Here is a 172,730-nt window from a genome sequence, read left to right as displayed (position 1 = left end):
TTTTTATGCCCCGATTATTCTTTGTTTGTACTGTGTTTAGAAGGAAGACAAAGGTCCAATTTTTTCTTTTCAAAAAAAAATATTGCAGCTATTGATTATTTAAAAATATATTTGTATGTATAATTTAGTACCTAAAATGATACACACAACACACTCAATACGAGTACGTTACGCAGAAACAGATCCAATGAAATACGTATACTACGGCAACTATGCAACGTACTTCGAGGTAGGGAGAGTTGAGCTCTTCAGAAGCATAGGAATTTCATACGATGAAATTGAAAACCAAGGAATTTGGCTTCCTGTTTCAGACTATAAAATTAAGTATATCCGACCAGCTTTGTATGATCAAAAATTAGAAATCCATACTTATGTTAAAAAAATTCCGGGAGTAAGGATCGAATTTGAATATGAAATTTATAATGAAGAGCATATTAAAATAACAGAAGCTTCCACTACTCTATTCTTTCTGGATGCAAAAACCAACAAGATCATCAAGTGTCCCGATTTTCTGATGGAAATGATAGAGAAGAATTGGAAAGAGATTAGATGATAAAGATTAGGGAAATATTCTGTGAAATATCGGCAGAAGCCTATTGATACCAATGGTGAATTTTGCTTCGTAAGTGAATGGTGATTTTTTTAATGGACAGTAAAGATTCAAGATAATGACAGCCTAATAAACAAGCAACAAAAAGAAACCAGCAGCTTATGCTATCAACTCTCAACTTAAAATTCTCAACTTTAGACCTTGAACTTTGAACCCTATTTATGAATTAATTCGCACCTTTGTACCTTTATTTTAATCATCCCCTATATATTATATTATGAAGATTGCATTTTTGGGACCTCATGCCAGTTTCACCCAGCTTGCCGCAGCACAGCTGTTTCCTGATGAAGAGTTATTACCACAAGCCAGTATTCTGGATTGTTTTAAGGCTGTTGAAAACGGAGAAGCAGTAAAAGCTGTTGTACCGCTGGAAAACTCTATTGAGGGAACAGTTTCTATGACGCTGGACTATTTATATAAAACCCCGTCTATTAAAATTGAAGCAGAAGCGGTAATGCCTATTGCGCATCACCTGATGATTCACCCGGAAAATTCTATTGAGAATATTGAAAGAATATATTCGCATCCGCAGGCACTGGCACAGAGCTTCCATTTTCTGGATACACATTATAAGGAGATTCCGAAGCAGGATTTTTCTTCTACAGCTGCCGCTGCGAAATTTGTTTCAGAAAATCCGGATGCTACTATTGCTGCAGTAGCCAATCAGTTTGCTGCTAATCTATATGGATTAAAGATCATCAACCGTAATATTCAGGATTTTGAACAAAACCATACCCGGTTCATCATCATTTCTAAACAGCGGAACAAGTACCAAAATGATAAATTGGAAACTTTAGGAGAAAAAGCAGGAATGCTGATAACTCTTCCGGAAGATCATCCAGGCGGGCTACATCAGGTTTTATCGGTTTTTGCATGGCGAAAGATGAACCTCAGCAAAATTGAATCCAGAACATTAAAGACAGGACTGGGCAACTATTTCTTCTTTATCAATGTGGAAGGACCTTGGGAAGAAGTATTACATGGTAATGCTCTCAAAGAGCTTGAATCTATTAATGCTAATGTTGATTTTCTTGGAAACTATAAGGAATTCCTCTTAGAAAGCTAGAAAAAAATCAATAAATACACTTAAAACACTGCCATCGAAGCAGTGTTTTTGTTTTTAAACCAATTAAAAACCGGAAAAAAAACAATTTTTATAAAAAAATATCCGGTGTTTAACACCTTTCTTTTATTAAAAAAATAACCCACACAATAGGGAGAAATACTTTTCTTTAAACACCTTATAAACAGACGATTAATTATAAAATAAATATAATAACTCGTAATTAAATTATACAGTAATATTACCTAAAATATAAACATATGTTTAAATATATTACATCATATTAATATTAAAATTATAAATTTCACAATGTCGGGTATGATTTTTGTTGTATATTTGCTTAGCAACTAATTAAAAATCTTGATCATGAAAACTAAACTTTACAGCTTAATGTTAGCATGCGCAACCTTACCTTTATTTTCACAAGTTGGCATCAATACAGCTACTCCATCTGCAACTTTAGATGTTAATGGAACACTGAAAGTTAGAGATACACCCGCAGCTACGTCATTACCTGGCTATCAGGTTTTAGCAATTAACCAGGGAAGCACTCAGGTTTACACCGTAGACCCAGCATTATTAATAGCCGCATCAGGAACTAATACTACCAATACTACCGTATATTCTGCAAAAAAAAGTACTGGCATCAGTCTCCTTTCCGTAGGTGTATTGGGAGATTTCAAACCTGTTAATTTTTTAGCATCCGAAAGAACCATAGGTAGTGCAGCTTTATTCAATGATACCACTTCAGCTTATACAATACCATCAGACGGAATATATGCTGTATCATATTCATTCCGTTTTGGAACAGGACTTCAAGCTTCTTTATTAAGTAGTGGTACTGGTATTGGAATCACCAGAACAAGAGGAGCCGGAGCCGGCGTTACTACATTAATAGACTCCCGTCTCTTCAGTGGTGTCAATCTTGTAGTGGCTAATTTAACTATCTCGGACAGTCATATTAATGCACTATATTCTTTCCAGGCAGGTGATAGAGTAAACTTTGGATTTATTGATCCAGGTATTAGCTTAACATTATTATCAACGAGTACTACATCTTTCTCCATTTACAAAATATCCAACTAGTAAACATATTGTTAGTTATCTATACCATTTAACCCACCACTTATACTGTGATGGGTTAATTTTTTAAATAGCTTTTCAAACATTTCTTTATATTTGATAAAACTAATGAAATGAATGAATTTGTTGCTGTCATCATACTTATAGTAATCTTCATCATTTTCAACAATCTGAATACTAAAATCAGAAGACTTGAAAAGGAAATCACTGACCTTAATTATAAAATCAATAAGGCCGCGGCTCAATCCGAAGTAACCCATAAAAAAACTTCAACGGAAGAAACTATTATTCCTCAGCAAGTACAATCTCATCAAATTGCTCCTGAAGAAATAAAACACGGGGAAGAAAATGAAGAGAAATCCCAACATCAGCTCAAAAAGACTGGCTGGCTCCTGTTTTTGATTTTTTAAAACAAAATGCGCTTACCATCATTGGTATTTTCACTCTTGTTCTCGGAATCGGTTATTTTGTGAAGTATGCTATTGATAAAAACTGGATTGGAGAAACAGCAAGAGCAGGTATTGGTTTTTGTACCGGAGCAGGAATTATCATTATAGGACATTTCCTCAGAAAGAACTATACAGCATTTGCATCTATAATAACCGGAGGTGGGATTGCTGTACTATATTTCACCGCAACCATTGCCTTCCGGGAATATCATCTTTTTACACAGAATACAGCTTTTGTAATCACCGCACTGATTACGGCAGCATCTATTATTCTATCCTATTATTATAAAAGTGAAGTCTTAATCATTTTCTCATTAATAGGAGGCTTCAGCGCCCCTTTGATGATAAGTACCGGGCAAAGTAACTACCCTTTCCTTTTTATTTATCTGACTCTTTTAAATATTGGAATGCTGGTAGTCTCTTTTCTTCAACACTGGAAAAGTGTGGGATGGACTGCCTATATTTTTACAACCACTTATCTTTTTTACTGGACAAACGAGAGTCCAGAGCTCTTAAGCATTACTTTTTATATGATAAGTTATGTGATTTTCTATTTTTTTGCCCTGCAAGATTATATCAGGAAAAATATACTTTCAACATCTGATATTCTAATACTAGCTTTTGCAAATTTTTCAAGCGTTCTTGGACTACTCTATATTTTTGATACATTAGCCTATGAACCTCCAATTATTTTTCCAGTTATTTTCGCAGCAGTCAATTCCATTCTGTTCTTTAGAGAACATAGACGAAAAAACTTCGGAGTTGCTTATTCTGTATTTGCTGGGCTCGTTACCAGCCTTATCACTACTGCTGTAGCCGTTCAGTTTAAAACCCACCTCATTACCAGTATCTGGGCAATAGAAACCACCCTGCTGCTTTTCATCTGGAAAAAAACAGGTCATAAAATTTTCAAGATTTTCTTTTACATTCTTTTCCCATTGGTGATAATCGCTCAGATTATAACCTGGACAGAGTATCTGGGGACAACAAATTTTAATATCATATTCAATCCCCCATTTATTACCAGTTCGTTTACCATCATTTCCATAATGATCAATTTATATTTATTAAGAAATACAGGAAAAGAGTCACAGGAGAAAGTCAATCCCATTCTTGAAGATCTTATTACCATGATCAGTTATGGAATCATTTATATCAGTTTTCTTCTTGAAATCATATACCATGTTTCAGAAATGCCCTGGTCAGCAATTGTCAGCATAGGACTGCTATTCAGTATTTATTATCTTTTTATATTATTACTTCTCAGAAAACAACTGAATATCAGAAGTGATATTCAGACCGTTCTGATTTATCTGTTTTTCTTTCTGATAATCCTTAATACATCAGTTTCTACACTACCAGTGGTCACAGCTGTTTTAACAAAAAAACTCAACTTAAGTTTTTACTTACTGCATCTACTTCAGTGGATTCCTTTTATATATGTATGTTCCAGAATCATTCCATCATCACAATTCCATAAAGCCCGGATTTCTTACTGGATTCTGTCTTTGGCACTTATCATTTCCATAAGCTGTGAGCTTCATCATTCCTATGTTTTAATGGTTTCTGATGACATTCCTCATTCTTATGAAGCAAGCGAACACTTCAATATTCTTTACCTTCCTATTGTATGGACCATTCTTGCCAGTATTTTTATTTACACGGGTTTGAAAAAGAATATCCAGGAATACAACAAGATTGGTTTTGCATTGATAGGGCTTATGGTTTTAAAACTCTACGGTTATGATGTATGGCAAATGGATAATATTTCTAGAATCAGTGCCTTTATCGCTCTCGGAATTATCTTACTATTAAGTTCTTTCGCTTTCCAACGCCTGAAAAACATCATCAGAAATATGGTGGATAAAAAAGATAAAAGTAAGGAAACCGCAGACTGATAATCAAGATAAAAGTTTTTATTATAAATAAAATGTAAAACAATTTAAGATTTCATTCACATTTTATAAAAAATAACTATATTTATCACGTTTTTAACAGTTACATATTCTGATTATGAAAAAATTACTCTATTCTTTTTTAATACTATCTTCTGCTACTTTATCTGCACAGCAAAAAAATCCTGCTGTGAAGTTTGCAGTTGCTGACAACGCTATCGGAACAGTAGAATTGTTCAATGCGAAAAAGAACGTATTGCAGGTTTCTAAAGTATACAATACCCCGGCAAGTCTTCCCCAAAGTTTAAAAAAATACAGTTCAGTTTTTACAAAAGGGGTGACTGAATACAAATTCAAAAACGGAGAAAATATATTTGACAGAATGTCATTATCCAATATGAATGCACAATATAATATCCCGGCAGACAATCCGGTATTTATTGAAGGCTATGAATTTACAGATACCAGCACAATGATCTATCCTGAGATCAAGAAAAAAGCAGAAACAAAAGATTACAACGGTAAGAAAACATTATTTATCTATACTACCGAGTAAATTGAATACAATAAAAGAAGGATGCCATTTTTTAGCATCCTTCTTTATTTTTAATATTTATTGTTCCATTTTTTCTTAAGCTCCTCATATATCTTCTTTTCCGTAGAATTATTACCGGGCTCATACAATTTTGCATCTCTTATTTCTTCAGGAAGAAAGTCCTGTTCTACAAAATTTCCTTCATAAGAATGTGCATATTTATATTCTTTTCCATAGTCCAGATCTTTCATCAGTTTTGTAGGAGCATTTCTCAAATGAAGCGGGACCGGCAGATTTCCGGTTTGCTTCACCAAAGCCAGCGCTCCATTAATGGCCATATAAGCAGAATTACTTTTAGGAGAAACCGCAAGATATACGGCTGTTTCACTTAATATAATTCTCGCTTCAGGATTCCCGATCACATTGATTGCCTGAAAACAATTATTAGCAACCACCAGCGCATTCGGATTAGCCAGTCCTACATCCTCAGCAGCCAGAATAAGCATTCTACGGGCAATAAACTTAATATCTTCTCCTCCGGCAATCATCCTTGCCAGCCAATAAACAGCTCCATTAGGATCACCACCACGCATTGATTTGATAAAGGCTGAAATAATATCATAATGCTGCTCGCCGTTTTTATCATACAGCGCCATTGTTTCCTGAAGAACTTCAAGAACATCGGAATTAATGATTTCCGTTGTACCGGAGTTTTTATATTGATTCAAAACCAATTCTACAGAATTGATTAATTTCCTAGCATCACCACCTGAATATTGAATAAAAGCTTCTTTTTCAAAGATTTTAAAATCAGTCCCTTCATCTTTATTATATCTTTCAGAAGCAATATCAATCAACTCTTCAAGCTTTTCATAACTTAAAGCTTTTAAAATATAGACCTGACTTCTTGAAAGCAAAGCTGAAACCACTTCAAAACTTGGATTTTCTGTAGTCGCTCCTATTAGTACAATCCAGCCTTTTTCTACTGCATGCAGCAATGAATCCTGTTGGGATTTATTGAAACGGTGAATCTCATCAATAAATAATATAGGTGATTTTCCTGAAAACAGGTTCTGTTTTTTGGCATCATCAATGACGTCACGAACATCTTTTACTCCGGAAGAAACCGCAGAGAGTTTATAGAATTTTCTTCCTGACTGTTCTGAAATAATTTCAGCCAATGTTGTTTTCCCGGTTCCGGGAGGCCCCCAAAGAATCAGCGAATTCAGGGTGTTATTTTCAATCATTTTTCTGATTGTTCCTTTATCGCCGGTAAGGTGTTCCTGCCCCAATACATCGTTCAGGGTTTTGGGTCTTAATTTTTCAGCTAATGGAATATTTTGATTCAAAGTAATTCTATTTTTTAAGATCAATGTTCCGGATTTTCGATCTCCGAAACTTATAACAAAATTAAACTAATTTTCATTTTTTTACCCTATTTTTGCATTGTTTTGAAACTTACATTCAATAAAATCATTACATTTCCGCTGGTAATTTTGATAAAATTTTACCAATGGTTCATCTCGCCCTTACTTCCCAAAAACTGCCGCTACGAACCTACCTGTTCTCATTATATGATTGAGTCTCTTCGGGTTCACGGGATCTTTAAAGGTTTCTGGCTGGGATTTAAAAGAATTTTAAGATGCCATCCATGGGGAGGCAGCAGTTATGATCCCGTTCCACCCAAACATAAATGTCAATAATCAAACTATTAAATCAATAGAAAATGAATACTATTTTTTTCAGAATTTATCTTGTGCTGTTGGCGTTCACAACGCAGCTTCTTTTCGCACAGGAATACCCTGGAGGTTTATCTGACGGAACTTTAGATATCAACGGAAGCAATATTCCTGTAAAAATCTATTCTACCACAGAGATGGGAGACCTGAGTGCTTTTCCGGACAGAGCCATTAATAATAATGTTGTGGTTATCCTGAACGGATCAAGCCTTGAGCCTGCTTATTATAATTATGCCGTTTCAGCATTGACAAGATTCAAGGATTCCAAATATCAGTTTTTTGATAAACACTTTAAGCTGATCAATGTCCCTGCTACTCAAGAAAATGTTACAACGTTCAAATATGCAGTAAAATCTGCAAAACCTATCACAGATTCTGATAAAGTAGAACTTGAAACTCCATTTAAAATATGGGATCCTTCAAAAGGCCTGCATATCGGATCATTTACTCTTCACTTTTATAGTTTGATGTTTGTATTTGCATTTGGTTTCGGATATGTTTTAATGACCAGAATCTTTAAGATTGATAATATTAACCAAAGATATCTGGAACCTCTTTTCACATGGACATTAATTGGGACGATTCTTGGGGCAAGACTAGGACATGTTATTTTTTATCAGCCGGAATTATTTAAAGAGGATTTCTGGAGTGTATTTTTACCCATAAGCACAAAAAATGGTTTTAAATTCACAGGATTTTCAGGACTGGCAAGTCACGGTGCTACTATCGCTTTGATTTTCACTACACTTTATTATTCATTTAAGATCATCAAAAAAAATCCATTCTGGGTTTATGACAGATTAGGTATTGTAGTAGCTTTAGGAGGTGCTTTTGTAAGAATGGGGAACTTTTTCAATTCTGAAATCGTTGGTAAACCTGCAGATCCAAACTCTCCTTTCGCTTTGCTTTTTCCACAGCAAAGCAGCGAATATGGTCTTACCGTACCCCGTTACCCAAGCCAGCTATTTGAAGCTGTAGGGTACGTTCTTCTTTTCATTTTATTATGGATACTATATAGAAAAACAGATAAAAAATATCAGCAAGGATGGTTGTTCGGTTTGTTCTTTATTATCCTCTGGGCCATCAGATTCTTTGTTGAGTTTCTTAAAGAGCCGCAAGGTGACGAATTCATTCAGATTGGTGGTCTGAATACAGGCCAGGTACTTTCTATTCCGTTTATGATCGCGGGAGTTATTATCATGATCGTTTCTAAGAAGTTTAAGATAACTCCGGAAGAAAACGAGAAACCTGAATACATTGAAAAAGCGTAAGCACACTGTAAATTGAAAAACTCCGGTTTTAAGATAAAAAAGGCAAATCTGTAGCGGTACAAATTTGCCTTTTTCTTTTCAATTTATTTTAAAAAGCCATTCAGTCCATTTGTTCTATTACAAGCTCCTCGCAACTTTCCTGTTCAGCTCTTCAAAAACATTTCCGAATTCACCAATAACATCCGTAGGAAGCATAGCTTCCATTGAATACCTTTCTGAAGCAAGATCAGCCGATCTTCCGTGAAGCCACACCCCCAACATACAGGTTACTTCTTCAGAATATCCCTGCGCTAAAAGTGATGTCAGAATTCCGGTAAGGATATCTCCACTGCCTCCTTTCGCAAGACCTGCATTCCCGGTTATATTGTAAAATACATTTCCTTCCGGAGTAATAATTTGTGTATGATGATCTTTCAGTACGATATAAATACTATATTCTTTTGCTTTTTCTCTGGCCAATTCTAGTCTTTTAAAAGAATTTTCCGTACTTCCGAAAAGCCTTTCAAACTCTTTCGGATGAGGAGTAATGATTGATTTTTTGGGTATTAATTTTAAATTTCCTAATTTTTTAGATATAATATTCAATGCATCAGCGTCAAGAATGAGTGGGCTTGTAAAGTTTTTCAGAAAATCCAGAAACCTTTTCTCAGTATCTGAATGAGTTCCCAGTCCAGGCCCTATGCCACAGGTAAAGTCTTTATCTACCTCAAAGTTTGTAACAAACTGCTTTCCTCCTGCTATAAACATAGCTTCTGGGCATGAGGTCTGCAGTATCTCATACCCACATTCCGGTGCCAGAGTGAACGTCAGGCCAGCTCCGGTTTTTAAGGCGGATTGTGTAGCCAGAACAGCAGCTCCAATTTTCCCATAACTTCCTCCTATGATGATGGCATTACTATAGCTGCCTTTATGAGAAAACTCCTGTCTGGGCATGAATAATGATTCTATCAACTGATCATCAATAACAAAGTATTCCGTAGCAGCTGTATCAGCATAGGTATTGCTTAAATCAATATCCAGCACTTCTACTTTTCCGGTATACTTTCCTGTTTCAGGGTGGAGAAAAGTTCTTTTCCAGCATTGAAAAGTCAAGGTATAATCAGACTTCAGAATAACGGAAGCATTGTCGAAGATTTCATCTGCAGGCAATCCGGAAGGAATATCAATGGATATTTTAATATTCTTTCGGGTGTTCAACTGTTCAACAATCTCTTTGTACTCACCTTCCAATGGTCTGGATAAACCCGTTCCGAAAAGGGCATCAATAATGATTGTTTTATCATCAAAATTATAATGTTCAATCTGATCAAATTTTCTGACCGAAATTCCTGACATATCACGAAGCCTTTTCAGGTTCACCAAAGCATCTTCCGAAAATTTCCGTTTGGAATCACCTACAAATACATCTACATCAAAGCCCTTTAGGTACAGTATTCTTGCTACTGCCAATCCATCTCCTCCATTGTTTCCGTTACCACAAAATACAGCCAGTTTTTTATGATTTTTACAATGTTCCGAAATCCAGTGTGCCACTGCCATCGAAGCTCTTTCCATCAATTGTATGGATGAAACCGGCTCGTGGGAAATCGTAAACTGATCCCAGCTGCGTATCTGCTCTGCGGTAAAAATTTTCATAGGTAAAACAAACTTTTAAGCAAATTACAAAAGATTTTTCATTATGATACCACGTCAATAACAAAAATAATGAGACCTCATTAATGAAGTAAAGGATCTGTAAAAAGCTGAAATATTCATTAAAACAAATTCTAAGAATTCATCATAAAATTCAATGTTTTGGGAATAAAAAACTATAAAAATTAGTGTTTTTTACATTTTTAAATTATATTTTTGTGTATATACTAATTAAAAAAATATAAATTATGGGATTTGTAAAAGAATTTAAAGAATTTGCCTTTAAGGGGAATGTTCTCGATTTGGCTGTAGGTGTGATCATTGGTGCGGCTTTTGGTAAAATTGTTTCGTCTTTAGTGGAAGATGTAATCACACCTCTGATACTCAATCCGGCATTAAAAGCAGCAGGTGCAGAAAATATTTCAAAACTTACATGGAATGGTGTGGCTTATGGAAACTTTCTTTCAGCCGTAATCAGCTTCCTTTGTATCGCTATGGTTCTTTTCTGGATCATCAAATTAGCCAATAAAGTCAACAAAAAAGAGGCTCCGGCTCCTGCAGGACCTACAGATGATCAAAAATTACTGACAGAGATCAGAGATTTGTTGAAAAGCAAAAATATATAATCAGTAAACCTGATAACAATCTACAAAGTAAAAGCACCTCCATGGAGGTGCTTTTGCTATATCATTCCAGATTATTGAATCTGTAAAATACTTGAAATCTGCTCAGCAAGGGAAAGTCCTATTCTGTCCTGTGCTTCAAGAGTAGAAGCTCCCGTGTGAGGAGTAAGGGAGATTTTAGAGTGATTAAGGATTTCTTTAGAAGGTGTTGGCTCATTAATGAAAACATCTAATCCTGCAAATCTTACTTTACCGGAATCCAATGCCTGAATCAGCGCTGCTTCATCAATAACTCCCCCTCTGGAACAGTTGACAACAGCTACTCCGTCCTTCATTATTTCAAATTCATTCTTGCCAATCATATAGCCGTCTTTCTGAGCCGGAACATGCAGCGTAATAAAGTCTGAATGTTTTAAAACCTCCTGTAATGGTTCTGTTTCTATATCAACATTGATAAACTGGTTGTTATAAAACTTTACTTTGATGCTGGCTTTTCCTACATTATTATCAGCCGCAACCACTCTCATCCCAAGTCCTAAAGCAATTCTTGCCACTTCCTGACCGATTCTTCCCATTCCTACGATACCAATAGTCTTTCCTCTCAGTTCGATACCGGCAGCATATGCTTTTTTAAGACTTCCGAATTCAGTATCTCCTACCAAAGGCATTTTTCTGTTGGAATCCTGAAGAAATCTTGCTCCGGAAAATAAATGGGCAAAAACAAGTTCAGCCACTGATTCCGAAGAAGCTGAAGGCGTATTGATCACATGTATCCCTTTTTCTCTTGCATAGTCTACATCAATATTATCCATACCTACTCCACCTCTGCCAATAATGTCGATAGATGGGCATCCGTCAATAATATCTTTTCTTACCTGTGTAGCACTTCTCACCAATAGAGTACGGATCTTGTGCTCGTTAATATAATCTACCAAAAATTCCTGTGGAACTTTTGTAGTAATCACTTCAAAGCCTTTTTCTGTCAATGCATCTATTCCAGATTGATCCAGGCCGTCGTTTGCTAAAACTTTCATAAAATATCAAGTATATTAAAAAATGAAAGATTTAAAAATTAAAGGAACTGGTTCACATTTAATCTTTAAATCTTTGAATTATATTTTTATTCGCCGTCTTCTTTGAATACTTCAATGGTCACTTGCTTTTCTACCAAATCTGTAAATCTTCCTTTATATCTTGTAGCTCTTACCAGGTGATTATCTATCCAGTGATAGTTTCCCCCTCTTGGTTTTCCGCAAAGTACGCTGTGATATTTGAAGCCATGCTTATCCAGCCAGTCTATGGTGATTTGTTTCAGATTTTCGGTTCTTGAAGTAAAAAAGCAGATCTGATGCCCTTCATCATACCATCTGTTGACAGTTTCCAATGCATCAGGATAAGGTTCGCAGGTAACCATTCTTTCCGGTTCTTCGTTGGGAACGTCATCTGTAATGGTTCCGTCGATATCTATTAAGTAATTTTTTACGCCATCCTTTAGAATAGGACTAATGTGTTCAATGTATTCTAATTCCATTACTAAATATTAAGTAACAAAGTTAGCGTTTTTACAACTATCAGGCACGTTAATCTTAGTTTAAGTTAAAAATATACTACAAAAACTATTATTTAAAGAATAATATCAATATTTTATTAATCATTTTATTACAAATAGTTAAAATTTTTCGTTTTGATGTTTCTTTTTATGAGTAATATAATAAAGAACAGATAAAAAAGACAAAGTGAATTTGCAGATTTGCCGAAAACATACTCTGCCTTCTCAACATTATACAAAAAGCATGATGTTTATCTAAAAATTTCCAAAATACATTTATTACTCTTACATTTGTAGGAATGGAAGAATTTGTAGTTTTAGTAAATCCTGAAGATGAAGTTTTAGGACTGATGGAAAAACAGCAGGCTCACATCAATGGCCTGTTACACCGTGCTTTTTCTGTATTTCTGTTCAACAGTAGAGGAGAAATGCTTCTTCAGAAAAGAGCTTCAGGAAAATACCATTCTCCCAATCAATGGACCAATGCTGTGTGCTCACACCCAAGACATGGTGAAACTTATAAGGAAGGGGCAATACGCAGATTAAAGGAAGAACTCGGAATTGAGGCAGAACTTTCGGAAAAATTCAATTTTATTTATAAAGCAGATGTAGGTAGCGGCCTTTGGGAGCACGAGCTGGATCATGTATTTGTGGGAAATCACGAAGCTGATTTCAATTTAAATAAAGAAGAAGTGGAAGAAGTAAGATTCATTTCTATGGAAGATCTGGATAAAGAAATTTCCGAACATCCTGAAAACTTTACCGAATGGTTCAAAATCATCCTCGAAGAATATAAACACCATTTTTAATGATGAAAAAAATATTGTTTTTTTCTGCAATTTTAACGGGAAGCCTGTTTTTTGCCCAAAAAGCAAAAGTATATGAAAATTCCAACTACTCTATTCATGTTCCTGACGGCTGGAGATCTACAAATGACAGTGAGATCATCAATATTTTTCCTACCAGCCAGATCGGCGCTATTACGATTTCGGAATATCATGATTTAGCACTTTCAAAAGAAGAAGTTAAAAAATTCATCCTGGCACTTTATCATTCACAAGATCAAGAGGACAAAGTAAAAGATAAAAGAAGCCAAAAAGGATATACAGAATATCTATATGAATACTTTGATGAAAAAGAAAAGCTGTTCTGGATCACCAAAGTTTTTCAAAAAGACAAAAACTTATACTTAGTTTCCATCAACTGTGGCCAGAAATTCTGGAACGGAAACTACATGACCCAATTCAATGAGACTTTTAACAGTTTTAAAATAAAGAAATAAAAATTAAATATGAAGAAAACAGCCTTGTACGACAAACATGTTTCTTTGGGAGCTAAGATCGTACCTTTCGCAGGTTTTGAAATGCCTGTTCAATATTCAGGGGTTACAGAAGAGCACTTTGCAGTAAGAGAAAAAGCAGGATTATTTGATGTTTCCCACATGGGACAGTTTTTCATCGAAGGGCCGGGTTCAAAAGACCTTTTACAGTTTGTAACTACCAACAATGTAGATGCACTTGAAAACGGAAAAGCTCAGTACTCTTGTCTTCCGAACGAAAACGGAGGGATTGTAGATGACCTTATCGTTTACAAAATGGAAGATGACAAATATTTCGTGGTTGTAAATGCATCCAATATTGACAAAGACTGGAATCATATTTCAAAATACAATACTTTCGGGGCTACAATGACCAATGCTTCTGATAAGATGTCATTATTGGCAGTTCAGGGGCCTAAAGCGACTGAAATTCTTCAAAAGCTTACAGAGGTAAATCTTTCAGAAATTCCTTACTACCATTTCACAGTGGGAAGTGTTGCAGGAGAAAATAATGTGATTATTTCAAACACTGGATACACAGGAAGCGGTGGTTTTGAGATTTATTTCAATAACGAAAGTGCCGAAAAACTTTGGGATGCGGTAATGGATGCTGGTAAAGAAGAAGGAATTATTCCTTGTGGGTTAGCTGCCAGAGACACTTTAAGATTAGAAAAAGGATTCTGTCTTTACGGAAATGACATTGATGATACGACTTCTCCTATTGAAGCTGGTTTAGGATGGATCACTAAGTTTGACAAAGATTTCGTTTCTAAAGATACTTTCGCCAAACAGAAAGAAGAAGGAGTTACAAGAAAACTAGTAGCTTTCGAACTTACTGATAAAGGAGTTCCAAGACATGATTATCCTGTAGTAGATGCTGAAGGAAACGTGATCGGAAAAGTAACTTCAGGAACACAGTCTCCAATGAAAAAGATCGGTTTGGGTCTTGCTTATGTTGACAAACCTCATTTCAAATTAGGATCTGAAATCTTTATTCAGGTAAGAAACAAGAACATTCCCGCAAAAGTGGTAAAAGCTCCTTTTGTATAATTGTTCAAAAAGATATTGACAAAAAAGGATGTTCTCTACTTTGAGACATCCTTTTTTTATTCTTCATTATACATCCAATTCAGGCTTCATATTTACCGGAATTCTGATACAGGAAAAATAAACCCAGCCTATAAAAACCAGCTGAAGTGGAATTCTGTACCATAAATAAGACACTCCACTTCCTGAAAAATCACCCGACTTCATATTCACATGTACCAATGCTGCATATATATTAGCCGGAAGGATGAGAACAAAAAATACGACAAGCAGCCAGCCTATGGTTTTCTTAAATCCCGGAATCAGCAATGCTACAGCTCCGATAATTTCCAAAACACCGGTTACATAAACCATTTCCGTTTTATAAGGTATTATTTCAGGAATCATCAATGCCATTCCCTGTGTATATACAAAGTGGGCAATTCCGGCAGTTAAAAGCATTCCTGCCATAGCGATTCTGGCCGAAAGAGCAAATTCATACTCTTTACGGGTCAGTTTAAAAATGATCAGAGAGATGATCAGAACGATAGGTAAAATAGCTTCAGGCATTTCTTTTTTTGCAAAGTTCTGCCATCCGTTCAGGCAAAACAATGAACCCAGGTTAAGAAATTCTACGCCTGATTCTGCTGAGGGCTTGTGGAGTAATTCCAATATAAGATGCAATATACTTCAGAGGAATGTACTTTAAAATATCCGGTTGTTCTGTAAATAAAACAAGATATCGCTCTTCAGCAGTTTGGGTCAGCAAAGATATTTCTCTTTTAAAATTATCCAGATAAAGCCCTTCACTGGCGAGCCTTCCAATTTTATTTCCTATTTCTGTTTTCTCATAGACTGTATTGAGATCCTGATGTGAAATACGCCAAAGAACAGTTTCTTCAAGCGCCTGAATATGATAACTGCAGGGTTTCCTCGTAAGAAAAGAATCATAAGCACTTACGAACTCTCCAGCAAACGAAAATGAAAATGTAAAATCATCCTCTTCCCCGGGAATATAAAACCTTACACTTCCCTTTTCTATAAAAGCAAGATAATTTTCCGTCTTTCCGGCAGTGATCAGATGTTGCTTCCGAGGAAGTTTCTGTCTTTCCAGTTTTGATGAAAATAACTCCCAATCCTGATCAGACATTACAACGGATTTTTCAAAATAGGTCCGGATCTGTTCCATTTAAATAGTAAAATTAAGAAGAGTAAAGTTAGGATTTAACCTTTAAAAACAAAAAAAAGAGACCATACCAGCCTCTTTTTTTACATTTAATTACAGATACAGCAGACTTTTCTGTCCGGGCTACAGGCATCGCCTACTCCCGGTGTATTGGAAATTACTCCACCTGCAGGCCCGCATAAAGTAAAGCAGTTTGCAAGAGGTGGTATTAATCCACCGTTAATTTCCTTTAAGGCTGATCTGTTAAGATTCTTTGTTTTTGAAAAGTTTGTTTTCATATTATTAATTTTAATGATTATAAATATAGTTATAAATCACAATAAAAATACTACAAACCAACAACTTACAACATATAATAAAATAAAAACATCCGGTTCTATAATGAAAAATCATTATTAAACCGGACAGATTAACTATTTAAAGCTCTATCTATTAGTTTACATCAAAGAACTTCTGCAGCTCTTCAACATTTTTCTTATCATTTCCTACGAAAATTTCCTTATCTGTAATAAAAACAGGTCTTTTCAGGAAAGTATAATGATCCAGCAACAACTCTTTAAAATCTTTTTCTGTTAAGGATTTTACATCCAATCCTCTCAATTTGATCTGAGTGGATTTTTTACTGAACAACGCTTCGTATGATTTTGTTTTTTTATGCATTTCCGCCAGCTCTTCTTTCGTTATTGGCTCTTTTTTGATTTCGCGAAGTTCCCAGTCTGTAAGATCAAATTGGGCTAAAATTTTTCTGCAAGTATCACATGTGTTGAGATAAAATACTTTCTTCATTACGGTTTCTAAATCTGTTATTTGTTAAAATTCTCTTTCATCGAAATTTTCGTCTTTCAAAAGTAGGATTTAATCTAAAACTTTGGAAATTATTAAATAACTTTATTAAAATTTTATAAAGATGCAGAACAAGCCTATTACTTTTCAGTTTATTTCGGAGCCTTCAGATGTTAATTACGGAGGAAATGTACATGGAGGAAGTGTTATGAAATGGATTGACCAGGCCGGTTATGCATGTGCGACTACCTGGAGTGGCAATTACTCTGTCACCGTTTATGTAGGCGGAATCCGTTTTTATGACCCTATTAAAATTGGTGAAGTGGTAAAAGTTGACGCTCAGGTGATCTACACCGGAACCTCAAGTATGCATATCGCCATCAATGTCTTTTCCAGAAACCTGAAACAGCCGAATTTTGAGAAAAAAACCCACTGTATCATCGTTTTTGTTGCAGTAGATGAAAATGGCAAAAAACTGCCTGTACCCAAGTGGACGCCAGAAACAGAGGAAGAAAAACAACTGGAGATGTATGCCAGACGCCTGATGGAACTGAGAACGCAGATTGAGGATGAGATGAAGCCTTTTTTATAGAGACCAAGTTTCGGGATGCTGGAAGCAATAAAAAATAACCAGCACCTAGCAACAAAAAACAGCCAACCACATATATGAAACGTATTTTCACCTTAATGGCATTGCTTATGGTAGCTTTGATCCAATCTCAGACACATCGGTTTATTTATGAACTGCAATATAAGATGGATTCTACAGACACCACTTATGAAAAACTGAACATGATTCTGGATATTACCCCAAAAGAGGTTAAATTTTACGGAAGAAATCTTATGACTACAGATTCGTTAAATAAGAAATTCGGTATGAATACCAGCCATACGGATATGTCCGGACAGGTGGTGAAAAGAAAGGTTAATTCTTTTGAGAATGAAAATTTTATCAATATCAAAAATGGGTATTATTCTTTTAAAACTACAGATAAAATAAACTGGACCATTTCTAATGAAACCAGGAAAGTAGAAAATTATACTGTACAAAAGGCAACTACCCGATTCGGAGGAAGAAACTGGACTGCATGGTTCTGTAAAGATATTCCCTTTAATGAAGGGCCATTTAAATTCCGTGGATTACCGGGGTTAATCTTTGAACTGTCTGACACAAAGAAAAATTTCATTTATCATCTTATCAAAAGCCAGGAACTAGCACAAGCTTATCCTACAGATGATTTTCTTGAATCCAATTTCGGAAATAAAGCTATTTCTATCAATGAAAAACAGAAGCATAAACTGATCATGGAGTTTTATAATGATCCTTTTGCTTTCGAAAGAAACAACTTTAGCAAAGCTAACAATGATCTTAAAATTAATATCAACGGAAAAGAAATCCATAATGTGGATGAACTGAATACGCAAACCAAAAGCATGCAGGAGGTGATAAGAAAATATAATAATCCGCTTGAAATCGATAAGGCGATTCATTATAAAGAATAAAATTTCAAACACAAAAAACACTAATATTTTCACAAATAGCACAGAACAAACTAAAGTTCAATATAAAATTTGTATTTATTTTTCTTTTTGAAAAACAAATTCTCTTTATATTTGCATAAGCAAAAGGAAATGGTGTTCTTCCTTACCCAACCGCTTTACAAAAGCTGATGACGCCTGATTAAAAGATTATTAACAAATAACTAATCAGGATTATTATGTCAAAACATCAAAGGACACTTGGTAAAAAAGCAGTTTTTCACACTCATTTTTTCTTCAGAAAATTTCCAGCTCTGCTCTATATTTTAAAATGGCTGTTCATCAGTATTATTATTGGTGCATTGGTGGGAACCGCTTCAGCAGGATTTTTACTATCATTGGAATGGGCAACGAATTTCAGGGAAAATCATCTCTGGCTGATCGCACTGCTTCCGGCAGCTGGATTCCTGATAGGACTTCTTTACTATTATTTCGGAAAAGATATTGAAGCGGGAAACAACCTGCTGATTGATACTATTCATGAACCCAAAGGAATTATTCCGTTTAAAATGGCACCTTTTGTTTATCTCGGAACAATGGCAACTCATGTATTCGGAGGCTCTGCCGGCCGTGAAGGAACAGCTCTTCAGATGGCAGGTGCTATTGCTGATCAGCTTACAAAACCTTTTAAGCTTGACAGAAATGAAAGAAAAATATTGATTATTGCTGCTATTGCTGCCGGATTTGGTTCTGTTTTCGGGACTCCACTGGCGGGAGCGGTATTTGGTCTTGAGGTTTTTCTGATCGGAAGAATTCGTTATAATGCCATCTTTCCTGCATTTGCTTCTGCAATTCTGGCGGACTGGGCTACTAATCTCTGGAATGTAAAACATACCCATTATCATATTGATTTCATCCCGAAACTTGAGTTTTTGCCAATTCTATACAGCATTCTGGCAGGAATAGTCTTCGGAATCTGTGCCGCGGCTTTCAGCAAACTCATCCATTGGATAGGCTCTGTTTTCAAATCAAAAATCAAATATCCTCCACTTCGTCCTGTTGTAGGAGGAACTATCATTGCCTTGGCAGTTTTTGCAATGGGCACCACCCGATATATCGGATTGGGAATTCCTGTGATTGTAGAATCTTTTGAAAAGCAGCTTCCTTTGTATGATTTTGCTTTAAAAATGATTTTTACGATTGTCACACTTTCAGCTGGATTCAAAGGTGGAGAAGTTACCCCATTGTTCTTCATCGGGGCAACATTAGGCAGTGCTTTGTCCCTCTTTATTCCTCTACCTTTCGGATTACTGGCGGGAATGGGATTTGTAGCTGTATTTGCAGGAGCCACCAATACTCCTTTAGCCTGTATGCTGATGGGAATTGAATTATTTGGAACAGAATGCGGCGTGTATGTGGCTATTGCCTGTGTTGTATCTTATCTTCTTTCAGGGAACAACAGTATTTATACCAAACAGAAAATCGGAGAAGCAAAAAACAGAAGATTTGAAAGTCAACAGGATAAGTCTGTTTCGGATTTTTTATGAGTTGTTTTTGTTGCTGGTTACTGGTTACTGGTTATTTAATTGCTGGTTACTCACAACCTTAAACCTCGAACTTCGTATCCCGAAACCCGAACCTCGCTATACACTCAAACCCTTCCACTCTCAAACTCACCAACACCTCTTTCTCCATTTCCAACTATAATTCGTAATTTTACCCCATGTTCGATTACAGATTAAAAGTTTTCCATACGGTGGCTTCCCGATTAAGTTTCACTAAAGCTTCAGAAGAGCTTCACATTTCACAACCCGCTGTTACCAAGCACATTAAAGAAATTGAAACTCAGATAGGCGCCAAGCTATTTGACCGTAAAGGAACTTCTATTCAGCTGACTCAGAGTGGAAAGATTCTGTACGAACACGCAGAAAAGATTAGAAGTATCTACCGTGACGTGGAGTTTGAAATCAGCCAGATCAATCAGCAGCATAAAGGAAAACTGATTATCGGGGCCAGTACAACCATTGCACAGTATATTTTACCTGAAATTTTAGCTAAATTCAATTCTTATTATAAAGATATTAAGATTGAGCTTCTTACTGGAAATACGGAAACAATCTCAACACTTTTAAAAGAAGAAAAAATAGATCTTGGTATTATTGAAGGAGAATCACAGTCTTCTTATTTTGAATACAGGACTTTTAAGCCTGATGAAATTGTTTTGGCGGCAAAATCAGATCATCCTCTTGCTCATAAAACTTTAAACTTAAAAGATCTCTATCATCTGGATTTGATTTTCAGAGAGCAGGGTTCCGGAACTCTTGAGTTTATACAAAACAGACTTAAAGAGAAAGAAATTAATATCCACGAATTGAATACCGTCATGCAGCTGGGAAGCAGTGAAAGTATTAAAAACTATCTTCTTCACTCAGATTGTATGGCATTTCTATCTATCAGCACCATCCTGAATGAACTTAAAAACAATGTTCTGACTGTCATTGACATTAAAAACTTCAGCATTGAAAGAGACTTTCATTTTATTCTGCCTAAAGGCGACCAATCTGAGCTGATTAAGCTTTTCCTAAGATTTGCAGAGTAAGTGATTGGCACGATGTACAAGGTATTAATGTAAAAAGTATTAATGACCAGGCAGCTACTATGGCTGATTATCCGAAATACATTTTACATTTTAATTATAACTTTTAGTTATTCAATATAACAAAATACAATTTACTTTGTAATACTATTTTCCGGAATTTTGATGCAGATTTTAAAAGTTCGCATTATGAAAGATTTCATCCAAAATGAAATGACCCGGAAAGTATTTTTTATTGTATTAGCAGTTCTATGTCTTACTCCGCTTATATCTTCACCCATTGCTCTGGCTTTGGGATTTGCCCTAGCTGTTTTTATAGGAAATCCATTTGAGAAACACCTTCATCACTATATTCATTTGCTGCTGCAGATTTCGATTGTCGGTCTGGGATTCGGGTTGAAACTGGATGAAGCCCTCCATGCCGGGAAAACAGGACTGATGTTAACGGTTGTAAGTATTGTTACAGTAATGGTATTGGGTTATTTCCTGGGAAAAGTATTTAAATTGGAAAGACCTTTATCTTATCTTCTTTCTGTGGGAACAGCTATTTGTGGAGGGAGTGCCATTGCTGCAGTATCTCCTATCATCAAGCCGAGCACGAAACAGATTTCACTTGCACTGGCTATTGTTTTTACATTAAATTCTGTTGCATTGTTTGTATACCCAGCCATAGGACATTTGTTGAATCTTTCACAGGAACAGTTTGGACTTTGGTGCGCAGTGGGAATTCATGATACAAGCTCTGTTGTGGGTGCCGCCAGTAAATATGGAGATGAAGCTTTGAAAATAGCAACTACAGTGAAGCTTGCCCGTGCTTTATGGATTATTCCGGTTTCATTGATTACGATGTTCATTTTTAAAAGTAAAGATTCCAAAATAAAAATTCCGTGGTTCATCGGATATTTTATTATAGCCATTCTTCTGAATACGTATTTCCCGTTTCTTGACCGTTTAAGTACTTCAATAACTGTTTTAGCAAAATCCGGACTGAATCTTACCTTGTTTTTCATTGGCTCTACCCTTTCTATTCAGACACTGAAGTCAATTGGCTTAAAACCTCTGGTTACAGCAGTTCTTCTATGGGTTACTATAAGTATTGGCAGCCTTCTTTACATTATTCATTAAAATCAGCAGAACCCTTTTGATCTCAAAAGGGTTCTGCATATTAAATGTGGAAATGTTTATTTCGTATTGAAATAATTTTCTTTAGATTGCGGCTTCACCACAAGTATAAACCTGTGGACAACCGATATACTGTACGCAATACCATGGTCCTGTTACTGCTCCTGAGCAGCTGCATCCGCAAAGAGATAAATCAGGGTTTCCGCTTATTCCTCCAGTGATGTTTTTCAGATCTTGCTTTCTTAATTTTTTAGCGTTTTTCATAATGTTCATGAGATTTAGTTTGATTAAACAATATAGTTTTAGTTACATTTCAAAGTTAAACAAATATTAATTACACGCAACAAAAATTAATGTGAAAATTAATAATTTATTGATTCTAATGTAATTATTATATTCAAAATAAGGAATAGAACAGTCTTATTATTTAAACAGTTCAAATTATTCCGTAAATTCCAGGTCTCTGTCATGGGTCTCCGAAATAGTAAGCGAGGAATAAAATGCAAGTCCAAATACCACCACTCCCACTATGGCCGCGCTTTCCACAACCGGAAAATGTCCTTTAAGGGAATCAAAAGCAAAAATCATAACCGGAACCAACCCTCTTACCATATTGGGAACGGTTGTCGTTGCTGTATTTCTGATATTAGTTCCGAACTGTTCTGCTGCCAGTGTCACAAACATGGCCCAATATCCTGTCCCGAAGCCAAGCCATACACAAAACAGATAGTATTTTGTTTCTGTATTGGTATTGCCAAAAAGCATAATTGCCACTCCGATCAGGGTAAAGATCAGCATATAGAAGATGGCCATTTTACGGGATTTTAAAGCATGGGAAATAAATCCGCTCAATAGATCACCAACAGAAATCCCTACATACGCCCACATAATTGCTTTTCCGGGGTTGATCTCTTTAATTCCTAATTCAGGAGCAAACTGATTGGCTAAAACAGCCAGAATCCCTATACAATACCATGTAGGCAATCCTACAGCAATGCATTTTAAATACCTTGTCAATCTGTCTTTATTGGTAAAAAAGGATAGAAAATTTCCTTTTGAAACGTTTTTGTGCTCAATATTCTTATAAATTCCGGATTCGGATACACTTATTCTCAGTATCAATAACATAATTCCCATAATCCCACCGATAATGTAAGAAATATTCCAGCCACCAGCCAGTTCTACTGTAAGCTGAGCCACTACAGCTCCCATTAATCCAAAACCGGCAACAACCGAGGTCCCGATTGCTCTTAAACTCTTCGGCAGACTTTCAGAAACCAGCGTAATTCCCGCTCCGAGCTCTCCGGCCAGACCTATGCCTGCAATGAACCTCAAACCGGCATATTGGTATAATAAATGTTCTTTTGGAAAATAAGGAAGGAAACCACAAGCGATATTAGCTAAGGAATACACTAAAATAGATCCAAAGAGTACGGAAAGCCTTCCTTTTTTATCTCCGAAAATACCCCAGAAAACACCTCCGATGAGAAGTCCCACCATCTGGCAGTTCAGAATAAAGGTTCCGTCAGCATCCGGATTAAGTCCCAGAGCTTTTAAACTTGGTATTCTAACGATTCCGAATAAAAGGAGATCATAAATATCTACAAAATAGCCTAAAGCAGAAATAATAACGGGAATAGAAAAAATGTACTTCAGTTTTGAAGACATAGACAGTTCTTGCATTTTTAAGTTTTGATAAAAATAAAAAACCTTTCAATTTCTTGAAAGGTTTTTATCAAATATCTTTTTCGGACTATTATCTGGCAATATTCACAGCTCTCGTTTCTCTGATTACTGTTACTTTTACCTGTCCAGGATAAGTCAGTTCATTCTGGATTTTCTCAGAGATATCGTAAGAAAGTTGAGAAGCTACTTCATCGTTCACTTTTCCGCTCTCTACCATTACTCTTAGTTCTCTACCAGCCTGAATCGCATAAGCACTGGATACTCCATCGAAGCTTAGTGCAGCTGATTCAAGATCTTTCAATCTCTGGATATAAGATTCCAATACCTGTCTTCTTGCTCCCGGTCTTGCTCCTGAGATTGCATCGGCTACCTGAATAATCGGAGATAATAACGACTTCATTTCAATCTCGTCGTGGTGAGCTCCAATAGCGTTTACTACTTCAGGGTTTTCACCATATTTCTCAGCCCACTGCATTCCTAAAAGCGCGTGTGGTAATTCTGATTCCTGCTCAGGAACTTTACCTATATCATGTAAAAGACCTGCTCTTTTTGCTAGTTTTACGTTTAATCCTAACTCAGCAGCCATAGTTGCAGCAATGTTTGCTACTTCTCTTGAGTGCTGTAGTAAGTTTTGTCCATAAGAAGAACGGTATTTCATTCTACCTACGATTTTGATCAATTCAGGGTGTAAACCGTGGATTCCTAAATCAATGATGGTTCTCTTACCTACTTCAATGATTTCCTCCTCAATTTGTTTTCTAGTTTTTTCAACTACTTCTTCGATTCTTGCCGGGTGAATTCTACCATCGGTAACCAATCTGTGAAGGGATAGTCTTGCAATTTCTCTTCTTACCGGATCAAAACATGAAAGAAGAATTGCTTCCGGGGTATCATCAACGATGATTTCTACTCCTGTTACGGCTTCTAAAGCACGGATATTTCTACCTTCTCTACCGATAATTCTACCTTTTACTTCATCAGACTCGATATTGAAAACAGATACTGAGTTTTCGATAGCCTGCTCAGTTCCGATTCTCTGAATCGTTTGAATAACGATTTTTCTCGCTTCGTTTTTGGCATTCATCTGAGCTTCTTCCATGATACTCTGAACGTGTGCCTGTGCTCTTGTTTTTGCTTCCGCTCTCATGGTTTCCACCAATTCTGCTTTAGCTTCTTCAGCTGTATAATTAGAGATTTTTTCAAGTATTTCTACTTTCTTAGCATTAGCTGTATCTAATTCCTGCTGTTTTCTTTCAAGGATTTCGGTTTTCTTAGCATAGTCCGCAATCTGCTTGTCCAGATCTTTTTCAAGTTTTCCTGTCTTGCTAAGTTCATCATTCAGCTTATGCTCCTTGTCTTTCGTTCTCTTTTCAACTTCCTGCATTTTCTTTTCACGGGACTGAATGTCTGCATCATGCTGAGATTTCAGTTCCAGGAATTTTTCTTTTGCCTGAAGGTTCTTTTCTTTCTTTATGGATTCAGCTTGTACATTAGCTTTTTCTATAAGGTTTTCGGCGTTTTTCTTAGCATCATCTATGATGAATTTTGCCTTAGTATTCAAAGAGCTTTTTGAGAAAAATATTCCCACTACAGCCCCGATTACTAAACAAACAACACCTACTATAACTTCTATCATAATTTATATTGAGTTTTAATTGTATTCATATCCTTGTTAAATAAAAAAAGCCCACAATAATCCAGAGATTGAGAGTAAACTCCTAATCAACACGATTTGAACTGATTTCCACTGTCTGTAATCCGGAAATCCGGCACGCCATTCGATGGACATTTGTTCGGTAATTGTTTAGCGTTGAGTTTACCTTTAATGTGTTAGAATTATTGTAGGCAGTAATTTTTCAGGAAAAAAATCTATTTCCCGATTTCATTCAACGACTGATTAATCTGCGTTAATCTTTCGTTGGTAGAATTAATATTTTTTTCGTAGTTAAGAGAAACTACTTCTGCATTGGTTCCCAGTTTAAGGGCGCACATTGCCAAAGCATCCTGTTTATCTCTTACATCGAAGTTCTGTTCAAAATCTTTAATCATATTCTCGATCTGCTTTCCTACTTTACGCAAAGTTTCTTCCTCTGCTGCCGGTACGTTCAGCGGATACACTCTTCCTGCAATGTTGACGGTTATTCTCCTTACCTCCATTATAATCCACTGTTTTGAAGCTGAGCAATACAGAAATCAATTTCTTTCACCAATCTGTTGATATGGTTTTTCATTAATCTATTGTGTTCAGGATTTCCTGATATTGCTGAATAAAGTTTTATATTTTTTTGTTCTTCTGCTAATACCTGATTCTTTCTTCTTTCCTCATCATATTTCTTCTTCAACTCTTCATGCTCAATATTTAATTCTTTTAAATTTTCCGTAAGATTTTTATAGTTCTTTTGCAGAGTCGAAATCTTTCTCTCTAATTCTGAAAAATTGTTTTCTAAATCTTGAAGCATTTCAGGTTTGTATATTCTAACTAAAAGCAAAAATAAAAAAATAATAACACTAACAAAAATAAAACACTCTATATTTTGATATAACAACAAAAAAGGAGGTGCTAATGCACCTCCCGTCTATTTTTCAATGAAATATTTTTTATTCAAATTTCAGAACAAACATTACTGCTCTTGTCTGTAATGTAGAAATTGCAGATGCCCAGTAAGGAGGTGTAGTAGCATTATCTGCCACTTTTTCATTGTTCATGAAGAATGTTCCTCTGATGGCAGGAGTCAGTTTAAATTTATTGAAATAAAACTGGATTCCCATTTCTGCAGACCATGCAAAGTTATGGGTAGTTGATCTGTAGATCCCCTGCATGTTATCATCTGTGGAAGTTGAGTTAGACTGAAGGTTAACAACATAGTTAACCCCTGCTGCAACGTAAGGTCTTGAATTGTACCATCTTTGTCCATGAAGTTCCAAAAGTACAGGAACGTCAATTAATGTAGATTTAATTTCTCTTACTTTATCCTTTTCCTGCAAAGGGAACGGCATAAAAGGAGGATTGGTTAAAGAACCACCTGCATAAATGTCATTGGATTGAGTATTAAAAGTCAACTGTCTTTGAGCAAACTGTAAACCTGGTTCTATCCTTACATCAAGATAATCATTCAGTCTCCATTTTGCAATAAGCCCGGCACCGAAACTATAGCTTTCCTTGGATGTAACAAGGTTTTCATTATCATTCATCCCGTATTTCGGATGCAAAACAATGCGGTAATCCAGTCTGTTCCCGTTCAAATAAAACCCCCAACTGAATTTCTGTTCGTCGAAATCTTCCAACTTATCCATTCTGTTTCGGGTTCTGAATTGCGCGTTTGCAAAAACGGCAACATTTACTGAGGTTAAAACCAGTGCTTTTAATAGAAATTTATTCATAGGTTACTTTGTTGCTTTATAAATTGTGGCTATACCTAAACTTAATTTTTTATATTCTACTTTCTTAAATCCCGTATCTAAAAGAATTTGTTTCATCTTCTCCCCGAAAGGAAAAGCATTTACAGAATCCGGAAGGTATGTATACGCCCTATTATCCTTAGAAACCAATCTGCCGATAGCAGGTAATATATTTTTGAAATAAAACATATAAAATGGCCCCATGAAACCCTCTACCTTTGAAAACTCCAGTATATAAACACTTTTGTTATCTTTAACTACTCTTCTTAACTCTGCCAAACCTTTGGTAAGGTTTTCAAAATTCCTTACTCCAAATGCAACGGAAACGGCATCAAATCTATTGTCCTCAAAAGGTAAATTTTCTGCATCCCCTTTTTGCATGGAAATTTTGCCGTCTAATTTAAGTTTTTTTATTTTAATAACGCCAACATTCAGCATTTGTTGTGATAAATCTAATCCAACTACTTTAGAACCGGTTCCTTTTTCAATGGTAATTGCCAGATCTCCCGTTCCTGTAGCCACATCCAGCACTTCCTGCGGATTATCATTTTTAATCCATCTTACCAGTTTATTTCTCCACAAAACATCAATTTTCATGGATAAAACATGGTTCAGAAGGTCATACTTCGGTGCAATATTGTCGAACATATCCTCTACCTGACTTTTTTTAGTAGCCTCTGAATTGTAGGGAGTAACTTTGGTGATATCTTTTGTCAAAACTTAAAACTTGTAATATTCTTTATAATAATTTAGGTAATCCTGCTTTCTGAAGATTTTAGATCGTGATTCCACTTTCTGGATATTCTTGATCACTTTATCATAATCTTCATCTACATTGTAATAAAAATCTTCTGTGTAAAGCTTATTGAAGCGTTTTGCTCCTCCGTAATAATCCTTTCCGTCAATAACAGTTTTATCAAGGTTCGCCAGCAACGAATCTTTTTTAAGATTGTATCCGTAATACTGATCATTTACATAGTAATCCTGATGGGTAATATTAATCAAACCACGAAGTTTATTCACTTCAAATGCTGAATCATACAGCATTTTTTTGTTCTGATCAAAAACCTGAATAGAGTTTTTCCCTTTATTCAGATCCACATGCACATACTGCCCGGCAGAGATGATTCCTTCAGACCCGTTATTGATCTTAAAGTAATACGTATTCGGGGTAGGATTATCTACAACATAATAATTCTTCTTGGCTAAAAAAAGGAAGTAGATCCCAAAGGCAACGATAAACGCCACAGCTGCAATAAGTAAGCCTTTTAAGGACGAGTTGTTTTTCATAGATTGTAAAGTACAATTTTTGCAAATTTAATAATATTTTTAATTCTCCGTTATTAATATTAATTATTAACTTTGCATCTTTAAAAAAATCATATAAACGAATGCCGAATACGATCATTATTGGCTCTGGATGTTATATTCCGAACAGAGTTATTGGTAGAGATTACTTTATGAATTCCGAGTTCTATACAGAGGATGGTGTCAAGATTGAAAAGCCTGTGGAAGAAACCATTGCGAAATTTGTAGAGATTACAGAAATCGAAAACAGGAGATTCATTGAAGATGATCTTTCCAACTCACAAATCGGTTATGAAGCTGCAAAAATTGCCCTTGAGGATGCAAAAGTAGACGGTGAAGAATTAGATTATATCATCTATGCAAGCAATTTCGGAGAAGTTACTGAAAACGGATATGCTGATTTCATGCCAACAATGGCAGCAAGGGTAAAGAATAAACTGGGAATCAAAAACAGAAAATGTGTGACATATGACATGCTTTTCGGATGTCCTGGTTGGGTAGAAGCTATGATTTTGGCCGATAATTTAATTAAAGCTAAAGTAGCAAAAACAGTTCTTGTAATAGGAGGTGAAACATTGAGCCGTGTAACAGATCCGCATGACAGAAACAGAATGATCTTTGCTGACGGTGCCGGAGCAGTAGTAGTAAAGGCAACTGATGAAGAAAATGTAGGAATTATCGCCCACAACACAATCTGTGACAATGGTCCGGAGCTTAATTATCTTGAAAATGCCCCATCTATCAATAAAGAAGTTGACCAAAAACGTCTGTATGTAAGAATGCTGGGAAGAAAAATATACGAATACGCTCTTAAAAACGTACCTGTTGCCATCAAAGACACTATTACAGATGCAGGTCTTTCTATTGAAGATATAGACAAAATCTTAATTCACCAGGCAAACGCGAAAATGGATTACGCTATGATTGAAAGACTTCACAGGCTTTATGACATCAAAGAATATGATCATGCGATCTCTCCTATGACGATTCAGGATCTTGGAAATACTTCTGTAGCAACAATTCCTACCATGTATGATTTAATAATTAAAGGAAAAATGGAGGGTCAATCGTTTAAAGAAAAAGGGAACATTGTTATGACTTCGGTAGGTGCCGGAATGAACATCAATGCGCTCGTTTACAGATTTCCTTAAAATATTTAATAAACAAAAAAAATATAAAAGCACAGGGAAGTTATTCTTTGTGCTTTTTTGATCAGAACATGCAAAAGAATTTTTTAATCATCGCGGCAATCTTCCTGTTTTTGGAAGTTTATATTTATCAGGCTATCAGAACACTGACTGATAATTCATGGATAAGAATCGGATATTGGGTACTCTCTCTAGCCGTGTATGGAATTTTCGCTTACGAAGTAACTCACTTCCAAAAATCAGACAGAAGTACGGTAAGGGCTCAGATCATGATCTCTTTATTTTTGATATTCATCCTTCCTAAAATCTTCGTAGTTCTGTTTCTATTAATTGATGATATTATCAGAACCGGAGGATACCTGATCGGCTTTACCCAATCTTCTGAAAATTTCTTCCCGGAAAGAAGAAAATTTCTGAGCATTGTAGGCCTGGGAATGGGAGGTGTTCTTTCCGCTCTTTTCATAGACGGAATTACTTTTGGCAAATACCGTCATACCGTAAGAAGAGTAAGAGTAAAATTCAACAATCTTCCGAAAAGTTTCAAAGGATATAAAATAATCCAGATTTCAGATGTTCACAGTGGAAGTTTCTCTGATCCAGGCAAATTACAGCACGCCATTGACCTGATCAATGAACAAAAACCTGATCTGGTGTTATTCACAGGAGATATGGTCAATAACGTCGCTGATGAGTTCAAACCTTTCATTCCTTTATTTTCAAAAATCCAGGCTAAAGACGGCAAATTTGCGGTATTAGGAAACCACGATTACGGAGATTATGTAACCTGGGCTTCACCTGCAGCTAAAAAAGAAAATCTTGATACTTTGATCGGTTACGAAAAACAGGCTGGTTTTGATATGCTGAGAAACGAGCATAGAGTTATCGAAAAAAACGGAGAAAAGCTATACATTCTGGGTGTTGAGAACTGGGGATTAAAACCATTCCCTCAATTCGGAAAAATAGACGACGCATTACAAGGGGTACCAGAATCTGCCACAAAGATATTAATGAGCCATGACCCCACACACTTTGATTATGTGGTAAAAAAGCACCCTGCAAACATCCACCTGACCCTTTCAGGACATACGCATGGGATGCAGTTTGGATTAGATCTTAAAAATATAAAATGGTCACCTGTTCAGTACCGATACCCAAAATGGGCCGATTTATATGAAAGTGAAGGAAAACTGTTGTATGTAAACAGAGGGTTTGGAGTATTGGGATATCCGGGAAGAGTGGGTGTATTGCCAGAGATTACTCTTTTTGAACTGAGCTAATTAAAGTTCAATGTTCAAAGTTTAAGGTTTAAGGTTAGAGGTTTAGAAATTGAATATTTATCATCACGAAAAATAGTATTCCTAATCCCTGCAACCTAACACCTACTCCCTAAAAAATATAATCTTTCATACGGGAAGTAGCCATTTCCCTGTCATTAAGAAAAGTAAGGAGGGCATCTAATTTGTCCTCCATTTTTTTGCCCGAAAATAAGCTCCGGTAAAAAGGAATATCAAATCGGTATTTCTTAAAATCTGTAAACTGCCATGTGTTCAGGTAGATCAGAACAAATTCTTCATTCTGCAATGTTTCCAGAACCATATTCTGGTAATACTTCATCGGCAGGATCTGAAACACAAAATCATTATAGGGTAACTGACTGTAGGGAGAGATACTTTCAGGGACAATACTCAATCCATCCTCTTCTGTAATTTCCGTATCTCTTTTGAGCCTTTTGAAAGGGAAAAGAATATTGGCATTATCAATATTCGAGACGTAATTAAATTCCATCAGCTTCAAAATTTCCTGATCAACTTTCACATCTTTCTGACGTATTCCTCTGATCTGTTTTTCCAGCAGATCCTGAATATTCTTTTTGGCACTTTCAATTTCTTCAGGACTCGAGTCTTTATTATAAAAAGCAATTTCATGCCCTTTGGATGAAATTGCTTTTATTAAACTTTGAAGTTTTCCAACTAGAGAAACCTCTACAAAAAAACTTGATTTGATATCATGAATATCTAAAATTCTAAGAATTGCTCTGGTATTATTTTCTATGATTTCCAATCGTTCATCATCAGTAATTTGGAAGCCGTTTTTTGCTTCAGCTTCAATACAGGTGATGTTAAAAGTTAATAATACCATTTAAATTAAAGTTTATATAAATTATATAAATTGTTAAAAATCAGATGTTAAAATAATAATTAATTAAAGTTTTACTTTACATTATTAATCCTTACCTAATTTTACTTTCAGATTCTTGATCATATCCTTTGTCATTTCAGAAATTCCGAAATCATAAGTCAGACCCCAGTCTTTTTTAGCTACTGAATCATCAATAGAAGCCGGCCATGAATCTGCAATTGCCTGTCTGAAATCCGGGTTATAATCAATAGCAAAATCTGGAATTTCTTTCTTGATTTCTGCTGCCAGTTCTTTTGGAGTAAATGACATTCCGCCCAAATTATAAGAAGAACGAACAGATAAACTTTCTTTAGGAGCGTCCATTAATTTCAAGGTTGCATTGATAGCATCATCCATATACAACATCGGCATCCCTGTATCTTCGGAAATGAAACTTGTATATTTTCCATCTTCAATTGCCTTATAGAAAATCTCAACAGCATAGTCAGTAGTTCCACCACCTGCAGGAGTTTTCCATGAGATCAATCCGGGATATCTGATACTTCTTACATCTACACCATATTTATCGAAATAGTATTCACACCACTTCTCCCCTGCCATTTTAGAGATCCCATAAACAGTTGTCGGATTCAATACTACATCCTGTCCCACATCATGCTTTGGAATTCCTTTTCCAAATACAGCAATAGAACTTGGCCAGAAGATCTTTTTCAGAAGCCCTTCTTTCGCCATTTCACAAAAATGAAGCAGTGGTTCAAGATTCAGTTTCCATGCAAAAATAGGCTGCTTTTCCGAAGTCCCGGATAAAAGCGATGCCAAGTGATACACTGTAGTAATTTCGTAATCATGAATCACCTGTCTTACCAATTGTGTATTGGTAACATCCATTCTTTCATAGTGTCCGGCAGAAGTAATTCCTTCCTGCCATCTGTCCAATCCTGAAGCAACAACGTTCTCTGCTCCGTGGATTTCAACAAGTCTGTTCGTAAGTTCGGTACCAATTTGTCCCAAGGCACCTGTAATCAGTATTCTTTCCGTATAGGATTCCATTTTTCAGATTTTTTTAGAATTGTACAAAAGTAAAAAAAACATGGCAACCATAATAAAAAAGGTACACTTTCGCATACCTTTTATAATTCTAAGAAAAATATTGATTAAAAATTAAGATTCACTCTGGCAAAAAGAAACCTTCCATTCATTCCAAATTGAGAAACATTTCGGGAGTATACAAACTGATTCTGATTAGAAAGATCAATAGTAGAAGTAGTAACGTATACAAGTTTACCGGATGCATCCAAAGAAGGTGTTTTTACAACTGCCGGACCATAGTTTTTATCGGGATAAATATCAAATAAATTATTGGCTCCTATTGTTAATTTAAGGTTTTTGGTAAATTTATATCCCACAGATAAGTCTGTAATCACTTTTCCTCCCCATACCGGATGTTCAGTAGCAACAGCCTGGCCATTAATAATTTCTCCACTTACAATTCCATCCCCGTTGGCATCCATTGTATTAGGATCTGTAACTTTTCCAAAATAAACATTCCTCAACAACAGGCTGAATTTATCAATCTCTAAAGCATTATTCAGAGAAGCTTTAAATCTTGGAATAGCTTCTTCAAGATATACACGGCTGGATTCAGAATAATACCTGTTTACCTGACCGGCTTTGATTAAAACATCGGAACCATGAATATCTCCTACCCTGTTAGTCTTCGAAACAGTAATTGCCAAGTCTGAGTTCAAAGAAAATCTTTCAGAAAACTTTGCTTTATGCGAAATCACCCCTTCAATACCTTTAGTCTGGGTATCAATTGCATTGGCAAAAAAGGTAGCTGCATTAGCATTAGCTTTATCAAAAGCAGCCTGTAAATTTCCAAGGTCACTTCCCACCGGATAAGTTCCTGAGGGTCTTGAAAACTGATCAGTTAAAACCACTCTGTTTTTAATTTTAATATAATAACCATCCACTGTAAATGTCAGGTTTGCTTGTGGGATCTTAGCTGTAAAACCGGCAGAGTAACTCGTTGATTCTTCTTGCTTCAATTGCGGAATTCCTAAATATCTGGCTGCATCAGAATCATTTGAAAAAGTTCCCACCTCGTACGGCACACCTCCAACAAACTGTGTAGCAGTAGCATTAAAATACATTTGTTGTAAGGAAGGTGCTCTGAATCCTGTAGAATGCGCTGCTCTGATATTGATCTGATCAGTTAGTTTATATCTTGTTGCCAGTTTATAATTGAATGTAGACCCAAAATCTGAGTAGTTTTCAAACCTAAGTGCAGCGCTCAGCAACCATCTGTCAGTTACATCCAATTCCGTATCCACATAAACCGCAACAGAATGTCTTCCTTTATTTAGAGCATTCTCAGGGCGAAAACCTGGAAACACCTGAGAACCTCCTGGTCTTGTACTAGTAATTGCTCCTTGATTATTTGGGCCAACTGGAAGAGCTGGATTGGGAGGAGTATAAACTCCAAAAAAATCTGTAGGTTTTAAGAGAGGATTTGTTGTGGGAGTCTGGATATTTCCGTTAATATCATAAAGTGCCCAGGAAGCTTCTTCCCCATTTTCTATTTTATATTTTTCAAACCTCATTTCCCCTCCAAAGGCAACATTAAAGCCTTTTAACCAGTCTATTTTCGTATCAAAATCTGCATTGATGGTATTTTGAGAGAATCCTAAACCTCCTGCATCAAATTCTGTTTTATTCGGATATCGCATTGAGGCATTGGCTGTATTTTTTATCGTATAATCAAAAGTGTTTTGCCCAAAAGTATTACTAATATCATAATTAATATTTCCTAACTTCCCTTTAAATCCCGCAGCAAATGAAAGATCTATAACATCCGAGGCTATTTCCGGAAGGAAACCATTTGGATATATAGAGGTAGAGGTTCTGTTTTGATTGGGTCTTCTATAAAAACCGGCAGCATTACCACTTCTGTAAGAAATCCCTCCAAAAGCATACCCCCGAACCGTTGAGGAAATATCAAATTCAGAATTCACAAAAAACTGACCTGATCCAAGCTTGGACTGCCCAACCCTCATATTAAAATCATCTCTTATCAAACCTCTGTAAGCAAGTTCATTTTCTGTAACATCAACCTTTAAAAGGTCTTGTAGTCCAGAAATTGTATTCGCCGATTGAATCCCTGCCTGTTGTGCTGCTGTTAAATAGCTCACATCTTGAGCATATTTATGTATATAATCTATTATTTGTGTCGTATTAGGTGTATTATTAATGTTTCCAAAAAGAGATGAAATATTCACTCCGTCTTCCAATGCTCTTTGCTCAATAGCATTATAAGCATTAAAAATATCACCGGTAGCTGCTTTTGCCCTTCTCGTATCATTTCTACTCAACAAACTTCCTGTAAAATTGATAAATCCATTGCTCCCGATTTTAGTCCCATAATTCAAATCCAGCTGATACTTTCCGCCATCCCATCCTCCATAATGATCATTAGCTCCTTTTGAATTAAACCCGCCTCCGGTAATGGCTGCCGTAAAAGCATTGGTGTTTTTTTTCATAATAACATTAATGACTCCGGCAATAGCATCAGAACCATATTGTGCAGAAGCTCCATCCCTCAATACCTCCAACCTTTCAATAGCAAACGCCGGAATAGCATTCAGATCCGTTCCTACAGATCCTCTTCCCGGTGAACCATTAATATTAACCAATGAGGAAGTATTCCTTCTTTTTCCATTGAGTAAAACCAACACCTGATCCGGCCCCAATCCTCTTAATTGTGCAGGATCCACATGATCTGTCCCGTCTGCTACAGTTGTAGAGTTTGAGGTAAAAGAAGGCGCTGCGTAATTTAAAATTTGATTAAGATCAGTTTGCGGACTTAATACTGACTGTGACCCGACATTAATAACATCTACAGGCACTGGGGTATCAGTAGCTACTCTGGCTTTATTTCTGGAGCCAACAGTAATCTTCACCTCTTCTACGCTTTTAACACTCAATGAATCTTTAGTTTGAGCCATAGCATTTGTAGAAATAAAAAATAAGGCTCCCACCAAAACAATTTTCTGGTAATTTTTTTTCATGTGTATTTTTTTTTCAAATGTATATAAATTAACATTAAGAATAAATAGAATAATCAACAAATAATTAATTTTTGAAAATATTTCAACACATTTATTATAATTAATTACAAAATAAATAATAAACATCAAAATAACTTAACAATAAAACAAATCATTATAATTTTCTTTATTTTATTTATTACACTGATATAAGACTCTATTTTAAAATTGATACTTTTGTCTTAAAATATCATTTTATGAAGAAAATAGTTTTAGTTGCTACTCTTCTTTCCTATAGTTTTTCCTGGTCACAGTTTACAGATATTAATATTATCAAAGAAGTACAGGTAAAAAATAAAGGAGTTGTAGTTTCTGCACATCCATTAGCCAGTGAAGCTGGAGCCAAAATCTTAAAAATGGGTGGAAATGCCTATGACGCTGTAACAGCAACACAATATGCCCTTGCCGTAGTATATCCCCAGGCGGGAAATATCGGAGGTGGTGGATTCTTAGTAGGAGTAAAAAATAATGGCGAAAAATTCACGCTAGACTATAGAGAAACAGCTCCGAAAAAGGCTTCCAGAGACATGTACATTGATAAAAAAGGAAAAGCAGATACTGATCTCTCCCAAAACGGAAGACTGGCCGTAGGTATTCCGGGAAGTGTAGCAGGATTCTTTGCAACCCTGAAATACTGTAAACTTCCTATGGAAAAGATTATCCAGCCTGCCATTGATCTTGCAGAAAAAGGATTTGCCATTACGGATAAAGAAGCAGAAATGCTTAATAACCAAAGAGAAAAATTTCAGAAACATAATAAATCCTCTATCATTTTTGTAAAAGATACTCCATGGAAAGCTGGAGATTTATTGGTTCAAAAAGACCTGGCCGAAACCTTGAAATTGATCCAGAAATTAGGAGCAAAAGGTTTTTATGAAGGGAAAACAGCTGATCTTTTGATTGCTGAAATGAAAAGAGGCAACGGAATCATCACCCTGGAAGACCTAAAAAATTATAAAGTTGCCGAAAGAAAAGCACTGGAATTTGATTATAAAGGAAATGATGTTGTTACCATGCCTTTACCATCAAGTGGAGGTGTTCTCCTTGCCCAAATGCTAAGAATGGCTAGTTTTGAAAACCTTGAAAAATATCAGCAAAATTCTACAAAAGCTGTTCAGATCATGGCTGAAGCAGAAAGAAGAGCCTATGCAGACAGAGCAGAATATATGGGTGATCCGGATTTTATCCAGGATAAAACTTCTTATCTTATCTCCGACGACTATCTGAAAGGCAGATGGAAAAGTTTCAGTTTTGACAAAGCCACTCCGAGTGCTGAAGTGGGTAAAATCATAGAGCAGCCTAAAGAATCTATGCAGACAACACATATTTCCGTATTGGATAAGGATGGAAATGCAGCTTCTGTAACCACAACTCTTAATGGCTATTATGGAAGTAAAGTACTGGTTTCGGGAGCTGGTTTCTTTTTAAATAATGAAATGGACGATTTCTCTATCAAACCAGGTGTACCAAACATGTTTGGGGCAGTGGGTGGAGAAGCCAATTCTATCCAGCCTAACAAGAGAATGCTTTCTTCCATGACTCCAACTATTCTCCTTAAGAATGGGAAACCTTATATGGTGGTAGGAACTCCTGGAGGAACCACAATCCCTACTTCAGTATACCAGTCTATTGTGAATGTTGTGGATTTTAAGTTGAATGCCAATATGTCTGTGAATGCACCAAAATTTCATCATCAGTGGCTTCCGGAAACCATTACCGTAGAAAACAACTTCCCTGAAAGTACAATTTCTGAGTTGAAAAGCAAGAATTACATCATTGAAAAGACAAAATACATTGGAAAAACAGAAATGATTGTCCTGGACGAAAACGGAAACATCCATGCAGTGGCAGACGGCCGTGGAGATGACTCTGTTGCAGTGGAATAATATCATATATCCATATTATAATACAACTCCGGCTTCATTCTAAAAAGGTTTCTGCCTTTCTACGAATGAAGCCGGAATTTTTTATTGATTGAAGCGCTGCCACAGATCTTTCCAATGACTTTTGTCATGTTTTCAGATAAATTTTCTTAATTTTCGCCCTTAAAAAAACAAAACGACTGTTCTTTGAAAGCAAAAAAAATATACAATCAGCTTTATTTCCAGGTTATTATAGCAATAGTTGCAGGTATTGTTCTTGGAAAATTTTATCCTGAATTAGGAGAAAAAATGAAACCTCTGGGGGATGGATTCATCAAATTAGTTAAAATGATTATCGCTCCGGTAATTTTTATTACGCTTACTTTAGGAATCGCCCACATGACCGATTTGAAAAAGGTAGGCAGAATTGCTATAAAGGCAATGATCTATTTTTTCACATTTTCAACTCTTGCGCTTATCATTGGATTATTGGTAGGAAATATCTTACAGCCGGGTCATGGCTTAAATATAGATCCTTCTACTCTTTCGGGTGATGTTTCACAGTACCAGGCAAAAGCTCATGAATCAACGCTTACAGGTTTTATTATGAATATTATTCCGGAGACTTTATTCAGTCCTTTGGTGGGTGATAATATTCTTCAGGTTCTGCTGGTTGCTATTTTAATGGGTGTCGCTTTGGTTTTAACAAAGGAAAAAAGCCAAAAAGTAACCGATTTTTTACAGGATCTATCAACTCCGGTATTTAAAATCGTTCATATGCTTATGAAACTGGCCCCAATCGGAGCTTTTGGAGCAATGGCATTTACGATTGGGAAATATGGACTTCACTCTGTATTGAACCTTATATTTCTGGTAGGTACATTCTACATCACATCTATCCTTTTTATAGTTCTGGTATTAGGATCTGTAGCATGGTATAATGGATTTAACATTTTCAAGCTTCTTTTTTACCTTAAAGAAGAACTCCTTCTTGTTTTGGGAACGAGCTCTTCGGAATCTGCTCTTCCGGGAATCATGGAAAAGCTTGAAAAAGCAGGCTGCTCCAGGGCCATTGTAGGTCTTGTAGTGCCTACAGGATATTCTTTCAATCTTGATGGAACCAATATTTATATGACACTTGCCTCTCTGTTTATCGCACAAGCATTAAACATCCATCTTCCTATTGAAAAACAGCTGATGCTTCTTCTGGTAGCGATGTTGAGTTCAAAAGGTGCAGCTGGTGTTACCGGTGCCGGATTTGTAACATTGGCAGCAACCCTGGCTGTAGTTCCGGAAATTCCAATTGCCGGAATGACATTAATCCTTGGAATAGATAAATTTATGAGTGAATGCAGAGCGCTGACGAATGTAATCGGGAATTCTGTAGCTACCGTAGTTGTTGCCAACTGGGAAAAACAGCTTGATAAAAAACAGCTTCAATATTGTCTGGATCATCCGGCTGAAGTTGAGAAAAAGCTGGAGGTGTAAGAGGTGACAGATGGTAGGTTTTAGGTTGCAGGGATTAGGAATTAAGGAGATTTCGGTGAAATATTAGCTACGTTTATTGATGCCAATGGTGAATTTTGCTTAGCAAGTGAATAGTGAGTTTTGATGGAGAGTCAAGAACCAAGATTCAAAATAATGACAACCTAATAAAACCGGCAACAAAAAGCAACTAGCAACCTTAAACCAAAATACTCAAACTCGCTGGCTGTACTTTCACATGAACCGGTGATTTGATTTTATTGAATTCACCGTCCAGATGCCAGTTTTTGGTATTGACTTTAAATGATATTTCGGAAACCGGAAGATAAGTGACATATTCATCATCTTTCAGCCTTTTGGTGAACATTCTGAAAGCAAACAGCGCAGAATAAGTCAGAGGAAACTTTTTCACCAAAACCATATCCACCAAACCATCACTTTTACTTGCTTTCGGGGCAATGTAAGCGTTGTTGCCAAACTGACGGGTATTGGCAATATTCATCATCAGATACCGTCCGTTATACTGTTGATATTCTTCATCAAAAAACTTTACTTTGATGGGTTTGTAGTTGAAGAAGGTTTTTAGGGAAACTTTGATATAGTTTTTGAATCCACGGCTTGTTTTTTCAAATTCCTTGACAACCTTACCGTCAAATCCTGTTCCTGAAACATTGATAGAAAGCCTGTCGTTTACCGTAAAAGTATCAATCTTTCTGGAGTTTTTGGTTTTTATTTTTTCTAAAAGTTCATCCAGATTTTTACTGAACTGGGTTTCATTGGAAAATCCATTTCCTGAACCAGCTGGAAAAATAGCCAGAATTTTTTCTGTATTAATCAGATTTTTGGCTACTGTAGAAATTGTTCCATCTCCTCCAATGGCCACAAAAACATCCACTTCTTCAAAATGGGCCTGAATAAACTCATCTGTTCCCGGAATAGATTCTGATACATAATACAACGGGTTGTTTACCTTTGTTTTAAGTTCGTTCAAAAACGGCTGATAGTTTTTTTTGGCCGAAAAAGGGTTGATAATAAAAGCTACTTTTTCCATTACCGCAAAATTAAAAAATGCTTCCTGATCTGGAAGCATTAATTTACTTAATTTTCATTCTTTCTTTAAATTCACCATTTAACGTTCCTTTCAGGTCTTCCCATGAAACAGGAATTGTGATATCTCCTGCTGCAAAAGCTGCAATTTCATAAGGACTGTAATGGAAATACAGGTTTTTATCATCAAAATAGAAGTTATCGGATGCTGGAATTTTCTCAACTAGCAACATTTCTGAGTTTTTCACTTCTCCATCACCATCCATTGTTCCACTGTTAATTTTATCGATATTTTTCATCAGAATTGCTTCAATTTTATTTTTAGGCATTGAAGTAATATCTTTCAATTCCAATTTTTTACTGTTTTTAAGATCAAAAACTCTTTCTGAAAAACCATAATTGTCATGGGCTCCTCCTTCATATCCGCTTCCTACATACTGAATATGCATATAATTATTTGTATTGGAAATCAAATTCATATGTGAGCTTGAATACCAATTCTGAGCATAAGTGACATCTGAAACCCAATCTTTATTATCATTTTTTATAGAATTGAAATAATCATTCTTTTCTTTATCAAGGTAAGTCTGAAGCCCTGCTTTGGAAAAGTCTTTGATTTTTTCATTCTGGAAATAGATACTGTCTAATAGCTTTTTATCTTTTAATGAGGGGAAAACCAACAGTTTTGAAGTGTAGCTCACTTTTAAAGAGTCTGTAATCTTTGTAGAATCATTCACTTTCACAGAATCTACCACAAATCCTTCAGCGGTTTTATTTTCGGTTTTTTCTGCTGGCCCTGCCTTTTCATTTTTTTTACAGGCCGTCACTGCTAAGAAAGAAGATAATGCTATAACAGCAATTGTGTTTTTCATAATTCTAATTTCTGATATCAAATACAAAAACCATTCAAAAGATGAATGGTTTTTGAAAAAACTTTATTTTTTTTTGTAAATCTTGCTTAAGCTTTCTTAAATATTACTTTTTAACAAGGCTTATTACCTGATTTTCAAATTTAGAGGCTACCCCCCAGATTTGTTTAAATGCAGGATAATATTCTTTCGGATAATCTGAACTGCTAACTTTTGTTGTGGTAGTTACTTCCAGTTTATTTCCTTTTTGTTCTACAGAATAGGTATATGCTATTTCTTTATCTTCTGTAACGATTCTTTTTTCTTTAGGCATTTCCTCAATCACATATCCTTCAGGAATTTCAAGAATAACTTTTTTTACTTTGGTGATAGGCGATCCAAAATCGATGGGATACTGTCTAACTTCCGTCTGATCAAACTCATTGGAACTTTTGTTTAAAAACAGCATCGGATTGATGATCATTTTCTTTCCTACTCTATCAATAAGGTTCATTGAAGAGAATTTCATGCTGCTTTCAAAATCTCCATTTTCCAAAACTTTTGAATCAATATCCGTAAAGTCCATAGAAAAGTTTTCTTTATATTGTTTTTTATATTTTTCTGCATTATCATCATAGCTGTCTTTCACATACATCGCATAGGCCCCCGTATCTCTGTCCGAATAGGTTCCGGAAATACTTCCGTCATCATTGATTTTACCATTGACTGTAAGGAAAGTATTACTTGATTTCAAATTAGACATTTGAATCTGCAGGGCCTTTTCTTTAGTGACCAAAATCCCATATTGATTCCAGTTTTTAAGAGGTATTTCATCCAGAGAGGATTGTTTTGAGGTAGCATCATAAATATGCAATTGCTTATCAATATTGATCGCAGCCAATACAAAATTCATATTGGAAATATTGGGAGACACTAAATTAATCAATCCATTTTCCACTGTAGAAATTACCAACGGATCAGCTTTAAGACCTGCTTCGCGAAGCATCATTACCAGAAAAAGGTTGATTTCTGCGGCATTCCCTACCTTGGTTTCCAACAATTTTTTGATACCATCTTCTGTATAAATTCCTTTATCTTTATTCCAGGTAAAAGTCTTCTGGACGTATGAAAAAATGGCATTTGCCTTTTCAAGATCGGTTTTCATTTCTGAAACTCCTGCCGGCATATTTTCTTTTGCCAGTTTTGTTCGTTTCAGTTCCCCTCCAAAATCGTCACTTTCATAAAGTCTTTTCCCAATCTGATCCCATGATGACGAATATAGTTTAAGCTCACCGAAATTGGTAGAGTTCAGCTCTGCACTGATCTTCGTTCTGAAGTTTCTGTCATTTCTTACAAACTTTTCAGTCTTAAAGCCTTTTAGGTTTTCATAAGCAAATCTAAAGGTTTTGTATTGGGTACCGTATAGATTCCTTTCCTCCATTTCCCTGTATTTAGGTGAAATTCCTCCAGTATAGTTTACATTGTATGACATATTGATAGGCGTATCAAAAACATATTCTGTGTTCAGTGAAGGAGTATCAGATTCTATCAATACTTCAGGAATCATAAATCGGAACGGAGATATAATTTCATACTGATATTCTAAGACTGATCCATTTTTCACACTCGGAAAAGCAAATTTTGTCAGAGTAACATATTTATTCTCTTTACTTCTATATTGTGAACTTTTTTCCACTTTTACCGGAACGGTGTTTCCGTTTTCAAGATTGTATGTAAAAGCCTTAAATTTACCTAGTGATTCTCTGTTAGTCCCAACATTATAAATAGGAATTTCAAGATTCAGCCAGTCTTCAGCTTTATCTTTATCATAAATCTTAACTCTATAATAATATCTTTTGTGCAGATTCCCTGTGTTTGCATCCACCATAAAGTAAGCAGATTTATACAGAATTTCAGCAGGAGCATTTTCATCCAATAAAGATTTTGTCTTAGACAAATCTGCATCATTAAATTTCGGAGGATTCAGAAACTCGTATTTCTTCTGAGCATTAATCATTATTGCACTGGCAGAGCAAAGGACCAATACGATTAGTTTTTTCATGGTTATATTTTTGTTATTAAAATTTTTGAATTATCCATGTTCAGAATTTTTTTTCTGAAACCTATGTAGTCATTGTATTTTTCTTTTGGGTACAGACCTTTATTGATCTGCATTTTTCTTGTCACTTTTACCTGATTATCACTTTTAACAAAGCTTAGCTTATATGACCCAAATTCAGAAGTGATGTTTGAATTATCCGGAGTTTCATCAACTTTATAGCCCATAGGAAGAATAAAAGCAATTTCATATTCATCTTCATAGGACATATTGACTTCAAAAGGAAGTTCACGGTTCTCGTCTGTCTTATAAACAACATCAGAAAAAATGGGTACAGATCTGAATAAAAGGCTGTTTCCTGCTTTTTTAGAGAAATTATTGGTTTTAAAATCAAGATCGTATGTAATAACAGCATTGTCTCTGTCATTGTTAAAGTTTTTCATTTCCACTTTTTCAAAGTTCAAAATGTCAAAATTGGCTTTTACCGCATCATTTTTCTCTTTTGGATTTAGATTTACGAACCTTAAATTATAATCATACTGATTTCCTGTATAGTAAAAGTTTCCCGTTCCGGCGATACTGTTATCCTCGTTAAGGTTAATTTTCAACACCTGTTTTTCTTTATTTTGTTCTGCTTTATATACTGGCGTATTGATAAGTTCGATTCCCTTGGGGGTCACTACCAGTACATTTCTATCGGTTGTACTGTAACTTAAATGATTAAAAGCCATTTGCTGAGAAGTATTTTCAAGCCAGATGTTCCCCTTTTCAGTCGGCACCATCAAGATAACGTGATTTCCACCCATAGAAGGAAATTCAGGATCAAAGGAAACCTGTGAACGGCCAGAGGTGATGATACAATAATTGGATGAAATCCCTGCCTCGTTCAGAAGGACTTTCATATAATTCGTAAGTCCCTTACAGTCTCCATAGCCTTTTTTCTGAACCTCATCCGGCATCATAGGCTGCCAACCCCCTATTCCTAATGCCACAGCAATATAACGGCTTTTGTTCTGCATGTACTGATAAATTTTCTTCACCTTATCTTCTACAGATCCCTGGAGTTGTAAAGATGCCACTTCAGCCTTGATAGCAGGAGTAGAAGCTGAAACAGGTATCAGAAGATCATTATAAATCCAGGTTCCGAAATCTGTCCAGTTATTCAAAGTTCCCTGCTTTCCTGCCAAACTGAATTTTGCCAGGGCAAAGTTTACTGCAGGTAATATTTTAACAGGCTGCGGGATCATAAAAGCATCATCTATAGCAGGTACGTTTTTGTATGAATAGGTTTTATCATTTGCGCTACCGCTTTCTATAACAGAAGCGTAGTTGTATTTGGACGGATATATCTTAGTACGAAGTTCAATTCCTGAAGTATTAATGATTTTAAACTGTGCTTCTTCCAGTGACGTTTTGATAGAAGTAAATGGCACAAAGTCAGGGATAAAAACTGTATTTTCATCATCCGTTTCATAAGAAAAGTCAACGGTATAAGGATACTGAGCCGGTGTATAAGAATATACTAAGACTCTGTTATCTGAATAAAAAATTCCCTGAGGGTTATTTGCTACATCCTGAAAATCAGACTTTGACACACTTTTAATCTTTTTTCCGGCTTCATCATAAATAGTCACTTTTACATTTGAAATACGCCTTGCCTTATCATAAGGAATATAGGCTGTAGCCTGATCATTACCGTCTTTGTTTAAAACTGTAGTAACCGTATTATACTGATATTTTATTTGATCAACTTTATTTATCTGAGCAGTTGTAAAATCTTTTCGTATAACAACATTAGCATTTTTCTTTAAATTCTCAGGAATTGCAGAAGCAGGATAGCTTTGTGCAAAATATAATGAGGCTGTGGACAAAGCCCCTAAAATTAAAAATTTCATCATTACTGTTAATTTTAAATAAATAATAGATTATTAAAATTTTTTCTTATTTTTTTACCAAACTAATTACTTGATTTTCCGTTTCAGAGATCGTTTTCCAGATTTGTTTAAAAAACGCATAGTATTCTTTAGGATAGTTTTGGCTGGCAACACCTATTTTTGAAGTAATTATTATTTTGTTACCAAGCGTTTCAACCTTGTATAAAAAAGATATTTCCTGGTCATCTGTAGCGATCTTTTTATCTTTCGGAAGGCTCGAAACTTTATAATTTTCAGGAATTTCCAGCTCTATTCTTTTTTCTTTATTAAAAGCTGAAATAAAGTCGATCTGATGTTTTCTTTCTTGGGACTGATCAAACAATTCTTTTTCAGCATTTAAAAACATGATTGGATTGATGACTATTTTGTCTCCTACTACATCCATCAGATTAGTATCGGAAAATGTCATCTGGGTCTCAAAATCACCATTAGCCAATAGCTTTGGTTCCACATTTTTCCCATCTATATTATATTGCAGTGGAAATACCTGTTTATATTTGTCCTTATTTATATCAAATTCATCATAAGAGTTAATTGCATACATCCCGCTATCCTTTTGTGTAAAAATTCCTTTCACTAAAGAGTTTTCCAGATCTAAGCTGGCTTTAATATTCATTTCTTTTTTACTTATATTGGTATTGGAGAAAGAAAGTGAAGTTCCTTTTTTTCCTTCCAGCAAAATCCCGAAATCATTCCAATCCCTCTCTGGTAACATATTCACTTTAGAATTAAAGGAAGTTGCATCATAAAAATAAGTCTGATTATTAATTTTAACTGATGCTAATACAAAATTCAAGTTGTTAACATTAGGTGAAATAATATTTAAAATACCATTGTCAACAGTAGAAATCAGAAGAGGATTAGCCTCAATTCCGGCGTCTCTTAAAAGCATAATCAAAAGAAGATTAATATCTGCACTATTTCCAGATTTCGTTTTTATGAGCTGTCTTAAATTTTGGGAAGCCATTATTCCTGTCTTTTCGTTCCATTTATAGTTTTCTTTGACAAAATTGAAAATTTTATCTGCTCTTCCTAAAGGCTCATAATATGTTTTAATATTCTCAGGAAGAACATCTTTCACATTACCTTTTAAAAAACTCCCAAAGTCATCAAAGTTATAAAGCCTGTCTGCAAGGCTGTTCCAGTCTTTGAACTCATTATAAGTAAAATATTTGGTTGAAAATCTTTTGAGTTCAGGTTTTATTTTCCCCCTGAATCTATCCAAATCTTTTACATATTTTTCCTTCTGAATAGATTTCATATCCGTATATCCAAATCTGAAAACATTATATAAAGCTCCTAAACGATCCTCGGTAGTGGAGACATGATATTTTGGTTTAATAATGCTTCCTGTACTGTTAAAAGAATAAGTAATAGGCGCATCAGGGTATTCCAAATTATATTCTTGATAAACAACGGGAATATTATACTCCAGAAAATATACCGGATTGGATATATTATTACTCGTCACTTTATAACTGTATTCTATTACAGATCCGTCTGAAATATTAGGTAAGGCAAGCTTATAAATATTTATACCTTTTGTAAAATTCTCTTTTAGCTGCTCTTTTTTGTCAATTAAGATCTTTTCGACTTTATTATTGGAGAAATTATATATTCTAACTTCAAATTTACTCAGAGATTCATCAGTAAGAAGAGGGATGCTTATATTAAGCCAATCTTCTGAGCGCTTTTTATCATAGATTTTAATTTTTGAGTACCATTCTTTTTCCAATGAATTATCATTCATGATATTATATCGAACACTATTGTAGAGTATCTCAGCAGGTGCATCCTTTTCTATCAGTGAGTTCGTTTTCTTAAGGTCAGCTTCATCAAAGGCAGGTGGAGAGAGGAATTTATGCTGTGTAAAAAACATATTAAACACAAGACAACTCACTGCTACAGTAATTTTAGTATTAATTTTCATGGAATGTTATTCTTTTTTGGAATTCTCAGGAATTGCAGAAGCAGGATAGCTTTGTGCAAAATATAATGAGGCAACAGAGAAGGCCCCCAAAACTAATATTTTCATCATAGTTATTAAAATTATGCAAAAATAAGAAAATCTTAATAACTGTTAAAAAAATATAAAAGGCTTCAACATTGTGAAGCCTTAACCTAATACTTAAAAAGTACTCTTTTAGATGTACTTATAAGGATATGAACACATTATCAACTTTTCATTTTTAAATTCTGAAAAGTTAAAACAGAATATTTATACTTATTCTAGATATTTATTCTGTGCATAAAGTGGTAACCTTCATATTGTCTGCGTTTCAAATTTAAAATAAATTATGATTTATATAATTCAAAAGCTGTAGAATTAATAATAAACAGAAGTACAATTAATTCTACAATACAAAGAACCATTCATAAAAAAAGACCTCATTTCTGAAGTCTTTAAGTTTTTTATTTTTTCTTTTTAATCATTGGGAACCAGTTTACTGTCAAAAGTATCACTTCCAAGCCCTAATACAGGAATAAAGATAAATCCTAAAAAGAGAATTAGAATGGTATACAGAGGAGTTTCTTTGGCAAAACCTTTGGCCAGCCTGTCATAGACAACCCAGCATGCATAGATATTTACCAATGGAATACAGAAAAGAATAATCCACCATATGGGTTTCTTCACGATTTCCAGCAACACTATTGAGTTATAAATCGGGATAAAAGCGGCCCAGGCATCTTGTCTTCCTGCTTTCTGAAAGATTTTGTACATGCAATATCCATAGAAAATATAGCATAGTAAGCCGAAGAACATTGTTCCGATCCCTAATCCTGCAGCGGTTGCACCAGATACTGCATCTGTCCCATTATAAGGGTCTGTTTGTAAAAGAGTTAACATATTATTGTTTTTTTGGTTTATCCAAATATAAAAAAAGCTTCTAAATAATTAGAAGCTTTTTTTATTATATTTTTAAAAACGTTTATGCATCAATTTTTGCATATTTCGCATTTTTCTCGATAAACTCTCTTCTTGGTGGAACTTCATCTCCCATTAACATTGAGAAAACGCTGTCTGCTTCCACTGCATTATCAATGGTTACCTGTTTCAGAATTCTGTGCTCAGGATTCAAGGTTGTTTCCCAAAGCTGTTCAGGGTTCATTTCCCCAAGACCTTTGTAACGTTGTACTTCTACCCCTTTTCCATCCGGAGACATCTCTAATGTAAACTCTTCACGTTCTTTTTCATTGTACGCATACACTTTTTTATTACCTCTCTTTAAAAGGTATAAAGGCGGCTGAGCAATATAGATATACCCGTTCTCAATAAGTTCCTTCATATATCTGAAGAAGAAGGTAAGAATAAGTGTAGAAATGTGAGATCCATCAATATCGGCATCGGTCATGATCACAATCTTATGATATCTTAACTTAGCCATATTCAATGCTTTGCTATCTTCTTCCGTACCTACAGAAACTCCAAGAGCAGTGTAGATATTTCTGATTTCCTCGTTGTCATATACTTTATGAAGCATAGATTTCTCTACGTTCAAAATTTTACCTCTTAGAGGAAGAATAGCCTGGAAGTGTCTGTCTCTTCCCTGTTTAGCCGTTCCACCTGCGGAATCTCCCTCTACAAGGAAAAGTTCAGATTCAGCCGGGTCTTTGGATGAACAGTCAGAAAGTTTCCCGGGAAGACCAGAACCTCCCATTGGAGATTTTCTCTGAACCATTTCGCGGGCTTTTTTCGCAGCTTGTCTTGCCTTGGCAGCTAAAACAACTTTTTGAACGATTATCTTTGCTTCATTAGGATTCTCTTCCAAGAAATTTGTAAGCATCTCCCCTACAATCTTATCAACAGCACCAGAAACTTCAGAGTTTCCTAATTTTGTTTTGGTCTGTCCTTCAAACTGAGGTTCCATTACTTTTACAGAAATTACAGCTGTTAATCCTTCACGGAAGTCATCACCCGTAATTTCTACTTTTTCTTTTGCTGGAAGTCCCAATTCATCTGCATATTTCTTTAAAGTTCTTGTTAAAGCTCTTCTGAAACCTGCAAGGTGGGTACCTCCTTCGTGGGTATTAATATTGTTAACATAAGAGTGAAGATTCTCGTTGAATGACGTATTATAACGCATCGCCACCTCAACAGGAATATCATCTCTTTCACCTTCCATGAAAATCACGTGCTCCATGATAGATTCACGGCTACCGTCGATATAAGCAACAAATTCTTTCAATCCTCCTTCAGAATGAAAAATTTCTGAGCGGAAAGAACCGTCTTCCAATTGTTCTCTTTCATCAGTAAGCGTAATTGTAATTCCTTTATTAAGGTAAGAAAGTTCTCTTAAACGGCTTGCTAATGTATCATAGTTGTAAATCAGTTCCGTAAAAATGGTATCATCCGGCTGGAAAAACTGCTTTGTTCCTCTTTTCTCACTATGTCCGATCTCTTCAACCTGAGTCTGCGCTTTTCCTTTAGAATAAATCTGTTGATAAACATTCCCGTCTCTGTAAACAGTAGTTACCATTTCGTTGGAAAGTGCATTCACACATGATACCCCAACTCCGTGAAGACCTCCTGAAACTTTGTAAGAGTCTTTATCAAACTTACCACCGGCTCCAATTTTTGTCATTACAACTTCAAGGGCTGATTTCTGCTCTTTTTCGTGGAAATCAACCGGGATACCTCTACCATTATCACTTACTTCAATTCCGTTTCCTTCCTTGATGCTAACGAAGATTGTGTCGCAGTATCCTGCCAATGCCTCGTCAATAGAGTTATCTACTACTTCATAAACCAAATGGTGAAGACCTCTTGTTCCTACATCACCAATGTACATTGAAGGACGCATACGAACGTGCTCCATTCCTTCCAATGCCTGAATACTACTAGCTGTATATTGTTTTTGACTCATATTAAATATTAAAAATCCTGCTCTATGCAAAGACTTACAAATATCGTGATTTTTTTCGAGGTATGAAAGTTAAAAAGTGTCAAAAAAATGTAGAGTTTTCTTATTGAAAACATAAGGAATAAGATACCAAGTCAAAAAATCAAAATTAAAATGTATTGGTGAAATATCAACTGTCGTAAATCATATTCAACATCAATAATTTATGCGTAAATTTATTTACTGAAAAGTTGATATTATGGATGATTTTATAGCAGCACGCGCTCAGATGGCACTCTCTCTGGGCTTTCATATCATATTCTCCTGTGTGGGTATGGTGATGCCTTTTCTGATGGCTTTTGCCCATTGGAAATACCTAAAAACCAATAATGAAATATATAAAGGATTAACCAAAGCATGGAGCAAAGGAGTAGCTATCCTTTTTGCTACAGGAGCTGTTTCTGGAACAATGCTTTCTTTTGAGCTGGGGCTTTTATGGCCTGGTTTTATGAAGCATGCCGGTCCTATTTTCGGAATGCCGTTTTCACTTGAGGGAACAGCCTTTTTCATCGAAGCTATTGCTATCGGCTTCTTTTTATATGGTTGGGAAAGATTTAATAAATGGTTTCACTGGTTTTGTGGATTTCTGGTTGGGGTAAGTGGACTGGCTTCCGGAATTCTGGTAGTAGCAGCTAACTCATGGATGAATTCTCCAACAGGTTTTGATTATATCAATGGACAGTATATTAATATAGATCCCATCAAAGCGATGTTCAATGATGCGTGGTTTCCGCAGGCTCTTCACATGACGGTTGCTGCATTTTGTGCGACAGGATTTGCTGTAGCCGGAGTTCATGCCTTTATGATCATGCGGAAAAGAAATATTGAATTTCATACCAAAGCTTTTAGAATTGCGGTAGGTTTTGCCCTTATCGGAGCATTCGGAGCACCTTTAAGTGGTGATATTGCGGCAAAATCGGTAGCAGAACGACAGCCTATTAAACTGGCTGCTATGGAAGCTCATTTTGAAACTGAAAAAGGAGCCTCATTTATCATCGGAGGAATTCCTGATGAAGAAAAAGAAGAAGTGAAATATGCTGTGAAAATCCCAAAGGTTTTAAGTTTTCTGGTGAGTAATGATTTCAATGCTGAAGTAAAGGGTCTTAAAGATTTTCCGAGAGATGAATGGCCACCAATTGCAGTTGTTCATTATGCTTTTCAGATTATGATCTTTTTCGGGGTGGTAATAATTGGTATTGGAATCGTTTATTTATATTCTTTTTTCTTCAGAAAGGAATGGCTGAGTAAAAACTGGCTGTTAAAGACCTTCTTAATAGCAACCCCTTTTGGATATATTGCTCTGGAAGCAGGATGGACAGTAACAGAAGTGGGAAGACAGCCATGGATCATTTATGGAGTAATGAGAACAATAGATGCGGTAACACCTATGCCTGGAATACAGTATTCATTCTATTTTTTTACTGCTATTTTCATATCATTATCATTAATTCTTGTTTTCCTTTTAAAGAGACAGATCCAAATGGTACCAAAACTTTACGATCCTACCGACCCTCAGTTTAACGATAAAAACAAAAAATCATGATCTACGTTGTTATAGGTTTTCTCTGGCTTTCCATCTGTCTTTATATTATTCTGGGAGGGGCAGATTTCGGAGCTGGTATTGTGGAACTTTTTACTAATAAAAAAGCCAGACATAAGACCCATGAAATTATGTATGAGTCTATTGCTCCTGTATGGGAAGCCAATCATATGTGGCTGATTATTGCCATTGTAATTCTCTTCGTAGGATTTCCCGAAATCTATACCACCATGTCTACCTATCTTCACATTCCTTTGGTATTGATGCTTGTAGGTATTATTGCAAGAGGAACAGCATTTACCTTCAGACACTATGATGCTGTGAAAGATAACTGGCAGGTTTTATATACTCAGATTTTCTATTACGCAAGTCTTTTAACGCCTTTCTTTTTAGGATTAATAGCTGCTGCAACGGTTTCCCACTCTATAAACCCTGATGCGGTAAGTTTTGTGGATTTATATATTTTTAGCTGGCTGAACTGGTTTGGGGTTTCTGTAGGTTTATTCACCGTTGCATTGTGTGCATATCTTGCTTCTATCTTTTCATTAAGAGAAACCCGTGATAAAGTGGACCTTTTACTGATGATCAGAAAGTCTAAGCAGACAATGATCTTTGTGGTGATTACAGGAATATTGGTGTTTGTGACCGCGTATATTTCAGATATTCCTCTTTTGATGTGGGTATTTTCTAAGCCTTTAGGTATTATGGCTATTGCCTTTGCAACTATTGCCTTATTGCTTATTTTAAGAGCACTGAACCGTCAAAAACTTCTTCCTGTACGTGCATTGGCAGGATTTCAGATGGTCATGATTTTAGTGGCCGCAACTTATCAGCATAATCCTAATATTATTTTATTAGGAAACGGGCAGCATCTTTCATTACTGGAACATATGGCTCCCGAAAAAACCATTGCAGCATTGGGTTGGGCTTTGATGCTTGGATCCTTATTTATTCTTCCGTTCTTATTTTATCTGATGGCTTCGTTCAGCAAACTGAGAAAATAGGTAAAATATGCAGACTTATAAGGATAAAACAGAGCTTATTGAGGAGCTCAAGAAAAGATACCTGTTGTATGATCAGGAGTTTAATGATATAAAAAAAGAGGAAAAGAATCTTCTGCAACCAGGAATTGACAAAACTCCATCACAAAATATTTCCTATCAATTGGGCTGGACACATCTGCTTTTACAATGGGAGTCTGACGAAAGCAAAGGAATTGAAGTGAAAACTCCTACTCCTGATTATAAATGGAATAATTTAAAAGGACTATACCAATCTTTTTATGATCAATATGGTTCTCATAGTTTACAACAACAAAGAAAACTTCTGCGAAATCAGGTTAATGAAATTATTGACTGGATAGAAAGCCTTGATGATGACACATTATTCGTTCCCGGACAGAGAAAATGGGCAACTACACCCGCCCAGTGGCCGGTTTGGAAATGGATTCATATTAATACCGTGGCTCCCTTTAAAAATTTCAGGACACAGCTTCGGAAATGGAAAAAAGAAAAAGGTACAGAATAACTCTGTACCTTTTATATTTATATTTTCTGAGAAACCTTAAGCTAATTTCATCAAAAGATTTTCATCAATTTTCTCTACTTTCACAATATTGTTCTTTGTCAAAGTTTTGGAAGCTTTATCCCATTTTTTACCGGATAACTGGCTTCTTTCTTTTACTTCAGCTAGAGACATTGCTTCTTCCTGAGAATTAAGGATTTCAAGGATTACCTTTTCATCTTCTCCCAATTCAATTTGTGGAACCGCTTTTTCAGGTCTCATCTGAGGGAAAAATAGTACCTCCTGGATGGATGCATTATTCGTTAAGAACATGATTAATCTGTCCATACCGATTCCTAACCCTGAAGTTGGCGGCATACCATATTCCAATGCTCTTAAGAAGTCCTGATCGATGAACATTGCTTCATCATCTCCTCTTTCAGACAAAGTCATTTGTGCTTCAAAACGCTCTCTCTGATCAATAGGATCATTAAGCTCTGAATAAGCATTTGCGATTTCTTTACCGCATACCATTAATTCAAAACGCTCTGTTAAACCTTCTTTGCTTCTGTGTTTCTTTGTCAGTGGAGACATTTCAATCGGATAATCTGTAATGAAAGTCGGCTGAATGAAATTTCCTTCACATTTCTCACCGAAGATCTCATCGATTAATTTTCCTTTACCCATCGTCTCATTCACCTCAATACCGATAGATTTGGCAAAATCATATAATTCTTTCTCCGTTTTTCCTGTGATATCGAATCCTGTAAATTTCAGGATCGCTTCTGTCATGGAAACTCTTGGATAAGGAGCTTTCCAATTGATTGTATGCTCACCAAAAGTAGATTCTGAATTTCCATTAACCTGAGTGGCACAGAATTCTAATAATTTCTCAGTGAAATCCATCATCCAGTTGTAATCTTTGTAAGCTACATAGATTTCCATAGCGGTAAACTCAGGATTATGCGTTCTGTCCATCCCTTCATTTCTGAAGTTTTTAGAGAACTCATATACTCCGTCAAAACCGCCTACGATTAATCTTTTCAGATACAATTCGTTGGCAATTCTTAAATATAATGGAATATCCAATGCATTGTGATGCGTAATGAACGGTTTTGCTGCAGCACCACCAGGGATTGACTGTAAGATTGGAGTTTCTACTTCAAAATATCCTGCATCGTTGAAGAATGTTCTCATGGCATTGAACAATTTTGTTCTCTTTACGAAAATTTCTTTAACCTGTGGATTTACCGTTAAATCTACATAACGTTGTCTGTATCTTAATTCCGGATCTGTAAAGCCGTCGTGTACAACACCGTTTTCATCGGTTTTAGCCTGAGGAAGAGGACGTAAAGCCTTTGTAAGAAGTGTAAAGTTCTTTACTAAAACGGTCATCTCTCCTACCTGAGTTGTAAACAATTCTCCTTCGATACCGATAATATCACCGATATCCAAAAGGTGTTTATATACTTCATTATATAGTTCTTTATCTTCACCCGGACAGATCTCGTCTCTGTTGAAGTAAACCTGGATTTTTCCTTTAGAATCCTGCAATTCTGCGAAAGAAGCCTTTCCCTGAATTCTGCGGGACATCAATCTACCAGCGATCTTTACCTGTTTACTTTCAGAAAAGTCCTGTTTTATAGATTCTGTAGTATCTGTAATGGTATACTCATCCGCAGGGAACGCATTAATTCCCATTTCAGTAAGCTTATTCAGCTTTTCTCTTCTAATGATTTCTTGTTCTGATAATTGCATTTCTTATTTTTCTAAAAGCGTACAAATTTAGGCATTTTTGAGTTGACCGTCAATTGATTTTTTCAGAAATTTTAAAATGTGAAGAGGAATGATGTTGAGATGCAGGAAACGGGGTATTGAAATTCGGGATAATGTCAATAGTGAGTTTTGATGGAAACTAGCAACCGGCAACTTTAAACCCTAAACAAACCACGTTCTCCTCTCCTTCTGAGGAATAAACGTCCATGCCAGCATTCTGCTTACTTTTTGTCCCTGAGCCATATCAATGGTTTTCACCTCTATTGCTTTTACTTTCTTTAAAAGATGAGTCAGTTTATTGAGATTATCTTTTTTGGAAACCAGGCAGGTAAACCAAAGAACCTGTGATGAAAATAATGCACTTTCATTAATCATCTTAGTGATAAAAGCCAGTTCGCCTCCTTCACACCAAAGTTCCGACTGTTGGCCGCCAAAATTAAGCAAAGGCTGCTTGGATTTTGATATTTTAAGATTTTTTGTTTTTCTGATATTCCCTTTTATTGCAGCTTCTTCAGAATCATGAAAAGGAGGATTGCACATGGTAAAAGTAAATCTGTCTTCAGGGCCAATGATATTTTTAAAAATATGATCAGCATCGGGCTGGCTTTTCAACTGAATGGCAGATGAAAGATCCAGATTTTGATCTAAAATATGCCGGGCATTAGTCAAAGAATCCTGATTAATATCTGTTCCCAACATGGTCCAGCCATAAGATTTGTGACTGATTAAAGGATAAACAAGATTGGCTCCTGTTCCTATATCCATGCCTTTTACAGAATTTCCTGCCGGAATTTTATCAAGCTGTCCGGCTAAAAGATCGGCAATATAATGCACATAATCTGCACGTCCGGGAATGGGAGGACAAAGGTTTGTGTCCGGAATATCCCAGCCTTTAATATGGTAAAAATGTAAGAGTAGGGCTTTGTTGAGCAGTTTTACCGCTTTTGGAATGCTGAAATTAATGGTTACCGTCTGATAAGCATTCATGAAAACATAGTGTTTCAGTTCCGGCACACAAGAAATAAGCTGATCAAAATCATAGGGATTGCGATGCAGATTTCTTGTGTGCAGACTGGATTTTTCAGCAGACATATTTTATTTCTTCTGACTTAAAATATATTCCACCATTTTTTTGGCATCTTCTTTAGATACCTGTGGATGGGCAGCCATAGGCACACTTCCCCATACTCCACTTCCGCCTTCTATAATTTTGGAAGCCAGCAATTCTGTATCCTTTTCAGAGTACTTCCCTGCAATTTCCTTATAAGAAGGTCCTATCATTCTCTCATTCACAGAGTGACATCCTGAGCAATCCAATGTTTCCATGATCTGGTCACCTGAAAGATTAGATTTAGCTGGTTCTGAAACAGCTGCTGTCTCAGAAGAAGGAGCCACTTCTGCTGTATTTTCTTTTTTAGAACAGGAAATGATCAGAAGACCGAGTGTTCCTGCCAAAAGTATTTTTTTCATTATTTCTTCGCTGTAGAATCTGTTTTAGCAGCTTCAGGAGCAGTTGTAGCCGGAGTTGCAGCAGCAGGAGCAGCAGTTTTAGCCGTAGAATCTACAACAGTCGTTGCTTCTGGCTCTTCCATCATAGTGTTGCTATCCTGTAAAGAGTGATCTGGCTTTTTTTTGCAGCTTGCTAATAATAAACCTCCGATAAATGCGATTGCTAATACTTTTTTCATTTTTTTCTAATTTGGAAGCAAAAATATAAAAAATAAAGTTTTAAACTTATGACAAATGTTTTCTTTGATAAATATTTTTTAAGGGCTGAATTGTAATCAGATCAACAAAAAAATAATTCAAACACTAGGGAAATTTAAACCAGCTTGTTATTTTTGTATTACGGATGATCCGAATCAAAAATCAATCTATTAATTGAAAAGTTTATGACTAAAAAAAATTTAATGGGTACAGCCTTCTTTGCTGTAGTCTCTTCCCTGCTCTTTTCCTGTGATAATTCATCGAACGAGCCACAATCAGAATATTCTGATAAAATTGAATCGGTAACGCTTTTAAAAACGACAAAGTCTTGGGATGGAACCGTGTATCCGGCTTATCCCACAACACAGCCAGAAATATCGGTTCTGAAAATCGCTGTTCCTCCCAACAAAGCTCTGGACTGGCATAAACATCCCGTCATAAATGCAGCTTATGTAGAAAAAGGAGAAATCCAGATCGAAAGAAAAGAAGATGGCAAAACACAGTGGGTAAGAAAAGGCCAGGCTCTTCCTGAAATGGTCAACATTGCTCACAGAGGAAAAACCGGAGATAAAGGAGCAACCCTGATTGTTTTCTACAGCGGAACTCCTGATATTCCTCTTTCGGAACCGGTACATTAAATGATATACTTAACGTTCTGCCCGCAAGATCACTGAGTTAAAATCTTTGCGGGTATGGCGTTGAATTTAATGTAAATCAGCTTATCTATTTATCTTATTCTTGAACATGTAAATAAACATTGTTACTTTTATATTTTTTTGATAAGTTTAATCAGATTTTATATTAAAAGATAATCCGGTTATGGTTTTAATTTCAAAAATTCTGTTTTTCACCAGCCATCATGGTTTTTACACGGTGGTCCTGCTGTTTGTGTTCTTTGGACTACTTTCCTATCTGACTAAAAAAGCGTGGTTTCTGATTCCGATTATTCCTCTGGCTATATTAAATGGGTTTGGAGGGCAGTTTTTAAATGCATGGTTTTTAAATAAATACGGAGTGGAAAGTACCGCTATTATCACGTCTGATGTAGAAACCAATTCTACCCTGAACGACATGTATATCCACGATTATGAGGCTATTGTAAAGAAACAGGACGGGAAATACACTACTACTTTTTTCTCCACCACTTCTGCAACGATCTATCCTATCAGCAATTCAATCAGGATACCCGATGATAAGGATATTCCTGTAAAATACATTCCCGGATATGAAAAGAATATAGTCATCCTTTATGATCAGTCCAGAGAAGGAAAAATTTTATTACAATACGAAAAGCTAGCCCCCGTCAATTCTGCAAAAACAAAGTATGAGGCAGATAAAACGAATAAGGATTTTATTGAGGAATATATTTCTGCTATGGAAGAATATCTAAAATATTATGATGATGAAACTTATAAAGAGAAAATCAAAGAATTGCAACTTGAGCTTAAGCAGCTTAAATAGGAGATTCGGATATTTTTTTTAAAAATTTTTAATATTTTTTAGTTTTTGTATTAAAAAAAAATTCTAAATTTGTCCCATGTTTAAAATGAGCAACAATATTTGGTGGTGGCTTTCAAACTCTTCGTCGGGTCTGAAGGTATTGTCATGTTGCTAATCATACAACAGAAATAATCAAAAAACAATATATAGGCTTTGACGGATACCGTTGAAGCCTTTTTTTGTTCCCTAACCTTACAAATAAAAAAACAAAAATGTTTACTGACACAATTAAAATAAAAACTGTTTCGAAAAAAACATTGGGAGACCTTCATACTCCCATGAATATTTACCTTAAGATCAGGGATAAATTCCGTGATACCATTCTTTTGGAAAGCTCGGATTCAAAAAGTATTGATAATAACTTTTCCTTCATTGCGGTGAATGCCATCGCGGGAATTGAAGTGAAAAACCTCAATGAATATGAAATCAAGCTTCCTGCTTCTGCTCCCGTAAAGCAATTGATGATGGAACGTAATATCACGGATATATTTGAAGAATTCAGGAAAATTTTTAAATGTGAAGAAACCAACGATCCAATAGAACAAACAGCTCAGAGCCTTTTTGGCTACACAAGCTTTGAAGCGGTACAGTTTTTCGAAAATATCAATCTTAAAGCGCAAAGCAAGGAAGTTGAAATCCCTATTCTGAGATACAGATTATACCAATATGTGATCGCAATCAACCATTTCAACGATGAAATGTATATTATTGAAAACTCTATTGACGGGATAAAATCTGAGTTTCATCTGTTGGAAAATCTTATTAAAAACCAGAATACTCCGGTATACCCTTTTGAAAAAACAAGCAAGGAAACGTCCAATATTACTGATGAAGACTATATTGAACTGGTAAAAACAGCCCAAAAGCACTGCATGCGCGGAGATGTTTTCCAGCTGGTTCTAAGCAGAAGATTTGAACAGAAATTCAAAGGTGATGAATTCAATGTATATCGTGCTTTAAGAAATATCAACCCTTCTCCTTATCTATTCTATTTTGATTACGGAAATTACAAATTATTCGGATCAAGCCCTGAAAGTCAATTAATTATAAAAGACAATAAAGCAATCATCCATCCGATTGCCGGAACTTCCAAAAGAACAGGGAACTTTGAAGCTGACCTTGAAGCTATTGAAGTTTTAAAAGCTGATCCAAAAGAGAATGCAGAGCATACCATGCTGGTTGATCTTGCAAGAAATGATCTTGGAAAGCTCGGAAAAAATGTAACGGTTACCAAACTTAAAGAAATCCAGCTGTTCTCTCACGTTATCCATATGGTAAGTGAAGTGACAGCGGATGTTGAAGATAATATTAATCCTCTTGAAATGGTTTCCGCTACTTTCCCTCAGGGAACATTGAGTGGTGCTCCAAAACATAGAGCTCTTCAGCTGATTAACCAATATGAAAAAGATTCCCGCGGATATTATGGCGGTTGTATAGGAATTATCGGATTGAATGGAACCTGTAATCAAGCCATTATGATCAGAACATTCTTAAGCAAAAACAATACATTATTTTATCAGGCTGGTGCGGGTATTGTGGCAAAATCAGTTCCGGAAAATGAACTGCAGGAAGTCAATAACAAGCTGAATGCCCTTAAAAAAGCAGTTGAAAAAGCAGAAAAAATAGTTGAAAAATAAAATAATCCCTAGCAACTAGCAAAAAAACAACCAGCAACAACCTAACAAAAAAAGAAATGAACAACGATATAAACACTCAGCAACTACCGCTTAAAGTTCTCGTTTTTGACAACTATGACAGTTTCACTTATAACCTCGTCCAGATTATTGAAAGAATTCTGAATCAAAGAGTGGATGTAGTAAGAAATGATGAAATTACCCTGGAAGAGATTGGAAAGTATGACAAGATCATCCTCTCTCCAGGGCCCGGAATTCCTGAAGAAGCAGGTATTTTATTAGACCTTATTAAAGAATATGCCCCTACGAAAAGTATTCTCGGAGTATGTCTCGGACAACAAGCTATAGCTGAAGCTTTTGGAGGAAATCTTATCAACCTGACTGAAATCTTCCACGGAGTAGCAACAACTACTGAACTGGTAAAAGAAAATACGAAACTATTCAAAGATCTAAGCTCAGGACTGGAAGTGGGCAGATACCACAGCTGGGCAGTAAATCCCGAAGGTTTCCCGGAAGAGCTGGAAATCACAGCTGTAGACAAAGACGGAATGATCATGGCTTTACAGCACAAAACCTATGATGTACACGGAGTACAGTTTCACCCTGAAAGTATTTTAACACCTGAAGGAGAAGTAATCATTAAAAACTTTCTATTGTCATGAAAACCTTAGAAATCCCTTCAACAACAATAAAAACACCACAAATGAAAGAAATACTGCAATACCTGTTCAATCATAATACGCTTTCAAAATCAGAAGCTAAAGCTACCATGATTGAGATTGCACAGAATAAGTTCAATACTGCAGAGGTTACAGCCTTTATCAGTGTTTTTCTGATGAGAAATATTACCCTGAAGGAAGTGGAAGGCTTCAGAGAAGCTCTGCTTCAGATGGCTGTTCCTGCAGACATAGATGCAAGTAATGCCATTGACATTGTGGGAACGGGAGGTGACGGAAAAGATACCATCAATATATCAACATTAGCCAGCTTTGTGGTGGCCGGAGCCGGACAGAAGGTAACCAAACATGGAAATTATGGAGCTTCCACTACTACCGGTTCATCTAATGTGCTGGAAGAACTGGGATATCAGTTCAAAAACAATTCAGAACAATTGAATGAAGATCTTGAAAGAGCGAATATCTGCTTTTTACATGCTCCTTATTTTCATCCTGCACTGCAATCGGTTGGATTATTGAGAAAGTCTTTGGGATTAAGAACATTTTTTAATCTTTTGGGGCCATTGGTTAATCCTGCAAAACCAAAGTATTCAATGATTGGAGTATACAACCTGGAAATTGCAAGAATTTACCAGTATCTCCTGCAAAAAGAAGAGCGTGAGTTTATCCTGGTACATGGCCTTGACGGATATGATGAAATAAGTCTTACCGACGACAGTAAAATCATTACAAAAAATGGGGAAGAAATCTATTCTGCAGAAGATTTAGGCTTCAATCCGGTAACGCTGGAAGATATTAAGGCTGGAAGTTCTATTCAGGAAACAGCAAAAATATTTATGAATATTCTGGAAGGAAAAGGTACAGAACAGCAAAATTCTGTGATTTTAGCTAATGCTTCAGTAGCTCTTTACAACACTCACCAATTTGGAACGTATGACAACTGTCTTCTTTTAGCTCAGGAAAGTCTTCAGGGGGGAAAAGCGTTAAACAGTTTTAACCTTTTGATTAATTAAAATTCATCATTCACTTGCGAAGCAAAATTCACCATTGACTAAATTTTAAACACAAAAAATGACTATACTGGATAAAATTATTGAACGAAAAAAAGAAGAAATTGCGGTCGCAAAATCAAGCATTTCTGTCAACAAATTAAAAGACACTGATTTTTTTGGACGAAAAACCTATTCACTGAAAGAATCCATCAAAAATAAAAATGGAATCATTGCTGAATTTAAAAGACAGTCTCCTTCCAAAGGGATTATCAACAATAATGTTCAACCCTTAGATGTGGTCTCTGCTTACGAAAGTTTTGGAGCCAGCGGAATTTCTATCCTGACTGATCACGATTTTTTTGGAGGAAATTTAAATGATATTATAAGCGTAAGAAATGATATTAAAATTCCGATCCTGCGAAAAGATTTCATGATTGATGAATACCAGTTCTATGAAGCCAAAAGTATTGGGGCTGATGTCATTTTACTGATAGCGTCCTGCCTTTCACCTGTCCAGGTAGAAGAATTTACAGCACTTGCCCATGAACTGAAGATGGAAGTTTTACTGGAAATCCATACGGAAGATGAGCTGAAACATTGTAATTCAAAAGTGGATCTTGTAGGGATCAACAACAGAAACCTTAAGGATTTCAAAGTGGATCTGCAGCACTCTGTCCAGTTGAAAAACCTGCTTCCAAAAGAAGTTCTATCAGTCGCGGAAAGTGGTATTTACAACCTTGAAGATTTTCAATTTTTAAAAGAAAAAGGATTTGATGGTTTTCTGATGGGAGAATATTTCATGAAAAATACGAATCCGGCTAAAGCATTTGAAAATTTCTCAGTAGAAATTTAATCTATAAATAATACCTGATTATGAACCTGCAACCCTCCAGTACTCCTAAACTCAAAGTATGCGGTCTAACGAAATTAAACCAGATTCAAGAGCTGATGGCTATGAATGTAGATTTCCTTGGGTTTATCTTCTATGAAAAATCACCGAGATATGTTTTGAATCATCTGAGCCTGGAAGAGATCTCAGCTATAGATCATCAGGGGAAAACAGGAGTTTTCGTAAATGAAGAAACAGACATTATTCTACGGATTGTTCAAAAAGCAGGATTAAATTTTGTCCAGCTTCATGGCGATGAAAGTGATAGTTTCATTATTGAATTAAGACAAAAACTGGATCCTGAAGTTGGGATTATTAAAGTAATAAGAATAGGAAATAATGATTCGGAAACCAAAAATAAAATAACACAAGCATTTAGCCTTCCACTCGCAATCTGCACCCTACAGCCTATCACCTATTACCTGTTTGATACAGACAGTAAAGCATTCGGTGGAACGGGAAGGCAGTTTGACTGGAATATTCTGAATGAATTTAAGATTCCTCTGCCCTACTTTTTAAGTGGTGGTATTTCAGAAGAAAACATCGGGAATATCAAAGTTTTGCAGCAGCAGCCTTTTGTTTTAGATATCAATTCAAAATTTGAAACAGAACCCGGAAATAAGAATGTTAACCGCATAAAAAGGTTTAAAAGCCTATATCAGTAAAAGATACCACAACTAAAAAAACACAATGATGAACATACATTTGCTAAAAAAGACATTTTATAAAACCTTATTTCCCCCTAAATTCGGGAATGAAAAAATACAGTCCCTGTACCATTTTGTTGCCCAGAATGATGGCAATATAGAGCATTGGGAAGTTGGCGGGCTATTGTCTGAGTTCATTGATATTATTAAAGATTTTCAGGAAAGTGATATCCAGTATTTTTTTGAAAGAATCAGTCTATGGAACAGCTACTATCTTGTTGTTATTTCCGATAAGTTTCTGGAAAACCATGTAAGATCAGTTATCAAATATGACTTAGGATTGATTTATGCTAAAATATTCCTGCTGTACGAAGACTCTGATTCTTATTATCTGATTGACAACCTGGAAATTGCAATTACCATGTACCAATCCAAAATAGATAAAGCAACTTTAATTGATTTAATGCATAAAATAGAATTATTACATTATAAAAAACTGATTACCAAACAGCAACACGATTATCACCTTACATTTATTAATAGTTTAAACCCATGAAATATCAGATAAAAGAAACTAAGGATTTAACGGAAAAAGAGATAGAACATATCTTGCAGCTTTGGGATATCTCTGCCTGGAATACCATGAAGTCTGCCTATTTCCGGAATTTTTTCAAAGATTCAGAATTTCATTTTATGCTGGATACAGATGAAAATATATTGGCATTGATTCGCGTAAATTTTGATTTTACGTTAAAAATTGCAGAAACTAACTACTCTTTTGCAGAAGCTGTAGGACTTGTTTCCACCCATAAAAAGAAGGGTTATGGAGCTGCTTTGATCCATAATTTCAAAGAAAATGCAATCCGGAGAAATAAAGATACTATTGGATTTTGCCATTCGGATCTCCGCCCTTTCTATGAAAAATGTACGGTCGAAATTCTTCACGACAAAGCCAAAATGATCAAAGAAAGTATCGGCTCGGAATGGGTAAATTCTGAAGATGATGATATTTTGATTTTTAATGCTTCGCAGGAAACAAAAGAATTGCTCAATCAGCTAAGCTCGCAGAATAATGCTTATTTAATTACTAAAGAATAAAAAAATGAATTATAAAAACCCCGATGAAAACGGATATTATGGAGAGTTTGGAGGAGCTTTTATCCCCGAAATGCTCTATCCTAATGTAGAAGAATTACAAAAAAACTATCTTGAAATAATAGAATCTGAAGATTTTCAGGCTGAGTATCAGGATTTGCTGAAAAATTATGTAGGCCGTGCCACACCGTTATATTTTGCTAAAAACCTAAGTCAGAAATATCTGGCTCAGATTTATTTAAAACGTGAAGACCTCAACCATACCGGAGCTCATAAGATCAATAATGCTCTGGGACAGGTCCTATTGGCAAAACGCCTTGGAAAAACCAGAATTATTGCCGAAACCGGAGCCGGACAGCATGGTGTTGCCACCGCTACAGCGTGTGCTTTGCTTGGTTTGGAATGCATCGTATATATGGGAGAAATTGATATCCAGAGACAAGCCCCGAATGTTGCAAGAATGAAAATGCTGGGTGCAGAAGTTGTACCAGCCACTTCAGGATCCAAAACCCTTAAGGATGCCGTGAATGAAGCATTAAGAGACTGGATCAACAATCCTCTGACTACTCATTATGTCATCGGAAGTGTGGTAGGACCTCATCCTTTCCCGGATCTTGTAGCGAGATTTCAGAGCATCATTTCAAAAGAGATTAAAGAACAGCTTAAGGAAAAGATTGGTAGAGAAAACCCTGATTATGTGATTGCCTGTGTAGGCGGTGGAAGCAATGCAGCAGGAACTTTCTATCATTTTGTAGAAGAAAAAGAAGTGAAAATCATTGCTGCTGAAGCCGGTGGTCTGGGAATAGATTCCGGAAAATCCGCAGCTACTACATTTTTAGGAACTCTTGGTGTACTTCACGGAAGCAAAAGTCTTGTAATGCAGACGGAAGACGGCCAGGTTATAGAACCCCACTCTATCTCTGCAGGACTGGATTATCCGGGAATTGGGCCTTTTCATGCCCATTTATTTAAAGAACAAAGGGCAGAATTCTTTAGCATTAATGATGATGAAGCCTTAAAATGTGCTTTTGAACTGACCAAACTGGAAGGCATTATTCCGGCATTGGAAAGTTCTCACGCTCTGGCGGTTTTGGACAAGAAGAAATTTGGAGAAAATGATGTTATTGTTATTTGCCTGAGCGGCCGTGGAGATAAGGATATGGAAACGTATCTGAAGAATTTGTAAAATGTAAAAAGTATTTATGTAAAATGACTTTAACATATGAAATCTTATCATCAATACAATAAAAAAATGAAAAAACTAAATATATATTTCACAGCAGGGATTCCGCAATTGGAAGATACCGCTGAGATTATACGACTGATCCAGGATTCCGGAGCAGATATGATCGAAATCGGAATGCCTTATTCTGATCCCGTAGCAGACGGACCAGTAATTCAAAAAGCTCACGAACTGGCATTACAAAATGGAATGACCATTGAAAAACTGTTATCCCAATTAAAAGCCATCAAAAATGAGATCAGAATTCCGGTTATTCTGATGGGCTATATCAACCCTGTATTGAGTTTTGGGTTTGAAAAATTCTGTGCAGCATGTTCTGAAAGCGGTGTTTCAGGATTGATTCTTCCAGACCTTCCTCCAATTGAGTTTGAGAAAAATTATCAATCTATCTTAAAGCAGTATCATCTTAATTTCACATTTCTGGTAACTCCTGAAACTTCTGATGAAAGGATGGTGTATCTGGACTCTTTAAGTTCAGGTTTTCTGTATGCAGTAAGCTCTTCCTCTACAACGGGGAATGAAAATGCGGTTTTAAAAAATGAGTACTACCTTTCCAGGGTAGCATCTCTCCCGCTTAAAAATCCTGTGATGATCGGATTCGGAATTAAATCGAAAGAGGATTTTGAAAATGTAACGGAAAAAGCGGATGGTGGTATCATAGGAACAGCCTTTGTGAACATATTGCTTCAGGATAAAGACTGGAAGAAAAGTGCTATAGATTTTATCCATTCCATCAAAGCCTAAAATTCACTAAATTTGTATATCAAAAATTGAAATGAATACAAATCAAAATAAATCAGTAGAATTTGAAGATTTAGGGGTCAGAGAATATCAGTCAGCCTGGGATTATCAGGAGCAGCTGATGAAAAACATCATTGATACCAAGATAAAAAACAGAGATCTTCCTGCAGAACAACATAGTACAACTCCCAACCACCTTCTTTTTGTAGAGCATCCTCACGTGTATACTTTAGGAAAAAGCGGACATGAAGAAAATATGCTTGCCGGCATTGATAAACTGAAAGAAATTGATGCCACTTTCGTAAAGGTAAACCGTGGCGGAGATATTACTTATCACGGTTACGGACAGGTTGTGGGCTATCCTATCCTGGATTTAGAAAACTTTTTTACAGATATTCATTTATATATGAGAAATCTGGAAGAAGTGATCATCAGAACCATTGCCGAATATGGCATTAAAGGAGAACGCTCTCCGGGGGAAACAGGAGTATGGCTGGATGTTGGAAAACCTTACGCCAGAAAAATGTGTGCTATGGGTGTGAAAGCTTCACGGTGGGTTACCCTTCATGGTTTTGCATTGAATGTAAATACGGATATGCGTTATTTTGAATACATTATTCCATGTGGGATCAAAGATAAGCAGGTGACCTCTCTGAAAAGAGAACTTGAAAGAGAGCTAACCTCTGAAGAAGTGGAAGAACTGAAAGCAAAGATCAGAAAACATTTTGCAGACGTTTTCCAGGCAGAATTGATCTATAAATAGTCAAGACAGCTTAAGATATATTAAACCCAGTTTCAACAGTTGAAACTGGGTTTTTAGTTTAAATATAATATTGCCATCCTTACATTGCTTAGGAATCCGGACCGAAAAAAGATAAATTTATTTGTTTTTAATTTTTCTGAGTTTACTATCAAAATCATTAGGTTTTTCGCCCTTTTCAATATCATAAAATCAAAAATATATCATAATAATGTGTTTTTTTTAAAAAAACTGTTGCATATATTTTAATTTTTATTATTTTTAATATCACAAAATAGTGAACTATTATAATTAAACTGTTCACTGAAATTTAACCACCAAAATATAAAAACTATGAAAAAATTTCTGTTATCCATGATGGTATTCGTGACAGTAATGTCATTCAATGCCTGTTCAGATTCCAATGCCAACCAGGATCCGAATCTTGTTGCCAAAGAGTCAAACGAAATTGCAATGAAAGATTTCGGCAAAACTGTTCCGGTAGGGATTGAAAAAGAAGATGGAAAATTTAAAATCTCATTTATGGTTACTGCCCAACCTTACTATATGAAGGACAGTAAAGAAAATGCAGGTTATATTTCCATGATCAGACAGGCTGTTGAAAACGAAACTCCAGTTCATATTTTCCTTAAAGCCAATACCAGTGAAATTGCTAAAGTAGACAAAGCAACAGCTGATGACATCCGTTATTTCAAATCTGTATTCAACAAAGAAGAAAGAGGTGAAAGTAATAAGGCAGTCAGTGTAATTCCTAATCTTGCCACATTAAACAGTCTGTTTGCTCAAATTAAAAACCAGGCTTGCGGAACTTCTACAGCTTCTTCCCCGTGCATCACTTTCAGATATCCTGTGGATGGCTGCTACGCAAGAGCTCACAAAATGAGACAAATTCTATTGAATGCAGGATATGATTGTGAAAAACAGTTTGTTTACGGTAACCTGAGAGCTTCTACAGGAACATGCTGCGTATCATGGGTATACCACGTAGCGATATTGGTAAGCTTTAAAAATGCTTCCGGAATCGTTGAGAAAAGAATCATTGATCCATCATTATTCTCCAGCGGGCCAGTAACTGATACGGCATGGAGAGCTGCATGTACAAACACAAGCTGTGGATCTGCGTCTGTATCTTCTTTTGCCAATACAGCAGGAAACGTTTACTACAGAAGCCCATCAGGTTCTTTACTGTATGATAACAACTACGTAAATACCAATTGTGTATTAAACATATTCTCATCCCTTTCAGGATGTTCTCCTTCGCCTGCTCCTAGTGTAGCAAGTTGTGGATTTTAACTAATTTATATAGAGCTCCTGCATTTATTTTGATACATTGCAGGAGCTTTTTACTAAATACTTTTCCTTATGAAAGCCTGGTCATATCTATTATTACTTTTTATTATGATTACATCCTGTTCCGGTAGTTCCAGTTCGCAGAATTTAACCTGGTATAATAATGCCACTATTTCAAATATCACTGAAGATCCGGACAAGCCAAATGAAATGGTACGTGTTGCCATTGGAATAAGTGCTCAGGTATTTTATATTTCAAAAAAATCACCGGATTACAAAACTCTTATAGAAAAGGCAACTCAAAGCTTAAAAAAAAGTAAGACTTATAATATTGGTATTGAAAATAAGACCAATATCATCAAAGAAATTAAAGAGGTGAAAAATCTTTAAGCTCTCTGAAATAGTCTGTAGCTATCTTATCACAGAAATTCCGGCATCTACTTTTACTTCAGCTCCATGAATATAGGAGGCTTCTTCCGAAGCAAGAAACAGAACTACATTGGCTATTTCTGATGGTTTCCCCTGTCTTTTAAAAGGGATTGTAGGAATAATACCCTCAATGGCACTTTCAATCTGTTCTCCGGTTAATCCTGTATTATTAAAAATATTGGTTTTAATATGTCCCGGACTCACTCCGTTGACACGGATGCCACGTTCTGTAAGCTCTACCGCAAACGTTTTAATGAAAGACTGCACTGCTGATTTGGCTGCAGAATACACAGAAAAATTATGCATAGCAATATCTGTTGCTACAGAAGTATTGAAAATAACGGAACTTCCGCTTTTCATTAATGGCAGTACCTGCTGCACCGTAAAAAAAGGACCTTTTACCAGCAGGTTAAAAAGATCGTCAAACTGGTTTTCATCCACATATTCTATAGGAGCAAACCTTCCATATCCAGCATTGGCAAAGACAAGGTCAATATGTTCTGTATATTTTCTGACTTCCTGCTGAAGATTCATCACATCTTTTATATTTCCGGCATTGGAAACAATTCCAAAAGCCTTTTCTCCAAGTTTTTCCAGGGTAATATTCACAGTTTCTTCACTTCTCCCTGTGATAATAGCAGAACCACCTTCTTCGATAAATTTTTGAGCGGTGGCCAGCCCCATTCCATTGGTTCCCCCGGTAATTAAAGCGGTTTTGTTTTTAAATTTCTGCATTGTTTTTAGTTTAAAATTCTCCTGCAAAGATTGGAATAGAAATGATCTTAAAAAATCCGAATCATGCGTAAATGGATAAAAAGTAATCTGCTTATTTTCTTACCTGTTTTAGTTTATCAATAATCGTCATAAATAAAATCTTTCAAAATTAAATTGCGCACAATTAAATTGCTTGTACATTTGCAGTGTTGTTTTACTTCAATATAAAAATCAGGAAGTTCAATAACCGCCAAGTAGTTTAATTTAAAAACAAAAAGAAAATGTCATTAATAGAAAATCTAAACTGGAGACATGCTGTAAAAGCTTATGACCCGAACAAAAAAATTTCACAGGAAGACCTTAATACTATTTTAGAATCAGCAAGACTGGCTCCTACTTCATCCGGATTACAACCATTCCGAATCATCGTGGTAGAAAATCAGGAACTGAAAGAAAAAATGGTAGCAGGTGCTTTAAACCCTGAAGTAATGAGAGATTCTTCTCACGTTTTGGTATTTGCAGCATGGGACAGCTATTCTAATGAAAAAATTGACAAAGTTTATGATTATCATACCGATGTAAGAGACCTTCCAAGAGGTCGTTTCGGAAGCTATACTGATAAAATCAAAGAAATATATGGTGCACAGACTCCTGAGGAACATTTTGCACATACTGCCCGCCAGACTTATATTGCTTTAGGAATTGCCCTGGCACAAGCAGCAGAACTTAAAATCGACAGTACTCCGGCAGAAGGATTCAGCAATGCGATAGTGGATGAAGTACTGGGATTAAAAGAACTAGGATTAAAAAGTGTTAGTCTTTTATATCTTGGATACCGTGACGAAGCTAATGACTGGCTTTCTTCTATGAAAAAAGTCAGAATTCCAATGGATGAATTTATTATAAAAAAGTAATACCTTCATCGAATCTTTCGTACTCAAAATTATGGAAAATCCGAAAACACCTAAACTAGAAAACCAGATTTGCTTCCCGCTGTATGTTATTGCCAAAGAGATTACAGGACTTTACCGTCCTTTCCTCGATGAACTGGACATAACGTATCCGCAGTACCTTGTTATGATGGTGCTATGGGAAGGTGACGGACTTACGGTAACCCATATCGGAGAAAAACTGTTTCTGGACAGCGGTACTTTGACACCTCTTTTAAAAAGACTGGAGTCTAAAGGATTTATTATCAGAAAAAGAAAAAAAGAGGACGAGAGAGTGGTTGAAGTATTTTTAGATGAAGCTGGGAAAAAGCTTCAGCAAAGAGCATGTGAAATTCCGGGAAAGATTCAGGAAAGACTGGGTATACAACCGGAAGAACTGCTGCATCTTAAAGACACAGTCCTAAAAATATTAAACAAAATAGAAAAATAAATGAAAACGTTATATACAACTCAGGTAACTGCTAAAGGAGGCAGAAACGGACATGTAAAAAGTGAAAACGGAGTTTTAGAACTTGATGTAAGAATGCCAAAAGCATTAGGAGGAGCAAATGAAGATTTTGCCAACCCTGAAATGCTTTTTGCAGCTGGATATTCTGCATGTTTCGACAGTGCTCTGAACAGGGTAATCAGTCTTTCTAAAGTGAAAACCGGAGAAACAACAGTTACTGCACAGGTGAGCATTGGCCAACTTGAGAATGGTGGCTTCGGACTGGCAGCAGAACTGGACGTGAATATACCTGGAGTTTCAATTGAAGAGGCTCAGGAATTAACAGAAAAGGCACATCAGATCTGCCCTTATTCTAATGCAACCAGAAATAATATGGAGGTGAAGCTTTCAGTAACCAACAACGATTAATCCAATTTTTTTAAGCATAGTTATAACGAAAGGAGCTGTTTCCATGGAAACAGCTCCTTTTATTTTATTTAATAGCAATTCATCATTTATAACTCATCATTATCTTCTGTCTTTATTTACGTCACTTTTCTGATAAGCATCCACTTTTTTATAAGAATCATTTTTTTCTTTTTCTTTTTTATCAGAAATCAAAACTCCGAAAAGATGGTCGATCTCATGCTGGAAAATAACGGCTGTAAATCCTTCTACTATTTCTGAATATTTCTGTCCTTTCAAATCAACATATTCTAACTGGATTACTTTACTTCTGTAAAACTGATCTCTGAAATCAGGAATAGAAAGATCTCCTTCAGGCCCAAGATTCTGCAGATCGGAACGCCATACAATGACCGGATTGATGAAGTATTCCAGCGGGGTTCCTTCTTTGTCAAAACGCTGCACCCAGATAATTTTTCTGTTGATTCCCACCTGAGGTGCTGCAATTCCTACTCCACCATCTGTTGACAGAAGGGATTCTTTCATTCTTTTTACCAGAACAGCTGTGTTCGGGTCAAGAGGATCTGCTTCTAAAGAAATGCTCAGCAATGTTTTATGCTGATTGGTATCTGTAGTCTGATAGATTGGCAATGCAGTATTTGGATCACCTTGATTGATTACTGAAATTTCATTGGAAGTGAGTTTCTGGGCATTGATCAGTCCGATAAAAAAGATCAGCAGTATGGGTAATTTATTCATGTTTTCTGGAATGTTGTACAAAGGTAAATATTGTGGAATAAAAATGATTATCCGATAATTAATTTTAAGTTTTGGCTAAGCTAATGGAAGTCTGATATAAAAAAACGGGCTAAAGCCCGTTCCTATTGAATGAATACAATTCAAATTATTTATTCATAATAAGATCTGCTCAATCTGTATCATCTGCTAGAACATCATTAAAAGGTCTTTGTCATATCCGCAGGAATAATCAGATTAAAATCTGTTGGAATATACTCTTTAGCTGGCACTTTCAGTTCAGGATCTTCTGATTCAAAAACTGAGATCACCGCCATTTTCAAATTAGGATTTTTCTGTTTTATATACCAATAGATTCCACCAAACTCTTTGCTGTGATAGTTTCCATTGTAATGGATAAATGTTTTTCCGGCCTGGTAATTTTTCAGAATAGACTCAGCCATTGTAGCATCTTTTGTTGCTTGGGCTGAAATAAAATTCATCACTTTTGTCCCTTCTGCATGATCACCCATCATCGCTTTCATTTCCGGATATCCCGGAGTGTCTAACGTAACTTTTATAGGTAACTGAGCAATATAAGTTTTCTCTTTTTCACTTAATTTATTCAGGGATTCAAGGCCTTCCTTAGCAGTTTGAGAGGCATATTTCCTTGGAATATTAGTGCCAATAAAATTCAGTTTTTTATTTTTAGCAAAATCTACCAAAGGTTTGTAATCCGTTGCATAGTTGTTCCATAAACGTGCGGAGTCTTTGAATGTTTTAGCATCCAATTTCCCATTCAGATATTGATTCAGCTGAGCCTGATTGTCTCTTTCAAACATTTCAGCTCCTAAAATAAGCTGTCCATTCTTTTTGGCAAACAGAGCTTCTGTTATTTTAAGCTGAAGCCAATGATTGATAGAACTGTTATGGTTTTCACCAAAAAAGACCACATCATAATCGGCCAGTTCTTTCACCAGTTTTTCCGTTTTTACTTCCTTTCCTTTTTTATCATAAAACTGGTAAGCTTTAAAGTCCTGTGCTTTCAAAGAACAGAAACCGGCAAGCAGTATCGCTATGAAAATATTTTTCATTTTATTTTATATTTAATCACAAATTACACAAATATTCTGGCACTTGCAGATCACTGTAATAAAAAAGACCGCTTTGAATTTTACAAACAAAACGGTCTCATTCAAATCATCTAATTATTACTTTTCTAATGCTGCTACAAGGTCCTTCCACTCCTGAAGCTCAGGAATTCCAGGTTTCCTTTTTCCAAAGAACTGAACGATAAAGTCTCCTTCTTTGTTGAATACTTCGATAGCCGTTACTTCTCCGTCTTCAGTTGGTTTTTTAACGATCCATGCTTCTGCAATTTTCGTTACATCAAGGTGTAAGTTGAAATCAGGATCCATTACATTGAACCATTGCTGGTGCCAAAGTGTTTTCTTCACGTTCCCTGTATGGATCTGAATAATTCCTCTGTTTCCAACAAAAACCATGATCGGTGTATTTTTTTCAGAAGCATCTTCAAGGATGTTGACCACTTTAGCATTATCAATTTTCTTAGCAAATCCTTCCGGAGCTAATCTTAATGCCTGTGTTCTGCTTACTCCATATTTTCTTGTCATCATGAAGAAATCATGAGTATCTTTCAATTCTGTCCAAGCTTTTTTGAAGCCTTCTACATCTATTTCAGTATCTGCTTTTTCAGCCTGTTTTGGAGCTACAGCTTCAAATACAAAAGCCTGATTCTGATCTTCTGCTTTGAACTTCTCAACCAAAGCATCGAAAGCTTCTTCGTTACTGTTTTTTGTCAGATAAATCTTGTGCAATGCCAGACCATCCTTTCCAAAAAACTGAAGACTTTTCTTATCTCCTTCCACTACTGCAAAAGCAAACTTCCAGTGGTTAAGGAAAATTCTAAGATCAATGTCTTCCCCAACAAAAAGCTGTGCGTGTGGGCTGCTGAAATCTCCGTTCAGGTAAGTTCCTTTTCTTTCGTGAACACATTCATCATTACGGGTAAGAGCCATTACTTTTCCCAACTGCTCAGCTTCTGTAAGAATTCCCGGGAAATCTGCGTTTAAAACAGTTACCTCTTCTCCTACACTGGTCAATAATAATTCTGCTTCACTTACCCCTAGCTGTGCAGCGGCATTTCTTATTCTTATGTGTGGGTTTTCTGCTTTCAGAGCCTCCCATTTTTCCTTTAAATCATTAACTAATGTGCTCATTATTTTATTTTTTTATGGTTAAAATTGTATAAATTCTTTGTATTGTTTCTTCTCCTGTTTTACTTTTTATTTCTTCTTTTTTTTCGGAAATTTTCATTCTTTTAAAATGACTTTTGGAAATCAGTTCTTCCATTTCATTGTTGTTGTACAAGGTGAAATCATATTCTGTAAAAGGAAGTTTCTCCATGAAATCTCTTTGCCCGAATGTAAGAACGAATGTCCCGTCATCTTTTAAAACCCTGTAGATCTCGTTTAAAAATTCTACCGGGTTTTCCCAGAAATACACGGTATTGACTGTAAATATTTTATTGAAAGTCCCGTCCTGAAAAGGAAGCTTCTTTCCTTCATACAAAATAAAATCTGCCTGGTTTTCAAATTCTTTATTGAGTCTTTTGGCTTCATTGTGCATGGTTTCAGAAATATCGACCCCTGTATATCTGAGGTTTTTGGCAAGACTCATTATACTTTTCAGGTGTCCGGCATTGCCGTGTCCTATTTCAAGGATATGCTGATCGTCTTCCATCACAAGGGTTCTGATACTTTCTAACGTCATGCTGATGTTAGTAGCATTCATCATTTCACCAATCTCGATGCCTTTTTCTCCCTGAGGATTGGCCAGATTCTGTGCAAGGATTTTAAGTTCTTCTTTTTCCATAGTTATCCAAAAATGATCATTGGGTTATTCGTAATAGGGTGTCCGCAGATGGTACAGGGAAAATTATAGGCTTTGCTGATGTTTTCTGCCGTAAAAACTTCCTGCGGAGTTCCAAAGGCGGAAACTTTTCCTGATTTCATCAATAAAATCTTGTCTGCAAATTGTGCTGCAAGGTTCAGATCATGTAAAACAACAATGGCGCTGTTGGCTTTTTTCGTAAAATTTTTGATAATTTCCAACGCCTTATACTGATGTTTTATATCCAAATTATTCAAAGGTTCATCCAGAAAAACCAGCTTATGGGTAATATCGTTCTGTAATTGTGCCATTACTCTTGAAAGATGTACCCGTTGCTTCTCTCCTCCGGACAGGGTATTGTAATCTCTGTCTTTCAGATGAAAAATATCTGTTTCATACATCATATTATTCATGGCTTCCAGATCTTCTTTACCGGGCTGAGCCTCAAAATAAGGATATCTTCCCATCATGACTACATCTTTTACCTGCAAAGGAATTTCATTGGAATTGTGCTGCGAAAATTTGGCTTTATGCTGGGACAATTCTTTTACTGCCCAGTCTGCGATAGGTTTTTCTTTGAATACAATATTAGATCTTCCTTCTTTTACTTCATTTGCCAAAACACTTAAAAGACTTGACTTTCCTGCTCCATTCGGTCCAACGATTGCTAAAAATTCGCCATACCCTAAAGAGACATCAACACTGTCAAGAATTTTAAAACTCTTGTGCAGATAATTAATTTGATGCGCTTTTATCATTAGAGTGATTTTTTAAATTTAATTAAAATAGCAATAAAAATAGGCCCTCCGATCAAAGAGGTCAAGATACCGATTGGCAGTTCTGACGGTGCCACAATACTTCTGCTGATGGTATCCGCAATCAGAAGCAAAATACTTCCCATAACTGCTGACAACGGCAGAATGAACACGTAGTTTGATTTGAATAACAGCCTTAAAATATAAGGCACAATAAGACCTACAAAACCAATTGTTCCTGAAAATGCAACGCAGGTACCTATCATTAATGAAGTAATAACAACAATCTGCTTTTTCAGTTTCTCTACATTGATTCCCAAATGCTGAGCATCTCTTTCTCCCAGCATCATGGCATTCAGTGCCTTTCCTTTGGGAAGTAAAATCGCATAAGAAATAGCTATAACTACTGTTAAAACGATATTTTTTGTCCATGTGGCTGCAGCCAGGCTTCCCATATTCCAGAATGAAAGATCTCTCAACTGTTCATCTTTTGAAAGATAAATAAGGAATCCTGTAATTGAAAACCCTATGGAGGTAATGGCAACACCGCTTAAAAGCATCATAACCACATTTGTTTTTCCTGCACTTGTAGAAATTCTGTATACCAGCATCATCGCCAGCAAAGCTCCTAAAAAAGCTGAAATCCCTACCAGGGAAAACTGTACAATTTCAGGAAGATACTGCTTAAAATGCCCTCCCAAAACGATGGCAAATGCTGCCAATAATGTGGCTCCCGAGGTTAAACCAATCGCCTCACCAGTTGCCAGTGGATTTTTAAAAAGTCCCTGCAATGTGGTTCCTGAAACGGCAAGCATGCTCCCCACCAGAATGGCCATAATAATTCTGGAAGTTCTTACTTCCCAGATGACATATTTATCACTTAGCGACAGATCCGGATCTCCTTCAATAAATTGGCTTAAAACCGTGAACGGTGACACCCCGTTAAAATCATAAACGCCTATATAAAGTGCCACCACTGCCAGAATAGCCAGCAATATGGCACTTATAATAAGATAAAAGTATAGTTTACTTTGTGTTTTCAATTAAAAGTTTGTTTAATCCTACTGCTGCTTCTCCTAGTCTCGGTCCGAAACCTGATACTAAACCTCCGTCCATTGCTATGATCTTTTTATTTTTCCCGGCATTCGTTTGGGAAACGCCCGGCATTTTAAGAGCTCCTTCATTTCCTCCTGCTCCTTGTAGGCCTGTTTCAAAGAAGAACAGTACATCAGGATTAGCTTTTACAACGGCTTCAGGTGTCAATGGCTTGAAATCTTCAAAATCAGTTACGGCATTTTCCCCGCCTGCAAGATTGATCAATGAAGCCATTGGCGTATTTTTACCACTCACCATCAGCATATTTCCTCTTGCATAGATGAACAATACTTTTGGTTTTTTAGCAATAGGCTGTACTTGTTTAAGATCAGCATCAATCTTATCATTTAATTTCTGGTAATCAGTATTTCCGATAGCTTTTGCTACAGATTCAATTAACTTTTTAGTTCCTTCTACTGTATATTCCTGTTTGAACACTTCGGTTTTAATACCGGAAGATTTGATTTTCCCCATTAATTCTGGGTTGATATCCTTATCAGAAGCTAAAATTAATGTTGGAGAGACTGCCATGATCGGTTCAATGGTCATTGATCTCATGTGACCTAAATCTTTTGCTGTAGCTTTTAAAGATGCGGGATAGGTACTTGTAACATCCGTTCCCACAATTTCTTTTTCATGGCCTAAAGCGCTTACGATTTCCGTAATTCCTCCGCTTAATGTTACTATTTTATTGTTGGTTTTTGGTGCTTCAGAAGTAGCTTCTGTTGTATTTTCTTTCGTTGATGCTTCTGCTTTTTTGCAAGAATATACTGCTACAAGTACAGAAGCTGCAAGGATGATTTTTTTCATGATATACTATTATTTGATTATTATAAGGGTTCAAATTCAAAATTGGTGAAACCACGGTTTCCGTTTTCGTCTTTCATTTTGTTGAATCTCAGTTTAAAGTAGAAACCTTCAGCGTCTTTCAACACAAAAAAGCGGTCTGAATACACAAAAGGAACCGGATTGGTTGCTGTACCTGTCGTCGTTCTCCATTTATCACCAATGGCTCTATGATCATTAAAAACAAATTTGGCTGGCTCAACGTCTTTCAGCTTAAATGCAGTATAAGCCTGATCCAGACTTCCTGTAACGCTTACCTGATAGGCACCTACTCCATTCAATGTATTGGTAGTTACAAAATCTGCATAGAAGTAGCTTCCGGCACTGGTTGTAGGTCCCATGAATACTTCATTGGTAAATGTTGTGAACGCAAGATCCCATTTCTTTTTCTTAGGCTGGATCTTTACTGGGGTTCCTGTTTTCAGGTTGAAGAATGAGAAGTTGTATTCTGTATCTTTGGTAATGATATATTCTTTGATATCAGCTCCGGTTGCATTCACATCGGCATAACGGATCTTGTATCCATTCTGAGCTCTCAGTATCTGAATTTTTTTCCATCCTCTCGGATCACCGGACAATGAAACGGAGCCTGCCCCGATATTGGCTGCGGAAGGTATTTCCCTACCAAGATTGATCAGATAAACAGGATTATCAGCATCATTTTCTTTGATGGCATCAATTCCTGAAGTTTGAGTCAGAAAATTACCGTTAGGATTGTCGATATATTGCATATTGGCAGCATCAAATGTTCCCACCTGAGCAATTTCTTTCAAGCTTGCTGCATCAGTATCTTTTACTTTACTGATATCTGTAGCATTAGGTATTTTAACAACCGTCATGGCAAGAGATCCGTTCATAATTACACGAAACTCATCTCCTGTATAAAAACCAAGATCCCAATCTGTTCTGCTGTTGACAGCCGGATTGGTGTAATCACTTAGATCAATCCAAACCTGATTAGGTTCTGTAGGGCCACCAACTTTTACATTAACTTCTGATCCAGTCATAGGAGGAACCGGAACCGGATCTTCATCTGCAGAGAGACAAGACTGTGTAGCCGCCATGATGGAAAGAATAGACAATATTTTTAAATACTTCATAACAGTAACTTATTATTTAAAATTGAAACATTAATCGGGCAAAATAGCTTCTGCCATAGTATAAATTAACAACCCCATTCGCTGCTGCATGGGCTGAACCTGCAACTGCTGTAGAGTTTAATCTTGTTACATCAAATATATTTTTTACCCCAGCGGAGATTTCAAAATGCTTATTCCAGAAAGGCTGGCTTACGATAAAATCCATCATATGAAAGCTGTCTACTTTTCCCAGGCGGAAACCACCTGTTCCGTCAGACACATAAATTCTGTCCGGACCTGTGAATTTATAGTAAAGGGCAAAATTTGTATCGGTATTTTTCAGTTTATAAGTTGCTGAAGCTCCTGCCTGTACTAAATACTGGAAGTCTGTAGGAGAAGAGGATTTTAATTCATTCATTGATACAGATGTTCCGTTTACCGAACCTCTTAAAGACAGGGCAAACTGATCTTTTCTAAAATCTACATTGGCTGAGAATAATAGATTTTTATAGGTATTAAGATTCATGTATTTGTAGGTAGAAGGTTCTTTTACCATTACCATTTCAATCCTGTCACGCACATCCAGATATAATGCATCCACTCCGTAAGCGATTTTCCAGCCATTATCCACTGAAAAGTTCTGGTTCCAGAAAAGGCCTGCTGAGAATCCTTTTTCTGGATTTAAATCTGGATTTCCCTGTACATCATGGTTAAGATTTACAAAATAGGTGTACAGCTCATCATATTTAGGGAAGCGATTTGCCGATCCTATGATGGCTCTAAGATTTGAGTTCTCAGAAGTTTTATATCTTGCTGATAAAGAGTAGTTGTACTGATTGTTGAAGTTCTCACTAAGGGAAAGTCTTACTCCCGGTCTTAAAGAGAATTTGTCTGAAACGTTCCATTCTGCAGAAAGGAAATTGGAATAGGTAAATATCTTTCTTTTTACCGCTTCACCAAAGAAGTCTCCGGCAATCAAAGCAGCATAACCATTAGTGTAATCTAACTCATACCCCAGCTGGAAATCAAAAACTTTACTATCCAGAAAATTACTGAACATTCCTCTTGAGTAGATAACGTCTGTTTTATAGTAAGATTTTTCGTCCTGACGGCTCTTTATTGCTCTGTTCGGAATATCGTAATTGTAGTCATAATATTTTCTGTCCTGATTCTGATAGGAGAAGTCCCCCATGTATCGGATATGTCCCAGATTGGTCTGAATATTAAACTGATGCACCCAGCGGTCCGTATTATACTTTCTGTCTCTGCTCTCATAAGATACTCCACCCATCCCGTCATTAAGCGGATTCCGGCTTACTTCTGGGTTGTAGAAGTTAAATTTTTCATTAAGATAGGACAGTTTGTAGAAAAATGTTGTTTTATTTTTTGTATACCTTAGCAATGCAGAGGCATCATACTGGTCTTTCGGGTTCCAGTCATATCCTCTCTGATTGTCCTGTCCGAAATATTTGTAGCCTTTGCTTTCACCTTCATATCCCATAAACTGATTATGGTTGAAATTGATGCTTGCAAACCATTCGTTGCTGATATTATAATCTATATTCAGGTTCTGAATATGTCTTCCGTTCCCTCTTTTCTTAAGATCATAATTGTCTCTTACTGTTTCTTCCTGTACAGAGCCTCTTACACTTACTTTCTTTGTACCGGTTTTCTTTGTAATAATATTGATCACCCCGGCAACAGCGCCGTTTCCATATTCAACACCCATACTTCCTTTTACAATTTCAATTCTTTCGATATTGCTTAGGGTAATTTTGGTAAGGTCAATATTGCTTCCCAGCCCTGTATCTCCTACTACCGGAATATTATCTATAAGGATCTTTACATAATCTCCATTAAGTCCCATGATATTGGCGGTAGAATTTCCTGAACGGGTATCTGGAGTGATTTGTATGTTAAGACTTTGATTTAAAACCTCGGCAACATTAGTCGCTGCCATATTTTTAATCTGTTCTGCATCAATAACATCAACCTTATATATCGATTTATTAATAGACTGCTGCATGTACTGTCCTGTAATAACAACTTCTTCAATTTTCTTTTGATTAAGAGAATCCTTTTCTTGCGCATTCATCCATAAGGCTACGGATAATAATAGAACGGAAAGCACTTTCTTCTTCATAAGGGTACAAATTTTCGACAAATATAAAACTTTATTTAGACTCATTAAAAATAAATATATATTTTTGTGGAATAATTCTAAATAAAAATAATCTCATGAAATTAAAATTACTTTTAGGAACTCTGATGTTTACAGCCTTAACAGCGAATGCTCAGGTATCTAACATCAATGAAAATTTCAATAATTTTACAGCTGGGAATACTACTTTCCCTCAGTTTGGATGGTCTGCCATCGTTGCACCAATAACTGGCGAGTTTCCTCCTGTCCCTCCAAGAATGATTGTAGCGGGAGATTCCAACAGATTCGTTCAGTCGTATGCAGGAAATAATGCAACAGGTTCTTCTTACCTGATCTCTCCACAGGTTGAAACCCCAACCGGAAATAAAACATTAACTTTTGATACTACTTTGGTATCTCCATCTCCTGGTCCGGGAAGTATCCAGATAGGCGTAGCATCCAACCCTGCTGATATGTCAACATTCGTTCCTGTAGGAAGTCCTATTAATGTATCGACTATTGGTACAGTACAGAATATCAGCGTTAATATTCCGGCATCCACAGGTTCATATATTGTATTTAAATTCACTCCTACAGCAACACACGTTGCGATCCAGGTTGATAATGTAGTCTATAATACTACAGCTTCTTTAGGAGTAAATGATCACAATAAAGTAACAGAAAATATCAGATTTGCATTAAATTCTGATCAAACAGTATTGGAATTTATATCAAAAAAAGATCTTAAAAATATTCTTATTTACTCTGCTGCAGGCCAAAAAACTATAGAAGGAAAGCCAACCGGACAAAAATTTGATATCAGCACACTTCAGACAGGAGTTTATTATATGAATATTGAAACTTCTGAAGGAAAAACAATTCAAACAAAATTCATTAAAAAATAAGGTTTATTAGACTATTATTTGCCTTTTTTAAAGCCGGCAGGATATTTCCTTCCGGCTTTTTTATGCTCCTTATTTCCCTTATCCAATATATGATTAAAATGAAAACACGATAAAAATCATGTTTTTATTTAGAATCATTAAAAATAATTATATACTTTTGTGGAATCATTCTAAATAAGGATTAAAAAATAAGTTATGAAAACAAAACTATTATTGGCTTCAGTATTGGCAATGTCTGTTCAGCAGACTGTTTTGGCACAAACTGATGCACAGGGGTACTCACAGGTAAATATGACAATGGGGAGCGGATACCAAAACAGAGTGTTCGTAAACCTTGCAGATGGTAATATGGTTTCTCAGCCTGCCAATACCTGGGATGTTGCTTTTTATAGAAATTCAAACTACGCATTCGGATCAAGAATAAATGATGCTAAAGATATCGAAGTATTCACTGCCTCAACCAATTTAGCAGACTGGGATAACATCAGCATCAACAACGAATCTTCATGGGGAGCTCCTCTTTATAACCCGGATCAGACAACTGACTGGAGCCAGGGAGCTTTTGAACAAGGGCCTGTAACATCATCAAACCCTAATATCCCTTCAACAGGATGGGGAGTTTACAACCCAATCAATCACCATATTCAGGGAAAAGCTATTTTTGTTTTAAAATACCCTTCAGGAACATACATCAAATTTGCCATTGAAGATGCCTTTGCAGGATATACTTTCAGATATTCAAAATGGAACGGTACTTCATGGGAAGCCACAGAAACAAGAACAATCGCTAACGGAACGGATGATTCTTATTTCAATTATTTCTCATTTGATACTGGAGCAAAAGTTCCTGGTCTGGAACCGTCAAGAACTGCATGGGATTTCATATTTACTAAATATTATACGTTCTATATGGGTGTACAGATGTATCCTCTTTCCGGAGCGATTCAAAGCCCAAACATCAAAGTGGCAATGGTACAGCCGGAAACTCAGGCAACAACAGCTTATACAATCCCTGCAACAGCAAGTTTTTCATCAGCTATTACTACTGTAGGACACTCATGGAAAGGGATTGGAACCGTTAAAAGTGATGTGGTATACTACGTCAAAAAAGGAAATGATTACTACAGAATGTACTTCACTACAAACGGCGGTGCAACTACAGGAAATATGTATTTTAAATACAAGAAGATTACTGAAACATTAGGTATTACTGAAGTTGGAAAAAAGGCATCTTTTGGAATCTATCCTAACCCGGCAACAGCGGATAAAAAAGTAACAGTTCTTTTTGATGTTAAAGAAAAAGCAAGCAACAAAGGAAATGTAGAAGTTTATGATCTTACCGGTAAAAAGGTATATTCTGCGGAACTTACCAACCAGGCAGGATTCTACAAACAGGATCTGAATCTTTCTACGCTTACATCAGGAAATTACCTTGTAAAAATTACTTACGGAGGCCATTCGGAAACGAAAAAGCTTATCGTGAAATAAATATTTTATTTTAATACTTTCTATTTTTTCTAATAAAAAGGCGGTTTCAAACTATTGAAGCCGCCTTTTATTCGTTTAAAGCTAAGAAATTTTAAATCTTTAAATCTTTAAAATACACTAATATATCTTAAACCCTTTATAAACCTCTGCTGAGCTCTCCATGATTTTGGAAGCATCTTTACGGAAATCCAAAAGATGATCCTGACCGTTATGTCTGTTGTGGTGTTCTACACTTTCCCAAAGCTCAATCAGGAAAAAAGTTCCTTTATTATCTTTATCTTCAATAAGGTCATACTGCAGGCAGCCTTCTTCTTTTCTTGTTTCTTTCACAAGGTTCTGAAACAGCTCTACGGCGTCCATCAGATAATTTTCATTAAACTTAAAAAGCGCAATGATATGTAAATTCATGTTCTAATATTTAGTGATGTAAAAGTAAAATATTTTCAAAACCGAATATCTTTTTGAACCCTTTATTTTTCAATACAGTGCATAATTCTTAATTAAAAACTGATTTATAAATAGTTATAGAGCTCATCACAATCACCAATGTTCCGATAATCACAAACATTTTCTTCACAGGAAGCTTTGCAGTAAGCATCGCTGAAAAAGGTGCCGTAATAATTCCGCCTATCAAAAGGCCGAGAATGATATTCCAATGCTGGATTCCCAGGGTAAAGAAAAAGGTAACAGCAGCTGTTATGGTGAGGATAAATTTGGCTACGGTAGAACTTCCTACAGCAAATCTTGGCGTAAACGCATTTTTAATCAGCGTCCCGGTTACCAAAGGTCCCCAGCCACCGCCAGCAAAAGAGTCTATAAAGCCTCCTATCACTCCCAGTCTGGTAAGATTGGTTCTTCTTTTCAATGCTTTACTTTGTTTTTCTTTAAAAGCATTTGATAAAATCTGAATCCCGAGATATAAAGTATAAAAAGCAATCAATGTTTTGGTGATCTTTGCATAATATTCTCCAAGATAAGTAAGACTTACTGCACCAATAATAGCCCCAATAACTGCTGGTACTGCAAGTTTCTTCACTAAACTCTTACTGACATTTTTCAACCTGATATGGCTGAGGCTTCCTGCAGCCGTCGTAAAACTTTCTGCTGAATGAATACTTGCACTTACAATATGGGGAGGAATATTCAGAAGCATAAGTGTGGTGGTACAGATCACTCCATATCCCATACCCATTGATCCTGCTACAATTTCTGCAAAAACTCCTACCAGAAGCATCCAGTAAAAAATGTAATTATCTTTTGCTAAAATGTTCAGGAGTTCATCCAGATATCCCAGTTCATACATTGAAAAAACAGCAATAGATATAATAACAGCCGTCACAAAAAGGATATTAAGCCTTACCTGGATTTTTCTTGAAATCACCATACTACAGAATCGTTTTAGTACATATTACCTCATTACCGGCAGCTTCGATAACAAAAATATATGCTGTTTGCCCGAACATGATTTGTTTTCCGGATAATGTGGGTGCAACAGCTGAAAACACTGTCATAATAGAAGGTGTAAACTTTTGTAATTGGTGTGCTTCTTCTTTTGAAACCATAATTTATTCATTTGAAGTATTGCAAATATCTGATAAAAATATTTATTCCACAAAATAAGTAGACTAATAATTCAAAAAAAAGGATCAGGTCAGTCGACCAGATCCATTAAAGTTTTTTTCTCAAGAATATTCAGTGAAGCATCCCGAACTTCTATCAGTACATCATGAAGTCCGCAGTGATCTTCATTGCAGTCGTCACATTTTTCATAAAAATTCAGACTTACACAAGGAAGCATTGCAATAGGACCGTTTACAAGACGAATGATTTTGGCCAGTTTCACATTTTCAGGTTTTTCCTTCAGAAAATATCCTCCACCCTTTCCTTTTTTACTGTCAAGAATTTCCGCTTTTTTCAGTTCAAGCAGGATATTTTCCAAAAACTTTAAAGGAATCTTTTTGTGTTCCGCAATTTCAGAAATAAGAATCGGGCCTTCATTTCTTTTTTCTACAAGATATGAAAGCGCCTTAAACGCATATTGAGATTTTTTTGAAAGCATTACAGCAAAAATAAGAAAATTGTTTAACATTTGAAAAGGGTGGATATGATGGAATGGTAAATTGCAAATTTGAGGTCTGTCTTTACGTATTTTTGCTTATCCCGCTTATCCGTAATTTTACGGTTTCAATACCACATTTTTGCCTTTCTCCTATTAAATCATTATGTTTGCCATATGTTCAGCAAACAAGAAGCACAGCAGTTAAAAAAGGAATTTTGGACAGCTTTTGGAAAATCATTTCCCAGAAAATGGATTCTTTATGATACCAAAATCAAGGATATGGCATTTAAATTTTCTGCCGACAATAAAAAGGCAGAAGTTTCTCTGGATATCGAAATGAAAGACGAAATTTTCCGAAACGCCTATTACGAAAAGATCTGGTCATTGGAAGATATCTTAAAAGATTTCACTGGAGATTTTCAAAAAGAAGAATACTTCACCCTTGAAAACGGTAAGATTATCAGCAGAATATGGATAGAAAAACATGGTGTTTCTATTTTCAACAAAGATACCTGGCAAGAAATTTTTGAGTTTTTCGTGGACAAAATGGATGGTTTCGAAAGGTTTTACTATGAATATGAGGATTTTATAAAGGATATATGAAATACTTACGAAATAAATACTGTTTCACACTTCAAGCTTAGATAAAAAAGAAAACTTATCTTTGCGATACCACTTAAACTAATAGATGAAACTAAATAACATGATTAAAAATGAGAAAAGTGTACAAAAACATTTTTGGAGAAATTATCTCCAAAAGTAAAGCTGTGAAGCTAAGCGAATATCATCTGTATTATTATGAGGAAGGTTCCGATTTCCTAAAAGAAATTGAATTCATCAACGAAGACAGTGTTTACAACATCAATTATTTTCTAAGTGACGAAGAAGACGAGACGCAGGTAGTAAATTATCTTAAGGAAAAATCTGACTTTTTTGATATTGAAAAAAAAGAAACAGGTGATGGATTTATTATTTCTACCAATAAACTTTATTCCTTATCTGTTGATGAACTGCCCTTAATTTCTAAAACCGTTTTCAAAGCGGACGACCCTGAAAACTTTATCTGCTCACAGGTTATAGACAACGAAACCCATCAACCACAACTCGAAAGAACCATAAAATGCTGGTATACCAATGATGATAAGGGTGAAAAATATGCAGCTATAGAATGCAGCTATCAGGAAGACGGAAAACTGGAACTGGCTATAGACAAAACTCCGGATCCCGACCATGAAGAAAACTGGATACATTATGACTATGATACATTCCAGGATCTTCAGGATCAGATAACTACCGACATCAGCTATTACAAAACAGCCGCTTTACTTCCCAAAGAATCCTACCAACAATAATCTATATTTTCAACACACCAATCACAACAAAATTATTAAATGGAAGAGAACCCAATTTTTTTTGCAGACGGAAATGATCCTGAAATGATTGAAGCTTACAAAAAGGCTCAGGAAACCTTTAAGTATTTCTGGCGTGAACAGTCCTGGGAATACAGAAGAATCATTCCCGGACTTAATGTATCATGCGTTAAAACGGCTTTTGAGGAGCAGGATGAAGAAACCGGAGAAAATTTGGTAGAACATATGTGGATTAATGAAATATTCTTTGACGGAGATCATGTGAGAGGATATTTGATTAATGAACCCAACAGCCTTAAGAACGTCCAGGTGGGTGATTATGTTGAAATTCCTTTACAAAACATCAGTGACTGGCTTTTTGCCATCACTCCGAGTGTACAGAAACCAAAGGGACTTTCCAAACTGTTTTCATCCTCCTCCTCTCCACTTCCGAAAGCTTACGGAGGATTTACCATCCAGAAAATGCGCGCTGATATGTCTGATGCAGAAAGAAAGGAACACGATAATGCCTGGCAACTTGATTTTGGAGATTTTAATGATATCCTTGTCGTGAATAACCAAAAAGAAAATCCTGAAAACCTTATCGAACATCCAATGAGTAAAAATATGAAGGAGGAATTTGCAAAGTTCTTACAACAATATCCGGATGAACTTACCCAAGCTGATGAAGACGGCCTGACACTTCTTCATAAAGAAACCATTGCAGGGAATTTAACCACTGTACAGATTGTTTTAGAAGCTGGAGCAGATAGAAATATCCAGTCTAAAAAAGGAAAAACCGCTTTAGATTATGCAAAACAGCTGAACTGGGAACACCTTATTCCTGTATTGGAAAGATGAATTATTAATTAAGATTATTACAACTCAATAATAAGTTGTTAAAATAAAAGTCCGGAAGAACATCTTCCGGACTTTATTATATTTTATCCAAATTTCTTTTTTCTTAACCAGAAGAACAATGCTCCGATAAGACCGATAATTGCTAATGGAAGCAGTAAATTCAGCCACTGCCATGTGGATTTCTCTTCAGTAATTCGTTGTCTGTCAAGAAGTCTCTCTTCGATATTTCTGTTTCTCAGCTCCATCAGATTACTGTCGTCTAACAAATAATCCAAGGCATTTCTCAGGAACTGTTCGTTTCCAAACTGCTCGTTTGTCAGCAGATCTACGCCCAATGGAAGCGGTTTTCCTTTGATCACTTTATTTCTCCCTACATCACCGTCTGCAATAACGATCATTTTGTTTTCCGGGCTCGAAGTTTTGAAACCAGGGTAAGATTTTCTTTCAATTCTGGATGCATAGGCAGAATTAAACTTTCCTTCCAAAGCCACAGCAAAGATCTTTGGAGTACTTGTTTTTTCCATTTGTCCAAGACTGTCTACGCTTGCAATTTCTTTCAGATCTACATAGTTCGGAACCTGTTTCAATAATGTTCTTTCACTGGATTCGAAAAGAACTTTTGTTTTGATATTTTTTCTTCCTCCTAAAGTATCAATAGAAGTTGGGAATTCAAATTTTACGGGGTTGATATTTTTTGTGATCGGATTATTATTTTCAGCAATTCCAAGCGGATAATAAGGCCAAGGCAGGCTTGTGTATTGAGGGTTTCCACTCACTTCTCCCGTAACCAGTCTTAATAGGGCAAACTTTTTAACGTCTTTTACCAAAGCAGGATTAATTCTTATCCCATAATTGAAAAAGAAGTCTGTCATATTGATGTCTATCGGGAAAGGCATTACTTTTTTGGATCTTGTTAAGGTATCCATTTCAGCATTTACTGCATCAATCATCCAAAGTGTTTTTCCTCCGTTCATAATATACTGGTCAAGAATTACTTTTTCATTATCTGTAAAAGCTTTTCTTGGTTTTGCAATTACCAAAGCACTCATCTGCCTCAATAACGGGATATCTTCCAATGAAAGTTCAGTCTGGTTTTTAGGAATAATAGGCCCTGCATCATAATTTTCCATTGCAAGCTGTACAAATCCCTGAAATTCATCTGGGTTCAATTCATCATGATTGACCAGAATTCCGATTTTTTTTCTCTTGGCAGCAGCAATATTTTTAATGTTAGAAACAAGGTTATATTCCAATCCTTCAATAGATCTTGTCAGCTGCTGATCAGCATCAATTCCTGCCTGTTGCACCACCAAAGGTATAGAAACACCGTCATTTCCATGTTTGATCACTGCATATGGGAAAAGCGTGATCTGTGAAATCTTTCCATCTTTTACATCCGGAAGTATAGACGGCTGCATCCCCATTGCCATCAGGGTGTCCTGAGACATTTTTGTTTTAATCGGATCTATGAATTTAAAATCGATCTTCGGATTAATTTTTCTGAATTCTTCCAGCATGAATTTCGTTTCGCTTTGCAGCTGTTTGAAACTTGCCGGGAAATCTCCTTCCAGATATACTTCAACAGTCAGAGGCTTTTTAACGGACTCCAGCACTTTGATTGTACTATCAGAAAGAGTATATCTTTTTTCTTTTGTTAAGTCTAATCTGATTCCCGAATAGGTCAGGATAATTACTAAAGGAACAATTGCAAATAAGAATATTCCCAGTGGAGATTTAGCATTGATCTTCTTCATAATTCTACTTCTTTTTGTTTATAAAATGATTGGACAATACTAATGAAGCCCCGATGACAAGAACAAAATAGGCGATATCTTTAAAATCAATAAGTCCTCTTGTAAAACCTAAGAAATGTTGATAGAAACCAATATTCTGAAGGATAAAATCTGCACCTCCCAATAATTTATAACTTGCCAGCTGCTCGATTCCGAAATACATAATAAAGCACATGAAAACACCCAACAGGTAAGCCATAATCTGGTTCTGTGACAATGAAGAAGCCAAAATTCCCACTGCAGCAAATGCCGCAATTAAAATAATCAATCCAAGGTAACTTCCTAAGGTCATTCCAAGGTCTATATTTCCTGCAGGAACTCCAAGCACATATACTGTATAAAGGTAAATCAGTGAAGGAATAAGACATAGAATCCCAACAATCCATACGGAAAGGAATTTTCCGGTTACAAGTTCTGAAATCTTCAATGGCTGTGAGAAAAGCCAGTTTAATGTTCCGGTTTGCTGTTCTTCCGCAAAAGTTTTCATAGAAAGGGCCGGAATGATAAACATCAGCAGCCATGGAACCAATACGAAATAGCTCTGCAGTGAGGCCATTCCGATCTCAAAAATATTAGAATCGTTGTCGAAAAAGAATAGGAAAAGAGTTGCTATCAGACTGAAAGCGGCAATGATCACCCATGCACTCCAGTTTCCAAAGTAACTCCAAAGTTCTTTCTTTAAAATTGCAATCATAGTTTTTTTGTAAGATGTAAAAAGGATGAATGTTCTCAGACATACGTCCTACTCCACAATTATTTGTTTTTTTTTTTTTTATTAACCAATTTCACTGTCATCATGATCAGAAATACAAGAACGAAAAATCCTGCAATTAATTGCCACCAGTATTCGATCACCATCGATTTTAAAATAACGGTAAATACGACCAGAAACAGAATGAACGTAGCAATTTCATTGGCCTGTCTAAGTTTGATATTGGCAATGGGCAGAGTATCCCCATGTAAGCCTTTTAAATGAAGAACTTTTTTCCAACACCAGTAATGATAAATGGCAAGCCCGATCAGGAAGGTCAGTTTTAAGTGAAACCATCCCATTTTCATCAGTCCCGGGTTTAAAAAGATCATGACCAATCCGCATACCGCCATGATTACCCCCGCAGGAACGGTGATAATATTCCACAGTCTTCTGGCCATAAAGGTGTACTGCTCTCTCAGAATTTTCTTTTTTTCTTCAGAAAATTCATCGGTATCTTTATAGTAAACGAAAATCCTTACGAGATAAAAAATCCCCGCAAAATAGCTTACCATGAAGATAATGTGTAGTGCTTTTATTATTGTGTAAAGCATTTTAATAAATAAATTTATTGATAGAAATAATTTTACAATCCTGGTCGAAATTCTTCAGTACATCAAAAAAAATCTTTTTCATATCCTTTACATTATTGTAATAAGAATATCCCATAAAAATAGCCAGCCCCAGAGAGATGAATATAATTCCATACGTGGTTCCAGAATTTTCATCCGTATAAAAAGGAACAAAAATCCCTAAAAGAAGAACAAGAATGAGTACATCAAAATATTTAACTCCAATGGATACGTTAAGAAGCTCTTCATTATTTTTGTCTGAAACAAATTTTCCTATAAAAGACAAGTATTCATTTCCCATCACTTTTACTTCAAATCCATCATCAGTTACTTCACCTTTAAATTTTTTACCATTATAATCAGGAAACCTGCGAAATATACCCTCTTCAATTTTAGATAATATAGATTTTTTTGGCTTCGAAAATATAACTTGATATTTGGACTTTAAAAACATCTCAATTTTAATCAGGCACAAAGATAAGTTTTTATCTAATTGTTAAAAATAAATTTCTTTTGATCAGGAAAATATAAGTAAAACAGATTTTATATAAAAAATAGTTCGGCTCGGGGCAGCTTTGCTGCCCCGAGCCGAACATTATATTTCCATTATTTTAATCAACGTAATGATTAAGAAATCACTCCTAATTCTTTTCCAACTTTTTCAAAAGCCGCAATCGCTTTATCCAAATGTTCTTTGGTATGAGCAGCAGATAGCTGTACTCTGATTCTCGCTTTTCCTTTAGGTACTACAGGATAGAAGAATCCGATCACGTAAATACCTTCATCCATAAGCTTTTCAGCCATTTTCTGAGAAAGCGGAGCATCGTAAAGCATTACCGGAACAATAGCAGCATCTCCGTCCGGAATATCAAAACCTTTCGCTTTCATTTCCGTTCTGAAGTACTCTGCATTTTCCATTACCTGATCACGAAGGGAAGTATTATCCGAAATCATATCCAATACTTTCAAAGCAGCTCCTACAATTCCAGGTGCTAAAGAGTTGGAGAATAAATAGGGTCTTGAACGCTGTCTCAGCATATCAATGATCTCTTTTTTACCGGAAGTAAAACCTCCTAAAGCTCCTCCTAAAGCTTTTCCTAATGTAGAAGTGATGATATCTACTCTACCCATTACTTCATTAGCTTCGTGGGTTCCACGGCCCGTTTTTCCGATAAAACCTGTTGCGTGAGAATCGTCTACCATTACCAAAGCATCATATTTATCTGCAAGGTCGCAAACTCCTTTTAAGTCTGCAACAATACCGTCCATTGAGAATACTCCGTCTGTTACAATAATTTTGAAACGGTGGTTCTTTTCAGAAGCTGTAATCAACTGAGCTTCCAGATCCTCCATATTATTGTTTTTATATCTGTATCTTGCTGCTTTACAAAGACGAACACCGTCAATGATCGAAGCATGATTCAGTTCATCTGAAATAATAGCATCCTCTTCTGTAAACAATGGTTCAAAAACACCACCATTTGCATCAAATGCTGCTGCATAAAGGATGGTATCTTCAAGACCTAAAAAGTCAGCAATTTTTTTCTCCAAATCCTTGTGAATATCTTGTGTTCCACAAATGAAACGTACCGATGACATCCCATATCCGTGAGACTGAATCATTTCCTGAGACGCTTTCATTACTTCCGGATTGTTGGATAATCCCAGATAATTATTTGCACAGAAGTTCAAAAGCTTTTTCCCGTTAGCCTCTATTTCTGCACTTTGCTGAGAAGTGATGATTCTTTCTCTTTTGTAAAGTCCGTCATTCTCAATATTCTGAAGTTCGTTCTGTAAATGTTGAAGGTATTTTTCAGAGATCATTTTTAGTAATTTTTTAGATGTGCTAATTTACTAAAAAGGCAGTAAAATAAAACCCTTTATACGTTTAATTCTAAAAAATCAGTTCAGTTTTCAGTTTTAACACTATTAGTCTATAAATTTAGTAGGATAATATTTATATTTGTTTAAATTTTGAAAGTATGAGATTAAAGCCGGTACAAAAAATAAAGAAAATCAGTACAGAAACCTTTATTAAGGACCATATGAAGCCGAGAGTTCCAGTTATTATTAAAGATTTTATACATCCGGAAAGCCCTGCCTTCAAAAAATGGAATTACGAGTATTTCAAAGAAATTGCAGGAGATCATAAGGTAAATATTTACGGCAGTGAACTTGATTCTCTTGATAGAGTGGCAAGTGATCCTATAGCACAAAGTACATTTTCAGAATATCTCAATCTTATACAGTCTGCTCCTACTGAACACCGGCTTTTTTTATTTAACTTATTGAAAATAAAACCCGAACTTAAAATGATATTATCTACAATGATGTTACAAGTGGTAAAATACTGAAATGGCTGCCTTTTATGTTTTTTGGAGGTGAAGGTTCTGTAACCAGAAATCATATTGACATTGATATGTCACACGTTTTTATAACACAATTCCAAGGAATCAAAAGAATTTGGCTCTTCCCATGGGAACAGTCTGATTTTATGTATAAACTACCCTACAATTTCCATAGTCTGGCTCAGATTAAAAATCCGGATTACAGAAAATATCCGGCTCTACGCTATTTAAATGGCTATGAAGCAGTCATTCATCCAGGTGAAACGCTTTATATTCCTTCCGGATGGTGGCACTATATTCAGTATGATACAGAAGGGTATTCCATATCTGTAAGAGCACTTCCATCAAGCCCGCTTGAAAAATGGAGAGGATTTAAAAACTTAGTCATCACCAGACATTTTGATAATCTCATGCGCAAACTATTCAAAGAAAAATGGTTTGAATACAAAGTAAAGATAGCCCGGAAAAGAGGAGCTAAAGCTGTTAGAAAACAAAGAAGCTTTCATATCTGAAAGCTTCTTATTATTTTATCGTCAATGATAAGCAAAGTACTTATTTATACTTTCCGATCATTAATTTAATGCTTGATAAATTTGATGCTTTTTTCATCAATCGTAATGAAGTAAGTTCCTGGAACCAATTCTGAAATCCCAATCGCTTTACCTGGCTGATAAGTTCCTTTTCCTACCAGTTTTCCGTCTACAGCATGAATTGTAAAATCCTTAGCTCTGTTGATTCCTTTCAGATTAATTTCATTTTTTGCAGGGTTTGGATAAAGTCCAAAACTTTCTTTCTCAACAGAAGAAACACTTAAGGTATTATCCTGAGTAACGGTAGAGTTTTTCTCCAGAATCTGGTACTCATAATTGAACTGAACACTTGCAATAGGGAATGTTACAGATTCTAAAAAACTTTGGTTATTTGAAGTATTGTTAAGGACCAGATAAGCAGTTTGCCCTGAAGTTCCGGTTACTTTTATGGGTAATGGCATTTCGAAAAAACTTACGTTAGAACTGCTTTGTGTCTGAGAAACTTTAAATAAAGCCTGATTACCGCCCTGCATCCATTTTATAGTATAGGTAGGATATCCTTCTCCATACACCCAGTCATTAAAAAATTCCGTAAAATCTGTCCCGGTAGACTGAAGTAAAGAAGCATTAAAATCCGCAGTACGCGCATAGCTGTATGCCAAATTCGGTCTTGCGTGATAGTCTTTGAGCGCCTGATAAAAAGCAACATCTCCTAAAATCCACTTCAGCATTCTCAAAACATATCCTCCTTTGGAATAAGATAGTCTGCTGTCAAATATTCTGTTGATACTGGAAAGTCCGGAATCTGGCACATAAACAGTTCCTGTTGTACTTGCTGTAATGTAGTTGGACTGACCTTGCAGATAATTCAGGAATTCGGTATTGGTCATCAGTAGTTTTTCATTGGCAAGGTGCTCTCCAAAAGTTGCAAAACCTTCATTCAGCCAGATATCATTCCATGCACCACAAGTTACTTTATCACCAAACCACTGGTGGGCAAGTTCATGGGCAATAAGCTGTCTACTCCAACCTCCCATGGAAGACATAGTCTGATGTTCCATACCTCCTCCGTACATAAATTCCATATGTCCGTATTTTTCATTACGGAAAGGATAAGAGCCAAAATAGGTTTCAAAAGTATTCATAACCTGTTTTGTCCAGTTTATATTGGCTATACTGGTGGCATTTGAATTGGTGGATGGATAAATATAATTCACAAAAGGAAAAGGCGGGTTTCCGATTGTATCAGTAAGTTTGACGAAGTTAGTAATAGACAACGCGATCAGATATGCTGGTGTAGGATACATCGTTCTCCAGAAAGTAAGCTTCGTTGATCCTGTAGGAAAAGTTTCGGACATCAGCTTTCCATTGGCTGCTACACTATAGTTAGATGGTGTTGTAATTTTAAAATCAAATCTATCAATTTTATCATTTAAACTCTGCTTGGTAGGAAACCAGTCCTGCGCACCATAGGGCTCATTCAAAGTAGAAAGTACCGGTACTCCGCCTTGAGTAGCAGTTGTAAAGGCTCCATTGGCACTAGGTGGCACTCCTGAATAATGAATAGTCAGAGAGTCCAGCGTATTGGCAGTGACCGGAGTCTGAAAATCAATTTTCACTTCATTGGAAGGAAGTTGTTGAAAAACAAGGTTGTTTCCATGATATTTAACCTGAGAAACTGTTAAAGAAGTTGTCAGATCAAAATAAATGCTCCCCATATTCTGAGTAGGCTTAAAATGAGAAGTTACGGATCCGGAAATATTATTGGAAGCCGGATTAAGAGTAACATCCATTCTTTGATACTGTAAATCGTAATTCAGTGTATTGGGATTCGTATTCCCGATATTCATTTTTTGTGTAAAGGATTTTTTCTCTTTTTCGATCAATCCTTTCATATCAGTGTTTTGTTCAAGCTTCTGGCCATAGAACTGCTGAGAAAATAAAAATCCCAGCACCAAAAGGTACAATTTTGTCATGTTTAGAAAAATTTAATCAAATATAAAAAAAAACCTTTTAATCAATGATTAAAAGGCTGTTATAATATATAAAATAAAAAATTTTTAAAGATCCAGTGCAGGTTCAAGAATTTTCTCCATTCTCTTTTTCACCATATCAACAGATCCGGAATAGTTGTTAACCATTAAAGAGAACACTAATGTTTTCCCGGAATTTGTTTTAAGATAGCCTGCTAATGTTTTTACTTTATTTAAAGTTCCTGTTTTTGCAAAAACCTGTCCGTTACCTCCTCCGATGAACATTCTTTTTAACGTTCCGGATTGTCCTCCGATTGGTAAAGAAGTCAGGTAAGATCTGTAATATTTCTGATCCATCAAAGAGGTTAGAAATTTCGCCTGGGAAATAGGCGTTACATTATTGCTCCTTGAAAGCCCGCTTCCATCCATATAATTAAGACCATTCATATCAAAACCTGCATCTTTCAGGTGATTGGTCACCACAATTCTGCCTGATTCTGAAGTCTGATCACCCATTTTCTGGTAACCAACTGTTCTTAATAAAGCTTCTGCCAATGAATTATCACTGTGCTGATTGGTATAATAAATAATGTCACTTAAAGTTGGAGATTTATAAGCTGAAAGCATTTTTCTACCTTCCGGAGCCGAATCTGTCATTTTTGGACTTACTTTTCCGGTAACGGGAATTCCGCTTTTCACCAATGTCGTTCTGAAAGAATTGGCAAGATATGCAGGAGCATCAGGAAGTTTAGTTGTTAAAGCTCCGTTTCCTTCATATTTATCAGCATATACCATCTGATGATTGTAAGGAGAAACGTAGAAAAATTTCTTATCTGTAGAGAAGCTTCCTTTTTTAACAATCAGTTTTTCGTTGGCCGGGTTAATATCTCGGGTACTTCCTGCAGGCAAGTAATAATTATTGTTTTCCAACCATACAACATTTTCCGGAAGCACTGAAATATTGCCTTTGAAAAGCGCTGTCTGGATGATAATATCACCATTTACCTTTTTGATTCCCTCTCTTGAAACTCCGCCTACGAAATCTGAAATGATATCTCTATAAGATGAGGCTCCTGCTTTGTTGGTTCCCAAAGACGGGTCGCCGCTTCCTATCACATAAAGATTTCCATTTAAAACTCCATTTTCATCTATAGTTCCTGAATACTCCAGCTGAGTCATCCAACGGTAGTTTTCACCCAGCAGGTTTAAAGCTGTTTCCGTTGTAAGCAGCTTTGTAGTAGAAGCAGGTACTAAAGGAGTATTTTCGTTGTACGAAGAAATTACTTTCTTCGTTTTCGGATCGTACACTACGAATCCCCAGTTTGCATTTTTAAGCACAGGATCCGCCATCATTGTGTTTACGTTAATGTCTACAAGTTCTTTTGCTGACAACACAGTTTTCTCCACCATCGTACTAACGGGTGAAGGCAGATTTAAGCTGCTTTTCTGATTGTCATAATTCTGAGAATAAAGAACGGTAGAAACGGTAGACTGAGCCAGGAAAAGACCAGAAGCCAACACCGCCGCACTTGAAATATATTTTCTGAAATTTACCATCTATCTTCTTTTAGTTCTATAGTTTTGACTCTATAAAAAATGATAGGTTAAATCATTCAATTAAAAAGCCAAACACTTAATCAACGTCCAAAAGTAGAAATTATTGTTATACAACGAGCTACCAGCGTCTTATAAAAGAGTGTAAAGTTTGTTAAAAATTGTTAAAAATCCACAAAAACATCTTTTTTAATGCTTTGATATGCAGTAATTTCATCAAATTCTTTCAAACTTATCAAAACCAGATTTTTGAATTTCTCATAGTTTTTCCCACGGGGAAGCTTAAGCATAATCTGGAACTGATATAGATTATTCAGCCTTGAAATCTGAGCTCTTTCAGGACCTAAAACACAATCTTCCGGAAGATATTTTCTTAAAATGGAACCCATAAACTGAGAAGCACGGTCTACTTTGTCTTCCCTTCTGTGTTTCATTTCAATCATAATCAGCTTGGTAAAAGGCGGATAATGGAATTTCTGGCGTTCAGTAAGAATATATTTATAGATCTTTGCAGGATTGTTCATCTTGATCAACTGAAATACAGAATGATCAGGATTAAATGTCTGAATGAGGATTTTCCCCTTTCCTGAAACCCTTCCGGCTCTTCCTGAAACCTGTGTAATCAGCTGATAGGCCCTTTCTTCTGCTCTGAAATCCTGTACATATAATAAGGAATCTGCTTTTGGAATTGTAACAAGTTCAATATGATCAAAATCCAGTCCTTTGGAAATCATCTGAGTTCCTACGATAATGTCTGTTTCTCCGTCTTCAATCTTTTCATACAGCTTTTCATAGGCAAATTTCTTACGCATAGAATCCACATCCATTCTATCCACCTCATTTTCAGGGAAGAGGTTGGAAACTTCCTCGTGAATCTGTTCTACCCCTACTCCTCTTTCGTTAAGCTTTTCGGAATTGCATTTTGGACAGGTTTTCGGTTTTGAAGCTCTTTGCCCGCAATAGTGGCACTTCATTTCATTGGCTGCTTTATGATAGGTCATCACCACATCACAATTGGAGCAGTAATTGACATAACCACAGCTCTCACATTCTATTACATTAGAATAGCCACGACGGTTGTGCAGGACAATCGCCTGTTTTTTTTCATCTACTGTTTTCTTAATCTCTTCAACAAGTTTCAGGGAGAAATTTCCGGAAACCTTTTTAGAGTCCAGGGCTTCTTTGAAATTGATCAGTTCATATTCCGGCAGATTCACATTCCCGAATCTTTCATTCAGGAAAACATATCTCATTTTATCTTTTCGGGCTCTGTAGTAACTTTCAACAGAAGGAGTTGCTGATCCTAAAATCACACCCGCATTATAAAATCCACCTAAAACCAATGATGCATCTTTAGCATTAAAATAAGGAGAAACTTCTCTTGGCCTGTACGCCGAATCGTGCTCCTCATCTACAACAATAAGCCCCAGATTCTGGTAAGGTAAAAACAAAGCATTACGGGTTCCTATCAGAATACGGATATCGTTCTGCTTGATTCTTCTCCAAACTTCTACCCTTTCAAAATCGGTCAGTTTCTGGTGATAAAATCCTAGTTGCCGTCCGTATTTTTTTTCTAATCTCTGCGTAATTTGTTTGGTCAGGGAAATTTCAGGAAGTAAAAACAAAACATTCTTTCCTTCTTTGATACATTCTTCAATTTTTTCTAAATAAATATGTGTTTTCCCTGATGAAGTTACCCCATGAAGCAGAACATTTTTTCCTTCTTCAAAAGCTTCATCAATCTCAGATTTTGCTATTTTCTGCTGTTCTGAAAGTTCTTCCAGCTCTGAAAGCTCTCCTTCATAGCTTTCAATTCTGTCTTTTTGCATATAATATTCCTCTACAAGACCTTTGTCTGCCAACGGCTTGAAGTGGGAGCTTCCGAAATAACCATCCTCAAACAGGTCAGACTTTTTGATAGGAGCATCAGGATTTTCGGTTTGTTTTTCTAAAATAAGAAGGAACAGATCTTTCTGCTTTTGAGCTCTGTTTAGTTTTAAAAGAACATCCGTAAGGTTCTGATTGGCCAAAACCTCATCATTAATTCTTACATATGCTACTTCTTTAGCTTTATATTTTTCAGCAATTTTTTCATCAATCTCAATATACTGAAGATCAATAAGTGAATTGATGGTCTTGATGATATCTTTTTTAGGAATAAAAGCCTCAATATCCGTCAGGTTGATCAGCTGGCGTACTTCCAGTGCCTGAATAAGATACATTTCATTGACATCCAGATTTTCAAAATCAACTACCACACCTGGTTTTAATTTTAGATAAGTCTCACTTTCCAGTTTCAAAGAAGAAGGAAATGAAAATCTGTAAATTTCACCAAGGCTACACAGATAATACCCGGAAAGCCAGTTCCAGAAGCTGATTTGTTCTTCAGGAAGAATCGGTTTATCATCCAGCATGCTGATGACTTCCTTAGCTGCAAAGTTCTCCGGTGCATTGTCATGAAGCTCAAATACTATTCCTGTATAGATTTTCTTTCCTCCAAATGGCACCAGAACACGCATTCCGGGCTGAATTTCGGACATCATTTCTTCGGGAACTTTATAGGTGAAAGATCCTTTGAGATTCAGTGGTAAAACAATTTGAGCGTATTGCAAGGGAAATATTTAAAGTGTAAAATTATATTTTTCTTCAGAGAACTGCAACTTTGTGGAAATTCTTTCGTCTCATTCAAAACATCGATTTAAACTTTCTGGACTAACCACAAAAGGCCAAACATTTATAATATTTTAAATAATAAGCTTAAGTGTACTTTACATAGTCAAAACTTAACCTTAAGCTTTTGTGACTTTTGCAGTTAAAAAAAGTATTCGGTCATCTCATACCAAAATGCGGAAGTAAAAAATCCAACAATAATACTGACTCCGATGATCAGGTTGGTCAGTTTTGTATTCAGTCTGAACTGTTCTGCGATGATACTGGAGGTAACCAATGTAGGCATTGCCGCTTCAAATACGGTAATTTTAGCCACATCTCCTTTTATTCCGAACAACAGAGCCATTCCCAGAACAATTGCCGGTGCCAGAATAAGCTTATAAAGCATCGACATTGACATCTGGGGAATCAGTTTTTTCCATCCGTTGAATTTCAGCTGTAATCCAACTGAAAATAAAGCTAACGGACTTACTGTTGCTGCCAGCTTATCAAAGAAAGGTTCTGCAATCGTAAAATCAATGAACTGCGACAATACCAAAGCGGAGATACAGCCTATTAATGGTGGAAACGTGACAAGTCTTTTTAAAATAAATATTGCGCTTACTTTTCCTGATCTGCTTCCTCCTTTCACGGCAGCAATAATCCCGAGCGTAGAAAGAGCAAAAAACATTGTCTGATCACAAATAATGGCAATACTCAAGAGGCCCTCTCCATAAAAGGCACTGATTAAGGGAAATCCTATGAATGAGGTATTGCTGTAACCGCTTGCCAGTTCTAAAGTACTTCTGGAACGCCTTGAATAACCTTTGCTTTTGCTGTAAAACATCATAAAGAAGAAACAGAATACAGAAATTAAAAATGTGGCTGCAATTGGGAACAGCATCTCTGTTGTCCATTTTACTTTAGGCAGGTATTTAAATGAAACTGCCGGAAGAGCAAGATAAAGGATCCAGGTATTGATACCCTTGTGAGCATCAGGGTGGATAGATTTTGTTGCTTTGAATATCATTCCTGCAATAATGCACACTGCAATCAGAACAAAATTTACCATAATTATAAAGAAATATGATGCAAATTTAAGGCTGATTTTTGAGTTGGAAGGCTAAAATTTATATTTTTTTGGCAGGATTTCTAACATGAGATAAGACTTATCAACCATTCCAAGGTTTTGAACCTTGACATGGTTTGACTACCTGAGGCGTTTTTTCAAAATATATTTTAATTCTTCATTACATCCCAAAGACTTATTACCTCAACTTTTTCCAAAGGTTTTGAAAGGGTAATTCTTTTTGAAGTTCCCGGTAACAGATCAAAGAAATTATCACTGAAATGGGTATCTCCAATCAGGTAAACATCTTTGGCTAAAATGTCTGTTGATATTTCAATTTCTGTAGGTGAAATTTTCCTGATTTTTATCTCCGGTTCTGAAAGTTTTAATTCTTTAGGCTTATTAAAAAAGAAAAGTTTTTCAAATTTTGCATCTTTTTCAGCACTGACCTTCAAAACAGTTTCAGACAGATTAAACTGAGCCAATTCTGACTTGCTGATGCTTTTAATTTTCTTACTTACATCAGCATTTATAACATCGGATTGATTGGCTTTCCAAAGTATTTTTCCTTTAAAATCAATTAATTCAAACTTTGTATCTGTTTTCAGTTCTTTCAACAGATCGCTTATCAGATAAACGTCATAATTTTTTTCGGTCTCTACAATTGATATCAATACAGGTTCAAAACTTCTTTTTGCCTGATAATGGAAGGCTTTCCAGTTTCCAAGATAATCTATGGACGACCATGAAACTACAGGCCAGCAGTCATTAAGCTGCCAATACAGCGTTCCCATATTATAAGGTTTTGCACGACGGTGGGCTTCAATTGCAATCTGCATTCCTCTTGCCTGCAATAGCTGTGAAACATAATTGTACTGTACAAAATCTGCGGGGACTTTATAATCACTTTTCAGGTATTCATTAATGATATCCCAGCCACGGGCATGCTTTTCATGCGCTTTGATTGTTGAGTTTTGCAGATTTAAGTCCGGAGTTCCTGAAAACATTGATTTTGTGGTTTGAAGGCTGGGTGTGCCCTGAAAACCATATTCAGACATGAAACGTCCTACTTTTTCATTGTAAATTTCAAATGGCTGCTCACCCCACCAAACTCCCCAATAATGAGAATCTCCTTCTGTAAGGCTTTCTTTATGTCCCCAGCCGATGGACGGAGAACTCGGCCAATATATATTTTTATCAGATTTCAGATTTTTCGCCAATGCATTTGGAATCACATCATGAAACAATTTTTTATAGTCTTTCCAAACCTGCAACGAATCATTTTCTGAATATTTGAACTGTTTCTGATATCCCCAGTTGACAATAGCTTCATCAATTTCATTATTTCCGCACCACAAAGCAATGGACGGGTGATTCTGTAATCTGTTGACCTGATCTTTTACTTCTTCTTTTACATTGTTTAAAAAAGCTTCATCTGCCGGATAAAAGCTTCCTGCAAACATAAAATCCTGCCAGACTAAGATTCCGTTTTCATCGCAGGCCTTGTAAAATTCGTCATTTTCGTAAATACCACCGCCCCAGATACGGATCATATTCATATTAGCGTCTTTGGTATCTTTGATCAGCTTCCTGTATTTTTCTTTGGTCATTCTTGGTGAAAAACTATCTCCAGGAATCCAGTTTGTTCCTTTGATATACAATGGCTGCCCATTGACTTTAAAGTAGAATGATTTTCCTTTTTCGTCTTTTTCCTGAACCAATTCGACAGTTTTTAACCCTATCCTGATATTTTTAACATCAATATTTTTCTGATCTTTTGAAAGATTTATTTCAAAATCATAAAGATTGGCTTCACCACGTCCGTTAGGCTGCCAAAGTTTCATCCCATTTGTATCATAAGGTACCGTAATTGTATTGATTCCTTTTTTTAAAGATATTTTTTGGTGGGTTTTATTAAGATCCAAAGTGTAATCTCCGGCATTTTGAGCATAAATTTCTACGTCAAAATGTAAATTATTAACAGCTTTAGCAGATCTGTTCTGAATATCTTTGACGGTTATAATTTTAGCATTATTCCAGAATTCTAACTGAACGTCTTTCCATATTCCTGCTGTGACAAGTCTCGGTCCCCAGTCCCAGCCAAACTGATACTGTGCTTTTCTCACAAAACTTCTTGGTGATTCCGGCATAGTAAACGGAACTTTTTTAGCCAATTCCTTTCCTGTATTTACCGCAGATGTAAACTTAATCTGCAATATATTATTACCTGATTTCAAAAATTGTTTCACAGGAATATTCCACTTCCTGAACATATTATCTGTTTTCTTTAAGAGCTTACCATTAAGATAAACTTCAGAAAACGTATCCAAACCATTAAAAACCAAATCAATATTATCGTTCTTTAATTCCTGGGAAGAAACTGTAAATGCTGTCTGATAATCCCAATCTTCATTTTCTATCCATTGTACTTTTTTTTCATTTTCATCTTTAAAAGGGTCCGGAATAATCTTGTTATCCATTAAATCCAGATGAACTGTTCCCGGTACTTTCGCAGGAAGCCAGTTTTGATCTTTTGAATTTTTGAACTGCCAATTTTCGTAAGATAAGTTTCTTTGTGAAAACTGTGCAGAAAGGATATTCTGTGTGAAAAAGAAAGCAAAAAAGATCGTTCTATTCATCAATAAATTTGTTTACAATTCTATGGATTCCATATTTAATAAGTTCATTATTAAAATTAATAAGTAATCCCAATTTTATATTAGTCTGTTTCAGATACGTCAATACCTGTGAATGAAAAATAGGATGTAGCTCTAATACAGATTTTACTACTACAATCAAATCAATTCTGTATGCATTTTCTATGTATACTTCTTTATACTTTAAAGGTAAGGATAACTGTTGCCTAACATTAAGCCCCTGCATCTTTAATTCATAAGCTAAAGCTGCTTTATATACATTTTCTAAAAGACCAACTCCTAAGTTCTTATGTACTTCTATAGCTGCTCCTATTATTTTGTAGGATAATTCATTTTCGGTCGTTTATTTGTATGTTCCTTTAATTGTGTCCTTTGTAAACGCAAAGCTTCAACTTTAGCAATATATTATTTGCTCTTCAATGCAATCACCTCAACCGGGTTCGCAAAAGCACCACCATCAGTAATAGCTGAAGAATGGAAATAACCTGCTTTGGTAACCGCTCTTATTCCTTCAATATTGGATGAGCGAAGTCCGCCTCCAACAAGGATTTCTATTCTTCCATTGGAGAGCTCAACCAGTTTCTTAAGGTTTTCTTTTCCTTCTGATACATTAGGTTTCTGGCCGGAAGTAAGGATGGTTGTGAAACCACATTCAATGACTTTTTCTAAAGATTCTTCAAGACTTGCAGCACGGTCAAAAGCACGATGGAACGTACATGGAAGCGGTGCAGCTAATTCAACTAAAGCTTTATTCTGTTCTATATTAACCTCATCATTATCATCCAGAATACCGAATACAAAACCATCTGCATGTAATGATTTTAAATGAACCAAATCATTTTTCATCTGTTCAAATTCTGAATCCAAATAGGTAAAATCTCCTCCTCTAGGGCGGATCATTACAAAAATTGGAATATTAATTTTTTCGCGAAGCCTTTTCATGGTTTCAAAATCCGGGGTCGTTCCGCCTTCACTGAGCCCGTCACATAATTCTATTCTGTCTGCTCCGTTTTCAAAAGCGATTACCGCCGATTCAGGATTAAAACACGCTATTTCTATTTTTGACATTGTACTTTATCTGTTTAATTTTATTTCGGCTCATCCTGCAATACATCTGCAATCAAAAAGGAACCATTTTCTTTTACTACTTTTATCACAGAGGGATACTGGGCTTTAAAACCATCATCTCTCAACACTACATTAAAGATATATTCATCTTTTGAAGTGGATTTTAATTCACAGCTTCCGACTTCAATTTTATTCCAGTCCTGTGCCGCGATCAGGAAACCGACTCCAAGTCCTGCTTTACTGGTATCAAATTTCGATTTCCATTTGTCCTGAAATTCTTTTTCAGTAAGACTTCCATCCACATCCATATCTACATTTGTAGCATCCGTTTTATAATTGAAATAATCTTTGGTGGTGATCTTCTGCATATTCTTTTCTTCACTTCCGATATCAGCTTTAAAATAATCGACAATGTTCTTTTCCAACCATTTTTTAGCATCTTCTGCTTCATTGGATTCATTATTTAAAACTACTTTCTCTTCTGTCTGCTGTGGTTTGGTATCTGTTTTAATCTCCTTCTTTTCTTCCTTGCATGCGATAATCAGAAATAAGGAAGCGATAATCGTTCTTTTCATATTTATTTTTAGGTTTTGGCTAAAGCCAATAGATATCATTGATGTTTTTCAATGGATTTCCTTCGCCACCGGCCAGGATAAGCCCATTTCCATTGAATTTTTATTTTTTGTTGGAATAGCGCTAAGGTGCATAGATTTTATCAAAGATAAAATCTATGTATACCTCATTGCCATGCTGCCCGATCGTACAATTACTTTAAAGCAAATTCCGGTTTTTCAAGGCGGTTTCCTTTCTGATCATACACCGCAAAGTTGAATCCGTCCTGAATACAGTAAGATCCATATTCTCCCTGTTTATTGATCGCAATAAAGCCAACCTGAATATCTTTAAGATTTTTGTTTCTTCGCTGAGCGATTTTTACAATTCTGTCTACGGCTTCTTTGCAGGCTTCCTGTGGGTTTCTGCCTTGCCTCATGAGTTCAACCACAAGATGGGTTCCTACGGTCCTTATCACTTCTTCCCCATGACCGGTTGCCGTAGCCGCTCCTACTTCATTATCTACAAACAGACCTGCTCCGATAATCGGGGAATCTCCTACTCTTCCATGCATTTTAAAAGCCATTCCGCTGGTAGTACAGGCTCCGGAAAGATTTCCCTGTGCATCCAGCGCAATCATTCCGATGGTATCGTGATTTTCAATATTGGCGATTGGTTTATACTGGCTGGTTTTTAACCATTCTTTCCATTCTTTTTCGGATTCGGGAGTGAGAAGATTTTCTTTTTTAAACCCTTGCGAAAGGGCAAACTGTAATGCTCCATCACCTACCAGCATAAGATGGGGTGTTTTTTCCATTACAGCTCTGGCAACAGATATTGGGTTTTTCACATGCTCCAGACATGCTACTGAACCAATATTATAATTTTCATCCATGATACAGGCATCCAGTGTTACTCTTCCATCTCTGTCCGGACGGCCTCCATACCCAACACTTCTTTCTTTAGGATCCAATTCTACAAGACGAACTCCTTTTTCAACCGCATCCAAAGCTTTTCCTCCTTTTCCAAGGATTGTCCATGCTTCTTCGTTAGCTTTTAATCCGAAATTCCAGGTAGAGAGGACAATCGGTTTATTGACAGCTTTGACAGTAGATTCCGGTAATTCGGCAGCCATTAGATCCAATGGGTTTACGGCAAATGCGGCTGTTGCAATTCCCAGTTTTTTAATAAAACTTCTTCGGTTATTGTTCATGGTATCTCAAATTGTATAATACCCACAAATCTAAAAAAAACTTCTATGAAATCCTCATGGCGGCTCAACGAATATCCATGTATTATTTTTATTATCTTTACTGCTGTGATAGACTCATTTAAAACTTTCAGAAACATCTCTTTCTTTCAGGAACTCTCTGATGAGGAAATTACTATTTTGGTCAATATCAGTACCCCAAAACTGCTTCAAAGAAAAGAAAAGCTGGCAGAACCCGGTAAGTCTTTCAATCAATTATTTATTCTTTCGCATGGATTATTAAGGTTTTTCTTTGATGATGAAGATGGGGTTGAAAGCAATCTTTTTCTCCCCTCTGAAAAGGAAGCTGCTATTATGGAAAGCCCTGAGTCTTATGCTAATGAAAATGAGGGAAAATATACTATAGAAGCTGTATTAGAAAGTCAGATTTTCCTGTTCAATAAGAATGAATTTGAAGAAGCTGCATTTCAGAACAGAGGTATTTATAATGTATATCTCAAATCTTTAAAACAGATCATCAGTATATTAAAAGTACGTACAGAACAATTTTGTTCTACTTCTCCACATTCCCGGTATGAGGAATTTTTGGAAACCCGTCCTTTTACTTCACAGAATGCCAACAGAAAGTATATTGCTAATTTTCTGGGTATTACTCCGAACTCACTTTCAAGGATGACAGCCCGTATCCATAAAAAAAGGAACGAAAGAAAAAAATAACTTAGGAATACTTTTTCTCACTTTATTCATTCTATTTTTGCTTACTGAAAATACTGTTACACCAACAATTAAAAGCAAAATGGGAAAAATATCATCTAAAAAAGCATCTTATTATTGAATCATCTTTAATCTATCTTAAGATTCATAGTAACCAGACGGATCTATACTGACGGCCGGTTACAACCTTGTTTACATTTCATTATTACCTTATACAATTATTTTATGCAAAGAACATCCTTACTTCTTTGCCTGTTATTTTCATGCAATTTTGTTCAGGCATCAACAGGCAATTTGGAAGACAATATAGCTAACGCTGCATCATGGTTAATCCTACTGGTTTTACCTATTGCAGGAATCTATCTTTTCTGGAAAGTTCATATTTATCCGGAAAAAGTAGCAGAAAAAAAGAAACACCCTCAACTGAACGCCATAAAAAGTATGTGCCTCCTTTCCCTTGTTTTTGGAGGCCTTTTATGGCCGGTTGCTTTAATCTGGGCCAACTATGATTATGGCAGCCAGAATATTCCTGAAGAAGACACGCAAATCACGGAAGAAGAACTTAAAACCCTCGAAAATTAACAAACATGCTGGAATTACTAGTCGCAATATATGCCGGAATATGCTGGCTTCTTATTAAAAAATTTAAACTAATCCCCTGGACCTTTACCACACAGGTGGTGGTATATTCATTGCCTATCTTCGGATCTATTGCTTTGATATTGAGTTTAAATTACTACTGCCCCATTACTTCTGATGTAAAGGTAGGAAACAGAAGTGTGGATATTACCACTCAGGTTTTGGGGAAAGTGAAAAAAGTATATGTCACTACCAATCAGGAAGTAAAGAAAGGAGATACCTTATTTGTATTAGACAAAGAGCCTTACATACAGGAAATAAAGTCTCTGGAGGCTAAGCTAAGCAATATGAAAGCAACTGTAAGTTCTTATGATACAGATATCTCAGCTTCCAGAAAAAATATTGCAGGTTTACAGTCACAGTTGAAACTGGCTAATAAAAGAGCAGCTCAGTATAAGGAATTGGTGGAAGCAGGAGCGGCCAATAAATTTGATCTTGAGCAGGCAGTCACCAATGTACAGGATCTGCAGTCCAGAATCAGTGCTGCACAGTCACAGCAGCAATCTTTGGAAACGAAGTCCAATGCATCTTATGGTGGAGAAAATTCATCAGTGTCTGAAATTCAGGCAAAACTGGATCAGGCGAAATGGAACCTTTCACAAACAGTTGTTCTGGCCCCTACCGATGGAGTAATTCCCAATGTTCAGCTGAATGAAGGAGCGATCATGGCACCTTTCAAATCTGCATTCGTTCTGATTCAGAAGCAACAGTCAGTGATTGGATTTTTTGCCCAAAACGAGCTGGAAACGGTAAAAAACGGTGATGAAGTGGAACTGGCTCTTAAAACTGAACCGGGAAAGGTAGTGAAAGCCAGACTTGAATATGTAATAGATGCTACCAGCCAGGGAATCATGAATAATGCAGGAGGAATGCTGGGAGGTAACGGTTCTACAGCCGGACTTCCTGACACGGCCAGACAATTACCTGAAACTGATGGAAAACTTATTGCCAAGTTTGTATTGGAAGACAGCCAGAAACAGCTTACAGTTGGGGCAAGAGGAACAGCTGTCATTTATTCTGACCATATCAAACCGCTTCATCTCATCCGAAAAGTAATGGTGCGTGTCAACAGTAAAATCAACTATCTGATTCCTAAACTTCATTAACATGTACAAGAAATTAATTTTATTAGGTGTACTTTCCGTAAGTTTAAGTTCATGCCTTGGTTATAAAGAGCCGACTAAGGAAAATATAAACCAGCTTAAAGAAAAGAGTGAAATTGCTTCTCATATAGAAATCCCGGATGAATGGATCTTCGACAGAAAAGCGAACGCAAAATCAATTTCCTATGACTGGATCGATGATCTTAAAACTCCTCAACTGGAAACTCTGATTAACGAAGGAATGATGTACAATCCTGATCTGATTATTGCTAAGGAAAAACTGAATCAGATTGAACTGGCGATGGAAATTGCAGGAAGTGATCTTTATCCCAGTGTAAGCGCAGTAGCCAATACTTCCAATAATTTAGTAAGTGATACTCAGATCAGACGTCTTGCATTAAAAGCCAATTGGGAGATTGATCTTTGGGGGAAAAATAAATCTTCACAGATGGCAAGCACCAGCAATTATTTTTCTGCAAAACATCAGAATATCTTGCTGCATCAATCTATCGCTGGGATGATTGCGAAAGCTTATTTTCTGAATATTGCGGGAAATATTCAGGAAGATAAGATTGAAAGTTACGTTCAGAAGTCTAAAGATCTGGAAAAGCTGTATATCATTCAAAAGAAGGTAGGAACGGCAAATGCCTTAGATATTTCCAATATAACAGCAGAGATTATTTCTCTGCAAGGTTATCTGGAAAAAGTAAAAAACGCGAATACACAATCCAGAAGATCTCTGGAACTGCTCACCGGAAAATATCCGGAAGGAAAACTGGCCACCCAAAACTTTTTTAGTCCTGCAGTGAACAGCATTCCTGCATCTTTTCCTCTTGAACTTCTGGAAAACAGATCAGACATACAGGCCAGTCATTTTCAGATTGAAAGGGCTTTTTATGAAGTACAGCAGGCAAAAGCGGCAAGACTTCCTTCATTGAGCATCAGTGCGTCTCTTGGCTCTGCCGGAAGTAATGTAGAATCCATTAATTCTTTATTTTCCAATCCTTTATTAAAAGTGGGTGGTGGATTAGTTTCACCGTTATTCAACAGCGGAAAACTAAAAAAGAATGTGGAGATAAAAAATTCCCAGCAGAAACAGGTCGTTGAAGAATATTCAAAAACTGTTCTGAATGCTTTGAACGAAGTGGAATCTTCTTTGGCTAATCTCCATTCCATTGAAAAACAGCTTACTTTTACTACTAAGGCCGTCAGTGAACTGAAAAACAATATTACTCTCACCGAAAAACAAATAAAGGTAGGCACAAACAACAGTTTTGTACTGATCCGTAAACAGAGGGATCTCCTGAAAAATGAAATGAACCTCATCAGCCTTGAACTTCAGTACCGAATAGAGCGCATTAATCTTTATATGGCTTTAGGCGCAGAGAACTTCATTTATTCATAATTTTATACTTAAAAAGACTGCAGATTATTTTCTACAGTCTTTTTTTAAGGTATTAATGGGGTAATTTGTCTCTGAAATATCCATATACCCATGTTCCAGCAACAGCACTCAACAGCGTAACGGATACTGCCAAAGCTCCTGTTCCGATCTGAGCAAAAAGAGGTCCGGGACAGGCTCCGGTAATGGCCCAGCCAAAACCAAATATCAATCCTCCGTAAATCTGACCTTTATTGAACTTCTTAGGGGTAAGTGTGATGGATTCTCCATATATTGTTTTTATTTTGAATTTTTTGATCAGCCATACTGAAATCATTCCTACCAATACAGCACTTCCGATGATTCCGTACATATGGAAAGACTGGAGACGAAACATTTCCTGTATTCTGAACCAGCTGATCACTTCCGCTTTCACGAATATAATCCCGAATATAACTCCTGCAGCAAGATACTTCAGGTTGTGATACCATGGACGAGTAATTGTATTTTCATTCACACAAACAGTACCTTGCCGATGTATATTCTGTTCTTTTTCTTTTATCATTATTTCAAATTCTCTTTAAAAATTAAACTTACAGGGAAAGGATCACAGGCAGAATAAGATTGGCCATTAAAAAACCACCTATCATAAAACAGATTGTTGCCACCAAAGAAGGCCACTGCAAATTGGAAAGCCCCATAATCGCATGTCCGCTGGTACATCCTCCTGCGTATCTTGTTCCAAAACCTACTAAAAAACCGCCAATAACCATTATGATAAATCCTTTCCAGGTCAACAGGTTTTCAAAGTTCATCAGCTGTATTGGAACCAGATTGCTGTAATCTGTAATTCCGTAGCCTTCCAGTTCGGTTTTTAAATTAAGATTAACAGTTATTTCTGCAGGATTAAGCAAAAAATTGGCAGCAATCATTCCTCCGAAGAAAATTCCGAGTACAAAAAATAAATTCCAGGCTTCTTTTTTCCAGTCGTATTTGAAAAAGTTCACATTGGCAGGTATACATGCCGCGCAGATATGCCTAAGTGAGGAACTGATTCCAAAGGATTTATTTCCCATCAATAATAAGGCAGGGACAGTAAGTCCGATCAGCGGGCCGGCAATATACCACGGCCAGGGTTCTTTTATAATTTCCAGCATTTTTTATTTTTTATCTAATTTATTTAAAATTTTAGTCTGACACACAAAATCACTTTTAGGAATATTTGTTGTGGATGCAATAGCTTTAAAACCTCCTTCAATTTCTGTAAAATTCCTATATCCTCTTGCCTGAAGGATGCTTGCGGCCATTGTACTTCTATATCCGCTTCCACAATGCATATAAAAATGTTCTTCTGTTCGCAATCCATTAATCCATTCATTAATATATGCTAAAGGCATACTGTAGGCTTCATGAATATGCTCTGCATGATATTCACTTTCTCTTCTTATATCAATGATTCTTGCTTCTTTTTCTTTTATTTCCATTTCAAACTGTTCTGCAGAGATACGGTTGACAAAGTCTGTTTCTTTTCCGCTCTTTTTCCAGGCTTTAAAACCTCCATCCAAAAATCCTAAAATATGATCGAACCCTACTCTGCTTAATCTCGTTACAGCTTCTTCTTCGGTTCCTTTTTCCGTTACCAGAAGAATAGGTTGGTTCACATCAGCAATTAAAGCACCTACCCAAGGGGCAAAATCACCGTCCAGTCCTATATTTACCGATTGTGGGATAAAACCTTTTGCAAACTCACTGTTGTTTCTTACATCTAAAATTAAAGCTCCTGAAGCTTCAGCAATTTCCTCGAACTGTTCCGGAGACCGTGCATGCAGTCCCTGTGAAAGGACCTCATCAAAACTGCTGTATCCTTTTTTATTCATCATAACATTCATTCCAAAATAAGCAGGAGGAGGTAAAAGTCCATCTGTTACTTCTTTTATAAAACTCTGTCTGTCTTTTTGATTCAAAGCATAGTTGGTCTTTTTCTGATTTCCCAATGTATCTACCGTTTCTTTATGCATATTTTTACCACAGGCAGAACCGGCTCCGTGAGCAGGAAATACAATAATATCGTCATGTAAAGGCAAAATTTTATGGTACAAACTGTCGTATAAAAGTCCTGCCAGTTCTTCCTGAGTCATATTCACTCCTTTCTGTGCCAGATCCGGACGGCCTACATCTCCAAGGAATAAAGTATCACCGCTGAAAAGTGCTTTTTCAATACTATTTTCATCAATCAACAAATAGCATGAACTTTCAAGGGTGTGTCCAGGTGTATGAAGAACTTTGATTTTAACATTTCCTATTTCAAATATCTGATGATCTTCTGCAATAATGGCTTCAAACTCAGGATTTGCAGTTGGCCCATACACAATTGGAGCACCCGTTTTATGGCTTAAATCAAGATGTCCACTTACAAAATCAGCATGAAAATGGGTCTCAAAAATATATTTCAACTGTACTTCATCTTCTTGTAATCTGTTGATATAAGGCTGTATTTCCCTTAAAGGATCAATGATAGCTGCTTCTCCGGCTGAAGTGATATAGTAAGCTCCCTGTGCCAGGCATCCTGTATAAATCTGTTCTATTTTCATATTACTTATATTGATTTTGTTATCGGATACAAATCTCCTCCTTTCTTTTTTCCTCTACAGCTACTTTTGTTACATAAGAACATTAAAGGAAGATTTCTTTGGTGATAATATAAATACCCATCACCAGAATAAACCATCCAAATGCAGGTTTCAGTTTTTTACCATCTATCTTTTTTGATAACTGAGAGCCTATTATAATTCCTGCAATGGCAATAGCTGTAATAGAAACCAGTAGTTTCCATTCTATTTTTACGTGATCTACAGAAGAGAAGAAGCCTATCAAAGAATTGAAGGAGATAATAACTAAAGAAGTTCCTATCGCAATCTTCATAGGAATTTTCAAAAGGTTAACCAATGCCGGAATAATCATAAAACCACCTCCGGCTCCCACCAATCCGGTTAAAACACCTACAACAGAACCCTGTCCTGCCGCCAGCAAAGTATTATTCTTATCTGTAGCTCTTTCTGACAGTTTTTCTGAAACATTGCTCTTTATCATTTTATAAGAAGCCAGAATCATCAGGCCTGCAAAAATCAATAATAAAAAAAATGTCTCTGGTAATGGTAAAGTTCTGTATTCTGAATACTTCCTCAGGAATCAAGGGAAGAAGATACATTCTGGTCAGAAAAATGGAAACCACAGAAGGAATTCCGAATATCAGTACCATTTTAAAATTAACCAAACCTTTTTTAAAATATGACATTGATCCCACCAAACTGCTTGTTCCCACTATAAAAAGGGAATATTCCGTTGCCAGAAAGGCATCAATACCAAAAAGATAAACCAGAACGGGAACGGTGAGAATACTTCCTCCACCTCCGATCAGACCGAGAGAAACCCCGATTAAAACTGCTGATGCATACCCTATAATTTCCATTTCACTATTCAAATAATTCTGATGCAAAAATGGGAAAGTGAAAGAAAGTTTACTGCTACTTTTGTTACATAAAGCAAGATTTAACACGAATGAACACTAATATGTTCACAAAGGACACGAAGAGGTTGTTTTCGGAGATGGAATAATCTTTCAATTTTGAGATTGCTTTATCTTTGGTTTTTGATAATCGCTGACCACCCCATCAAAAATTCTTTGAATTTTCTCCACCCCAAAGGAGGGGAACATATCTACTTTTTATAAAATTGAGAAAGTCGTTATGAACTAAGGGTTTTCAGCAGGGTGATTTTGTTTCTACCAAGCTTTAGTTTTCCGTCTTCTTCCAGTTGTTTAAGGAGTCTGGAGACTACTACTCTTGCGGTTCCCAGCTCATTCGCAAGCTGTTCATGAGTTGTGTTGATGGTTTCAGAATGGGTAAGTTCAGATTTTTTATGCAGCAGATTCAATAGCCTTTCATCTACTTTTTTGAAAGCAATGGCATTGATGATATCCAAAAGTTCTTCAAATCTTTTATGATACAATCTGAAGATATAGTCTAACCATTCCGGGTGTTCCTTGATAAATAAAGACACTTTGTCTACAGGAAGAAAAAGGATTTCAGCATCTTCCTCAATCTCGGCTTTTACAATGCTTTTTTCATTATGCATCCCTCCGAGAAAAGACATGATACAGCTTTCTCCCGCTTTGATGTAGTACAGTAAAATTTCACGTCCGTCTTCTTCAGTCCTGATGACTTTCAGCATTCCTTTCATAACGATGGGAATGGAACGGATAGAAGCATTTTCATCTAAAATAATATCTCCTTCATGGTAGTTTTTGGTTGTACCATACTGATACAACTTTTCTACCAGATCCGGTGATGATGAAAATTCTGAAGAAAGTATGGTATCGTCCTGCATTTTTTTCTAATTAAGCTAATTTACGCCAATTTCATCTACAAACAACCATGCCTTTGAATCTGCTCCCGGGTTTCCAGCCGGAATAATTCCTGCATTTTCAATACTTACTTTCAGGTATTTTGCATTTTGTGTTCCTACATTCAATATGATTTTTCCTTTCGCATTTTGGATTTCTGCCGTTCCGATTTCTTTAATCAGTTTAAAATTCCTGTTATCATCAGAAACAAAAATCTTTGCAGACTTCGCGAGGTGAATCCAGCTTCCCTTATTTTCAAGGGTATTGAAATAAACTTCTGAAAAACCTGTTTTCTGTCCAAAATCTATGGTTGCCACAACATCTTTTCCCTGAAAACCAAGCCATGTTTTACCAAGCTGCTTTACATTTCCGATAATACCGTCCACCAACGTAAAAGCACCTCCAAAGGAATAATTTTCACTCGGCTGCTGTTCAAGACTTATATTTTTCCCTGTGGTCTTTGAAATGGTAAACTGCTGTGTAGAAACGGCACTTTTCAACTGGCCGTTTTCGAAATAGGCAGATTTTATCATTAAAGAATTAGGAATCCGAACCGCATTCTGATAGGTTTCAGAACTGATGGAAGGGTCTGTTCCATCCAAAGTGTACCTGATCCCATTTGGGTTTTGTGAAGTTGACAATTCATAAGCAATTCCGGTGTTTGAAGAAATTACTTTTCCGGTGATATTATAAATACTCTTTGCATAGTTCACTTTCATGTTATCCAGAACTTTAAACTGACTGATTACTCTGTTTTCAAATTCTTTATAATTTTTAGGATCTGATGTTCCCCAACCTACTTCAGAAAGTGCCATTAATCTTGGAAAGATCATATATTGCACCTGTTTAAAGTCTACAATATATTCTGTCCATAAGTTGGCCTGAACTCCCATGATATATTTAGCCTGCTCTGCATTCAGTTCGGAAGGAATAGGATTGTAAGAATATACTTTGTCTAAAGGGGTAAAACCTCCAAAAGCATTCGGTTCAGACTGCGGGTCGCCCTGATAATGATCGAAATAACAATATGCACCCGGCGTCATTACGGCAAAGTGCTTTGATTTTGCAGCTTCAATACCTCCGTTGACACCAGTCCAGCTCATGACAGCGGCATTCGGGGCTAGTCCTCCTTCTAAAATTTCGTCCCAACCAATGATTTTTCTGCCTTTGCTGTTGACATATTTTTCAATTCTATGAATAAAATAGCTTTGTAAGCCATGTTCGTCTTTTAAATTGTTTTTCTTAATCAATTCCTGACAGTGTGCACATTCCTTCCATCGTGTTTTCGGGCACTCATCACCCCCGATATGAATGTATTTAGATGGGAATAACTTTATCACTTCATCCAAAACGTTCTCCAGGAATGTAAACGTTTCATCTTTCGGGCAGAAAACATCATCAAAAACGCCCCATTTTGTAGCGGCTTCAAAAGGTCCTTTTGTACAGGCCAATTCAGGATATGCAGATAATGCGGCCAAGGCATGCCCCGGCATTTCTATTTCCGGAACTACTGTGATATGTCTGTCCTGAGCATATTTCACCACCTCTTTTATTTGTTCCTGAGTATAAAAATAAGGTCCGTAAGGCTTTCCGTCAAATGTATTGTCAACATAAGCCCCGATCATGGATTCTTTACGTTTTGAACCTATCTGAGTTAATTTTGGATATTTTTTAATTTCAATTCTCCATCCTTGATCATCTGTTAAATGCCAGTGGAAAGTATTCAGCTTATACATCGCCAAATAGTCGATATATTGTTTCACTTCATCCACTGTGAAAAAATGACGGCAAACATCCAAGTGCATTCCACGCCAAGCAAATTTTGGCTGATCTTCAATTTTTATTGCTGGAATTTTCTTACCATCTTTATACTGCTCAATAATCTGAATCAAAGTTTGAAGAGCCAGAAAATATCCTTGTTTAGTATAAGACTTAATATGAATTTGCTTTGGAGAAATTTCTATTGAATAGTATTCTTTCTTCTGCTCAGCTTCTGCTTTCGAAGCGGAAGGAATTATCGAATTCGTTAAATGAATCCCACCCCCCTTCTGAGCATATTGGAATTCTAAGTGAGGGCCTATTTGTTTTTTGAAATATTCTGTCTCCTCTTTCGGGAGATCACCACTTAATACGAAAGTTTTAGGGATTACAAATTCTCCCTGTGAAAGTTGAACTTTTTGAGGGTAAGGAATTAGATTTAATTTATTTTGGGCAAAAATCACGTTTGAAATTAATACAAAAAATACTAAAAAAGTACGTATCATTGGATGGAATTAAGGTTTGAGCTAAGATAATTATTTTTCAAAACTCTTGAAGTCTTTTTAAAAACAAAATTTAGCATCTTCAATTGTTCAGATTTTCGTGAAATAGATCATTTACAGTTTGTTAAACCATGTGTTTAGAAATTGTTCTATTATATCCTGTTCATTATGGTTTGCTTTTTGATAAATTTAGACGACTTAAAAATTAAAACGTTTAAATTTGTAAAAAAATACGATGAAAAAAAACTTTTTTCTGGCAGCCGGATTATTATTCTCAATGTCAACACAGGCACAAATTTTCGATATCATAAAATCTACCGTTAAGGACAAAACAGGTGTAGATCTGAATGTTCCCGTAAAAAACAACGGTACTAAAACCACGACCACCACAACAACTTCCAGTCAGACTACTAAATCATCTGCCAATCTTGGGGGCCTTACCTCGACCCAGATTTCCTCAGGATTAAAAGAAGCGTTAAGCATGGGGGTAACGGACGGAGTCAAAAAACTGGCAATTACGGATGGTTTTTTCAAAAATGAAGCGGTAAAAATTTTAATGCCTGAAAAATTAAGAAAGATCGACACCACTTTACGTTCCATCGGTATGGGAAGTCTTGCTGATGAAGGAGTGAAACTATTAAACAGAGCTGCTGAAGATGCCGTAACAGAAGCTGCTCCTATTTTCACCAACGCTATTACTTCTATGACAATTACGGATGCCAAGAATATTTTATTGGGCAGTAATAACGCAGCAACAAGTTATCTTCAGGGAAAAACCCAATCTCAGCTGTTTAGTGCTTTTCAGCCTAAAGTAAAGGCATCATTGGGAAAAGTAGGTGCTGATACACTTTGGAAAAATCTGATTTCAAAATACAATACTTTTACAGGACAGTCTGTAACCACTGATCTTAACGAATATGTTACTACAGAAACCATCAACGGCGTATTCAAAATGGTAGCTGATAAAGAAAGCGGAATCAGAAATACACCTGCAATGAGAACAACAAGCATTTTGCAGAAGGTGTTTGGGGCGCAGGATGGGAAATAAACAAGAAGTTAGATATTAGAAGTTAGATTAACAACTAATTTTTAAAATATAAAAGCTGTTTCATTGATGAGGCAGTTTTTTTGTTGGCTTTAATTTCTTTTGTCTTGAAATAAAAGAAACAAAAATTCAAGACCTGGATCTCTTCGCTAAAAATAAATCCTGTTCTCTAAAAATTTTAAACTTGCGCGAATTCTATATTTCTTAATCGGTTCTAAGTCTGTCTCGCGCTTCGGACAGGAGAATTTTCTTAACGTTCACAGGAATTATTTTTTTGACGTTGCCATCTCCTATGTCGCTTTTTAAAGCTATCATTAGAAATATTTGTCAAAATTTTAAATTTCTTCTTCTGTGAACTAATTTATTTTGAACTAACTCAGGTAGAAAAAATTTTGTGATTTTTGTGGTTTACTAAGCTATTTATTGGGTATAAAAAAACCTTGTCAGTGACAAGGTTTTTGTTGTATTAAAATTAGAACTGCATTTCAGGAATTTCTCCTTCAATGATCAGATCTGCTTCTGTAGCTTTGATAATATCTTCTACTGAAACGCCCGGTGCTCTTTCCACCAGTTTAAAACCTGCCGGAGTTACATCCAGAACAGCTAATTCAGTAACTACTTTCTTCACACAGTTTACACCCGTTAAAGGAAGTGTACATTTTTTAAGGATTTTGCTTTCTCCTGCTTTGTTTACATGCATCATTGCAACGATAATATTTTCAGCAGAAGCTACAAGGTCCATAGCACCTCCCATTCCTTTCACCATTTTTCCGGGGATTTTCCAGTTGGCAATATCTCCGTTTTCTGAAACTTCCATGGCTCCCAAGATAGTAAGATCTACTTTCTGACCACGAATCATCCCGAAACTGAATGCGGAATCAAAGAATGAACCTCCTTCCAGAATAGTAATAGTCTGTTTTCCGGCATTGATGATATCAGCATCTTCTTCTCCCGCGAAAGGGAAAGGCCCCATTCCCAAAACTCCGTTCTCACTCTGGAATTCTACGGAAATACCTTCCGGAACATAGTTGGCAACCAAAGTAGGAATCCCAATTCCCAGGTTTACATAATAACGATCTTTCAGTTCTTTTGAAATTCTTTTGGCAATTTGTTCTTTTGTAAGCATAATAAAAACTTAGACTGCAATTTAATTATTTTCACTTGAATACAAAAGAGCTTTGTTGTGTTCAACAATTAACACTGTTAGTTAAAATAATATCTGTAATTTTGCTTCATTATTTTAACAGAATGAAAATACTTTTCAAATATCTTAAACCTTATCAATGGCTGATTATCATTTCTTTATTTTTGGCCACTATCAATCAGGTTTTCTCTTTATTCGCCCCGGCTATTACAGGAAATATTCTGGACCAGCTGGTCACTCACCCCAATTTTTTTGATAAAGAAAAACTATTGCCCAGAAACCTGAATGAATATTTATATGGAAGTTCCTTATATCATGGTGCTTTTTATTTCCTTGGGCTGCTTATCGGAACGGCTATGGTGAGTAGAATAGCCAAGGCTTTTCAGGATTATGTGGTAAGTGTTATTACCCAAAAATTCGGAGCAAAAATATTTACAGACGGTTTAAAGCACTCCATGGCACTGCCTTTCCAGGAATTTGAAGATCAGAGAAGTGGTGAAACTTTATCTATTTTAACAAAAGTAAGAGAAGATACCGTAAAATTTATCACTAATTTCATTAATATTTTCTTCGGAATTCTGGTGAGCATTATTTTCGTTTCGGTGTATGCGATCCGTTTGCATTGGTCTATTATGCCGGTTTATATCTGTGGAATATTCTTTATTGCTATTGTTACCAATTTATTGAGTAAGAGAATAAAAGTCATTCAGAAAAATATTGTTTCAGAAACCACAGCTTTAGCCGGAAGTACTACAGAAAGTTTAAGAAACATTGAAATTGTGAAAAGTTTAGGATTGACAAACCAGGAAGTAATCCGTTTAAATAACAATACTTATAAGATCCTTGGTCTTGAGCTAAGAAAGGTGAAAAGCATCCGTTCTTTAAGTTTTATCCAGGGAACGATGGTGAATTTTCTCCAGCAGTTGATTACCCTGACTTTATTGTATTTAATTTTTAAAAATATTGTGACTCCAGGGCAGTATCTATCCTTAATGTTTTATGGTTTCTTTATTTTTGGGCCGATGCAGGAAATCGGGAATATCATTATTTCTTACCGTGAGGCGGAAGCTTCTCTTCAGAATTTTGACCGTTTAATGAAAAAAGAAGTAGAAGAAAAACCTCTTCATCCGAAACAAATTGGTGCTATTGAAGAACTGGAGTTCAAACACGTTTCTTTCAAACATCAGTCTGCCCAGTATAAAGCCTTAAATAATATCTCTTTTGATCTCAAAAACGGAGAAACTATTGCTTTTGTAGGGCCTAGTGGTTCCGGAAAAAGTACACTGGTAAAACTGCTGGTTGGGTTGTACAGACCTCAGGAAGGGAATATTTTTTACAATGGAATTAATGGGAAGGAATTTGATTTTGATGAACTGAGAAATCAAATTGGTTTTGTAACTCAGGATACTCAATTATTTGCAGGAACTATTAAAGAAAATCTTCTTTTCGTAAATCCTGCTGCTACTGAACAGGAGCTGGCTGCTGCTTTACAGAAATCGAGCTGCACGGCATTGCTGGAAAGGGCAGAAAAAGGAATTGAAACAGTTATTGGTGAAGGCGGTCTGAAACTGAGCGGCGGTGAAAAACAAAGAATTGCCATTGCAAGAGCTCTTTTAAGAAAACCTCATCTGTTGATTTTTGATGAAGCTACTTCTGCACTGGACAGTATTACTGAAGAAGAAATTACTACGACCATCAAGGACATATCAAAAGAAAGAGAACAGATCACAGTACTCATAGCCCACCGCTTAAGTACGATTATGCATGCCGATAAAATCTATGTTCTTGAACGCGGGCAGGTAGTAGAAACAGGTTCCCACAGCAATCTGATTGCTGAAAAAGGACTTTACTACGCCATGTGGAGACAACAGATCGGAGAAAGAAAAACTCTTACTCCTCAAGCATAAAAAAAGCGCTGAAAATATTTTCAGCGCTTTTTTGTTTTATTATTCGAACTTATTCTTTAGTTCTTACTGTTCTCTGCTCAATTCTTTTTTCAAATTTTTCTCCCTGGAAAATCCTTTGAATCATGATTCCCGGAATATGAATTTCGTTTGGATCCAATTGTCCCGGTTCTACCAATTCTTCTACTTCAGCAATGGTAATCTTTGCAGCTCCTGCCATAGGATGGTTGAAATTTCGCGCAGATCCTTTGAAGATAAGGTTTCCGGCGTGGTCTCCTTTCCATGCTTTTACGATAGAAAAGTCTGCATCGTAAGCATGCTCCAGGATATGAGGTTTTCCTTTGAATTCTTTTACTTCTTTTCCTTCTGCTACTTCAGTTCCGTAACCTGCAGGTGTGTAAAAAGCCGGAATTCCTGCCTGAGCAGCTCTGCATTTTTCAGCTAAAGTCCCTTGTGGAGTAAGTTCTACATCCAGTTCACCTGAAAGCATCTGTCTTTCAAATTCAGCATTTTCTCCCACATAAGAAGAGATCATTTTCTTGATCTGTCTTTTGTGAAGCAGTAATCCTAATCCGAAATCATCTACCCCCGCATTGTTTGAAATACAAGTCAGATCTTTCACATCACTTTCTACCAAAGCATTGATTGAGTTTTCAGGAATACCGCAAAGTCCGAATCCGCCAAGCATCAGTGTCATTCCATCATTAATTCCTTCGATGGCCTCCTTTGCATTTTTTACTCTTTTATCTATCATGAAATATTAGATTTTTCTGTTGGCTAAATTTAATAAATTTTCTTGTATATCCGATGAACGGAAATGATACGGAATTTCATCCTTTTTAGAGTGATATATTTTATAATTTAAGACCATAATAATCAAACACTTATTTACAAAATCGAACAAGTCTGTTCATTTTTCATGGTATTTTTCATCAATTTGATTTATATTTGGGCCTTCAAATCCAGAAGAACAGCCTATTTTGTTGTTTCAGGATAGTATTTACTTAAACACAATTTTAATGTAGAAATTATTTCATGGCAGACAATTACCTGCCCTTTTCGGTTCTTTTGATCGCTACTAAGATCTGCTTCAACACCTATCATCATATTAATCATATACAAAATCAAACCTTAAATAAAAGCATGAAAAAATTATTTACCTCAGCATTACTTGCCCTGGTACTCAGTATCAATGTGTATGCACAAGAAAAAACTTATTTCGATGAAAACTGGGAAAAAACCACTCAGGATAAAATGGAATATTACCGTGAAACGACTCCTAAAGGAAAACTAACTCTTATCAAAGACTTCTATAAGGACGGAAAACTACAGATGGAAGGTCTGGCTTCTGACACTACTCCAAACAACGAAGTTTTTGACGGAAAAGTCACCTGGTATACACCTGAAGGAAAGGTTCTGAATTTTGCCACCTATTCTAACGGCCAACAGGTTGGTCCAGCTCAGACTTATGATACGGAAGGCAGGTTGACAGAAGATATGGTATATAAAGCTGACGGAAATTTTTCAGGAAAGATGTTCAGCTATAAAGATGCTGAGGACGGAATTGATTTTAATATTCTGGTCGATTATGAAAACTCCACGCCTGTAAAAACAACCGTTTATGATAATGACATTAAAGGCATCAGAAACGAAACCATCATTGATAAGGACGGTAATACTGAAACAAAATATTATGGTGAAAAGGGTAAGTATCTGGGAAGCGGCACTTCCGGTTCTGCAGAAAACATGATGGTAGATTATTATTCCAGCCCAATGAGGATCTCAAAGATAGAAAAATACAGAAAAGACGGCAGTGTAAAGGAAAGTGTAACTTACAGCAAAAGCGGAAAGATCTTACAGGAGCAGAAAATGAATAAAAAAGATGGCTATAAAACCACTTATGATGAGTCGGGTAAAAAAATAGGACATCTGATATATCAGTATGATAAGGAAAATGATATTTATAATCCAATGGATGGAGAGGATTATCAGCTGGCTTATGAATATACACAGATTTCATCCATCGATACCTATGAAAAAGGATCAATTGTAACAAGTAAATACTTTGATGAAAACGGAAAATTATCATCTGAGAAGTTTTTAAAAGATGAGATCATACAGGAAATTAAATATTATTCTCCAGATGGAAAGCTGAAATCTACATTGACCTACAAAGATGATATGCCTTATAATGGTACTACTTATGAAGGCTTTAATGAAACAGTCTATAAGGAAGGTATTATTGTAAATATCAAAAACTTTTTTGAAGGTGCTAATACGAAACTGAGTTTTGAAAAAAAGCTGAACGCTAAACAAACATTCTATGATGCAACTGTTTATGACCCCAAAGGCACTATTTTATATACATTCACACAACCTATCAGTGAAGACGGGGAAGATTATTCCTTCACAGCACAAATCACACAGTATATAAAAGGAAAGCCTGCCAATAAGTCTTCTGTAAAAGCAGGTGTTATTCAAAACGGAAAAATCAGAATAAAAACATGGGATGGAGCTAAAGAACTTGAACGCAGCGGGAAATGGATCTTGTTAAAACTTTATAATATGGATGGAAAGCTCATTCAGGAAACTAAAACGCTGGCCGATGCTCAGGAGGAAAATGCTTCTGCTGAAAACCAGACGCTGATCAGCGAGGATGATCTGCACCATCTATTTGACTAATTACCACAACTATATATCAAAGGCGGTTTCATTTTTTTGGAATCGCTTTTTCATTTAACCACATATAACACAGATATTTGTGGTAAACATTCCTGCCGAATTATTCAGATTAAGCAGGTAGTATGTTTAAATAATAAAAAAAGAGACTACTATTTCTAGCAGTCTCTAAAATTATAATGGTGTTTTGTTTACCTTACTGAATAATCAGCTTTAGAGTAAATAGTTTTCTTCCGTGTACTTTTACAAAATAAACGCCTGCAGGAAGATTCTCATTCACCAAAGAGAAACGTTGATTATTGATATTTTTCGATACATAAAGCAGTTCTCCCGAAGCTGAGACCAACTCTATTTTCTCAATCGGGTAATCACTTTTGATAAAAGTAGGCTGTCCCGGTTTGGTTGGGTTCGGATACAACACTACATTTTTCTCTGTACTTCTGGTTTCTTCAGTTCCTAATGTTGGTGAAGTTACCTGGAACTGTACCCTGTTTGAAACTTCTGTATAGGAATCATTGGTAAACATTACCATATAATAGTTTCCTGGTGTGGCAGGTACTGCTGTTCCCTGGATGGTTTTTGTTCCCTGAGTCACTCCGTCAAAATAGGTATAAGAAACAAAATTATCATCCGGTGTCTGAACACTTTGAGGATAAATTCCTAACCAATCTTTTATAATTCCCGGAGAATCCGTCCATGAAGCCGTAATATTTTCTCCTAAAGTATATACCGGTTTGTTGATCCAAAGATCTGTAACGATATCTCCTACTTTAAAGAATACCTTCTCCCCGATTCCGTTATATCCGTCTTCCAGTAAATATTGAGCGTAATAATATCCTTTCGGAAGCCCTGTAAAATTCAATGTTCCTGATGCAGCTGTTACATAACTCCATTTGATAGAAGCTGTAGTTCCCGGAGTCTGCCCCATTTTATAAATTCCGATCCAGTCTTTCTGTAAGTTGGGCCCGTCAGTAAAATTAAGGACAACTGTTCCTCCTACCGGATAGGTATCAGAAGTAGTCTGCAGCTGAACTTTCGGTCCTACATAGAAATTTTTTCTAGGAGTGATTTCTGTATAGCCGCCATTAGCAAAAAATCCTGCAAAATACTGGCCTTTATTAGCCATACCGTTATTAAAAGTAACTGTTCCTGCTACCTGCCCATTAGTATAACTATACACTTGTGAAGTAGTACTGGCCGGCGTTTGTCCTTTTTTATAGATTCCTACCCAATCCTGCTGGTTTCCTGGACCTCCGGTGAAAGTAGCGGTAATGGCTTCATTTTGGGCATATTCTGTTTTATTTAAAGTAAAAGTAGGATTTGAAACTACACTTCCAGTGATTTCAAACTGTTTCACATCACTCCAGTCACTCCACTCCAGATTTCTGTCTCTGTAACGGGTTTTCACGTAATAAATTCCATTTGGAATAGAGTTCGCAGCTAAGGTGGCTTTTGTAATGTCTACTCCATCATTCAGGTTTTTGGTTTTATCCGGAGTTCCGTTTCCGTCTTTCCCAAACCAGTTTTCAAAATCACGGTAGAATTCTTTTTCAATCACAGAAAAATTAGATGTCTTACTGATCAGGAACTGTGTAGTGTTCAACAGTTCATTATTTGAAGAAGCAAATGCACTTCCATTCAATGTCAAAGGTAAAGTGATAGCTCCTGAGAAATTATTTGTAATGGATGGTTTAGCCGGCTTAGGCTGATTTTTATACCTATGGAAAGAATCTACCAGTACATTATTTTTTTTGTTATAGACTCCACCGATCGAATAACATTCGATATCCACTTTTCCGGTTGGAATATCTACTTCCACAATCTGATACGTCCAGTCTGTCAAAGTTTTCTGAACATCATCAAAATCTTTTTCATTGGACATTCCCCAATACTGATCCCATGCTGTCCCTCCAGAAATAATCTGATAGTTTGGTGTATTTTTCAGCTGTCCTCTGTGATATAAGTGGTGGTGAGCTCCAACGTGCATTAAATATTTATCAGAGGTTACCAGAAGTGGTACTGCATTTTCTCTTACCCATGTAGAGATATCTCCTACATATTGCTCTGCCTGATAAGGTCTGTGGCTCAAAGAAATGATCCAGTCTACCGTAGGATCATTGTTGGCTGCTGTTAAGATCTGCTGAAGCCAGGTCTGCTGTGCTGATCCCGTATGCTCAGAACTTAAACTCACAAATAATACATTACCCGCCTGCTGAGCATAATAATTCTCATTACCAGAGCTTATATTTTTATATTTAATTTCATCTATATAGAAATGGGCATAATAGGAATTCATTCCCAGCGTTCCGTAAGTCTCATGATTTCCTACTGTGGTCTGTATAGGCAGATAAGGAGATAACTTGATGTTCTTTTTAAAGTGAACATTCTCGTAATGATCCAATGTTCCTACATCCACCTGATCTCCCACCATAAAAGTAAGAGCAATATTATCTGACGGATCTGAAGTGGCTCCGAATTTTTCCTTTAATTTTTTATAAGCATTCAGCGTAAGAGTATCATATCTAGGCTCTGCTTTGATCTGGTTGTCACCCATAATAAGGAAACGGATCTTTCCATTGGCAGTTACAGCCTGTCCCGGTAAAGGAAGTGTTCTGAAATTGTAAACGGCAGACTCACTGGTTCCGGTTTTTATCTTGTAATAGTATTTCGTATTCGGCTGAAGATTGGCGATCTTTGCTGTGTGATAATAATAGTTGTTGTTGTACCCCGTATCTGAAAAGATATTGGTAGTTCCTGTTACCGTCACGTTCAAATTCGTTGGAGAATCTCCGTAGATCACGGTTGTTTCATTATTGGAAGCTGTTTTCCAATTGACGATCATAGAATTCGGGGTTGGATTTTGTAAATAGGGAAACAAAACCTGCCCGAAAGCCATCTGGACCGCGAAACAAAAAAAGAAGAAATAATGTTTCATAATAGCTTTAGTTTTAAAATAACATATAGTTTTAAATTGTGAATCAGGAATTTAAAAAATCGTTGTTCGGATTTTTTACTTCGGGCAAAAGTAGAATTCCCATATAAACTCTGTCTGATGGTACTTTAAAGAAACCGTTAATTTTTTAGCAAAACCGGAATGAAAAAATTATAGTTTTTAGTACATTAATTATTTGGCATATTCAAAAAGTATTTTGTACATTTGCAACCTGTTATTCAACCTCTGACGAAGAACGTGTAAGTTGCTTAGCTTTAACATTTTATTTTATTAATAATGGATTTATTAAAGTACGTACAAGACAAGTACATTGCTAAAAAAGAATTCCCTGAATTCAAAGCAGGTGATACAATTACTGTGTATTACGAAATTAAAGAAGGACAAAAGACAAGAACTCAGTTCTTCAAAGGAACAGTTATCCAATTAAGAGGTACTGGTTCTACAAAAACTTTCACTATCAGAAAAATGAGTGGTGATGTAGGTGTAGAAAGAGTATTCCCTATTAACCTACCTGCACTTCAAAAAATCGAGCTTGACAGAAAAGGTAGAGTTAGAAGAGCTAGAATTTACTACTTCAGAGACCTTAGAGGTAAAAAAGCAAGAATCAAAGACGCTGCTTACAAGAAGAAATAATTCAGACAACAATACATACAAAAAGAGGCTGTTTATACGTAAACAGTCTCTTTTTTTATTTCAATATTTTTCATTTTTTGTAAGGATTTCCGGTTCCGGTTTCCAGAAAGAGTTTCAGACTCCCGATAAATTGATTCCAGCCACCGGAACAAATAGTATAACACTCCACAGTCGGATTTAAACCTACATGGGTAAGCTGCAACAAACTGCTGTTCTCCTTTTGTTTCATTTCCCATACGATACGTGTCCCAATCCACTCTGTCTGATTTTTTAATTCAGGAATAGCAATCAGTGAATCATCAACAGACCAAATCAATCTTGAGTTGGATATTGCTTCTTTTATACTTATTGTCTTATGAATATGGTCTCCAAATCTTACCGTAAATACATCCCCTTCCTGTGCTGATACTCCAGTAAACAGTTCAGACCACCAAAGAGGAATCTGATGAGAAAGAGCCTCATAGATATTCTCTGCCGAAGCTTTGAGTTCAATTGTAGTAGTATAATTGTTCATATCTTTTATTTTTTATTTAGCTATTCTATTGATACATCCAATGTTAAGCAAATTACTTTTCAATAGACTTTGCATAAGACAAGAAATTTTTACTACTATGTGTATCATGTCAAGGTGTAAAACCTTGACATGATACACAACTTAAAAGAATATTTAATTTTTTCTTTGGTTACAAACATCATTTTCCCAATTTTTTTCCTTGATGGCTACTCATTTTTCATGAGATATTGCAAAGGAGTGGAACCCGTCTGTTTCTTGAAAAAATTTATAAAAGCACTATCAGATGAAAAGTCCAAAATATGAGAAACTTCTCCAATTGAATTACCTTCCACCAAAAGCTCAATCGATCGCTGCAACCGCCACTGCTGCCTCCATTCCTGGTAAGATAATCCTGTTTCTTTTTTGAAAATACGGCTGATTGTTTTCTCCACTGCCCCAACTTTTTCTGCAAGGTCTTTCAACATCGGCGGCATGGCATCACGCAGAGTCCATTCTTCTGAAAGCTTTTTAAAACGCCTGTCCTGTGGTATTTTAAGTTCTAACTTTTCTTCCGGAGCCTTACTCATTTCATCCCAAAATACTTTTAAAAGATTAGTCTGATCATTACCAGGTTCCAACCATTCCCAAAAACAAATCCTTTCTATAATTTCTTTTAATAAAGAATTTACATGAAGAACTTTGAGACTGGATTTCATATATTTTTCGGAATAATTTTCATCAAAATAGACAGATCTATAAGCTACGATATTCCGGAAATTCACCCGATGGACAGCGTTTGCTGGAATCCAAAGCATTCTGAATGGAGGAAGAACGAACTGCCTGTCAGAAGTAGTGACTGTCATACAGCCAGAGGGTGCATATAGCAGCTGAGCTTTCGTTGTATGAAGATGAAAGCCGGAATCATGCATCACCATATCAGAAGCTATTCCAATTACTTTTTGTTGAATAGAATCCGCATCAAACTCTTCGTTTTGTTTCAATACAGCCATGTCCTATTTTTGATATTTTTTGTTTTTATATCATTATAAATATACATTGAAATTTTGGAAACTTTGCAGAAAAAAATGAAAAAGACAAATCCTATCTGGCTGCTCACCATACTTGTAATGCTTCCTCAGTTTGTAGAAACCATTTACAGCCCGGTTTTGCCAATGGTTCAGGAACAGTTTCAGGTGAAAGAAGAATCTGTTACCCTAACGATCAGTTTATATTTTATTGCATTTGCTCTGGGAGTGGCATTTTGGGGAATACAATGTGACAGAATCGGAAGAAAAAAATCCCTTGAATATGGACTTATTACCTATGGAATCGGAACGCTGACGGCTATTTTCGCGCCCAATTTTATGATTCTCCTTAGTGCCAGGATTATTTCTGCATTTGGAATCTCCGTAGGCTCTATTGTAACACAAACGATTCTAAGAGACACTTATGATCAAAACAGTATCAGTAAAGTATTTTCCTGGATCGGAATTGGTTTATCTGTAAGTCCTGTAATAGGAATGATTACCGGATCAGTATTGGCTTTTTCTGTTGGACATCAGGGAGTTTTCATAACATTATGTCTGCTTGCAGGGTTGTTTTTTATTCTTTCCCGTAAGAAAATTTCAGAAACCCAACATTCAGTAAAAGAAATCAACATGGGTATTTTAGCAGGTTTATTAAAGAGAATGCTTTGTGACAAGGCCATCATAAAATGCTGCTTATTCATAATGAGTTTTAATGTCTTGTTGTTTTCTTACTATTCGCTGGCCCCATTTATCTTTAAAGAACATCATTACTCTTCATATGTTTTCGGATACAGCAGTGTTATATTGGCAGGCGGGACATTTGCAGGAGCAAAACTCAACAGATTCCTCTTATTGAAGAACATACCACCTAAACATTTAGTTAAAGTCAGTGTTATCTCAGCATTTGCTGCTTCTATTTTCGTATGGATTCTGACAGGTACAGGAATATATTTTTTAATCCCTTATTTTTTCATTGTGATGGCGTTCAGTATGGCAGTTCCAAATATTTTAAGCACTGCACTTATCCATTATAAAAATGAGACCGGAAGTGCCGGAGCATTGCTGGGACTGATTTATTATATCCTGATAGGTGTAGGGCTGACAAGCATTGGTTTTATACAGAATTTAGGGATCTCCTGTGTCATATTTTCGGGAATTGGAGTGTGTGCTTTACTATTCATTGATTGTAAGAAGCAATAAATCTGAAACATTAAGTTTAAAAGATAACAAGAATCGTCGTTTCCTCAAAAATAAACGAACAGTTGAATAAGCTTAATATTGAATCTGCCTAAACTCTATTGTAATCATTTAAGAAAACTTAATGTTTCAGATATTTTATAGTTTTAAATTTATTGTATAAAATTGTACAGGGCTTCAAAAAATTCAGGATATACTTCTATATGAGGAAGATGTCCTACATTGTCAAGTTCTACAAGCTTTGAACCGGCAATTTCGTGTTGAGTTTTCTTTCCTAGCTCCTGATATTGTCCCATTTTCGGCTGAAGTTCCTTGGGAGCTCTGTCTTTCCCTATTGCGGTTCTGTCTCTTGTTCCAATAATAAGCAGTGTAGGAACTTTAATATTTTTAAATTCATAGCATACCGGCTGATTGTAGATCATATCCGAGGTAAGAGCTGCATCCCAGGCTACCTGAGGGTAATCTTTATGAAGCGTCCATCCTGCAATCAGATCAAGCCATGGCTGATACTCTTCTTTCCACTTGTTATCATAATAGAATTTCAGTTGGTAGTTTTTATAGGTTTCCGATGTATTTTTAAGTTCAGATTGATATGCCTGATCAATTGTCTGGTAAGCTGCAAACGTTTTATAATCCTCAAGCCCGATTGGATTTTCAAGAATCAGTTTCTGTACTTTCTCCGGATACAGCAATGTAAATCTGGAAGCTACCATTCCTCCCATTGAATGCCCCAGTATTATTGCTTTATCAATCTTTAATTCATCCAGAACTGCTTTTGTATTTTCCGCCAGCTGTGAAAAAGAAAACTGGTAAGCATGGGGTTTGGACGATTTTCCAAATCCGATCTGATCAGGAATTACTACTCTGAATCCTTTAGCAGACAAATCCTTTGCTGTTTTCTCCCAGTACGCTCCGTTGAAATTCTTTCCATGGAGAAGCATTATTGTTTTCCCATTGGGCTTTTGTGGGTGAACATCCATATAGGCCATTTTCAACTCTTCGCCCTGAGACTTAAAATTGAGAAAGTGAACTTCATAAGGATATTTATAGTCAGAAAGCATTGCATCCAGAGGCTTTACCTGTGAAAACATAAAACCGGACATTATCAATGCAAAAGCAGCTGTTATATTTCTGAAATGTTTCATGAAACTTTTATTTAAAGGATTAAAATTAAAAAAACCGCTCCAAAAGGAACGGCTTCAACTATTATTTTATTTAAATATTTTTTTAAGACAATTCTGCCACCGAAACTTCGTTTACTTTTTTTGAAGGTAAGTTCATCAAAACAATAGCAAAAAGGATCAGGGCAATTCCTATCCATTGGATCAGAAATACTTTCTCACCCAGTAAAACAAAGGCCATCGTAACAGAAACCGGAAGTTCCAGTGATGAAACAATACTTCCCAGACCCAATCCCGCATTTGGAAATCCAATATTGAATAAAATTGGTGGAATAATGGTTCCAAAAAGAGCCAGCACAAATCCGTATGTCAGGAATATTGAATAATTGAATGAATGAATATGCTCTGTATTTTCTGTAAAATTCAGATATAATGATTTTAAACCGTCAAAATACATAGGTCCGATCTGTGCAAAGAATAAAAATGCAAAAACCACTACAGAGCCCCCAGCCAGCATGATAATACTTTTTCTGAAAACCGGAAGATGGGTAGCCAACGTATTGGAAGTGAACATCGTTAAGGTATATGAAGCAGCAGCCATCAGTCCCCAGAAGACTCCATGCCAGTCCAATTCTATCTCCATATTAATAAGATTTGTTGCCAGAACTGTTCCCAGTAATACAATAACCACAGAAATTACTTTTCTTGCATTGGGCAGTTTTTTTGTAAGAATACTTTCCACCACTACACTGAACCATACCGACTGCATCAATAGTACAATGGCAATTGAAACATTGATATACTGTACAGCAATATAATAGAATAAGCTTGTTCCTCCTAAAGAAGTTCCTGCAAGCAGCAACATTCTGACTTCTTTAGAATTTGGCAGCGATAATTTCTGCTTCGAGGTTAAGGTCTGAATAAGATTGAGAATCAAAAGTCCCGTCAAACCTAATACAAACTGGGAAGTAGTTACTTCCGAAGTGGTGAAACCATCATGGTAAGCCATTTTCACAAAAGTGGCCAACATACCGTATATACTAGCTCCAATCCCTACAAATAAAACACCTTTTAGTATATTTTTCTTCTTCATAATTTTTTTTACAGCCTGCAAAGTTACGACATATAAATTAAACCTATCTGCAGTGTTATAATGATAGATAAACAAAATCGCCACAAGCAAGCTTGTGGCGATTTTGAAATTAATTATAAGTAAATTATTTTTTAACCATTACTTTTGAAGCTGCTTCAAAACCAAGTCCTTTGATTTTAACCATATAAGTTCCGTTTACCAAATTGCTTGTAGAAATTGCTTTCTTAGCATCCGGTGAGATTTTATCTTCAGAAGAAACCAGTTTACCAGACATATCATAAAGTTCTACACTTACTTTTCCAAGGGTATTGCTTGGGAAGTTGATATAAAACTCATCTTTAGCCGGGTTTGGATAGATAGAAATATTCTTGTTCTTATCACCATTCACTTCATTTGTAGCTAATAAACATTGTTCTGGTACATTAAAGTCCTGAATCTGGTCATTAATATTATTTTTAACCCCTGCTGAAGCATTCACACCTAAACCTCTTCTTGCGAAAACTCCCCAGATCATACATTTGTCAACACCTCCAGTTGTTGCTAATTCTGCAGCTAATATTGCATTTCTTCCATCAATAAAGCTAGGGTTGCATCCCTGAAGTTTCAGAGCATCTGTTACCAGTTGTAATACTTTTGTACTTCCGTTAGGAGTTGTAGATAATACATCTGAAGAGTAACCGTATTTTTCAACATATTTCCAATGAAGATCCCATAGCATAGTAGCCCAAACGAAACCAATAGAGTGTACATCCGGAACAACTGCTGATCCGTTATTGTATTCCATTCCATTGGTATCTCCATATGTAAATCCATTAACAGCAAGACTTGTTGAATATTTTGCAGGTCTGATACCAGCACCTGTTATTGCCTGTCCTATTGCATAAGTACCTGTACCTCTTGCTACAGTAGCATTGTCTCCAGCTTTATTAGTCAACATTAAGGCGAAGAAATCAGACCATCCTTCTCCCATCTGTTCTTTGCTCACTCCTGCATTCAGACAGTTGTATCCTGTACCTGTCATTCTGTTGGATATTCCGTGGCCATATTCATGAGTTACGATTCCGTTATCAAAACTTCCATCAGGAGTCATATTTCCTTTTAAGGTAACATTTACAGTAGTACTTGCTGCCATCTGAGTTTTAATATATTCTCCTTCTGCATTGTTAATAAGTACCGAAGGAATAGTAATTGTCGGATCATTACCCGCCATATTACCTATTGTAGCCCCATTTGCTGCGTTGTTATAAACAATCGCGGCTTTAGCTCCGGCATCCTGAAGGTTTTTCACTTTAACAGCAAAAGAACATGTCCCTCTTTCAACCAGTCCTATTTTATTAGTCAATGAACTAGCAGGCAAAGCTGTACAACCATCCAAAACTGATGAAAGTGCTACATCTCCTGTAATACCGCTCATAGGTAGTGGATTACCAAACTGCGCAGTTCCTGCTCCCGGTGTACGGGAAACAGCTGCAGTAGGTGCATTATAGTAAAACACCCTTCCAACTGGAGACCAAAGGTACATCTGCATTTTACCATTATAACCATCCTGTCCTGAAGAGAAATTGGCATTATTTAATCCGCTGCCATCCTGGGCCTCTGCATATACAGAATCATCATCTCCTCCTACAGGTCCATTACCAAAATTGTTCTGCTGGAAGTTTCTGGCAGATTCTGTAAATCCAAATTTGTAGAAAACATCATGAATTCTATTATTCAGATAAAATAAATTCGTAATGGCAGCATTCCTGTTATTTGCCGGAGTTTCATTGATATTAAAAGGAAAATCAAAATTTCTTGTCGCTCCTCCGTCTGCCGGAGCTCCTGTAAGATAATCAGGTGCAGTTAAAGCCGTTCCTGCCACATCTTCATAGGCAAAAACATTATTTCCTCTTGTAACAGTATAATGATTAGTTCCGTCAGAATGCCATCCTTCAGGAGAAGCACTCAGGATCCAAGGATTAGTAATGATTGATCTTGAACCAAAAGTAGGTGCTTCAATTGGCAATGGAAATACATTATAGGATGCATTATCCGGTAAAAGTAATGGAATGTTATTCTGTACTACATTATTTTGAGGCCCCATTAGGGTATTTTCAAAATGATCAGCATGGCTGTACTCAGCATCTGAGCTATAAGCATCATGATGGAAATTACAAGATAAAGTCAGGTTATTTTTTAACAGGATATTTCCATTGTTAGCATCTACTAAAATATTCCAGTAATTCGGAGTCTTTGGTTCCGTTAAGGTATATTCATAGGCCAAACGCAGGTTTCCGTTCTCGTCATTGGTATATACAAGTCTTTGATTGGCTGATGTGGCTTTTTTTTGAGTCTTTTCAAGATATTCAAGAATCGTAAAATTTGCAATATCAGGGTTTTTCAGGTCTTCAGCAATCTTTTGAAGAGCTGTATTTTTATTAATAACAGCTGTGCTCGATGTAGATGCAGTATAGTCTTTTACAAAATTATCTGTATAATAAACAATTTTACTGTCTTTAATCAATGCTGTTCCTACAGAGCTGTATATCGGTAACCCGTTATATGTCTGTAAAAATTTAACAACATTACCATTCAATGATTTTGACGGATCTACATTATCAACAATGATATTATTAAGATCAGATTTTTTATATTCCCTTATTTTATTTTGAGAAATATAATCTTTAATCAGTTTTTCATTATCCTGTCCAAACAATACTGTTGGAAATGCAGAAAATACTGCAAACAAAAGAGGTAGAGCTTTATTTTTCATATCCATTATTAAAGCCGCTAATCTACAAATAATTCACAAATTATTACTATTTTTTTTAATCAAAATTTAAAAATAAAACAATACAAACAAATAAATTAAACATAAACTATTTTACATATTTCTCAATAAAGAGAACCTCATCATAAATATATGCCTACCACGTTATATTTATCACGCTTTTATATATTTTTGATGTAATTATTTCATTAAATAAAATCACCAATTAATGAATCTTCTCATTAGTTAATAGTCATTAATTTTTAATGTTTTTTTGAAAATTTTCGTTTCTAACAATAAAAAAAACGATACTATTCTTTTTTTATACCGGATATTATCCATCTATTCATATGGATATAAAAAAAGCCACTCAAACGAGCGGCTCCTTATGTATGAATGGTTCAAAGATTATTTACCTTCTTCCATTTTTCTTTTCAACTCTGCTAATGCATCGATGTCTCCAAGAGTAGATCTTTCTTCGTTGTTTGAAGAAGAAGATACGTTTCTAGAAGAAGATTCTTTTACGTTTTTCTTCTCTTCATCTCTGAAGATACCTGTGTGAGATACTACTACTCTCTTGAATTCTTTGTTGAATTCGATTACTTTGAATTGAGCATCTTCACCTTTTTTGATTTTAGATCCATCTTCTTTCTCTAATAATCTTGAAGGGCAGAATGCTTCTACTTCAGCATCTTCGAATTGAACAGAAGCTCCTTTATCGTGAACTTCTACAGCCTTACCAGCGTGGATAGTTCCTTCAGCATATTTAGTTTCGAATTTATCCCATGGGTTTTCAGTCAATTGCTTGTGACCTAGAGATAATCTTCTAGCTTGGATATCTAATTCAAGAACTACAACGTCTAATTTATCACCTACTGCACAGAACTCAGATGGGTGCTTGATTTTCTTAGTCCAAGAAAGATCAGAGATGTAGATTAATCCGTCGATACCTTCTTCTAACTCAACGAATACACCAAAGTTAGTGAAGTTTCTTACAGTTCCTACATGCTGAGATCCTACTGGATACTTAGCTTCGATGTTTTCCCATGGATCTTTAGACAATTGCTTAATACCAAGAGAAATTTTTCTTTCTTCTCTATCTAAAGTTAATACTTCAGCTTCTACTTCATCACCTACTTTTACGAAATCTCCAGCAGATCTTAAGTGAGTAGACCAAGACATTTCAGAAACGTGGATTAATCCTTCTACACCTGGAGCGATTTCTACGAATGCACCATAGTCAGCAAGAACTACTACTTTTCCTTTTACTTTGTCACCTACTTTCAAGTCAGCAGAAAGAGCATCCCAAGGATGAGCTTCTAATTGCTTCATACCTAATTGGATTCTTGTTTTCTCATCATCGAAATCAAGGATTACAACTTTCACAGTCTGTCCGTCCTCTAGGATTTCAGATGGGTGGTTCACTCTAGACCAAGAAAGGTCTGTAATGTGGATCAATCCATCAACACCTCCTAAGTCAATGAATACACCGTAAGAAGTAATATTCTTAACAGTACCTTCAAGAACCTGACCTTTTTCAAGCTGAGCGATGATTTCTTTTTTCTGACCTTCGATATCTGCTTCGATCAATGCTTTGTGAGATACAACTACGTTTTTGAACTCAGGGTTGATTTTCACAACTTTGAACTCCATAGTTTTTCCTACGAACTGATCGTAATCTTTAATTGGCTTAACGTCAATTTGAGAACCAGGTAAGAATGCTTCGATTCCGTGAACGTCAACGATCATACCACCTTTAGTTCTTGATTTAACAAAACCGTTAACGATTTCTCCAGTTTCGTGAAGTTCGTTTACTTTATCCCAAGCTTTAAGCGTTCTAGCTTTTCTGTGAGATAATTGTAACTGACCAGTTTTGTCTTCTCTCTTGTCAACCATTACTTCTACCTCATCACCTACTTTTAGGCCTTGGTTGTAACGGAATTCGTTAAGAGAAATAACACCTTCAGATTTGAAGTTGATGTCTACGATAGCTTCTTTGTCAGTTAATCTTACAACTCTACCAACTAAAACGTCATTATCGTTTAGGCTGTTAAGAGATCCGTTATAGATTTCTTCTAAATCGCTTTTTTCTTTTCTCGCATCTGCATCAAGACCTGATTCGAAAGAATCCCAATCAAATTGTTCTGGTGCTACGTTTTGGTTTAATAAAACCTCTGCTGAATTTGTCTCTTTTGACATTTTCTAATAAAAATTTGTATTCCTTCTTTTTTAACGGTTTGAATAAATGCGGATTAAAAAATACGGAAGTAATTAATTTTAAGTAATTTACCCATCAAACCTTTTCGCCACAAAAGTGGGTGCAAAGATAAGAATTTTATTTAAAACAAACAACACATTTACCTTTACAAATATTATCGCTAAACAACTGAATGTCAATATTTACTATTAAAAGATTAAAGGAATTAAAAATTGAAGATCAGATGGTTCAGAAAAACTTAGTTATCTTTTTTATAATAAGAACAGGAAGATAATCTATATATGGAATTCTTCACTACGATTCACTCTGTTCAAATGACATGGTGAAGAACAGGCAACAATCGGCCAACAACCACCAACTATTTCACTACCTTTGCACCATGGAACTACAATCAATCTACCAGAAACTGCAGATTCAGGATATGAATCAGATGCAGAAATCTACTTATAATGCGTCTGAAAACAATACAGACATTGTTTTACTCTCTCCTACAGGATCTGGAAAGACTCTTGCTTTTTTATTCCCGGTTCTTCGGAATCTGAAAAAAAATGTTCAGGGAGTTCAGGCATTGATATTGGTTCCGGCCAGAGAACTTGCTTTACAGATTGAGCAGGTTTTTAAAGCTATGGGAACAGATTTTAAAGTTTCTGTTTGTTATGGCGGACATGATAAAAAAATAGAGGTTAACAATTTAATTGAAGCTCCTGCGGTTTTAATAGGAACTCCAGGAAGGGTTGCTTACCATGTGAGAAATAATAACTTTGATCCGAAAACGATTAAAACACTCGTTCTTGATGAATTCGACAAAGCTCTGGAGCTTGGCTTTCATGAAGATATGGAGTTTATTGCAGGTTCATTAAAAGGTCTTTCACAAAGAATTTTAACTTCAGCTACAGCGATGGATGAAATTCCAACGTTTACGGGGTTAAAAAATGAAAAAACCATCGATTTTTTAAAGCTAAGTGAAATAAAACCAGATATCCAATTACGAAAAGTAATGACAATTTCTGAGGAAAAGCTTGACACTTTGTTTAATTTAATCTGCAAAATAGGCAATAAAAGGACTCTTATTTTCTGTAATCACCGAGAGGCTGTTGACAGAATCTCCGAGCTTCTTAACCAGATGGGAATCGACAGGGAAACCTTCCATGGCGGTATGGAGCAGGATGAAAGAGAACGTGCGTTGCTGAAATTCAGAAATGATTCTGCAAGAATTCTTATTACAACTGATCTTGCTGCCCGTGGACTTGATGTTCCGGAGGTAGAATCTATTGTACACTATCAGCTTCCTCCAAAAGAAGATGCTTTCATTCATAGAAACGGACGTACCGCAAGAATGAATGCCAAAGGTTTTGTATACCTCATCATGACAGAGGAAGAAAACTTTCCATTCATTAAAAGCAATACCCCTGAAGAAAGTGTTGCCGGATTTACTAAAGTTCCGGAAAAAACACCTTTCCAGACTATTTATATCAGTGCCGGAAAAAAAGATAAGGTCAACAAAGTGGATGTTGTGGGATATCTTATCAAAAAAGGAGAGCTTCAGAAAGAAGATATCGGTTTGATTGAAGTAAAAGATACGACTTCCTATGTTGCTGTTTCCAGAAGTAAAGTAAATGCTGTTTTAAGAAAGCTTCAGAACGAAAAACTGAAAGGAAAAAAAGTGAAAATGGAAGTTGCTTATTAAAGCTTTGATCCCATTTAGATTAACAATAATATGTCATTGCGAGGAGTATAGCAACGAAGCAATACTTCTCACAATGACATTTCTTTTTATTTATTTTATTCCTCTTACTCTGGTAGGAAAAGTATATACAGATTTTGAAGCAGTAATGAAGAGTATATCATTATTTTCTCCACCAAAGGTTACATTGGAAGTCCATTTTTCGGGAATAGGAATATGGTAAATTTTCTTTCCGGAACGGTTAAACACATGTACTCCATCTCCTGTAAGATAAAGGTTTCCATGCTTATCCAGCTCCATTCCGTCTGATCCCATTTCACAGAAAAGTTTTTTTTCAGACAGTTTGCCTTCACCCAATATGTCATATACATAAGTTTTCCCGGCATCAATATCAGAAAGGTATAATTTTTTCAGTTTTTCACTGCCTACAATTCCATTAGGCTGGATAAATGTATCCAGCTTGGTAACTTTCCCTGATTTATCTCTATAATAAAGGCTTTTGTGTGGCAGTTCCTGTTTAAAACCGATCCAGTAATCTCTTTCATACAATGGATCTGTAAAGTACATTCCTCCGGCTTCATCATTCCATACATCATTGGGACCGTTCAATCTTTTTCCTTCAAAGCCTTTAAGCAGAATTTCCACTTTTTTGTCTTTGGAAATTTTCCAGATTTCTCCCTGATCATCTGAGCAGGTAATCAAATACCCGTCTTTGTCAAAGTGCGTTCCGTTTGCTCTTCCCGTCTTGTCTAAAAACTCTATTACCTTATTGCTTTTCCAGTCCCAATAATAGATCTTATCATTGGGTTGATCGGTAAAATAAACATTCCCCTCTTTATCTGCTGATGGTCCTTCTGTGAAACTGAACGTATCTGAAACCATTTCCGGCTTTACTCCTTCATAAAACATTTTACTATAATTTACTGATTGGCAGTTTACCAATGCGAAAACCAAACCAATCATGCTTATTTTCAAGATATTCTTCATACTTCATTTTTAAACCTGCAATTTACAATATGACCTACAGGTTTCAAAATATTTTCTCGCTTTGATACAATAAAAATAACAAACACCCAATGTCCTAATTGTCCTATTTTTTAAGTAGATCATATTAGTAGTGAAAGAATATAATCCGGAGCTTTGCAGTAACAGGATTGATCACTTTTTTTCAATAAAAAATCAATTCAAAAAAAGAGGGTTATCCTGTTGAAAATAGTACCAAAATACTTTTATAGCATACAACAATGAGCGCAGAGTCCAACAATATCAAATCTTTAGAAATTGAAAATGAAGATTTCCGAAATTCAGTGGGAACAATGGATGAAACCGGAAAAAGGAAGTGGATATTCCCAAGAAAGCCTAAAGGAAAATACACCAATTACAGGAATTACACCAGCTACCTTCTTCTTGCCTTATTTTTCGGACTGCCTTTTGTAAAGATCAATAATAATCCTTTTCTGCTCATCAATGTTATTGACAGGAAATTCTTTATCCTTGGACAGCCTTTCTATCTTCAGGACTTTTTTATCCTTGCATTGGGAGCGGTAACTTCCGTCATTTTTGTAATGCTATTTACGGTAGTTTTCGGAAGAATATTCTGTGGCTGGCTTTGCCCTCAAACCCTTTTTATGGAAATGGTTTTCCGTAAAATAGAATATTGGATTGAAGGAGACCGAAATAAACAGATGAAACTCGACAGACAGGAATGGGATGCTGAAAAAATCAGAAAGAGACTTACAAAATGGTCCGTATTTATTTTGATTTCTCTGATCATCTCTACTTTCATGTTTATGTATATTGTAGGCTATGAACAGGTTTTCCAGATTATGCTGGAAGGACCTTCAGAACATCCTTTAAAGTTCATTACAATGATCTTTTTCACGATGACTTTCTATTTTGTTTTTGCATGGCTTCGTGAGCAGGTATGTACCCTGGTTTGTCCTTACGGAAGGCTTCAGGGTGTTTTAATTGATAAACAGACAATCAACGTATATTACGATTTTAAAAGAGGGGAAGGTCGTTCAAAATGGAGAAATAATGAAGACAGAAAAGCGGCAGGTAAGGGAGATTGTATAGATTGTAACCAATGCGTTGTTGTCTGTCCTACAGGAATCGACATCAGAAACGGACAGCAATTGGAGTGTGTGAACTGTACAGCCTGTATTGATGCCTGTGATGAAGTAATGGAAAAAGTAGGTTTACCTAAAGGATTGGTTCGTTATGCCACAGAATCAGAAATTGAAAACAGTGAGAAGTTCAGATTTACTCCGAGAATGAAAGCGACGACCGTTATTCTGGCATTGCTGATCGGATTTCTTGGATTTTTAATGTACGACCGCGGCTCTATGGAAGCGAAATTCATCAAACCAGCTGGCTCTACATTTTTTGTTAAAAACGGCAAGATCACCAACACCTTTATTTATACGCTTCTGAATAAATCTAATGAAAAGAAGACGTTAAACATCAAAGTTATCACCCCATCAAATGCTGAAATCACGTATTTCGGTTCTGAAAAAATCATCTTGAAAGGAGACCAGATCCTGAAAGGAAACATCAACATTTCCTTCCCTGAAGATGAGATTAAATTTTCAAAACAAAATATGATCATCGGGGTGTTTGATGAGAAAGGAAAACTGGTAGATTCTTTTGAAACAACTTTTGAAGGACCTTTTAAGCTAGCACTTTAGGTTGCAGATGATAGGTTGAAGGGATAAGAATAGTAGTTGATATTTCCCTAATTCCCCTCCTCTGGAGGGGTGGCGAAAATTCAAAGAATTTTTGACGGGGTGGTTTATAATAATCTCTCACCTAAACTTTAAACCTTAAACCGTGAGTCTTAAACTTTAAATTTCACACTCATTAAGCCTTATATTTTCTCATAAACTGAGTGGGAGTCATTCCGGAGCTTTTCCGGAATACTCTTACAAAGTAGGAATATTCTTCATATCCTAATCTGAAAGCAATTTCAACCAGACTTTCATCTAGGTACATCAACATTCTTTTGGCTTCCAGCACTACTCTTTCTGTAATAATATCTGTAGCTGTTTTTTGGACAACAGTCTGTACAATTCTATTCAGATGTTTGGATGAAATTCCTAATAAAGAAGCATAATAGGCAATCGATTTATGTTCTGCAAAATGCTGTTCAATCAGATTTTCGAAATCCTGATAATGTTTAAAGTAAGAAAGTCCGGCGGCAGAATCCTGTGTGTCAAAATCTCTGGAAAATAATCGGGTAGAATTAATGAAGATCTGAGACATTAATGACAAAATAAGACCTTCTTTCATTATATTTTTAGCCTGATGTTCTTCTCCAAGTTCCTGAAATAACCTAATATTCTTCTTCAGCTCCAGAGCGTCCAACTGAAGTTTCCTCGGAAAAGACACAGATCCGAAAAAAGGAAAATTCCTCAGCTTCTGATTCACATAATGCATTTCATAAAATTCCTGAGAACAAAAGAAAATATAACCTTCTATATCTTCCGAAAGTTCCCAGCTGTGAATTTGCCCAGGTGACAGAAAGAAAAGGCTTCCCTCAGAAACGTCATATTTTTGGAAATCGATCTCATGTATTCCTACTCCTTTGGTAAAAAGAACAGCCGCATAAAAGTCATGTCTGTGAGGCTTTTCTATATGACGATGTCCTACCACCAAATGATTCTTCATTGTGTTAAAATAAAAATCTGAAGTGTTTTTACCTGCCTGGAAAAGGTTGATATGAAGAACAGAGATAGGATTCATCATTTATATTTATATGCCTTGTAAAGATTCACAAATTTAGATAAAAAAGAACTGGCATATAGTGTTCTTACTATTCTGTTATAACAAATATGTATTATTTATAATGATTTTACTGCTATAAATTTCCTTTGAAACAAAGTCTGACCGCACTTTTTACAATATATTTTGGATGAAACTTTAAAAAATTTTTATCTTTGAGGTTTAGGAGCCGTAAAATGAAAATAAATTTAGCTGATAAACTGTATTATTCTATAGGAGAAGTGGCAAAAGCATTCGATGTAAACACCTCACTAATACGTTACTGGGAACAGGAATTCCCTATTATCAAGCCTAAAAAAAACAGGAAAGGTAACCGATATTTCACTCCTGAAGATATCAAAAACCTTCAGATGATCTACCATCTGGTAAAAGAAAAAGGCTATACCTTAGACGGAGCCCGCATCGCACTGACCACAAACAGTAAAATCTCCGAAACCATCACCCTTATCGACCGGCTTGAATTTGTAAAAGCTGAGCTTATTAAGCTGAAAGAGTCTTTGGGAGAAAGAGATGGTGAGTAAGTTTTATACAATATATTAAAATCCACTGCATTTACTGCAGTGGATTTTTTGTTGATACTCTCTACTACTCATCAAATCTGGATAAGCTTCCAGGAAGAAATGTTTTTTTCTATAGTTATGGAAAACCTGGCAGCCTATTAATAAAAAACATGACCGCTAATCGTTTTACTTTTTCTACCCCCTTCACCAGCCCCCTCTACCCCCTTGAGTAAGGGGATATACCCTGTTATATAAGGGGCTAAAGGGTGTTCATTAACGGTTTTCAGCCACTTTGATAAATGGGTAAAGGGACTTATAGAACGGTCTGGAGACCGTTAATGAAGTAGTTGGAGGCTGTTCTGAAGAGGCTCCAGCCACGTGATAAAGGGGTTGAAGATACTTACTATAGTGGTTAGAGGTACTTTCTAAGTGGCTGGAGGTTGTTTATCAAATAGTTATACCTATTTGATATAGTGGCCGGAGATATTTACAATAGTGTTTGAAGACATCTCTTAAATAGCTTGAGACGATGTACGAAATGGTTATAGCAAATTAATGAGCAGCTAAAGAGACTTACTGTAATGGTCGAAGGCACCTCCGAAGCCACTGAAGACAGTTTATAAAATAGTTCCCGACAATTTAATAAGTATGGCAGAGATATTTTCCTGGATATTTTTTAAATGAATGAAAATTACCTAACAAATAAAGAGCTTCTTAAGGTATAAAGCTCTAATAAAAATGAACAAAACCACTGCACAAACAGTGGTTTTTGTTGTATTCGTTAACACGAGCGAAACTCTCGGGCCAGCGGGGATTACAATCTATACTATCAAAGATTACTTATAAACAATTCATTGCTGGAAAAAATTCTGAAAATGTAACACTCCATTTATTATCAAATCCTCCATTAATAATAATATAATCAATTCCTTTTTTTAGCTTAAAATTCATCTCTTCTTTTTTCCTAGATGTAATTTTAATCTTTTCATCTCTTTTAAGAACTCTAATTTGTGTATATCCACAGGTATAATTTTGAAAATTATACCTTTTACCATTTATAGTAATAACATCGTCAATAAAAGCAGCATTATTAAAAGACAATAAAACTTCGTCATCTTTTTTAAGAAATTCTTTTTGAATATTTTCCAAATAAGATTTATATGCCGTACTATCTGTTTCTGTTGCTTTCGTTTTATCTTGATAATAAAAATCAATATTATTTTGTGCGGAGCAACTATTGTTGGTCAGTAAAACAATTATTAAAAAAAATATTATTTTCATTATTTTTTATTTTTTGGTAATCTAAATAAGTTAGCTTTAACAGTTTCTTCCATCTTCTGTATCTGATTTTTATTAAATTCCATACCTAATCTTTTCATTGTAGGAGTTGGATTTTCATATGAATTCATCCTATTGTTAATATTGGCAGGAGTACTTTCCACCCTTGAGTTTGGCTCCCAGATATGTTCTGCACCAAAGGTATGAGCAATTTCGTGCGTAATTGTCTTATCCTTACATTTCCAAGATAATGTTTAGATTAATAAATATAATAGTTTTGGAAGAAAGAAAATAAAAACCACTGCTATTACAGTGGTTTTTTGTTTATTCTATCACGTCCTTTATATCTACTACAAACGTTTGTTCTTGAATGATGAATTTAGACCCCTAAATTCCTTTGAAACAAAGTATGACCGCACTTTTTACAATATATTTTGGATTAAACTTTAAAAAATTTTTATCTTTTAGGTTTAGGAGTTGTAAAATGAAAATAAATTTACCTGATAAACTGTATTATTCTATAGGAGAAGTGGCAAAAGCATTCGATGTAAACACTTCATTAATACGTTACTGGGAACAGGAATTCCCGATTATCAAGCCTAAAAAAAACAGAAAAGGAAACCGGTATTTCACCCCTGAAGATATTAAAAACCTTCAGATGATCTACCATCTGGTAAAAGAAAAAGGCTATACCTTAGACGGAGCCCGCATCGCACTGACCACAAACAGTAAAATCTCCGAAACCATCACCCTTATCGACCGGCTTGAATTTGTAAAAGCTGAGCTTATTAAGCTGAAAGAGTCTTTGGGTGAAAGAGATGGTGAGTAAGTTTTATACAATATATTAAAATCCACTGCATTTACTGCAGTGGATTTTTTGTTGATACTCTCTACTACTCATCAAATCTGGATAAGCTTCCAAGAAGAAATGCTTTTTTCTATAGTTATGGAAAGCCTGGCAGGCTATCAATAAAAAACATGACCGCTAATCGTTTTACTTTTTCTACCCCCTTCACCAGCCCCCTCTACCCCCTTGAGTAAGGGGATATACCCTGTTATATAAGGGACTAAAGGGTGTTTAATAACCGTCTCCAGCCACTAGGATAAGTGGGTAAAGGTACTTATAGAACGGTCTGGAGGCCGTTAATGAAATAGATGGAGGATGTTCTGAAGTTGCTCCAGCCACTTGATAAAGGGACTCGAGAAACTTACTATAGTGGTTAGAGGTACATTATAAGTGGCTGGAGGTTGTTTATAAAGTGGTTCATGGTATTTTGATAAGGATGTACAAGGGCTTTTTTAAAACAAAAAACATATAAACCTTAATCAGAACATTCAGGTTCAATTACGAAATTATATTATATAAAAACTGATATTTCTGATTACTTTTTAAGCATTAAGTACAATCTGCACATCATCTTTAATCATTTCATTATCAACCATTGACATACTTTATTTTTATTGATATTTTTACTTCATGATGAGAAAAAACTATTACCAGAAATTGGCATTTATGGTCACATTGCTGACTATTTTATTAGCCTACCAGAAATACACCAGCCGGGAAAAAGAACCTTTTCCTGACGTAAAGTTCATTACAGCTCCTTCGTATTCTGCAGATCTATCAGATTTTGATCCCAATACACTGGACAAAGATCAATGGCAGAAACTTGGGTTTTCAGAGAAGCAGACTGCTACAATTCTCAAGTATAAAGATATTGTTGGAGGGAAATTCACATCAAAAGAACAGTTGAAAAAATGTTACGTTATTTCTGACGAGAAATTCAGTGAATTGGAATCATTCATTTTACTTCCTGAAATAACAGAAAGAGGAAATTCAAAAGGATTCAATACGTATGGAAAGAAAGAAATTATCATTGCAGGGAAATTCAATCCTGATCGGTTTTCTGCTAATGATTGGCTTAAAATGGGTTTCAGTGAGAGACAGGCAGAAGCTATTTTAAAATACAGAAATTATCTGGGAGGAAGCTTTATCAGCAAGGAGAAGTTTAAAGAATGTTTTATCATTTCTCCGGAAAATTACAGCAAGCTTGAACCTTATTTGCTTTTACCTGCAAAAACTCCCGAAACTTTCAAGAATTTCGCAAAGAACAATGCGGTCAAAACCAAGATTCAATACCATTCTTTTGATCCTAATCAACTGGGCCAGGAGGGTTGGAAAGCCTTTGGATTTTCAGAAAAGCAAGCCATTACCATCATTAATTACCGGGACAGAAATCTACGGGGAAGCTTTAAAAGTCTGGAAGATCTGCAGAAATGTTTTGTGATTTCTGCTGAGAAATTTCAGGAAATGAAACCTTATATCAAACTCCAGGAAAAGCAGCAGGAAAAAACTGATTTTTCAAAAACAGATCTCAACACCATTACTTTCAGACAGCTTATAGAATTTGGTCTGGATGAAAGAAGCGCCGGTTCTATTATTGGCTTCAGAAAAAAGCTGGGAGGCTTTATCAATAAGCAACAGATTTTAAGTACTTACAATATTGATCAGAATCTTGTTCAAAAGCTGATTTCAACAGCACCGTTGAATACTTCAGATGTACCCAGATATTCATTAGTGGATGCTCCAGAAGAATGGCTTAAAAATCATCCTTATTTCAAATACTCAGCAGACAAAATCATTTTCTACCGTATCAGTAATTCTGATGACAGAAAAATATGGAAACTTTTAAAACTGAAACCTGAATATGAGGAAAGAATGAGATTATATATAAAATAACTTCAGTCCAGACAAAAATTAACATCAACTATTCCAAAAGATTATTTTTGGAATAGTTGATTATGTGAAACACTATTATAATTTTTAATGATGCATATAATTGCTTGGGCCATTGGTTCCCTCAATTGATTCTGGCAGTATTCCATAGCGGTTACGTAAATCAACTGTACCTAAGGTTTTTCCTGTATTGATATCAATTACGCTAATGGTTCCGGAATTTAAGTTGGGGAGATCCAATAAATTATTTTGTACCGCTACAACATCTTTTCCCGATTTAGTTTTAAAGAAAGCCATATGATGTGCTCCTTTATCAGCATCAAAAGTCTTCAAAAGTTTTAGCTGGGGAAGATTACTTAAATCAAAGACAAGTACTTTTCCAGGATCTGCAAAACTCACATACAATTTGTTTGAATCATCAATATACATTTCAAGAGCCCAGCCTAATCCTTGTGTACTCCCGTCAAAAAGCTTAGTAAAAGCATCATATTTTTTGGTTGTAGTATTGTATGGAGCAATCCAGATATCACCCCCAATCATTGTTGTAGAAAGTGCATATTGCGGAAATTTTCCACGCAGCAGTAAAACCTCAACAGGAGCTGACATATCTGTTGGAGAGTCTGCTACCTGATACGTCTCCTTTATCTCATAGGTATTGAGATCTAATAAAGTACAGGTATTTCCCAATCCGGTAGTAAGATCCGGGTGAATGGTTGAGGTTACCATCATTAATCCTTTTTCTTCATTAACTGAAATACCGTGCGGATACATTATAAATTGATTGGGATTAGTCTGAATGGGTGCCTTAATAGTTTTGATAAGCTGATTATTATTAGCGTTAAAAACACCTATACTGCCATCCTTCGGACCTCCTGCTCCCCCCATAAAGGTCATAAAATATCTTCCGTCATTTGTGAAAAATAAATTTTCTCCTACTGTATTCTCACCAGTATCAATAGGCGTTGAATCAATTAATTTTGGCAGCCCATTTTGATCTTTTCCCGTTTTTATCTCATAGAGATAACTGCCACCCAAAGCAGTAGTGAACATTTTTTTTGCGTTTTGATTATAATAAATATGATGTGGTAATACACCAACACCCAATTCAAGCCTGCTGCTGATATTTCCAAAATTCGGGGCTTCAGGATCGAGTTCTATAACGGCAATTCCGTCTGGTAATCCTTTTAAGCTTCTATAATCAATATAAAAGGAAGAATCATTTGAATGATCCGGATCGTGCTCATTTAGACAACTGGTAAAAGTTATTAAAGTCACAAATAAAAGGGCTGCAATAAATTTTAATTTCATGATTTTCAGGTTATAAGTGTTATTGTTATAAATATAATATATTTCTTGTGAAAAATAAAATATATTACACCAATATGTGAAAAATTATGAAATAAAAATAATTCATTAGTATTTCCAGCAATTGATACTGGAAAATAGAGGGAAACCGTTATAGTATAGTATAAGTTTTAGTCGAATGTTTTACTGGAATCTGTAAGCATAGAATTCAGTGCATTCAGTTCATCATCTGTAAGATCTCTCCATTTTCCAATCGGGAGGTCTAGTTTGATGTTCATGATACGGATTCGCTTCAGTTTTTTGACTTCATATCCGAGGTATTCGCACATTCTCCGGATTTGCCTGTTGAGTCCCTGGGTAAGAACAATTCTGAAATTCATATCATCAATCTTTTCTACCTCACATTTTTTTGTAACAGTATCCAGAATAGGAACTCCATTTCGCATTTTTTCCAAAAATCTCGGATTGATCGGCTTATCTACACGAACTATATATTCTTTCTCGTGATTGTTGCGGGCTCTCAGAATTTTATTAACGATATCACCATCACTTGTAAGTAAGATCAGTCCCTCACTTGGTTTATCTAATCTTCCGATAGGAAAAATTCTTTTCGGGTGGTTGATATAATCTACAATATTATTTTTTTCACGTTTCGTATCTGTAGTACATACAATTCCTACAGGTTTATTAAAAATGATATATACCGGCTTTTCCTGAGGTTCTCTGATAGGCTTTCCATCTACCTCTACAAGATCTTCATCGGAAACTTTTGTTCCCATCTCCGGAATTTTTCCGTTTATTTTAATCCTGCCTTCTTCTAAAAGTTTATCTGCTGCTCTTCTTGAGCAGTATCCTACTTCTGATAAATATTTATTGATACGTGTCTTTTCCATTAGTCTTTTCCGTAGCCGGTATAATTTTTATTGCTGAAAATTGTAATTCCATAGCTTAGTCCTATAAAAAATCCATCAGCGCCATCCTTCAATTTATGTGATTCAAAAACAATTCCTCCTTCCTGACTTAATCTTTTTGAATAGGAAACCTGCATTCCCAATCTTCCACCCCAAAACTCTGTATCTGAAATAGCAGAATGATTAAGCTGCTTTCCATAATTAATGTCTATATAAAAAGGCCGTTCTCCGGGAGAAAAAATAATCTTAGGTTGAATAATCCAATAGATCAAATGATAATTATCCTGTATAAAGCTGTATTTGAATCCGGTTCCTACGGCAAAGTTAGGAAGAAAATTATATCCTCCGATAGCAGTGATACCATAAGTAAGATTTCCTAATGAAGATCTCTTCTCAATATACTGCGAATTGTTGGTTTGATTTTTCTTATTAATATTAAACCCTACATTAAGAGAAGGATTGAAATAAAAATCCATTTTTGATTTTCCAGTCTCCATATCCTGAGAAAACGCTTTGACAAAAACAAAGACCAATAAGAAAAGGGATAGTTTTATTTTCATAGACTTTCAAATCTGTACTCGTTATTTAAGAACTGATCTGTAGCATTTTCAATAGCATAGTCACCGATTTTGGTGCGTCTTAACTGAGTCAGATAGGCTCCCACTCCCAATTCCTGTCCGATATCATGTGCAAGACTTCTGATATAAGTTCCTTTTGAACAGCCTACCATGAAGCTTACTAAAGGAAAATCTATTTTAATATCTTTAATGTAATGAATAGTCGTTTTTCTGGCCTTCATTTCCACGTCTTCCCCAGCTCTTGCAAGATTGTAAGCTCTTTCACCATCAATTTTAATGGCTGAATAAATGGGTGGTTTCTGTTCAATTTCTCCAACAAACTTTTCAAGAGCTTCTTGTACCTGTTCTTCAGAAATGTGAGCAATGTCCTGATGAAGAATTTCAGGTTTTTCGGTATCATATGATTCAGTCTGTACACCAATCTTAATCTCTGTCCAGTATTCTTTAGGAGCATCCTGGATCTCAGGAATTTTCTTGGTGAACTTTCCGCAGCAGACAATAAGAAGCCCTGTAGCTCTGGGATCTAAGGTCCCGGCATGCCCGATTTTAAATTTTTTAGGAAGATCAAATTCCCTTTTAAGTTTGTATTTCATTTTATTGACAGCCTGGAAGGAAGTCCAGTCCAAAGGCTTATCCAATAAAAAAACGTATCCTGATTTCAGTTCTTCAGCAGTCATGAATGGGTATAAATGAGTAATTTCTTATTTAAAGAAATAAAAGTAAATCAACAGAGCAATTCCAACAAAAATACGGTACCAGCCCCAAGGTTTGAATCCGTATTTATTAAGCACTCCAATGAATGCTTTGATGGCAATAAGTGCTACGATAAAAGCCACAATATTTCCTATCACAAAGATCATAATGTGATTCTGTGAGGCCATAATCATTTCATATCCTTTCTGTGGGTTTGGCGTTTCTTTTCCCCAGGTTTTAACAAAAACTGAATACACAGTTACTGCCAGCATCGTAGGTACAGCTAGAAAGAAAGAAAATTCTGCCGCAGCTTTTCTGGTAAGTCCCTGTGTCATTCCTCCAATAATAGAAGCCGCACTACGGCTCGTACCCGGCATCATCGCGAGACACTGCCAGAAACCAATAGTGACTGCTTTTCTTATGGTAATTCCTTTTTCATCATCAATTGTAGGATTTTTAAACCATTTGTCAGCAAACAGTAAAACAATACCTCCTAAAACCAAAACTGAAGAAATAGCGATCTGATTTCCAAGTACTGCTTCAATTTTATCATCGAATAAATACCCTAAAACCAGTGCAGGAACTACAGCAAAAGCAAGTTTAAAATAAAACTGAATATTATTTAAGTCAAAAAACTTTTTCCAGTATGCCACTACCACCGATAAAATGGCTCCAAACTGAATGGATACCTGAAACATTTTTAAAAATTCTGTTTCTTCAAGCCCCATAAGGTTGGCTGTAAATCCCATGTGTGCAGTAGAAGAAATCGGAAGATATTCTGTCAAACCTTCTACGATGGCAATAATAATTGCTTTGATTAAATCCATATTCCTTTTAAAAAATTAAAAAGATTAAAAGATTTAAGAATTAAAAAGACCGGCTCATTGGCTTACATCTTTCAATTCTTAAATTTTTTAATCCTTAAATAAAATTATTTTATTTATTTTCTTTTTAAGATAGCGTATACTTCTATTACAAATCCTATAACAACAAACAGAGGTGCTATTCTGATTCTTCTCATAGAAAAGATATCATCATTCCATGAGTTCGGGTCAAATTTACCGTCTACCGTATTGGCATCCGGGCCCATCATCAGTAGAAATCCTACGACAATAAATGCCAGTCCTATCAGCATCCACTTGAAATTCTGCGGTCCGAAATAGAAAGCATTTTCCTGTGGTACTTCAGCTTCATGTCCAAAGTCTGAAGCGGAAAATTTATTTGTTTTTTTGCTCATTGTTAAGAGTAGTATAAATCGTCAACGTTTGATTTTAAGAACCTCCATGTAGCGAAAATTGTACTTAAGACAGAGATAAAAACTCCTACTCCCAGTACTAAGATCACTAACCAGAAATATTGGTTGTTGTCTTGTACGAAAGCGGAACCAATCTGGCTTGTGAAATAATACCAGACACCACCTAAAGCAATAAGACCAATTACAGAACCAATAGCTCCTAAAATTATAGCTTCAATGATGAAAGGCTTAAGAATAAATCTTCTTTTCGCTCCTACCAACTGCATTGTTTTAATAATAAATCTCTTCGAGAATATTTTCAGACGGATGGAGTTGTTGATCAATACAACCGCCAATATCAAAAACAGAATTGAAAATCCTAAGATCCACTTTAAGATTCTGCTCAGGTTATTGTAAACATCCACCATCAAAGTACTGTCATTTTTAACATCGATAATCCCTGGAACTGATTTGATCTCTTTAATAGCTTCATCAATTTTTGCTGGATCTACAAATTCCGGTTTTAAAGCAACTTCAATAGAAGAAGGGAAAATATTTTCTTCAAACAATGCATCACTGTCAATTCCCATACTTTTCTTGGCTTCTTTCGCAGCCATGTCTCTTGAAATATAGGTTGCTTTTTTTACTGGAGCTAGAGTCTGTACCTTTTTAAAAGTTTCTTCCTCCAGTTTTGCAATTTTTACAGAGTCTTTAGCATCATAATTTTCATCAAAGTAGGCGTTCACCACCAACTGTTCTTTGATATAGTCAGAATATTTCTGGGCATTAATCAAAATAAGCCCCATTAATCCTAACAAAAATAACACTAAGGCAATACTTATCACTACTGTAATATTGCTGGACCGAAGCCTTTTCTTATTAAATTCATCTACAGATTTAGCCATTAATATTAAAATTTTTGGCTAAAATAGAAAAAAACTTCCGAAATTTGGGACGAAATAAAGAAAATCATTGTTAATAAAATCATAAAAAACCTTGAGTGTAAAAGCAAAAAAACATCTTGGACAGCATTTCCTGACAGATGAAAACATCGCAAGAAAAATCGTAGAAGGTCTTAGTTTTGAGAACTATAATAATATTATGGAAGTAGGTCCCGGAATGGGAGTTCTTACCAAATATCTTCTTGAAAAAGATCAGAACATTTACCTTGCAGAGATCGATACTGAGTCTATCGAATACCTGAAAAAAAATTATACAAAGGTTACTGAAGAGACTTTTGTGGGAGATTTCCTGAAACAGGACTTCAGTTTTATCAAAGATGATCAGATTGCCATCATTGGTAATTTCCCCTATAATATCTCCTCTCAGATCTTGTTTCAGATTGTAGATCATTATCAACTGATCCCGGAAATGGTAGGAATGTTCCAGAAAGAAGTGGCTCAGAGAACCGCCGCTGTTCCGAGAACTAAAGATTACGGTATTCTTTCTGTTCTGATACAGGCTTATTATGATGTATCTTACATGTTTACGGTGCATGAGAACGTCTTCAATCCGCCACCGAAAGTAAAATCAGGAGTGATCCGCCTTACACGAAATCCTAAGGAAGGTCTTGCAGGCAACGAAATTCTCTTTAAGCAGATTGTAAAAACAGGATTCAACCAGAGAAGAAAAAAATTGTCTAATGCATTGAAATCCCTAAATATTCCTGAGGCTTTAAAAGGTCATGAATTTTTAGATAAAAGAGCTGAAGAACTTAGTGTAGCAGATTTTATACACTTCGCCAATCTCTGGAAAGAAAATCAATAAACTTCAATAATAAAAGCTCCTTTATCAGGAGCTTTTTTGTTGGATTAATAATAACCACCTTTATTCCTAAAAAGCAGAAAGCCTTTCAAAATAAATTTGAAAGGCTTTCTTTTATATTACATTATCAATTTTAGTTTCTGTTTTTCAGCATAATCCATCCTGACCAGTTCATCTGAGCTTTTGATCTTGGATACTCAAAGTTGAACTTATACCAGTATGTTGCTGTAGGAAGTCTCTTTCCTCCAACTGTTCCGTCCCAGATAGGATTTTCTTTTGAGAATCTGAACATCTCTACTCCATATCTGTCATACACAGAACCTGTAAAGTTTTTAAAGTCTCCAAGAGCTTTAAGATCCAATACGTCATTGATTCCGTCTTCGTTCGGAGTAATAATGTTGTTGATCTGCAATGTAAAGAATTCAAGCGATCCTACACAATGTGTACCTACTCTTCTTACCAAAACTGTATAGTTTGTATTGTCTAAAAGATTAGTAAACACGTTTGAATCCTGCCAGCTGATTCCGTTGTCAATAGAATATTCCAAAGTACTTGGCATATTGTTCATCGGAGGATTTTCAGCCGTGATTGTTACTGTTTTCTTGATGCTTTCATAGTTTAGTCCAGTCACAAAAGGAGTAGCTGCACCCATTACTTTAGCTTCAAAAACTTTTTTACAAATTCCGTTGTCAATTTCTACGGAATAGATTCCCCATTGGTCTACATCAATTTTCTGTGTTGTAGCACCTGTACTCCAAAGATATTTATAACCTTGTCCCGCACCTGCGTCAAGAGTCACCTTATCACCGATACACATTTCAACATCTTTTAATGGTGAAGTGATTTCAGGAGTAACTTCGATTCTTATTGTTGCCGGATTAAGAGATTTACAACCTTTTGTTCCAATTGCATATACAGTAAATGTTGTTGTCTGATATAAAGTAACAGTCTGCATATTTCCTGTTCCCATGAAGTTGCTCCATTGGTAAGTATCTCCTCCTTCAGCAGTAAGGGTTACAGATTCTCCCGGACAGATTTTTATTCTGGAAGCTTTTACTTTAGCAGTTGGGGTTACTTCTTTCAGTAATTTCAATTCAACCATTTTACTACAGAAACCACCATTGGAAACCACAACATAAAGAATCTGGCCATCATTACCGTTATAGTTTAATGGAGTCTGAATATAATTGTTGTTCTGTGCTATTGCATCCGCCTGATTCACGTAGAACTTAAAAATAGCTCCCGGTGTTGGGCTAATGGTAGATGTAATTGTACTTAAATCAAAAGTGGTAATATCCGGCGTGGTACAAAGCAGCAATGAAGCATCCTGAGCCAGTGGAGTTGTCCCTCCATGAATCTGAATAGTAGCTTTACCCGGACATGGATTCCCCGGAACACTTACTTCAATAGTATAAGTACCCGGCTGTATAGCTGTAATTGTGTTGGTAGTAGCATTGGGTACCGGCGCACCGTTATAATACCACTGATATACAAGGTTAGGATCATTTACAGAAGCGGTGATTACCTGAGGTACATTATCACAAACGTTGATATCAGAAGGTAATTTTGTTCCTGCAGGGTCTAAAAGGTCTACTCCAATATTGAAAGATCCTCCTTCCAGAAATACTGCAGAGTCATAACTGTGGTCACTATAATCGGCAATTACCATTTTGAAGTGGTATTGCTGCCCTGCTACTACAGTTGCCGTAGCTGTCAATGGAATTGTTCTTCCGTTAAAGTTGGTTTCCACGTTACCTGTGTTATATCCGGCAAAATATTGTTCATTTACCGCTCCACAGCTGGATCCGATTGCAGGGTGAATATTGGTAATACTTACAGGTCCTGCACCTCCGGGAAGCACAGCCATATTCACATAAGGTCCGCCCGAAGTAGGTCTAAGTAAGATCGCAAATGCATCTGCAAAGGTACAAGGAAATGAACCTGTGTATTCTTCGGATGCAATCAAATAGTTAAATTTAATCTGACTTGTCGTAGGAACGAAGTCAAATTCCAAAAGAACAGCGTCATTCAATCTGCTTTCCACTACTCCAATCACCTGTGCAAGATCAGCATCTGATCCTCCACCGTTGATATCACTCAGTCCACCTTCAAAACTGTTACCAGCTCTTCTTGCGTAACCTGTGGAAAGAATAAGCCCGTCTTTAAAAGGGAAATTGGTTGTTGCTTTATGAAAATACCCCCATGCTCTGTTTGCATCACTTGCAGCATGATTCGGAGTGATCTTCACATTACTTACATTCGGAGTCAGGCAGGTATTGGTCCCTGATGAGATCAATACATCTTTTACCATCTTCTCTATCGTGTAACTTGTTTCAGGATACTGTGGAGCATTCACATCAATGAAAACTCCTGCCCTTCTGGATAATGCTGTAGGAATTTCCTTTACCTGTTTCCTGGGTGGCAGGTCTTGTGAAAATAAAAAAGTCGAGATGACTAAAAAAAATAAACAAAGCGGTAGATATCTTCTCATAATATTTTTGTTTCAACAAATTTAATTTTTTTTTAAATATCTTACATACATATTTGTATTTTTTACCATAAAAAAACAATATATGAACCTTTTAAGGCAAATTTTCGTTAATCAATTCCTCATAAATAATGTGATAGCATCGTGTTACAAATTGTTTTAACATATTTATCCCCTAATTAAAATAATTCACAAAACACGATAACGTTTACGGTGTAAAACAACAAAATCTTTCATTGCTGAAAGATTTTGTTATCTATTTTTTATTTTAATAAATTTTAGTTTCTGTTTTTCAAAAGAATCCAGCCTGAGCGTTGTTCCATTTTCTTACTGGCCGGGTTTTCCCACTGTACTCTATACCAATAGGTCCCTGTAGAAAGGTTAATTCCTTTTAAAGATCCTGTCCAGATAACATCGCCTTTCGCGGCTTTGAATACCTCGGCTCCATATCTGTCAAAGATTGAAGCTGCAAAATCTTTGTATCCACTTATTCCTGTGAAATCTATGGTATCATTTACACCATCCATATTAGGTGTAATGGCATTGCTGATAACGAATGTAAAATAATCCAGTGAAGTACCGCATTTAGCACCTTTTACTCTTACCATCAGAGAATACATTGTATTGTTTAGGATACCGGTAAATATATTTGACGGCTGCCATGTCAGTCCTCCGTCTATTGAGTATTCTAAAGCACCTCCTGTTGGATTGCTTGCCGTAAGGGTAAGAATATGATTATCATATACAACATTGGTAAACTGTGGCAGGTCAGGATTAATCAGTTGAGCAGAGAATGTTTTGGAACAAACTCCATTACTGATGATCACAGAATAAGTGCTGGCAATATTAGTCGTTATCGTCTGAGTAGTTGCTCCTGTATTCCATAGGTAAGTATAATTTAGTCCCGGGCCTGCATCAAGAGTTCCTTTATCTCCTGCGCAAACAAATACATCCTTCAATGTAGAAACAATTGCAGGGACCACTTCAATAGTAACTTTAGCCGGATTCACAGAGCTACATCCGTTTCCTCCCAATGCAAATACTGAATATTCTGTTGTTACGGTAGGAGTAACTACCTGAGTATTTCCATTTCCGGTAAGTCCTATCCAGTTATAAGTAATTCCTCCGGTAGCTGTCAATGTTACAGATTCTCCTTCACAAATTTTTAATTTGGATGCGGTAAGTCCTGCGATAGGCGGACCAACCTGAACTGTTACACTTGCTGCTGTTGCAGAAATACATCCGTTAGCCCCAACAGCAAAAACGGTATATACTGTAGTTGTAGTAGGTGAAACAACCTGAGTATTTCCGTTACCGGTAAGACCGTTACCCCAGTTATAGGTGACCCCTCCCGAAGCTGTCAATGTTACAGATTCTCCTATACAAATACGAGGTACTGATGAAACAACAGCAGCCACTGGTTTTACCTTATCTTCCTGCACAGTTACTGTTGAAGTAAATGTACAGCTAAGGTTTCCTGGTTGTGATATGTTAGTAACCGTTAAAGTATACGTTCCACCAGCGCTTACAACAGGGGTAAGTGTATTCCCTCCGGATACGATAGTTCCTCCGGTTGTTGTCCAGGCAATGGTAGATCCCGCAGGTACTACAGATGCCGAAGCATTAATTGTAACCTGAGGAGTTGTACAGGTAATCGTTTGCGGCGCTGCGATGGTAAGGGTAGTTTGAGCTGTGCTTAATAATTGCAGAGATACTACATAGCTACAACCTCCGTTACTTGCCAATACATAAATAGTCTGGCTTCCTCCCGGTGGTGTATATGTTGTAGGCGTTGCAATAAAGTTTCCATTAGCAGCATTAGCATCAGCCTGATTGACATAGTAAGTAAAAGTAACTCCTCCTGCAGTTGTGATCTGAGGTTGAGCTTCTGTAAGATTATAAGTTAAGCCCGGCTGATAACACTTATGCAGTATTGCATTTTGTGCTGTAAAAGGTTCTGACACTTCAATTGTTATGGTGGCAGGGTTTTGAGACACACATCCGTTAGCACCTACTGCTGTTACAGTATAAGTAGTTGTAACAGTAGGAGAAACAACCTGTGTACTTCCGTTTCCGGTAAGGCCATTACCCCAGTTATAAGTAGCACCTCCTGAAGCGGTAAGTGTTGCAGATCCTCCTTTACAGATTTTTATTTTGTTTGCGGTAAGTCCCGTAACCGGTGGCGCGCTGTTTCCTGTTACAGTCACATTACCCACTGCTGTACAGCTGATATTTCCGGGCTGATATATTTTTGTTATGGTTAAAGTATAGGTCCCAGCAGCATTGATAACAGGATTTAGAGTTGTACCTCCCGAAACAATATTTCCGCCTGTAGTAGTCCAGTTGAAAGTAGCGCCTGCCGGATAAACGGATGCTGATGCATCCAATGTAGTCTGAGAATTGGCACAGGTAAGTACTGCCGGAGGAGCAATAGTAGGGGTCATTTGTGGTGCTTTTACCAATTGAAGTTGCGCTACCTTAGCACACAAGCCATTTGCTACTCTTACGTATACTGTTCCGCCTGCACTCTGATAAGCTGTAGGATTTGGAATTGTATTTGTATTTCCTGCATTAGCGTCTGCCAGAGTAGTATAATATGAAAACACGGCTCCCGGAGTGGTACTTATTGAAGCCTGTGCTGATGTTAAATTAAATGTAGCATTTCCGGCAGCATAACAGGCCGTTAATGTAGCATTCTGCACTGTAGGAGATGTTCCACCTACCACTGTAATGGTAGCCTCTCCCGGACAGCTATTTCCCTGGATAAAAACCTTAACGGTGTATACTCCCGGTTGAGTTGCTGTATAACTTGCATTGGTAGCCCCAGCAATCGGATTGGTTCCCAAATACCACTGGTATGTAATATTGGGTCCCTGAACAGAAGCTGTAAAAGTCTGTGGTGTATTATCACACATATTTACAGATCCGGGAAGCTGTACGCCTGCCGGGTCCAAAATTTTCACTCCAATATCAAATGATCCTGCTTCCAAAAATACAGCAGAATCAAAGTTAGGATCCTGATAATCCGCAAGCACAATTTTAAAATGGTACGTTTCCCCAGGAATTACAGTTGCTTTTGCTGTCAAAGGAATGGTACGTCCATTAAAATTGGTTTCGATCTGAGCGGTATTGGTACCTCCGTAATAGGCTTCATTTTTAGGTCCGCAGTTTTGATATTGCGGGTGGATATTCGTTACACTTACAGCACCTGCTCCTCCCGGAAGCACTGCAAGATTGGTATAATTGGGATCAGATGCTTTTTTTAGCAATAGGGCAAAACCATCTGTAATGGTACATGGAAAATTTTGCTGGTATTCTTTAGAGGCAAATAAATATCTGAAAGTAATTTCAGTAGAAGCTGCTACAAAGTCAAATTCTATAGAGGTAGCATTGGTCAGATTATTATTACCAATTCCCAAAGCATTCGCCAGATCTATATCTCCTCCAGTTCCAAGATCATCACTTAAAGTTCCCTGAAAAGTATTTCCTGCTTTATTGGCATATCCGGTAGAAAGTATAATCCCTTTACTAAACGGAAAATTGGTATTTGATTTATTAAAATATCCCCAGCTTCGGTTCTGATTGGTAGCAGACAAGTTTGGAGATACGGTTACATTGCTTACGCTTGAACTGGTACAGGTGGTACCTCCTGATATAAGAACATCATTTATTAATTGGGTTATAGGATAGCCGGATTCCGGGTAGCTTGGTGCATTTACATCTATAAAGACACCTGCTCTCAAAGAAGCAGCTTTAGGTTTTGCAGCAATTTCTACCCTTCCTTTATTTTGAGCCAAAACAAAGTTCCCTAAGAAAGCTAAAAATAACGCTAAAAATAAATTTCCTCTCCTCCTATTTAACATTTTATATTATTTTAAACAAAAATACTATTTTTTTTGATTGAAATTCAAGTTAACACAATTTACATTATTACTAACGCAAATTTATTTATGTTAGGATATCAACTCTATTTATTTTAATATAATAAAAAAAGACTGACAAAATAGTCAGTCTTTCGATTATAATTTTAATTATTCTATATTTTTAAGTAATATCCATCCTGTTTTCACCGTAAGTTCCTTACTCGCAGGATCTTCGAAGGTTATCTGATACCAGTATGTGGAAGTAGGAAGCTTTTTGCCCTGGAAATATCCATCCCAATATGGTCTCACCTTTTCAGCTTTGAAGACTTCTCTTCCGTATCGGTCAAAAACCTGTCCACTGAAATTTTTATAATTAATAACTCCACTGAAATCAATAATATCATTAAGGTTGTCTCCATTTGGAGTAATTACATTTTTCATAACGAATGTAAAGAATTCAAGGAAGCCTACACAGCTTGTAAATTTAACTCTTACCCTGATTGAAATGACTTTATTTTTAGGGACATTGTTAAATACATTTGAAGCCTGCCATGTAACTCCGTTATCCACTGAATATTCCAGAATACCATTACTTGGATTACTTGCTGTAACAATCATTGTTCCATTATCATTATAATCCACTTTTATTACTTCAGGAATCACAGCTTTAATAACCTCTGTTTTAAACTCTTTTGAACATACCCCATTGCTTATCATTACTGAATATACTCCCGGAGTTGCAACAGTAATACTCTGACTTGTTTCACCACTACTCCACTGATAGGTATATCCGGGTCCTGAACCTGCGTCCAGGATAATTTTATCTCCCTGACAGATATGTCCTCCTTTCAATCCGGAAACGATAGCCGGTACCACTTCAATCGTAATACGTGCCGGCTGCAAAGATTTACATCCTTGTGCTCCGATAGCATATACTGTATATGTAGTGGTTTGAGTAGGACTTACAGTTCTTATTCCACCAGTGGTGGCTGCAGAATCACTCCATTGGTATGTCACTCCACCGGAAGCTGTTAACAATACAGATTCACCTGCACAGATTTTTAATCGAGGAGCTGTAAGCAATGCCGTTGGAGTTTCCTCTTTTCTTAAAGTTAAGGTTGCAATTTTACTACAGAAAGCGCCGTTGGAAACCAATACATATAATATTTGCCCATCTGTCCCGGTATAGTTGGTCAGATTGGTGATATAACTATTATTTTGAGCCTGTGCATCAGCTTGATTGGCATAAAAACGGAATACCGCACCCGGTGTTGTACTGATCAGAGGTTTTGCAGTTTCTAAATTAAAGGTACTGAGTGTAGGTGTTGTACAAAGCTTAAGTTCAGCATTCTGTACCGTAGGGCTCGTCCCGCCGACAATGGTTATGGTTGCTTCACTAGGGCACTGATTGCCCGGAACCATTACTTTTACAGTATATACTCCTGGTTGGGTAGCAATATAAATAGCGCTGGTTGCTCCCGGAATGGCAACTCCATCTTTATACCACTGATAAGTCATTCCCGGAATGGCTGCTACCTGTGCTTTCAATTGTTTCGGTGTATTGTCACACATGTTGATGCTGCCTGGCAAAACTGCTCCGGCTTCATCTACAATTTTAATTCCGACATCAAAAGATCCGCCTTCCAAGAAAACAGCAGAGTCATGGGTAGAATCTTTTGCATCTGCCAATACCATTTTAAAATGGTAAGTTTGTCCCGGAATTACGTCTGCTATAGCTGTTAAAGGTGTTGTTCTTCCAAAATAATTAATAAGCAGATGCGGGTTTGCCAATCCTCCAAAATAAGTTGCATTGATAGGTCCGCAACTGAATCCATTGCCAGCAGGAACAATATTGGTTGCACTTACAGGTCCTGCACTTCCTGGTAACACTGCAAGATTAGTATAGGTAGGATCCCCCACTTTCTTCAGCAATAATGCAAAAGCATCAGAATAGCCTAGACATGGATAATCCGAAGTATATTCATCAGAAGCGAATATGTAGTTAAATTTTACCTGATTGGAATTCGGTACAAAATCAAATTCAAGTGCTACAGCATCTGTTAAGCTAACATTGGCTCCGGTAGCTGCTACAAGGTCTGCATCACTCCCGGTTCCTGTAGATTGCCCGACAGCTGCTACATAGTTATTACCAGCTTCCGAAGCGTATCCTGTAGTAAGGACAATACCATCAGTAAAAGGAAAACTTGTTGTTCCTTTGTGAAAATACCCCCAAAACCTGTTGCTGTTAGTCACATCATGATTAGGAGATACTGTAACGTTCGTCACATTGGCTGTTGTACAATTGGTACCACCATTGATCAAAATATTCTTCACCAATTGCTCGGGAGTATAGTTTGAAGGGGTATAAGGAGGTACATTCACATCTATGAATGCTCCAGCTCTAAGACTGGCAGCAGAAGGCTTTATCTTTTCTGATTTTCTGACTGGTCTCGTTTGAGAAAATGCAGAAACAGAAATCAATAAAAAAGAAAAAAGGAAAAAATAGTTTTTTAGTCTATAGATTAACATTTTGTTTTCATTTGTTCAAATGTAGCAAAAATAATAATAACAAATCCGCCTTTAACATTACTATTTTTCAAATAAACACCTAGATTCACAATATTTTTTTCTTATTATTATATTTTCCGCAAATCATTTAGATCAAAAATCCATCCATAAAAAAACAGATCAATACCATTGATCTGTTTATATCTTATTACCATTATTCAGTTGCAGCTATTCCTCTTTTTTCAATTGCTCGATTTCATTTTTCAGCTGAGAGATAATATCTTTTAAAGCTTTTATTTCGTTTTTATTAGAGTTTACATTACTCCTCAATATTACGTTTTTTGCTCTTTCATTGTGATCCTCTTCTTCCTCTTCTTCATTGATCTCTTCAATATCTTCCTGGATATCTTCTATGTCCTCATTGATCTCTTCTATATCTTCGCTGATCTCTTCAATATCCTCACTGATTTCTTCGATATCTTCCTGAATGTCTTCAATATCTTCACTGATCTCTTCAATATCTTCCTGGATATCTTCAATTTTCTCGTGACTTTTATTAACCGACATCTGGATAAAAATAGCCAGATAAATAGCCTCCAGAGAGAGCACTGTAGTGAGAATCAGAAGCATCTTATCAAAATCTACTATATGCAGCATCGGAAGCAAAAACGAAGTAAGAAACAGCAGAGTATGTACAATCAGAGACTGAATAGACCCTATCCATGATGTAATACTGTCCGCTATTTTTTCAAGAACTTCTGTTTTTTCGTTATATTTTTTCATCCTTTATATTTTTACAACAGTTCTTTGGTAACGCCTAATCCAAACAAGGCAAAATCATATTTTGCAGGATCTGCTTCGTCAAATTTTCTAATGGCAGCATCCAGTTCTTCTACCGTTTTCCAGTCATTTTGTGTTCTGGAAACCAATCCCAATTTTCTGGAGATATTTCCGGTATGCACATCCAACGGAATGGAAAGGTTTTTCTGATCTATATTTTCCCAGATTCCAAAATCAACACCCCGCTTATCTTTACGTACCATCCACCGCAAAAACATAATAATTCTTTTAGCAGACGAGTTTTTATAAGGTGAACTGATATGTTTATGGCTTCTGTGCTTTTCTGTTTCCAGAAATCCGTTTCTGAATCGTTCTATGGCGTGGAGAAAATTATTCTCCGGTTCTTTTACCTCAAACAGACTTTCCAGGCTTTCATTTTCTTTATAAATCCTGTTGAACTGTTTGATGAAGTAGGAAAAATCCTGCCCATTGAAAGTTCTGTGAATGCTTTTATCCTGAATATCTTCCAGATCTTTCTCTGAATAATTCATCACAAAATCATAGGGAGAATTTCCCATAATATCAAGCATTTTATCTGCAGAATTAATGATTGACTTTCTGTTTCCCCAGGAAATTGTAGCTGCCAGAAATCCTGCAATTTCAATGTCCTGTTTTAAAGAAAAACGATGAGGAATCTGTATGGGATCATTTTCAATAAAATCGGGAGCATTGTACTGATCTGCTTTTTCGTTGAGAAAATCTCTGAGTTCTTCAAATTTCAGCATATTCATTTTAAATCTTTACACTTTCCAATGCTTTTGGTAAAAATGTATTGGGAAAAATATTTCTGGCTTCATCAGTAAATACAGTCAGATCAGCATATCTGTTAGAAAAATGTCCTAAAATCAATTTTTCAACCTGAGCTTTCTGAGCAATAGTTGCCGCCTCCAATGCCGTAGTATGTCCTGTATAATCAGCCATTTCCTTCAAATCATGCAAAAATGTTGATTCATGATAGAGAACGGTAACGTTTTTAATAATCGGAATGACACTTTCAAGGTAACGGGTATCGCTGCAAAATGCATAGGATACCGGTGGAGCAGGTTCAAGAGTCAGAATTTCATTTTTAAGAACATAACCATCGCTCAGTACAACATCTTTTCCTGCTTTTATATTATGATAATCACAGGTTTCAATCTCACTGTATTTGGCAATTTCTTTCATATTAAGATGTCTGTCTTTCGGCTTTTCCTTAAAAAGGTAACCGTTACAGTAAATCCTGTGATCCAGTGGAATAGTATATACTTCTACTCTGTTGTCCTCATATATTTTTTCAGAATAATCTTTATCCAGCTCATGATATACCACTTCAAAACCGCGGTGTGTTTCCGTAATCTGGAAAATGGTTTCCAGCATCTTCTTAATACCTTTCGGGCCATAGACATGCAGCGGGGTATCTCTTCCTAAAAGACGAAAAGAGGCAATAAGTCCCGGAAGCCCGAAACAGTGATCCCCATGAAGATGGGAAATAAAAATATGATTGATTTTTGAAAATCTTGCTTTTGCTTTTCTCAGCTGTACCTGTGTACCTTCTCCACAATCAATAAGGAAGAGTCTTTCTTCCATTTCCAGCAGCTGAGCTGTGGGTGATGTATTGATGGTTGGAATCGCTGAATTGAAGCCTAATATTGTTAAATAAGTACTCAAATCAATAATTTATTGTAACAAATGTACGACAGAAAATCTAAATGGGTGGTTCACGCTGATATTTAAACTTAATCAGTCACTTTTAAAAAATCCATAAATAAATCTAAAGCCTGTTTGCGGTGGCTGATTTTGTTTTTGTCTTCCGGATCCATTTCTGCAAAGGTTCTTTCATACCCTACCGGAACAAAAATAGGATCATATCCGAATCCTTTAAAACCTTTATTTTCTGTCAGTAAATTTCCGTGAACTCTGCCTTCAAAATATTGAGCACCTTTTTCATCATAGTAACAAAGAACGGTAACAAAATAAGCCTTTCTGTTTTCAATTCCCTGCATTTCTTCCAGCACTTTTTCAATATTTTTCGCAAAATCATGATCTCCGGCGTAACGTGCAGAGAAGATGCCAGGTCTTCCGTCCAGAGACTCTACTACCAGACCGCTATCATCTCCCAAACTTGGAACTCCTGTTTTTTCGAAACAGTATTTTGCCTTGATCAGTGCATTGGCATGAAAAGAGTCTCCGTCTTCCACAATTTCTTCGTGAATATGATAATCGGTAAGACTTTTCACAACGCAATCACTTCCCAGGATCTGTTGGATTTCTTCTTTTTTATGTTCGTTGTGTGTAGCTACTAATAATTCCATTTCTATATTCATTTTCAATTTTACTTTTTAGCTTGGTTAATTACATTTCAGCATAATGTACTTTATACTTCTTCATAAAAAGATAATAGAATAAAGAGAAAAGTACAATTCCTACAGCCAGTACAAGCCATTCTGAAACATTAAGAACTTTTGCAAAACTTTCATCTTTACCATAAAGTACCAACAGCGACAGGGTTAAATTATTAAACGCATGCAGCAGTATGGGCATCAGTAAAGATTTTGTTTTATGATATACCAATCCTAGCACACAGCCCAGCATCACTGCACTGATAAACTGCCATGGATTTCCGTGAACCACTCCAAAAATAATGGAAGCATATAAAATTGCTTTCCAGGGTTCTACTCCTTTATTAATCAATCCTTTCTGGATAATCCCTCTGAATATAATTTCCTCAAAAACAGGAGCCATAATTACTGTCATGATAATCATTACTACAGGATTATCGGTCAGCTGGCTCATCAACTGGGTAAAATATTCATAAAAATCACCAAAAAAAGGTCCTGTAGTAGGAATCTGAGCGGCAATAAATTCTGAAATAAACATCATCCCCGCCATCATTGGAAAAATAAGAAGATAGGTAGAGAAGTTAACGGATGATAAATTGAAATTAAGCTTCTTTTGGGTAGTACGCCTTACGATAAAAAAATCAAAAAATGCAATAGCAGTAAGGAATCCTACAGAATTTGCAACCATCAGGAACCACTCTTTAAGCTCAAGATTTTCTTTGAAAACAACTTTCCAAAAAGTACTGAATAGAGAAACAGCCATTGTTCCCACGAATAATCCAACCACCAAAACAACACCGCCAAACCATGTGAAGGTAAACTTCGGATATTTGCTATTTCCCATCCTTTCTCTGTAAAAGTTTATTAGAAACAAAGATAATTTTTTTGAATGCCACAGGCAACTAAAAAAGGAATTTCTTACTTGCATCTTTTTACTTATGAACATCACAAAGTAAATACAGAATGACCATTCCATAGGATTGAATCTACAGGCAAAAGTTTTTCAAGTCTTCTTTTGAATGGGGATTCTTTGGTCTGCTTTTCCTCTTCTTAATACATTTCGCTCTGGGGGTTGCTTACGGAATTTAAACAAAAGGATTTAAAACAATGATTTATCCGGTACACATGAGAAAACAGCTATTGCAATACACTCTTTTCTTTATCATTCTCAAACTCTCCTGCCCGCCCACTCTATAACCTAATAAGCATTGTTGTAATTTAAATTTGAAAACCTCGCAAAAAATCACGATTTTTGCAACTTCAAAATACGATATGTCAGACTTAATCAAAGAAATACAAAAAAGAAAGACCTTCGGGATCATTTCCCACCCGGATGCCGGAAAAACAACTCTTACGGAAAAGCTACTTCTTTTCGGGGGTGCTATTCAGGAAGCAGGTGCGGTAAAATCCAACAAAATAAAAAAAGGAGCTACCTCCGACTTTATGGAAATCGAAAGACAGAGAGGAATCTCTGTAGCAACTTCCGTATTGGCTTTTGAATATAGAGACCACAAAATCAATATCCTGGATACTCCGGGTCACAAAGACTTTGCTGAAGATACCTACAGAACTTTAACAGCTGTAGATTCTGTAATCGTTGTTATTGACGTTGCAAAAGGAGTTGAGGAACAGACTGAAAAACTGGTTCAGGTTTGCAGAATGAGAAACATTCCGATGTTGGTTTTCATTAATAAACTTGACCGTGAAGGTAAAGATGCTTTCGATCTTTTGGACGAAGTAGAACAAAAACTGGGATTAACAGTTTGTCCTCTTTCTTTACCGATTGGTATGGGAAGTGACTTTCAGGGAATTTATAATATCTGGGAAGACAATATTCAGTTATTCTTAGAAGAGAAAAAACAGAAAGTTGGAGATTCTATTAAGTTTGATGATATCAATGATACTTCTATTGATGATGTTATTGGTGAAAAAGCAGCAAAAACTTTAAGAGAAGAACTTGATTTGATTCAATCTGTTTACCCTGAATTTAACCGTGATGATTATATGAAAGGTGATCTTCAGCCTGTATTTTTCGGTTCAGCTTTAAATAACTTTGGAGTACGTGAATTACTGGATGCTTTCATTGATATTGCTCCAATGCCACAGCCAAAAGAAAGTGACACCCGTCTTGTAAAACCTGAAGAAAGCACTTTCACAGGATTTGTTTTCAAAATTCATGCGAATATGGATCCTAAGCACAGAGACAGACTTGCTTTCGTGAAGATTGTTTCGGGAACATTCAAGAGAAACGAGAACTATTTATTGGTAAGAGAAGGTAAAAAAATGAAATTCTCCTCTCCTAACGCATTCTTTGCAGATAAAAAAGAGGTAGTGGAGGAAAGTTTCCCTGGTGATATCGTAGGTTTACATGATACCGGAAGTTTCAGAATCGGAGATACGCTTACAGGTGGAGAAAAATTGAGCTTCAAAGGTATTCCAAGCTTCTCTCCTGAACATTTCCGTTATATCAACAACAACGATCCGTTGAAAGCTAAGCAATTGGCAAAAGGTATTGACCAGTTGATGGATGAAGGGGTTGCACAGCTGTTTACTCTTGAGATGAATAACAGAAAGATCATCGGAACAGTGGGAGCTCTTCAGTATGAGGTTATCCAATACCGTCTGGAACATGAATATGGTGCAAAATGTACTTATGAACCTCTATCTATGCACAAAGCATGTTGGGTAGAAGCAGATGAAAAATCTGAAGAGTTCAAAGAATTTGCCAGATTAAAACAAAGATTCCTGGCGAGAGATAAATACAACCAACTAGTATTCCTTGCAGATTCCTCTTTCACAATTCATATGACACAGGAAAAATTCCCGAATGTGAAATTACATTTCATTAGTGAATTCCAGGAACACTAATTAAAATACAAAATTGTTTATAATATAGATCCGCAGAAAATTTCTGCGGATTTTTTTATGGAATGCTGTCTGAAACCACCCCGTCAAAAATTCTTTGAATTTTCGCCACACCTCCAAAGGATGGGAATTTTTAGATTTTCGAACAAATATTTGATAAAAACACAAGATTTTCTAATAATTTCAAAGCTTCAAAAACACAAAACCGCTTTGTAAATCTTTTGTAAAACAAATACAAAACACTGAAAATATAACCGTTAGAGTTTTACCAGCACAATACATTCTATTTACAATCTTTACAAGAACTTCCCTCCTAATTTTACTTCATCAAAAAAATTAATGTTATGAAAAAATTCATATTACTCATTGCTGTATCAAGCACTTTCATTATGTGTAAAAAAGGAGAAGCTGCACAGAATAAAATCAATGAAGTTATCAATACAGCCGACAGCACTGCTACTGCTGTTACAGAAACCATTGACAATGCAAGTAAAACAGCAAACCAGATCATGGATTCTGCCAGTATTAAAATAAAAGATTTTGAAGATACCAAGAACGATATTCATCAGAAAATAGAAAAAACCTCCAAAATGGTAGATTCTTTATCTGATAAAATGGCCAATACAAAATTGGAATCTAAAATAGAAGAAAAGGATTCAGCGGAAAAGAAATCTGAAAAAGCTGCTGTAAAAGCTCCGGCTCCAAAAGTCATTAAAGAAACTAAAATCATTTATAAGGACAAACCTAAAAATGACAGCTATGAACTAAATATGCCAAAAGATAAAATGGTGAAATCAGGATATCTTGTCATAAAAGCAGAGAATGCAGAAACGGTGAAGGAAATCATTAGAGAAGAAGCCCATAAAAATAACGGCTACATCAAAAGTGAAAATCTTTCTTATGTGGAATCTGCCAGTCCTTATGGAGAGAATCAAAAAACATACAGTCTTGATATCAAAGTTCCTATTCAGCATTTTGATGGTTTAATGGATGCCATCAACAGTAATGTTGGAGACATAGACACTAAAGATATTCAGGTTTCAGGGCGTAATTATGCAGACAATACGATCTGTACGATCAATATAAATATCAGTGATAAGACTCAAACAGAAAAAGAACCTAAAACTTTCGGTGGAAAATCATTGGCAGCCATTGAATCAGGCTGGGAGGTGATCACTTCTATTTTCCTCTTTATTCTTCCGTTGTGGCCTTTATTCCTTATTGCTGGTATTGGATATTACTTTTACAAAAAGAAGAATAAAAATATCCCTCATAACGACTCTCACTAAGTTTAAAATCCATCTTCATGGTGGATTTTTAATGTTTTTTTAATGAGGTTTAGAATTGAAGTTCAATTCTAATGTTTAATTTTATCAAACATTCAGTGAAACAGTTTGCTTATTTGGAAAATTCCTCTTAACTTTAAGTAAAAGCAAAGTGTAATGAATCTTTGTTGTTAAATAAGGTTCAAAATAAGTTTGGAAATTTTTATTTCATATATTAATATTTTGTGATTTGGTGTAAAATAAGGCCCTCAGATTGAGAGCCTTATTTGTTTTTTATTTCATATTCACTACTTTGTCTACGACAAACTTTGTATTTCCTCTCCATGGGAGCGCGCCGTTGTATTCTTTGTAATGCAGATCAAAGGTTTTACCGCTGTTGGTTTCCAATTGTTTGAAAATCTCAGGGTCATCCACAGAAAACTCAAACTCATAGCTTGTAATTGTTCCTGTTTTTCCTCTTCCGAAGCCTTCCTGAATCAGTTTACCTTCATAGGTTTTGAAGATATAGCCTTTTTTCATGGCATAGTTCAGGTATCCGGATTTCACTCCTTCTCCGAAAACAAAATAGTATTTATACCAGACAAATACACCTAGTAACAGTAATACAACACCGAGGGTGATCCACAAAGATTTTTTCATAGTAGTGTGCTTTATAAAATGTTATTTTGCGATGCTTCTTGAGATCACGATTTTCTGAATTTCAGAAGTTCCTTCGTAGATCTGAGTAATTTTCGCATCTCTCATTAATCTTTCTACGTGGTATTCTTTCACGTATCCGTATCCACCGTGGATCTGTACTGCTTCAATAGTAGTATCCATTGCTACCTGAGAAGAGTATAGTTTTGCCATAGCTCCACTTTCAGATATATCTTTTCCTGCATCTTTTTCACATGCCGCTTTGAAACATAACATTCTTGCTGCCGTAATCTGAGTTGCCATATCAGCCAATTTGAATGCGATAGCCTGGTGGTTGATGATCTCAGTTTTGAAAGCTTTTCTTGTTTTAGCATATTTCAATGCCAGTTCGTAAGCTCCTGCAGCAATACCTAAAGCCTGAGAAGCAATACCGATTCTTCCTCCGTTCAATACTGCCATTGCAAAGTTGAACCCGAATCCATCAGCACCAATTCTGTTTTCTTTTGGAACTTTTACATTATTAAAGATCAAAGAGTGCGTATCACTTCCTCTGATTCCTAATTTGTCTTCTTTCAGTCCGATTTCAAATCCTTCCCATCCTCTTTCTACGATGAAAGCATTGATCCCTTTGTGTTTTTTCTCAGGATCTGTCTGTGCAATTACGATATAATAAGTAGCTGTTCCACCATTGGTGATCCAGTTTTTGATCCCGTTTAAAAGATAATAATCTCCTTTGTCTTCAGCAGTTGTTTTCTGAGAAGTTGCATCAGAACCAGCTTCAGGCTCAGATAATGCAAAAGCTCCGATTACCTGTCCGCTAGCCAGTGGAGTAAGATATTTTACTTTCTGTTCTTCAGAAGCAAATTTTTCAAGACCGGCACAAACCAATGAGTTATTTACAGACATTACAACAGCTGCAGAAGCATCTACTTTTGCAATCTCCTCCATTGCCAGCACGTAAGAAACGCTGTCCATACCCGCTCCTCCATATTGTGGATCTACCATCATTCCTAAAAGGCCCATTTCTCCCATTTTTTTCACCTGTTCTGCAGGGAATTTCTGGTCACGGTCTCTTTCAATCACTCCAGGTAATAGTTCGTTCTGTGCAAAATCTCTTGCTGCCTGCTGAATCATCAGCTGTTCTTCCGATAAATTAAAGTCCATAAAAAAAATAATTAGATAGCCGTAAATTTACACTTTTTAAGCAAATCTGAAAATATAAATTAAAGACAGGAAAAACGCATAAAAAAGGGAGCTGAAATACATTCTAAGGTTCAAAGTACCTACAAATGGCATCCCGGTTTACCAATTGGGAATACCATCCAATTCAAGAGTGAAAGTAAAAACGGTAAGCTAAGGTATACCGTATTCTTAATGAGCCACCGCAACCACCCTTTAAAGGCTTCCGGCCCCCTTTTTGATTCAATATATTATGGCAAGCATTTAACTAATTTCTAATTATTACACTCATACGTTTTCAATTAAAAAAAATGCTTATATTTAAATTTCTTTATAAATTATTTAAAAAATCATGACGATCAAGAGATTATTCGATATTCCGCACTACGCTTTAGAAAAATATCCTAAAACGGATATGTTTGTAACCAAGTATCAGGGTGAGTGGAAAAAAACTTCTACGCAGGAGTTTATTAATGAGGGAAATAAGATATCCAGAGGGTTACTGAAGCTGGGCATAAAACCGGGTGATAAAATCGCTTTGATTACGACCAATTCCCGTACTGAATGGGCTATTATGGACTTCGGGCTTTCTCAGATCGGAGTTGTTTCTGTACCCGTTTATCCAAGTATTTCACCTGAAGATTATGAATTTATCTTCAACAATGCTGAAATTCAGTACTGTTTTGTTTCTGATAAAGAGCTGCTGACTAAGGTTATGAAAGTAAAACATAATATCCCAAGTCTACAGGGAATATTTACTTTCGACAACATCAGCGGTGCTGCCAACTGGAGAGAAATCCTGGATCTGGGTAAAGATGAATCTACACAAATTGAAGTAGACGACCTTTCCAATGCTATCAATACAGAGGATCTTGCAACTATTATTTATACTTCCGGAACTACCGGAAGACCTAAAGGAGTAATGCTTACCCACAACAATATTGTTTCAAACGTATTGGGTGCTATTCCAAGGATTCCAAAGAAAAAAAGCTTAGATTATAAGGAAACAAGAGCATTAAGCTTCCTGCCAATCTGCCATATCTTTGAAAGGATGCTTTTCTATCTCTATCAATACAATGGTTTTTCTCTTTATTTTGCTGAAAGCATCGATAAAATGGGGGAAAACGTAAAAGAAGTGAAGCCTCATTATATGACAGTAGTCCCAAGGCTGATAGAAAAAGTATATGATAAAATTTACAATACGGGATCTTCTGCCGGAGGATTGAAATCAAAAATATTTTTCTGGGCTTTGAACCTAATCAGCAAGAAAAAAATCATCTCAAAACCATCCGGACTTCAGGAAATCATTGCAGATAAACTGGTATTTTCCAAATGGAGAGAAGGTTTAGGTGGTGAAATTGTGACATTGGTTTCAGGATCTGCAGCATTGTCTACAAGACTTAACTTAATGTTCCAAAATGCAGGAATTCCAATTTTGGAAGGTTATGGTTTAACAGAAACTTCCCCGGTAATTTCCGTAAACAGCTTTGAGAAAATGAAAGTAGGAACGGTAGGTATTCCATTGGATAATTTAAAAGTAAAGATCCAGGAAGATGGTGAAATTACAGTAAAAGGGCCATCTGTTTTCAAAGGGTATTTCCAAAATGAAGAGATGACCAAAGAAGCCTTTACAGAAGATGGATATTTCAAAACCGGAGATATCGGACATGTTGACAGTGACGGATTTTTACAGATCACTGACCGTAAGAAAGAAATGTTCAAGACTTCCGGTGGAAAATATATTGCCCCTCAAACTATTGAAAATTTAGCAAAAG

The 172,730-nt window shown here is 36.1% G+C and carries 158 protein-coding genes, 1 pseudogene and 1 riboswitch (1 of these 160 only partly in view); of the genes and pseudogenes, 66 read left to right on the top strand and 93 right to left on the bottom strand.

What is annotated here, in order from left to right; genetic code table 11:
* Positions 1 to 136 precede the first annotated feature (136 nt).
* The 6 genes from KIK00_RS22860 to KIK00_RS22835 all read left to right on the top strand — a co-directional run bounded on the left by KIK00_RS22860 (position 137) and on the right by KIK00_RS22835 (position 5,656).
* Entirely contained in the window at positions 137 to 553 is a 417-nt protein-coding gene (locus KIK00_RS22860) for a thioesterase family protein (protein ID WP_255816703.1), read from the top strand.
* A 274-nt stretch (positions 554 to 827) separates the two neighbouring features.
* On the top strand, positions 828 to 1,676 hold the full coding sequence (gene pheA, locus KIK00_RS22855; protein ID WP_255814530.1) for a prephenate dehydratase: 849 nt from the start codon (positions 828 to 830) through the stop codon (positions 1,674 to 1,676).
* 363 nt (positions 1,677 to 2,039) lie between these two features.
* The gene (locus KIK00_RS22850; RefSeq protein WP_255814529.1) at positions 2,040 to 2,759 is read left to right on the top strand and encodes a hypothetical protein; all 720 of its coding nucleotides are present in this window, start codon (positions 2,040 to 2,042) and stop codon (positions 2,757 to 2,759) included.
* A 110-nt stretch (positions 2,760 to 2,869) separates the two neighbouring features.
* Positions 2,870 to 3,166 carry a hypothetical protein gene (locus tag KIK00_RS22845; RefSeq protein ID WP_255814528.1) on the top strand — a complete coding sequence of 99 codons (297 nt, stop codon included), beginning with the start codon at positions 2,870 to 2,872 and terminating at the stop codon, positions 3,164 to 3,166.
* 59 nt (positions 3,167 to 3,225) lie between these two features.
* Complete coding sequence (locus KIK00_RS22840) at positions 3,226 to 5,103, top strand: DUF2339 domain-containing protein (protein WP_255814527.1); 1,878 nt, start codon at positions 3,226 to 3,228, stop codon at positions 5,101 to 5,103.
* Between the two features lie 115 nt (positions 5,104 to 5,218).
* Entirely contained in the window at positions 5,219 to 5,656 is a 438-nt protein-coding gene (locus KIK00_RS22835; protein WP_255814526.1) for a hypothetical protein, read from the top strand.
* A gap of 50 nt (positions 5,657 to 5,706) precedes the next feature.
* Here KIK00_RS22835 and KIK00_RS22830 read toward each other — a convergent pair whose 3' ends face one another.
* The gene (locus KIK00_RS22830; protein ID WP_255814525.1) at positions 5,707 to 6,984 is read right to left on the bottom strand and encodes a replication-associated recombination protein A; all 1,278 of its coding nucleotides are present in this window, start codon (positions 6,982 to 6,984) and stop codon (positions 5,707 to 5,709) included.
* Between the two features lie 102 nt (positions 6,985 to 7,086).
* Between KIK00_RS22830 and yidD the strand changes: the two genes are divergently transcribed.
* Entirely contained in the window at positions 7,087 to 7,338 is a 252-nt protein-coding gene (gene yidD / locus KIK00_RS22825) for a membrane protein insertion efficiency factor YidD (protein WP_255814524.1), read from the top strand.
* Positions 7,339 to 7,841: 503 nt separating this feature from the next.
* The gene (gene lgt, locus KIK00_RS22820) at positions 7,842 to 8,645 is read left to right on the top strand and encodes a prolipoprotein diacylglyceryl transferase (protein WP_255816702.1); all 804 of its coding nucleotides are present in this window, start codon (positions 7,842 to 7,844) and stop codon (positions 8,643 to 8,645) included.
* Between the two features lie 117 nt (positions 8,646 to 8,762).
* On the opposite strand, the gene KIK00_RS22815 is transcribed toward lgt, so the two are convergent.
* Positions 8,763 to 10,280 carry an NAD(P)H-hydrate dehydratase gene (locus KIK00_RS22815; protein ID WP_255814523.1) on the bottom strand — a complete coding sequence of 506 codons (1,518 nt, stop codon included), beginning with the start codon at positions 10,278 to 10,280 and terminating at the stop codon, positions 8,763 to 8,765.
* Positions 10,281 to 10,525: 245 nt separating this feature from the next.
* Between KIK00_RS22815 and mscL the strand changes: the two genes are divergently transcribed.
* On the top strand, positions 10,526 to 10,903 hold the full coding sequence (mscL, locus tag KIK00_RS22810; protein WP_255814522.1) for a large conductance mechanosensitive channel protein MscL: 378 nt from the start codon (positions 10,526 to 10,528) through the stop codon (positions 10,901 to 10,903).
* Positions 10,904 to 10,974: 71 nt separating this feature from the next.
* Here mscL and KIK00_RS22805 read toward each other — a convergent pair whose 3' ends face one another.
* Positions 10,975 to 11,934, bottom strand: coding sequence for a D-2-hydroxyacid dehydrogenase (locus KIK00_RS22805; RefSeq protein WP_047383423.1), 960 nt, complete (start codon positions 11,932 to 11,934; stop codon positions 10,975 to 10,977).
* An 86-nt stretch (positions 11,935 to 12,020) separates the two neighbouring features.
* Positions 12,021 to 12,431, bottom strand: coding sequence for a phosphoheptose isomerase (locus tag KIK00_RS22800; RefSeq protein ID WP_047376850.1), 411 nt, complete (start codon positions 12,429 to 12,431; stop codon positions 12,021 to 12,023).
* A 317-nt stretch (positions 12,432 to 12,748) separates the two neighbouring features.
* Between KIK00_RS22800 and idi the strand changes: the two genes are divergently transcribed.
* From idi to gcvT, 3 genes are read left to right on the top strand one after another with little or no spacing between them, the layout of a single operon-like run.
* Positions 12,749 to 13,258: an isopentenyl-diphosphate Delta-isomerase gene (gene idi, locus KIK00_RS22795; RefSeq protein ID WP_255814521.1), complete on the top strand. Its 510-nt coding sequence runs from the start codon at positions 12,749 to 12,751 to the stop codon at positions 13,256 to 13,258.
* Complete coding sequence (locus tag KIK00_RS22790) at positions 13,258 to 13,731, top strand: hypothetical protein (RefSeq protein ID WP_255814520.1); 474 nt, start codon at positions 13,258 to 13,260, stop codon at positions 13,729 to 13,731. Before idi ends, KIK00_RS22790 begins: the two co-directional genes overlap by 1 nt.
* A gap of 9 nt (positions 13,732 to 13,740) precedes the next feature.
* Positions 13,741 to 14,817, top strand: coding sequence for a glycine cleavage system aminomethyltransferase GcvT (gcvT, locus tag KIK00_RS22785; protein WP_255814519.1), 1,077 nt, complete (start codon positions 13,741 to 13,743; stop codon positions 14,815 to 14,817).
* 66 nt (positions 14,818 to 14,883) lie between these two features.
* Here gcvT and KIK00_RS22780 read toward each other — a convergent pair whose 3' ends face one another.
* The 4 genes from KIK00_RS22780 to KIK00_RS22765 form a co-directional block, all read right to left on the bottom strand.
* Positions 14,884 to 15,465 carry a hypothetical protein gene (locus KIK00_RS22780; protein ID WP_255814518.1) on the bottom strand — a complete coding sequence of 194 codons (582 nt, stop codon included), beginning with the start codon at positions 15,463 to 15,465 and terminating at the stop codon, positions 14,884 to 14,886.
* Positions 15,416 to 15,982, bottom strand: coding sequence for a Crp/Fnr family transcriptional regulator (locus tag KIK00_RS22775; protein ID WP_255814517.1), 567 nt, complete (start codon positions 15,980 to 15,982; stop codon positions 15,416 to 15,418). Before KIK00_RS22775 ends, KIK00_RS22780 begins: the two co-directional genes overlap by 50 nt.
* Before the next feature lie 86 nt (positions 15,983 to 16,068).
* Positions 16,069 to 16,257: a hypothetical protein gene (locus tag KIK00_RS22770; RefSeq protein WP_047376855.1), complete on the bottom strand. Its 189-nt coding sequence runs from the start codon at positions 16,255 to 16,257 to the stop codon at positions 16,069 to 16,071.
* Positions 16,258 to 16,411: 154 nt separating this feature from the next.
* Entirely contained in the window at positions 16,412 to 16,765 is a 354-nt protein-coding gene (locus tag KIK00_RS22765; protein WP_255814516.1) for an arsenate reductase family protein, read from the bottom strand.
* 121 nt (positions 16,766 to 16,886) lie between these two features.
* Between KIK00_RS22765 and KIK00_RS22760 the strand changes: the two genes are divergently transcribed.
* From KIK00_RS22760 to KIK00_RS22740, 5 genes are all read left to right on the top strand, one after another.
* On the top strand, positions 16,887 to 17,354 hold the full coding sequence (locus KIK00_RS22760) for an acyl-CoA thioesterase (protein ID WP_255814515.1): 468 nt from the start codon (positions 16,887 to 16,889) through the stop codon (positions 17,352 to 17,354).
* 74 nt (positions 17,355 to 17,428) lie between these two features.
* On the top strand, positions 17,429 to 18,265 hold the full coding sequence (locus tag KIK00_RS22755) for a GLPGLI family protein (protein WP_255814514.1): 837 nt from the start codon (positions 17,429 to 17,431) through the stop codon (positions 18,263 to 18,265).
* A gap of 116 nt (positions 18,266 to 18,381) precedes the next feature.
* Positions 18,382 to 18,449: riboswitch (Fluoride riboswitch) on the top strand.
* Between the two features lie 31 nt (positions 18,450 to 18,480).
* A complete protein-coding gene (locus KIK00_RS22750; protein WP_255814513.1) occupies positions 18,481 to 19,788 on the top strand; it encodes a voltage-gated chloride channel family protein in 1,308 nt (435 codons plus the stop codon).
* Between the two features lie 176 nt (positions 19,789 to 19,964).
* Positions 19,965 to 20,840: a LysR family transcriptional regulator gene (locus KIK00_RS22745; RefSeq protein ID WP_255814512.1), complete on the top strand. Its 876-nt coding sequence runs from the start codon at positions 19,965 to 19,967 to the stop codon at positions 20,838 to 20,840.
* Between the two features lie 186 nt (positions 20,841 to 21,026).
* A complete protein-coding gene (locus KIK00_RS22740; protein ID WP_255814511.1) occupies positions 21,027 to 21,962 on the top strand; it encodes a YeiH family protein in 936 nt (311 codons plus the stop codon).
* Between the two features lie 81 nt (positions 21,963 to 22,043).
* On the opposite strand, the gene KIK00_RS22735 is transcribed toward KIK00_RS22740, so the two are convergent.
* The 8 genes from KIK00_RS22735 to KIK00_RS22700 all read right to left on the bottom strand — a co-directional run bounded on the left by KIK00_RS22735 (position 22,044) and on the right by KIK00_RS22700 (position 28,334).
* Positions 22,044 to 22,223 carry a hypothetical protein gene (locus tag KIK00_RS22735; protein ID WP_255814510.1) on the bottom strand — a complete coding sequence of 60 codons (180 nt, stop codon included), beginning with the start codon at positions 22,221 to 22,223 and terminating at the stop codon, positions 22,044 to 22,046.
* 177 nt (positions 22,224 to 22,400) lie between these two features.
* Positions 22,401 to 23,642 (bottom strand): MFS transporter, encoded by a 1,242-nt coding sequence (locus KIK00_RS22730; protein WP_255814509.1) that lies wholly within the window; start codon positions 23,640 to 23,642, stop codon positions 22,401 to 22,403.
* A gap of 73 nt (positions 23,643 to 23,715) precedes the next feature.
* A complete protein-coding gene (rny, locus tag KIK00_RS22725; RefSeq protein ID WP_255814508.1) occupies positions 23,716 to 25,281 on the bottom strand; it encodes a ribonuclease Y in 1,566 nt (521 codons plus the stop codon).
* A gap of 233 nt (positions 25,282 to 25,514) precedes the next feature.
* On the bottom strand, positions 25,515 to 25,802 hold the full coding sequence (locus tag KIK00_RS22720) for a cell division protein ZapA (protein WP_034695967.1): 288 nt from the start codon (positions 25,800 to 25,802) through the stop codon (positions 25,515 to 25,517).
* Entirely contained in the window at positions 25,802 to 26,104 is a 303-nt protein-coding gene (locus KIK00_RS22715; RefSeq protein WP_047376863.1) for a hypothetical protein, read from the bottom strand. The genes KIK00_RS22720 and KIK00_RS22715 overlap by 1 nt, the downstream gene beginning before the upstream one ends.
* A 139-nt stretch (positions 26,105 to 26,243) precedes the next feature.
* On the bottom strand, positions 26,244 to 27,026 hold the full coding sequence (locus tag KIK00_RS22710; protein WP_255814507.1) for a porin family protein: 783 nt from the start codon (positions 27,024 to 27,026) through the stop codon (positions 26,244 to 26,246).
* Between the two features lie 3 nt (positions 27,027 to 27,029).
* Positions 27,030 to 27,692 carry a bifunctional demethylmenaquinone methyltransferase/2-methoxy-6-polyprenyl-1,4-benzoquinol methylase UbiE gene (gene ubiE, locus KIK00_RS22705; protein ID WP_255816701.1) on the bottom strand — a complete coding sequence of 221 codons (663 nt, stop codon included), beginning with the start codon at positions 27,690 to 27,692 and terminating at the stop codon, positions 27,030 to 27,032.
* A 72-nt stretch (positions 27,693 to 27,764) separates the two neighbouring features.
* Positions 27,765 to 28,334 (bottom strand): hypothetical protein, encoded by a 570-nt coding sequence (locus KIK00_RS22700; RefSeq protein ID WP_047376865.1) that lies wholly within the window; start codon positions 28,332 to 28,334, stop codon positions 27,765 to 27,767.
* Positions 28,335 to 28,435: 101 nt separating this feature from the next.
* Between KIK00_RS22700 and KIK00_RS22695 the strand changes: the two genes are divergently transcribed.
* Both KIK00_RS22695 and KIK00_RS22690 read left to right on the top strand, forming a co-directional pair.
* A complete protein-coding gene (locus tag KIK00_RS22695; protein ID WP_255814506.1) occupies positions 28,436 to 29,503 on the top strand; it encodes a 3-oxoacyl-ACP synthase III family protein in 1,068 nt (355 codons plus the stop codon).
* Positions 29,504 to 29,571: 68 nt separating this feature from the next.
* Complete coding sequence (locus KIK00_RS22690) at positions 29,572 to 30,777, top strand: metallophosphoesterase (protein ID WP_255814505.1); 1,206 nt, start codon at positions 29,572 to 29,574, stop codon at positions 30,775 to 30,777.
* A gap of 109 nt (positions 30,778 to 30,886) precedes the next feature.
* On the opposite strand, the gene KIK00_RS22685 is transcribed toward KIK00_RS22690, so the two are convergent.
* From KIK00_RS22685 to KIK00_RS22675, 3 genes are all read right to left on the bottom strand, one after another.
* Positions 30,887 to 31,639, bottom strand: coding sequence for a polysaccharide deacetylase family protein (locus KIK00_RS22685; RefSeq protein WP_255814504.1), 753 nt, complete (start codon positions 31,637 to 31,639; stop codon positions 30,887 to 30,889).
* Positions 31,640 to 31,723: 84 nt separating this feature from the next.
* Complete coding sequence (locus KIK00_RS22680) at positions 31,724 to 32,689, bottom strand: NAD-dependent epimerase/dehydratase family protein (RefSeq protein WP_255814503.1); 966 nt, start codon at positions 32,687 to 32,689, stop codon at positions 31,724 to 31,726.
* Between the two features lie 104 nt (positions 32,690 to 32,793).
* Complete coding sequence (locus KIK00_RS22675; RefSeq protein WP_255814502.1) at positions 32,794 to 35,706, bottom strand: TonB-dependent siderophore receptor; 2,913 nt, start codon at positions 35,704 to 35,706, stop codon at positions 32,794 to 32,796.
* Between the two features lie 236 nt (positions 35,707 to 35,942).
* Between KIK00_RS22675 and ggt the strand changes: the two genes are divergently transcribed.
* On the top strand, positions 35,943 to 37,631 hold the full coding sequence (gene ggt, locus KIK00_RS22670) for a gamma-glutamyltransferase (RefSeq protein ID WP_255814501.1): 1,689 nt from the start codon (positions 35,943 to 35,945) through the stop codon (positions 37,629 to 37,631).
* A gap of 183 nt (positions 37,632 to 37,814) precedes the next feature.
* Entirely contained in the window at positions 37,815 to 39,095 is a 1,281-nt protein-coding gene (locus KIK00_RS22665) for a dicarboxylate/amino acid:cation symporter (protein WP_255814500.1), read from the top strand.
* 196 nt (positions 39,096 to 39,291) lie between these two features.
* Here KIK00_RS22665 and KIK00_RS22660 read toward each other — a convergent pair whose 3' ends face one another.
* From KIK00_RS22660 to gyrB, 7 genes are all read right to left on the bottom strand, one after another.
* Positions 39,292 to 40,182, bottom strand: a complete 891-nt coding sequence (locus KIK00_RS22660) for a diacylglycerol kinase family protein (protein WP_370647725.1) — start codon at positions 40,180 to 40,182, stop codon at positions 39,292 to 39,294.
* A 4-nt stretch (positions 40,183 to 40,186) separates the two neighbouring features.
* Positions 40,187 to 41,011: an RsiV family protein gene (locus KIK00_RS22655; RefSeq protein ID WP_255814499.1), complete on the bottom strand. Its 825-nt coding sequence runs from the start codon at positions 41,009 to 41,011 to the stop codon at positions 40,187 to 40,189.
* Between the two features lie 103 nt (positions 41,012 to 41,114).
* On the bottom strand, positions 41,115 to 43,049 hold the full coding sequence (locus KIK00_RS22650) for a DUF3857 domain-containing protein (RefSeq protein WP_255814498.1): 1,935 nt from the start codon (positions 43,047 to 43,049) through the stop codon (positions 41,115 to 41,117).
* A gap of 2 nt (positions 43,050 to 43,051) precedes the next feature.
* Positions 43,052 to 44,944 (bottom strand): DUF3857 domain-containing protein, encoded by a 1,893-nt coding sequence (locus KIK00_RS22645; protein ID WP_255814497.1) that lies wholly within the window; start codon positions 44,942 to 44,944, stop codon positions 43,052 to 43,054.
* Between the two features lie 43 nt (positions 44,945 to 44,987).
* A complete protein-coding gene (locus KIK00_RS22640) occupies positions 44,988 to 46,910 on the bottom strand; it encodes a DUF3857 domain-containing protein (RefSeq protein WP_255814496.1) in 1,923 nt (640 codons plus the stop codon).
* A gap of 495 nt (positions 46,911 to 47,405) precedes the next feature.
* Positions 47,406 to 47,828, bottom strand: coding sequence for a DUF5684 domain-containing protein (locus tag KIK00_RS22635; RefSeq protein ID WP_255814495.1), 423 nt, complete (start codon positions 47,826 to 47,828; stop codon positions 47,406 to 47,408).
* An 82-nt stretch (positions 47,829 to 47,910) separates the two neighbouring features.
* The gene (gene gyrB / locus KIK00_RS22630) at positions 47,911 to 49,845 is read right to left on the bottom strand and encodes a DNA topoisomerase (ATP-hydrolyzing) subunit B (protein ID WP_047376877.1); all 1,935 of its coding nucleotides are present in this window, start codon (positions 49,843 to 49,845) and stop codon (positions 47,911 to 47,913) included.
* Positions 49,846 to 50,080: 235 nt separating this feature from the next.
* On the opposite strand from gyrB, the gene KIK00_RS22625 reads away from it, so the two are divergent.
* Genes KIK00_RS22625 through KIK00_RS22615 form a run of 3 tightly spaced genes read left to right on the top strand, consistent with a single transcriptional unit; the run spans position 50,081 to position 52,948 of the window.
* Positions 50,081 to 51,424 carry a cytochrome ubiquinol oxidase subunit I gene (locus tag KIK00_RS22625; RefSeq protein ID WP_255814494.1) on the top strand — a complete coding sequence of 448 codons (1,344 nt, stop codon included), beginning with the start codon at positions 50,081 to 50,083 and terminating at the stop codon, positions 51,422 to 51,424.
* The gene (locus tag KIK00_RS22620) at positions 51,421 to 52,425 is read left to right on the top strand and encodes a cytochrome d ubiquinol oxidase subunit II (protein ID WP_047376879.1); all 1,005 of its coding nucleotides are present in this window, start codon (positions 51,421 to 51,423) and stop codon (positions 52,423 to 52,425) included. Before KIK00_RS22625 ends, KIK00_RS22620 begins: the two co-directional genes overlap by 4 nt.
* Before the next feature lie 7 nt (positions 52,426 to 52,432).
* Positions 52,433 to 52,948, top strand: coding sequence for a ClbS/DfsB family four-helix bundle protein (locus KIK00_RS22615; protein ID WP_255814493.1), 516 nt, complete (start codon positions 52,433 to 52,435; stop codon positions 52,946 to 52,948).
* 36 nt (positions 52,949 to 52,984) lie between these two features.
* Here KIK00_RS22615 and lysS read toward each other — a convergent pair whose 3' ends face one another.
* The 4 genes from lysS to KIK00_RS22595 form a co-directional block, all read right to left on the bottom strand.
* A complete protein-coding gene (gene lysS, locus KIK00_RS22610; protein ID WP_255814492.1) occupies positions 52,985 to 54,682 on the bottom strand; it encodes a lysine--tRNA ligase in 1,698 nt (565 codons plus the stop codon).
* 180 nt (positions 54,683 to 54,862) lie between these two features.
* Positions 54,863 to 55,792 carry a 23S rRNA (adenine(1618)-N(6))-methyltransferase RlmF gene (gene rlmF, locus KIK00_RS22605; protein WP_255814491.1) on the bottom strand — a complete coding sequence of 310 codons (930 nt, stop codon included), beginning with the start codon at positions 55,790 to 55,792 and terminating at the stop codon, positions 54,863 to 54,865.
* 3 nt (positions 55,793 to 55,795) lie between these two features.
* A complete protein-coding gene (locus KIK00_RS22600; RefSeq protein WP_255814490.1) occupies positions 55,796 to 56,170 on the bottom strand; it encodes a c-type cytochrome in 375 nt (124 codons plus the stop codon).
* Positions 56,170 to 56,388, bottom strand: a complete 219-nt coding sequence (locus KIK00_RS22595; RefSeq protein WP_149834829.1) for a hypothetical protein — start codon at positions 56,386 to 56,388, stop codon at positions 56,170 to 56,172. Before KIK00_RS22595 ends, KIK00_RS22600 begins: the two co-directional genes overlap by 1 nt.
* 204 nt (positions 56,389 to 56,592) lie before the next feature.
* Here KIK00_RS22595 and KIK00_RS22590 point away from each other — a divergent pair, with 204 nt between their 5' ends.
* The 14 genes from KIK00_RS22590 (at position 56,593) to KIK00_RS22525 (ending at position 68,265) form a co-directional block, all read left to right on the top strand.
* Entirely contained in the window at positions 56,593 to 57,045 is a 453-nt protein-coding gene (locus KIK00_RS22590) for a cupin domain-containing protein (protein ID WP_255814489.1), read from the top strand.
* A gap of 181 nt (positions 57,046 to 57,226) precedes the next feature.
* Positions 57,227 to 57,868, top strand: coding sequence for a hypothetical protein (locus KIK00_RS22585; protein WP_255814488.1), 642 nt, complete (start codon positions 57,227 to 57,229; stop codon positions 57,866 to 57,868).
* A gap of 251 nt (positions 57,869 to 58,119) precedes the next feature.
* A complete protein-coding gene (locus KIK00_RS22580; RefSeq protein WP_255814487.1) occupies positions 58,120 to 59,544 on the top strand; it encodes an anthranilate synthase component I family protein in 1,425 nt (474 codons plus the stop codon).
* Positions 59,545 to 59,600: 56 nt separating this feature from the next.
* Positions 59,601 to 60,203 (top strand): aminodeoxychorismate/anthranilate synthase component II, encoded by a 603-nt coding sequence (locus tag KIK00_RS22575; protein ID WP_255814486.1) that lies wholly within the window; start codon positions 59,601 to 59,603, stop codon positions 60,201 to 60,203.
* 41 nt (positions 60,204 to 60,244) lie between these two features.
* On the top strand, positions 60,245 to 61,231 hold the full coding sequence (gene trpD / locus KIK00_RS22570; protein ID WP_255816699.1) for an anthranilate phosphoribosyltransferase: 987 nt from the start codon (positions 60,245 to 60,247) through the stop codon (positions 61,229 to 61,231).
* A gap of 58 nt (positions 61,232 to 61,289) precedes the next feature.
* Complete coding sequence (gene trpC / locus KIK00_RS22565; protein ID WP_255814485.1) at positions 61,290 to 62,063, top strand: indole-3-glycerol phosphate synthase TrpC; 774 nt, start codon at positions 61,290 to 61,292, stop codon at positions 62,061 to 62,063.
* A gap of 20 nt (positions 62,064 to 62,083) precedes the next feature.
* Entirely contained in the window at positions 62,084 to 62,764 is a 681-nt protein-coding gene (locus tag KIK00_RS22560; RefSeq protein WP_255814484.1) for a phosphoribosylanthranilate isomerase, read from the top strand.
* A gap of 25 nt (positions 62,765 to 62,789) precedes the next feature.
* On the top strand, positions 62,790 to 63,302 hold the full coding sequence (locus KIK00_RS22555) for a hypothetical protein (RefSeq protein WP_255814483.1): 513 nt from the start codon (positions 62,790 to 62,792) through the stop codon (positions 63,300 to 63,302).
* Positions 63,299 to 63,844, top strand: coding sequence for a GNAT family N-acetyltransferase (locus KIK00_RS22550; RefSeq protein ID WP_255814482.1), 546 nt, complete (start codon positions 63,299 to 63,301; stop codon positions 63,842 to 63,844). Before KIK00_RS22555 ends, KIK00_RS22550 begins: the two co-directional genes overlap by 4 nt.
* Positions 63,845 to 63,848: 4 nt before the next feature.
* Positions 63,849 to 65,027 carry a tryptophan synthase subunit beta gene (gene trpB, locus KIK00_RS22545; RefSeq protein ID WP_255814481.1) on the top strand — a complete coding sequence of 393 codons (1,179 nt, stop codon included), beginning with the start codon at positions 63,849 to 63,851 and terminating at the stop codon, positions 65,025 to 65,027.
* 66 nt (positions 65,028 to 65,093) lie between these two features.
* Positions 65,094 to 65,828 carry a tryptophan synthase subunit alpha gene (gene trpA / locus KIK00_RS22540; RefSeq protein WP_255814480.1) on the top strand — a complete coding sequence of 245 codons (735 nt, stop codon included), beginning with the start codon at positions 65,094 to 65,096 and terminating at the stop codon, positions 65,826 to 65,828.
* Positions 65,829 to 65,859: 31 nt separating this feature from the next.
* Entirely contained in the window at positions 65,860 to 66,588 is a 729-nt protein-coding gene (gene lipB / locus KIK00_RS22535) for a lipoyl(octanoyl) transferase LipB (protein ID WP_255814479.1), read from the top strand.
* Between the two features lie 330 nt (positions 66,589 to 66,918).
* Positions 66,919 to 67,878, top strand: coding sequence for a protein-glutamine glutaminase (locus KIK00_RS22530; RefSeq protein WP_255814478.1), 960 nt, complete (start codon positions 66,919 to 66,921; stop codon positions 67,876 to 67,878).
* Positions 67,879 to 67,947: 69 nt separating this feature from the next.
* A complete protein-coding gene (locus KIK00_RS22525) occupies positions 67,948 to 68,265 on the top strand; it encodes a hypothetical protein (protein ID WP_255814477.1) in 318 nt (105 codons plus the stop codon).
* A 21-nt stretch (positions 68,266 to 68,286) separates the two neighbouring features.
* Here the strand turns inward: KIK00_RS22525 and KIK00_RS22520 are convergent, their stop codons facing one another.
* Complete coding sequence (locus tag KIK00_RS22520; protein WP_255814476.1) at positions 68,287 to 69,039, bottom strand: SDR family oxidoreductase; 753 nt, start codon at positions 69,037 to 69,039, stop codon at positions 68,287 to 68,289.
* A gap of 260 nt (positions 69,040 to 69,299) precedes the next feature.
* On the opposite strand from KIK00_RS22520, the gene KIK00_RS22515 reads away from it, so the two are divergent.
* The 3 genes from KIK00_RS22515 to KIK00_RS22505 are packed head-to-tail and all read left to right on the top strand — an operon-like array spanning position 69,300 to position 70,824.
* On the top strand, positions 69,300 to 69,932 hold the full coding sequence (locus tag KIK00_RS22515) for an NAD(P)H-dependent oxidoreductase (RefSeq protein WP_255814475.1): 633 nt from the start codon (positions 69,300 to 69,302) through the stop codon (positions 69,930 to 69,932).
* Positions 69,933 to 69,963: 31 nt separating this feature from the next.
* On the top strand, positions 69,964 to 70,398 hold the full coding sequence (locus KIK00_RS22510; protein ID WP_255814474.1) for a MarR family winged helix-turn-helix transcriptional regulator: 435 nt from the start codon (positions 69,964 to 69,966) through the stop codon (positions 70,396 to 70,398).
* Positions 70,399 to 70,824 (top strand): organic hydroperoxide resistance protein, encoded by a 426-nt coding sequence (locus tag KIK00_RS22505; RefSeq protein ID WP_255814473.1) that lies wholly within the window; start codon positions 70,399 to 70,401, stop codon positions 70,822 to 70,824. It abuts the gene before it with no gap.
* Between the two features lie 99 nt (positions 70,825 to 70,923).
* On the opposite strand, the gene KIK00_RS22500 is transcribed toward KIK00_RS22505, so the two are convergent.
* From KIK00_RS22500 to KIK00_RS22460, 9 genes are all read right to left on the bottom strand, one after another.
* The gene (locus KIK00_RS22500; RefSeq protein ID WP_255814472.1) at positions 70,924 to 71,559 is read right to left on the bottom strand and encodes a peptide deformylase; all 636 of its coding nucleotides are present in this window, start codon (positions 71,557 to 71,559) and stop codon (positions 70,924 to 70,926) included.
* Between the two features lie 197 nt (positions 71,560 to 71,756).
* The gene (locus KIK00_RS22495) at positions 71,757 to 72,629 is read right to left on the bottom strand and encodes a ChaN family lipoprotein (RefSeq protein ID WP_255814471.1); all 873 of its coding nucleotides are present in this window, start codon (positions 72,627 to 72,629) and stop codon (positions 71,757 to 71,759) included.
* Between the two features lie 117 nt (positions 72,630 to 72,746).
* Entirely contained in the window at positions 72,747 to 73,775 is a 1,029-nt protein-coding gene (locus KIK00_RS22490) for a hemin-degrading factor (protein ID WP_255814470.1), read from the bottom strand.
* Positions 73,776 to 73,779: 4 nt separating this feature from the next.
* The gene (locus tag KIK00_RS22485) at positions 73,780 to 74,430 is read right to left on the bottom strand and encodes a class I SAM-dependent methyltransferase (protein ID WP_255814469.1); all 651 of its coding nucleotides are present in this window, start codon (positions 74,428 to 74,430) and stop codon (positions 73,780 to 73,782) included.
* A 2-nt stretch (positions 74,431 to 74,432) separates the two neighbouring features.
* Positions 74,433 to 75,206 carry a heme ABC transporter ATP-binding protein gene (locus KIK00_RS22480; protein WP_255814468.1) on the bottom strand — a complete coding sequence of 258 codons (774 nt, stop codon included), beginning with the start codon at positions 75,204 to 75,206 and terminating at the stop codon, positions 74,433 to 74,435.
* Positions 75,206 to 76,246 (bottom strand): iron ABC transporter permease, encoded by a 1,041-nt coding sequence (locus KIK00_RS22475; protein ID WP_255814467.1) that lies wholly within the window; start codon positions 76,244 to 76,246, stop codon positions 75,206 to 75,208. The genes KIK00_RS22480 and KIK00_RS22475 overlap by 1 nt, the downstream gene beginning before the upstream one ends.
* On the bottom strand, positions 76,230 to 77,108 hold the full coding sequence (locus KIK00_RS22470; protein WP_255814466.1) for a hemin ABC transporter substrate-binding protein: 879 nt from the start codon (positions 77,106 to 77,108) through the stop codon (positions 76,230 to 76,232). The genes KIK00_RS22475 and KIK00_RS22470 overlap by 17 nt, the downstream gene beginning before the upstream one ends.
* Before the next feature lie 20 nt (positions 77,109 to 77,128).
* Positions 77,129 to 78,244: an HmuY family protein gene (locus KIK00_RS22465; protein ID WP_255814465.1), complete on the bottom strand. Its 1,116-nt coding sequence runs from the start codon at positions 78,242 to 78,244 to the stop codon at positions 77,129 to 77,131.
* A gap of 16 nt (positions 78,245 to 78,260) precedes the next feature.
* Complete coding sequence (locus KIK00_RS22460; RefSeq protein ID WP_255814464.1) at positions 78,261 to 80,366, bottom strand: TonB-dependent siderophore receptor; 2,106 nt, start codon at positions 80,364 to 80,366, stop codon at positions 78,261 to 78,263.
* A 95-nt stretch (positions 80,367 to 80,461) separates the two neighbouring features.
* Here KIK00_RS22460 and KIK00_RS22455 point away from each other — a divergent pair, with 95 nt between their 5' ends.
* Positions 80,462 to 81,268 carry a T9SS-dependent choice-of-anchor J family protein gene (locus KIK00_RS22455; RefSeq protein WP_255814463.1) on the top strand — a complete coding sequence of 269 codons (807 nt, stop codon included), beginning with the start codon at positions 80,462 to 80,464 and terminating at the stop codon, positions 81,266 to 81,268.
* 195 nt (positions 81,269 to 81,463) lie between these two features.
* Entirely contained in the window at positions 81,464 to 82,756 is a 1,293-nt protein-coding gene (locus KIK00_RS22450; protein WP_255814462.1) for a T9SS type A sorting domain-containing protein, read from the top strand.
* 117 nt (positions 82,757 to 82,873) lie between these two features.
* On the opposite strand, the gene KIK00_RS22445 is transcribed toward KIK00_RS22450, so the two are convergent.
* The 4 genes from KIK00_RS22445 to KIK00_RS22430 all read right to left on the bottom strand — a co-directional run bounded on the left by KIK00_RS22445 (position 82,874) and on the right by KIK00_RS22430 (position 84,815).
* Positions 82,874 to 83,164, bottom strand: a complete 291-nt coding sequence (locus tag KIK00_RS22445; RefSeq protein WP_047376912.1) for a putative quinol monooxygenase — start codon at positions 83,162 to 83,164, stop codon at positions 82,874 to 82,876.
* An 88-nt stretch (positions 83,165 to 83,252) separates the two neighbouring features.
* Positions 83,253 to 84,140, bottom strand: coding sequence for a sulfite exporter TauE/SafE family protein (locus KIK00_RS22440; RefSeq protein WP_255814461.1), 888 nt, complete (start codon positions 84,138 to 84,140; stop codon positions 83,253 to 83,255).
* A gap of 1 nt (position 84,141) precedes the next feature.
* The gene (locus tag KIK00_RS22435; protein WP_255814460.1) at positions 84,142 to 84,318 is read right to left on the bottom strand and encodes a hypothetical protein; all 177 of its coding nucleotides are present in this window, start codon (positions 84,316 to 84,318) and stop codon (positions 84,142 to 84,144) included.
* Positions 84,319 to 84,407: 89 nt separating this feature from the next.
* A complete protein-coding gene (locus KIK00_RS22430; protein ID WP_047376986.1) occupies positions 84,408 to 84,815 on the bottom strand; it encodes an Rrf2 family transcriptional regulator in 408 nt (135 codons plus the stop codon).
* 174 nt (positions 84,816 to 84,989) lie between these two features.
* On the opposite strand from KIK00_RS22430, the gene KIK00_RS22425 reads away from it, so the two are divergent.
* The 3 genes from KIK00_RS22425 to KIK00_RS22415 all read left to right on the top strand — a co-directional run bounded on the left by KIK00_RS22425 (position 84,990) and on the right by KIK00_RS22415 (position 87,025).
* Positions 84,990 to 85,418, top strand: coding sequence for a DUF4268 domain-containing protein (locus KIK00_RS22425; RefSeq protein WP_255814459.1), 429 nt, complete (start codon positions 84,990 to 84,992; stop codon positions 85,416 to 85,418).
* 119 nt (positions 85,419 to 85,537) lie between these two features.
* Complete coding sequence (locus KIK00_RS22420) at positions 85,538 to 86,167, top strand: hypothetical protein (RefSeq protein WP_255814458.1); 630 nt, start codon at positions 85,538 to 85,540, stop codon at positions 86,165 to 86,167.
* A 39-nt stretch (positions 86,168 to 86,206) separates the two neighbouring features.
* Positions 86,207 to 87,025, top strand: a complete 819-nt coding sequence (locus KIK00_RS22415; RefSeq protein WP_255814457.1) for a DUF2314 domain-containing protein — start codon at positions 86,207 to 86,209, stop codon at positions 87,023 to 87,025.
* A gap of 83 nt (positions 87,026 to 87,108) precedes the next feature.
* Here KIK00_RS22415 and gldG read toward each other — a convergent pair whose 3' ends face one another.
* From gldG to kbl, 5 genes are all read right to left on the bottom strand, one after another.
* A complete protein-coding gene (gene gldG, locus KIK00_RS22410; protein ID WP_255814456.1) occupies positions 87,109 to 88,779 on the bottom strand; it encodes a gliding motility-associated ABC transporter substrate-binding protein GldG in 1,671 nt (556 codons plus the stop codon).
* Positions 88,780 to 88,783: 4 nt separating this feature from the next.
* Positions 88,784 to 89,512 (bottom strand): ABC transporter permease, encoded by a 729-nt coding sequence (locus KIK00_RS22405; RefSeq protein ID WP_255814455.1) that lies wholly within the window; start codon positions 89,510 to 89,512, stop codon positions 88,784 to 88,786.
* A 59-nt stretch (positions 89,513 to 89,571) separates the two neighbouring features.
* Entirely contained in the window at positions 89,572 to 90,123 is a 552-nt protein-coding gene (locus KIK00_RS22400) for a CopD family protein (RefSeq protein ID WP_255814454.1), read from the bottom strand.
* A 1-nt stretch (position 90,124) separates the two neighbouring features.
* Positions 90,125 to 90,442, bottom strand: a complete 318-nt coding sequence (locus KIK00_RS22395) for a hypothetical protein (protein WP_255814453.1) — start codon at positions 90,440 to 90,442, stop codon at positions 90,125 to 90,127.
* Positions 90,443 to 90,768: 326 nt separating this feature from the next.
* The gene (gene kbl / locus KIK00_RS22390) at positions 90,769 to 91,965 is read right to left on the bottom strand and encodes a glycine C-acetyltransferase (RefSeq protein WP_255814452.1); all 1,197 of its coding nucleotides are present in this window, start codon (positions 91,963 to 91,965) and stop codon (positions 90,769 to 90,771) included.
* 158 nt (positions 91,966 to 92,123) lie between these two features.
* On the opposite strand from kbl, the gene KIK00_RS22385 reads away from it, so the two are divergent.
* Entirely contained in the window at positions 92,124 to 92,495 is a 372-nt protein-coding gene (locus KIK00_RS22385; RefSeq protein ID WP_255814451.1) for a cupin-like domain-containing protein, read from the top strand.
* Positions 92,496 to 92,509: 14 nt separating this feature from the next.
* Positions 92,510 to 93,001, top strand: coding sequence for a cupin-like domain-containing protein (locus KIK00_RS22380; RefSeq protein ID WP_255814450.1), 492 nt, complete (start codon positions 92,510 to 92,512; stop codon positions 92,999 to 93,001).
* 65 nt (positions 93,002 to 93,066) lie between these two features.
* Here KIK00_RS22380 and KIK00_RS22375 read toward each other — a convergent pair whose 3' ends face one another.
* The 9 genes from KIK00_RS22375 to KIK00_RS22335 all read right to left on the bottom strand — a co-directional run bounded on the left by KIK00_RS22375 (position 93,067) and on the right by KIK00_RS22335 (position 105,754).
* Positions 93,067 to 94,995 carry a M1 family aminopeptidase gene (locus KIK00_RS22375; RefSeq protein ID WP_255814449.1) on the bottom strand — a complete coding sequence of 643 codons (1,929 nt, stop codon included), beginning with the start codon at positions 94,993 to 94,995 and terminating at the stop codon, positions 93,067 to 93,069.
* Between the two features lie 84 nt (positions 94,996 to 95,079).
* Positions 95,080 to 96,549 carry a D-alanyl-D-alanine carboxypeptidase/D-alanyl-D-alanine-endopeptidase gene (gene dacB, locus KIK00_RS22370; protein ID WP_255814448.1) on the bottom strand — a complete coding sequence of 490 codons (1,470 nt, stop codon included), beginning with the start codon at positions 96,547 to 96,549 and terminating at the stop codon, positions 95,080 to 95,082.
* Positions 96,550 to 96,710: 161 nt separating this feature from the next.
* Positions 96,711 to 99,158 (bottom strand): primosomal protein N', encoded by a 2,448-nt coding sequence (gene priA, locus KIK00_RS22365; RefSeq protein ID WP_255814447.1) that lies wholly within the window; start codon positions 99,156 to 99,158, stop codon positions 96,711 to 96,713.
* 200 nt (positions 99,159 to 99,358) lie between these two features.
* The gene (locus KIK00_RS22360; RefSeq protein ID WP_255814446.1) at positions 99,359 to 100,267 is read right to left on the bottom strand and encodes an AEC family transporter; all 909 of its coding nucleotides are present in this window, start codon (positions 100,265 to 100,267) and stop codon (positions 99,359 to 99,361) included.
* A 167-nt stretch (positions 100,268 to 100,434) separates the two neighbouring features.
* Complete coding sequence (locus tag KIK00_RS22355) at positions 100,435 to 102,903, bottom strand: glycoside hydrolase family 2 protein (protein WP_255814445.1); 2,469 nt, start codon at positions 102,901 to 102,903, stop codon at positions 100,435 to 100,437.
* Positions 102,896 to 103,222, bottom strand: a complete 327-nt coding sequence (locus tag KIK00_RS22350) for a GxxExxY protein (RefSeq protein ID WP_370647757.1) — start codon at positions 103,220 to 103,222, stop codon at positions 102,896 to 102,898. The genes KIK00_RS22355 and KIK00_RS22350 overlap by 8 nt, the downstream gene beginning before the upstream one ends.
* A 104-nt stretch (positions 103,223 to 103,326) precedes the next feature.
* On the bottom strand, positions 103,327 to 103,989 hold the full coding sequence (locus tag KIK00_RS22345) for a copper homeostasis protein CutC (protein WP_255814444.1): 663 nt from the start codon (positions 103,987 to 103,989) through the stop codon (positions 103,327 to 103,329).
* Positions 103,990 to 104,009: 20 nt separating this feature from the next.
* Complete coding sequence (locus tag KIK00_RS22340; protein ID WP_255814443.1) at positions 104,010 to 104,564, bottom strand: hypothetical protein; 555 nt, start codon at positions 104,562 to 104,564, stop codon at positions 104,010 to 104,012.
* 191 nt (positions 104,565 to 104,755) lie between these two features.
* A complete protein-coding gene (locus tag KIK00_RS22335; RefSeq protein WP_255814442.1) occupies positions 104,756 to 105,754 on the bottom strand; it encodes an isoaspartyl peptidase/L-asparaginase family protein in 999 nt (332 codons plus the stop codon).
* A gap of 45 nt (positions 105,755 to 105,799) precedes the next feature.
* Here KIK00_RS22335 and KIK00_RS22330 point away from each other — a divergent pair, with 45 nt between their 5' ends.
* The 4 genes from KIK00_RS22330 (at position 105,800) to KIK00_RS22315 (ending at position 109,612) form a co-directional block, all read left to right on the top strand.
* Positions 105,800 to 106,468, top strand: coding sequence for a Crp/Fnr family transcriptional regulator (locus tag KIK00_RS22330; RefSeq protein ID WP_255814441.1), 669 nt, complete (start codon positions 105,800 to 105,802; stop codon positions 106,466 to 106,468).
* Positions 106,469 to 106,690: 222 nt separating this feature from the next.
* Positions 106,691 to 107,047: a DUF3302 domain-containing protein gene (locus KIK00_RS22325; RefSeq protein ID WP_255814440.1), complete on the top strand. Its 357-nt coding sequence runs from the start codon at positions 106,691 to 106,693 to the stop codon at positions 107,045 to 107,047.
* Between the two features lie 5 nt (positions 107,048 to 107,052).
* A complete protein-coding gene (locus KIK00_RS22320; RefSeq protein WP_255814439.1) occupies positions 107,053 to 108,210 on the top strand; it encodes an HlyD family secretion protein in 1,158 nt (385 codons plus the stop codon).
* A gap of 1 nt (position 108,211) precedes the next feature.
* Positions 108,212 to 109,612 carry a TolC family protein gene (locus KIK00_RS22315; protein ID WP_255814438.1) on the top strand — a complete coding sequence of 467 codons (1,401 nt, stop codon included), beginning with the start codon at positions 108,212 to 108,214 and terminating at the stop codon, positions 109,610 to 109,612.
* 52 nt (positions 109,613 to 109,664) lie between these two features.
* Here KIK00_RS22315 and KIK00_RS22310 read toward each other — a convergent pair whose 3' ends face one another.
* From KIK00_RS22310 to KIK00_RS22285, 6 genes and pseudogenes are all read right to left on the bottom strand, one after another.
* On the bottom strand, positions 109,665 to 110,153 hold the full coding sequence (locus KIK00_RS22310) for a DUF6691 family protein (RefSeq protein ID WP_255814437.1): 489 nt from the start codon (positions 110,151 to 110,153) through the stop codon (positions 109,665 to 109,667).
* Between the two features lie 28 nt (positions 110,154 to 110,181).
* On the bottom strand, positions 110,182 to 110,745 hold the full coding sequence (locus tag KIK00_RS22305; protein WP_255814436.1) for a YeeE/YedE family protein: 564 nt from the start codon (positions 110,743 to 110,745) through the stop codon (positions 110,182 to 110,184).
* Between the two features lie 3 nt (positions 110,746 to 110,748).
* Positions 110,749 to 112,179 carry a rhodanese-like domain-containing protein gene (locus KIK00_RS22300; RefSeq protein ID WP_255814435.1) on the bottom strand — a complete coding sequence of 477 codons (1,431 nt, stop codon included), beginning with the start codon at positions 112,177 to 112,179 and terminating at the stop codon, positions 110,749 to 110,751.
* Between the two features lie 82 nt (positions 112,180 to 112,261).
* Positions 112,262 to 113,057 (bottom strand): annotated as a pseudogene (locus KIK00_RS22295) (sulfite exporter TauE/SafE family protein).
* Positions 113,058 to 113,332: 275 nt separating this feature from the next.
* Positions 113,333 to 113,974 carry a Crp/Fnr family transcriptional regulator gene (locus KIK00_RS22290; protein WP_255814434.1) on the bottom strand — a complete coding sequence of 214 codons (642 nt, stop codon included), beginning with the start codon at positions 113,972 to 113,974 and terminating at the stop codon, positions 113,333 to 113,335.
* Positions 113,975 to 113,989: 15 nt separating this feature from the next.
* Positions 113,990 to 116,254: a family 20 glycosylhydrolase gene (locus KIK00_RS22285; RefSeq protein WP_255814433.1), complete on the bottom strand. Its 2,265-nt coding sequence runs from the start codon at positions 116,252 to 116,254 to the stop codon at positions 113,990 to 113,992.
* Positions 116,255 to 116,486: 232 nt separating this feature from the next.
* Here KIK00_RS22285 and KIK00_RS22280 point away from each other — a divergent pair, with 232 nt between their 5' ends.
* Positions 116,487 to 117,299 (top strand): DUF4197 domain-containing protein, encoded by an 813-nt coding sequence (locus tag KIK00_RS22280; protein ID WP_255814432.1) that lies wholly within the window; start codon positions 116,487 to 116,489, stop codon positions 117,297 to 117,299.
* A 469-nt stretch (positions 117,300 to 117,768) separates the two neighbouring features.
* On the opposite strand, the gene KIK00_RS22275 is transcribed toward KIK00_RS22280, so the two are convergent.
* Positions 117,769 to 118,422 carry a CoA transferase subunit B gene (locus KIK00_RS22275; RefSeq protein WP_047376943.1) on the bottom strand — a complete coding sequence of 218 codons (654 nt, stop codon included), beginning with the start codon at positions 118,420 to 118,422 and terminating at the stop codon, positions 117,769 to 117,771.
* A gap of 122 nt (positions 118,423 to 118,544) precedes the next feature.
* Here KIK00_RS22275 and KIK00_RS22270 point away from each other — a divergent pair, with 122 nt between their 5' ends.
* Positions 118,545 to 120,347, top strand: coding sequence for an ABC transporter ATP-binding protein (locus tag KIK00_RS22270; RefSeq protein ID WP_255814431.1), 1,803 nt, complete (start codon positions 118,545 to 118,547; stop codon positions 120,345 to 120,347).
* Positions 120,348 to 120,396: 49 nt separating this feature from the next.
* On the opposite strand, the gene KIK00_RS22265 is transcribed toward KIK00_RS22270, so the two are convergent.
* A complete protein-coding gene (locus KIK00_RS22265) occupies positions 120,397 to 121,098 on the bottom strand; it encodes a CoA transferase subunit A (protein WP_047376945.1) in 702 nt (233 codons plus the stop codon).
* Positions 121,099 to 121,487: 389 nt separating this feature from the next.
* Between KIK00_RS22265 and KIK00_RS22260 the strand changes: the two genes are divergently transcribed.
* Positions 121,488 to 123,026: a membrane-binding protein gene (locus KIK00_RS22260; RefSeq protein ID WP_255814430.1), complete on the top strand. Its 1,539-nt coding sequence runs from the start codon at positions 121,488 to 121,490 to the stop codon at positions 123,024 to 123,026.
* A gap of 193 nt (positions 123,027 to 123,219) precedes the next feature.
* Here KIK00_RS22260 and KIK00_RS22255 read toward each other — a convergent pair whose 3' ends face one another.
* Positions 123,220 to 125,958, bottom strand: a complete 2,739-nt coding sequence (locus KIK00_RS22255; RefSeq protein WP_255814429.1) for a fibronectin type III domain-containing protein — start codon at positions 125,956 to 125,958, stop codon at positions 123,220 to 123,222.
* A 294-nt stretch (positions 125,959 to 126,252) separates the two neighbouring features.
* Here KIK00_RS22255 and rplS point away from each other — a divergent pair, with 294 nt between their 5' ends.
* The gene (gene rplS, locus KIK00_RS22250; RefSeq protein ID WP_047376947.1) at positions 126,253 to 126,609 is read left to right on the top strand and encodes a 50S ribosomal protein L19; all 357 of its coding nucleotides are present in this window, start codon (positions 126,253 to 126,255) and stop codon (positions 126,607 to 126,609) included.
* Between the two features lie 70 nt (positions 126,610 to 126,679).
* On the opposite strand, the gene KIK00_RS22245 is transcribed toward rplS, so the two are convergent.
* Positions 126,680 to 127,123 carry an SRPBCC domain-containing protein gene (locus KIK00_RS22245; protein ID WP_255814428.1) on the bottom strand — a complete coding sequence of 148 codons (444 nt, stop codon included), beginning with the start codon at positions 127,121 to 127,123 and terminating at the stop codon, positions 126,680 to 126,682.
* A 206-nt stretch (positions 127,124 to 127,329) separates the two neighbouring features.
* The gene (locus tag KIK00_RS22240) at positions 127,330 to 128,112 is read right to left on the bottom strand and encodes a helix-turn-helix domain-containing protein (protein ID WP_255814427.1); all 783 of its coding nucleotides are present in this window, start codon (positions 128,110 to 128,112) and stop codon (positions 127,330 to 127,332) included.
* Positions 128,113 to 128,187: 75 nt separating this feature from the next.
* On the opposite strand from KIK00_RS22240, the gene KIK00_RS22235 reads away from it, so the two are divergent.
* On the top strand, positions 128,188 to 129,330 hold the full coding sequence (locus tag KIK00_RS22235) for an MFS transporter (protein WP_255814426.1): 1,143 nt from the start codon (positions 128,188 to 128,190) through the stop codon (positions 129,328 to 129,330).
* Between the two features lie 149 nt (positions 129,331 to 129,479).
* Here the strand turns inward: KIK00_RS22235 and KIK00_RS22230 are convergent, their stop codons facing one another.
* The 4 genes from KIK00_RS22230 to rpsA form a co-directional block, all read right to left on the bottom strand.
* Positions 129,480 to 130,472: an alpha/beta fold hydrolase gene (locus tag KIK00_RS22230; RefSeq protein ID WP_255814425.1), complete on the bottom strand. Its 993-nt coding sequence runs from the start codon at positions 130,470 to 130,472 to the stop codon at positions 129,480 to 129,482.
* Positions 130,473 to 130,554: 82 nt separating this feature from the next.
* Complete coding sequence (locus KIK00_RS22225; RefSeq protein ID WP_255814424.1) at positions 130,555 to 131,541, bottom strand: DMT family transporter; 987 nt, start codon at positions 131,539 to 131,541, stop codon at positions 130,555 to 130,557.
* Between the two features lie 124 nt (positions 131,542 to 131,665).
* Positions 131,666 to 134,293, bottom strand: coding sequence for a T9SS-dependent M36 family metallopeptidase (locus KIK00_RS22220; protein ID WP_255814423.1), 2,628 nt, complete (start codon positions 134,291 to 134,293; stop codon positions 131,666 to 131,668).
* A gap of 405 nt (positions 134,294 to 134,698) precedes the next feature.
* The gene (rpsA, locus tag KIK00_RS22215; RefSeq protein ID WP_047376953.1) at positions 134,699 to 136,489 is read right to left on the bottom strand and encodes a 30S ribosomal protein S1; all 1,791 of its coding nucleotides are present in this window, start codon (positions 136,487 to 136,489) and stop codon (positions 134,699 to 134,701) included.
* 398 nt (positions 136,490 to 136,887) lie between these two features.
* Between rpsA and KIK00_RS22210 the strand changes: the two genes are divergently transcribed.
* Positions 136,888 to 138,195, top strand: a complete 1,308-nt coding sequence (locus KIK00_RS22210) for a DEAD/DEAH box helicase (protein WP_255814422.1) — start codon at positions 136,888 to 136,890, stop codon at positions 138,193 to 138,195.
* 90 nt (positions 138,196 to 138,285) lie between these two features.
* Here KIK00_RS22210 and KIK00_RS22205 read toward each other — a convergent pair whose 3' ends face one another.
* On the bottom strand, positions 138,286 to 139,179 hold the full coding sequence (locus tag KIK00_RS22205) for an SMP-30/gluconolactonase/LRE family protein (RefSeq protein ID WP_255814421.1): 894 nt from the start codon (positions 139,177 to 139,179) through the stop codon (positions 138,286 to 138,288).
* Positions 139,180 to 139,436: 257 nt separating this feature from the next.
* On the opposite strand from KIK00_RS22205, the gene ccoG reads away from it, so the two are divergent.
* Complete coding sequence (ccoG, locus tag KIK00_RS22200; RefSeq protein ID WP_255814420.1) at positions 139,437 to 140,879, top strand: cytochrome c oxidase accessory protein CcoG; 1,443 nt, start codon at positions 139,437 to 139,439, stop codon at positions 140,877 to 140,879.
* Positions 140,880 to 141,051: 172 nt separating this feature from the next.
* Here the strand turns inward: ccoG and KIK00_RS22195 are convergent, their stop codons facing one another.
* Positions 141,052 to 141,936 carry an AraC family transcriptional regulator gene (locus KIK00_RS22195; RefSeq protein ID WP_255814419.1) on the bottom strand — a complete coding sequence of 295 codons (885 nt, stop codon included), beginning with the start codon at positions 141,934 to 141,936 and terminating at the stop codon, positions 141,052 to 141,054.
* Between the two features lie 212 nt (positions 141,937 to 142,148).
* Between KIK00_RS22195 and KIK00_RS22190 the strand changes: the two genes are divergently transcribed.
* Positions 142,149 to 142,493 carry a MerR family transcriptional regulator gene (locus KIK00_RS22190; protein ID WP_047423629.1) on the top strand — a complete coding sequence of 115 codons (345 nt, stop codon included), beginning with the start codon at positions 142,149 to 142,151 and terminating at the stop codon, positions 142,491 to 142,493.
* 819 nt (positions 142,494 to 143,312) lie between these two features.
* Here the strand turns inward: KIK00_RS22190 and KIK00_RS22185 are convergent.
* A complete protein-coding gene (locus KIK00_RS22185; RefSeq protein WP_255814418.1) occupies positions 143,313 to 143,753 on the bottom strand; it encodes a hypothetical protein in 441 nt (146 codons plus the stop codon).
* Positions 143,754 to 144,234: 481 nt separating this feature from the next.
* Between KIK00_RS22185 and KIK00_RS22180 the strand changes: the two genes are divergently transcribed.
* Positions 144,235 to 144,579: a MerR family transcriptional regulator gene (locus tag KIK00_RS22180; RefSeq protein WP_105683719.1), complete on the top strand. Its 345-nt coding sequence runs from the start codon at positions 144,235 to 144,237 to the stop codon at positions 144,577 to 144,579.
* 648 nt (positions 144,580 to 145,227) lie between these two features.
* Positions 145,228 to 146,490: a helix-hairpin-helix domain-containing protein gene (locus KIK00_RS22175; RefSeq protein WP_255814417.1), complete on the top strand. Its 1,263-nt coding sequence runs from the start codon at positions 145,228 to 145,230 to the stop codon at positions 146,488 to 146,490.
* An 84-nt stretch (positions 146,491 to 146,574) separates the two neighbouring features.
* Here KIK00_RS22175 and KIK00_RS22170 read toward each other — a convergent pair whose 3' ends face one another.
* The 7 genes from KIK00_RS22170 to KIK00_RS22140 form a co-directional block, all read right to left on the bottom strand.
* The gene (locus KIK00_RS22170) at positions 146,575 to 147,795 is read right to left on the bottom strand and encodes a YncE family protein (protein ID WP_255814416.1); all 1,221 of its coding nucleotides are present in this window, start codon (positions 147,793 to 147,795) and stop codon (positions 146,575 to 146,577) included.
* A 167-nt stretch (positions 147,796 to 147,962) separates the two neighbouring features.
* Positions 147,963 to 148,685: a 23S rRNA pseudouridine(2604) synthase RluF gene (rluF, locus tag KIK00_RS22165; RefSeq protein ID WP_255814415.1), complete on the bottom strand. Its 723-nt coding sequence runs from the start codon at positions 148,683 to 148,685 to the stop codon at positions 147,963 to 147,965.
* On the bottom strand, positions 148,685 to 149,263 hold the full coding sequence (locus KIK00_RS22160; protein ID WP_255814414.1) for a hypothetical protein: 579 nt from the start codon (positions 149,261 to 149,263) through the stop codon (positions 148,685 to 148,687). Before KIK00_RS22160 ends, rluF begins: the two co-directional genes overlap by 1 nt.
* Positions 149,260 to 149,958, bottom strand: a complete 699-nt coding sequence (gene truB, locus KIK00_RS22155; protein ID WP_255814413.1) for a tRNA pseudouridine(55) synthase TruB — start codon at positions 149,956 to 149,958, stop codon at positions 149,260 to 149,262. Before truB ends, KIK00_RS22160 begins: the two co-directional genes overlap by 4 nt.
* Before the next feature lie 24 nt (positions 149,959 to 149,982).
* Positions 149,983 to 150,801 (bottom strand): undecaprenyl-diphosphate phosphatase, encoded by an 819-nt coding sequence (locus KIK00_RS22150; protein WP_255814412.1) that lies wholly within the window; start codon positions 150,799 to 150,801, stop codon positions 149,983 to 149,985.
* A 113-nt stretch (positions 150,802 to 150,914) separates the two neighbouring features.
* Positions 150,915 to 151,211 (bottom strand): DUF3098 domain-containing protein, encoded by a 297-nt coding sequence (locus KIK00_RS22145; protein WP_047376995.1) that lies wholly within the window; start codon positions 151,209 to 151,211, stop codon positions 150,915 to 150,917.
* A 2-nt stretch (positions 151,212 to 151,213) separates the two neighbouring features.
* Complete coding sequence (locus tag KIK00_RS22140) at positions 151,214 to 152,113, bottom strand: ABC transporter permease (protein ID WP_255814411.1); 900 nt, start codon at positions 152,111 to 152,113, stop codon at positions 151,214 to 151,216.
* A gap of 91 nt (positions 152,114 to 152,204) precedes the next feature.
* Here KIK00_RS22140 and rsmA point away from each other — a divergent pair, with 91 nt between their 5' ends.
* Entirely contained in the window at positions 152,205 to 152,975 is a 771-nt protein-coding gene (gene rsmA, locus KIK00_RS22135) for a 16S rRNA (adenine(1518)-N(6)/adenine(1519)-N(6))-dimethyltransferase RsmA (protein ID WP_255814410.1), read from the top strand.
* A gap of 130 nt (positions 152,976 to 153,105) precedes the next feature.
* Here rsmA and KIK00_RS22130 read toward each other — a convergent pair whose 3' ends face one another.
* The 8 genes from KIK00_RS22130 to KIK00_RS22095 form a co-directional block, all read right to left on the bottom strand.
* Positions 153,106 to 155,463, bottom strand: coding sequence for a choice-of-anchor L domain-containing protein (locus tag KIK00_RS22130; protein WP_255814409.1), 2,358 nt, complete (start codon positions 155,461 to 155,463; stop codon positions 153,106 to 153,108).
* A gap of 275 nt (positions 155,464 to 155,738) precedes the next feature.
* Positions 155,739 to 159,323, bottom strand: coding sequence for a choice-of-anchor L domain-containing protein (locus KIK00_RS22125; protein WP_255814408.1), 3,585 nt, complete (start codon positions 159,321 to 159,323; stop codon positions 155,739 to 155,741).
* Positions 159,324 to 159,491: 168 nt separating this feature from the next.
* A complete protein-coding gene (locus KIK00_RS22120; RefSeq protein ID WP_255814407.1) occupies positions 159,492 to 161,852 on the bottom strand; it encodes a choice-of-anchor L domain-containing protein in 2,361 nt (786 codons plus the stop codon).
* A gap of 207 nt (positions 161,853 to 162,059) precedes the next feature.
* Complete coding sequence (locus tag KIK00_RS22115) at positions 162,060 to 162,614, bottom strand: DUF1003 domain-containing protein (protein WP_047377002.1); 555 nt, start codon at positions 162,612 to 162,614, stop codon at positions 162,060 to 162,062.
* A gap of 11 nt (positions 162,615 to 162,625) precedes the next feature.
* Entirely contained in the window at positions 162,626 to 163,396 is a 771-nt protein-coding gene (locus tag KIK00_RS22110; RefSeq protein ID WP_370647724.1) for a TIGR02757 family protein, read from the bottom strand.
* Between the two features lie 7 nt (positions 163,397 to 163,403).
* On the bottom strand, positions 163,404 to 164,318 hold the full coding sequence (locus tag KIK00_RS22105) for a ribonuclease Z (protein WP_255814406.1): 915 nt from the start codon (positions 164,316 to 164,318) through the stop codon (positions 163,404 to 163,406).
* A 68-nt stretch (positions 164,319 to 164,386) separates the two neighbouring features.
* On the bottom strand, positions 164,387 to 164,962 hold the full coding sequence (rdgB, locus tag KIK00_RS22100) for an RdgB/HAM1 family non-canonical purine NTP pyrophosphatase (protein ID WP_370647723.1): 576 nt from the start codon (positions 164,960 to 164,962) through the stop codon (positions 164,387 to 164,389).
* Between the two features lie 40 nt (positions 164,963 to 165,002).
* Positions 165,003 to 165,833: a CPBP family intramembrane glutamic endopeptidase gene (locus KIK00_RS22095; protein WP_255814405.1), complete on the bottom strand. Its 831-nt coding sequence runs from the start codon at positions 165,831 to 165,833 to the stop codon at positions 165,003 to 165,005.
* A 428-nt stretch (positions 165,834 to 166,261) separates the two neighbouring features.
* Here KIK00_RS22095 and KIK00_RS22090 point away from each other — a divergent pair, with 428 nt between their 5' ends.
* Both KIK00_RS22090 and KIK00_RS22085 read left to right on the top strand, forming a co-directional pair.
* On the top strand, positions 166,262 to 167,857 hold the full coding sequence (locus KIK00_RS22090; protein ID WP_255814404.1) for a peptide chain release factor 3: 1,596 nt from the start codon (positions 166,262 to 166,264) through the stop codon (positions 167,855 to 167,857).
* A 341-nt stretch (positions 167,858 to 168,198) separates the two neighbouring features.
* Entirely contained in the window at positions 168,199 to 169,143 is a 945-nt protein-coding gene (locus KIK00_RS22085; RefSeq protein WP_255814403.1) for a DUF4349 domain-containing protein, read from the top strand.
* 270 nt (positions 169,144 to 169,413) lie between these two features.
* Here the strand turns inward: KIK00_RS22085 and KIK00_RS22080 are convergent, their stop codons facing one another.
* Together KIK00_RS22080 and KIK00_RS22075 are read right to left on the bottom strand one after the other, a co-directional pair.
* Complete coding sequence (locus tag KIK00_RS22080; protein ID WP_255814402.1) at positions 169,414 to 169,779, bottom strand: hypothetical protein; 366 nt, start codon at positions 169,777 to 169,779, stop codon at positions 169,414 to 169,416.
* A gap of 21 nt (positions 169,780 to 169,800) precedes the next feature.
* On the bottom strand, positions 169,801 to 170,940 hold the full coding sequence (locus KIK00_RS22075) for an acyl-CoA dehydrogenase family protein (RefSeq protein WP_255814401.1): 1,140 nt from the start codon (positions 170,938 to 170,940) through the stop codon (positions 169,801 to 169,803).
* Between the two features lie 367 nt (positions 170,941 to 171,307).
* Here KIK00_RS22075 and KIK00_RS22070 point away from each other — a divergent pair, with 367 nt between their 5' ends.
* Positions 171,308 to 172,730: the 5' portion of a long-chain fatty acid--CoA ligase gene (locus KIK00_RS22070; RefSeq protein ID WP_255814400.1), read on the top strand. Its footprint extends 356 nt past the window's final position; only the first 1,423 of its 1,779 coding nucleotides appear in the window; its start codon is at positions 171,308 to 171,310; its stop codon lies off the right edge, out of view.

This window comes from Chryseobacterium sp. MA9, assembly GCF_024399315.1.
Taxonomy (GTDB): Bacteria; Bacteroidota; Bacteroidia; order Flavobacteriales; family Weeksellaceae; genus Chryseobacterium.
The sequence above is the reverse complement of the archived record's forward strand: the minus strand, read 5'-3'. Positions and strand labels throughout refer to the sequence as shown.

What these genes read in the sequence shown, in the direction of transcription:
- KIK00_RS22125 (WP_255814408.1), bottom strand. Translation starts at nt 159,323, where the DNA reads ATGTTAAATAGGAGGAGAGGAAATTTATTTTTAGCGTTATTTTTAGCT.
- KIK00_RS22245 (WP_255814428.1), bottom strand. Translation starts at nt 127,123, where the DNA reads ATGAACAATTATACTACTACAATTGAACTCAAAGCTTCGGCAGAGAAT.
- KIK00_RS22395 (WP_255814453.1), bottom strand. Translation starts at nt 90,442, where the DNA reads ATGGGAAATGAATACTTGTCTTTTATAGGAAAATTTGTTTCAGACAAA.
- KIK00_RS22660 (WP_370647725.1), bottom strand. Translation starts at nt 40,182, where the DNA reads ATGCTTCCAGATCAGGAAGCATTTTTTAATTTTGCGGTAATGGAAAAA.
- KIK00_RS22115 (WP_047377002.1), bottom strand. Translation starts at nt 162,614, where the DNA reads ATGAAAAAATATAACGAAAAAACAGAAGTTCTTGAAAAAATAGCGGAC.
- KIK00_RS22845 (WP_255814528.1), top strand. Translation starts at nt 2,870, where the DNA reads ATGAATGAATTTGTTGCTGTCATCATACTTATAGTAATCTTCATCATT.
- KIK00_RS22505 (WP_255814473.1), top strand. Translation starts at nt 70,399, where the DNA reads ATGAAAACGTTATATACAACTCAGGTAACTGCTAAAGGAGGCAGAAAC.
- rdgB (WP_370647723.1), bottom strand. Translation starts at nt 164,962, where the DNA reads ATGGAATTATTAGTAGCTACACACAACGAACATAAAAAAGAAGAAATC.
- KIK00_RS22180 (WP_105683719.1), top strand. Translation starts at nt 144,235, where the DNA reads ATGAAAATAAATTTACCTGATAAACTGTATTATTCTATAGGAGAAGTG.
- KIK00_RS22090 (WP_255814404.1), top strand. Translation starts at nt 166,262, where the DNA reads ATGTCAGACTTAATCAAAGAAATACAAAAAAGAAAGACCTTCGGGATC.
- KIK00_RS22690 (WP_255814505.1), top strand. Translation starts at nt 29,572, where the DNA reads ATGCAAAAGAATTTTTTAATCATCGCGGCAATCTTCCTGTTTTTGGAA.
- KIK00_RS22190 (WP_047423629.1), top strand. Translation starts at nt 142,149, where the DNA reads ATGAAAATAAATTTAGCTGATAAACTGTATTATTCTATAGGAGAAGTG.
- KIK00_RS22600 (WP_255814490.1), bottom strand. Translation starts at nt 56,170, where the DNA reads ATGAAAAAAATACTTTTGGCAGGAACACTCGGTCTTCTGATCATTTCC.
- idi (WP_255814521.1), top strand. Translation starts at nt 12,749, where the DNA reads ATGGAAGAATTTGTAGTTTTAGTAAATCCTGAAGATGAAGTTTTAGGA.
- KIK00_RS22305 (WP_255814436.1), bottom strand. Translation starts at nt 110,745, where the DNA reads ATGCTGGAAATTATAAAAGAACCCTGGCCGTGGTATATTGCCGGCCCG.
- KIK00_RS22465 (WP_255814465.1), bottom strand. Translation starts at nt 78,244, where the DNA reads ATGAAGTATTTAAAAATATTGTCTATTCTTTCCATCATGGCGGCTACA.
- KIK00_RS22510 (WP_255814474.1), top strand. Translation starts at nt 69,964, where the DNA reads ATGGAAAATCCGAAAACACCTAAACTAGAAAACCAGATTTGCTTCCCG.
- dacB (WP_255814448.1), bottom strand. Translation starts at nt 96,549, where the DNA reads ATGGTAAATTTCAGAAAATATATTTCAAGTGCGGCGGTGTTGGCTTCT.
- KIK00_RS22850 (WP_255814529.1), top strand. Translation starts at nt 2,040, where the DNA reads ATGAAAACTAAACTTTACAGCTTAATGTTAGCATGCGCAACCTTACCT.
- KIK00_RS22120 (WP_255814407.1), bottom strand. Translation starts at nt 161,852, where the DNA reads ATGTTAATCTATAGACTAAAAAACTATTTTTTCCTTTTTTCTTTTTTA.
- KIK00_RS22330 (WP_255814441.1), top strand. Translation starts at nt 105,800, where the DNA reads ATGAAATCCTCATGGCGGCTCAACGAATATCCATGTATTATTTTTATT.
- KIK00_RS22620 (WP_047376879.1), top strand. Translation starts at nt 51,421, where the DNA reads ATGATCTACGTTGTTATAGGTTTTCTCTGGCTTTCCATCTGTCTTTAT.
- KIK00_RS22285 (WP_255814433.1), bottom strand. Translation starts at nt 116,254, where the DNA reads ATGATACGTACTTTTTTAGTATTTTTTGTATTAATTTCAAACGTGATT.
- KIK00_RS22645 (WP_255814497.1), bottom strand. Translation starts at nt 44,944, where the DNA reads ATGATGAAATTTTTAATTTTAGGGGCTTTGTCCACAGCCTCATTATAT.
- rplS (WP_047376947.1), top strand. Translation starts at nt 126,253, where the DNA reads ATGGATTTATTAAAGTACGTACAAGACAAGTACATTGCTAAAAAAGAA.
- KIK00_RS22640 (WP_255814496.1), bottom strand. Translation starts at nt 46,910, where the DNA reads ATGAAAATTAATACTAAAATTACTGTAGCAGTGAGTTGTCTTGTGTTT.
- ggt (WP_255814501.1), top strand. Translation starts at nt 35,943, where the DNA reads ATGAAGAAAATAGTTTTAGTTGCTACTCTTCTTTCCTATAGTTTTTCC.
- KIK00_RS22415 (WP_255814457.1), top strand. Translation starts at nt 86,207, where the DNA reads ATGGAAGAGAACCCAATTTTTTTTGCAGACGGAAATGATCCTGAAATG.
- KIK00_RS22240 (WP_255814427.1), bottom strand. Translation starts at nt 128,112, where the DNA reads ATGGCTGTATTGAAACAAAACGAAGAGTTTGATGCGGATTCTATTCAA.
- KIK00_RS22560 (WP_255814484.1), top strand. Translation starts at nt 62,084, where the DNA reads ATGAACCTGCAACCCTCCAGTACTCCTAAACTCAAAGTATGCGGTCTA.
- KIK00_RS22700 (WP_047376865.1), bottom strand. Translation starts at nt 28,334, where the DNA reads ATGAAAAACAACTCGTCCTTAAAAGGCTTACTTATTGCAGCTGTGGCG.
- KIK00_RS22860 (WP_255816703.1), top strand. Translation starts at nt 137, where the DNA reads ATGATACACACAACACACTCAATACGAGTACGTTACGCAGAAACAGAT.
- KIK00_RS22735 (WP_255814510.1), bottom strand. Translation starts at nt 22,223, where the DNA reads ATGAAAAACGCTAAAAAATTAAGAAAGCAAGATCTGAAAAACATCACT.
- KIK00_RS22270 (WP_255814431.1), top strand. Translation starts at nt 118,545, where the DNA reads ATGAAAATACTTTTCAAATATCTTAAACCTTATCAATGGCTGATTATC.
- KIK00_RS22580 (WP_255814487.1), top strand. Translation starts at nt 58,120, where the DNA reads ATGTTTACTGACACAATTAAAATAAAAACTGTTTCGAAAAAAACATTG.
- KIK00_RS22340 (WP_255814443.1), bottom strand. Translation starts at nt 104,564, where the DNA reads ATGAAAAGAACGATTATCGCTTCCTTATTTCTGATTATCGCATGCAAG.
- KIK00_RS22770 (WP_047376855.1), bottom strand. Translation starts at nt 16,257, where the DNA reads ATGAAAACAAACTTTTCAAAAACAAAGAATCTTAACAGATCAGCCTTA.
- KIK00_RS22760 (WP_255814515.1), top strand. Translation starts at nt 16,887, where the DNA reads ATGCAGAACAAGCCTATTACTTTTCAGTTTATTTCGGAGCCTTCAGAT.
- KIK00_RS22360 (WP_255814446.1), bottom strand. Translation starts at nt 100,267, where the DNA reads ATGGTAAATTTTGTTCTGATTGCAGTGTGCATTATTGCAGGAATGATA.
- gldG (WP_255814456.1), bottom strand. Translation starts at nt 88,779, where the DNA reads ATGAAGAAGATCAATGCTAAATCTCCACTGGGAATATTCTTATTTGCA.
- rlmF (WP_255814491.1), bottom strand. Translation starts at nt 55,792, where the DNA reads ATGTCTGCTGAAAAATCCAGTCTGCACACAAGAAATCTGCATCGCAAT.
- KIK00_RS22680 (WP_255814503.1), bottom strand. Translation starts at nt 32,689, where the DNA reads ATGGAATCCTATACGGAAAGAATACTGATTACAGGTGCCTTGGGACAA.
- KIK00_RS22225 (WP_255814424.1), bottom strand. Translation starts at nt 131,541, where the DNA reads ATGAAGAAGAAAAATATACTAAAAGGTGTTTTATTTGTAGGGATTGGA.
- KIK00_RS22235 (WP_255814426.1), top strand. Translation starts at nt 128,188, where the DNA reads ATGAAAAAGACAAATCCTATCTGGCTGCTCACCATACTTGTAATGCTT.
- gyrB (WP_047376877.1), bottom strand. Translation starts at nt 49,845, where the DNA reads ATGAGTCAAAAACAATATACAGCTAGTAGTATTCAGGCATTGGAAGGA.
- rpsA (WP_047376953.1), bottom strand. Translation starts at nt 136,489, where the DNA reads ATGTCAAAAGAGACAAATTCAGCAGAGGTTTTATTAAACCAAAACGTA.
- trpC (WP_255814485.1), top strand. Translation starts at nt 61,290, where the DNA reads ATGACTATACTGGATAAAATTATTGAACGAAAAAAAGAAGAAATTGCG.
- KIK00_RS22555 (WP_255814483.1), top strand. Translation starts at nt 62,790, where the DNA reads ATGATGAACATACATTTGCTAAAAAAGACATTTTATAAAACCTTATTT.
- lgt (WP_255816702.1), top strand. Translation starts at nt 7,842, where the DNA reads ATGTTTGTATTTGCATTTGGTTTCGGATATGTTTTAATGACCAGAATC.
- rluF (WP_255814415.1), bottom strand. Translation starts at nt 148,685, where the DNA reads ATGGAAAAGACACGTATCAATAAATATTTATCAGAAGTAGGATACTGC.
- KIK00_RS22790 (WP_255814520.1), top strand. Translation starts at nt 13,258, where the DNA reads ATGATGAAAAAAATATTGTTTTTTTCTGCAATTTTAACGGGAAGCCTG.
- KIK00_RS22710 (WP_255814507.1), bottom strand. Translation starts at nt 27,026, where the DNA reads ATGAATAAATTTCTATTAAAAGCACTGGTTTTAACCTCAGTAAATGTT.
- KIK00_RS22450 (WP_255814462.1), top strand. Translation starts at nt 81,464, where the DNA reads ATGAAAACAAAACTATTATTGGCTTCAGTATTGGCAATGTCTGTTCAG.
- ubiE (WP_255816701.1), bottom strand. Translation starts at nt 27,692, where the DNA reads ATGTTCGACAATATTGCACCGAAGTATGACCTTCTGAACCATGTTTTA.
- KIK00_RS22495 (WP_255814471.1), bottom strand. Translation starts at nt 72,629, where the DNA reads ATGAAAAATATTTTCATAGCGATACTGCTTGCCGGTTTCTGTTCTTTG.
- KIK00_RS22110 (WP_370647724.1), bottom strand. Translation starts at nt 163,396, where the DNA reads ATGCTGAAATTTGAAGAACTCAGAGATTTTCTCAACGAAAAAGCAGAT.
- KIK00_RS22755 (WP_255814514.1), top strand. Translation starts at nt 17,429, where the DNA reads ATGAAACGTATTTTCACCTTAATGGCATTGCTTATGGTAGCTTTGATC.
- KIK00_RS22095 (WP_255814405.1), bottom strand. Translation starts at nt 165,833, where the DNA reads ATGGGAAATAGCAAATATCCGAAGTTTACCTTCACATGGTTTGGCGGT.
- KIK00_RS22195 (WP_255814419.1), bottom strand. Translation starts at nt 141,936, where the DNA reads ATGATGAATCCTATCTCTGTTCTTCATATCAACCTTTTCCAGGCAGGT.
- trpD (WP_255816699.1), top strand. Translation starts at nt 60,245, where the DNA reads ATGAAAGAAATACTGCAATACCTGTTCAATCATAATACGCTTTCAAAA.
- KIK00_RS22315 (WP_255814438.1), top strand. Translation starts at nt 108,212, where the DNA reads ATGTACAAGAAATTAATTTTATTAGGTGTACTTTCCGTAAGTTTAAGT.
- KIK00_RS22445 (WP_047376912.1), bottom strand. Translation starts at nt 83,164, where the DNA reads ATGAATTTACATATCATTGCGCTTTTTAAGTTTAATGAAAATTATCTG.
- KIK00_RS22515 (WP_255814475.1), top strand. Translation starts at nt 69,300, where the DNA reads ATGTCATTAATAGAAAATCTAAACTGGAGACATGCTGTAAAAGCTTAT.
- KIK00_RS22595 (WP_149834829.1), bottom strand. Translation starts at nt 56,388, where the DNA reads ATGAAAAAAGTATTAGCAATCGCATTTATCGGAGGTTTATTATTAGCA.
- KIK00_RS22460 (WP_255814464.1), bottom strand. Translation starts at nt 80,366, where the DNA reads ATGAAGAAGAAAGTGCTTTCCGTTCTATTATTATCCGTAGCCTTATGG.
- KIK00_RS22590 (WP_255814489.1), top strand. Translation starts at nt 56,593, where the DNA reads ATGACTAAAAAAAATTTAATGGGTACAGCCTTCTTTGCTGTAGTCTCT.
- KIK00_RS22170 (WP_255814416.1), bottom strand. Translation starts at nt 147,795, where the DNA reads ATGAAATTAAAATTTATTGCAGCCCTTTTATTTGTGACTTTAATAACT.
- KIK00_RS22720 (WP_034695967.1), bottom strand. Translation starts at nt 25,802, where the DNA reads ATGGAGGTAAGGAGAATAACCGTCAACATTGCAGGAAGAGTGTATCCG.
- KIK00_RS22740 (WP_255814511.1), top strand. Translation starts at nt 21,027, where the DNA reads ATGAAAGATTTCATCCAAAATGAAATGACCCGGAAAGTATTTTTTATT.
- kbl (WP_255814452.1), bottom strand. Translation starts at nt 91,965, where the DNA reads ATGATCTCTGAAAAATACCTTCAACATTTACAGAACGAACTTCAGAAT.
- KIK00_RS22500 (WP_255814472.1), bottom strand. Translation starts at nt 71,559, where the DNA reads ATGAATAAATTACCCATACTGCTGATCTTTTTTATCGGACTGATCAAT.
- KIK00_RS22255 (WP_255814429.1), bottom strand. Translation starts at nt 125,958, where the DNA reads ATGAAACATTATTTCTTCTTTTTTTGTTTCGCGGTCCAGATGGCTTTC.
- KIK00_RS22275 (WP_047376943.1), bottom strand. Translation starts at nt 118,422, where the DNA reads ATGCTTACAAAAGAACAAATTGCCAAAAGAATTTCAAAAGAACTGAAA.
- KIK00_RS22355 (WP_255814445.1), bottom strand. Translation starts at nt 102,903, where the DNA reads ATGAATAGAACGATCTTTTTTGCTTTCTTTTTCACACAGAATATCCTT.
- KIK00_RS22265 (WP_047376945.1), bottom strand. Translation starts at nt 121,098, where the DNA reads ATGATAGATAAAAGAGTAAAAAATGCAAAGGAGGCCATCGAAGGAATT.
- KIK00_RS22520 (WP_255814476.1), bottom strand. Translation starts at nt 69,039, where the DNA reads ATGCAGAAATTTAAAAACAAAACCGCTTTAATTACCGGGGGAACCAAT.
- KIK00_RS22815 (WP_255814523.1), bottom strand. Translation starts at nt 10,280, where the DNA reads ATGAAAATTTTTACCGCAGAGCAGATACGCAGCTGGGATCAGTTTACG.
- KIK00_RS22550 (WP_255814482.1), top strand. Translation starts at nt 63,299, where the DNA reads ATGAAATATCAGATAAAAGAAACTAAGGATTTAACGGAAAAAGAGATA.
- KIK00_RS22775 (WP_255814517.1), bottom strand. Translation starts at nt 15,982, where the DNA reads ATGGAACAGATCCGGACCTATTTTGAAAAATCCGTTGTAATGTCTGAT.
- KIK00_RS22430 (WP_047376986.1), bottom strand. Translation starts at nt 84,815, where the DNA reads ATGCTTTCAAAAAAATCTCAATATGCGTTTAAGGCGCTTTCATATCTT.
- KIK00_RS22080 (WP_255814402.1), bottom strand. Translation starts at nt 169,779, where the DNA reads ATGAAAAAATCTTTGTGGATCACCCTCGGTGTTGTATTACTGTTACTA.
- KIK00_RS22130 (WP_255814409.1), bottom strand. Translation starts at nt 155,463, where the DNA reads ATGAGAAGATATCTACCGCTTTGTTTATTTTTTTTAGTCATCTCGACT.
- KIK00_RS22685 (WP_255814504.1), bottom strand. Translation starts at nt 31,639, where the DNA reads ATGGTATTATTAACTTTTAACATCACCTGTATTGAAGCTGAAGCAAAA.
- KIK00_RS22280 (WP_255814432.1), top strand. Translation starts at nt 116,487, where the DNA reads ATGAAAAAAAACTTTTTTCTGGCAGCCGGATTATTATTCTCAATGTCA.
- KIK00_RS22230 (WP_255814425.1), bottom strand. Translation starts at nt 130,472, where the DNA reads ATGAAACATTTCAGAAATATAACAGCTGCTTTTGCATTGATAATGTCC.
- KIK00_RS22150 (WP_255814412.1), bottom strand. Translation starts at nt 150,801, where the DNA reads ATGGATTTAATCAAAGCAATTATTATTGCCATCGTAGAAGGTTTGACA.
- KIK00_RS22750 (WP_255814513.1), top strand. Translation starts at nt 18,481, where the DNA reads ATGTCAAAACATCAAAGGACACTTGGTAAAAAAGCAGTTTTTCACACT.
- KIK00_RS22085 (WP_255814403.1), top strand. Translation starts at nt 168,199, where the DNA reads ATGAAAAAATTCATATTACTCATTGCTGTATCAAGCACTTTCATTATG.
- KIK00_RS22585 (WP_255814488.1), top strand. Translation starts at nt 57,227, where the DNA reads ATGGTTTTAATTTCAAAAATTCTGTTTTTCACCAGCCATCATGGTTTT.
- KIK00_RS22745 (WP_255814512.1), top strand. Translation starts at nt 19,965, where the DNA reads ATGTTCGATTACAGATTAAAAGTTTTCCATACGGTGGCTTCCCGATTA.
- KIK00_RS22405 (WP_255814455.1), bottom strand. Translation starts at nt 89,512, where the DNA reads ATGATTGCAATTTTAAAGAAAGAACTTTGGAGTTACTTTGGAAACTGG.
- KIK00_RS22440 (WP_255814461.1), bottom strand. Translation starts at nt 84,140, where the DNA reads ATGGTGATTTCAAGAAAAATCCAGGTAAGGCTTAATATCCTTTTTGTG.
- KIK00_RS22675 (WP_255814502.1), bottom strand. Translation starts at nt 35,706, where the DNA reads ATGAAAAAAAATTACCAGAAAATTGTTTTGGTGGGAGCCTTATTTTTT.
- KIK00_RS22210 (WP_255814422.1), top strand. Translation starts at nt 136,888, where the DNA reads ATGGAACTACAATCAATCTACCAGAAACTGCAGATTCAGGATATGAAT.
- lysS (WP_255814492.1), bottom strand. Translation starts at nt 54,682, where the DNA reads ATGCAATTATCAGAACAAGAAATCATTAGAAGAGAAAAGCTGAATAAG.
- KIK00_RS22185 (WP_255814418.1), bottom strand. Translation starts at nt 143,753, where the DNA reads ATGAAAATAATATTTTTTTTAATAATTGTTTTACTGACCAACAATAGT.
- KIK00_RS22400 (WP_255814454.1), bottom strand. Translation starts at nt 90,123, where the DNA reads ATGCTTTACACAATAATAAAAGCACTACACATTATCTTCATGGTAAGC.
- KIK00_RS22300 (WP_255814435.1), bottom strand. Translation starts at nt 112,179, where the DNA reads ATGAAAATAGAACAGATTTATACAGGATGCCTGGCACAGGGAGCTTAC.
- KIK00_RS22385 (WP_255814451.1), top strand. Translation starts at nt 92,124, where the DNA reads ATGAGATTAAAGCCGGTACAAAAAATAAAGAAAATCAGTACAGAAACC.
- KIK00_RS22145 (WP_047376995.1), bottom strand. Translation starts at nt 151,211, where the DNA reads ATGAGCAAAAAAACAAATAAATTTTCCGCTTCAGACTTTGGACATGAA.
- pheA (WP_255814530.1), top strand. Translation starts at nt 828, where the DNA reads ATGAAGATTGCATTTTTGGGACCTCATGCCAGTTTCACCCAGCTTGCC.
- KIK00_RS22835 (WP_255814526.1), top strand. Translation starts at nt 5,219, where the DNA reads ATGAAAAAATTACTCTATTCTTTTTTAATACTATCTTCTGCTACTTTA.
- rny (WP_255814508.1), bottom strand. Translation starts at nt 25,281, where the DNA reads ATGATAGAAGTTATAGTAGGTGTTGTTTGTTTAGTAATCGGGGCTGTA.
- KIK00_RS22525 (WP_255814477.1), top strand. Translation starts at nt 67,948, where the DNA reads ATGAAAGCCTGGTCATATCTATTATTACTTTTTATTATGATTACATCC.
- trpA (WP_255814480.1), top strand. Translation starts at nt 65,094, where the DNA reads ATGAAAAAACTAAATATATATTTCACAGCAGGGATTCCGCAATTGGAA.
- truB (WP_255814413.1), bottom strand. Translation starts at nt 149,958, where the DNA reads ATGACTGCTGAAGAACTGAAATCAGGATACGTTTTTTTATTGGATAAG.
- lipB (WP_255814479.1), top strand. Translation starts at nt 65,860, where the DNA reads ATGAATACAAATCAAAATAAATCAGTAGAATTTGAAGATTTAGGGGTC.
- mscL (WP_255814522.1), top strand. Translation starts at nt 10,526, where the DNA reads ATGGGATTTGTAAAAGAATTTAAAGAATTTGCCTTTAAGGGGAATGTT.
- KIK00_RS22345 (WP_255814444.1), bottom strand. Translation starts at nt 103,989, where the DNA reads ATGTCAAAAATAGAAATAGCGTGTTTTAATCCTGAATCGGCGGTAATC.
- KIK00_RS22765 (WP_255814516.1), bottom strand. Translation starts at nt 16,765, where the DNA reads ATGAAGAAAGTATTTTATCTCAACACATGTGATACTTGCAGAAAAATT.
- KIK00_RS22730 (WP_255814509.1), bottom strand. Translation starts at nt 23,642, where the DNA reads ATGCAAGAACTGTCTATGTCTTCAAAACTGAAGTACATTTTTTCTATT.
- KIK00_RS22530 (WP_255814478.1), top strand. Translation starts at nt 66,919, where the DNA reads ATGAAAAAATTTCTGTTATCCATGATGGTATTCGTGACAGTAATGTCA.
- KIK00_RS22220 (WP_255814423.1), bottom strand. Translation starts at nt 134,293, where the DNA reads ATGAAAAATAAAGCTCTACCTCTTTTGTTTGCAGTATTTTCTGCATTT.
- KIK00_RS22470 (WP_255814466.1), bottom strand. Translation starts at nt 77,108, where the DNA reads ATGAAAAAAATCATCCTTGCAGCTTCTGTACTTGTAGCAGTATATTCT.
- KIK00_RS22715 (WP_047376863.1), bottom strand. Translation starts at nt 26,104, where the DNA reads ATGCTTCAAGATTTAGAAAACAATTTTTCAGAATTAGAGAGAAAGATT.
- KIK00_RS22485 (WP_255814469.1), bottom strand. Translation starts at nt 74,430, where the DNA reads ATGGAAAAAGAAGAACTTAAAATCCTTGCACAGAATCTGGCCAATCCT.
- KIK00_RS22655 (WP_255814499.1), bottom strand. Translation starts at nt 41,011, where the DNA reads ATGAAAAACACAATTGCTGTTATAGCATTATCTTCTTTCTTAGCAGTG.
- KIK00_RS22140 (WP_255814411.1), bottom strand. Translation starts at nt 152,113, where the DNA reads ATGGCTAAATCTGTAGATGAATTTAATAAGAAAAGGCTTCGGTCCAGC.
- KIK00_RS22575 (WP_255814486.1), top strand. Translation starts at nt 59,601, where the DNA reads ATGAACAACGATATAAACACTCAGCAACTACCGCTTAAAGTTCTCGTT.
- KIK00_RS22290 (WP_255814434.1), bottom strand. Translation starts at nt 113,974, where the DNA reads ATGCAGGACGATACCATACTTTCTTCAGAATTTTCATCATCACCGGAT.
- KIK00_RS22260 (WP_255814430.1), top strand. Translation starts at nt 121,488, where the DNA reads ATGAAAAAATTATTTACCTCAGCATTACTTGCCCTGGTACTCAGTATC.
- KIK00_RS22455 (WP_255814463.1), top strand. Translation starts at nt 80,462, where the DNA reads ATGAAATTAAAATTACTTTTAGGAACTCTGATGTTTACAGCCTTAACA.
- KIK00_RS22205 (WP_255814421.1), bottom strand. Translation starts at nt 139,179, where the DNA reads ATGAAGAATATCTTGAAAATAAGCATGATTGGTTTGGTTTTCGCATTG.
- KIK00_RS22435 (WP_255814460.1), bottom strand. Translation starts at nt 84,318, where the DNA reads ATGGTTTCAAAAGAAGAAGCACACCAATTACAAAAGTTTACACCTTCT.
- KIK00_RS22650 (WP_255814498.1), bottom strand. Translation starts at nt 43,049, where the DNA reads ATGAAAAAACTAATCGTATTGGTCCTTTGCTCTGCCAGTGCAATAATG.
- KIK00_RS22635 (WP_255814495.1), bottom strand. Translation starts at nt 47,828, where the DNA reads ATGTTAACTCTTTTACAAACAGACCCTTATAATGGGACAGATGCAGTA.
- KIK00_RS22075 (WP_255814401.1), bottom strand. Translation starts at nt 170,940, where the DNA reads ATGGACTTTAATTTATCGGAAGAACAGCTGATGATTCAGCAGGCAGCA.
- KIK00_RS22160 (WP_255814414.1), bottom strand. Translation starts at nt 149,263, where the DNA reads ATGAAAATAAAACTATCCCTTTTCTTATTGGTCTTTGTTTTTGTCAAA.
- KIK00_RS22800 (WP_047376850.1), bottom strand. Translation starts at nt 12,431, where the DNA reads ATGGAATTAGAATACATTGAACACATTAGTCCTATTCTAAAGGATGGC.
- KIK00_RS22335 (WP_255814442.1), bottom strand. Translation starts at nt 105,754, where the DNA reads ATGAACAATAACCGAAGAAGTTTTATTAAAAAACTGGGAATTGCAACA.
- KIK00_RS22425 (WP_255814459.1), top strand. Translation starts at nt 84,990, where the DNA reads ATGTTCAGCAAACAAGAAGCACAGCAGTTAAAAAAGGAATTTTGGACA.
- KIK00_RS22175 (WP_255814417.1), top strand. Translation starts at nt 145,228, where the DNA reads ATGATGAGAAAAAACTATTACCAGAAATTGGCATTTATGGTCACATTG.
- KIK00_RS22615 (WP_255814493.1), top strand. Translation starts at nt 52,433, where the DNA reads ATGCAGACTTATAAGGATAAAACAGAGCTTATTGAGGAGCTCAAGAAA.
- KIK00_RS22480 (WP_255814468.1), bottom strand. Translation starts at nt 75,206, where the DNA reads ATGATAAAAGCGCATCAAATTAATTATCTGCACAAGAGTTTTAAAATT.
- ccoG (WP_255814420.1), top strand. Translation starts at nt 139,437, where the DNA reads ATGAGCGCAGAGTCCAACAATATCAAATCTTTAGAAATTGAAAATGAA.
- KIK00_RS22805 (WP_047383423.1), bottom strand. Translation starts at nt 11,934, where the DNA reads ATGAAAGTTTTAGCAAACGACGGCCTGGATCAATCTGGAATAGATGCA.
- KIK00_RS22310 (WP_255814437.1), bottom strand. Translation starts at nt 110,153, where the DNA reads ATGATAAAAGAAAAAGAACAGAATATACATCGGCAAGGTACTGTTTGT.
- KIK00_RS22375 (WP_255814449.1), bottom strand. Translation starts at nt 94,995, where the DNA reads ATGACAAAATTGTACCTTTTGGTGCTGGGATTTTTATTTTCTCAGCAG.
- KIK00_RS22490 (WP_255814470.1), bottom strand. Translation starts at nt 73,775, where the DNA reads ATGAGCACATTAGTTAATGATTTAAAGGAAAAATGGGAGGCTCTGAAA.
- KIK00_RS22380 (WP_255814450.1), top strand. Translation starts at nt 92,510, where the DNA reads ATGTTTTTTGGAGGTGAAGGTTCTGTAACCAGAAATCATATTGACATT.
- KIK00_RS22625 (WP_255814494.1), top strand. Translation starts at nt 50,081, where the DNA reads ATGGATGATTTTATAGCAGCACGCGCTCAGATGGCACTCTCTCTGGGC.
- KIK00_RS22325 (WP_255814440.1), top strand. Translation starts at nt 106,691, where the DNA reads ATGCAAAGAACATCCTTACTTCTTTGCCTGTTATTTTCATGCAATTTT.
- gcvT (WP_255814519.1), top strand. Translation starts at nt 13,741, where the DNA reads ATGAAGAAAACAGCCTTGTACGACAAACATGTTTCTTTGGGAGCTAAG.
- KIK00_RS22320 (WP_255814439.1), top strand. Translation starts at nt 107,053, where the DNA reads ATGCTGGAATTACTAGTCGCAATATATGCCGGAATATGCTGGCTTCTT.
- trpB (WP_255814481.1), top strand. Translation starts at nt 63,849, where the DNA reads ATGAATTATAAAAACCCCGATGAAAACGGATATTATGGAGAGTTTGGA.
- KIK00_RS22695 (WP_255814506.1), top strand. Translation starts at nt 28,436, where the DNA reads ATGCCGAATACGATCATTATTGGCTCTGGATGTTATATTCCGAACAGA.